The sequence below is a fragment of the Duganella sp. AC237 genome (assembly GCF_979254035.1).
Window position 1 is genome coordinate 914,462 of the sequence record NZ_CEEDEW010000003.1, and the last position, 225,581, is coordinate 1,140,042.

Sequence of the window (225,581 nt, forward strand, 5' to 3'; positions counted from 1 at the left end):
ACGCCATCGTCGCCCACTGCGGCACGCGCTACACCCGCTCGACCGTCACCGGCGAGGCCGACGGCGCCAGCGTGGTGCACGAGGGCCGCACCAGCGAGATGGCCTTCATCCAGCGCGGCGAGGCCGAGGTGGCAGAGCGCATCGAACGGCGCCTGGCGGTGCTGGCGCACTGGCCGGCCGAATGCGGCGAACCGTTCCAGCTGCAGAAGTACAACAGCACGCAGGAGTACCGGCCGCACTTCGACTGGCTCGACCCGGACAGCAGCGGCCACCAGAGCCACCTGCAGCGCGGCGGCCAGCGCCTGGCCACGTTCATCCTGTACCTGAGCGACGTCGAGCAGGGCGGCGGCACCGTCTTCCCCGGCATCGGCCTGGAGGTGTACCCGAAAAAGGGCAACGCGCTGTGGTTCCTCAACACCGACGCCAACCACCAGCCGGACCGGCAAACGCTGCACGGCGGCGCGCCGGTGGTCAGCGGCACCAAGATCATCGCCAACAAATGGTTGAGACAGGGACGCTACGGTTAGAATGTCGCAGACATCTTAACCAAGGAACTGTATGAGACTTGTGCGTTACGGCCGTCCCGGCAAAGAGAAACCAGGCCTGATCGATGACGAAGGCAAGCTGCGCGACCTGTCCGGCGTGATCGACGACATCGGCGCCGAGCAGCTGTCGCCCAAGGCGCTGCGCAAGCTGGAGAAAATCGCCCACGCCTCGCTGCCGCTGGTGCGCGGCAATCCGCGCTACGGCGTGCCGATCGCCCGCGTCGGCAAATTCATCGGCATCGGCCTCAATTATTCCGACCACGCGGCTGAAATCGGCATGCCGGCGCCCAAGGAGCCGGTGGTGTTCATGAAGGCCGTCACCTGCGTCAACGGCCCGGACGATCCGGTGATGCTGCCGCAAGGGTCGAAGAAGACCGACTGGGAAGTGGAGCTGGGCGTGGTGATCGGCACGCGCGCGCAATACGTCAGCGAAGCGGACGCGCTCAAGTACGTGGCCGGCTATTGCGTGGTCAACGACGTCTCGGAACGCGCCTTCCAGCTGGAGATGGGCACGCAGTGGGACAAGGGCAAGGGTTGCGACACCTTCGGTCCGATCGGCCCGTGGCTGGTGACGCAGGAGGATATCTACGATGTGCAGAAGCTCGATCTGTACCTGGATCTGAACGGCAAGCGCATGCAGACCGGCTGCACCGAAACGATGGTGTTCTCCGTGGCGCAGATCATCAGCTACCTGTCGAAGTTCATGACGCTGGAGCCGGGCGACGTGATCGCCACCGGCACGCCGCCGGGCGTCGGCCAGGCGCGCAAACCGCAGCGCTTCCTGAAGAAAGGCGACACCCTGCGCCTGGGCATCGCCGGCCTGGGCGAACAGCAGCAGGACGTCATCGCCTGGCAAGCGCGCTGAGCGTTTCAGCACGCCGGGGTCAAGTCTGACAATCGGACACGGATTGAACCGTCGCGGTGGCTTTACTGACGGGGTCGTGTCCGAATGTCAGACTTGACCCCGATTTTGCGCGGCGTTGCGTCACAACACACTGGCAAACGCCTGCGTGACTCCATCCCCAAGCCGCGTGGTTATCTCCGCCAGCTCCGCCTCGGTGCTGGTGAACGGCGGCGCCAGCAAGATATGGTCGCCCAGCCGGCCATCGATGGTGCCGCCCATCGGGTACACCATCAACCCCACCGCCATCGCCTGTTCCTTGATCGCCGCGTGCAGCTTGAGTTCCGGATCGAACGGCGCCTTGCTCTCGCGGTCCTTGACCAGCTCCATCCCGATAAACAGCCCGCGCCCGCGAATATCGCCCACATGCGGATGCTCGCCGAACGCTTCGCGCAGCATGCGGCGGAAGCAGGCGCCGCGCACCGTCACTTCGCCCAGCAGGTTGTCGCGCTGGATCACCTTCTGCACCGCCAGCGCGGCGGCGGCGGCGATCGGATGGCCCATGTAGGTGTGGCCGTGCTGGAAGGCCCCGCTGCCGTCGCGCAGGCGCTCGACGATGTGGTCGCGCGCCAGCACCGCGCCGATCGGCTGGTAGCCGGCGCCGAGGCCTTTGCCCAGCACCACCAGGTCGGGCAGGGCGCCCTCCTGCTCGAACGCATACAAGGTGCCGGTGCGGCCCATGCCGCACATGACTTCATCGGCGATCCACAGGATGCCGTACTGGTCGCACAGCTGGCGCACGCCGCGGAAGTAGCCCGGTGTCGGCGGCACGGCGCCGGAGGTGGCGCCGACCACCGTCTCGGCGCAGAAGGCGATCACGCGCGACGGTCCGGCGGCAAGGATGCGCGCTTCCAGCTCGCGCAGCAGGCCGTCAGTGTAGGCGTCGACGCTCTGGTCCTTGGCGCGGTGGCGGTATTCGTAGCAGGGCGACACGCGCGGCACGTTCATCAGCAGCGGCTCGAACGGACGGCGGCGCCACTCGTTCCCACCGATGGCCAGCGCGCCGAGGGTGTTGCCATGATAGCTCTGGCGGCGGGCGATGAAGACGCTGCGTTCGGTGTCGCCCGCCTCGACGAAGTACTGGCGCGCCAGCTTGAGCGCCGTCTCCATCGCCTCCGAGCCACCGGAGACGAGGTAGACGTGATTGAGGTCGCCGGGGGCGTCGCTGGCCAGGCGCGTGGCCAGTTCCTCTGCGGGCTCGCAGGTGAAGAACGCGGTGTGGGCATAGGCGTTGCGGTCAATCTGGTCGTGCATCGCGGCCAGCACGTCGGGGTGGCCGTGGCCCAGCGACGAGACGGCGGCGCCGCCGCTGGCATCGAGATAGCTGTTGCCTTGGCTGTCGCGCACCGTCAGCCCGGAGGCACTGACGGCCAGCGGCGGCGGGCGGCGCAGGTTGCGGTGGATGATGTGGCTCATGGCGTCCTTTCTGGCGTGGGGAAGAGTGTGACCGACAGCAGAAGATAGCGCCGATCGGCTTGTATTCCCTTGATAAATGCCGGAACATAAGTGAATTGTTTCCCAAAGCCACAAGGAAGAATGTTATGAACGATCGACTGGGACCGATTCCCTTCGCCCACATGAGCGCGAGCCAGCAGGTGGCGGCGCAGGCGGTCATCGACGGCCCGCGCGGCGCGTTGTACGGGCCGTTCGTGCCGCTGATCCGCAGCCCGGAGCTGATGGCGGCGGCGCAGCGCATGGGCGAGTACCTGCGCTACCGCAGCGCCATCGGCACGCGGCTGACGGAGCTGGCGATCCTGGTGACGGCGCGCCAATGGAGCCAGCAGGTGGAGTGGGCGATCCACGAGCCGATCGCGCGCGACCACGGCATCGCCGACGGCGTGATCGCGGCGATCGCGGCGCGCCGGCGACCCGAGGACATGGCGCCGGACGAAGCGCTGGTGCACGATTTCTGCGTGATGCTGCACCAGCGCCAACGGATCGACGACGACACCTACGCGGCGGCGCTGGCGCTGTTCGGCGAGCATGGCGTCGTCGATTTGATGGGGATCAACGGCTACTACACGTTTTTGGCGATGGTGATGAACGCGGCGCAGACGGAGGTGCCGGCATCGGCCGCCGTGCCGCTGCCGGAATAGCTTTATACTGATGCCTAACGTTCAAGGGGTTGGTCATGGCGGAAATCAATGTGAAGGAGGCGGTCAAAGCCGCCAAGGACGCGTTGCTTGAGTTATACGAGGATGATCCTCCGAAGGCAATGGCCTTGGAGGAGATCGAGAAGGTCCAGGACAACGGGCGTCAGCTGTGGGCGGTAACGCTGGGCTTTCTACGACACAATGGGGTAGTCATGCAGACCCAGAACACTATTGGCGCCATCTTTAATCCGGCGCCCAGCCAAATCGACCATCGCGTTTATAAAACGGTCTTTATCGATGCGGCTTCGGGCCAGTTTGTCAAAATGGATATTCGGCAGGTTTCGTAATGTCCAGCCTGGAGCAACAACTGCTCAAGTTGGTGAGCAAGCATAGCGCTCGTGGCATTCTTATCGATACCAATGTCTTGCTGTTATACCTATTCGGGAAGTTGTTGCCATCGGCGATAGGCCAAAAGCGCTTGTCCAAATATGGCATCGACGATGCGGATCTGGTATCCCAGTTTGTTGGCCGGTTTGGTCAAATTCTTACTACACAGCACGTGTTGACCGAGACTAGCAATTTGGCCAGACAGATTGTTGGCGGCGGCTTAAGGCACGAACTGTCGCTGCGGCTCTATCCATGGTTTTGCCTGGAAAGCCCCGGCTTGATCAAGTCATGCCATGTGGATGGCCCGGCGATCGATGCTAATCTGTTCGCGCGACTAGGATTAACCGATGCCGGTTTGACTTCCTTGGTGCAGACGAATACCTTGTTGTTGACGGACGATCTCGACCTATACATATCCGCAGTCTCAACTGGGGGCGACGCCATCAATTTTACGCACATGCGGGAGGCGGCAGGCACGGTGTAGCGCTAGAATGGCACTTCAAATCGTATAGTTCTGGAACGTAATGCCCTCATCTTTATCCGCCTATTTCTCACGCTTACAATCCACCTTGCCGCCCGACGGCCCCGGTTTCAGCGCCGTGGTAGTACGAGACGGCGAGGTCGTCTTTGAGCTGCATCATGGTTTGGCGTCGCTGGAGCTGGAGGTGCCGTTGTCGGCCCGGTCGGCGTACTACCTCGCGTCCGAGTCGAAACAGTTCATGGCTGCGGCTATTTTGGCGCAAGTGCGGGCGGGCGCGATCGGACTCGATGACGACGTCCGTCCCCATCTGCCGGAGCTGGCCGGCTTCGAACAGCCGTTCGCGTTGCGCGGCCTGCTCAACCACAGCAGCGGCATCCCCGACTATTTCCAGTTCCTGCAGTGCCAGCCCAACCGCCACGAGGACGACTACTTCTGCAACGCCGACATCCTGGCGCTGATCGCGCGCATGGATACGGTGGCTTTCCCCAGCGGCAGCGCACACCGCTACAGCAACAGCAATTACATCCTGCTGGCGGCGTTACTGGAGCGGCTGACGGGGCAAACGGCCGCGCGCCATGTGCGCGAGACGCTGCTGCTACCGCTGGGCATCACGCGCATGGGATTCGACGACGATCGCGGCGCCGTGCTGCCGCAGCGGGTGTCCAGCTACGAGATCGACGAGGCGCGCCCCGGCGGCTACCGTCAGCACCTGGGCAACGCCAACACGGTGGGCGATGGCGGCATGTACGCGAGCATTGGAGAACTGGTGTTGTGGGAGCGCGAATGGCACCGGCAGTGGGCGCAGCCGGACAGCCTGCTGCACGCGATGCTGCAACCGTCGCCGCTGGCCGATGGCACGGTGCCCGACTACCGCTTCGGCCTGGAGTGGACCCGGCGCTGCGGTCAGGACGTCATCTTCCACGGCGGCTCGCTATGGGGCTTTCATACGCTGCTGCTACGCCTGCCGCAGCAGCGCCTGTCGGTCATCCTGCTCTCCAACTCCGACCGCGTCGAGCCGGAGTGGGGGCAACTGGCCGACGCCTGTATCAGAGAATGCGCTTGAGCCAGGCGCTGATGTCGACGATTTCCTGCTGGCACAGCGAGTGCTGCATCGGGTATTCGTGCCATTCGACGTCGTAGCCGAGCTGCTTCAAGGCGTCGCGCGATTTCTCGGCCCGCGCCAGCGGCACCACCGGGTCCATGCGGCCGTGCGCCATGAAGATCGGCGTGGCCAGGCTTTCCTTGGTATGCTCGGCGCCGGCCTTGGCGGCGATCGGCAGGTAGCCCGACAGGCACATCATGCCCGCCAGCTTTTCCTTGTGGCGCAAGCCCGTTTGCAACGTCATCGCCGAGCCTTGCGAGAAGCCGGCCAGGATGATGCGCGAGGTGGGAATGCCGCGGGCGTTCTCGCGCGCGATCAGCGCTTCGACCTTCAGCTGCGAGGCGCGCAGGCCCGCCTCGTCCTCCTGCCGACCCAAGTCGCTGGCGACGATGTCGTACCACGAGCGCATGACGTAGCCGCCGTTGACGGTGACCGGCATCGTCTCCGCGTTGGGAAAGACGAAGCGGATCGACGGCAGGCCCCGCAGGTCGAGCTCCTGCGGCATCGGCGCGAAGTCGTTGGCGTCGGCGCCCAGGCCGTGCATCCAGATGATGGCGACGGTCGGATTGGCGCCGGTTTCTTTTTCGATCGTTTGCAGCAGCGTGCTCATGGGGCTCCTTGGGGATGCGGATGGTCGTTGGGCGAAATATAGCAGGCCGGCGGCGCCGGCGGCGCCCAGCCAGCGGCGGCGCGAGGCGCTTTTTGCCGCCACCGGATGTCGCCTAGGCGGCCGGCTGCGGGCGCAGCGCGGATTTCGGACGGAACGCCTTGCACACGGCCGGGTCGGTTTCCATGTAGGGACCGCCGATCAGGTCGATGCAGTAGGGCACGGCGGCGAAGATGCCGCCGGTAATGATGGCGCCGTCGGCGTCCTTCAGTCCGCCCAGGGTTTCGGCGATCGCCTTCGGCTGGCCCGGCAGGTTCATGATCAGGGCCGCGTGGTCCGGCGTCTCGCGGATCACCGCCGTCTGGCGCGACAGGATCGCGGTCGGCACGAAGTGCAGGCTGATCTGGCGCATTTGCTCGCCGAAGCCGGGCATTTCCTTGGTGCCGACGGCCAGCGTGGCCTCCGGGGTGACGTCGCGCCGCGCCGGGCCGGTGCCGCCGGTGGTCAGCACCAGGTGGCAGCGGTCGATGTCGACCAGGTCGGTCAGCGTCGCTTCGATCAGTGGCCGTTCGTCGGCGATCAGGCGCGTTTCAAGGCGATAGGGGGTGGTCAGCGTGCGCGCCAGCCAATCCTCCAGCGCTGGGATGCCCTGGTCCTGGTACACGCCGCCGCTGGCGCGGTCCGAGACCGACACCAGGCCGATGACCAGCAATTGTGCCGGATCGACAACGGGGACGCCTTCCATGGCTGTATTGCTCGTCATTCTTTACTCGTCATCTTGCTCGCTGTCGTCGGCGTCGTCGCCTTCGTCGGTGGCCGCCTGCTTCTTCTTGCCCTCGACCTGCTTGAGGATCTGGAAGATTTCGCGGTAAGCCTTCGGCGGCTTGTTCTCGGCCTGTTCCTTGCGCGCGTTGCGGATCAGCGTGCGCAGCTGCTGCACGTCCAGTTCCGGGTTCTCTTCGAGCAGCACGGTCAGCGCCTTGTCGTCGGCAAGCAACTTGTCGCGGCGGCGTTCCAGCGCGTGCATGGCGGCCGTCTCCGACTTGGAGGCGCCTTTCCAGCTGTCGATGGCTTTCTGGATCTCGGCCACTTCGGCCTCGTCGAGGGTGCGCATCTTCTTGCCGACGAACTGCATCTGGCGGCGGCGGCCCTCGTGGTTGGTGATTTGCTGGCACTCGAGGATGGCGTCGCGCACGTCCTCGGGCATCGGCACGCGCTTGACGCGGTCACGCGCCGCTTCGACCAGCGTTTCGCCCATTTTCTGCAGGGCGTCGGACTGGCGCTTCATCTCGGATTTGGAAGGGCGTTCGTATTCTTGCTCGAATTCGGTGGAGCTGAAGCCGACCGCGCCGCGATTTGGATTTACCATAATATCAACTTTCGGTGGGGCGTGTACCTGCCCCTGTAAACTGTAAACGACTGCTATGATAACTGTTTTAGTGGCCAACCGACGAAAACAGCCCATGAGCGACACCCATTTCACCCACACCCAGGACCAGTTAAGGCAGCTCGCGCGCGATGTGCTGGCGTTTGCCAAGGCGCAGGGCGGCACCGATTGCGCCGTCGAAATCAGCGAGGGCAGTGGTTTGTCGGTGTCCGTCCGCAAGAGCAAGATCGAGACGATCGAGCAAAACAAGGACAAGGGGATGGGCGTGACGGTGTTCATCGGCCAGCGGCGCGGCAACGCCAGCACCTCCGATTTTTCGCCGGCCGCGCTCAAGGCGACGGTGGAAGCGGCCTACAACATCGCCCGCTTCACCGCCGACGACGATTGCGCCGGCCTGGCCGACGAGGACATGCTGGAACTGTCGCCGCGCGACCTGAAGCTGTTTTATCCGTGGCACGTGAGCACCGAGGCGGCGGTGGCGCTGGCCCAGCGCGCCGAGGCGGCGGCGTTCGATGTCGATCCGCGCGTGACCAATTCCGAAGGCGCGAACGTGCACGTGCAACAGTCGCATTTCGTGTCGGCCAACTCGCGCGGCTTCATCGGCGGCTATCCGTTCTCGCGCCATACGCTGTCGGTGGCGCCGATCGCCGGCAAGGGTTCGAAGATGCAGCGCGACGACTGGTATTCGTCGGTGCGCGACGCCAACAAGATGTCGTCGCCGGAGGCCATCGGCCGCTACGCCGCCGAGCGCGCGCTGGCGCGCCTGAACGCGCGCACCATCGATACGCGCACCTGCCCGGTGCTGTTCGAGGCGCCGTTGGCCGCCGGCCTGCTGGGCGCCTTCGTGCAGGCGACGTCCGGCGGGGCGCTGTACCGCAAGTCGAGCTTTTTGATCGATTCGCTGGGCAAGCAGGTGCTGCCCAAGCATGTGCAGATCAACGAAGATCCGCACGTGATTGGCGGTGTCGGTTCGGCGCCGTTCGACGACGAGGGCGTGCGCACCGCCAAGCGCGAGGTGGTCAAGGATGGCGTGGTGCAGGGCTACTTCCTGTCGACGTACACGGGCCGCAAGCTGGGCATGAAGACGACCGGCAACGCCGGCGGTGCGCACAACCTGTCGCTGACGTCGACGTTGACGAAAAAGGGCGACGATTTCGTGGCGATGCTGAAGAAGATGGGCACCGGCCTGCTGGTGACCGAGTTGATGGGCCAGGGCACCAACTACGTGACCGGCGATTATTCGCGCGGGGCGTCGGGCTTCTGGGTCGAAAACGGCATCATCCAGTATCCGGTGGAGGAAATCACCATCGCCGGCAATATGAAAGACATGCTGGCGCAAATCGTTGCCGTCGGCACCGATACGCTGGTGCGCGGCAGCAGGGAGACCGGCTCGATCCTGATCGAGAACATGGTGGTGGCGGGCGGCTGACGCAAACCCAACCCGAGTGCCTTTGCCTATACGTATGCGACACCACTTAACGGTCGTACCCCTTGGGGTACGACCCTGTATGGACGTGCGGGTTTGCTAACAGATCACTGCTGCGCCAGCAACGACTGCAACACCGGCTGCAACACCGCGCGGCCCAGCTCGGCGCTGCGGGCGCCGTTCCAGCCCGTGTCCGGGTCCGGATCGTTGGCGTTGTCCTTGAACGGCATTTCCAGCGTCAGCGACAGGCAGCCGAACGCGTGGGTGATGTGCGGCGAGCCCATCGTCAACGTTTCCGGCGTGTACGGCGTTTCGCCGTAGCCATACTCGTCCTGGAAGTCCGGGCTGGCGATCAGGAAGTTGTCGATGAAATACTGTTGCGCCTCAGCCTGGTCCGCCGTGAACTCGGGCAACGATTCGCTGCCGGCCACAAACACATACGGCAAGCCTTCGTCGCCGTGGATGTCGAGGCACAGGTCGCAGCCGATCTCCAGCATCTTGTTCTTGACCAGGAACACTTCCGGGCTGCGCTCCATCGTCGGATTGAGCCATTCGCGGTTGAGGTTGGCGCCGGCCGCGTTGGTGCGCAGGTTGCCGCGCACCGAGCCGTCCGGATTCATGTTCGGCACCACGTAGAACACCGCTTCCTTCAGGCACTGGCGGCCGAACGGATTGGCCGGATCGAGCAGGGCGTCGACCATGCCTTCGACGAACCACTCGGCCATCGTCTCGCCCGGATGCTGGCGCGCGATGACCCACACCTTTTGCTCCGCTTCCGGATCGCCGATGACGAGCATGTTCAGGTCGCGCCCGTCGATGGTGCTGCCCAGGTCGACCTGCTTGACCAGCGGCGACAGTTGCGCATTGTCCAGCAGCGCCAGGTGGCGTTCCCACGAGTACGGCTCGAAATAGGCGTAGTAGACGCTGTCGTATTCCGGCGTGTGGTTGATCGTCATGACCTGGCCGTCATAGGTGGTCGGCACGCGGAACCAGCTGTCGCGGTCGTAGCTGGCGACGGCCTGGTAGTCCTTCCAGCCGTCCGGGTAGGCGGCCGAACCGGCGTTGAGGAAGCGCAGGTTCAACGGCGTCGCCCGGGCGCCCTGCACGCGGAAATAAAACCATTGCGTGATGTCGGCGTGGGAATCCTTGCGGATGTTCAGGTCGATGGCCGCCGGATCGTCGGCGCGCACGACTTCGATGGCGCCGGCGTCGAATTGCTGGCTGATTTTGATAGACATTGCGTAAGTCCTGGTGGATTCAGTGTAAAGAGTCGTTTTGCACTTTTGGCGCAGTGCCGACATCATACAGGCTCGCGGCGCGGCCGGGCGCCCGCCGATCGGCCGCTGGTCGGAGCGGCCCTGCGCCAGCGCAAGCCGGGGCCCGGCTGGTTTGCTAAGTTGAAGTGACTTCAACGCCGCCCAGGAGCCCGCCATGAACCCGCCGCTATTCCAGGCCGACGACTTCCGCTACTATTTTTTCGCGCGGGGCGACAAGCGCATGCACATCCACGTCTCGCACCCGGACGGCACGGCCAAGTTCTGGCTCGAGCCGGATGTCGCGCTGGCGTGGCACACCGGGCTGTCGAACCTGCAACTGCGCGACGCCGAACAATTCATCGCCGGCCATGTGGTGCAAATGCGCCAGATCTGGCGCACGTGGTTGCGTTAGGCCTGACGTTATTGCGTCAGGCCGCCAAACCGCTCGAAGAACGCCGGCTCGGCGGCGGGCGCGGCGTCATCCTCGCGCCGCAATACCGCTTCGACATGTTGCTCGGCATCCGCGTACACCGCCTGATAGATGCCTCGCGCCAGCTCGTAGGCCAGCGCGCCCGGCCACGGCGTCGGCAATAATTCCACCGGTAATTGCGGATCGTGCAGCTGCACGCGCCGGTATGCGTGGATCAGCAGGGTGCGGATCACAAAGGCTTGCTCCGGTGTCAGTTTTACCTCGCCGGCTTGCGCGCGCAGCGCGGCCAGCAGGGGCTCGAAGCGCTTTATGAATCCTTCGTAGCCCAGCGCCACATCGCTGACCTCCCAGCCGCTGGCGACCAGGTCGCTCAACGGCCGGCCGGCGACGTTCTCCATCGATTTGGCTTGCACCACGAACAATTTCCCGACCACGCCTAGCCGCTTGAGCAGCTCGTTCAGCGCGACGCCGTCGGCCGCCGGATGCCCCATGATGCCCGGCGCGATCACGCTATAGCCTTCCCACAGCAGCTCCTTGCGCACGGCGCTGCGCTCGGCCGCGTTGAGCGCGCCGTCGCCGTTCAGCACCAGGGTCCAGCTGCCGTCCCAATGCACGTTGAGCGGCGCATAGATGCGGCGGTAGGCGTGCACGAAGCGCGCCATCGCGTCGGGCGTGATCGCGTAGGAGCTGCGCCGGCCGTCGCGCTGGGCGCCGAGCCAGCCCTCCTGCGCCAGCCGGAACACGGAGGTGCGCAGCAGCCGGTCGTTGACGCCGAACGGCGCCAGCAGTTCGATCAGGCTGCCCAGCCATACCATGCCGCCGTGCGGGACGATGGCGTCGCCGAAGATGGTCACCACCAGCGACTTCGAGCGCGGCGGATCGCCGGCGAGGCAATCCGCTATCCATTCGGAATAATTCATAGGCAAACGTCGGTTCTGTACATGGAAACAATAGTTTACTTTGCCTCGACTGCGGCGCAGCATTTATTTGTCGCCCGCTTGTGGCTTCTTTCTCTTGAGATACTCTATTTTAATATGATTCAAAAAAGTCGTAGCAAAATCAGATTGTGTATCGTAATATGGCGTGACACGAGGAGACAGCTATGTACGCACAAATGGTGGAAACCGGCCTGAGCACCGTACGCACGGCCGACGACATGGCCGCCGACGAGCGCGCCTTCCAGGCCCGCATCGACGACGGCGTCAAGATCGAGGCCAAGGACTGGATGCCGGACGCCTACCGCAAAACGCTGATCCGCCAGATCTCGCAGCATGCGCATTCGGAGATCGTTGGCCAGCTGCCGGAGGGGAACTGGGTCACGCGCGCGCCGACCCTGAAGCGCAAGTCCATCCTGCTGGCCAAGATACAGGACGAGGCGGGCCACGGCCTGTATCTGTACAGCGCCGCGGAAACCTTGGGCGTGTCGCGTGACGAATTGCTGGCGGCCCTGCACAGCGGCAAAGCCAAATACTCCAGCATCTTCAACTACCCGACCTTGTCGTGGGCCGACATGGGCGCCATCGGCTGGCTGGTGGACGGCTCTGCCATCATCAACCAGATCCCGCTGTGCCGCTGCTCGTACGGGCCGTATGCGCGCGCCATGATCCGCGTCTGCAAGGAGGAGTCGTTCCACGCCCGCCAAGGCTACGACATCATGATGTCGCTGGCGCGCGGCACGCCGGAGCAAAAGGCGATGGCGCAGGATGCGCTCAATCGCTGGTGGTGGCCGTCGCTGATGATGTTCGGCCCTTCGGACGCCGAATCGGTCAACAGCGCGCAATCGGCGCAGTGGCGCATCAAGCTGTTCTCCAACGACGAACTGCGCCAGCGCATGGTCGACCAGACCGTCCCGCAGGCGGAGTTCCTCGGCCTGACGGTGCCCGACCCGGACCTGAAATTCAACGCGGAGACTGGGCACTACGAATTCGGCGCCATCGACTGGAGCGAATTCCACAACGTCTTGAAGGGCAACGGGCCATGCAACCGCGAACGCCTGCGCACCCGCGTGAAAGCCTGGGAAGACGGCGCATGGTTCCGCGAGGCGCTGGTCGTCCACGCCGACAAACAGGCAGCAAAAGCCGCCTGAGTGATTTTGTAGGGCGGATTAGCGAAGCGTAATCCGCCAAGCGCCGCCACTAGGATAAATAGGAGCAAAGCATGAGCAAAGAATGGCCCCTGTGGGAAGTATTCATCCGCAGCCAGCACGGTCTCGCGCACAAACACGTCGGCAGCCTGCACGCCCCGGACGCCGAAATGGCCGTCAACAACGCGCGCGATGTCTACACGCGCCGCAATGAAGGCGTCAGCATCTGGGTGGTGCGCGCCGCCGACATCGTCGCCAGCAGCCCAAGCGACAAGGGCGCGCTGTTCGAGCCGGCCAACAGCAAGGTCTATCGCCACCCGACCTTCTTCCCGATGCCGGCCGAAGTCAAGAACCTGTAAGCGGAGCGCATCGTGGATAACAAAGTCAATTACCTGCTGCGCCTGGGCGACAACGCGCTGATTCTGAGCCAGCAGCTGTCGCAGCTGTGCGGCAAAGGCCCGGCGCTGGAGGAGGACATGGCGCTGACCAACGTCGCGCTCGACCTGCTCGGCCAGACCCGCCTGTGGTACGAATACGCCGCCGAACTGGAAGGCGCCGGCCGCGATGAGGACAAGCTGGCCTATCACCGCGACGCCCACGACTTCAAGAACTGCCTGCTGCTGGAACAGCCGAACGGTAATTACGCCGACACCATGATGCGGCAGTTTTACTTCGACACCTGGCACTACTTCCTGATCGAAGGGCTGACGCGCAGCGCCGACCCGCGCATCGCCGCCATCGCCGAGAAGTCGCTCAAGGAGGTGACGTATCACCTGCGCCGCAGCGGCGACTTGATCGTGCGCCTGGGCGACAGCACCGAGCTGGCGCACGTGCGCACGCAGACCGCCGCCGACGAGTTGTGGATGTACAGCGGCGAAGTGTTCGCCTACGACGCCATCGACAACGCGATGGTGGACGAGGGCATCGCGCCGCCGGCCGACGAACTACGTGCGCAGTGGCTGGCCCACGTGGCCGAGATCTTCGCCGAGGCGACGCTGACCATGCCGCCGGCCGACGCCTGGATGCAAAAGGGCGGCAAGCAGGGGCGCCACTCCGAGCACCTGGGATACATACTGGCCGAGATGCAGTTCCTGCAACGCGCCTATCCCGGCGCCGAGTGGTAGGAGTAGCGAGATGACAGCCGCCGTTTTAGAAGCTCCCGCGTTGAGCGCAGCCCAGGTTTGGTCCTGGTTGGCCGAGGTGTCCGATCCTGAAATTCCGGTCATCTCGATCGTCGACCTGGGCATCGTGCGCGACGTGCGGTTCGATGATGGCGTCTGCACGGTCACCATCACGCCGACCTATTCCGGCTGTCCGGCGTTGCAGGTCATCGCCGACGCGATCACCGAGGCGCTGCACGGGCATGGCGTCGTGGATGTGCGGCTGCAAAACCAGCTGTCGCCCGCCTGGACCACCGATTGGATGAGCGAGGAGGGCAAGGCCAAGTTGTCGGGCTACGGCATCGCGCCGCCCGCCGAACAGGTGATCGACATCAGCGGCTTGGGAGGTGGCACGCGCGGCGGCGCGCTGGCGGCCATTTCGCGCCGCCCGCAACCGCGCGTCGCCATCGTCTGCCCCAATTGCGGCTCTTCCCACACCGGGATCACCAGCCAGTTCGGCTCCACGCCATGCAAGGCGCTGTACAAATGCCTGGACTGCCGCGAGCCTTTCGACTACTTCAAGTGCCACTAACGACCATGAGCAAATTCCATCCGTTGACCGTCTCGCAAGTGCGCAACGAAACGCGCGACACCATCGCCGTCACCTTTGCCGTGCCGCCCGAGCTGCGGGACAGCTTCCGCTTCCAGCAAGGGCAGCACCTGACCCTGCGCGCCATCATCGGAGACGAGGACGTGCGCCGCTCGTACTCGATTTGCTCGGCCGTCCACGAGGGCGCGCTGCGCGTGGCCATCAAACGCACGCAGGGCGGTCTGTTCTCCAGCTGGGCCAACGAGTCGATCAAACCCGGTTCGACGCTCGACGTCATGCCGCCGATGGGCCACTTCAACGTGCCGCTGGACGCCGCCAACCACAAGCACTACCTGGCCTTCGCCGCCGGCAGCGGCATTACGCCGATCCTGTCGATCATCAAGACCACGCTGGCGGTCGAACCGCACAGCCGCTTCACGCTCTTCTACGGCAACCGCGCCTCGTCGTCGGTGATCTTCAAGGACGAGCTGTCGGACCTCAAAGACACTTATATGGACCGCCTGAAGCTGGCCTACGTCATGAGCCGCGAGCAGCAGGACATCGAATTGTTCAACGGCCGCATCACCAAGGACAAATGCGCGCAGTTTTTGCGGCACTGGGTGCGTGTGGAAGACATCGACGTCGCCTTCATCTGCGGCCCGGAAGACATGATGCTGGGCGTGTCCGAAGCGCTCCAGGAAGCGGGCATGCCGAAGTCGGACATCAAGATCGAATTGTTCGCCGCCAGCATCCCCAAACACCAGCACAAGCCACGCGCGCTCGATCCGGCAGCGGCGCGCCACGAAACCGAAGTCACCGTCATCATGGACGGCAGCGCCAGCAGCTTCACCATGGACCAGGACAAGGAGTCGCTGCTCGACGCCGGCCTGCGCGCCGGCATCGACATGCGCTATTCCTGCAAGGGCGGCGTGTGCTCCACCTGCCGCTGCAAACTGCTCGAAGGTAAAGTCGACATGGACGTCAACTACGCGCTGGAGGACTACGAAATCGCGCGCGGCTATGTCCTCAGCTGCCAGAGCTTCCCCATCACCGACAAGGTCGTCATCGACTTCGACCAGGCCGAATAATACGGAGACGCCATGAACTACGAGAACATCCTATTTGAGATCAACGACGGCATCGCCCAGCTCACGCTGAACCGTCCCGATAAACTGAACAGCTTCACGCAGGCGATGCACGACGAGGTGCGCCACGCCGTCCACAAAGTCGGCACCGACAAGAGCGTGCGCGTGTTGATCCTCACCGGCGCCGGGCGCGGTTTCTGCGCCGGCCAGGACTTGTCCGACCGCGCGGTGGAGCCGGGCGCGCGCGCCGTCGATTTGGGCGACTCGGTCGAAAAGAACTACGCGCCGCTGGTGCTGGCGCTGCGCGGCTTGCCGATGCCCGTCATCTGCGCCGTCAACGGCGTGGCGGCCGGCGCTGGCGCCAACCTCGCGCTGGCGTGCGACATCGTCCTCGCCGCCAAGTCGGCATCGTTTGTCGAGGTGTTCTGCAAACTTGGCCTGATTCCCGACACCGGCGGCACCTACTTCTTGCCACGCCTGATCGGCAGCGCCCGCGCCATGGGCCTGACCATGCTGGGCGAAAAACTCAGCGCCGAAAAGGCCGAGGCCTGGGGCCTGATCTGGAAGGCGGTGCCGGACGAGGAACTGGCCGCCGAAACAATGGCCATGGCGCGCCACTTCGCCACCGCGCCGACCAAGGGCCTGGCCTTCACCAAGCAGGCGCTGTACGCCAGCCCGCACAACACCTTGCAGCAGCAGCTGGCGCTCGAATGCGGCATGATGAGCGAACTGGGTCGCACCGAGGACTACCGCGAGGGCGTCGCCGCCTTTATGGAAAAACGCGCACCGCAATTCCAGGGGAAATAAGCATGGCAGCTTTGAGCAAGGACCGTCTGGTCGCCGTCATCGGCAGCGGCGCGATGGGCGCCGGTATCGCGCAGGTGGCCGCCGTCGCCGGCTACACCGTCAAGTTGTACGATACCCGCCCCGAAGCGGTGGCCAAGGCCATTTCCGATATCGCGCTGGTGTTCAACAAGCTGGTGGCGAAGGAGCGCATGAGCGCAGTTGAAGCAGCGGCGGCCATCGCCCGTTTGCGGGCCGCCGTCACGCTTAACGACGTGGCCGGCGCGGGCCTGGTGGTGGAGGCCATCGTCGAGAACCTCGACGCCAAACGCGGCCTGTTCGCGGAGCTGGAAGCACTCGTCGCCGACGACTGCATCCTCGCCACCAACACGTCATCGATCTCGGTCACCGCCATTGCCGCCAAATTGCGCAAGCCGGAGCGCCTGGTCGGTATGCATTTCTTTAATCCGGTACCGTTGATGGCGCTGGTCGAAGTGATCAGCGGCCTGGCGACCGGCGCCGCTGTCGCGCAAACCGTGTGCGACACCGCCGCCGCGTGGGGCAAGAATCCGGTGCACGCCAAGTCGACGCCGGGCTTCATCGTCAACCGCGTCGCGCGGCCGTTTTATGCCGAGGGCTGGCGCCTGCTCAACGAGCAAGCCGCCGATGCCGCCACCATCGACGCCATCATGCGCGAAGCGGGCGGCTTTCGCATGGGGCCATTCGAATTGATGGACCTGATCGGACATGACGTCAACTTCTCGGTCACGCAATCGGTGTTCAGCGCCTACTTCAACGATCCGCGCTTTACGCCGTCGGTGCTGCAGCAGGAGATGGTCAACGCCGGATATCTGGGCCGTAAATCGGGGCGGGGGTTTTATCATTACGGCGATGGCGCCACTGGTTCGCCGCAACCGCAAACCGAGGCCGCGCAGCCGGTGCCGGAGTTCGTCAGCTACACCGTCGAGCAGGGTGCGAAGGCTGGCGCGCCGCGCGTCGCGGGCAGCGCGGCCGCCGATGCGCTGGCCGAACGCCTGCGCGCGGCCGGCATCACCGTCACCCATCGGCAGTCGCCGGAGGCACGCGGGCACGCCGCCGGTGCGGACGGCGCGCCTGCCTTTCACTGCAATGGCGCCGCCGTCTATCTGACCGACGGCCGCAGCGCCACCCAGCGGGCGCGCGACAACCAGCATCCGGACACGGTGCTGTTCGACCTGGCGCTGGATTACGCCACCGCCACCCGCATTGCCGTCACCTGCGCCGATCAATGCTCGCCGGCGGCGTATCAGTCGGTGGTGGGGCTGTTCCAGGCCGCCGGCTTTGCCGTCACCCGGCTGGACGACGTTCCCGGCATGGCCGTCATGCGCAGCGTCGCCATGCTCGCCAACGAGGCGGCCGACGCCGTCAACCAGGGCGTGTGCAGCGCCGAGGCGGCGGACATCGCCATGCAGAAGGGCGTCAACTATCCACGCGGACCGCTGGCGTGGGCGGACGCGATCGGCATCGGCCAGATCGTGACCGTGTTGAACAACCTGGCCGCCAGCTACGGGGAGGACCGCTATCGCGTCTCCCCGCTACTGCGCCGCAAGCACGCCGGCGGAGGCGCTTTTCATGCATAAGCCTGAGGCGCAGTCGTTGGCGGAGAAGGTCGCCGACGCCATGTTTTCGCGCGATCCCGCCTCGAAGGGCTTGGGGATGACGATCAACGCGGTCGGTCCTGGCCGCGCCAGCATGTCGATGACCATACGCCCCGATATGCTCAACGGCCACCAGAGCTGCCACGGCGGCTTTATCTTCACGCTGGCAGACAGCGCGTTCGCCTTCGCCTGCAACAGCTACAACCTGAACACCGTCGGCGCGGCCTGCACCATCGATTACCTCGCACCCGGCAGGCTGCACGACGTCCTCACCGCCGAAGCGGTGGAGCTGGCGCTGAGCGGCAAGAGCGGCGTCTACGACGTCAAGGTCACTAACCAGGAAGGCCGGACGATCGCGCTGTTCCGGGGTAAGTCGTTGCGCGTCGGCGGCGAAGTCATATAAATACGGAGGAGACACCGATGGTCCAACGCATCCCCGAGCCGTCCGATCTGGAACCGATCGAGCGCGCCAGCAAGGACGAGCTTCAGGCCTTGCAGCTGCAGCGCATGCAGTGGTCGCTGAAGCATGCCTACGACAACGTCCCGCACTACCGCGCTGCCTTCGACGCCGCCGGCGTGCATCCGGACGACCTGCGCACCTTGGCCGATATCGCCAGGTTCCCGTTCACCGGCAAGAAGGAGCTGCGCGAAAACTACCCGTTCGGCATGTTCGCCGTGCCGCAGGACCGGGTGGTGCGGGTGCATGCTTCCAGCGGCACCACCGGCAAGCCGACGGTGGTCGGCTACACCCAGAACGATATCGACACCTGGGCGAACGTGGTGGCGCGGTCGATCCGGGCGGCCGGGGGACGTCGCGGCGACATGGTACACATCTCGTACGGCTACGGCTTGTTCACCGGCGGTTTGGGCGCGCACTATGGCGCCGAGCGGCTTGGCTGCACGGTCATCCCCATGTCCGGCGGGCAGACCGAGAAGCAGGTGCAACTGATCCAGGACTTCAAACCGTCGATCATCATGGTCACGCCGTCGTACATGTTGAACATCATCGAGGAATACCAGCGCCAGGGCCTCGATCCGGCCGCCAGTTCGCTCAAGGTCGGCATCTTCGGCGCCGAGCCGTGGACGGACGCCATGCGCGCCGAGATCGAGCAGCGCGCCGGTATCGACGCGGTCGACATCTATGGCCTGTCCGAAGTCATGGGGCCTGGTGTCGCCAGCGAATGCATCGAAAGCAAAGATGGCCCGGTGATCTGGGAAGACCACTTCTATCCGGAGATCATCGATCCCGAAACGGGAGAGGTGCTGCCGGACGGCGAGGAGGGCGAGCTGGTATTTACTTCGCTGAGCAAGGAGGCGCTGCCGATCATCCGCTACCGCACGCGCGACCTTACGCGGCTGCTGCCGGCGACCTCGCGCTCGATGCGCCGCATCGGCAAGATCACGGGCCGCTCGGACGACATGCTGATCATCCGGGGCGTCAACGTCTTCCCGTCGCAGATCGAGGAACTGATACTCAAGATGCCGAAACTGGCGCCGCAATATCAGCTGATCGTTTCCCGCGACGGCCATCTGGACAAGCTCGATGTGCTGGCCGAACTGCGCGGCGAAGCGGGCGGCCTGCCGGACGGCGAAATCGAAGCGCTGGCCCGCGAGCTGGAACAGCGTATCAAAACCAACGTCGGCGTCACCACCAAGGTGCGGGTGATGGCTGCCAACGGCATCGAGCGCACGCTGACGGGCAAGGCGCGCCGCGTGGTCGACCAGCGGCCGCGCGACCGCGCCTGAGGAGCGGACATGGTCAAGGTTTACGAAATCAATGGCGTTACCCCGGTGGTCCACCCGACCGCCTACGTGCATCCGAGCGCGGTGCTGATCGGCGACGTCATCGTCGGGCCGCGCTGCTACGTCGGCCCGCTGGCGGCGCTGCGCGGCGACTTCGGACGGCTGATACTGGAGGAGGGGGCGAATCTGCAGGACACCTGCGTCATGCATGGCTTCCCCGGCGCCGACACCGTCGTCGAACAGGACGGCCATATCGGCCACGGCGCGGTGCTGCACGGCTGCCGCATCGGCCGCAACGCGTTGGTGGGCATGAACAGCGTGATCATGGATAACGCCGTCATTGGCGCCGACAGCATTGTCGCCGCCATGACCTTCGTCCGCGCCGGCATGGAGGTGCCTGCCCGCAGCCTGGTGGTCGGCACGCCGGCCAAGGTGGTGCGCGAACTGCGCGACGACGAAATTCAATGGAAGACCGCAGGCACCGGCCAATACCAGGAGCTGGCCGTGCGGTCCATGCACACCATGCGCGAGGTCGACGCGCTGACCGAAGTGGAAGCGGACCGCAGGCGCATCGAGTGGGAAAGCTCGCTGCCGCTGCACCTGCAGAAGAACGCCTCGGCGTAAATCACGGAGAATATACATGGCACGAATTTCAACTCCCGTATCAACCCTGCAAAGCTTGATCGGCGGCCGCTGGATCGGCCGCGAAGCCTCGACGCCGCTGCATAGCGCGTTGAACAACTCGCTGATCTATCACACCCACGCCGAGCGCATCGACTTCGACGAAGCCGTCACCTACGCCCGCAAGACCGGGGTGCCGGCGTTGATGAAGCTCGACTTCCAGCAGCGCGCCGCGCGCCTGAAGGCGCTGGCGCTGTACCTGGTCGGCCGCAAGGAGGAGTTGTACGCGATCTCGCACCTGACCGGCGCCACCCGCGCCGACAGCTGGGTGGACATCGAAGGCGGCACCGGCACTCTTTTCGCCTACGCCAGCATGGGCGGACGCGAACTGCCGTCGTCGAACGTGCTGCACGAAGGCCCGGCCATGGCGCTGGGTAAAAACGGCGGCTTCTCAGGCACCCACATCCTGGTGCCGCGCGGCGGCCTGGCGGTGCACATCAACGCCTTCAACTTCCCGATCTGGGGCCTGCTGGAGAAGTTCGCCCCCAGCTTCCTGGCGGCGATGCCGTGCATCGGCAAGCCGGCCACCGCCACCAGCTATTTGACGGAGGCGGTGGTGCGGATGATGCACGAATCCGGACTGCTGCCGGAAGGGGCGCTGCAGCTGGTCATCGGCAGCACCGGCGACCTGCTGGATCGCCTTGGAGGCGCCGACGTGGTCACCTTCACCGGTTCCGCCGACACCGCCGCGAAACTACGCGTCAACCGCAACCTGATCGCTCATTCCGTACCATTCACCGCCGAGGCGGATTCGCTCAACTGCGCCATCCTGGCGCCGGACGTGACGCCGGACGATCCCGAGTTCGACCTGTTCGTCAAGGAAGTGGCGCGCGAGATGACCGGCAAGGCGGGGCAGAAGTGCACCGCGATCCGCCGCATCATCGTCCCGGAGAACCTGGTCGACGCGGTCGGCACGCGGCTGCGCGAGCGCCTGGCCAAGGTCAGCGTCGGCGACCCGTCGGTCGAAGGTGTGCGCATGGGCGCCTTGGCATCCAGGGACCAGCAGCGCGACGTCGCCGAACGGCTGGCGATGCTCGCGCGCGGCAACGAGGTGCTGTTCGGTGAGGGCGATGGCTTCAAGCCGGTGGGCGACGGCGTCGCCGACGGCGCCTTCTTCGCACCGACGCTGCTATTGTGCCGCGACGGCATGGTCAACGACGCCGTGCACGATGTCGAAGCCTTCGGCCCGGTCAGCACCATCATCAGCTACAACGGCATCGACGAAGCGCTGGCGCTGGCCGCGCGCGGCAAGGGCAGCCTGGTATCGACCCTGGTGACGAAGGAGCCGGCCATCGCCGCCTACGCCGTGCCGGTGGCCGCCGCTTCGCACGGACGTGTGCTGATACTGGAACGTGAGGCATCGGTCGACTCCACCGGCCACGGCTCGCCGCTGCCGCAGCTCAAGCACGGCGGGCCGGGACGCGCCGGCGGCGGGGAAGAGCTGGGCGGCATCCGGGCGGTGCGCCACTTCCTGCAACGCGCGGCGGTTCAGGGCTCGCCGACGATGCTGGCGGCGGTGACCGGCGAGTACGTGCGCGGCGCCAGGGTGCAGGAGAGCGAAGTGCATCCGTTCCGCAGGCATTTCGAGGACCTCAAGATCGGCGACTCGCTGCTCACGCACCGCCGTACCGTTAGTGAGGCGGACATCGTCAACTTCGGCGGCGTCTCGGGCGACTATTTCTACATGCACTTCGACGACATCGCCGCCAAGGACACGCAGTTCGGCAAGCGCATCGCGCACGGCTACTTCGTGCTGTCGGCGGCGGCCGGCCTGTTCGTCTCGCCGGCGCCAGGGCCCGTGCTGGCAAACTATGGGCTGGACAACCTGCGCTTCATCACGCCGGTGGCCATCGGCGACACCATCCGGGCGCGCCTGACCTGCAAGCGCAAGGTCGACCGCAACCGCACCGACGACAAGGGCGTCGGCCAGGGCGTGGTCGCGTGGGATGTGCAGGTCACCAACCAGAACGACGAACTGGTGGCCAGTTACGACATCCTCACCCTGGTGATGAAGCGCGCTTGATAGGGGAGGGTGCTTTCCTTTTTGGTCGCCGCCGGTCACAATAGCGCTTTATTTTTAAGCAGGCGGCAGTCATGGCGAGCACCATCACCCAACACAAAATCGTTCTCAATCCGCTGGAAAACCCGCGCAGCTGGCTGACCATCGCGGTGGCGGTGGCATGTCTGTTTGTGGTGACGCAGCTGCCGCGCGGCTGGGATCTGGTCGGCGTGCTGCGGATCGTTTTGCTGGGCTTTGCCGGCTACATCGCATCGGCGGCGATCGAGCACTTGCCGGTACGCGGCATGGTGTCGGCCGAGGGCAGCACCGCCTTCCTGGGCCGGATCGCCCAATTCGGCTACATCCCGGCGGCGGAAACGGCGCAAGGCCGCACCTTCGTGCGCAAAAGCGCCTCGCCGCTGCGCGCCATGTTCGGCCCGATCATCGTCGGCCGGCCGGTAGGAAACGCGTTCCCCGTCACCGTCCCGCTGCGCTTCCACCGCGCCCTCAAACGCATCCAGGCCTAAAACTTCGGGGTCAAGTCTAACATTCGTACACGGACTGAAGCACTATGCTGCTCAGCTCGTGTACGAATGTTAGACTTGACCCCGTTTTTTTAGCTGAGAACGACCTTCCGGAAAACCTCGTATCCGACCAGCGCGAAAAAGATATACGCGCACCAGGGAATGACAAACGCCGGCACCGCCGCGATGTAAATCGCCTTGTCCAGGATCGTGTAGATCGAGGAAAAGGCGAAAGCCGCCGCCAGCACCCAGTTCTTCTGTTTCGTGAAAAGGCCGACACACGTGATCGAGGCGGCCAGGCTGAGTAGCGTCGCAGTCTGCATCGCCACTCTCAACGCGCCAGGCCGAAGGGATCGTCGATGCTGTGCGCCGGCTCGGTGAACCACTTCGGACCGTTTTCGGTCATGTAGAAATGGTCCTCGTGGCGCACGCCGAATTCGCCGGGGATGCAGATCATCGGCTCGTTCGAGAAGCACATGCCCACGTCCAGCGGCGTCTTGTTGCCGCCCACCAGATACGGCCACTCGTGGATATCCAGTCCAATACCGTGACCGGTGCGGTGCGGCAGGCCTGGCAGCTTGTAGCCGGGACCGAAACCGTCGGCCTCCAGCGAACGCCGCGCCGCCTGGTCCACCTCCTCGCACGGCACGCCCAGTTGCGCCGCGTTGAAGGCCGCCAGCTGCGCCGCCTTCTCGCTGTTCCATACCGAACGCTGACGCTCGCTGATCTCGCCGTACACATAGGTGCGGGTGATGTCGGAGATGTAGTTATGCAGTTTGCAGCCCGTATCGATCAACACCGTGTCGCCCGGCTTGAGCGTCTGCACGTAGCTCACGCCATGCGGATACGCGGTCGCCTCGCCGAACAGCACGATAACGAAATACGAACCCGACGCGCCGACCTTGCGGTGCGCGCGGTCGATGAACTGCTCCACTTCGACGGTGGTGATGCCCTCGCGCAGAATGCTGGCGGCGGCCACGTGCACCGCCATCGTCATGTCCTTGGCGCGCTGCATCAGGGCGATCTCGTTGGCCGATTTGCGGGTGCGGCAGTGCGCCGTCACGGTGCTGGCGTTTTCCAGCGCATAGCCGTCGGCCAGCGGACGGATGCCGTCGTAGATGAAGAAGGCGGCGCTTTCGCAAATGCCCACGCGCGGCGCGGCCGCACCGGCGGCGGGCGCGATGCCCATGCGCTTGAGCGTATCGACGAACAGCCGGTACGGGCTTTCATGTTCCTGCCAGCAGTTGACCGGGCCTTCGACCAGCATGAAGTCCTTCAGCGTGCTTTCCTCGAACGCCGGGGCGATGTACTCGACGGCGCCGCTGGCCGGGATGATCGCGCCGACCATACGTTCGCTGGCATGCCACTTGGTGCCGGTGAAGTAGGTCATGTTGGCGCCGGCGTTGACATAGATCGCGGCGATACCCTGCTGGCGCATGAAGGCCTGGGCGCGTTCGACGCGCTGCAGATGCTCCTCCTTGCCGATCGGGACCGCGCCCGCGGTCATATCGGATAACGTCGACAAAGCCTGCTCTATGGTCTTTCCGCCAATAGTCATTTTTTTAACATCCCTGTTTGAGTTTTCGAACGCGCGCGCAGCCGGTGCGCGACAGCCCCCGATGATAGCAGTTTTGCGCGCGGCGCTTGCCGTCCGGTCATCGTGCCGTCACACGCAAATGCTAGTGTGCCGGCTTCTCCGCACTCACTTTCAGGACAATAGCATGCAGCGCAATACATCCTTCTCCACCCGTCTCCTGCTGATTCCGACGGCCGTCGCAATCGTCGTCGCGGCCGTCGCCTGTGGCGGTGGCGACCAGCCCGTCGGCAGCAACGTGCCGCCGTTGCCGAGCGGCCGCTGGATCGCCGGCGATCTGCACACCCACACCACGCAGTCGGCCGACGCGGATGTCAGCCAGACGCTCGACAAGGTGCTGGGCAAGGCCTTCACCACGTTTGGCCTGGACTGGATGGCGGTGTCCAACCACTTGCGCGTATCGACGCGCGACGAGAAGGGTGCGACACTCGATACCTCGATCCCGATGTCGATCGGCGCGGAGCGCTACGAGATCCCGCGCGTGCAGGCCTTGCAGGCGGCCGGCACCTATGCCGACAAGCTGATTTTCAGCGGCTTCGAGTGGGATATGCCGACCCATGACCATATCGGCATCGGCCTGTTCCAGGGCACCGATAAGCTGACCACCAGCACCAAGGGCATGAAAGAATTCGAGTACCTGTTCACTACCCGCGATCCGGCCATGTTCGACGCCGCCGATGTCGCCGCGTGGAAGGCCAGGTACGGCGAAACCCGCTACAACAAGACCGCCGACGACGCGCTCAAGGCGATCAACTGGTTGAAGGACAACTACCCGGACACCAGCTACGCGGTCATCAACCACCCGTCGCGCAACAAGGGCAGCTACACGGTCGACGACTTCCGCCGCTTCAACGACATCGCGCCCAACATCATGTTCGCGATCGAAGGCATGGTCGGCAACCAGATGGAGCCGGATCGTGGCGGCTACACCGCCGCCTACACGCCTGAAAACGCGCCGCTGCGCGCCTATGGCGGCGTCGATTACGTCGTGGCCAAGGTCGGCGGCGTGTGGGACGCGCTGTTGGGCGAGGGACGCCGCGTCTGGAACCTGACCGATTCCGACACCCACTTCAAGATCGTCAACGGCAACAGCAGCGGCTACTTCCCCGGCGAGTACGCGAAGAACTATGTGTTCAACGCCGCCCAGGGCGCGCCGGCCATGAAGGACCTGCTGCAAGGTCTGCGCTCGGGCAAAATGTTCTCGGTCTACGGTGATCTGATCAACGCGCTGGACTTCAACCTGGCCAGCAAGGACGATCGCAAGGAGATGGGCGGAGAGATCAAGGTCGCCAGCGGCGAAAAGGTGGTTGTTACGATCCGCTTCAAGACCCCGGCGAAGAACAACTACGAGAAGCCGGTCGACAGCGGCACCGCCGCCAACGTCAAACCGGTGGTCGACCACGTCGACCTGATCGTCGGCGATGTCGGACCCAAAGCGGCGCAGGGCAGCGCGGCCTACAGCGTGGCCACCAACGCCAGCGCCAAGGTGGTCAAACGCTTCACCAGCGCCGACTGGAAGGTCGACGCCGATGGCTACTTCACCATCAGCTACGAGACCACCGCCACCAAGAACCAATACTACCGCCTGCGCGGCACCAATCTCGGCACCGATGTCGCCGGCCTGACCCAGGGTGGCGAGCCGTTGGCCGACCAGCGCACCGGCACCACCGACAACACCCAGCGTTTCAACGACATCAACGACCGTAACTACCGTAGCCTGTGGTTCTATTCGAACCCGGTGTTCGTCACGCTGCGCTAGTCCGGTTGGGTTCTATCTGGCGAGCAGGCTGACCTTGTCGACGACGAAGGAGGTCTTCAGCGATGCGCCCTCTCGCATCGCGAAGTGCAGCGTCACCTGCTTGCCCTTGAACTCACTGAGATCGAAGGTGCGGACCTTGTAGCCGTCGGCTGCATCGACGTTGGAGTACGTGGCCAGGGTGCGCAGCACCCGCCCCAGGTTGCCGCGCACCGTGACCACCAGCGTATCGTGCGCGGTGCCGCTGGTGTCGGCGCTGTCGACGTGCAGCGCGAAGCTCAGCTCCGCGCTGGTCGCTTGCGCCGGTATCGTCACCGCCTGGCTCAGTGTTTGGCTGGTGCGCCGCCCCTTGCCGCCCATCCAGGCGAAGCGGGTGCCTTCGTACGCGGTTTGACCGGACAGGCTGCCGATGGTGCTGGTGGTGCCGCGCCAGCCTGTGGTCCCGTCTTCGAAGCCGCCGTTGACCGCAAGCTCGGTGGCGTCCCCGCCGCCACCGCCGCCTTCCTCGTCGATATCGGCGCCGACGTTGATGGCCGCATAGGCGCGCTTGACGGCAATGGCCTCCCTGGAGTCGGCCCCGTACAGCTCCTGCGCGGACTCCAGCACCTTGTTGCGGGCGTCCGCATAGTTGGTCGACGACGTGAACTTGGTGGTCAGCGCCTTGAACCAGATGCGATAGGCCTTGTCGTTGCCGATGCCGCTCATCGCCGCCGGCTGCTTGACAAGGTATTTACTGTAATGGTCGTCGGCCGGATCGGCGTTCGATCCCTGCGACAGGAAGTAGAACATGCGGTTATTCGGTCCGCTCGAATAGTGGACGTCCAGGTTTTTGAGTGAGGTGCTCCACGCGTCCGGGCTGCTGCCGTCCTTGCTGGGCTTATACATGTAGCGCAGCGGCTCGCCGCTCTTGCTGATCTCCTTGCCTGTCACCCAGTCGTTGCCGGCCGCCGGCACCACGTTGCCGGTGCCGCCTGCGCGCGCGTAGGCTTCCACCATGTCGCCGCCGATGTCGGAATTCGATTCGTTCAAGCCGCCCGACTCGCCCGAGTAGATCAGGTCCGCCGTGGACGCGGTGACCCCGTGCGACATTTCGTGGCCGATCACGTCGATCGATCCCAGGTTGTTGAAGAACGAGCCATCGCCGATGTACATGCACTTGCAGCTGTCGTCGTAGAAGGCGTTGTCGTAGTTCTTGTCGACGTGGACGGCGATGTAGGTGGCCGTATTGTTACCGTCGAGGGACTGCCATCCGAGCACGTTCTTGTTGGTGTCGTAGGTGTTCATCAGACCCCACAACGCGTTGACGGCGGCGGTCTGGCCGTTGGCGTCGGTGGTGCTGCCGCCGTTGTATTGCTGGCCGTCGCCCCAGTTGTTGGTGCTGTTGGTGTAGATGCTGCCGGGGTTGGGATTGTTGGACGAGCTGTGATTGGCGTTGGTGATGGCCATGCCGCCGAATTTGCCGCCGGTGCCGCGCGTCGGGTCGAGCATCTGGAAGGCGCCGCCCGATTCCGTGGTACTGATCGGCACCACGCCGTTGTACTGGCTCTTGCCCTGGCCGGTGGCCGTTTGCAGCGCCTGCCATTGGGCGATGATCGCGCCGGTCCTGGCGTTGACCACGGTGTCGTAGTAGAACGGCTTGCCGTCCTGCGCCATGCGGGTCTGCACGTAGTAGGCCAGCTCGTGGCGCTCGACCACTTCCTGCACATCGAGCGCATTGAGCTCGGCCTCGGATTTGCTGGCCGCCGAGGCCACGCGCACCGTTTTCATGATCGGATAAAGCAGCAGTTCGGCGCCGGGCGTCCAGCGATGCACGCCGCGCGGCGAGACCGATTTGACGGCGACGTCGATGGCTTGTTCGGCCGTCAGCGCCGGTGTCATGTCCACCGGCGCGGCGGCCGCGCTGGGGGACAGGCCGGGACGGCGGTCCGACACCGAGGAGCTGACGATTTCGCCGGCGGTGTTGGTCACCACCACCGACTCGGAGCCGAACACCCGCAGTCCCTTGTAGGTGTGCTGCGCGCGCGTGATCTTCTGGCCGACGACGCCGGGATGGACCGCGCTGATGCGGAAGCTGTAGTCGCCGGCGATGCCGCGCGAGCGCTCGAGCGCCGTCAGTTTCGACACCAGGCCGGCGCCCTCCTGCGGCGACGGCGGCGCGACCGGCGCGGCCATCATGCGGACAGGCGCTTGCGCCAGCGCGGTGTTGGCCGCAGCCATGGCGGCCGTGGCGATGCATGCTGCGAAAACAGGCGTGTGCAGGTTCATAACGTCCTCCAATCCGTTCCGGCGGCCTCCGACCGGGGGCGCCGTGTCCGCCAAGGCGGATGAGCCACGCTAGATCGTGCGCCAGCGTGACGTCATGTCCTGGATCAAAACATTATGAATTATGCACTAATTTGGCAGATTTCCGCTCACTGCGCCAACTGTGCGCGCACCCGGGCGATGGCCTTGCGCACCTGGTTCGGCGCGGTGCCGCCGACGTGGTCGCGCGCGGCCACCGAGCCCTCGAGCGTCAGCACGGCGAACACGTCGTCCCCGATCAGGGCCGAGTAGGCGCGCAGCTGGTCGAGCGTCATTTCAGCCAGGTCGATTTTCAGATCGTCGCAGGCGCGCACCGCGTGCGCCACGGCTTCGTGGGCGTCGCGGAACGGCAGCCCTTTCTTGACCAGGTAGTCGGCCAGGTCGGTCGCGGTGGCGTAGCCTTGCAGCGCGGCGGCGCGCATCGCCTCCGGCTTGACGCTGATGCCGCCGGCCATGTCGGCAAAGATGCGCAAGGTGTCGACCACGGTGTCGACGGTGTCGAACAACGGTTCCTTGTCTTCCTGGTTGTCCTTGTTGTAGGCCAGCGGCTGGCCCTTCATCAGGGTCAGCAGGCCCATCAGGTGGCCGTAGACGCGACCCGTTTTACCGCGCGCCAGCTCCGGCACGTCCGGGTTTTTCTTTTGCGGCATGATCGACGAGCCGGTGCAGAAGCGGTCGGCGATGTCGATGAAGCCCACGCGTGGGCTCATCCAGATCACCAGCTCCTCGGACATGCGCGACACGTGCGTCATGATCAGCGCGGCGGCGGCGGTGAATTCGATGGCGAAGTCGCGGTCGGAGACGGCGTCGAGCGAGTTGTGGCAAACGTCGTCGAAGCCCAGCGTTTTGGCCACGCGTTCGCGGTCGATCGGGAAGGTGGTGCCGGCCAGCGCGGCCGCGCCCAGCGGCAGGCGGTTGACGCGCTTGCGGCAATCGAGCATGCGTTCGGCGTCGCGCCCGAACATCTCGACGTAGGCCAGCATGTGGTGGCCGAAGGTGATCGGCTGCGCCACCTGCATGTGGGTGAAGCCGGGCATGATGGTGTCGGCGTTCGTCTCGGCCAGGTCGGTCAGCGCGCCGCGCAGGGCGCCGAGCAGTTCGACCACGTCGTCGATGGCGGCGCGCACGTACAGGCGGATGTCGGTGGCCACCTGGTCGTTGCGCGAGCGGCCCGTGTGCAGGCGCTTGCCGGCGTCGCCAACCAGTTCGGTCAGGCGTTTTTCGATATTCAGGTGGACGTCTTCCAGGTCGAGCAGCCACTCGAACTGGCCGGCGTCGATCTCGGACGCGATTTGCGCCATGCCGCGCTCGATCTCGGCGCGGTCGGCGGCGCTGATGATGCCCTGCGCGGCCAGCATTTCGGCGTGCGCCAGCGAGCCCTGGATGTCGGCCTTGGCCAGGCGTTTGTCGAAGAAGACGGAGGCGGTGTAGCGTTTGACGAGGTCGGAAACAGGTTCGTTGAAGCGGGCCGACCAGGCTTCGCTCTTTTTGGACAGTTGTGCGGTCATAGTGGTGGGAATGGCTTTCGCGGTATTGGTGTCGATAGGCAGGACGGATTATAAACCGTCAACTGCTCAAAAATATGTCATTATTGCTATTTTAGCCACGTAAAACATGACGACAGCGCAGATCAGCACCGACCAGGGCCGGCTTGACGTGCCCCTGATTTACCAATTCCTCAGCGAGCAATCGACGTGGGCGGTCGGCATGCCGCGCGCGCTGCTGGAGCGGGCCATCGCCAATTCATTGTGCTTCGGGGTGTATCTGGACGGGCGCCAGATCGGCTTCGCGCGCGTGGTGACCGATTGCGCCACCTTCGCCAACCTGGTCGATGTGTTCGTGCTGCCGGCGCACCGGGGGCAGGGGCACAGCAAGCGGCTGATGGAGGCGATCGTCGCGCATCCGGACTTGCAGGGGTTGCGGCGCTTCACCTTGGCGACCGGCGACGCGCACGGGTTGTACGCGCAGTTCGGGTTTACGCCGCCGCTGCTCCCGGCGACGTTGATGGAGCGGTATTGTCCCGACGTTTACCGCAACTGACCTCGGGCTTTACTGCCAGTTCATCAGCACCGGCGGCACCAGCAGCGCCAGCGCCATCACCGCGTAGATCAGCTGCAACGGGATCATCCACTTGGCCCAGGTGATCCACGGCACCCGCGCCAGCGCCAGCACGCCCACCGTGATGCCCGACGTCGGGATCATCGGCGTGGTCAGCTCGCCGAACTGGAACGCCAGGATCGCGGTCTGGCGGGTCACGCCCACCAGGTCCGCCAGTGGCGCCATGATCGGCATCGTCAACGCCGCCTGGCCGGTGCCGGAGTGGATGAAGAAGTTGATCACCGTCTGGATGCCGAACATCTTCCACGCCGTGAAAATGGGACTGGACGATTGCACCAGCGGCGTCAGGCCGTGCAGCATGGTGTCGATGATTTGCGCGTCGCGCGCCAGGATCATCGTGCCGCGCGCCAGCGCGATCACCAGCGCCGTGCCGACCAGGTCGCGCGCGCCCTGGATGAAGCCGTCGACGATCTGCCCCGAGTCGAGCCGCCCCACCAGGCCGATGACCACGCCCATGGTCAGGAACAGCGCGGCGATTTCGTCGATGTACCAGCCGTAGTGCACCACGCCCACCACCATGATGGCCAGCGAGCCGGCGAAGATCCACAGCACGCGCTTGTGGCGCGCGGTCATGCCGTGCAGTTCGCCCAGTCCCTCGGGCTGCTCCTTGCGCTTTTCCAGGTCGAGCGCATAGGTCGGGCTCAGTTGCGGATTTTTTTTCACGCGCGCCGCGTACCACATCAGGAAGGCGGCCGTGATGGCGGTGGCGATGGTCCAGGCGATCAGCCGGTAGCCCCAGCCCGAGAACACCGGCACGCCGGCGATGCCCTGCGCGATGCCGACGTTGAACGGATTGAGGAAGGCGGCGCCGAAGCCCACCTGCGAACCGAGGAAGGGGATCGACACGCCGGTGATGGTGTCATAGCCCAGCGCCAGCGCCAGCGGCACGAAAATCAATATAAACGGTATGGCTTCCTCGTTCATGCCGAAGGTGGCGCCGCCGAGCGAGAACAAGGTGACGAACACCGGGATCAGCGCCTTCTGGATGAAGGCCGAGTCCTTGTGCGCGCGCGCCAGCGCCTTGATCATCGAGTCGACCGCCTCGGTCTTTTGCAGCACCGCGAAGGCGCCGCCGACGATCAGTACGAAGCCGATGATCTGCGCCGCCTCGACGAAGCCCTTGATCGGCGCCTTGAGCAGCGCCACCACGCCTTGCGGCGCGCTTGGCACATAGTGGAAGCTGTCCGGCACGATCAGCTGCTTGCCGTCGACCAGGTGGGTGTCGTATTTGCCGCCCGGGACCAGCCAGGTGGCGGTGGCGATCAGCGCCAGGATGATGAACAACAGGACGAAGGTGTGCGGCAGCTTGAATTTTTTGGTGGTCATGGGACGTCGTGGTCGTTGTTTTTATTGGCTCAGCAGATCGCCGGCGCGGTAGGCCCGGGCGCCCGCCACTTTGCCGACGTTCATCCCGCGCAGCACGTGGCGGTGGGCGCTGCGGGCGAAGAACACGCCGGCCACGCCGGCGCGCACCGTGGTCGTCTCGCCGCTGACCGGGTCGATCAAGTCGGCGATGGCGTCGCCAGGCGCGACGCGCTCGCCCAGCTCGCGGGTGTAGACCAGCACCCCGGCGTGCGGCGCGTACAGCGGCTCGACCCCTTCGAGCGGCGTGGCTTCGCACAGCGCGGCCGGCAGCGGCGCGGCGGCGATGGCGGCGGCGCCGGCGCCGCTGCCGTCGTTCAGCAGCACGCCGTTCAAGACCAGGAAGCGCAGCAGGGCGGCGGCGTCCTTTTCGGCCAGCTCGTAGCTGACCTCCATCTCGCCGCGCAGCTCCACGGTGGTCGACAGGCAGGCCGGCGGAATCGGATATTTACCCTCGAAGTGGCGCTCCAGGTCCCACCACAGGCGGCTGCAGGCCTCGTCGAACGGTTCGCCGCCGGCCTGGTAGGCCAGCAGCAGCGCGTGCGCGCCCATCAGCGCCGACAGCGGCGCGATGGCGCCGGCCAGCGGCGTGCCTGCGTAGATGTGCATCACCGCCTCGTTGTCGCAGTGCAGGTCGAGCACGATGTCGGCGTCGACCGCCATCGTCATCAGCGCTTTTTTCAGGGTGTCGGCGTCGGTCGACGGGCGCCAGTTGGCGATCGAGGCGCGCGCGTGTTCGCGGATCAGGCGCACGTTGGCGCCGGCGTCCTGGCCGAGCAGGCCGTCGAGCGATGTTTTCAGGTCCTCGAACACGTGCTTGTAGTTGCGGTTGAAATTGACGCCGGTGGTCAGGTCGAAGCGGCCGAAGGCGGCGCCGTGGATCGCCTGCGCCAGCCCGATCGGGTTGGCCGCCGGCACCAGGATGACTTCGCCGGCGATCTGGCCGGCCGCCTCCAGCGCGGCCAGGCGCTTGCGCAGGAACTGGGCCACCAGCATGCCCGGCACCTCGTCGGCGTGCAGCGAGGCCTGGATATAGACCTTTTTGCCGGCTCCCGGCGTGCCGAAGTGGAAGCTGGTCAGTTCGAAAGCGGTGCTGCTGTGGGGGCCGGAAAGGGGGTGTTTTTGTACATGCATGATGGGCTGGCAGGGAAGGTTGACGGTGCGGCGATGTGCTTAACGATGCTTAACGCGTGCTTTAGTGCTTGAGTATGTAGCACTATTTTCACAAAGTAAATCGTTCGGGCCGAATCGGGACGCGCTTTCTTGAGTTTTCCCCGCGAACTGCGTACAGTTAGTCGATTGGAATTATTTACATATGACATAACTACCAGAGAGAACTATGGCTGAATTGCACGGTATGCGAATTTCCACGATGGCGCGCTCGGTGCGCCGCGCGATCGGTCTGGGCGCGGTGATCGGCGTGCTCGGCCAACCGGGCCTGGCGCTGGCCCAGGACGCGTCGGCGCCCGCCCAGGACCCCGCCGCCGCCAAGCCGATGCCCCGGGTCGAGATCACCGGCTCGGCGATCAAGCGCATCGAGTCGGAGACGGCGTTGCCGGTGCAGGTCATCACCCGCGAGGAGATCGACAAGGTGGGCGTGACCACCGCCTCCGAAATCCTGGCCCGCCTGTCGGCCAACGTCGGCGGCCTCACCGACGGCGCCAGCATCAACGTCGGCGGCGACCAGCGCGGCTTCAACAGCGCCAACCTGCGCGGCATCGGCACCTCCTCGACCCTGGTGCTGCTCAATGGCCGCCGCATGGCGAACTTCGCCTCGCCCGGCGACGACACCGGCGTCGACCTCAATAACATTCCGGCCGCCGCCATCCAGCGCGTCGAAGTGCTGCTCGACGGCGCCTCGGCGCTGTACGGCACCGACGCCATCGGCGGCGTGATCAACTTCATCACCCGCAAGGACTACCAGGGCGTGGAGCTGAACGCCTATGGCCTCAAGACCGAGGAGGGCGGCGCCGGCAAGCGCAAGGCCAGCATCACGGCCGGTTTCGGCGACCTGTCCAGGGACGGCTTCAACGTCTTCGCCGTGGCCGACGTGCAGAAATCGAACGCCTTGAGCACCTCGCAGCGCGACTTCATCGGCGACCTGCGGGTGCCCGAGCGCCTGCCGCACCTGCTGTCGGGCTACACCTCGCCGGCCAATATCCGCCTCTCCAGCGCCCAGCGCGATGAACTGCAGGAGCAGAACTTCCGCATCAACGGCAAACCGATCACCAACCGCACCATCAATCCGTCGGTGCCGACGTGCGCGGCGCCGGCCAACCTGTATCTGCCGGCCGGCATCGGCGGCGTCGACGCCTGCACCTACGATTACATGCGCGACACCGAGTTGTTCCCCAAGTCGGACAAGAGCAACCTGCTCACGCGCGGCGTGTTGCAGCTTACGCCGAACAGCCAGTTGTACGCCGAGGTGGCGCTGAGCCGCTCGAAGACCTGGTACATCGGCTCGGGCGCGCGCGCCGACGACGCCGAAATCGACTACAAGAAGATCCCGGCGTTCGCCGGCTTCACGCTCTCGCCGGAGGAAGACGCCGATCCGGGCGCGCCGGTCACCGTCGGCCTGCGCATGCGCATGAACGAGGCCGGCCGGCGCGCCACCGAGTTGACCAGCGAAAGCCAGCGCTATGTGGTCGGCCTGACCGGCACCGCCGCCGGCTGGGACTATGACTTCGGCGTCAACCACAGCGTCAACAAGATCAAGGACCGCGACACCCACGGCTACCTGTTGAAGGACCAAATGCTGCAGGGGATCGCCGATGGCTTGATCAACCCGTTCGGGCCATCGAGCCAGGCCGGCGTCGACCTGCTCAACCGCATCCAGGTCGACGACGTGGCGCGGCGCGCGCGCGGCACCATGGATTCGGTCGACTTCAAGCTCTCGCACGCGATCGGCGCGCTGGCCGGCGGCGACGCCGCGCTGGCCGTCGGCGGCGAATACCGCCGCGAACGCACCAGTTACAACCCGTCGGACCTGCTGTTGAGCGACAACATCAACAACGATCCGGCGCCCGAGGAGGAGCGTGCCTACAGCAACAGCCGCAAGGTCAAGGCGGTCTACGGCGAGCTGCTGCTGCCGTTCACCAAGCAGTGGGAGGCGCAGCTGTCGGCGCGCTACGACCATTATCAGGTGGTCGGCGGCGCCGCCAGTCCGAAGGTGGGCGTGAGCTACACGCCGACCAAGACCATGCTGTTCCGCGCCTCGGCCGGCCGCGGCTTCCGCGCGCCGTCGATGACCGACCTGTATCGCGCCAACATCTACAGCGTCACCGCCACCTTGCCCGATCCCGTGGCCTGCGCCGTGGAAGACGCCACCTTGGCCGATTGCGCCGACAACTGGAGCACGCGCCGCTATTCGAACGCCAACCTCAAGCCCGAGCGCAGCCGCCAGTTCTCGACCGGCATGGTGATCCAGCCTTCCAAAAACGCGTCGATGACGATCGATTACTGGAACATCGAGCGCACCGACTTGATCAGCGAGATCGGCGACGACATCATCCTCGGCAACCTGGCCAAATACGGCAACCTGGTGCACCGCGACGAGGACGGCGCGATCGACTACATCGAGCTGCGCAAGGAAAACCGCGGCGCGCAAAAGGCCTCGGGCATCGATGTGATCCTCGACTACAACGGCGTGCGCACCTGGGCCGGCAATTTCGGCGGCCGCCTGTCGGGCACCTACGTGCTCACGTCGAAGATCCAGAACGACGTCGGCGACCCGTATGTGAGCAACCTGGGACGCTTCGTCACCGACGGCGTGGTGCAGCGCTGGCGCCATACCATCAACTTCGACTGGGACCGGGGCCCGTATTCGGCAACGCTGTCGAACACCTTCTCGAGCGGCTACCACGACCAGAACTCGGCCATCAACACCGACGACGGCACGGTGGTGGCGCCCAACCGCGTCAGCTCCTACTCGCTGTGGGACCTGTCGGGCGCCTGGCAGGTGAGCAAGGCGTTCAAGCTGCGCGCCGGGGTCCAGAACCTGTTCGACAAGGCGCCGCCGTTCTCCAACCAGGCGTACTTCTTCCTGTCCGGCTATGATCCGACCTACACGGATCCGCGCGGCCGGCGCTTCTTCGCCAGCGCCAGCTACGCCTTCAAATGAAAGCCCTCCACAATGTAATACATGCTTAAGTAATTGATTGGTATCATCTGTATTACCACGGCGCCGCGCGCAAGCCCCGGCGCCGGTTTCATCATTGGAAGGGCAACATGAAATTTACAGGTTCTACGTTCCAGCGCCTTTGCTTGCTTTGGCTGCTGGTGTTCGCCGGCGTCAGTGCGCATGCGGCCCAGGGAGCGGCCGCCACGTCGTCGGCCAAGGCGCAGTCGGGGACCAAGGCCAGCAAGCCGGCCAAGGCGGTGCCGCCGCCCAAGCCGGTGCTGGCGCCGCCGGCGGGCAACCTGGTGATCATCGGCGGCGGCCTGCGCGCCGACAACGCCGAAGTCTGGCAGCGCATCGTGCAGCTGGCCGGCGGCCGTGGCGCGCGTATCGGCGTATTCGGCTCGGCCTCGATCAATCCGGAAAAGTCGGCGCAAAACACGGTTAACAAACTCAATCAATATGGCGCCCAGGCGTTCTTCATCCCGCTCGGCGTGACCCTGCCCAACAGCGATTACCGCAAGGCCGCCGAGGATCCGGAGGTGGTGGCGCTGATCCACTCGGCCACCGGCATCTACTTCACCGGCGGCGACCAGGCCCGCATCACCAAGGCGCTGGTGCGCCCCGACGGCTCGCGCACGCTGGCGCTGGAGGCGGTATGGGACGTGTACCGCGACGGCGGCGTGGTGGCCGGTTCCAGCGCCGGCGCCGCGATCATGAGCACCACCATGTTCTACGACGCCAAGGCCACCCTGGACATGCTCAAACAGGGCGTCACCGACGGCAACGAGATCGCGCCAGGACTGGGTTTCATCGGCGACGACGTCTTCGTCGACCAGCATTTGCTGGTGCGCGGCCGCTTCGCCCGCATGATTCCGGTGATGTTGAAAAAAGGTTATCAGATCGGCCTGGGCATCGACGAGAACAGCGCGATGGTGGTCAACGCCCGCCGCGATGTGGAAATCATCGGCTACAGCGGCGCGCTGCTGCTCGATTTGTCGGCGGCGATCACCGACCGTGGCATCAAGGGTTTCAATATTAGCAATGCCACCATCAGTTATCTGGACAGGGGCGACAAATTCAACCTGGTCTCGCGCGAGTTCACGCCGTCGGCCGACAAGGCGGACAACAAGCTCGATCCGAACCAGCCCGACACGCGCGGCACCGTTTTCACCAACGACATCCTGGGCAACAACGCGGTGCTGGACCTGATGGTGAACCTGATCGACAACGCCCAGCAGGAGGCCATCGGCATCGCCTTCGGCAATCCGCGCGATTCGGCGCCGGACATCGGCTTTGAATTCCGCTTCAGTAAAACCATCAACAGCGTCGGCTACAGCTCGACCGAGGTGGAGGCGTATTCGGTGCTCAAGCTGAGGATGGACATCCGGCCGATCCAGCTCCAACAACCGCTTTACCGGTACCGGTAGCGGGCGAACCGGGAGTCGGCCGTCATGCGCACACCGGGCACCATGTTGAAGCACCTGATCGGGGCGATCCTGGTGCTGGCCATTCCGCTGGAGGGCGCGTTGGCGGCGCCGGCCGCTCCCAAAGGTTCGCTGGTGATCATCGGCGGCGGCCTGCGGGGCGACAACGCCGACGTCTGGCAACGCATCGTCGCGCTGGCCGGCGGGCCGGGCGCGCGCATCGCCGTGCTGCCGTCGGCGGCGGCCGATCCGCAGCGGACCGGCGACAGGATCGTCGAGCGACTCAATGGCTACGGCGCGGCCGCCTTCATGGTGCCGCTGGCGGTGCGCCTGGACGGCAGCGATTTCCGCCGGGTGGCCGAGGATGGCGAGTTGGCGGCGGCCGTGCGCGGCGCCGGCGGCGTGTTCTTCTCCGGCGGCGACCAGTCCCGCATCACGCAGGCGCTGGTGCGCGAGGACGGCAGCCGCAGCGCGGTGCTGGAGGCGGTGTGGGACGTCTACCGCGGCGGCGGCGTGGTGGCCGGCGACAGCGCCGGCGCCGCCATCATGAGCAGCACCATGTTTTACTCGCCGAATTCGGTGTTCGGCACCCTGCGCGGCGGCGTCAATGAAGGCCGCGAAATCGCGCCCGGTCTGGGCTTCATCGGCGACGACGTCTTCGTCGACCAGCACCTGCTGGTGCGCGGACGCTTCGCCCGCATGATCCCGGCGATGCTCAAAAAGGGCTACAAATTCGGGCTGGGCATCGACGAGAACACCGCCATGGTGGTCGACAGCCGCCGCAACGTGGAAATCGTCGGCCACAAGGGCGCGCTGCTGATCGACCTGTCGCGCGCCACCACCGACCCCGCCAACGCCGGCTTCAACGTCTCCAACGCGGTGATCAGCTATCTGGACCGGGGCGACCGCTACGACCTGGCTTCGCACGTGTTTACGCCGTCCGAGGCCAAGGCCGGCGGCCGGCTGCGGGCGGAACACGCGGTGCTGCACCAGCCGGTTTTCTCGCCCGATATCCTGGGCAGGAACGCGGTGGTGGACCTGATGGAGAGCCTGATCGTCAACCGCCGCGTCGAGGCGATCGGCATCGCCACTAGCGGTCCCCAGTCGCTGCTGCCGGAACTGGGCTTCCAGTTCACCTTCAGCAAAACGCGCGACAGCGTCGGCTATGCATCGACATCGGCGTCGGTGACGGCGGCGCCGGTGCAGAGCTACTCGATCCTCAACGTCCGGCTGGATATCCGCCCGCTCGACATCGGGCAGTCGCTGACGACGCAAAAAAACTAGGCTGGGAGGTGGGGTGCTAAAAAGCGGCTTTTACTAAATGCCGCTAACCTTTGCTAACCTCTACTAGCCCGTGCTATTCCTTACTAAAATTGCCGCGCGTGACGCTAAACCATACTAAATTTCGCTGCGCCACCGCGGCGACAACCTAAAATAACGGTCACGTTTTCAACCGCTTGCCAGGAATCCCATGAGTCTTTTCGTTCACTCCCGCCGCTTTGTCTCTGCGCTGCTATTGGCGCTGTCCGCTGGCGCCGTTCCCGCATTGGCCGCTGCGCCCGCGCCGGCCGGCCAGCCGGCCACCATCCGCCTCGACTACATCCATAGCGGCAACGCGCTCAACGAGCTGTATGCGATGGAACGTGTGGTGATCGAGCCGCTGCCGTGGCCCGGCGACATGCGCCGCACCATCGACGACACCAATCGCGGCAACAACCTGGTGGAGGTGGTCGACGCCGCCTCCGGCAAGCTGCTGTACTCGCGCGGCTTTTCAATTAGGTAACCTCCTCAGATCTTTATCGCGACAGGCATTCCAGCGATAACACCTCCCTCCCTCCCTCCCTCCCTCCCTCCCTCCCTCCCTCCCTCCCTCCCTCCCTCCCTCTCTAGCTGCGATCGATGAATCCGCATGTCGGTTGATCGGCTACTTAGTATTTGGCTCTCAAGTGATCCTTTACTGCTTCAATGCTTGAGCGACTGCATCTCAAATATCTAAAACCGCAAACATCCAGAATCACTTCGTAGACTCGGGTTTTTTCGCTAGTCAAAATATTATTAGACGGCCCATTTCCAAGAGATCCTATATTTTGCAGTGCGAGTGTCCCTTAAAAGAGACGCGGGCAACAAATTTTTTTAAATTTTTTCTTGACGCTGCAATATGAATGAGCTAGTGATCTTCCATTTTTATAGTTTGTTAAATATATAGTATTCCATTCAATGGTTTATGGAGTGCCTCATTTTCTATTCCATAGTCTCGAAGAACTGAGTCCCTCCCTTTTCGGAATTGTTACGGTTATCTTGACGCTTTCAATTTTGTCGCAGTGTTGATAAAGTGTCTGCAACCTAATCGAAATAGTAGAAAACGCCACTTATGGATGCGCCATTACGATATGAATTATTTTTTCCTAGCGTCGAAACTCTACGTACGGCGGGGAAGTCAATTTCACCCCGTTTTCCGATAATATTTAACTCACTTGGAGAGTTATGTGTGATTCCGTCAGAGTTCCTATCGCTTTGTGGCGGCTTCAAGAAAAATATATCCGACATCGCCGCTATCCGTCAGATAAGGATATTTACCTCGAAGACGAATCGAACATATGGCGAAAGCTTAGTGAATTTCCTCGAATGGTGTTCAGCAACTGGGCGTACATGGACAACGGTAAAATTTTCCGAAGATCTATTGCAGGGTTATAAAAATGACATGCTGTCGGGAGCTTGGTCGAAATACGGAGACGAACTAAGCCCGAGAACCATAAATCTGAGATTGAGTGTCGCCTGCGATTATCTTACTTGGTCCGCTCAAAAAGGTTACCGCGAGAATTTTCAAGTTGCCACATCAGTACAGGCGGTCGCAGCGCCGAGCGGCCAATCAACTCGAGGTCATAAGCCACTTATGTTGGAAAAACGCATTGGATCGGTTCGATTGGATCCAATGCATCTTAGGATTCCTACCGACGCAGAGGTAGAACGATGGTTGGGCTCTGTGAAGCTCCGGAGTGGACGCGTCAAAGGATTAATGTGTGAAACAATTTTGGGAACAGGTGTCAGACGCCAAGAAACGGTGTGTTGGAAGCCAGATACGCTTCCTTTTGATATCAATGAGTGGGAAGCCAAACATGAAACAGTTGTCGTTAGTATTAAATATGGGGCCAAAGGAAAAAAATATAGTGATTCAGCTGGCGACGAGGTTGGACCTGCTCGTAACGTCGATATTCCGTTAAGCCTCGCGAACAAGATTGACGAATATAGGACTTTTGTTCGCCCCAAGTTGATGGCCAAATACGTCAAAGACGGAATGAATTCAACAGATCGTAAATGGAGAAAGCAAGAGTGTTCGCGGCACTTATTTTTGTCTGAAGACAGCGGTGCTCCGATTTCCGCAACCAGCTTATATAAGGCGTGGACCAAATCCCTTTATCTGCCGTACCCTGGGTTTTCTCCACACTTGGGACGCCATTGGTGGGCTTGTAAAAAATTGTTATCAGAGTCTAGACTGATTCTAGCAATGGGCAACCGCCATTTTTCAGACGTCGGTGAAGGGGTAGTGGTTGCAACTGTTACAGATTTAATCCGAATCTATATCACGCCGCAGTTGGGCCATATTGACCAGAGAACATCCGAAACTTACATTGCTTGGGTACTGAAAGCGCTTAGATACGGGGACAGCGTCGAGGACTATGCGAAGTCGCTCGATGACTTTGATGTTCAATCTGAACTCGATCAATTCTGATTTATTATTGTTTGAATTTCTTTAGAAGCTAGAAAATGAAATCTAAATATTTTAAGCTGGTCGAACCTGAATCGCCTCAGGCAGCATTGGAGAGAAAATGGATTGTGTCGTCGTCTACACATCTTAACACCGTTGACTTTCGAGAATTCTCCAACGGATGTCCGGTGCCGCCTTACAACCAAAATTTGGCCGGCAAGTGGGTCCCGTTTTCCGGTAGACCGAAGCTTATCGAACAGCTCATGCCGTACATTAAGATTTATCTCCCTGATAAAGCATATGCGACCTTCAGCAGATGGCGCGCGGGTTTTCGCGGTATCTGGCGTTTTTTAGATAGCATAGATCCGAGTGGTGAGATTGATGAAGTATCTAAGTTGACGGAAGTTCACGGTGCGCTTCAGTACCGACAAAACATCTCTGGAGAGTATGTTGGCGTCTTCATGCTAGTGGTCAATCATGCGCGAAAAGATATGGGACTACCGCAACTCTATTGGCTTCGCACGTCTCGCCCAGTGAACCTTACTGATGTACCTGAACACCATCATATTGCTGCCGTGCACAGTTTATTGAAAACGCGAGTCAAGAAAGTGATAGCCGGATGGGCGAAAGCGGACGAACTGGCTGAAAAAGGAAACGTGATATTTGATCAATTAGATGGGCTGCCGAAAATGAAGGCATGGTCCGAATCAGATCACCATGCGACTTTCCGTTATTTACGAACCAGTCTCGCTATGGCTTGTCCTACTATCAATCGTATCAATGCTACATATGTGCGGTGTAAGTTTTTCAATCGCGGTGTCCGGATGTCGACGCGCGGGCTATATCCGTTGTTTGGAGACGTGCAAGCTTTCTTTTTATTATATCTGGGCAGGACAGGTTGGAATCCAGCAGTAACGTTGGCGATCGATGTAGACGATATTGATGAAACAATTATCCCTCATCCAAGTTCAGCAGAACACCATATCGTTTACAGCGTGAAAGCGCGCGCAGGTGGTGCCCAGCAGTTCGCTATTGGCCTAACCAAGTCCCAATTTTCAGCCGGAGGCTTGCTTAGAACACTCTACCAGCGAACGGAACCTCTTCGTGGTGAATTGCGCGCTCTGCTTGCCGTAGAAGTGGCTCGTCCTTGGACTAAGGAGGTGGAGCGCGAAATCTTAAAACTACGCAAAATTATTCGTTCACCTTGGCTATATGTTGTGTTTCCGAGTGGAGAAATTGGCGCACTTAATGAAGTTTCTTATCTGCGTGCTTATCCGGAATTTCCTGGAGATTCGCGTGCGCCGGTGCTCGAGAAAATTATCGACGAGATTAATAGAACCAGCAAAAGCTCGGTAAGGATTCCATATTTTACGCCCACTGATTTCCGCGATGGAATGATATCCTATGTTTATGAGTCAAGCGGCTATGACTGGCTCGTCACGAAACTTGCAGCAGGACATAGGAGCCCAGAGAGTTTAAAAGCATATTTTAGAAAACGTAGATGGAAGATGGACGGTGAAAAAAAGGTCAGCCGTTGGCAGGAATCGTTGTGGAGTGAAATTAGCAAGCGACGTGTTGTCGATCCCGCTGTTTTGTATGCGCTGGTACAACGTGGAGAAATCACGGATGAGCAAAGATTTCGTTGGATGGGTTTCAAAGATCGAACGAGCGTTGGAATGGGGTGCAAAAACTTCAAGAAGCCACCGAAGTACATTGATCCATCCCATGTCGACGGCCGTGGATGCCGGAGTCAACGTTGTACTCTTTGCGAGCATGGGATCGTGTTTGAAGACAGTCTTAATTTACTGGCGAGGCGAATGGCAGAGCTCCAGCACCTTAGAACTCTGTTGCCTCTAATTACTTGGCATCAGTCTACGTTTCCAGACGAGTTAGATGCTACTGGGAATACTCTTGATAGCAATTTTCCTCCAGAGGTTGTTGCTGCGCTGATAGCATCCTGGAGCACGAAGATTCTATCTGGGGAACACTTGCCCATCTATTTCGGAGGCGAATATGGCTCGTAATTCCTTTGCTGCGAAAGAGCTCGTCGACGATTTCCGTTTCTCGTTTTTGGCTACCATCGATGTCGCAAAAATTCAGACGCTGGATGAGCCAGCCCTCGTCGCTATTCAGCGACAACTAGGAATTGGCGATAGTCTCGGGACAGTAGAGTTTCCGGCCGGGTGGTTCCCTCCGGGGGTATGTAGAGCCGTTTTCCGGAGGCGGTTTAACTTCCGATCGAACCTTCGGCAGTACTCAAACGATGAGGCGAAACTTGACGCGGCTGTGCTTTTTCTTGTGCGATTTATGCTCATCGCGTTCCTCACGCCGATGAGTGATCGCCGAAAAGGAAGTTATTTCCTTAGTAGTTCCACGTGGGCTGACTCCGTTCAGTCGGTGCTCTCGATGTTAAAAATCGTGTTGTCCACATCCGTTCAATTGACCGGCAACATTTTCGACTGTTTGGATCCCGCAGGTATTGCTGAGATCCGAAGGACGCTCCGTTTCGCAAAAGAGGCTAATAGGATTGAAGTTTTGGTATCTCGCGGCTATCTTCAACAGAGACTACCTCGAAGCGTTTATGATGCGATTCCTCTGGGCACCGAAGGACCGCCACCGCCTCCATCCCCTAAAGGAAAGTTTGAGCCTTTTCCTGATGAATTCGTTGGCGAGATGGGATGGCGGTCACATTGGATTGTTGAACAGCTTGATCACGCGATTATAGATTGCTTGCAACAATGTATCGGTGTCCTTAAGAGTATCCCAGGCGTGGGTACACATGCTAAGCGTAAGCGTTCGGAAGCGATACAGGGTTTGCTCTCTGCATATGTCTGGAGAGATCGAAATGGCTCGATCATCAATGCGCTACCATTTGAAGTAAAAATTGCAGTGGGAAAAGCTATCCCAGATGATGAGAACTTTGCGTGGCCACCTCGGACTTGGAGCGAGCTAAAGTCTTTTGTTAGACTGTCGCAATCTGCCCATCTCATCATTTTTTTGATCAGTACAGGAGGTCGAATCAGTGAAGCGCTATCGCTTGACCCTTCTAGTGTTCGTACCGTGAAAGGAGTGCATTTGGTTGCAGGGAGAACGTATAAATTGGTTTTTGCCGATGCGGGTGGACGCAAGGAGTGGCCTATACCTGATATCGCGATGGAGGCACTTTGCAATCAGAAAGAGCTTGTTTCTCATATGCGCCTCGCGTCGCTTGATTTGGGTGAGAAAGATGTTGAGATCAGCGACACAGCTCTCTGGACTAGGATTGGCAAGGATGAGGATATTGACGCCGCGTATGGATACTTCATTTCCAGCGCCATCAAACTGTTGGGGCTCTCTGACATTCTTGGAGGCGGAACCCCACATGCTCATCGGTTCCGCAAGACGGTAGCCCGGCTGATTGCGCTTGCCATCGCCGGAGCGCCCAAGATTCTCATGGACCTGTTTGGCCATTCCACGATTGAGATGACGCTCCATTACATTTTGACGGACCCGCTTATACGAGCAGAGATGAGCCTTGTTCTTAAAGCACAAGTTGTCATGCTAGCTGAAGAGGCCATAGCCGACGTCGAGCTGGCAGGAGGTCCAGCAAGCGAAAAGGTAGTACGTGCCATTAGCGCTGCACGAAACGGGAATAGGTTTGGAGAATCGAATCTCAAGGACCTTGCAGAGGTTCTGACGCTGAGCGGCACGCATTGGCAAATCGTACGGCCAGGAGTGATATGCACTAAGTTGCCGCAGCAAGCAGGGGCCTGTAGCCGTGGACTTGGTGTGCCGGAGCACAGCAACTGCAAATCCTATTGCGATCATCGATTCGAGCATTCGTATCTGAGGGACGATGTTGATAGGACGCTAGCAGAGTGCATAAAAAACTTAGTGTGCGCCAAGTCTGACAAGGATGAAATTCAGTACGAAATGTGGGCCGGGCAGCTAATCGCGAACATTAATCGATTTTCAGATGTACGCGATCGTTGGATCAATCATCCAGTCGTGACAGAAGTGCTTTCGGCGGAGGGAGTCACCAGTGAGGCAGAGTAAGGACGCAGAAACACAGGGACCACTTCTACAAGTGGACATCCCGCCAGGATTGCGGGCCGATGGCGCAGCCAGAAGTCAGCGTGTCGTTGAAAGTATTAAAAAAGCCATGTCCGAGATCGAGCTGGAGATCGATACGAACGATGGAATTTATCCGCTCAACAAAGGCATTCTTAACACGTCCGAGCTGCTTCGGCGTGCCGGCCTCGGCGTTGCTGTTTTGGAGGGGTATGTACATAAGACCACGACCAAGGAGTTTGTAAAGACTTGGCTTACACAGGTCATGGCAAAGATGGAGATCGGCGCGAAGTCTGTGCGACGCAAGGTCACGGGTCGATTAGATGAGGCTAGGGCGAAGCATGACGCCGTGAGAAATGCGTACTATTTGGCGCAGGTTCGTTATGAAAAGACACTGTGCCTGTTAGCAGACCAAAAGCGCGAGAATGAAGATCTCAGAGCGCAGCTAAATCGTGCGTCTAATGGCAGTGTTCGATTCCTGCCCCGTGATCTAAACAGGATCACGATCAGTGACAGCGCAAGCGTAGTTTATTGGCTTGCGGAGCTAGATATCCATAGGGACGAACTTTTACACGCAGTGGACCATGTAGGAACGAACGCGGCGGCCGTCCGAGACTTTCTAAGTCGTCGGTGAATTGATGGGGCGATCAATCCTGGTGGCCCCTCTCCTGACTCGACACGATCTCTGCTCAGATCGTGCTTTCATCTCAGGCCAGGTTGCGTGGGAGGTTCTCGGCCACACCCTCGTTATTTCGCTAAAGGGTTCGAGGAAATGATTGTTTGCGATCACCGTTTCGTGGTCATTGCCGATGCAGATGAACACTTTTTGCCCAGTTGAATCAAGGCACGACCATACGGATGACACTTCGTTCAACACGTATAGCATACCTTCTTGATGCGGTGTTTGAACGAACAGTCTTGCGTTTATGGGATTCGTATCCTTGATAAATTCCATTACCGTAGCTAGATCGACGTCGACATATCGACTAATAAATTCATCTTTCGAAAACCGCTTCGGTAGCGTAACGTCCAGATGGAAGATGTGTGATTTCAACGATACTTCGAGCATGGTTTGCACCTTTCAATCGCCTCAAGTTTGTATTTCGAAATGACGAGGCCGTACCTTGCACGACCTTGATCTGCTTTTCGCTACTTGGTCGTAAACGACCATTCCTTGGTGAACGCCGCACCGTTATTGGTGCCGGTGAACTTCACGTTGTAGGTCGTGGTTGACTTGAATGCTGCCTTCGCCACCAGGAACGCTACGTTGCCGGTCAGGTAGTTGTTCGGGTCGTTCGCACGAGTCAACAGACGCGCATCCATCGGAGCGCTCTTGCCGGCTTCAGCGACTGTGAAGGTCGTTACAGCGATGGTGTTGCCGGTGACTACCGAAACGCTCACTGGGAACGACGTTTTAGTTGGGAAGTCGCTGTTGGCCGTCGACAGTTCGGGGAACGGGTTCGGTGCTTCGACATAGCTATGAAGCGCCACGCCAGTCTGGCCGTTCGACGGGTACACACCAATGTAGTCAGACGCAACGGACTGGTTGGTTTTCAGGCCAAGCTCCATGACAACGGTTTGGCTCTTGTCAGCACCAACAGCGACGCCAATTTCACGCACATTTTGCAACATCAGGCCAACGCGGTGATAGACGGTCTGCACTAGGGTGCCAAGCGCCACAGCGCCGCCCTGACCACCGCCGAAGGTTACTTCTTCGCCGGTGTACGAACCGTCATACGATGCGAACTTGGCGCGGTCAGCTTCCTGCACTCCAGTGAACTTGGCCAGAGCGCCATTTTCGATGTGCAGCATCGAGCGGCCAGTGGCCGGATCAAAGCTGTTTAGGTTGACGGTGCCGCCGTTGTTGATGTCGTTCACCAGCAGGTAACCCAGATGGTTGGCAGAGGCGGTGTCGAGCTTGGTGTTTTGCGCCAGCAGACCCAGGCCGACCTGAGCGCGGAAAGCGTTCAGCGCCGTCACGAACTTGAATTCCTCCGAGTTGGCAGCGTAGGTGAGTGTCGGGACGCTGGTTTGGGTATCGCTAGGGATCAGGGTCGGCGGCGCAGTGGGTCCCACCGGGTTGGTTGGGGTCGTTGGTGCACTCGCGGTGGAGCTGGCCGAACCGCCACCGCAGGCGCTCAAAATTGTCGCAAATGCTGCCGACACGAAAATAGATGAAGTTAATTTGTGCATTGGTTTTGTAGATCCGTTAAGTAAAACGAAGTACAGGCCGTCAATCAAATGCTGTGCGAGCCTGATTTACGATGGCTAGACGTACTTTCGGCGACAGCCTTTTGCTGAAGAAAAGTACCCAGACTAGTTGTGCTGCCCAAATAGAAAAAAATCCGGCAAACATGAGTGGAGCCAAGAATTTTTCCCCCAGATTAGACATAAACGAACGCAGGACGAAAAACGGGATCACTAGCAGGAAAGGAGCGATGAACCACGTGGTCATGAATGTTATCAATCCCCCAATCAGTGCAGTGACTGACATATCCCGGAATAGGCGGGGGAAGGATCAGGTATACGTTCGATCTTGCCCGTTGATTTTTTGATTGCACAGAGATGAAGGGACTGCTTGTACAATCGGCAGAAGGACAACTCGACCTCCTCATGTACTGAGTTCTCCACATTACTGACTATGTAATCCAAGACCCAGCAGTTATCGAAGCGTTCGTCGCCGACATCAAGAAAAGAAAATCTGCTACTGCCTTTCGTCCAGATTGCTGCGGGAAGCGGTCCCAACTTCCCTCGTACCGTAAAAGCTGAATGTCTCATAATTTCCAGGGGGCGGTTGTTTTAAAGGCAACAATGGGCGTGCTTTTTGCCCACGAGATTTACCTGAGTTTTGAAAACTCAAACAAGTATAGTTTCCAAAAGCAATTTTGTCACTCATAGTGCGGGTACTTATAGTGCGTGTACTTATAGTGCGGGCCATCATAGGACGTGGAAACATAGTGGTCAGTTTCATATGCTTTGGCGTCACCACCACTTGGGCCAAGCTATGAAATATGAGAAATTGCTAGACCTGTTCGGAGAACGAGTAATCGAGTTGAGGAAGGTCCTAGGCTGGTCTCAAGAAAAGTTAGCCCTTGAGAGCGGGCTAGCAAGGAGCTATGTCGGCGGCATAGAGCGCGGCGAGCGCAATGTCTCGCTTGTGAACATCTGCGTGATCGCCGACGCGCTGGGCGTCCATCCGAGTGAAATGCTGAAATTTGGGCCGAAACCGAAAGCAAAAAGAAAGCCTGCCACAGCCTCTGACACATGATTCACGCTTGGGTCGCGTGGTTGGTTGTGTGCCTGTCTTCATAGCTGACGAGCAGTACGCTTATGCGCTTAAACGTGCGATTGCGCCTGCTACGATATGCTTTTTCCTAGCGACGTCGGGATTCTTTGAGTACCTTCTTCATGATCAAATTTGGGCTCAGCATTCGGCGCGTATTGTGCGAACCATTCTTGACCACCTCGACTTGCGCATGCGGCCAGACGTGTCCTACGACTCCGGCTGAGATCCACAATGTTGGGTTGCTTCCAGACTGGTCGATTTAGCTGCATAGTTTGCATCGAAAGTTGATCACGTTAATACATGCACCTACTCATCAGAACGAGTAGGTAGAGCTTCAGATGGAGCTGTCAATTCGGCGCGCAATCGACGCTAAAGGAACGGTTCGAATGCTCTCACGACAGGGGCCAAGCGTGCGTGAGGGAATGGCCGGCGGGCATACTGAGAAGGCCAACCCTGTGATCAACCGAATACGTATCAATCGATGATTGGTGAATTCTTGGTTGCGAACTCTTGTGTGGCCCAAGCCAAGAAAACACGCACTCGTGGCGATAGTTGGCGATTTCGAGGATAGACCAGCGATACTGGCACGGAAGGCGGTGGGCGATGGTTTATTATCGTAACTAGAGCGCCGTTTCTCAAATCATTCTCCACGTGGAAGCGCGGCATCTGCGCTACGGAAGCGCCGCTGAACTTTGAGGGTGCACTATGACCGATTTTGCTTTGCCCACCATTCAGGATGCCCATCAACGTGCCACCGAGCAGGTCGAAGTTATTTCGCTGCCGTTGGCCGTTCAGGCGTGCTTAGCCCTGGCGCTACTATCGCCGGCGCAACCGTCCCCGGCTTTGCAACGTGCTTTCGCTCGGCGCAGTAAGCTCCTGCGTACACAATGAGCATTAGTGAATTTTTGCAGATGGGCAAGCTGCTATCCTAGACGCCGGCCGCGTTCGGCCAATACCGGACACCTAGACATTAGTCTAACAACTGGCCTTCCGCAGTGACAGGCCCTATCAACAATCCTCACCTGAAGAAAGATGCGGTATGCCTGTCATGCGATGTGACTTCCTGGTCGAGTCTGACCTTGTGATCGATAGCGCCGTCGAACAATATGCACCGGCTGCGGCTAACGAATACCAGTTCGTATATCGTAATGCTCCACCAGATACCAAAGGGAATCTCGCCCACCTTGCAGTGACGGTCATCGGCCCGACAAGTAGCTACGACGAAGCGCACGAAGAACTTCGTGCCCAACTTGCGCGGCAGTTGGATGTACTGGGCTTTGTAAGCCATGCACGCTTCAAGATCATCCGACCTTTGCGTAAGCTCGAATGGGAGCCTAACACAGCAACTCGTAGGTTTAGCGTGTTTGCACATGCAGACTCGCGCTATCCCGCACGAGCGCAGCTTTATCAGCAATTCATTGATGCCCCGACGGCTTTCATTGATGCGCCGAAATACGTCAGAAAAGCAGTACGAAATTTTCGTTATGGGCTGCTTGAAGAGATCCCGGAGGATCAGTTCATGCGGTTCTGGCTCGCTTTGGAGATATTAGCGGTCAATCAAACCGGTGACGTGGTGCGCCCCTCAATAAAATGCCGGCACTGCCAGAAGGATGCAATTTGCGCAGCCTGCGGAATGGCGCCGCCACTGGTGCGGTCATCAAAGGACCAAATCATTGCGCTGGCAAATCGAATCGTGGGTGCTAAGGCGAAGTCCGTGTACTCCAAGCTTTTTGATGTACGCAATGGGCTGGCCCACGGCCAAGACCCAGAAACGGTGCTCGCGAACTCGAAAGTCGAATGGGATAGATTGCTGTATGTTCTTGGCCGGCTCGTCCACGACGCAATTATGCTCGCCACATCAATAACGACGCTTCCATCACCAGTTCAAGCCTACGCAGGCAGCTTTGCGCGGAAAACAGTGATTGGCATTGGTCATGGAACTTTCGACTATACCAGTGGAGCCGAACACCCTTCCGAGAGTGAAATACCAAATCCCTCTGCAGAATTTGAATATTACAAAGACCCGCCGCCAAGCGTGCCGTAAAGAAATATGAAGCAGCAATATGATACGCAAGTTGTAAGGCGCATCGCGCTGTGTATTTGTACCAGCGTGAAAATCAGTGGATCTCCCACGTCGACAAGATGCTATCCTGATACTTCCTGCCAAGTACGGCCACAAGCAGTCGGATACCCTAAGGAAGCTAATGAGAATGGGAAAGTTGAACATATGAAAAAAAGCGAAAGCGAATCGGTGATCCGTCGGCTATGCCACTCTTGGGCGCAGGAGCATTATCCCAACGGCTTTCCAAATAATAATCCGAGTTTTATCGAATTTCATGCTTGGCTAAGCAATACCCATCCTCTGTATCTTACTTTTCGGACTGCAACCAATGTAAAAGACATAGTTGAGATGTGGTTCGATCAGGAATTCAAACAAACATGGCGTAACTAAAATGGACAAGGAAATGCCCTGCCCGAAATGTAGTGGCGATCCGTTGGGGACTGGTACTGTCAGTTGCATGCGCGACAAGGACTGGTGTACGGGAAACCGTTGCGGGGTTGAGGAGCTGGCTGCGACGTACACTTGCCTGAACCCTCGATGCCATTCGACAGGACAGACGCCTGAAGCAAAACGTTATTCGAGCGTCATAGCGACTAGCGGCCAGAAGCCGCCGTTCGAACTCGATAAAAAATTAAAATCAAACCATGTCCGACGACCAAAGGCAAATTTGCCAGCGATTTGGTGCCGAGTACGCACCGCCCGATATGAATGGGAGGGTGGGAATTGCGCTACAAACATTAGAAAATCTCCCCCTTCATGCTGTCCGAGTTCAGCCAGAGAATGGAGATTGTGGCTGGTACATTTACGGAGGAGAGGTTTCTGCGGACGTGAACTTTTATCAGCCGCTTTGCGTTGCCCACCTCCAAGACTACTGCGCTATGATTGTTCCTTATCTAGTCCTGCCTCCAGGATGGCGAGTCTTACTTGCGCCAGCGTATGAAGATGTTTGGTTCGATGACGAGTTATTGAAGAACCGGCCGACGGCGCGGCGGCCAAAAACAGACGGTTTAAGTAAAATATCGGAATGTTGCTCATAATAATGCCTCGAAAGTCTAATTGTTTCCAACAGGGTTTATATGAAAGAATTTATAAAGAAAAGATTTGATCTTTCGGAAGATGATTGGGATGGTGCTTGTGCGACATTTCTCGTTGGTACGGTAGTCATCGCTGGAGCAGTATTAACACAGGTCAATTCGTTCGAAAAAGGAAAAGCTCGATATTTTCAGATAGGATCAATGCTCTTATTATTTATCTTAATTTTTATCAACACGTTTTTTTTGGTAAAAAAACTAAGCGAAAAGGACGCGAAACCAAAGCTCATGAAATATCGCTCTGAAGTTGCGGCTGCTTTAACTCTATTTGGGTTGTCTTTCTTTCTATATAAATCAGGGCTCGACATAGATAGATCCAATATTAAAGTCAGAGTAAATTCAATTATGGAGATAAAATCTGAAATCGACAAGTCGAGTTTTTGCAAAAGTACTAAAAATTGTGAGGGGCTTAATTATTTAGTACAGAAGAGCTCGACTTCAATTATGAATGATAATCAAGACAAGATTTCTGCTAATATAGTTGATCTTAAAGGGCAGATTTACTTTTTATTTGCTGATCCAGTAGATAGTTTTGCTCGTGAAAAATATATTGGATTGGCAGATGAAGCTTTAATGGATGATGGACCGAAGGTCTTTTATTTTGGCGTATTATTTCAGGCGATGATCATAATTGGCGCCATAATTGCAATTCCCAGAAAAATTGCCTTGGCCTATATTGAAAAAGATAAATAATTTATTCTTTGGAATTATGCGTCTTTTTGATTCTGGAACAACCATCATTCCGTGTGATATGTAACGTTGCTAGTTATGCTCTCTGATGTTGGCTGGGTACGGCCAATGGCAGCCGTTAATCGCGAGCTTGATTCGCTTTTTTAGGCGGGTTAAGTAGGCCAAGTGAAATATATTATCTTCTGAATAGGGGCAGCGCACCATGAATCAAGACGACATTAATGAAATGGAATGGCGTAATCTAGGCAATTGGAGTTGGCGGGGACCGCTCGGCTTGTACTCGAGTAAACGCGACACTAGGCTAGATACGTCGTCTGCAATCGGCCAGAACCGGCCATTCAATGTGTTAAGCCCATCCATGAAATCTGACCTTGAGAATTTGCTTAGAGAGTCGAGAGCTTGGTTGGTCTCTCAGGAACCGCCGACTTCGCAAAGCCAAAAATGGTATGCGCTCCGCGTTTTCAAATCGTTTCTCGACAGAGTTGAATTGGAACCTATCGTGGCAGGAATTGTGCGCGCTGTTCACGCACTGCGCCACCACATTGTGGACCAGTTCGACTGGTCTACTGACTATTGCAAAGACATTTCAGAATTCTGTGACTGCGCAGACAGAATTCGCAGACAATACCAGACGGACCGATAGCGGCCAAGAGCGGACGTTCGCCGGTTGCTTGCGAATGTCTGCTATGGCCAAGACCGGTTTTCCAGGGAATCGTTTCACTACGGGCGTCTGTACCTTGATTATTGGTGATTAAGTCGGCCGGACATGTCTGCGCCATATTACTGCTGCTGAGTCGCCCTATGCTGAGGATCCATATAAACTAAGCTGCGACTCAGCCATCGGGGCGCAATTCTCAAGATGAGGGAAAATAATGAAAGACAAAGCGCAATCAGGCTATAAGCCCGTACAGGACGATGTGCTGAAGACTTTGGGCTTTGCGGTAATCGCAGGACAGAGTGTTGAGCGCCTGATGAGCACTTGCCTGACGTTCCCATTGCACGGCGAGACACGGCAGACTGTAGAGCAGGTCCAAGTCATGCTTGAGCGGCATTCGAAAGCCACTTTGGGGCAACTGCTCAATACGCTGCGAAAGCGGGTGGATCTGCATCCCACCTTTGACGAACAGCTGGATCGCTTCCTCCAACATCGCAATGTCATCGCGCATCGTTTACATGATGTGCCCGGCGGTTTAGACCTGCATTCTGATGAAGGACGGGGAAGGCTAAAGGATTTCCTGCTCCAGTACATGGAGGACGGTCACATCGTCAGCATGGTATTGCTGGGCCTGTTGCGTGAATGGGCGCGTCAAGAGGGCATTGAGCTTCCCAACGAACACCATCTAAGCCAGCGAATGCATGACCACCTTGACATCAATGTCGTGCCTAACATGGAGGTCTTGATTAGGTCTAAAGAACGTGGCGCGGAGCCAAATGTCGCAAATGCGAATTAAGTGTCGCACCTTTCCAGGTTCAACCACACACCGTCAGCAATCTGGCAGAAGAAAATTGTGTCAATGAAATACACTAAATATTTTTTGTTTAATGAGCTGTGTTTATGCGCAAGCTGATTCCGGTACCAGTCGTTGCCGCCGTCGCAGAGATACTTTCACAGCGCACCACGCACGCGTCACTGGACAATTTGTTCATGCATGCCGGTGCCCCAGGTGAACCCCCTGAAGGTAGCAAGTGGGTTAAGGCGCAGGAATGGCTACGTCGGGTCAACCGAGATGAAACGGTTCAGCCACTGAGTGTTTTAGGTCGATTAATAGAAACGTACATGGAAGAGGATCCACCTGAGCCCAGTCCGTTTGATGAAGGCCCGCCACGAACCGAAACGGATGACCAAGAAAAAATTCGAAAAGCGCTTGCTCGTTATGATCTTCAGTACGTCCGGGGAGGGTTGATTTCAGGGACGCTTGGCACGCCTTCGAAAGCACTAGAAGACTATATTCGCGACCGCGACCTGCCTGCAATGGATCATGAATTTAGCAGAGCGTTGGCCAATGTCGAGCATAGCCCAAGAGAGGCGGTTTCGGCCGCAAGCAATATTCTTGAGAGCGTTTGCAAGGTCTACATTGCAGAACGAGGTCTTGAGGCGCCGCCAAAACAAGACTTGAAGCCCGTTTGGTCAGTAGTTAGAAAAGACCTTGGATTCGATCCTAGTGTGGTTGAAGATAAGGATCTACAGGTAATTCTTACTGGGCTGTTCGCTATCGTTGAAGGAATCGGCGCGCTGAGAACGCATACCAGTTCTGCTCATGGTGCCGGTAAGAAACAATACAAACTTCAGCCTAGACATGCCCGTTTGGCAATTCACAGCGCTCATACAGCAGCCTTGTTCATTTTGGAGTCTTGGGAGAAGAAGGTTTCGTGACCTAGCTGGTGGGGGATGAAAACGGCCAAAAGCGGATCCACCGGTGGCGAAAATTGATGAAAGATGCGAAATATGGCGGCTGTAATATTGTTAGCTGAAGAAATTGCTGAGCGGCAGCTACTGGCGGCAATTCGACTTTGGCACGAAGGAGACTACGTTTCTGCGATTACTCTCGCTGGCGCAGCGGAGGAAATACTCGGAAAACGCCTGCGAAAAAAGGGAAAAGAGCCATCTTTCGATAACATAAAGAGTGCAATTATGGCGTTGTCGCAGACGCTTGTTGACGAAAATCAAAAAACCGAGAAAATAGTCGGTGATTTACTGAACCAGACCAAAAATGAACTGAAGCATTACTCTGGTGATGACCATTTAGAATTTGATTTGTTAGAAGACTCTATCGAACTACTCGAGCGTGCAATAACAAATTATCAGATGCTTACTGGAGTCATCCACAATGAGATGATTTCATTCTGGGCAGCTATCGATGGTACTGGTAAATTATGACTATATCCATCCAACGATTGGCTCGAGCTGCCATTTGGGACAATGCCAGTAAGCGGCCAAAAGCGGACCCAGCTTATTTCGATTTTATGGCATCTTCGGCCAAGAGCATTGATAGGAATGGACAATGAACGCGCACTGTCGAGATTTTATGCTGCGCCTTCGAGAAGCGCTAACTGCTTCCTGGGACAAACAAACCGCTTATCTTGAAATCGAAGAAATAGGAAACCCAGCACTTGGGCAGTGCTATCCAACGTCGAGGGTAGTGCAGCATTACTACCCCGAGACCGAAATTATCAAGGGACAGGTGTGGAGCGGTAAAACTCGCGAGGTACACTTTTGGAATGGGGCTCGCATCGGGGAGAAGTGGTATCACATTGACCTGACTTGGCAACAGTTTCCACCTGGTTTTGTTATTCAGGAATTCGCGGTCATCGAGCGTCAGGAGCTGAATGATAGCGAGAGAACGATAATACGCTGCGCGTTGTTGCTAAAACGGGTTGAGGATTACATAAATGCTCGCCCCGAGCGTTGATATTTAGACGCCCCACAACCGACCTTCATCCATCATTCTTGAACCCTTCTCCGAGTATGCCAACCCTCTATACGCTTATTCCCGATGCAGACGCAATTTTGGCACTTCAACCCGAAGAGTTGGCTGGACTCGGGTAAGCGTCCAGCCGTCCCATCTATGAATTCTTAATCGGCACCGCCAAACTATCGCCTCGATCAATACAGGAGGTGGAAGGTGTCAAACAAGGACCGGGAAAAAGTGTGGGAAGAACGTGTGGCGCAGTGGCGGGCCAGCGGACTATCGCAGCGCGCATACGCCATCGAGCAAGGCTTTCCGATCCGGCAGGTAGGCTATTGGGTACGGCGACTGACCAAGTCGCCGGCCGTGCCAGGCTTGTTACCGGTGCGGGTGGCGCCGGCGGCGCCGGCACCAGCGGCGATCAGCCTGCGCAACGAGCGTGGCTGGACCCTGAGCCTGCCGGGCGACGTCCCTGCCGGCTGGCTGGCCGAACTGATGCGCGCGCTGTGATGGAGCTGTTGGCCGATGCGATCTGGCTGGCGACGGCGGCGGTGGACATGCGCACCGGCATCGACGGCTTGTCGCTGCACGTGCAGCAGGCGCTGGGGCGCCCGCCGTGCGACGGCGCGGCCTACGTGTTCGCCAACCGCCGCCGCACGCGCCTCAAGCTGGTGTGCTGGGACGGCACCGGCGTGTGGATGTGCTTGCGCCGCCTGCATCACGGCCAGTTCGTCTGGCCGCAGGCGGACGATGCGTGCTGGCAGATGAGCGCGGAACAATGGCGCTGGCTGGTCGCCGGCGTGGACTGGCAGCGCCTGTCGGCACCGGCGCCAGCCCAGTGGCGCTTGTGACGACGTAAACTGTTTTGCTTGTAAACGTGGAAGGCACCCGGTAAACTGTCGCGCCATGGACCTGCTCAACGAACTCGCCCGCACCGACATCGACCCGGCCCTGCTGGCGCAGGTGCAGGCGCTGTTCGCACAGCAGCAGGCCAAGCTGGCCGAGAAAGATTTCAAGATCACGGCGCTGACCCACGAGCTGGCCTACTACCGCCGGATCCGCTTCGGCAAGGCCAGCGAGGCGCTCGTCGGCGAGCAACGCTTGCTGTTCGAGGAAACGGTCGACACCGACCTGGCCGCCATTGAGGAGGAGCTCGAAGGCCAAGCGCCGGCCAAGCGCCAACGCAAGCGCGCCGGCCGCCAGGCGCTGCCGCCTGAACTGCCGCGCATCGAGCACCGCCACGAGCCCGACTCGTGCCAGTGCGGCCAATGCGGCGCCGACCTGGTCAAGATCGGCGAGGACGTCAGCGAGCAACTGGACGTGGAGCCGGCGCGCTTCTTCGTGCATCGCCACATCCGTCCGCAGTACGCCTGCCGTCCGTGCGAGACGGTGACGGCCGCGCCGATCCCGCCGGCCGTCATCGATGGCGGCATGGCCGCCACCGGCCTGCTGGCGTGGGTCGCCGCCAGCAAGTACCTCGACCATCTGCCGCTGTACCGGATCGAGCAAATCGCCGCGCGCCAAGGCGTGCCGCTGGCGCGTTCGACCTTGGCCGAGTGGATCGGACACATCGGCGTGGCCTTGCAGCCGCTGGCCGACCGGCTCGCCGAACTGCTGCGGCAACACGACTGCCTGCACGCCGACGAAACCCCGGTGCGCCAACTCGATCCCGGCAGCGGCAAGACCCGCCACGCCTACCTGTGGGCCTACCGCTCCGGCGCGCATGACGACGGGCCGCCCATCGTCGTGTTCGACTACCAGACCAGCCGCGCCGGCACCCATGCGCGCGCCTTCCTGCATGGCTGGCGCGGCCATCTGATGGTGGACGATTACGTGGGCTACAAGGCCCTGTTCGTCGACGGCCCCACCGAACTGGCCTGCCTGGCCCATATCCGTCGTAAATTCTTCGACGTGCACGCCGCCAGCGGCAGCCCCGTCGCCGAGGAGGCGTTGCGCCGCATCGCGGCGCTATACGCGATCGAGCAGCAAGGCGCGGGGCTCGATCCGCCGCAACGCCGGGCGCTGCGCGAACGATTGGCCATGCCGGCGCTGGCCGAACTGCATGCCTGGTTGCTTGCCACCCAGCGCGCCGTCGCCGCCGGCAGCGGCACGGCCAAGGCCGTCGACCATGCGCTCAAGCGCTGGCCGGCGCTGGAGCGCTATGCCGGCTCGGGCACGCTGCCGATCGACAATAATCCGGTCGAAAACGCCATCCGTCCCATTGCCATCGGCAAAAAGAACTGGTTGTTCACCGGCTCGGAGCGGGCGGGCCATCGTGCCGCCGCCATCCAGAGCCTGTTCGCCACCGCCAAGCTCAACGGACTAGATCCGGCGCGCTGGCTGGCGACTGTTTTGGAACGTCTCCCGACGTGCCCCAACAGCCAGATCGACTCGCTGTTGCCATTTCCGGACTTTATCCAAACCTAAGCACGCTGCATAGGTGGGGCCGCTGGCCGCTTACGGAAAGTCCGCAGCAAAGATGCGAGCTACAGAAGTCGCGTAAGCCATCGACATCGACATCGTCAGCGATGGCGATGGCGAACAATATCGTCAGCTTGCCGCGCCCCGCGCGCTGAAGGCTCGGACAGCCGCTACACGGAACCTCGAACGCGTGGACATGCGCCCATAGGGCCGCGCAGCAACTGGCCCGCGACAAAAGGCAGCAGTAGCAGAAGTTAAAAAATGATGGAGCCTCGCTAGGCTCGGCCAGCTTGAGCTCCCTCGAAAAGTCATAGGCGTATATCAGGCTGTCATATGAGAGGCGCGTTGGAATCGGTTGAGTGGTTGGTGACCGCCACACGCTTCCTAATCCACTGGAAGAGCAAGTCGACGATGAGGACTGTGATCCACATTGACCAAAGGGTATGGGTGAGGAAGTGCGCGCCTCGGAGTTGCTGTATCCACCCGACGGCAAAACCGAACATCAGCAGCGCGCATGCAACGGCGGCCGCTTTGCGTGGTCGATCGGGAAGCCAGAACACCGCCAGTGCAGCGAGCCACAGAGCGCTGGATGCATGGCCGGCAGGCAGGCAATTACCAGCGGAAACTCCGCCAGGCACCAGTTCCAGAAGCCTGACGAAGGGAGCGTCGCCGCCATAGCGCTGCAAATCCCAAGGGCAGTGAGAGCTGCTAAATTGCTTCAGTGTGCTAATGACCAACGGCACGCTGATCGCCGACAACGCCAGCACGCGCATGCCAATGCGTGTACTGGCACGCCAAGCAACGAAAGGCCGAATCCGATCCCATGTCGCTACTGCGATCACACCGATGGCGGCGACGATCAATGTACCTTTGAGCAGAACGTGATTGAAGCGCTCTGCAAACCATGCGTGGCGCCAGGGGAAGGTTCCACTAGCCCGATCAAACATGGCATCAGCCAAGTTCAGATCGATGTTTGTGTAGTTGCCAATCCATAGGATTAACAGCGCCGACACCAAGAGTAGCTTCTGGACGGGCCGGATGGATTGGAAACGGTTAACGCTACTTAGGAACAGTGCAGGCATTGAACAAATCCAGTTCAGGTTTATAGACTTTGGTTTTGATGTTCATCATCCCGAGCACCGAATGGAAGACGTTGTCATGTGAGTATTTCTGACCTCGCCGGGATACCAGGCATTCTCGCTCGATGCCGAAGCGCTCGCTATAGCCGTCGTCAAACCAGAGCATCATCGGTACATGCCGCTGCTCCTCTGGCGACATGACGTAAGGTGCGCCGTGCAAGTACATATTTTTCTCCCCCAGCGACTCGCCGTGATCAGAGAAGTACAGCATGGCGGTGTCGACGTCATCTTCGGCGCCGGCTGTGCGTAGCAGATCAATGGTCTTGCTCAGGAAATAGTCGGTATATGCAATGGTGTTGTCATAGGCTGCGACGATGGATTCGCGCGAGCATTTTCCAACTTCATTGGTAGTGCATACCGGGCCAAATCGTTGGAACTCGGCTGGATACCGGTTTCTGTAGGCGGGGCCGTGACTGCCTTTCTGGTGGAGCACGATGACTATGTCTCGCTTGGCATTGCGGATAACCCCGGGCAGACCTTGCAGAAGCCGTTCGTCGAAGCATTCATCTGTATTGCAGAACGGTTCACCTGGTGTAGGACGAGATAGGTCCTCGTAAGAGATTCTGTCGCATACACCCTTGCAGCCGGAGTTATTGTTACGCCACAAGACATCAATGCCAGCGTAGCTGATGACATCCAGTAAGCCCTCCTGAGATCTAGCCTTTCCATCAGAATAATCCTCGCGGGTAAAGCCGGAGAAAACACATGGTAGTGAGACTGCAGTAGCCGTCCCACACGATTGGACCTGCGTGAAATTTATTAGCCCATCTTGTTTGGCTAATAATGGGTTCGTGTCGCGTTCGTAGCCGTTGAGCGAAAAGTTCATTGCGCGCGCTGTCTCCCCGACCACGATGACGGTAACAGTGCGGCGTTTTTGACCAGCCCACAATTTCCCTTTGGACGCATCGGTACCTAACGGCATCACGACCAGCGGCTTTTCGAACTTGCGTCGAACGAACGTCTTACTTGCATGGAGTACGTTGGTGGGCGTGAGCAGGAAGCGCATCTGTCGGTTCTCCCGCACGGCAGGCGCCAGTGTTTTGAAGAACGACATGAGCAAGACTGCAGCGAGGAACGTAGAAAGCAGCAAAAAGCCTGTATTGGTTAATACCGCGCGCGCCATCGACGGGTACTGAACTTTGATGCAATAGATCAGAACCGACGGGAAGACGCCGAGCAGGCCTATCGTCAGAAAAAGGTTCAAACTTAACAGGTCTGTGGCTTCACGTACATCGGTCTCGAATACGTTCTGAAGCATCGATGCGTCAATGGCGATGCCATACTGATCAATGAAGTAGCTCGCCGAGGCGGCCAGCATGAATAGCACGATCAATACCGGCTTGAGCACAAAACGAAAGCTGGCCATGCACAAGAATGCATTGAAAATGAATACGAGTGCAGCAAACGAACCAAGATATAGCGGAACGTGGGACAGTTGCGCACCACCGGTTGCGGCAATAAATAGCCTCCAAAAACTCTGGTTGTACAACAGCACCAACAACGTTGCGCTGGCCAGCGTCAGCTGCCACGGGCGCGTGCCGGGAAGTCGGAATTGCACGATAGCCGCTTGCGGAAAAAAATTCTGGATAGCGGGAATCATCGCATCGCCTCCCTAGCGCATATGAGCTGACGCAAGGTGTTGAGACGATGCCCTAAAGTGCAGCGATGTAGAGGCGTCCCAGATGAAGCACTGGTATGAATGTGAAACAGATGCATGGAATTCTCCGTTAAATTAAAGGAAGAATTCGGCGGGATACATTAACTACGCAAAGCTGCCTGAGCTGAATATAAACGTGTGATGATCGACGCCGAACTTAAGCGGCGCGAATCCATTTGGGACGCTCTGGGAGACTGAAATATGGACAGGAAGGAGCAAGTTCTGCGGCCTCTACATGCGAGAGAAGCGATTCATTGAATGATGGTGAACATTGCGCATCGCCTGTACCAAGCGATCCATGGTGGCTACAGGTAGCACAATCGGCGTGCTGTGCTGACTTCTTTGTGGACGATGATTTATCCGTAATTGACTTCGCATCGTCAGTCTTGTGTTCATGTTCATGATGGCCGAAATGGTTAGCGCCTACCCCCTGCTCATGCATGCAATAGGCGGTCACTGTCGCCCAGCTCAACTGGCCGGCGATCGCGATGATCAACATGACGACAAAGCGCTTGAACATATAAAAGTGCAAACCTATCCCTGGGCATGAGCGCCCGATTAGTTCGTGCTACCGCAATGGCGGGATGGACGAACCAGTGCACCGGGGCCTAGAGCCCTGGAGATGTTAATAGCGACTTGTGCGCGTATGCGCATCCCCATGCGCAGGCATTGAAGCCCACAGCCATAACGAGTGCGTGCTTAAATCAACTTGTGAGCGAAAATCGGCGGCGCACTCTCTTCTTGCCCACAAGGGCTTCGGCACGACTTCAATGAAGGCTAGAAAGACGGAATGCTGCCGGAATCAGGCGACGTTATGCCACTGTGGGCGCTCTGGAGGGGGGGCAAAGGAGGAGGATGGATGAACGACATTCTCCATTGGGGCAATGCTCGCCAATAAAGGATGAAAAACGCTTTCGGCGACACCGTCGTGTGAATGAACACCGTGGGCGCAGACCGAACAATGGGTATGAGCGGCAGTCTTTTTCGAGAGGTTTGGCTTATCTTGGGAAGCGTCTTCGTTACTGTCGGGCGCGGCTGCATGCTGATGGTGACCGAAGTGTTGAGGCCCCTGTCCTGCTTCGTGCAGACAATAGGCGGTGACCGCACTCCAGCTCAACTGAAGTGCGATCACTGTCATCAACAAGTAAAGAAATCTACGGGCCATTGGGCTAGTATAACATGGCAATTTCGGCGTAGTGAAAAAGTAAGCCAATATCTACAAGGCTCGCCGCGATGTTGCCAATGTTTATCTAATTGCAGTTTTCCTTCCGATATCATTCAAGATATCAAAGATAAGTCTACTTTCACGTATTGCTGGTCCTATCCTGATAAGCCAACAAGCGCAAGGCGTTGACTACCACAATGAGAGTGGAACCTTCATGAAATAGCACTGCTGTGCCGATGTTGAGCCCGAAGATCGTCGCGGGAATGAGAACTGCCACCACGCCCAGGCTGACCCACAAATTCTGTTTGATGATGCGGCTGGTTTGTCGTGATAGGCCCACGACAAATGGCAGCTGGCTCAGATCGTCCCCCATCAATGCTACATCGGCCGCTTCCAACGCGACATCAGAGCCGGCGGCGCCCATGGCGATGCCGACAGTCGAATTGGCCATGGCCGGTGCATCGTTGACCCCATCACCTACCATGGCAACCTTGCCGTGGTCTTTACGTAGTTGCTTGATGGCGTCGACCTTTTGCTCCGGCATCAGATCGCCTTTAGCCTCTGTCAGGCCAACTACTTTGGCAACGGCATCAGCAACTTTCTGGTTGTCTCCCGAGATCATAATCAATCGTTCAATTCCCAGTGAGCGCAGCCTAGTCATCACATTGGCCGCAACGTCCCGTGGCGTATCCATCACGCCGATCACACCCAGGTACCTATCGCCTTTCAGCACCACCATAGTGGTACGGCCTTCGATCATGAGTTGCGTATTTGCTTGCTCTTGCTCGACAGGTAGTTTTGCGCCATTAAACTCGGAGAAGAAGACAGGCTTGGCGATATAGACCGTTTCACCGTCTACCATGGCCTGAATACCGCGGCCCGTAATACTTTTGACGTCCTGGGCGGAGGGGAGCGATGCGTTTTTACCTAGGCGCTCCTGCGCTCCTTCCACCAGTGCCGACGCCAATGGGTGATCGCTATGCGATTCGACCGCCGACACCAATGCAAGCAGCTCCGATTCGGTGACGCCGGCCGCCGGTACGACATCGGTGAGCTTGGGCTTACCCTCGGTTAAAGTGCCGGTTTTATCAAATGCGATCGAGGTCAATGTGCCGAGATTTTCCAGAGGGCCGCCGCCTTTAACCAGCACACCGCTGCGTCCCGCGCGCGCCACGCCCGATAGTACGGCACTGGGAACGGAGATGGCCAGTGCGCACGGACTGGCGGCAACGAGCACAGCCATTGCACGATAGAAGCTTTCGCTGAAGGACTCGTCCACTACAACAAAGGCGAACATCAGCAATGCGACGATGCCCAGCACCGAAGGTACGAATATGCGTTCGAATTTATCAGTGAATTGCTGCGTCGGTGAGCGCTGGGCTTCAGCTTCTGCCACCATCTGTACTACGCGCGCCATGACAGATTGTTTTGCCAAGCGAGCGACCATCACCTCGATGGCCCCGGCACCGTTGATCGTGCCGGCAAATACGCGGTTGTTCGCGGCAACCTTGTCGAATGCGGCGATGGCCGCCGTCGCATCGTCAACGGGCTGTTTGTCGACGGGGACGCTTTCTCCTGTTACAGGCGCCTGATCTACGCTGGTCGTCCCTTGCGTCACGACGCCATCGGCCGGCATTCTTTCGTTCGGTTTCACCAAGACGACATCTCCGGCTCGGAGCGTCTCGACGCCTACCACCTCGGTACTGTCTCCCCGTTTGACTGTAGCGGTTTCCGGTGCCAGTTTAGCCAGCGCCTCGATTGCTCTGCGTGCGCGGCCCATCGCAAAATGTTCAAGCGCGTGGCCGAGGCTAAAGAGAAATAGCAGCAGCGCGCCTTCAGCCCATTCGCCAAGCGCTGCGGCGCCGGCAGCGGCAACAAGCATGAGTGTGTCAATTTCAAAGCGGCGCGCAAGGAGGTTTTGGATTGCCTCCTTGGTGGTGAAAAAGCCGCCAAAGAAATAGGCGCTTATATAGAGGCAAAGGGCCAGCCATCCTGGGCCGAACTGATTTTTTTCTGCCACCCAACCGGCCAAGAGGAGCGCGCCAGTCAATCCAACGAAAACAAGCTCTGCCTTCTCTCCTAGAAAGCCGTTGTGATTGTGTTCATTGCCCGCGCCATCGTTTTTATCATGGCTGTGATCATGCCCGTCCTTATCATCATGTTTCATGTGCAATCCTTCATCAATTCAAACTGGTGTGTTTACAGCACGACGGACGCGGCTGCGGCATTGCAATTCAAACCAGGATGAAGCGATCAGGACGTAGAGGGCACTCAGAGATATGAGATGTGTAGCTCACGGCTGCGGCAGGGGCAACGATTTCACCTGGGGTGAACCCCAATGCATCCGAGGGCTGACTAAATAGCGCAAAACCTGCGCCATGACAGGCGCCGCAGTCGGGGTGTGACTTGACAGACTTAGCATTGGATTGGCTCTTTTCAGCGCTATCCTGATGTTGGTGCGCGTGATGACCGAAATGCATTGCGGCGCTTCCCGACTCATGACGACAATAGTCCCCTGCAGCCGCCCAGGAGAACTGGAATGGCACAATAATTAACAGGAAAATCAACAGTATTCGTCGCATGGAGTAATAGTAGCATGATGCTAAATCGGAAGACTGTACGACAGTTCACATCCAACCCACTATGGCACTATGTGGCAAGATTGCCTTTAGGTACGTGCTTTACTAATTGCAAACCTTTAAGCAACGACAGTTGGAATAGCTAAAAATTTTCTGCACACAACAAATTAAAACGCACTCATCATGTTATAGTGCAGCCATGGCCCGTCGAACCCTCATCATGCTAATTGCCCTACTCGCGCTGCAGTTCAGCTGGAGCGTGGTGGCAGTCTATTGCACACATGAGACGGGCAGAGCAGCAAATCATTTCGGCCATCACCCTGACGCCAGCGCCGTGGATGATGTGGCTTCGGTGCTGAAAGAAAAGCCGTCGGACGCGAAGAAGTCGTCGGTCCATTCACATTGCTCTTCCTGCGCTCACGGCACTTTGTCGATCAGTAGCTTTGAAGATATATCGCATCCGCACTTCGCTGAAGCTGCTCCGGTTTCTACCGATATCGTCCTTTCCTCTTACTACATTGCTCCTCCTGAGCGCCCTCAATGGGTAGTCGCCGCTTAACTCCGGCGGTTAGTGTAGTTCTCTTTATAGTTATGTGATCTTTGCCTGAATTTAGGCAGATTGCTGCACGCCGTCGGATTTCTTCGTTTCTTAATTTCGGAGTTATTCATGCAATCCAGACATTTAGTCATGGGCGCGGCTGTACTATTTGCGCAGCTTATCCCATTTAGTGCCCAAGCAGTTGGGCAGCAATCCCCCGCGTATGTTGCCGGCGAGCGTATGCAAACAATTGATACGAGCAATGCACCATTAACGTTGGAACAAGCCATCTCCATGGCTCTGGCCACCAGCCCTGAACTGCGTTCGGCCGCCCAAAGTGTGGCGATCGCCGAAGGCGCGCGTGTACAGGCCGGCCTGTTTCCTAATCCGGAGATTTCCCTGCTGCGTGAAGGCATGTCCTCGACCAGCGGGCGTACCGATACCTATCAACTAAGCCAGGCCCTTGAACTGGGTGGAAAACGTGGCGCCCGCATCAAGCTGGCAGACCAGGATCGCATCCTCGCGCTTGGCGACGTCACTGTCGGCAAGGCCGATCTACGCGCCGATGTCATCGCTGCCTTCTTGGAAGCCATCACGGCGCAAGAGCACGTGACGCTGGCCAAAGAATCGCTGAGCCTCGCCGGCAAGGCTACAAGCGCCGCTAGCCGTCGTGTAGCAGCTGGCAAGATCTCTCCACTTGAGAAAACCCGTTCCAGCGTGGTCGAGGCGGGCGCGCGGCTGGAGCTGTCGCAAGCGCTGGCTGACGCGACGTTGGCCAAACGGCGCTTAGCCGCTTTGTGGGGGAGCACCGAGCCTGAGAAGCGGCCTTTACAGACCCCCGACATTGATTTGGCTGCGATTCCGCCTTTGGCGGAACTGCAGTCACGTCTGGACACGTCGCCACAGATGCAACGAGCGAAAATACAGATCGCACGCCAAGAATCACAGGTCAATCTCGCCAAAGCTGATCGCATTCCCGATCTGACCGTGACGCTCGGTCAGAAGAAGGACCGCATGACAAATGTCTCGCAGACGGTGGTTGGCCTGGCTATTCCCTTACCGCTGTTCAACCGCAACCAGGGCAATTTATTGTCTGCCCTACGCAGTGTAGACAAGGCCAGGACTGACGCTGAGGTCGAATACCTAAGGGCAAGCCAGGCGATCGCCGACGCCCATCAGCGTGCATCGGTCGCGCAAGAGCAGATCGATAGCATGCGAAAGGAAATTCTCCCTGCTGCGCAAAGCGCCTTCGATGCGGCGGTGACCGGCTTCGAGTTGGGCAAGTTCGGTTTTATTGATGTGCTCGATGCGCAGCGCACTCTGTTCCAGAGTCGCGCTCAGTATTTGAGCGCGCTATCGGCTCGCTATCGCTCTCTGGCCGATCTGCAGCGCTACACCGCTGTGGATGACAACGCAGGCTCCATCCCGACCTACAGGAATGCAAAATGAATTTTAATATCGACAAACAATCTATAAAGCCTGCGCTGGTCATCGTGCTGATCGGCATCGTCTTGGCCGCAATCATCATGTTCTGGAAAAAAGACGCAGGTAATGGCGCCGCTACCGAAGCGCCGCGCGCAGAAGAAGGCAAGGAAAGTAGTCACGCTGAGAAGGAAGGTGGTCACGCTGAGAAGGAAGGTGGTCACGCTGAGAAGGAAGGTGGCCACGCTGAAAAGGAAGGCGGTAAGGAAGGAGATCACGCTGACGAAGAAGGCGTTATCAAGCTCAACGTTCAGCAACTCCAGACCGCTGGCATTACTGTTGCGAAGGCCGCGCCGGCAACTATGGGCAATGTAATGCAGTTGCCAGGTGAAGTGCGCTTTAACGAAGACCTGACCGCGCACATCGTACCGCGCACACCAGGTGTAGCCGAGGCGGTATCAGCCGACCTTGGACAGTCCGTCAAAAAAGGGCAGGTGCTTGCTGTTATCTCCAGCCCTGCGCTGGCTGACCTGCGCAGTGCTTCGCTCGCGGCGCAAAAACGCCTTGGCCTGGCGCAACTGACTTATCAGCGGGAGAAGAAGCTGTGGGAAGACAAAATCTCGGCAGAGCAAGACTATTTGCAGGCGCAGACCGCATTGCGTGAGGCCGAGATCGAAGCGCAGAGTGCGAAATCAAAACTCTCCGCATTGGGTGCGGGTGAAGGTGATGGCACACTCAACCGCTATGTGCTGCGCGCGCCGTTCAACGGCGTGGTGGTGGAAAAGCATATTGCACAAGGTGAAGCTGTTAAGGAAGATGCCAATGTGTTTTTGCTGTCGGACCTGTCGAGCGTCTGGGTTGAAATTATTGTGACGCCAAAGGATCTTGAAACTGTGCGTGTTGGCGAAACTGTACGGATTACTACCGCAGCGAACGATACTAGCGCAACGGGCAAGGTCAGCTACGTGGGTAACCTACTCGGTGAGCAAACCCGTACTGCCAAGGCGCGGGTAGTCATCACCAATCCAAATCTGGCATGGCGCCCAGGTCTCTTCGTCAACGTAGCGGTGCTGCGTGGCGAGAAGAACGTGCCGGTCGCTGTCGCGGCTGATGCGGTGCAAACGGTCGAAGGAAAAACGGTGGTGTTCGTCAAGGTCGACAAGGGCTTCAAGATGCAGCCAGTGAAGACCGGCGACAACGACGGGAAGCTAGTTGAGATCGTTGGTGGTCTGTCCGCTGGTACTACGTATGCCGCATCGAGCAGCTATGTCTTGAAAGCCGAACAGGGCAAAGGCACTGCAGGCCATGACCACTGATCGGGGAACCAGACATGTTTGAACGTATCATACAATTTGCCATCGGCCAGAGATGGCTGATCATGCTGGCGGTGATCGCCATGGCCGCCATTGGTGTCTACAGTTATCAGAAGCTGCCAATCGACGCCGTGCCGGACATCACCAACGTCCAGGTACAAATTAATACCAGTGCCAGCGGCTATTCGCCGTTGGAGGTTGAACAGCGCGTAACCTTCCCAATTGAAACGGTGATGGCCGGCCTGCCGAATCTTGAGCAGACCCGGTCGTTGTCGCGCTATGGCCTGTCCCAGGTAACGGTGATCTTTAAGGATGGTACCGATATCTATTTCGCTCGGCAATTAGTGAACCAGCGTATACAAGAAGCAAGGGACAAGCTGCCTGCTGGGGTTGCTCCAATGATGGGCCCGATCTCGACCGGCTTGGGAGAAATCTATCTCTGGACCGTGGAAAGCGAGCCCAACGCAAAAAAAGCGGACGGCACCCCATACACGCCGACTGACCTGCGCGAGATCCAAGACTGGATCATTAAGCCACAGTTGCGTCAGGTCCCTGGCGTTACCGAGATCAACTCCATTGGCGGCTTTGCCAAGGAGTACCATATCACGCCTGATCCTGTGAAGCTGAGCTCTTATGGGCTGACGCTGAAAGACGTGGTTGCATCGATCGACCGTAACAATAATAACGTCGGCGCCGGCTACATTGAGCGCAAGGGGGAGCAGTTCCTGATCCGCGCGCCGGGCCAGGTTCGTACACTGGAAGACATACGCAACACTATCCTCAATAATGTGCAGGGTGTGCCGATTCGTATCCGCGACGTAGCGGAAGTGGCAATCGGACGAGAGCTGCGTACTGGCGCCGCAACGGAGAACGGCCGCGAGGTCGTGCTCGGCACGGTCTTCATGCTGATCGGTGAGAACAGCCGTGTGGTATCGCAGGCTGTCTCGAAGAAAATGGTAGAGGTCAACCGTACGTTGCCGACGGGCGTCAAGGCTATCCCGGTTTATGACCGTACCGTGTTGGTCGACAAAGCCATCAACACCGTCAAGAAAAATCTTCTTGAGGGTGCGATTCTGGTGATCATTATCCTTTTCCTCTTCCTTGGTAATATCCGCGCGGCACTCATCACCGCGATGGTCATCCCATTGGCGATGCTCTTTACCTTTACTGGTATGGTGCAGTACAAGGTCAGCGCCAACCTCATGAGTCTCGGTGCGTTGGACTTCGGCATCATCATTGACGGCGCCGTCGTGATCGTCGAAAACTGCGTTCGCCGCCTGGCACATGCTCAGGAACACCTGAAACGCCAGCTTACCTTGCGTGAGCGATTCGATGAAGTGTTTGCTGCGGCAAAAGAGGCACGCCGCCCACTGTTGTTTGGTCAGCTGATCATTATGGTCGTGTACCTGCCGATCTTCGCCCTGACGGGCGTAGAGGGCAAGATGTTCCACCCGATGGCTTTCGCTGTTGTCGCAGCGCTCTTGGGCGCAATGATACTGTCGATGACCTTCATCCCTGCTGCTGTTGCCCTGTTCATCGGCAAGCGCGTAGCGGAGAAAGAGAATCGTCTGATGGTGTGGGCAAAGAATGCCTACGAGCCGCTGTTGGAAAAAGTCATGCGCAGCGGTACTGCGGTGCTGACCGGTTCGGTGGTATTGATCGTATTGTGCGGTTTGCTGGCCACACGCATGGGCAGTGAGTTTATTCCAAACCTGAACGAAGGAGACATAGCCATACAGGCGTTGCGGATCCCTGGCACCAGCCTCACTCAGTCGCTGGAAATGCAGAAGAAGCTAGAAGCAGGATTGAAAGCGAAATTCCCTGAAATTGACCGTATATTTGCTCGTACCGGTACCGCGGAGATCGCTTCGGACCCAATGCCGCCGAACATTTCGGATGGCTACATCATGTTCAAGCCTGAATCAGAATGGCCAAAGCCGAAGAAGACTCGTGACGAGCTGGTCGCAGAAATCAAGGAAGAAGCAGAGAATTATGTAGGTAACGCCTACGAGTTTTCACAGCCAATTCAGTTGCGTTTCAATGAGCTGATTTCCGGTGTTCGTAGTGACGTTGCAGTAAAGGTTTACGGCGACGACATGGACGTGCTAGCGAAAACCGGTCAGGAAATTGCCGAGGTACTTCAGCGCGTGCCAGGTGCGACCGAGGTCAAGGTTGAGCAAACTGGCGGGCTCCCGATGCTCACAGTCAAGATCGATCGTGAAAAGACAGCGCGTTACGGTCTGAACATCGGCGACGTGCAGGAAGCGCTGGCCATTGCCACTGGTGGCCGCGAAGCCGGCATCATGTTTGAAGGCGATCGCCGGTTCGACATCCTGGTGCGTATGCCGGAAGTCATGCGTAGCGACTTGGACGCGCTACGTCGTCTGCCAATTTCATTGCCTGTGCCGGCAGGTGCGGCAACATCGTTCATTCCATTGGGCGAAGTGGCAATGCTGGAATTCGCGCCTGGTCCAAACCAGATTAGTCGCGAGAACGGCAAGCGGCGTATCGTCATCAGTGCCAACGTATCCGGCCGTGACATCGGTAGCTTTGTGCCCGAGGCCGAGCAGGCCATCGCCAAGAGCGTGAAGATCCCATCAGGCTACTGGACCACGTGGGGCGGTACTTTCGAACAGCTTCAGTCGGCAACCCAGCGCCTGCAAATCGTCGTGCCGCTGGCCTTGTTCCTCGTATTCACCCTGTTGTTCGTCATGTTTAATAACGTGAAAGATGGCTTGTTGGTGTTCACAGGCATTCCATTCGCGCTGACCGGCGGCATCATCGCCTTGTCGATGCGGGGCATCCCGATGTCGATCTCTGCGGCAGTGGGCTTCATCGCTTTGTCAGGTGTAGCCGTGCTGAACGGCTTGGTGATGATCTCCTACATCCGGTCCCTGCGCGAAGAGGGAATGGCTTTGGATAAGGCAGTCGTGATAGGCGCGCTGACTCGTCTGCGCCCGGTACTGATGACCGCCCTGGTCGCCTCCCTAGGCTTCGTACCAATGGCGCTTGCCACCGGTACCGGCGCCGAAGTACAGCGCCCGTTGGCGACAGTAGTTATCGGCGGCATCTTGTCGTCGACGGCATTGACCTTGCTGGTACTTCCTCTGCTATACCGCCTCATGCACCGAAACGACGAAGTGAAGGAGCCAGTCGCCGATGACGCACAGACCGTTCACTAACCCAAACTAATTCACGACTGAAAGCGGCCGGCAACTATCGGCCGGCTCTACCGGCTCGCTGTAATGCGAGCCGGCGGGGTTCCTCACGCCTAAAAAACGTGTCACCAAACGAGGATATTCATTATGACTTCTGATTCGGCGGTACACGATAAGCTTCAGCCTTACTTGGTATACGGCTCTATTGTGATGCTTCTGGTTCTAGCGGGCTTCATTTTCTGGCTTAACTACAGTTACAAGCGGCGGCTTAAGAAGAGCAGAAAGCCGCATCTGGACCTGGTCACCCCTTCGCCGAAGCCTCACGGCCACCGGCGCCACAAGAAACCTAGAAAGTAAAGGAGCGACAATGAGTTCCAGTCACGCGAACGACGGCACCGAAGGGAAAAACGAACGCCCCCTGTGGATTGCATTGATACTCACCACTACGTTCCTGATAGCCGAGGTCGTGGGAGGCGTAATGACAAATAGTCTTGCGCTAATATCCGACGCTGCCCATATGTTCACAGATTCCGCCGCACTGGCGGTGTCATTGGCGGCCATTCGCATCGGCAAACGCGCGGCGGATAATTTGCGTACCTTTGGCTATTACCGCTTTGAGATCCTGGCTGCGGCATTCAATGCAGTGCTGTTGTTCATGGTGGCGATGTACATCTTGTACGAAGCCTATCAGCGAATCAACAACCCGCCCGAAATTCAGACCAGTGCGATGTTAATTGTAGCAACATTGGGCCTGGCAATTAATCTTATCAGCATGCGTCTGCTGGCCAACGACAAGGACAAGAGCCTCAACGTCAAAGGTGCCTATTTGGAGGTGTGGAGCGACATGCTCGGGTCGGTCGGTGTCATCGCCGGCGCAATTATCATCCGGGTCACAGGCTGGCCATGGGTTGATTCAGCCATTGCGGTGCTGATCGGCCTGTGGGTATTGCCACGTACCTGGACTCTTCTCAAGGAAAGTATGAATATCCTCTTGGAAGGTGTACCGGACGGCTTAGACCTCATCAAGATAGCAGACACCTTGGGTAAAATCCATTGCGTGTCCAGCATCCATGAGCTTCACGTCTGGGCGATCACGAGTGGCAAAGCCAGTCTGACAGCGCACGTTGTGACGCAGTTAGAGACGGCTGGGCAACAGGTACTACTGAGCAAGATACGCGAGTCGATGGCGCAGCAGTTCAACATCCACCATATAACGATCCAGTTTGAGACGACACCGTGCGTTGATGGCGATCACAGCTTTGGTCCACAAGCTGCTCAACCTGGGAGCACGCAATGAGGCCCCAATCTGCATTGACGCCCAGCGGTGACGCCCTGCAGTCACAGATCCAGGAAACCCCTCAACGAGTTAGTCGTCCTGAAGCTAAGCACGCAGATCCTTTAGATCTTCTCGCTGAACTGGGCTGCACCGCACGGGCGGCGTTCGATGTCGTCCTTGATGCGCGGCCGTTGTCGTTTAGGGAGGCAGGATGACTTACCCATCAGAGAGCCCATCCGAACACGATGAAACAGACATGACGGAGATGCTCAATGAGTTGCGAATTTTGCTTCCTGGCGCGCAGCTGCTAAACGGTTTCCTCATAACGCTGCCATTTAATTCTGGGTTCCAGCAGATTGTTCAGGTGGAGAAATGGATTTTTATGGCCACGTTCGTTTGTTCGTTATCAAGCCTGATTTTGTTCACCACACCTGCAGTGCAGCACCGCGTTCTCAGGCCGCTTGATGACCGTGAAAAATTTAAGAATGGCGCGAGCAAGCAAATGCTTGTCGGCGCGGCATTCCTATCTCTGGCGTTGGTCCTTTGCGCGAACCTGGTGACTGCCGAAGTCGTCGGCCATCCACTTGGAGGTGTGGTAGCGGCGCTTGTCTCGTCGATGATTTTAGCGTTGTGGTGGGTTTCTCCATGGTGGAGACTACGGACGCGCAAGAAGGATGAGCGTTAGCAAGACATAACCCTATTGGTCTGTAGACGGACCAATGGTTTTCTATTTCCGGTCTTTATTTTTGCAGGAGAACGTTATGAATAGTTTGAAAGGTTCCGGCATTAATTCCGCTGCAAATGCAGCCGACGATGATTTTTGGGCGAAAGCGCTCAAAATTTCCGAGCAGCGACTCACCGTCCTGGCATCGAATATTGCGAATGCCGATACGCCCAACTATAAGGCGCGCGATATCGATTTCCGTACATCCCTACAACAGGCGCTCGCTACCAAAACAGGAACAGTGGCCAAATTGAAAGTTTCTGGGACGAGTAACAATGAGGCGCCCTTCATGGCAACGCTACTTTATCGGATACCCAGTCAAGGTGCGGTTGATGGCAATACTGTCGAGATGGATACCGAACGTTCTGCTTTTGCGAACCAAGCGATCAGATACGAATTCTTGGTGCAACAGGCACTCGACGAATACAAGGAAATCGGAACGCTATTCAAGTCCATGACGGGATAAGGTTTGCAGGAGAACTAGAATGTCTGCGCCTGCAAACAAGGTTGCGCCGACCAATGCCGGCAACACGCAGGGCGCGGTAGCAGAGCTCCTTAACAGCCGGGAAATGTAAAAGCGCACAATTTTTACTATTTCGATTTCTGACAAGCGCTATACATCTAGTTGCGCGTGAAAACGTGTAGAAAGCGGCCGTAGCGCGGCTGATTCGATCTGTTCCAATGCGCGATGGTACCGTTGCACTCCAATATCGTCACGGCATACGGCACAATGGGATTATGATTAATCTCTCGAAGAGCAGGCGCAGAAACCACCGTGAGTTTCGTGTCAACCCCGCAACCGGTGGCACGGATTGGTGCGATCTATGTCGCTTCAACGGGCTGTATCTTCGCTTTTTCGGTGGAACGATTTTGCGCATAAAGTTATTTTCGCGCGTGATTGACTCTCCAGTTGATATAGGGTGGCCAATGGCTCAGATTTGGCGACATGAGGAGAACAAATGAACAACCTGCACCTGCCGGATGCGGGCTGCAGCGGCGAGCCGCTACCGCCGAAGCGATGGCGGGCCCCATGCCAGCCTCGATCTACCGCATCGACAATTTAGGGAGAACGGTATGTTTAGTTTGAGAGTAATGCTAGCCACGGCTGCCTTGCATGGCCTCGCGGGTTGTGTGACCGACCCGACGTTGGGTGTGGTCGACTGGAAGCATGGAGCAAGACGGGGCAATGTAGTCAGTACCTATATGGCCGATTTCCAAATGACGCAGCTTCCGAAATGTTTGGCCGATTTGCCGCGTGATCAATATACGGCCAATCGGTATGTGAAAGTCCGGTACCGCAATGTTCGGCTAATACGCTCGGCGGTAGCGCCAGTTCCGCCAACTTTAGATATTAAGGACGGCGACGTCATTGAGCTATGGCCCGCCGACTGCGAGGCTGGGAGCATCGCCCGCATTACGCGTGTACTGAGTGTGCAGGGACAATGATATGCGCACGGACACGGCAAACCTCACCTATATGAGTTTTATGGAGAAAAATTCGCGATGATTGAACACATCAAGGCTAGCTTAGCTCAAGCACACTCAACGCTGGAAGTTTTTGCCGGTGATCCGCGTTCTTTGCAAGCTGTCGCCCAAGCCGCGCTCTTGCTCATCACGTCATTCGAAAATTCGGGGCGGGCATACTCTTGCGGCAACGGGGGCTCGATGTGTGACGCCATGCATTTTGCCGAAGAGTTCACCGGTAGATTCCGGCTCGACCGTCCAGGTATGGCAGCTGTTGCCATTAGCGACCCGAGCTATATGTCCTGCGTGGCCAACGATTATGGCTATGACCAGGTATTTTCGCGTTTTATTCAGGCACATGGCCGCCCTGGAGACGTGCTTCTAGCTATCAGCACTAGCGGTAGAAGTCCATCGATTGTCAATGCCGCTCGAGTTGCAAGCCAGCTTGGCATGCACGTGATCGGAATGACCGGCCAGCCAGGCTCCGAATTGGCGGCCTTATGCGAAGTATGCATTGAGGCTCCGGGAGGCCGCTTCGCCGACAGGGTTCAGGAGATGCACATCAAGATAATCCATATTCTGATCGAGCTCGTCGAACGGAAAATTTACCCGCAAAACTATATTTAGATTGTCGCGCAGACCTCATTGAATTGTTCAAGCCTGGCTGACCAGCATATTGAGATTGAACGTAAGCAAGGAGACACCATGAGCATGACCGTGAACGAAATCGAACGCGCCCTGCGCGAGCTGCGTCTGTCGGGCATCCGCGCCACCCTCGACACCCGCATCCTACAGGCGCAGGCGACACAGGGTAAGCGGCCAGCGGCCCCACCTATGCAGCGTGCTTAGGTTTGGATAAAGTCCGGAAATGGCAACAGCGAGTCGATCTGGCTGTTGGGGCACGTCGGGAGACGTTCCAAAACAGTCGCCAGCCAGCGCGCCGGATCTAGTCCGTTGAGCTTGGCGGTGGCGAACAGGCTCTGGATGGCGGCGGCACGATGGCCCGCCCGCTCCGAGCCGGTGAACAACCAGTTCTTTTTGCCGATGGCAATGGGACGGATGGCGTTTTCGACCGGATTATTGTCGATCGGCAGCGTGCCCGAGCCGGCATAGCGCTCCAGCGCCGGCCAGCGCTTGAGCGCATGGTCGACGGCCTTGGCCGTGCCGCTGCCGGCGGCGACGGCGCGCTGGGTGGCAAGCAACCAGGCATGCAGTTCGGCCAGCGCCGGCATGGCCAATCGTTCGCGCAGCGCCCGGCGTTGCGGCGGATCGAGCCCCGCGCCTTGCTGCTCGATCGCGTATAGCGCCGCGATGCGGCGCAACGCCTCCTCGGCGACGGGGCTGCCGCTGGCGGCGTGCACGTCGAAGAATTTACGACGGATATGGGCCAGGCAGGCCAGTTCGGTGGGGCCGTCGACGAACAGGGCCTTGTAGCCCACGTAATCGTCCACCATCAGATGGCCGCGCCAGCCATGCAGGAAGGCGCGCGCATGGGTGCCGGCGCGGCTGGTCTGGTAGTCGAACACGACGATGGGCGGCCCGTCGTCATGCGCGCCGGAGCGGTAGGCCCACAGGTAGGCGTGGCGGGTCTTGCCGCTGCCGGGATCGAGTTGGCGCACCGGGGTTTCGTCGGCGTGCAGGCAGTCGTGTTGCCGCAGCAGTTCGGCGAGCCGGTCGGCCAGCGGCTGCAAGGCCACGCCGATGTGTCCGATCCACTCGGCCAAGGTCGAACGCGCCAGCGGCACGCCTTGGCGCGCGGCGATTTGCTCGATCCGGTACAGCGGCAGATGGTCGAGGTACTTGCTGGCGGCGACCCACGCCAGCAGGCCGGTGGCGGCCATGCCGCCATCGATGACGGCCGGCGGGATCGGCGCGGCCGTCACCGTCTCGCACGGACGGCAGGCGTACTGCGGACGGATGTGGCGATGCACGAAGAAGCGCGCCGGCTCCACGTCCAGTTGCTCGCTGACGTCCTCGCCGATCTTGACCAGGTCGGCGCCGCATTGGCCGCACTGGCACGAGTCGGGCTCGTGGCGGTGCTCGATGCGCGGCAGTTCAGGCGGCAGCGCCTGGCGGCCGGCGCGCTTGCGTTGGCGCTTGGCCGGCGCTTGGCCTTCGAGCTCCTCCTCAATGGCGGCCAGGTCGGTGTCGACCGTTTCCTCGAACAGCAAGCGTTGCTCGCCGACGAGCGCCTCGCTGGCCTTGCCGAAGCGGATCCGGCGGTAGTAGGCCAGCTCGTGGGTCAGCGCCGTGATCTTGAAATCTTTCTCGGCCAGCTTGGCCTGCTGCTGTGCGAACAGCGCCTGCACCTGCGCCAGCAGGGCCGGGTCGATGTCGGTGCGGGCGAGTTCGTTGAGCAGGTCCATGGCGCGACAGTTTACCGGGTGCCTTCCACGTTTACAAGCAAAACAGTTTACGTCGTCACAAGCGCCACTGGGCTGGCGCCGGTGCCGACAGGCGCTGCCAGTCCACGCCGGCGACCAGCCAGCGCCATTGTTCCGCGCTCATCTGCCAGCACGCATCGTCCGCCTGCGGCCAGACGAACTGGCCGTGATGCAGGCGGCGCAAGCACATCCACACGCCGGTGCCGTCCCAGCACACCAGCTTGAGGCGCGTGCGGCGGCGGTTGGCGAACACGTAGGCCGCGCCGTCGCACGGCGGGCGCCCCAGCGCCTGCTGCACGTGCAGCGACAAGCCGTCGATGCCGGTGCGCATGTCCACCGCCGCCGTCGCCAGCCAGATCGCATCGGCCAACAGCTCCATCACAGCGCGCGCATCAGTTCGGCCAGCCAGCCGGCAGGGACGTCGCCCGGCAGGCTCAGGGTCCAGCCACGCTCGTTGCGCAGGCTGATCGCCGCTGGTGCCGGCGCCGCCGGCGCCACCCGCACCGGTAACAAGCCTGGCACGGCCGGCGACTTGGTCAGTCGCCGTACCCAATAGCCTACCTGCCGGATCGGAAAGCCTTGCTCGATGGCGTATGCGCGCTGCGATAGTCCGCTGGCCCGCCACTGCGCCACACGTTCTTCCCACACTTTTTCCCGGTCCTTGTTTGACACCTTCCACCTCCTGTATTGATCGAGGCGATAGTTTGGCGGTGCCGATTAAGAATTCATAGATGGGACGGCTGGACGCTTACTATCGGTCGCTGCCCACAACGAATATGTCAGACCGCACCGTCTGGGATGCCCAGGGTAACTTGATCGAGGATGGCGTCAACACCGCTGGGAAGCGGCGTGATCTCAAAGCGCTACTGTGCAGGTTGTAATTCCAAGGCAAGAAATCATCGACCCGGTTGACGGGATTAGCGGCGATATGCGTCAGTAGGTGACGCAAACAGGCTTCGGGGCCGACACCGCTCAGCTTGGCCGTGCCGATCAGCGAGTAAAGCGTGACGGCGCGCTCCCCGCTGCTGTCGGCGCCGGCGAAAAGGTAGTTGCGGCGGCCGATGGCGACACCGCGCGAGGCGCGTTCAGCAGCAGAGTTATCAATCTCGATGGAGTCGTTGTCGCAGTAGAAGCAGCGCTGGCCAGAGCTTGAGCGCGTACAGGGTCGCCGCCGCCGTATCGGACTTGCGCGACAACGTATTGAGCGGGTGGCGCGCAGCGTTCCAGGTCGTCGAGCACCGGCGCGATCGGGCTTGCCGAACTTGTATTCATTCGTCGGGTGGCTTGCCCCGGATCTCGGCCTCAATCGCGTAATGCTCGGCGATCCGGCGCAGCAACTCGGTGGTCGGCGGTGTCGCGCGCTGCGTGAACTTCGTCACTAGCTTATGCGCCAGCAGGCCGGGGCCGGCGATGCCGCGCTGGATCGGTCAGCTCCGCGTCGGCGCATGGACGATGGCGTCGCGGCAGGCACACGCGAGCGTGGGGCGCATATAGCGGATCACGCGGAAGGAGGCCGGTACCCACTCCAGTTGCTCGGCCACATTCTAGCCCAGCTGCCTCAGCCCGCCGCCACAGGCGAGGCAGGCATAGGCCGTCGGATGTAGGGCTTCTCGTCTCGTGGTAAATGATCGGGCAAAGGCCGGCGCACCGATTTCGTTCGTGGCGCCTGATCCGCCGCCGACATCTCGCGCGCCGCCTCGGCCTCCAGGCTTGCAAATCTTTCAGCTGGAGCTTCGGTTGCGCGATCTGATGCGAGCTTGTCGTGGGCTACCGTTTTGCTACGTGTAGTAGGTCCCTGTGGAGTTGCGCGCGGCCGTTAAGACAGCATCGTGATCGTCGAGAACATACATTGGCGCGATGGGTACCTCTCTGCCGTCAACCAAACCAGATATCCAGTCATCTTTAAAAATGAACCAGCTGCTAATCGCGAAAGCGTCATCCTCCGCCAACAGGTCCAAGATGTCTTTGATGATCGGTAACGGTCTCATTTTCGAATCAAATTCAAATCGAGGATACAGCGCTCCACGCGGGCTTGGGATGCTGAAGATTTTTCGCTCGTCTTCCCACTTGACCAAGAGTTCGCGCGCGTCAGGCTGATCGATACGCAGCATGAGCTCCTCTGCTGAAATCCACTCACACATGTCCATCATTTTCGTGATTGTTCTCGCTCGCCCTGCCCGATACTCATCGTCGATGCACATCATCCGGCTCCAAAATAAATTGACCGGCGTTGAAGGTGACTCAGAATGCACCTGGCGTCAACAAGATTTTGGTGCCATGGTTAGAGACATGTGCCATGTATAGAGACGATACGATACACGGAGCGTGCTCTCTCATCATCGTATGGAGAACGCAATGACATGCTCAATAGCATGTCCTAACGCTACCGTGTTTTGCGGGTCGGAAGCGGCATCTGTACCTGTTGCATGTAGCTTCCCATACAGGCTATAACTGCCTGTCGATCACAACACTCGTCAGCGAAAGTTTTGTGCACATCAAATGTGCCTGGTTAGAGGTACAATTTGGTTTCAAAAATCAAAAGGATTAACGCCATGACGAGTTCTTACGCCGCGCTGAAAGCCCAAATTGCAGAACTTGAAAAACAAGCTGCGCAGGCGCGTGAAAGAGAGATTTCGGCTGCGAAGAGCCAAGTTCGTGAGATCATGCAGACCTACGGCTTGACCATCGCTGATTTGGGTGGCGCGACTAAAGCACCTAAGGTACGTCAAACCGTTGCAGCCAAATACCGGGATGCCGCGACTGGCCAAGAGTGGACAGGGCGTGGTCGTGCTCCTAAATGGCTCGATGGGAAAAATAAAGACGATTATCTGATCAAGTAAATCGTTACCCTCACGTGTCGCATAACATTTCCGACCGGCGGCAATTGGGATGGAGTTGTGCCCTCGAATTCCGGGGACGTCACGACCTCGATGACAAAATCGAGCTAACCTGAGATGCGTTTCTTACGAATAGTGGATAGGCATTGAATGTGGGGCTCGCACACGCCACGCTTATGTCTTGCACGTGATGTTCTCAATGGCACCCATATTGCGCAAGGAGTACAACAAAGGAAGCCTTATGGACCGTCATCCGATTAGCGACATCACCACCGGTTTTCAGGCTTTAGCAGCTCTGGTTCCACTGTGTGCGATCCGTACGGAAGCAGACTATGAACAAGCCGGTACGGTCTTGAACCAGCTCCTGGATGCAGGTGCTGCCAACGAGGGTTCACCACTCGCCGATCTGGCAAACGCGTTGGGTGCCGTGATTGGTGACTACGACGATTCGCACAACACCGCTCAAGAAGTTTCGCCTGCGGCGACTTTGTGGTTTCTGATGCAGCAGCATCATCTCACCCAGTCTGACCTTCCAGAAATCGGCAGCCAAGGAGTGGTATCAGAGATTTTGCGCGGAAAACGTGAACTTAATGTTCGGCAAATTAAAGAACTGGCCGGACGCTTTCAGGTTCCTGCTGCTGTGTTTATCTAAACGCCAAGGAAAATACTGTATAAACGGTTTATAAGGAAAAATGGATATCTCAGAGGGCATCGCTATCGCAGCTGCAACCATTTCGACGGTAGCAACCTGGTCAGCCCATCGTGCTGCTATCAGTGCCGAGCGGTCCGCGCGAAGCGCCGAGCACGCCAATAAAATTGCTTTGCACAACGAAAGACTGAATATCTACAAGGGACTGCAAGAGTTTCACCTGATGCTTAGAACTCGCGGCATCCATTTGCCTGACGAGACGATCTGGCATTTCTTCGATCGCTCGAACCTTAGCGAATTCTATTTCAGTCCCGAAATAGCGGCCTCTCTTCTTGCGATCGCGAAGTGCGCGAACGACATGAAGGCCATGGGGGACTATGGCGAGAGCACCCCGCACGGCGAGGATAGCGCACAAGCGGCCCGCCGGAAGCGGAGAAACTTAGAGCTGACCTCGTCAGACAATGCGAGTGGGCGGACAGTACCCTGCGCAGTTTGTTGCGCCTGACGAACTAGTAAACAATGTTAGCGGGTTTGTAAAAGCGCGGAAATATGGGACTCGCGCGCGCTTTTCTACTTGGTACTGGGCGCGTGCGAGCTTGCCGCTAGTTTCAGAACGGCTCGCCGTCAATGTCGGACTGGGCTTTTGATTGGCGCCCATCCGGAACGCGGTTGTCCCGATGGTGAGCTTGGACCTGCGGCGCGTTGCCGCAGGAATTGCTCGCGCAGATCGTCGAGCAATTCGATGACCGCCACCGCCTGCTCGGCGCCGCAAGGTGGCGTCACGCTTGGTCCAATCGGTCGAAGTAGCGGAAAGTACGCCTTTCGACTTCGGTCAGCCGGAAACCATCGCTGCCGCGTTGGAAGGCGTCGACCGGCGCCGGTGCCTGGACGATGCCTGCCTTAAAGCAGGACGTGAAAATTTGCGGGTCCTTTGTAAAATGCTGTTTGTGCGATATCAACTCTTCTTCTGGACACGCTCCGCATTTAATTTACTCAAGAGGAGATCATTTTCTTGAACGGTGGTGATGAGCTTAGCAAGCTGATCTTTCGTTAGATCATTTGAATGCTTGGGTAGCGGGCGCTGAGTTGCTGATGCCTCTCGGCTTCGAAGTAGTGAGTGGATGGCTATCTTCTGTCCGCCCAAAGGGGCGCGGACAGGATCAATGTGCCAGTCGACGGCGGTGACTTCGGCACTGGTTACGCCGTGCGCCCAAAGCATTTCAGCTAATTCGATAGCATCAGCGTGTTCAAGGCGTTGGCCGTCCTCTAGTTCGGCAACCAGCAGCTCGCCCAGTAGGTGAATGTTAGCTTTCATGCGTTCCCTGATGGTTTGATATAGCCCTCGCTGTGAAAAATACTTTAGTATCTCAGCCTGGGTGATACTGATCTGACGAGCAATAAGTAAAGTATAGCGTGACGGCTGCTCGGCGTGATGGGAGTGGAGAAGGTAGAACAGCATCCCGTCTTCCCTTATACCCACGCCTGCGCGACGTGCGCACACACACTCGTCCTCGGCTCTCTGAATCGCCCCGGGTTTGAAGGGGGCTCCAACATTTGAGAAAATGGAGCGACCATGAAAAAATCAGTCCGATATTCCCCCGAAGTGATGGAGCGCGCCGTGCGCATGGTCCAAGAGGCCGGCAGCGAGTACGAGTCGCAGTGGGCCGCCATCACATCCATCGCAGCCAAGATAGGCTGTACCGCCGAGACTTTGCGTCGCTGGGTCCGCCAACGTGAGCGCGACACCGGCCAGCGTGAGGGTACCACCACCGCCGAAAGCGAGCGCCTCAAAGCGCTGGAGCGAGAAGTTAAAGAGCTGCGCAAGGCGAATGAAATCCTGCGCTTGGCCAGCGCGTTTTTCGCCCAGGCGGAGCTCGACCGCCGCTTCAAGTCGTGAGAACGTTCATTGACCAGCACCGCCAAGCGTACGGGGTCGAGTCGATTTGCAAAGTCTTGCAGGTCGCCCCGTCCGGCTACTGGCATTACGCCGCGCAGCGGCGCAATCCGGCTTTGCGCTGTGCCCGCGCAAAGAGTGATGAGGTGTTGGCCCCTCAAATTGAACGCATCTGGCAAGCCAACATGCAGGTCTACGGTGCCGAAAAAGTCTGGCGCCAGCTGCGTCGCGGAGGCATGGAGGCCGCCCGGTGCACTGTCGAACGCTTGATGCGCCGCGCCGGTCTGCGCGGTGTGATGCGGGGCAAGGTCGTCAAGACCACCGTCGGCAATGCGGCCGCACCTTGCCCGCTGGACCGGGTCAACCGTCAGTTCAAAGCACAGCGGCCCGATCAACTGTGGGTGTCCGATTTCACCTACGTCTCGACCTGGCAAGGCATTGTCTATGTGGCCTTTGTGATTGATGTCTTTGCCCGGCGTATCGTGGGCTGGCGCGTCAGCAGTTCGATGAGCACCGACTTCGTCTTGGATGCCTTGGAACAAGCGCTGTACGCCCGCCAAGCCGAGCGTGACGAAGCCTTGATTCATCATAGCGACAGGGCTCGCAATACGTTTCCATTCGGTACAGCGAGCGCCTGGCCGAAGCCGGGGTTGAGCCCTCTGTGGGGAGTAAGGGCGACAGCTACGACAACGCGTTGGCCGAGACCATAAACGGCCTGTACAAGGCAGAGCTGATACATCGCCGAGCTCCCTGGAAGACGCGCGAGGCCGTCGAATTGGCGACGCTGGAATGGGTGACCTGGTTCAATCATCATCGCTTACTCGAACCGCTTAGCGATATACCGCCGGCCGAAGCTGAGGCAAGCTACTACCGACAACTTTCCGGCCAGGCCATGTCGCCTGACTCACACCAAACGGCCTCCTAAATTTCCGGGGCGATTCACCTCCGTCTGGTGCCGATCTGATTGATTATATTGAGAAATTTCGAAAACTGTCAGAATGTATTGAGATGACGTTGGCAGTACGATTGGATGAGTTTTCGAGACTTTAGCACACCCTGAAAAACCTCCCCCGATCCTGGCATCACTACAGCAGGCCGACTCTCACTTGATTCCGTTATCAACGCAGTCTGTTTGCCAGCCGGGAACGCAAAGCGAAGCCCAACGAGCTTGGCGTTTCGTTGCGGGGGCCGGAAAAGCATGTCGACTTCGCGGGGCGAGCCGCATCAGTCGATCACGCCCAGCCCCCGGCGCCCCGAGGGTGGCGGCCGGCCGCCGTTCCCCACCGAATTGATGATACACGTCCTGCCGACGCGCAACTGTTCAACCCGAGCTATAAGTAGATGGGTTTGTACTGCTCCTTTGGAAATAAACTGTTCGTGTTATTTGACTTGCGGCCGCGCATAGGACCGATGTCGAAATAATAGTGCTTCTCCCTAATATTGACCGTGTTCGCGGAATGGGCCAGCACCGAGGAAGCCGGCAAGACCAATCGCGGCTTCCAGGAGTCGGTGCGCTTCCCGAAACCGGACAAGCCGGTGAAGGTGCGCATCCTCAAGCGCGACGAACGCGGCGCCTTCTCCGTGGTGTGGACGACCAGCGTCGATACCGACGCGATGGACGTGGTGCGCAAGCAGGCGCCCGCGCCGGCAAAGCCGATCGGCATCCGCGTCAACGGCCCGTCGAAGGACAAGGTCGACCTGCTGATTTTGGGCGACGGCTACACGGCCGGCGAGATGAAGAAGTTCGAGGCGACCGCGCGCCGCCTGGCCAACCATCTGTTTAATACCTCGCCGTTCAAGGAGCGCGCCAAGGACTTCAACGTCTGGGCGCTGGCCTTGCCGACGCAGGAATCGGGCGTGTCGCGGCCATCGACCGGCGTGCACCACGCCTCGCCGCTGGGCACGCGCTACGACATCTTCGGCAGCGAGCGTTATGTGCTGACCACCGACAACCGCGCGCTGCGCGAACTGGCGCAGAACGCGCCCTATGAATTCATCGAAATCCTCGTCAACAACGACACCTATGGCGGCGGCGGCATCTTCGGCCAGTTCAGCACAGCGGCGGCCAACAACGACTGGGCCAACTATCTGTTCGTGCACGAATTCGGCCACCACTTCGCCGGACTGGCGGACGAGTACTACACCTCGCCGGTGGCCTACGCCACCGGCGGCGCCACGCGCCCGGAGCCTTGGGAGCCGAATGCGACGGCGCTGCACGATCCGGCCAACGTAAAGTGGAAAAAGTTCGTCAAGGAGGGCACGCCGTTGCCGACGCCGTGGAAGAAGGACGACTACGAGGCGGCGTCCCGCGCGTACCAGAAGGAGCGCGTCGCGCTGCGCAAGGCAGACCGGCCGGAGTCGGAGATGAGCGCCTTGTTCCACAAGGACCTTCAGCACACCAACGAACTGTTCTCGCGCGATCCGAACCGGCACGTGGTGGGCGCCTTCGAGGGAGCCAACTACGAGGCCAAGGGATATTACCGTCCCGAGATGCAGTGCATTATGTTCGACCGCAGCGACAAATTCTGTTCCGTGTGCGCGGACGGGATCAGCACCATCATCGATCTCTACTCCCGGCCGAAAAGCGAATAATCGGTTTTAGTACGCTACCGTACAGAGCACATCGGCTTGGGTTGCTATTCTGGATACGTGATCTGGCGCTTCTAAACAAGAGCGCGACGCAGGCAAGGCCCGAGGCCCTGCCTTAATAAGATAAGAACGCATCCAAATTAAACTTGAGAGGAAATATCATGAGCAAAATCATCGCTACCCTGATCGCCGGCCTGTTCGCAACCGCAGCTTTCGCACAGACCCCTGCACAGACCAACGAAGTCGCCAAGGCGCAGCAAGAAGCCAACAAGGACGTCGCCAAGGCTGAACAGAAAGAGATGAAAGTTGATGCCAAAGCCGACAAGAAAGCCAACAAGGCCGTCGCTAAAGCCAACCAGACCCACGACGAAGCCCAGGCTAAAGTAAATGTGGAAGCCGCCAAAGCGAACGAAAAAATCGCCAAGGCAGATCCAGAAGACAAAGCCAAAGCCGCCGCCAAAGGCGAAAAGAACATCGCTAAAGCCGAAGAAAAGGCCAACAAAAAGGCCGTGAAAGCCGACGCCAAAGCGATCAAGGCAACCGTTGACGCCACCGAAGACAAAGCGCTGGCCGCCAACAAGACCGACGCAGTGAAAGCCAAATCGGCTGCCGAAGTCAAAGAAGCCGCAGCTAAGCATTAATTCTTAGCTAGGCAATAAAAAAGACGAGCAATGCTCGTCTTTTTTTTCGCCTTTTTATCGCATTCAAACCCGCACAGCAAAGCGGGGTCGGACCCTACGGGTCCGACCCCAAACCCGTAGTGCTAGATAATCGGCGTCAGCGATGTGGGTTTGATCTTCGTCGCCAGCGCTTTGCCTTTGCGTGCGCGCTTGCCGAAGTGGACCGCCAGGGCCGATGCCGACAGACGCTCTTCCTGCGCCTTGCCGCCACGTCCGATGCCGGAGACGATCACGCCTTTCTGGCTGATCGGCTTGGCCGCGATCAAGGTCTCCTTGTCGTCCAGCTCCATCAGGATGACGCCACGGCCGCCGTTGGTCAGCACCTTCATTTCGTCCATGCCGAACACCAGCACCCGCGCGTTGGCCGACAACACAGCGACAGCGCTGGCGCCGTCCGCCACCACCGCAGGCGGCAGCGGCACGTCGCCTTCGTCCAGGGTGACAAAGGCCTTGCCGCCCTTGATGCGGCTGACCATGTCGCCGGCCTTGGCGATGAAGCCGAAGCCCGCGCTGGTGGCCATCATCAGTTGCGTGGCGGCCGGTCCGGCGAAGTAATGCTGGATGCGCGCGCCGGAAGCCAGGTCGATCAGGGTGGTGATCGGCACGCCGTCGCCGCGTGCGTTGGGCAGCGCGGCCACGGGCACCGAGTACACCTTGCCGTTGCTGCCGAAGGCGAGCAGGTTGTCCACCGTGCGGCATTCGAATGCGCCATACAGCGTGTCGCCTGCCTTGAACGTGAATTGCGTGGCGTCGTGGCCGATGCCGGTGCGGGCGCGTATCCAGCCTTTTTCCGAAATGATGACGGTGACCGGTTCGTCCACCACCTTCTGTTCGACCACGGCTTTCTGCGCTTCTTCGATCAAGGTGCGCCGGGCGTCGCCATATTGCTTGGTGTCGGCTTCGATTTCCTTGATGATGGCGCGCTTCATCGACGCTGGATTGTCGAGCAGGTCCTGCAACAGCTGCTTCTCTTTGCGCAGTTCGGCCAGTTCCTGCTGAATCTTGATCGCTTCCAGACGTGCCAGTTGGCGCAGGCGGATTTCCAGGATGTCTTCGGCCTGGATGTCCGACAGGCGGAAGCGCTCCATCAGCGCCGCTTTCGGTTCGTCCGAATTGCGGATGATGTGGATCACTTCATCGATGTTCAGCAGGATGGTCTCGCGGCCTTCCAGGATATGGATGCGCGCGTCGACCTTGCCCAGCTTGAACTTGGTGCGGCGGGTGACGGTGATGAAGCGGAAGTCTATCCATTCCTGCAGAATCTCGCCCAGGCCCTTTTGGCGCGGACGGCCATCGCCGCCGATCATCACCAGGTTGATCGATGCCGACGATTCGAGCGACGTATGCGCCAGCAGCATCAGCATGAATTCCGTCTGATCCTGATTCTTCGACTTCGGTTCGAATACCAGGCGTACCGGCGCCGCGCGTCCCGATTCGTCGCGGATGGTGTCGAGCGAGTTGAGGATCAGCGACTTGAGCGCCATCTGTTCCGGCGACAGCGCCTTCTTGCCCATCTTGATCTTGGGATTGGTCAGCTCCTCGATCTCTTCGAGCACTTTCTGCGACGAGGTGCCCGGTGGCAGTTCGGTGACCACCGCCTGCCACTGGCCGCGCGCCAGCTCTTCGATTTTCCAGCGCGCGCGCACCTTCATGCTGCCACGCCCGTTGGCGTACATCTCGCTGATCTGCGCCGCCGGCGTGATGATCTGGCCACCGCCCGGGAAGTCCGGACCCGGCACCAGCGCCATCAACTCGCTGTGCGAGATCTTCGGATTGCGGATCATGGCGACGGCCGCCTGCGTGACCTCGCCCAGGTTGTGCGACGGGATTTCCGTCGCCAGACCGACCGCGATGCCGGAGGCGCCGTTCAGCAGCACCATCGGCAGACGCGCCGGCAGCAGGCAAGGCTCTTCGGTGGAGCCGTCGTAGTTGGCCTGGAATTCCACGGTGCCGAGATTGATCTCGTCGAGCAGCACCTTGGCGATTGGCGTCAGCCGCGCCTCGGTGTATCGCATCGCCGCCGCGCCGTCGCCGTCGCGCGAGCCGAAGTTACCCTGGCCGTCGACCAGCGGATAGCGCAGCGAGAAGTCCTGCGCCATGCGCACCATGGCGTCGTACACCGACTGGTCGCCGTGCGGGTGCAATTTACCCAGCACGTCGCCAACCACGGTGGCCGATTTGCGCGGCTTGGCGGTCGGGTTCAGGCCCATTTCGTTCATTGCGTACAGAATGCGGCGCTGTACCGGCTTCTGGCCGTCGCACACGTCCGGCAGCGCGCGGCCCTTGACCACCGAGATGGCGTAATCGAGGTAGGCGCGTTCGGCGAAGGTGGACAGGGTCAGCGTTTCGCCGCCGTCACCGCCATCGCCGCCATCGGGCGGGCCGTCGCCGTCGCCGCCTTGCGGCGGAACGGGAGGCACGGGGGGCTGCGGCGGCTGGCCGGCTTGGGCCGGCGCTGCCGCGGATTCGTCAAAGAGATTTGCTTGAGTCATAGTCGTTCAAAATTAAATATCGGCTTCGGCTTCGTTGCCATGTTCTTCGATCCACGCGCGGCGGGCGGCGGCTTCGCCTTTACCCATCAGCATATTGAAGCGCGCGGCCGATTCGCCGTGGGCGAAAGCGCCCAGCGACACCGGCAGCAGGCGGCGGGTGTCCGGATTCATCGTCGTTTCCCACAGCTGTTCGGCGTTCATCTCGCCCAGGCCTTTGAAGCGGGAGATCGACCAGGCGCCTTCTTTCAGGCCGTCCTTGCGCAGCTTGTCCTCGATGGCCACCAGTTCGCCCGGATCGAGCGCGTACAGCTTCTGGATCGGCTTCTTGCCGCGCGCCGGCGCGTCGACGCGGTACAGCGGCGGACGCGCGATGCAGATATTCCCGTTGGCGATCAGGCCGGGGAAGTGCTTGAAGAAGAGCGTCAGCAGCAGTACCTGGATGTGCGAGCCGTCGACGTCCGCATCGGAGAGGATGCAGATTTTGCCGTAGCGCAGACCGGAAAGATCCGGCGTGCTGTCGGCCGTGTGCGGGTCGACGCCGATCGCCACCGAGATGTCGTGAATCTCGTTGTTGGCGAACAGGCGGTCGCGGTCCGTCTCCCACGAGTTGAGCACCTTGCCGCGCAGCGGCAGGATGGCCTGGAACTCCTTGTCGCGGCCCATCTTGGCCGAACCGCCCGCCGAGTCACCCTCGACCAGGAACAATTCGGTGCGATGGACGTCGGTCGATTCGCAGTCGGTCAGCTTGCCCGGCAAAACGGCCACGCCCGACGATTTCTTCTTTTCGACTTTTTGCAGGGAGCGCAGGCGCGATTGCGCCTGTTTGATGACCAGCTCCGCCAGTTTTTTGCCGTAGTCGACATGGTGGTTCAGCCACAGTTCCAGCGCAGGCTTGGAGTAGGTCGACACAAGGCGCACGGCGTCGCGCGAATTGAGACGTTCCTTGATCTGGCCCTGGAACTGGGGGTCCAGCACCTTGGCCGACAACACGAACGAAACGCGCGCGAACACATCCTCCGGCAGCAGCTTGACGCCCTTCGGCAGCAGCGAGTGCATCTCGACGAAATTCTTAACCGCGCCATACAAGCCATCGCGCAGGCCCGATTCGTGGGTGCCGCCGTTCGGCGTTGGAATCAGGTTGACGTAGGATTCGCGCACCACGGCGCCTTGCTCGGTCCACGCCACCACCCATGCCGCGCCTTCGCCCTCGGCGAAGCCTTCGGCGTCCGGGCCGGCAAACTGCGCGCCCTCGAACAGCGGGATCAGGGTCTCGCCGTCGGTCGATTGCGCCAGCGCCTCGGTCAGATAGCCGCGCAAGCCGTCGTTGTACTGCCAGGTTTGCGATTCGCCGGTCTTGGCGTTGGCCAGGGTGACGGTCACGCCGGGCAGCAGCACCGCCTTGGAGCGCAGCAGGCGCTGAAGTTCGGTCTGCGAGATCGCGGGCGAGTCGAAGTATTTGGCGTCCGGCCAGGCGGTGACGCGGGTACCGGACTTTTTGCCGTCGCGCGGCGCGACCACGGAGGACAGCGGCTCGACCACGTCGCCGTGCTCGAAGGCCAGCTTGTGCAGGCCGGTGCCATCTGGTTCCTTGCGCCAGACGGTGATCTCCAGGCGCTTGGACAGCGCGTTGGTGACCGACACGCCGACGCCGTGCAGGCCGCCCGAGAAGGCGTAGGCGCCGCCCGAGCCCTTGTCGAACTTACCGCCGGCGTGCAGGCGGGTGAAGACGATTTCCACCGTCGGCACGCCTTCTTCAGGGTGCAGCCCGACCGGGATGCCGCGGCCGTCGTCTTCGACGGTGATGCTGCCATCGGCGTTTTGCGTGACGACGATGTTCTTGCAATGGCCGCCCAGCGCCTCGTCGGAGGCATTGTCGATCACTTCCTGGATGATGTGCAGCGGATTTTCGGTGCGGGTGTACATGCCCGGACGTTGCTTGACTGGTTCCAGGCCCTTGAGGACCCGGATGGATGATTCGCTGTAATCGGAAACTGGTTTTTTAGTGGCCATACGTTCAAGCTTGTGATTTTAATACTGGGTTTATGTACAGTTTTATACGTTCGTTTGCGTATTCTATCCTCAACCGGACGCGATCGAGGCCTAAAACGGGACAAAAAATAGCTGCGGGCCAATTTATACACGATGTTTACAACGGGGGCGTGACTTTTTAGACCGTTTTTACGGGCGCCTCGATAAGCTGATTCGTATCGCAACGATCAATCAGGAGTTCGATATGCACGCTTTTTCTCACACCCGCAGCGCCCAGCGCCGCTCGATCTGGTCCGCCGGCGCGCGCGGACGTCGCTTCGCGCCGGCCGCGGCGCGCACCTGCGTGATGCAGCTGACGGTCGACACCGAGGCGGTGACGGCGCTGCGCCAAATGGTCATGCGCCTGTGCGGCGACTCGCTGGAATTCATGCGCATCGAGGCCTGCGAGCATGGCGCGCGCATGAAAGTGTGGCTGTGCGTCGGCACGGCCATGGTGGCGCGGGTGATGGAGACGGTGATGCGGTCGCTGCCCGGCGCCGAATTCGGACGCTTTGTCGAACGGCCGGCGCTTTGATCGCGGCGAATACCATTCCAGGATGTTCCAACCACTGAAAGAAAGAACCGCATTATGAACAAATTACTACTCGCCGCCGTCGTCAGCGCCGCATTCGTTTGCTGCCAGTCCCGCGCCGAGGATGCCGCGCCGGCCGCCGTCGCCAAGGCCGATAACGAAACGAGCTTCAACGCCGCTGTCGTGTCGGACTACCGCTACCGGGGCATTTCGCAGACGCGCCTCAAGCCCGCGCTGCAGGGCGGCGCCGACTATGTGAACAATCCGACCGGTTTGTATGCCGGCGTCTGGATGTCGACCATCAAATGGACCAAGGATGCGGGTGGCGATGGGGATGTCGAAGTCGATATCTACGCGGGCAAGCGCGGTCAGGTCAGCGAGGCGGTATCGTACGACGTGGGCGTGCTCACCTACGTGTATCCGTCCAACGACCTGAAAAACGTGCGCGGCTTCGCCAACGCCGACACCACCGAGATCTACGGGCAGCTCGGGTTTGGCCCCGCCTATATTAAGTACTCGCACGCGGTGACCAATCTGTTCGGCTTCATCGACAGCAAAAACAGCGGCTATGTGGACGTCGGCGCCAATATCGACGCGGGTGACGGTTTCACCGTCAACCTGCACGCCGGACACCAGAAGGTGAAGCACAACGACGCCTCGAGCTACACCGACTGGAAGGTCGGCGCCACCAAGGACTTCGGCGTGGTCACCGGTGCGCTGGCGGTGATCGGCACGAATGCCGACAAGACGGCGTACGCCTCGCCAGCCAATGGCAAGTTCCTCGGCAAAACAGCGCTACAGCTAATGATCAGCAAGGTCTTTTGATCTTTTCTAGCACTCTCCCGTAAATCCGGGCAAGGGTCGTACCCCCACGGGGTACGACCCTGCGATGGTTTTGGGTCCAGCGGTGCCGGATTATGCGTGGAATACTTCCCGGTACAGGTGCCGCACTTCCGGCGCGCACAGCACGTTAGCAGCCTTGTACATCGCTGGTTCCAGCTCGCTATGGTGCGAGTGATACGCGCCTTGCTCGTCCAGAATCAGCATGTCCGCCAGCCGCGCGCCCCGCAACTGCGCCACAAACACCAGCACACACCCTGTCTGATGCGCCGACAACGGCACGCTGCCATGCGCCACCGTCACCAGCACGCGCGCACCTGGATTGGCCCGTTGCGCCTCGAGCAGACGCTCGAGCAAAGGCGCGTGGTTCGGGCGCTCCAGTTCCTCCCGCCGCAGCAGCGCCACGATCACGCCTGCACGCGCCAAGGCCGCATCGGCCTTGGCGCTACCCGACGTCGGCGACGCGCCTGAATCCACAAATTGCGACGCATCGACCACCAAATCATCGTATAGCTGCGGATCGTATGCGCCGGGATCGGGGCAGACCAGTAGCACGCGATTGCCGGCCGCCACCCGCAACAACGCCAGTTCCTCGGCCAGATCGGAGACGTCCCGATTGCCGTCCATGCCCGTTAGCGCGACGATCATGCCACCTCCGCCGCTGCAGTACAGGCACGCGTGGCTGCTTGTGCCGCCGCGTCCGAACGATAGACTGGAATGTCTTCCAGCTCCTCCAGCGCCGCAGCGATGCCAAGCTTGCATTCGGTGCTGGCGGGTGTCATCGGCAGGCGTAATTCGTCGCTCATCCGGCCCTGGATCGACAGCGCGGCCTTGAGCGGCGCCGGATTCGGCTCCGAAAACAGCAGCCGGATAATCGGTAGCAGATGGTCGAACAGATCGCGCGCCTCCGTCAGGCGTTGCGCGCGCACCAGATCGTATAGCCGCACATACAAATCGACGCGGATATGCGCGGCGGCCGAGATGGCGCCATGCCCGCCGCCGCACAAGGCTGCGAACAGCAGCGCATCGTCGCCGCACAGCATCGACAGCGGCGTGCGGCGCACCAGCTCCGTCATCTGCTGCAAGCTGCCGCCGGCTTCCTTGATGCCGATGAATTGCGGGTTGACCGCCAAACGGCGCGCTGTGGCCAGCTCCAGATTGACGCCGGTGCGCGCCGGCACGTTATACAGAACGATCGGCTGCGCCGTGGCGTCGGCGATCGTCTCGAAGTGGCGCACCAGACCATCCTGCGATGGCCGCACATAGGCCGGCGTGGAGACCAGATAGCCGGCCAGGCCGGAGTCGTCGAAGCGCAGCGCCTTGCCGGCGGCGGCGAAGGTGTCGCTGCCGCCGATGCCCATCAGAACCGGGCAGCGCTTGTGTGCCACCTCCAGCACCGCCGTGAGCGCGGCGTCCTGCTCGTCGATGTCCAACTGCGACGCTTCACCCGTGGTGCCGCACACCACCAGTCCATGGGCGCCGTCGGCGATCAGGCCGTCGGCCAGCGTTTGTAGGGCGGCGAGATCGATTTCGCCATGATGCAGCGGTGTGGCCAGCGGCACCCAGATGCCGCGAATGGAGGTAAGCATGATCTTTTCGGGTAGTGGTAACACTTCAAGCTTATGCCGAGGCTTGTAAAAATTCTCTAAAGAGTGTGGCCGGGGGCGTAAACAGCGTGTAAACAAGGCAAAAGCGCAAGGCAGAAGCGCAAGGCATAAGCGCGTACCGGAACACCAAATTTTTACGGTTTGTTTACACCGCCCCTCCAAGTCTTTACAAAATCTTTAGACCCTTCCCGCTAACCTTCCCAGTATCAAAACAAGACCTGTGAGGGTGTGATGGACATAGTATTTATCGGTGCGATGGTGATGTTCTTCGCCGTGACCGTGGCGTTTGCCGCCGGTTGCGACAAGCTGGGAGGCCAGCCATGAGCCTCTTCTACGTGATCGGCGCCGCCGCCGCCGGCGGCCTGCTGGTGTATTTGATCGTCGCGTTGCTGAAAGCGGAGGAACTGTGATGACCATGCAATCGATCGTTCTGCTGGTGGTGTTCCTGGCCGCCGTCATCGCATTGGCCTACCCGCTCGGCATCCTGCTGACGCGCGTCGGCAACGGCAATGCCATCCCCGGCATGGGCTGGATCGGCAAGATCGAGGCGCTGTTGTACCGCGCCGCGGGCATCGCTGGCCAGGATGGCAAGCCCGAAGGCCAGAACTGGAAAGCATACGCCATCGCGCTGCTGGCCTTCAACGGCATCGGCGCCTTAGCTGTCTACGCGCTTCAGCGGGTTCAGGCCTTCCTGCCGCTCAATCCCCAGGGCCTTGCCAACGTCAGCCCCGACTCGTCGTTCAACACCGCCGTCAGCTTTGTCGCCAACACCAACTGGCAGGGCTACAGCGGCGAACAGACTATGAGTTATCTAACCCAGATGCTGGCGCTGACCGGCCAGAATTTCTTCTCCGCCGCCACCGGCATGGCTGTCGCCTATGCGCTGATCCGGGGCTTTTCTTCACGTTCGGCCAAATCGATCGGTAACTTCTGGGTCGACGCCACCCGTTCGACGCTGTATGTGCTGCTGCCGCTGTCGCTGGTGTTCGCCGTATTCCTGATGGGGCAGGGCGTGATCCAGAACTTCTCCGCGTATAAAGAAGTAACCCTGCTCGATCCGGTCACCTACACGCAGCCCAAAGTCGGCGCTGATGGACAGCCGCTGAAGGACGCCAAGGGCGAGCCGGTCACCGAAACGCTGACCGCCAAAACGCAAACCATCGCCATGGGACCTGTCGCCTCGCAGGAGGCGATCAAGATGCTGGGTACGAACGGTGGCGGCTTCTTTAACGCCAATTCGGCACACCCGTATGAGAATCCGACGCCGCTGACGAACTTCATGCAGATGCTGGCCATCTTCCTGATCCCTGCCGGCTTGTGCTTCGCGTTCGGCCGCATGGTGGGCGATCCGCGCCAGGGCTGGGCGGTCCTGGCCGCGATGACATTGCTGTTCGTCGCCACCACGGTCGTGGTGCTGGGCGCCGAGCAGCAGGCGCATCCCGCGCTGCAGGCGCTCAACGTCGACCAGGCCATGAGCGCGCTGCAATCGGGCGGCAATATGGAAGGCAAGGAAACCCGCTTCGGCATCAGCGCCTCGGCCTTGTTCGCCGCCGTGACCACGGCCGCCTCCTGCGGCGCGGTCAACGCCATGCATGATTCGTTCATGCCGTTGGGCGGCATGATCCCGATGCTGTTGATCCAGTTCGGCGAAGTGATTTTCGGCGGCGTCGGCTCGGGGCTGTACGGCATGCTGATCTTCGCCATCATGGCCGTCTTCATCGCAGGCCTGATGATCGGCCGCACGCCGGAATACCTGGGCAAGAAGATCCAGGCATACGAGATGAAGATGACCTCCATCGCCATCCTGGTGACGCCGACCCTGGTGCTGGTCGGTACCGCCATCGCCGTCATGACGGACGCCGGCAAGGCCGGCATCGCCAATCCCGGCGCCCACGGCTTCTCCGAGATCCTGTACGCGTTCAGCTCCGCCGCCAACAACAACGGCAGCGCCTTTGCCGGCCTGTCCGCCAATACGCCGTTTTATAACAGCATGCTGGCGGTGGCGATGTGGTTCGGTCGCTTCGCGATGATCGTGCCTATCCTGGCCATCGCCGGTTCGCTGGCCGGTAAAAACCGCTTGCAGGCGAATGCCGGCACCATGCCGACCCACGGCCCGATGTTCATCGGCCTGCTGTGCGGCGTGGTGGCGCTGGTCGGCGTGCTCAATTATGTTCCGGCGCTCGCGCTCGGCCCAGTGGTCGACCACTTGCAGCTGTTTGCAAAATAAGGAATCACCATGTCGCAGACTATCCAAAAAGAGATGACCATCTTTACCAATCCACCGGTCAAAAAGCAGGGCATGTTCGATAGCGAGTTGCTGATGCCGGCCATCGCCGACTCGTTCCGCAAACTCAGCCCCGCCACGCAGGTGCGCAGCCCCGTGATGTTCGTGGTCTACGTCGGCAGCATCATCACCACCTTGCTGTATGTGCAGGCGCTGTTGGGCAAGGGCGAGACCAGCCCCGGTTTCATCCTCGCGATCACCGTCTGGCTGTGGTTCACGGTGCTGTTCGCGAACTTCGCCGAGGCCATGGCCGAAGGCCGCAGCAAGGCGCAGGCGGCGTCGCTGCGCAGCCTGAAGCAAACCGTGGTCGCCAAGAAGCTGGCCAGCCCAAAGTACGGCACCACCTGGCTGCCGCAGCCCGCGCTCGATCTGCGCAAGGGTAACTACATCCTGGTGGAGGCGGGCGACGTGATCCCGATCGACGGTGAAGTGATCGAAGGCGTGGCGTCGGTCGACGAAAGCGCCATCACCGGCGAATCGGCGCCGGTGATCCGCGAGTCCGGCGGTGATTTCTCGTCCGTCACCGGCGGCACGCGCGTGCTGTCGGACTGGCTGGTGGTCAAAGTCACCGCCAATCCGGGCGAGACCTTCCTCGACCGCATGATCTCGATGGTCGAAGGCGCCAAGCGCCAGAAAACGCCAAACGAGATCGCGCTGACGATCCTGCTGGTGGCCCTGACCATCGTGTTCCTGATCGTGACCGTGACCTTGCTGCCGTTTTCGCTGTTTTCCGTGGCCGCCAGCGGCAGCGGCGCGCCGGTCAACATCACGGTGCTGATCGCGCTGCTGGTGTGCCTGATCCCAACCACCATCGGCGGCCTGCTGTCGGCCATCGGCGTGGCCGGCATGAGCCGCATGATGCAGGCCAACGTGATCGCCACCTCCGGCCGCGCCGTGGAGGCGGCCGGCGACGTCGACGTGCTGCTGCTCGATAAAACCGGCACCATCACGCTCGGCAACCGCCAGGCATCATCGTTCGTGCCGGCGCCCGGCGTGACCGACCAGCAGTTGGCCGATATCGCGCAATTGGCCTCGCTGGCCGACGAAACGCCGGAAGGGCGCAGCATCGTGGTGCTGGCAAAGCAGAAGTTCAACCTGCGCGAGCGCGAGATGGCGTCGCTGAACGCGGTGTTTGTGCCGTTCACCGCGCAAACCCGCATGAGCGGCGTCGATATCGGCGACCGCGAAATCCGCAAGGGCGCGGCCGACACGGTGCGCAAGTACGTCGAGGTGCTCGGCTTGCCGTATCCGGCGGAAGTGACCCGCGCCGTCGACGACATCTCGCGTCGCGGCAGCACGCCGCTGGTGGTGGTCGACGGCGGCCGCGTGATGGGCGTCGTCGAGTTGAAGGACATCGTAAAGGGCGGCATCAAGGAGCGCTTCGCGGAGTTGCGCCGCATGGGCATCAAGACCGTCATGATCACCGGCGACAACAAGCTGACCGCCGCCGCCATCGCCGCCGAGGCAGGCGTGGACGATTTCCTGGCCGAGGCGACGCCGGAAGACAAGCTTAAACTGATACGCAGCTATCAGTCCGAGGGACGTCTGGTGGCGATGACCGGCGACGGCACCAACGACGCGCCGGCCCTGGCGCAGGCCGATGTCGCCGTGGCGATGAACTCGGGCACGCAGGCGGCCAAGGAGGCGGGCAACATGGTCGATCTGGATTCGAATCCAACCAAGCTGCTGGAGATCGTCGAAATCGGCAAGCAGATGTTGATGACGCGCGGCTCGCTGACGACGTTCTCCATCTCCAACGACATCGCCAAGTACTTCGCCATCATTCCGGCGGCCTTCGTCGGCACTTACCCGCAACTGAAGGCGCTCGACATCATGCACCTGGCCAGCCCGTCGTCGGCCATCATGTCGGCGGTGATCTTCAACGCGCTGATCATCGTCGCGCTGATTCCGCTGGCGCTCAAGGGCGTGCGTTACCGCGCCATCGGCGCCGTCGCGCTGTTGCGCCGCAACCTGCTGCTGTACGGCGTCGGCGGCATAATCCTGCCGTTCGTCGGCATCAAGGCCATCGACCTGCTGCTGTCGGCGCTCAACCTGGTTTAAGGAGTTCATCATGTCGTTTTCCGCAATTCGTCCCGCCGTCGTCGTCTTCAGTGCCTTGACCCTGATCTGCGGCGTGATTTATCCACTCGCCGTCACCGGCATCGGCGCCGCAGCATTTTCCGCCCAGGCGGCCGGCAGCCTGGTGGAAGCCGGCGGCAAGCAGGTCGGCTCGACGCTGATCGGCCAGTCGTTCTCGTCGCCGCAGTATTTTTGGGGCCGTCCGTCGGCCACCGGGCCGATGCCCAACAACGCCGCCGGCTCCAGCGGCTCCAATCAGGGACCGAACAATCCCGCGCTGCTGGATGCCGTCAAGGGCCGTATCGACGCGCTCAAGGCGGCAGATCCGTCCAACAGCGCTCCGATTCCGGTCGATCTGGTGACGGCGTCCGCCAGCGGCCTCGATCCCGAGATCAGCGTGGCCGCCGCGCGCTATCAGGCCGGCCGCATCGCCGCCGTCCGCAAGCTGCCTGCCAAGGAGGTGCTGGCGCTGATCGACCGCCACCGGATCGCCCAGGTGTTCGGCTTCTTCGGCGAGCCGAGGGTCAACGTGCTGGCGCTGAATCTGGCGTTGGACGGCGCGGCAAGCGCCGACAAGGGGTAAAATCAGCGCATGTCCATGTTCCCCAACGAGAGCCAACGACCCGACCCCGATGCGCTGCTGGCGCAGGTGCAGGCGCAGGAGCGCAAGGCGGCGCGCGGCAAGCTGCGCATCTACTTCGGCGCCTCCGCCGGCGTCGGCAAGACCTATGCGATGCTGGCCGCCGCCCGCAAGCTGCAGGCCGAAGGGCAGGAGGTGTTGGTCGGCGTTGTCGAAACCCACGGACGCGGCGAGACCGCCGCCATGCTGGAGGACCTGGACGTGCTGCCGCCCAAGCGCATCGACTATCGCGGCAAAACCCTGAGCGAATTCGATCTCGATGGCGCGCTGGCCCGGCGCCCGCCGCTGATCCTCATGGACGAACTGGCGCACTCCAACGCGCCCGGCTCGCGCCACCCCAAGCGCTGGCAGGACATCGAGGAACTGCTCGACGCCGGCATCGACGTGCTCACCACCGTCAATGTGCAGCACCTTGAAAGCCTCAACGACGTCGTCGGCGGCATCACCGGCATCCGCGTCGGCGAGACGGTGCCCGACACGGTGTTCGACCAGGCCGACGAGGTGGTGCTGGTCGATATCCCGGCCGACGAACTGTTGGCGCGCCTCAAAAGCGGCAAGGTCTATCAGGAGCAGCAGGCCGAGCGCGCGTCGAAAAACTTCTTCCGCAAAGGGAATCTGATCGCGTTGCGCGAGCTGGCGCTGCGCCGCACCGCCGACCGGGTCGAGGACGACGTGCGCGCCTACCGCGTCGAGCAATCGATTGCCGACATCTGGAAGACCGGCGCCGCGCTGCTGGCCTGCGTCGGCCCGCGTCCCGGCGGCGAGCATACGGTGCGCAGCACGGCGAGGCTGGCCGGCCAACTGGGCACCGGCTGGCACGCGATCTATGTCGAAACGCCGTCGCTGCACCGGCTGCCCGCCGCGCGGCGCGAGCAGATCCTCAAAACCCTGAAGCTGGCGGAGAGCCTGGGCGCGACCACGGCGGTCATTTCCGGGCGCGACATCGCCATGGCGGCGGTGGAATATGCGCGCAGCCGCAACCTGTCGAAGATCGTGGTCGGCCGCGCCCATCCGACGTGGCCTTGGCGCCCGCCGCACATCAAGCGCCTGGCGCTCTACGCGCCGGACCTCGACCTGATCGAAATCGGCCGCGCAAGCAAGGAGCCGGAGGCGGCATCGCCGCTTCCCATCGGCCGGGACGCCGACGACTTGCCCGCCGATGCCGATGACACCGGGGTAAAAGTGCCTTGGCTGCGCAGCCGGGCCGCCGGCTACCTGATTGCCGCCTTGGCCAGCGTGGCCACCGCGCTGGTGGCCACGCCGCTGGCGGTCTGGCTCGACCTGGCCAACATCGCCATGCTGTTTTTGCTGATGGTGGTGCTGGTGGCGGTGCGCTTCGGTCGCGGACCGTCGGTGCTGGGCACTTGCGTCAGCGTGGCCTGCTTCGACTTCTTTTTCGTTCCGCCGCGCTTCACCTTCGCCGTGACGGATTTCCAGTACGTGATTACCTTTGTCGTCATGCTCGCGGTGGGGCTGATCACCGGCCACCTGACCGCCGGCCTGCGTTTCGAGGCGCGCATCGCCTCACAGCGCGAGAAGCGCTCGCGCGCACTCTATGAGTTCGCGCGTGAACTGTCCGGCGCTTTGCAAACCGAGCAAATCTTCGGGACCACACAGGCGGCGATTCAGCGCGCCTTCCGCGCCCGCTCCACGCTGATGGTGCCGGACGACGAGGGCAGGCTGCGGATGCCGCCTCCCGGAAACGGTGGCGACGCTATCCAGGCCGTCGATGCCGCCTATATCGGGCACCGCTCCGCGCTCGACATCGGCATCGCCCAATGGTCGTTCGACCACGCCGAAAGCGCGGGCCTGGGCACCGGCACCCTGCCAGCCAGCCGGATCTTTTACCTGCCGCTCGAAGCGCCGATGCGCACGCGCGGCGTACTGGCAATCGAACCGGCAAACGCGCGCTGGATACTGATCCCCGAGCAGCGGCAGCAGCTCGACACCTTCGCCGCGCTGGCCGCCATCGCGCTGGAACGGGTGCACTACATCGAAGTGGCGCAGAACGCGCTGGTCAACATGGAATCCGAGCGGCTGCGCAATTCGCTGCTGGCGGCGTTGTCGCACGACCTGCGCACGCCGCTCACGTCCCTGGTCGGCCTGTCCGAATCGCTGGCCGGCTCAAAACCGGCGCTGGCGCCCTCGCAACTGGATATGGCGGCCGCGCTGCACGACGAGGCCCTGCGCATGAGCGCCCTGGTCTCGAATCTGCTCGACATGGCGCGCATCCAGAGCGGGGAAGTGAAATTCAACCTGCAATGGCAGCCGCTGGAGGAAGTGGTGGGCAGCGCGCTGCGCGCCAGCGCGTCGCTATTAAAAGGCCACGTGGTGCGCACCCGGCTGCCGTCCGACCTGCCGCTGCTGCGCTACGACGCGGTGCTGATCGAACGGGTGCTGTGCAACCTGGTGGAAAACGCCGGCAAATATACGCCGCCCGGCTCGCAAATCGTCATCGCCGCCGAGTTGCACGGCGCCTGGATTAATATCCTGGTCTATGATGACGGTCCGGGTTTGCCGCCCGGACGCGAGGAAGCCATCTTCGAGAAATTCACGCGCGGCGAACGGGAATCGGCCAAGCCTGGCGTGGGCCTGGGGCTGGCGATCTGCCGCGCCATCGTCGAGGCGCACGGCGGACGCATCGCGGCGGCGCAGTCGCCGTTGGGCGGCGCGGGCTTCGCGATCTCGCTGCCGCTTGGCACGCCGCCGGAAATGCCGGAGATGCACGAGCTGGAACAGGATAGCTGATATGAGTGACGTAAATGAATGACATAGCGACCGCCCCCATCGCCCTGCTGGTCGAGGACGAGCCGCAAATCCGCCGCTTCGTGCGCGCCGCGCTGGAGGAGGAGGGCTGGCAGGTGCACGAGGCGGCGACCCTGCAGCGTGGCCTGATCGACGCCGGCACCCGCAAACCGGATTTGATCGTGCTCGATCTGGGCCTGCCCGACGGCGACGGCATCGATTTCGTCGCCGATTTGCGCAAATGGTCGACGGTGCCGGTGATCGTGCTGTCGGCGCGGGTCAACGAGGCCGACAAGATCCGCGCGCTCGACGCCGGCGCCGACGATTACCTGACCAAGCCGTTCGGTGTCGGCGAGCTGCTGGCGCGGGTGCGCGCCACCTTGCGGCGCCAGCGCCAGCCCGCCGCGGATAATGATGGCCTGATCGTGTTCGGCGATGTCACGGTGGACCTGAAGAACCGCCGCGTCACGCGCGCCGGGGAGAATGTCCACCTGACGCCCACCGAGTATCGACTGCTCGCGGTTTTGGTGGGTAACGCCGGCCGCGTGATGACCAATCCGCAGTTGCTGCGCGCGGTCTGGGGGCCGTCGCAAGGGGAGAACGGCCACTACCTGCGCATCTACATGGGGCATCTGCGGCACAAGCTGGAGGCCGATCCCACTCAGCCGCGCCATCTGCTGACCGAAACCGCTGTCGGCTACCGCCTTCAATTGCAGTCATGATGTCGCAGCGCTTGATCCGCCAGACTTTGTCGACGGCGCATACATGGCGGGTACGGCGTTCCGCCTGATCGCGCTACGTCTCATTTGCTCAAGGTCCGCATGGCCCGTTCCAGCCCATCCATCGTCAGCGGGAACATCCGGTTGTTCATCAACTGGCGGATGATGCTGACCGATTGCCGGTACTGCCAAATCCCTTCCGGCTCGGGATTGAGCCAGACGAACTTCGGAAACGCGTTAGTGAAGCGCGCCAGCCACTCGCTGCCCGCTTCCGCATTGTTATATTCGACCGAGCCCCCCGGCTGCAGCACCTCGTAGGGGCTCATGGTCGCGTCGCCGACAAAAATCAGCTTGGTATCGGCCGGGTACTTGCGCAGGATGTCCCACGTCGGAAAACGCTCCGAATGCCGCCGCCGGTTGTTCTTCCACATATAGTCATAAACGCAGTTGTGGAAGTAGAAGAACTCCATGTTCTTGAATTCCGTCTTCGACGCCGAGAACAGCTCCTCGGTGCGCTCGATATGGTCGTCCATGGTCCCGCCCACGTCGAACAGCATCAGCACCTTGATATTGTTCTTGCGCTCGGGCTGCATCTTGATGTCCAGGTAGCCGGCATTGCTGGCCGTGGCGCGGATGGTGGCGTCGAGCGCCAACTCGTCCTCCGCTCCCTGGCGCGCGAACTTGCGCAGGCGCCGCAGCGCGACCTTGATGTTGCGCGTGCCGATTTCCTTGTCGCCGTCGTAGTCCTTGTAGGCGCGCGCCTCCCACACCTTGACCGCCGTGCGGTTGCCGCCCTTGCCGCCGATGCGCACCCCTTCCGGATTGGTGCCGCCGTTGCCGAAGGGCGAGGTGCCGCCCGTGCCTATCCATTTGCTGCCGCCCTCGTGGCGCTCCTTCTGCTCCTTGAGCAGCTCCTGCAGACGGTCCATCAGCTTGTCGTAGCCGAATTTTTCCAGCTCGGCCCTCTGCTCGGCGCTCAGCTCACGCTTCATGCGCTGCAGCAGCCAGTCCAGCGGAATCGCGCTGTTGGTCTCGAAGACGTCGTTGACGCCCTTGAAGTACATGCCGAAGGCGCGGTCGAACTTGTCGAAGTGCGCCTCGTCCTTCACCAGCGTGAGGCGCGACAGGTAATAGAAGTCGTCGAGCGAGGCGTCGATGACGTTCTTTTGCATCGCTTCGAGCAAGGTCAGGAACTCCTTGATCGTGACCGGGATTTTGGCGTCCTTGAGCGTGAAGAAGAAATCGATCAGCATCTCAGGCCTTCCCGTGCCGTTCCAGCCGGTAGCGCAGCTGCGCCTTGATCTCGGGCCATTCGCCGGCCGTGATGCTGTACATGACCGTGTCGCGCACGGTGCCGTCGCGCCGCACCGCGTGGTGGCGCAGCACGCCGTCCTTGCGCGCGCCCAGGCGCTCGATGGCCGCCTGCGAGGCGTGGTTGAAGTTATCGGTGCGCAGGCCGACCAGCGCCGCGCCCAGTTTTTCGAACGCGTGCGTCATCAGCAGCAGCTTGCAGGTGGAGTTGACGTGGCTGCGCTGGCGGCTCTTGGCGTACCAGGTGTAGCCGATCTCCATGCGGCCGATGCCCGGGACGATGTCGTGATAACTGGTCGAGCCGATGACGGCGCCGCTGACCGTGTCGATCACGGCGAAGGCCAGCCGGGTGGGGCGCATCTCCAGCGCCTTGTCGATGTAGGCGTCCACTTCGTTCGGGGCCGGCACGGAGGTGACGCGCAAGGTCCACAGCTCGCCGTCCTGCGCGGCGGCCAGCAGGCCCTCGGCGTGCTGCGGCCCGAGCGGCTCGAGGCGCACGCCGTTCAATTCCAGGATGATCGGGGAGGGGGCCTTCATCAGCGGTTGGTCCTCGACATGAACACCAGGCGCTCGAACAGGTGCACGTCCTGCTCGTTCTTGAGCAGCGCGCCGTGCAGCGGCGGCACGATGGCCTTGGCGTCCTGGCTGCGCAGCGCCTCGGCCGGGATGTCCTCGGCCATCAGCAGCTTGAGCCAGTCGAGGAACTCCGACGTCGACGGCTTTTTCTTCAGGCCCGGCACGTCGCGCACCTCGTAGAAGCTTTGCAGCGCCTGCGCCAGCAAATCCTTCTTCAAATTCGGGTAGTGCACGGCGACGATCTGCTCCATCGTGTCGCGGTCCGGGAATTTAATATAGTGGAAGAAGCAGCGGCGCAGGAAGGCGTCCGGCAGCTCCTTCTCGTTGTTGGAAGTGATGATCACCAGCGGCCGGTGCACCGCCCGCACCATTTCGCGCGTCTCGTAGACGTAGAACTCCATCCGGTCGAGCTCGCGCAGCAGGTCGTTCGGGAACTCGATGTCGGCCTTGTCGATTTCGTCGATCAGCAGCACCACCGGCTCGGGGGCCGTGAAAGCCTGCCACAGCACCCCCTTGACGATGTAGTTCTGGATGTCGCGCACACGCTCGTCGCCCAGCTGGGAGTCGCGCAAACGCGACACCGCGTCGTATTCATACAACCCTTGTTGCGCCTTGGTGGTGGACTTGATATGCCATTGCATCAGCGGCATGTTCAAGGCGGCGGCCACTTCCTCGGCCAGCATGGTCTTGCCGGTGCCCGGCTCGCCCTTGATCAGCAGCGGGCGTTGCAGCGTCAAGGCCGCATTCACGGCCAGTTTCAGGTCATTGGTCGCGACGTACTGGTCGGAACCCTCAAAGCGTTGGGTGGCTTGCATGCGTGATGTCTCGGTGAAAAAGGGATTTGTCGAGTATAGGGGAGATTGGCCGATGTTGTGGCCCGGTATCACCCCGACAGGCGGCCTCGGCACTGTGTTGTTCCGGCAATGATTCTGTGTAGCTTAGAAAAATTTCTTGAGTTAGAATCGCAGGCTAATAGTGCAAAAGTCAAGTTTTGCATCCGCGGTAGTATCCGATTACTTACCTTGCAAACACCATGAAAAAAATCACCGCACTTCTCGTGCTCGCAGGCCTCGCTCAGACCGTCCAGGTCGCCGCCGCGGCGGAAATCGTGGGCAACGCCCAGAACGCCAAGGCCAAGGTTGAAATGTGTATCGGTTGTCATGGAATTCCGGGTTACAAAGCCACCTTCCCGGAAGTGTTTCAGGTACCGATGATCGGCGGACAGTCGGCCAAGTATATTGAAAACGCGCTGCAGGCCTATAAGAAGGGCGATCGCAAGCATCCATCCATGAAGGGCATCGCCGCCAGCCTGTCGGACCAGGATATCGCCGATGTCGCCGCGTTCTACGCGCAGCAGACGCGCACCGCCGCGAAATGAGGACCGCCAATATGAAAAAACTGATCGCCGCAGTGTTCTGCTCCGCCCTGTCGTTCTCCGCCGTCGCTGGCGGCAATGTCGCCGCCGGCAAGGCCGTGGCCGACAAATACAGTTGCTTCACCTGCCATGGCAAGGATTACAACTCCCCGATCGACCCCAGCTATCCAAAGCTGGCCGGCCAGCACAAGGATTACATTCAGCATGCGCTGACGGCCTACAAGCGGGGCGACGGCGCCAATGGCCGCAACAACGCCATCATGACCGGACAGGTCAAGCCGCTGACGAATCAGGACATCAAGGACCTGGCGGCGTATTTCCACAGTCTGCCTGGCAGTCTGGCGGTGCACCGCTAGACCGTCTGGCCAAGGCGGCGACGCCTCCCTCCAGCCCCGAAAAGCCACGCATTGCGTGGCTTTTTTGTATCTTTTCGCCGGTTTTTTTGTGTCCGTCTACGTAGTTTCTTCCGCTTTCCTTAAGTGTTATCCCTCATCTGGCGCCAACTTTGCGCTGCTAAAATCCTCTTTCTTGATAATATCTATGGACACTCGTTCAATTCTATTGTCGGTTTTCGCCGCCAATCGGCATTGAACAAGCATCGGCAGCCGTCACCCTCTTCGTCCGCGCGCAGTCATCGCCAAGGACGACCAGCCACCTTCGAATGCCACTTCCCGGCGCCATCGGCGTGCGGGATGGCCGGCAACGCCAGTCCCGAATACAGTCGGTACCTATGAATGGAGTTACGTATGCGTAAGTCATTATTAATTTTGATGTCGTGCCTGATCCTGGCGGCATGTAGCAAATCGCCGGCGCCGTCGGACGACAAACCGGTCGACGTGCTGCTGGTCGGCGCCGGCACCATGAGCGCCACCCTGGGCGCCATGCTCAAGGAGATGGACCCGAGCCTGACCATGGCCATCTACGAGCGCGTGGATTCGGTCGCCGCCGAGAGCTCGGACGCGATGAACAATGCCGGCACCGGCCACTCGGCCTTCGCCGAACTGAATTACACGCCGGAAGCGGCCGACGGCCACATCGAAACCAAGAAAGCGGTCGAAATCAACGAGCAGTTCGAGATTTCCAAGCAATTCTGGGCCTACCAGGTCAAGAACAAGTACATCGGCGCGCCGCAAACCTTCATCAACAACGTGCCGCACATGGCCTTTGTCTGGGGCGACGACAACATCAACTTCCTGCGCAAGCGCTACGCCGCGCTGCAGAAGGAAAACCTGTTCAAGGGCATGCTGTACTCGGAAGATCCGGCCGTCATCCAGCAATGGGCGCCGCTGATCATGACCGGTCGCGACAAGGGCCAGAAAGTCGCCGCCACCCGCATGGAAATCGGCACCGACGTCAACTTCGGCAACCTCACGCGCGCGCTGGTAAAGCACCTGACCGACAGCCACGGCACCACCTTGAACCTGCGCCACCAGGTCGAAGACATCAAGCGCGGCACCGACGGCAACTGGAACGTCACCGTCAAGAACCTGGCCGACGACTCCGTCAAGACCGTGCGCGCCAAGTTCGTGTTCATCGGCGCCGGCGGCGGTTCGCTGCCGCTGCTGGAAAAATCGGGCATCCCGGAAGCCAAGGGCTACGGCGGCGTACCGGTCGGCGGCCAATGGCTGGTCACCACCAACCAGGCGCTGATCGACCAGCACGCCGCCAAGGTGTACGGCAAGGCGTCGGTCGGCTCGCCGCCGATGTCGGTGCCGCACCTGGATACCCGCATCATCGACGGCAAGAAAGCGCTGTTATTCGGCCCGTTCGCCACGTTCTCGACCAAGTTCCTGAAAAACGGTTCGTGGATCGACCTGCCGGCCTCGATCGACAGCGGCAACGTCCGCCCGATGCTGCAAGCCGGCTACGACAACATCCCGCTGACCAAGTACCTGGTCGGCCAAGTGATGAATTCGCCTGAAGACCGTCTGGCCGCGCTGAAAGAGTACCTGCCGACCGCCAAGCTGGAAGACTGGACGCTGCAAAACGCCGGCCAGCGCGTGCAGATCGTCAAGGACGACCCTGAAAAAGGCGGCCTGTTGCAGTTCGGTACGGAAGTGGTGGGTTCGGCCGACGGCAGCATCGTCGCGCTGCTGGGCGCCTCGCCGGGCGCCTCGACCGCGCCGCCGATCATGATCAAAGTGTTGCAGACCGCGTTCAAGGCCAAGCTGGCCACGCCCGAATGGGACGCGAAAATGAAGGCCATGGTGCCGTCCTACGGTCACAAGCTGAACGGCGATCCGGTACTGGCGAACAAGATCCGCCACTACAGCAGCGACATCCTGGGCCTGAAGGCGTTCACGCTGGATGAGCCGGCAGTCGCCGCCGCACCCGCAGAGGCCGCAGCCAAATAAAGCAAGCCACAAAAAAGAAGAAGCCACGCTGATGCGTGTCTTTTTTTCATCCGTTGCTTTATTTGATGCGGCGCTTGATGGCTTCGATGTAGGCGTCGCCGTCGGGAGGCGTGCCGGTGCGCTGGGCGTTCCAGATCATCTCGCCCAGGCATTCCATGATCTCGTGCTGCGCTTCGTGCGCGGAATCGAGCTTGAGGGTGAGGGCGGTGGCGGCGTCGCGGATGCCGCGCGGCTGGTCGATCGAGATCTGCTCGTCGATCGACAGGTGCATCGACAAATGCAGGAATGGATTGGCTTGCGCGCCTTCGACCGAGTAATCGCGCGCCAGCGCCGCGTCGACGTCGGCCAGCACATCATGGTATTCGGGATGGTGGCGCGCCCAGTCGGCCGCCATCGCTTCGAGCGGGGTGAGGATTTCGTTGGCCCGCTGCTTGCGGTAGGCCTCGCAGAAGAAGCGGCGGACGTCGTCGGATGTTGGATTGAACATGCCGCCATTGTACCTCCGGCGAAAAAAAAGCGGGACAGTGTGCCTGTCCCGCGTTTTTTGTTGCAGTCCTTGTTGCTGTTCTTGTTGACGCCTTGCTAACCGCTCAGCTGCCGCTTTTGACCGGCTCGGCCGGCCCCGCCGCGACGGTGGCCACGGTGGCAGTGGATGCCGCCTCGGTCGGCGCGCAGGCCGAGCCCGGTGGTTCCGGGTTCGGACGCGGCGCGTGCGCCTGGCGCAGGTAGCGCGAGCCGTGCTGGCGCCGGTCGTGGCCGTTGGCCGGCCACGTCAGGAAACGCGACAGCTCCTGCAGCGCGCGCTGGTAGACGTCGCGCTTGAACTCGATCACCACGTCGAGCGGCACCCAGTACTCGTGCCAGCGCCAGGCGTCGAATTCCGGATGGTCCGTCAGGCGCAGGTTGACGTCGTTGTCGCGCGCGCACATGCGCAGCAGGAACCAAATCTGCTTCTGGCCACGGTAATGGCCGCGGATTTCCCGCTTGATGAAATGATCCGGCACCTCATAGCGCAGCCAGTCGCGGGTGCGACCGACGATTTTTACGTGCTCGGCCCGCAGGCCGATCTCTTCCTCCAACTCCCGGTACATCGCCTGCTCAGGCGTTTCTCCATATTTGATGCCACCTTGCGGAAACTGCCACGAATGCTCGCGCACCCGTTTGCCCCACCACACCTCGTTCTGCGCGTTGAGCAGGATGATGCCGACGTTGGGCCGAAACCCCTCCCGATCGAGCATATTGCACCTCAAACTTTCTGCGACTGAGCTCCCTGCTTATATTTTTGCCCATAAAAAGACGCCTCGGCTGGGTTTTCGGGGTACGAAAACGGTCGAAGGGCCATCTATTGAACGCATTTGTATAAAGTATGGACGCATCAGCCAGCTAATCCTTTAAAATTAGGTTGATTATAACTCTCTCTTTTTAAAAAGAATTCACCGTATGCGCGCCTCACGATTTTTTATTTCCACGCTTAAAGAAGCGCCTTCCGACGCCGAGATCGTCAGTCACCAGTTAATGATGCGCGCCGGCATGATCAAGCGCCTGGGCTCGGGCATCTACACGTACATGCCGATGGGCCTGCGCGTCATCCGCAAAGTCGAAGCGATCGTACGCGAAGAGATGAACAAGTCCGCCGCCATTGAGCTGCTGATGCCGCTGATCCAGCCGGCCGAGCTGTGGCAGGAAACGGGCCGCTGGGACAAGATGGGCGCCGAGTTGCTGCGCATCAAGGATCGCCACGGCCGCGAATTCGCCTTCCAGCCAACCGCCGAGGAAGTCATCACCGACGTCGTCCGCTCGGAAATTAAATCGTACCGTCAACTTCCGTTGAATTTTTACCACATTCAGACCAAGTTCCGCGACGAACGCCGCCCGCGCTTCGGCCTGATGCGCGGCCGCGAATTCACCATGAAGGACGCGTACTCGTTCGACCGCGACCTGGCCGGCATGCAAGCGTCGTACCAGATCATGTATGACGCCTATGTGCGCATTTTCAACCGCTTCGGCCTGAAGTTCCGCGCCGTGGCGGCCGACAACGGCGCCATCGGCGGCACCGGTTCGCACGAATTCCACGTCATCGCCAGCACCGGCGAGGACGCGGTCGTCTACTGCCCGACCTCCGACTACGCGGCCAACATGGAAGCGGCCGAAGCGTTGCCGCTGAACGCCAGCCGTCCAGCCTCCGCCCAGGCGCTGACCAAGGTCGCCACGCCGGACGCCACCAAGTGCGAGCTGGTCGCCGAGCAGCTCAAGCTGCCGCTGGCGCAGACCGTCAAGACCTTGGCGCTCACCGTCGAGACCGAAAAAGACGGCAAAGTGGCTAAACAGTATTTCATGTTGCTGCTGCGCGGCGATCATGAACTGAACGAAGTGAAGATGGGCAAAGTGGCCGGCCTGGCCGAGCACCGCTTCTCGACCGAGGCGGAAATCCTGGAAGTGTACGGCTGCGTGCCCGGCTATTTGGGTCCGATCGGCACCAAGGCCCCGGTCACCGTGGTGGCCGACCGCACCGTCGCCAACATGGCCGATTTCGTCTGCGGCGCCAACGACGCCGGCTTCCACTACACCGGCGCCAACTGGGGCCGCGACGTCGCCGAACCTGCCATCGTCGCCGACCTGCGCAACGTCGTCGAAGGCGACGCCTCGCCGGACGGCAAGGGCGTGCTGGCGATCGAGCGCGGCATCGAAGTGGGCCACGTGTTCCAGCTCGGCACCGCGTATTCGGAAGCGATGAAGGCCACCTTCCTCGACGAGAACGGCAAGCCTGCGCCGCTGCAGATGGGTTGCTACGGTATCGGCATCACCCGTATCCTGGGCGCGGCCATCGAGCAGAACTTCGACGACAAGGGCATCATCTGGCCGACGTCGCTGGCGCCGTTCGAACTGGTGCTGTGCCCGATGGGCATGGACCGCAGCGAGGCGGTCAAGGAAGCGGCCGAGAAGCTGTACGCCGACGCGCAGGCGGCCGGCATCGACGTCATCCTCGACGACCGCGGCCTGCGTCCGGGCGGCATGTTCGCGGACTGGGAGCTGATCGGCGTGCCGCACCGCGTGGTGATCGGCGACCGTGGCCTGAAGGAAGGCAACCTGGAATACCAGGGCCGCCGCGACACCGAAGCGACCGCCGTGCCGGTGGCCGATGTGATCAGCTTCATCCAGGGCAAAATGTCGCAGTGAGCAAGCGCGTTGTAGCCGGCGCCTTGTTGGCGCTGGCGCTGTCGGTGACGATAGCGCCGGTGGCGCAAGCCGGCAATCAGAAGGAGGAGGCGCTGGCCGATGCGGTCCGCGTCGCCCTCGCCAACAGCATCAAGGATGCGACCCCGCCGCAGATCACCTTCCGCAACGACGCAGAACGGCTGCGTTATGAGGGCTGGCTGGCGCAGATGTCGGCCCGCCTCAAGCGCAAGCTGCCCGACGAGCAGACCCGCCATGAGTTTCTTGCCACCGTGTGGTACGAATCGCGTCGCGCCGGGCTGGAGCCGGGCATGGTGCTGGGGTTGATCCAGGTGGAGTCGGCGTATCGCAAGTACGCTGTTTCGCTGGTGGGCGCGCGCGGCTATATGCAGGTGATGCCGTTCTGGACCAACGTGATCGGCGACCGCGACCGCAGCGCGCTGTTCAATATGCAGACGAATCTGCGCTACGGCTGCGCGATTTTGCGCATGTACATCGACATGGAGGGCGGCAACCTCTACCTTGCGCTGGGCCGCTACAACGGCAGCCGGGGCCGGCCGCAATACCCGAACGCCGTGCTCGCGGCGTGGAACAACTGGAAATAAGCGTGGCCTGACGAACCACGGCCGCCGTGAGGAGAAATTGTGAAACTTGTCAGTAACGTAATAATTCTAGCGTTCGCTTTCGCGGTCGGCGAAAACACCCACGCGCAAGAGAGGACACTCTACGAACGACTCGGTGGCGGCGAAGCTCTCACCCGGGCGGCAAACGAAATAGTCGAGAACGTTTCACATGACCCCCTTACACGCCGTTCATTCGAAGGGGTGGCGTTGAAACCATTAAAGGCCAAGGTGGCCGAGCATCTGTGCGTCATTTCCAGCGGGCCCTGCACGTACAGCGGCGAGAACATGGCTGTTGCCCACACGGGGCTGGCGATCACGGCTGACGAGTTCCGGATCATGGGCGCCTACCTGCACACAGCGTTTTTACGTCAAGGGGCGGACCCCCAAGCCCTATCCGAGTTGGAAGCAATCCTCGAAAGCCTGCGTCCAGATATTCTGAATAAATAGGCGACCAGACCGTTGCGGCGCCATGGGCAAAACTCCGTGTCGCCGCAGTTGCGCCGCAATAGCGCCTGATCAGATGATGATATCGCTCTTGGGCGGCGCCGCTTTCGCTTCCAGTTCCGCCAGACGCGTCTCCAGCGTTTCCAGCTTCGCGCGGGTTTTCGCTAAAACTTGCGTTTGAACATCAAACTCCTCGCGCGTCACCAGGTCCAGTTTGGAGAATCCCTGCGTCATCATGGACTTGACGTTCTTCTCAATGTCCTTTGCTGGTGAGTTTTGGACGGCTTGGCTGATCTTGTTCTGCAAGTCGTTAAAAAAAGTGTTCATATCCATAATATTCCTTGATCTGTTGGGGTTCTGTAAGCACTATAAATGTGCATGCATGCGTCATTGTGGTGCAAAACCAAAGACTCTCGCGTTCGACGCTTTCAGATTATCACTTTCTTCGGAGTACGTCCGTTGTCGCGGATGCTACGGCAGCTATCCGGCGAGCAACATTAGCTGGCACGCATTCTGCTATAGAAGTCAATGAATGCCGCTCACTGCTTTGCCTCACAAGGATTTTACCCGTAACCGTATTCCCTATCTGTGACTAAGTTCGATAACTACAAGGACAAAATTATGAAAAGCACGAACCTGACCCTGATCGCAGCACTGACCTTCGCATTCGCCACCATGAGCGCTTCGGCGCAAGCCCAGGAAGCGCAACCCGCGCCTGCGGCCCCGGCCGCTGCCGAACCGGCACCGGACCACCAGATCAGCTACAACGTCGCTGTCGCCACCGACTACCGTTATCGCGGCATCTCGCAAACCCGTCTCAATCCAGCGCTGCAAGGCGGCGTGGATTACGTGAACAATCCGACCGGCCTGTATGTCGGCACCTGGGCCTCGACCATCAAGTGGGTCAAGGACGGTGGCGGCGACGCCGATATGGAAATCGATGTCTACGGCGGCAAGCGCGGCGAGTTCGCCCCGAATGTCACCTACGATGTCGGCGGCCTGTATTACTACTACCCGTCGAACAAGCTGGCCACCAGCGCCAACACCTTCGAGCTGTACGCCCAACTCGGCGTCGGTCCATTCTCCGTCAAGTATTCCCGCTCGACCACCAATCTGTTCGGCACCGCCGACAGCAAGGACAGCGGCTACGTCGACGCCCAGCTCAACACCGAGATCTATGACGGCTACATCCTGAACGTCCACCTGGGCCGCCAGACCGTCAAGAACAACTCCGCCTTCAGCTACAACGACTACAAACTCGGCTTCACCAAAGATTTCGGCGTCGTGACCGTGGCCGTGGCCGCGTTCTCCACCGATACCGACGCCTATGTCGGCCGCGGCAAGAACCTCGGCAAAACCGGCGCCGTGCTGACCATTTCCAAAACCTTCTAAGCGAGGCTTAGCATGAAAATGATTACCGCCATTATCAAGCCGTTCAAGCTCGACGAGGTCCGCGAGGCCTTGTCGGCGATCAACGTGCAAGGCATCACCGTGACCGAGGTGAAAGGCTTCGGCCGCCAGAAAGGCCACACCGAGCTGTATCGCGGTGCCGAGTACGTCGTGGACTTCCTGCCGAAGACCAAGATCGAGGCGGCGGTGGACGATGCCATCGTCGAACAGGCGATCGAAGCGATTGAAGGCGCTGCCCGCACCGGCAAAATCGGTGACGGCAAGATCTTTGTGTACAACCTGGAACAGGTGATCCGTATTCGTACCGGTGAAACCGGCCACGAAGCTCTTTAAGGGGAAGATTGATGAAGAAAACTATAACAACATTGCTCGCTGGGGTTTCCATCCTGTTCGCACTCGCCGCGCCGGTCCACGCGCAGGAGGCCAAACCGGCTGACTCGCCGGCCGCCGCCGCCACCGCGCCCGCCGCCGCCGCACCCGAAGCGCCGGCAGCGCCTGCCGCCGCGCCTGCCGCCGCCGCGCCTGCCGCCGCAGCAGCACCTGATGCACCCGCCGCACCGGCGCCAACGCCGCAGAAGGGCGACACCGCCTGGATGATGGTCGCGACCCTGCTGGTGATCCTGATGACGATTCCCGGCCTGGCGCTGTTCTACGGCGGCCTGGTCCGTTCCAAAAACATGCTGTCGATCCTGATGCAGGTGTTCATGGTCTTCGCCCTGATCGTGGTGCTGTGGTGCGTGTACGGCTATTCGCTGGCATTCACCGAAGGCAACGCCTTCTACGGCAAATTCGACCGTGCCTTCCTGAACGGCATCTGGGATCCGGCCAAGGGCGCGTTCTCGTACGCCGCCACCTTCAGCAAGGGCGTGGTCATTCCTGAATTTATCTACGTCGCCTTCCAGGCCACGTTTGCCGCCATCACCTGCGGCCTGATCGTCGGCGCCTTCGCCGAGCGCGCCAAGTTCACCGCCGTGCTCGCTTTTGTCGTGCTGTGGTTCACCTTCGCCTACCTGCCGATCGCCCACATGGTCTGGTTCTGGACCGGACCGGACGCGATCAAGGACGCGGCCACCGCCGCCACCGAAGGCGCCAAAGCGGGCTTCCTGTTCCAAAAAGGCGCGCTGGACTTCGCCGGCGGCACCGTGGTGCACATCAACGCCGCGGTTGCCGGCCTGGTCGGTGCCTACATGATCGGCAAACGCGTCGGCTACGGCCGCGAATCGATGGCCCCGCACTCGGTCACCATGACCATGATCGGCGCCTCGCTGCTGTGGGTCGGCTGGTTCGGTTTCAACGCCGGTTCGGCGCTGGAAGCCGCTGACATCGCCGCGCTGGCCTTCATCAACACCTTGCTGGCAACCGCCGCCGCCACCGTGGCCTGGGTGTTCGCCGAGTGGATCTTCAAAGGCAAGCCATCGATGCTCGGTGGCGCCTCGGGTGCGGTGGCCGGTCTGGTCGCCATCACCCCGGCCTGCGGTTTCGTCGGCCCTATGGGCGCGCTGGTCATCGGCCTGGCCGCCGGCGTCGTCTGCCTGTGGGGTGTGAACGGTCTGAAACGCCTGCTGGGCGCCGACGACTCCCTGGACGTGTTCGGCGTCCACGGCGTCGGCGGTATCCTCGGCGCGATCCTGACCGGCGTGTTTGCCGCGCCGTCGCTCGGCGGCCAGGGCATCTTCGACTACGTTGCCAACAAAGCATCGCCTGACTACTCGATCATGGGCCAGGTCACCACCCAGGCGACCGCCGTCGGCGTCACCATCCTGTGGTCGGCTGTCGTCTCGTTCATCGCCTACAAACTGGTCGACGTGGTCATCGGCCTGCGCGTTCCCGAAGAGGAAGAGCGCGAAGGCCTGGACATCACCACCCACGGCGAGTCCGCTTACCACGCTTAATCGTTGTTGTTGTAACAACCCGCTTCGGCGGGTGCCCACAAAAGCGCCTCGAATGAGGCGCTTTTTTCGTTTGCGGGCCATTTCCACCTTTAAAATAGGGTTTTCGCCCTGATTTGGGCTATCTGCAAGGTAATATTTGAGGTTCTGTTGCCTGGAGGGCCGTCCTCCCGCACATTTAAGGAAGTAATCATGGTTCCCCATCTCGTCACGGCTCTGACCGGTCCGCTGCTCGATCTCGAAGAAAAAATCCTGGCCGCCACGCCGGCCATTGAGCGCTGGTTCCGTCTGGAATGGCAGGAACACACGCCGCCGTTCTATTGCTCGGTCGATATGCGCAACGCCGGCTACAAGCTGGCCCCGGTCGATACCAACCTGTTCCCGGGCGGTTTCAACCACCTGGCCACGGAAATGCTGCCGCTGTCGGTGCAGGCCGCGATGGCCGCGATCGACAAATATTGTCCTGACGCGCGCAATCTGCTGCTGATCCCGGAAATCCACCAGCGCCACCCGACCTACTGGCAAAACGTCGCGCGGCTGATGCAGATCTTCCGCCAGACCGGCCTGCACGTGCGCCTCGGTTCGCTGTCGCCCGAGGTGACGCAGCCGACGCCGATCGCTCTGCCGGACGGCAATATGCTGGTGGTCGAGCCGCTGGTGCGCTCGGCCAACGGCCGCCGCGTCGGCCTGAAGGACTTCGATCCGTGCACGATTTTGCTCAACAACGACCTCTCGGCCGGCATTCCGGAGATTTTGCAGAACATCCATGAGCAGAGCCTGCTGCCGCCGCTGCACGCCGGCTGGGCCGTGCGCCGCAAGAGCAACCACCTGAACGCGTATGACGAGGTGGTCAAGAAGTTCGGCAAGCTGATCGGCGTCGATCCGTGGATGCTCAACCCGTTCCACGCCAAGTGCGACGCGGTCAACTTCCGCACCGGCGACGGCTACGATTGCCTGGCCGCCAATGTCGACGCGCTGCTGGCCAAGATCAAGAAGAAGTACAAGGAATACGGCATGAAGGAGCACAAGCCCTTCGTGATCGTCAAGCCGGACGCCGGGACCTACGGCACCAGCATCCTGACGATCAAGGATTCCAGTGAAATCAAGGACTTGAGCCAGGCCCAGCGCGACAAGATGATCGTCATCAAGGATGGCAAGGAAGTGACCGACTTCATCATCCAGGAGGGCGTGCCGACCTTCGAGAGCATCAAGGACGACGTCGCCGAGCCGGTGGTGTACATGATCGACCGCTACGTGGTGGGCGGCTTTTACCGCGTGCACGCGGAAAAGGGTGTCGACCAGAACCTCAACGCACCCGGTTCGCAGTACGTGCCGCTGGCGTTCGCGCAGCAGCACGCGGTGCCCGATTTGAAGGCGAAGCCGGGCACGGCGGCGCCGAACCGTTTCTACGTCTACGGCGTGGTGGCGCGGCTGGCGCTGCTGGCGGCGTCGCTGGAAATGGAACGCACCGATCCCAATCCGGAAGTGTATTAAGCCGACATTATCGGCTTGGCAAGGGCCACCGGGCTAGCGGCCTCGTCCGCTCCCCGGTGCGGGTGGCGAATCTCGGCTAAAATCAGGCATTACCCAGATTGGATGCGCCCATGAAAATAGCTTTCCTCGCCGATCCCTTGGCCAGTTTCAAGACCTACAAGGATTCGACCTACGCCATGATGGTGGAGGCCGCCAAGCGCGGCCATACCGTCTACGCCTTCGAGCAAAAAGACATGGCCGTCAACGGCGGCGTGGCCTATGCCAAAGTTGCCGAAATCACCATCCTGGACGACCTCAAGGACTGGTTCCGCGCCGCCCCGGCCGTGGAAACCAACCTCGGCGAGTTCGACGCGATCGTCCAGCGCAAGGACCCGCCGTTCGACATGGAGTACATCTACGGCACCTACATGCTGGAGCTGGCCGAGAAACAGGGCGCCAGCGTCTTCAACAAGCCGTCGACCATCCGCGACCACAACGAAAAGCTGGCCATCGCCCAGTTCAGCGAGTTCACCTCGCCGACCCTGGTGACGGCCGACGAGGCGCGCATCCGCGCCTTCCAGTCCGAGCATGGCGACGTCATCCTCAAGCCGCTCGACGGCATGGGCGGCACCGGCATCTTCCGCGTCAAGCCGGACGCGATGAACCTGGGCGCCATCATCGAAACGCTGACCGACAACGGCAAGCGCACCATCATGGCCCAGCGCTTCATTCCTGACATCGCCAAGGGCGACAAGCGCATCCTGGTCATCGGCGGCAAGCCGGTGCCGTTTTCGCTGGCGCGCATCCCGCAAAACGGCGAGGTGCGGGGCAACTTGGCGGCCGGCGGCCTTGGTGTGGCCCAACCTTTGACCGAACGCGACTTCGAAATCGCCAATACCCTGGGTCCGATACTGGCCGCGCGCGGCTTGTTGCTGGTAGGATTGGACGTGATCGGGGATTGCCTGACGGAAGTAAACGTTACCAGCCCGACCTGTTTCCAGGAAATCACCCAGCAGGCCGGTTTCCCGGTCGCGGCGATGTTCATGGACGCGGTGGAGGCGGCCGTGGAAGCGGCGACCCCGGCCCGATGATGGATATTCAAAATAATTTTGCCGGACGGCCTCAAAAACCTCCGCGCTCACTGGCGGTTTAAGAATATGGTTGGCATACTGCTTATGACGCACGCACCGCTGGGACAGGCTTTCATCGCCGCCTGCGCGCATGTGTTCCGTGGTCCGACCGAGCGGCTCGAGGCGATCGATGTGATCGCCGACCAGGACCTCGGCGAAGTGCAGTCCCTGGCGGCGGCGGCGATCAAGCGGCTCGACGACGGCGACGGCGTTTTGATCATGACCGATGTCAAGGGCGGTACCCCCGCCAATTGTTGCGACCGGTTGGCGGATGCGGGCCGGGTGGAGGTCATCGCCGGCATCAGTTTGCCGATGCTGCTGCGGGCCATCACCTACCGGCGCGACACGCTCGACGTGGTCGTCGAGATGGCCCTGGCCGGCGCGCAAAGCGGTGCGGTGCGCGTCGACAACCGGATTCGCGTCGTGTAGCGACGGCGCGGGAATTTTTTGTGCGGCTTATTTGCGCGGTTTGTTTTGCGCCGATTTCTCATTGAGACAAAAGAAAAATGATTCAACAAGAACTTGAGATTATCAACAAGCTTGGACTGCATGCCCGGGCTTCCGCCAAATTTACCCAACTGGCAGCAAAGTTTCAAAGCGACGTATGGCTGACCCGCAACGCGCGCCGCATCAACGCCAAGTCCATCATGGGCGTGATGATGCTGGCCGCCGGCAAGGGCGCCAAGGTCACGCTGGAGGCCGACGGCCCCGATGAAAGCGAATGTATCGCCGCCTTGTCCGCACTGGTCAACGACAAGTTCGGCGAAGGCGAGTAATGCCCTCGGATCGTAGCCGTTCCCGCATTTTCACTGGTCCACCCATGGCTTCCTTCACACTGCACGGCATTCCTGTCTCCCGCGGCATCGCCATCGGCCGCGCGCACAAGCTGGCGCCGGCGGCGCTCGACGTCAAGCATTACCTGGTGGCCGAGGAGCATCTGGAAGCGGAAGTGGTGCGGCTGCAGCAGGCGCTGGCCCAGGTGCACAAGGAACTGCAAACGCTGTGGAACGAGCTGCCCAAGGACGCGCCGACCGAGTTGGGCGCCTTCATCGACGTCCACGCGCTGATCCTGTCGGACCCGATGATCTCGGAGGCGCCGCTCGACATCATCCGCGCGCGCCACTACAACGCCGAATGGGCGCTGCTGACCCAGATCGACGAGCTGTCGGCGCAGTTCGACGAGATCGAAGACCCGTACCTGCGCGAGCGCAAGGCCGACATCCAGCAGGTGGCCGAGCGCGTGCTCAAGGTGTTGATGGGCACCGCGCAGATCCTGCCGCCGACCACCAGCAGCGGCGATGAATTCCAGGCGCAGATGATCATCGTCGCCCACGACATCTCGCCGGCCGACATGCTGCAGTTCCGCGACCGCTCCTTCATCGGCTTCGTCACCGACGTCGGCGGCCAGAACTCGCACACGGCGATCGTCGCGCGCAGCCTGGACATCCCGGCCGCCGTCGGCATGTCCGGCGCCTCCACCCTGATCGAGCAGGACGACTGGCTGATCATCGACGGCGACGCCGGCGTGGTCATCGCCAACCCCAGCGCCCTGGTGCTGGAGCAGTACCGCGAGCGCCAGGGCGCCGCGCTGCGCGCCCGCAAAAAGCTCAATAAGCTCAAGAAAACGCCGGCCATCACCAGGGACGGCACCGAGATCACGCTGCTGGCCAACATCGAGCTGCCCGACGACTGTCCGGCGGCGATGGAGGCGGGCGCCAACGGCGTGGGCCTGTTCCGCTCCGAGTTCCTGTTCATGGGCCGCAACAGCAAGATCCCGTCCGAGGACGAACAGTTCGAGCAGTACAAGCGCGCGGTGGTGGCGATGAAGGGGCGGCCGGTGACGATCCGCACGCTCGATATCGGTGCCGACAAGCCGCTCGACCAGACCGAGCACACGGCGCTCAATCCGGCGCTGGGCCTGCGGGCGATTCGCTATTGCCTCGCCGAGCCGCAGATTTTCCTCACGCAGCTGCGCGCCATCCTGCGCGCGTCGGCGTTCGGCAAGGTGAAGATTCTGATCCCGATGCTGGCGCACGCGTTCGAGATCGACCAGTCGCTGGCGATGATCGCCCAGGCCAAGGCCGAACTGCGCGAGGCGAAGATCAAATTCGACGACACCGTGCCGGTGGGCGCGATGATCGAAATCCCGGCGGCGGCGCTGTCGCTGCCGATGTTCGTCAAGCGCATGAACTTCCTGTCGATCGGCACCAACGACCTGATTCAGTACACCCTGGCGATCGACCGGGTTGATTATGAGGTCGCGCACCTTTACAATCCGCTGCATCCGGCTGTGCTGCAGTTGATCTCGATGACGATTGCGGCCGGGCATAAAGCCGGGATCGACGTCGCCGTGTGCGGCGAAATGGCGGGCGACGTCAAGCTGACACGCCTGCTGCTGGGCATGGGACTGCGCGAATTCTCGATGCACCCGGCGCAGCTGCTGTCGGTCAAGCAGGAAATCCTGAACAGCGACCTTGCGCGGATCGTTCCGCAAACCCGCAAGATCATGCGCTCGATGGAACCAGGTGCAATTGCAGACGCGGTCGAACAATTGCAACTGATGTAAGTCGGTGGGACCCATCCTCGCGGTCCCGCCCTGATACATGGCCCGTGGGGCCGCCCCAAAACTCCAATTAAAATATGTCATCCCTGGGATACGTCAAACCGCAAACCATGCATTTCGCAGAGCCGCTGCCGCTGCAAAGCGGCGCCGCGCTGCAAGACTACATGCTGATGTACGAAACCTACGGCACCCTCAACGCCGACAAATCGAACGCGGTGCTGGTGTGCCACGCGCTTAACGCCTCGCACCACGTCGCCGGCGAATACGAGGGCGTGCCGAAAAGCCTGGGCTGGTGGGACAACATGGTCGGTCCCGGCAAATCGCTCGACACCGACAAGTTCTTCGTCATCGGCATCAACAACCTCGGCTCGTGCTTCGGCTCGACGGGCCCGATGCACAACAATCCCGCCACCGGCAAGCCTTACGGCGCCGCCTTCCCGGTCGTCACGGTGGAGGACTGGGTGGCCGCGCAGGCGCGCCTGGCCGACGCGCTGGGCATCAGCCAGTTCGCCGCCGTCATGGGCGGCTCTCTGGGCGGCATGCAGGCGCTGGCCTGGTCCATCATGTACCCGGAGCGGCTGCGCCACTGCGTGGTGATCGCCTCGACGGCCAAGCTGTCGGCGCAGAACATCGCCTTCAACGACGTCGCCCGCCAGGCCATCCTGTCCGATCCGGATTACCATGGCGGCGACTTCTATGAGCACGGCGTGGTGCCGAAGAACGGCCTGCGCGTGGCGCGCATGGTCGGCCACATCACCTACCTGTCCGACGACGACATGGCCGAGAAATTCGGCCGCAGGCTGCGCGCGGCGGTCGACGACATCGCCGGCGTCCCGGGCGACAATCCGGCCAACTACAAATTCGGCTTCGGCGTCGACTTCGAGATCGAATCGTACCTGCGCTACCAGGGCGACAAATTCAGCGAATACTTCGACGCCAACACCTATCTGCTGATCACCAAGGCGCTCGACTACTTCGACCCGGCGCGCCACCACGGCGGCGATCTGGCCAAGACGCTGGCCGGCACCCGCGCCAAGTTTTTCGTGGCCTCGTTCACCACCGACTGGCGCTTCTCGCCCGAGCGCAGCCAGGAGATCGTGCAGGCACTGGTGAGCAACCGCCGCCGCGTGACCTACGCCGAAATCGACGCCCCTCACGGCCACGACGCCTTCCTGCTGGAGGACCCGCGCTACCTGAAACTGGTGCGCGCGTACTACGACCAGGTGTGGAACGATATCAAGGAGCCAGTATGAACTTCACCCAATTAAGTACGGCCCGTCCGGACTTGGCCTTCATCGCCCACTGGGTGCCGAACAACGCGCACGTGCTGGACGTCGGCTGCGGCGACGGCGTGATGATGGACTACCTGCAAAGCGACAAACAGTGCAGCGGCTACGGCATCGAGATCGCCGACGACAAGGTCCTCGACAGCACCAGGCGCGGCGTGCAGGTGATCCAGCAGGATATGGAGAACGGACTGTCGCTGTTCGGCGATAACACCTTCGACACGGTGCTGTGCCTGTCGTCGCTGCAGATGATGAAGCATGTCGAGGCGCTGCTGCGCGATATCGTCCGCGTCGGCAAGGAGGCGATCGTCTCGTTCCCCAACTTCGCCTACTGGCCGCACCGGGTGTCGCTGCTCAAGGGCCGCATGCCGGTGTCCGAGTCGCTGCCGTACGAGTGGTACGACACGCCCAACCTGCGCTGCGCGACCATCAACGACTTCCGCGACCTGGCCGTCGAATGTGGGCTGGAAGTGATCGAATACGTGGCACTGGCGGAGGGACAACGCGTGTCGTTCCTGCCCAACCTGCGCGGCGACCTGGCGGTGTTCCGCCTGCGTAAAAAAGTCACCTCGAAGGCGGCGCACTGATGGCCGCCCAGGAGCAGAAGCGGCACTGGCTGTCGTATCTGAACGGCCGCACGGTCTCCATCCTGTTCCTGGGTTTCAGCTCCGGGCTGCCGCTGTACACGCTGATCTACCTGATGCAGGCGTGGCTGGCCAAGGCAGGGCTGGACGTCAAGGCGCTGGGGCTGTTCGGCCTGGCGATGTTCCCCTACACCTTCAAGTTCCTATGGGCGCCGCTGATGGACCGCTACAGCATCGGCCCGCTAGGCCGGCGGCGCGGCTGGATGGCGCTCACGCAGCTGTTGCTGTTCCTGCTCATCGGCGGGCTCGGCATGCTCGATCCAAAGCTCGAGCTGTCGGTGATCGTGGTGGCGGTGTTCCTGATCGCATTCATGTCGGCCAGCCAGGACGTCGTGATCGACGCCTACCGGCGCGAGATCTTGGCCGAGGAGGAGCAGGGCCTGGGTGCGGCCATCATCGTGAACGCCTACAAGGCCGCCAGCCTGATCCCCAGCGCGCTGGGGCTGGTGATGGCCGACAGCCAGCCGTGGCAGATCGTGTTCTGGACCGTGGCCGCCTTCATGCTGCCGGGCTTCATCTGCACGCTGCTGGCACGCGAGCCGGTATTGTATGGCGAGCCACCGAAAAACCTGCAGGAAGCGGTGGTGCTGCCGTTCCGCGAGTTCGTGCTGCGCGACGGCTGGCGCCAAGCCTTGTTCGTCATCGCCTTTGTGCTGCTATATAAGATTGGCGACACGATGAGCACCGCGCTGTCGACCAAATTCTTCCTCGACCTCGGCTTCACCACCAAGCAGATCGGGCTGGCGGCCAACGCCACCGGCTGGTGGGCCAGCCTCGCCGGCGGCGCCGTCGGCGGCATCTGGATGATCAAACTGGGCATCAACCGCGCGCTGTGGGTGTTCGGCGTGCTGCAGGCGATCGCGATTCTGGGCTTCGCCTGGCTGGCCAACGTCGGGCCGGACCCGGTGCTATTGAGCGCCGTGTTCGGGTTCGAGGCCTTCGCCAGCCTGGGGCTGGGATCGGCGGCATTGGTGGCATTTATGTCAAGGGCCACCGATCCCCGCTATACTGCCACCCAGTACGCGTTGTTTTCCAGTCTGGCTGCGGTCCCGCGCACATTCATTAATTCCTCCGTGGGTTATATTGTTGCCGAAACGGGTTGGTTCTGGTTCTTTATCGTGTGCTTCATCCTCGCCTTCCCGGCGATGATGATGCTGCCGAAAATCGCTCCTTGGAATAGTGCAAATGAAAAAGCTTAAATTGAAGGGCGCCGCGCTGGCGCTGGTCTGCGTGATGGGCGCCTTGCCGGTTTACGCGCAAAACGACGGTATTCCGGTCGAGAAGCTGTCGCGCATGCGCGGCCTGGGCGGCGATTCCGCGCAGTTCGACCAACAGTCCAAGCTTCAGTACGATCAGATGTTGAAGCAGGCGCATGACAAAGATGCCGTCGCCAGCGATAACAATCCGCAGCTGATTCGTTTGCGCGCCATCGCCAAGCGCCTGATTCCCTTCACCACGCGCTGGAATCCCGACGCGGCGCAATGGAAGTGGGAAGTCAACCTGCTCAAGTCCGACACCGTCAACGCCTTCTGCATGCCGGGCGGACGCATCGCCTTTTACAACGGCATCCTCACCAAACTGAATCTGACGGACGACGAAGTGGCGGCCGTGATGGGCCACGAGATCGCCCACGCGCTGCGCGAACACGCGCGCGAGCAGGCCGGCAAGAACACCGTCACGCAGGTAGGCTCGCGCATTCTCGGCGCCCTTGGCTCGGCCTACTTCGGTGTCGATCCGCGTCTCGGCGACGCGGCGGCCGGCATGGTCTCGCAGGGCGCGGCGTTGAAGTTCTCGCGCGGCGATGAAAGCGAGGCCGATCTGGTCGGCATCGACCTGGCGGCGCGCGCCGGCTTCGACCCGCGCGCCGGCGTGGCGTTGTGGCAGAAGATGGGCGCGATCAACAAGAGCCAGCCGATCAGCTTCCTGTCGACCCACCCGACCGGCAAGGACCGCATCGCCAACATGAACAAGAACATGCCGCTGGTGCTGCCGGTGTACGCCCGCGCCAAAGGGCTGGACCCGAACAACCTGCCCAAGTACCACTCGCTGGCGCTGCCGAAGTCCTGATGTCGTCGACGCCGTTGCCGATGCGCGACGGGGTCGCGCCCAGCTATCTGTGGCTGCCGGAAGGGCAGTGGCCGGACCTGATCACCTTTCTGGCGGCGCGCTTTCCCGACGTCGAGGTATCGACCTGGTACGAACGGATGGCGCGCAATGAGGTCGTCGACGGCGACGGCAGGCCGCTGGCGCCGCACAGCGCCTTCAAGCGCGGCATGCGCATCTTTTACTACCGGGAGCTGGAGGCGGAGACGCCGATACCGTTCACCGAAGAGATCCTCTTCATGGACGAGCATCTGGTGGTGGTCGACAAGCCGCATTTCCTGCCGATGACGCCGGGCGGGCGCTTCCTGCACGAGACCTTGCTGGTGCGGTTGAAGAGAACGCTGGGCGAGCAGGCCCTGACGCCGATCCACCGGCTCGACCGCGAGACGGCCGGCGTGGTGATCTTCTCCCGCAAGCAGGACAGCCGTGGCGCATATCAATCGATGTTCCAGAAGCGGGTGATCGAGAAGGAATACGAGGCGCTGGCGCCAACGTTGCAGGGCGTGGAGTATCCTTTCACGTACCGCAGCCGGATGGTCGACGGCGATAAATTCTTCATCATGAAGGAGGAGGCGGGCGAGCCCAATTCCGAGACCATCATCGAGGTCATCGAGCACCGCGCCGATTGCACCTTGTACCGGCTGTTTCCGCACACGGGCCGCAAACACCAGTTGCGATTGCACCTGTCGTCGCTCGGCATCCCGATCATCAACGACGCGTTTTATCCGGTGGCGCTGCCGTGCAAGGCGGACGACGTGTCGCAGCCTTTGAAGCTGCTGGCGCGCCGCATCTCGTTCCTCGATCCGCTGACAAACGACTGGCGCGAGTTCAGCAGCCGCCGAAGTTTGTAGCGTTAGCAGCGACGATAGTATCCTTTTACATAGGTGCCGTTCTTGCGATAGTAGCCCTTTACATAGCATTGACCACTGGTTGGTGGCGGTGGGGCGACATAGGGTGATGCGATTTCGTTCGCAATATCGTTGGCTTCGCACGGGCGCCCGTCATGATCACGATCAAGATACGTGTGGCCTTGAGAGTAGAGCAGCAGCGCGGTTTGCTTTGATATGCTTGAGCATCGATAAATGCCGCTATCCGGGACAACAACCGCTGTTATCCCCATGGCGATGACGTTGATGGAGTCTGGGATCAGACTGCTCGCCTTACCATCATTGACCGATAGTTTGACTTCGTAAATGCCTGCAACGTCGGCGATAAACTGCGGCTTTACCTCGGTCGCTGAGTTGAGTTGGGCTCCACTCCCTGCAGGTTTTGCGCTGATCGACCAAGCATAGGTGAGACGGTCTCCGTTCAGGTCCGTGCTGAACGTTGCGTCAAGACTGACCGTCGATCCAGCTACGACGGTCTGGTCCGATCCCGCGTTCGCCGTGGGTGCGATATTTGCTGTTGAAGGGGCTGCGAGCGCGGTGATGAAGACGGTCGACGGCAAACTGTCCGCTTTTTTGTCATTGACGACCAGCGTGACGCCGTAAGTCCCTGCAATATCCAATGTCAGAAATGGCTTGGCCGTGTTCGACGACGAGACGACACTCACACTTCCAGCGGGCTTCGAAACCACCGTCCACAGGTAGCCTAGCGCGTCGCCATCTTGATCTGCGCTAGCGGTGCCGTTCAGCGTGACCGTGGCGCCCACCGATGCGGTTTGATTAGCCCCGGCATTCGCTACTGGTGCAATGTTCGCGCTCTGCTCAGGCGCCGATGCGGTGATGGTTACCGTTGCCGCCCTGCTATCGCTCTTGCCATCGTTTACGACGAGAGTGGCTAAGTAGGTTCCTGCAACATCTGCGATAAAAGTGGGGCGGACGCCAAGGACTGGCCCGAGCATGGCGTTACTTGCGGATGGACGGGTTGTTAATGCCCATTTATATGTGATGGGATCCGCGTTTGCATCGAAACTGGCGCCAGCATCGACGATCACGATCGCTCCCACGCGTACCGCTTGGTCAGCACCGGCATTTGTGCTCACGGTGATTGGCGCGAGCTTAGATGTAAAGCTTCAAAAACTGATGGCTTGGAACTTGGTGGCGGGGGAATGTTGCCACGGCACGCGGTATGCGCCACCGCTGACGAGCGATGAATAATTGACGACTTGCGGCCACCATCGGACCAGGCGCTCCGACTGCGTCCAGAAATTGTATTTAGACCATTGGGTGTCTAGAACGAATACGGTGTGACCCGCACGCCGGATCGCTTCGCGCTCGGCACCATGCTGTTTCTTAAACCGGTCGATGGAGACGATGTACCATGGGCCGTCGGTTGACAGTTCGCCTATCCATTCAATGTCAGGCGCGTTGCGCGCAAAGCGGTCTGCGAGGTGGATGACTGTTTCGACTCCAGGAGTAACTGTCGACAATTCCCTGATGCCGTGGGCAAGGTAAGGGGATAAATTATTGTCGAAGAAGAATTTCAAGCGGTAAGTCTCTCTTCAAACTCCACCGCATCGATCACCATCTTCGGTGTGATGTCGAAGACACGCGCCACCATTTGCTGATCTTTGCCCTCGGCGATATATGATGAGTAGATCGTGTCGGTCGGAATGCCGGCATGGGCGACGATTGGTGTCCCGAATTGCAATGCCGGGTCCAGTAAAACAGTTTTTCGCTTACCCAAAGGGAACCAGCGTACGGCTCCTTCGGCGCCGTATTCGATACCGGCATACAAGGAAGGCGTGATGATGTCTGAAAAAACAAACTGTTTTTGAAGAACATCTACCATACGCTCCTCTCCAGTTGCCGTTTCCACCGCCTGCAGAAAAATGCGCTTGCCATCAGTTCGGAACTGACGGTTCGTCAGTGGGTACCCCTGACCAAAAGACTCCGTGGCCGCTTCGATGGTGGCGCGGATCACTTTCAGATCGACGCCATGCCTGACAAACGCCGAGACCATGCGCAGTTCGAGCAAATCCCGAAAACCGATCACTTCGCCGGGAAGGCCTTCATCTTTGAGTTGCGTGGCCCAGAGCGGCTCGGAGCGTACGGACTCACCCCGATATTTTCGGGAGTACCCTTGCAGCCAGCGACGCAGCGCGCGCGGCTCCGCACCAACCAGCTTTGCTGCTTGATGTAAGGGGTAAATGCCGGTCCCGATAAGATCCATGTCTGGTTAAAAATAAGAGGGGGAACTCCTTCAAGTTAGCAGATTGAGCGACCTTGATCAATCATTAACGCAAAGGGGGCCTCCCACGCGGGCCTCAGTCGTGCGCGTACTCGATGATCAACGGCGCGTGGTCCGAGAACTTCTCTTCCTTGTAGACCGCCACCGTGGTGGCCTTGGCGGCGATGCCCGGGGTCGCCACATGGTAGTCGATGCGCCAGCCGACGTTCTTCGCGTACGCCTGCCCGCGGTTGCTCCACCACGTGTACTGCTCCTCGCGCGGGTCGAGGCCGCGGTGCACATCGACAAAGCCCACCTCGTCGAACACGCGCGTCATCCATTCGCGTTCCTCCGGCAGGAAGCCGGAATTTTTCTTGTTGCCCTTCCAATTCTTCAAATCAATCTCTTTGTGGGCGATGTTCCAGTCGCCGCAGATAACCACTTCGCGCCCTTCGGCGTGCAGTTGCTGCAGATGCGGCAGGAACAGCGCCATGAAGCGGAACTTGGCCTCCTGGCGCTCCGGGCCCGACGATCCCGACGGGCAATACACAGAAATCACGCTCAGATTGCCGAAATCGCAACGGACATAGCGGCCCTCGGCGTCGAATTCCGGCGCGCCGAAACCGATGACCACGCGATCCGGTTCGATCTTGCTGTAGACGCCGGTGCCGGAGTAGCCTTTTTTCTCGGCATAATGGAAATGGCCGTGGTAGCCGCCTGGATTCAGGAACTCGGGCGTCATGTCCGGCGCCTGCGCCTTAAGTTCTTGTACGCAGATGAAGTCGGCGTCCTGCGTGGCCATCCACTTGAAAAAGCCTTTGGAGGATGCCGAACGAATGCCGTTCAGGTTGGCGGAGATGATTTTTGGCATGGAGGGGTGCTTAAGAAAAAGTGCTTAAAAAAGAGTGCTTAAAAATGAGACGAAATTTCAGAATGCATTAGTGTAGCGGTAAAATACGGCCACTTTAAAGAAATGAGGCAGCATGAACAATTTACGTCAGCAATTTATCGAGTTTTCGGTCGACACCGGTGTGCTGCGCTTCGGCGAGTTCACCACCAAGGCCGGGCGCCAGTCGCCATACTTCTTCAATGCCGGCCTGTTCCACGACGGCGCGACCCTGGCCCAGCTGGCCCAGTTCTACGCCCAGACCCTGCTCGATTCGGGGGTCGAGTTCGACATGCTGTTCGGCCCGGCCTACAAGGGCATCACCCTGGCGTCGGCCACCGCCGTCGCACTGGCCGGCAAGGGCCGCAACACCTCGTTCGCCTTCAACCGCAAGGAAGCCAAGGCCCACGGCGAGGGCGGTTCGCTGGTCGGCGCCAAGCTGCAAGGCAAGGTCGTCATCATCGACGACGTGATCTCGGCCGGCACCTCGGTGCGCGAATCGGTGGACATGATACGCGCCGCCGGCGCCGAGCCATGCGCCGTGCTCATCGCGCTGGACCGGATGGAGCGCTCGGGCGGCCCGGACGGCGTGCTGTCGCCGAACTCGGCCGTGCAGGAAGTGGCCAACCTCTACAATATCCCGGTCATTTCGATCGGCAACCTGGACGATTTGTTCGCGTACCTGAACGGCAAGGGCGCCGATCCGCAGTTGCTTCAGCACAAAGACGCCGTGGCGGCGTATCGCGAACGCTACGGCATTGCCTGATCTATCGCCCAGTCTGGCGCGGATGCCTTGTCGAACCGGCCATCTTGCTAGACTTTGATATTTCTATGGTGTAACCTTTTGAGACGGCATCCAGACCGTGGACAAACAAGGCAGATCCATGAACATCGCAACAATGAAGGTGCACGGCGACGACGCCGGACTGGCGGACGTCCGCGACGGCTTGCCAACCGAACCGGATAGCGACTGGCAAAAGGGCGACGTCAAGCCCGACGGCCGGGTGCGCATCGATTCCGGCTTCTATGTCGGCATCGGCACGGACCAAAATCCGGACGAGCTGCTCAAGCAGATCCGCTCGTATCTTGCCGAATGCCAGGCGCGCGGCATTCACTTCGAACGCTCGGACGTGGCCGCCGAGCTGCGCATCTCCTTCACCACCGAGCGTGGCGCGGCGACGCCCAGCCTGGACTTCACCCTGGCCGATTTGACCTTGCTGGTCGAAATGGGCATCACGCTCAGCATCATCGCTTGATGCGCTTCGCCGAAACGCGGCTTGCCGGCTTGTGTTGCGGGCGGGCCGAGCGGCGCATTCATATCTGGGAGCCGGCGGCGCCGACGCCGCCGCGTGCCGTGCTGCTTGCCATCCACGGCGGCATGGCGCATGGCGGCGACTACGTCACCCCGGCGCTGTACTTCCGCCAACACGGCATCGCCACCGTCGCCTGCGACCTGTGCGGGCATCAGGATGCGCGCCGGGTCGACATCCCCGGCTTCGACGTGTTCCTCGACGACAGCGTGCTGTTCCTGCAATGGGTCAGGCGCGAATATCCCGGCGTGCCGGTGTTCGTGATGGGCCACTCGATGGGCGCGCTGATCGCCACCCACCTGGGGCTGGGCCGCTTCGCCGGCGAGGCCGGCATCGACGGGTTCATTTTATCGTCGCCGTACTATGTCAACGCGATCAAGGTGTCGCCGGTGCTGCTGGCGCTGGCCGGCGTGCTGGGCGCGCTGGCGCCGCGCATGAAGGTGCCGCTGGCGCCGTTGACCGATGTGCTCACGCACGACAACGCCATCACCGCGCGCCATCACGCCGACGAGCGCGACGGCGTGCGCGCCACCGAGATCACGGTCCGCTTCGGCAACGCGCTGACGGCCGCGCAGCGGGGACTGGCGGCGCGGCTGCCGTCGTGGCGGCACCGTCTGTTTGCCGTGGTGGCGGGGGACGACAAGCTGGCCGACGCCGACGCGTCCGAGGCCATGCTCAAATCGGTGCCGGCGTCGCTGCTGACGTATCAGCGCCATCCGCAAAACTATCACGAGAATTTCAACGAGCTCAATCGCGAGCAAATCTTCGCCGACATCCTCGATTGGATGCGGCTGCCGCTCGCCTAGGTTCCCGCCCCGTAACCAATCGTCACAGGGCGGGAGGCCTGCCTATTCCAGCGACCCGACGTATTGCACTTTCAAGGTCGAGTCGACCGGCTTGCCGCGCACCGCGTGCCATTACGCCGGCAGTCTGATCGTGAAACGCGCACCGCCCAGCGGCGAGTCATCGACCGCGATATCGCCGTGGTGCAGTCGCACCGCCTTGAGCGCGATCGACAGCCCGAGTCCATAGCCGCCGACGGCGTCGTCCTGCTCGCGCGCCAGCCGCACGAAGGGATCGAACACCTTGCCGCGCGCGTCCAGCGGAATCCCCGGACCATCGTCTTCGACCACGATGACGACGGGCCCCGCGCCATCGCGCTCGCGCGCGGCGCGCAGCGTGACGCGCGAGGCGGCGTACTTCACGGCGTTGCCCAGCAGGTTGTTGAGCGCGCGCGCCAGCAGCCGTTCGTCGCCATCGAGATCTCCCAGGTCGGGCGCAAGGCTGGCGTCATAGCGCAGCGCCGACGAGGGCGCGCAGCGGCGCAGCATCGGCGCCAGCGCGAAGCGTCGCGTCGACATGGCGCCGGCGTGATCGAGTTGGGTCAGATCGAGCAGTTCGTTGACCAGCGTTTTAAGCTCGTCGACATCGCTCTCCATCGCCAGCACGCGTTGCTCCAGCGCGGGATCGGCGGCGCCATGCCGATGGCGCAGCAGCTCGAGTGCGAATTCGAGCCGCGCGATCGGCGTGCGCAGTTCGTGCGATACCGAATGCAGCAAGTGCTTGCGCGTCTCGAGCAGCAGCGCGATGCGCCCGGCCATGTCGTTGATGCGGCCGGCCAGCGGGGCGACGCTCGAGGTGGCGCGTGGCGCGGCGCGCGCGCTCAGGTCGCCACGGCCGAAATCGTCGGCGACCCGCGACAGCGCCTGCAAATCGCGCCAGTGGCGCCGCGACCACCAGCCGATCGGCACCAGCAGGCACAGGGCGATCACGCCGAAGCGGATCACCTCCATCGCCAGCGCCTGGCCGATGTCGATGGGCAGGCGCTGCGCGTGGATCACGTCGTCCCCGCTGCCGATGTAGCGCGCGCCGGTCAGGTCGACGCGGCGGTAGAAGGATGCGGTGCCGGGGTCGATGACGATGGCGCCTTGATTGAGCCGCGCCTGTTTCGATGCCGGCAGCGCGGCCAGTGTGGCCGGCAGCGGCACCAGCTCGAAGGTGGCCTCCGACACCTCGCGCACCTTGTTGAGGCGCGCCAGCCATTGGTCGGCCGGAGCCTGGTCGATATATTGTTCGAGCAGGAAGATCTGGCCGGTGGCCTGGCGCCGTGCGATTTCGTCGACCGGATCGCCGAACAGGGCGCTGAAGGCGGCGTAGACGACCACGGTGCCCACGCTGATGGCCAGCAGCACCAGCGCCGCGAAGCGTGGGAAAATCCGGTTCATTCCCAGGCCGATGGGCTGAACAGATAGCCCTCGCCCCAGACGGTTTTGATGCGTTCGGCGGCGCCGTCGTCGAATTTGCGGCGCAGCCGCGAAATGCAATTGTCGATGCTGCGGTCAAGGCCGTCGAACTCGATGCCGCGCATTTTGATCAGGATGTCGTTGCGCGACAGGACCTTGCCTGCCGCCTCGGCCAGGATCAGGAACAGCTTGAACTCGGCGCCGTTCATCGCCACCTCGTCGTCGCGCCAGAACACCGCGCGGTTGGCGCGCGAGATGCGCAGCGCGCCGACCACGACGTCGCTGTCGACCGGCGCGCTGCCGCGCCGCTGCAGCGCGCGCAGCCGCGCCAGCAGCACGCGCGGCTGGATCGGCTTGTTGACGTAGTCGTCGGCGCCTTGTTCGAGTCCGGACACTTCGTCGAACATGTCCTCGCGCGCGGTCAGGATCAGTATCGGCACGGGGCTTAGCTGGCGCAGCTGGCGGCAGACGACCATGCCGTCGATGCCGGGCAGCGTCAGGTCCAGGATCACCAGGTCGGGCCGGGTGGCGCTGAAGCGATCGAGCGCGCGGTCGCCGCGGGTGACCACATCGACCTCGTAGTCGAACTCGCCGAGATATTCCTTGACCAGCGCTGCCAGGCGCGCATCGTCTTCCACCAGCATTACTCGCTGCATCGGGCCTCCCTTTTGGATCAGCATTGTAGCGGCACGCGGCGCCGGCGTGGCAAATCAGACAATCGCATACAGATTCGTACACTTTCTATACAAATGCGCCCTACAAATTGACGACAATTGGCAGACAGTCCGAGGGGGATTTCAGCGGCGGCCGGTTTTAACATTCGAGGCTCTTACCTCAACCCGGAAACCATCATGAAAAAAATCCTTGCCAGTGCCGCCGTCACCCTCGTCCTCGCCCCCGCCCTCGCGCTTTCCGCGCAGGCCGAGGACCTGTATTTGGGCGCCAACATCGGCTCGCGCATCGACGGCTACGTCAACGAGCGCAATGGGGGCGTGACGACCCGGCACGACGCCGCTACGCATCAGCGGCGCGTCGGCGTGTTCGCCGGCTACGTGTTGACGCCCGTTTGGGCGCTGGAGACCGGCTATCAGGGCTTCGGCGGCTCGACCGGTTACGAGCTGGCCGGCGGGCGGATGGAGGTCAGCACCCAAATGGCCTATCTGGCCTTGCGGAGCACCTGGCGGCTTGGCGACGACTGGTCGCTGTACGGCAAGTCCGGCGTGGCGCAGGGGCGGCTCAAGGTCGATCTGACCGGCGGCGGCACCAGCGAGGCCCGCACTGCGCACAAGAATGGGGCGTACCTGGGCGTCGGCGCCGCTTGGAGGGTGGCCGGCGACGTGTCGCTGCAACTGGAGTTCGAACACACGAGCAAGATCAAATACGAAGGGTTGACGGCGAAGATGAACAAGTTATCGCTCGGCGCGCGCTTCGGCTTTTAAGGAAAACATGAACCAGCTGTCCCCGATATTCGCGTTACTTTCCCTGGCCGCGCTGCCGGCGCTGGCCGACGATGGCGCCGTTGGCATGATGCCGGACGGGAGCACCGATATGTACGTGGGGCTGGCGATCGCCTCCCGCCTGTCGTCGGTCGACGACCACGAGCCGTCGACCGCGCTGCGGCCGCTGCTCCAGGTCCAGTGGAGCAACGGTATCTTCGTTTCCGCCAGCGGCGTGGTTGGCATGCATCTGTCGCACACGCCGGGGGTGGAGTACGGCCCGCTGCTATTGGATAGCAACGGCCGCGAACCGGGCGACAACCGCCGGCTGGCCAATACGCATTCCATCAAGGGTTCGTGGGACGCCGGCGGATTCTATAACTACTATCTGGGCTGGCGGGTGCGCCTGCTGACCAGCGCAGCCTACGATACCAGCGCCGGCGGTTTTGCTGGCAGCGTGGGGCTGCAAAAGACGCTGGCATCGGTGGCGCCGCACCACACCGTTACGTTGTCCGCCGGCGCCACGCTGGGCAGCGGGGCCGTCATGCGGGAGCGCTACGAGGTGTTCAGCGCCTACCGCCCGTCCGGCGGCGTGATGGCGGTGAACGCGGGCGCCAACTGGAACTGGGAGTTGAGCAGCCGTTGGTTGATCAACACCGCCGTGTCGGCCCAGCGTCTGGGCAATGAACCGGCCGCCAGTCCGATCGTCGGGCGACGCAATGTCGTGACGTGGTCCAGCGGGCTGGCATACCGGTTCTAGAACGTCATGGTCAAATTCTTCCTGCTCTGGCTTGTCGTCGCGCCCACGCTTTGTTGGGCGCAGCAGACGTCGGACTGGATCAGCTACCGGGACGTCTACCGGCAGATGATCTGGTTTGAAAAGTACGGCAAGCCGAAGCAGTTTTTGCAGAATCACTTTCGCCTTCGCCAGCGCGAGGCGGGCGCACAGGGGGAGGGACTGCGCCTGACGCTGGTCGGCAAGACGACGCGCGTCGATTTGCCGCTGGACGCATTGGGGCGGGCGGTTTTTCCGTTTTCCAAGGCAGCCTATGACGAGAACGCGGAGCTGGTATTGAACCGTCCGGCGCGGCAGTTTTTTTTCGGTCCTTGGGTGTCGCTGGTGACGCGCGCCGATGGCGTGTACGCGGTCGCCGACCTGGCGACCGCGTGCGAACAGATGGCGGCCTATTTGCGCTACGTCGGCGCGGCCGGCGGCAAGAACTGCGCCGGCGTGCAGTTCTCCTACGCGGCGGGCGAGGCGCCGCAACTGAGGGTGGTCAAAGGTGAGGGCACGGCCCCGGTGCTGTTGGCCGGTAGGGACGGTTCGGCTTTTGCCGGCGACGCGCTGGCCGGCTTCCGCAACTTCGTTTATCGTTTTACCGCCCATCCCGGCGGCGTCCAGGTGCTCACCAGCAGCACGCCGCTGGCGATCAGCGCCGTGCTGGAGTAGGGCGCCGCGCGGCCCGAACAAAAAGCCGCGCAGCGCGCGGCTTTGTCATTGTCAGCCCGCCACGAGCTTGCGGTTCGCCGCGCCCGGCAGCATGCGCAAGGTCTTGCCGACCGACGCGCTGTAGGTCTTCGACTGGATGGTGTCGACATAGCGGTACTCGGCGCGCGTTTCGGTCGGCGTCACCGTCAGCACCACGAAGCCGCGCAACGACGTTTCCGCATATTGCAGTGGTCCGATCAGCTGTTCCATGCCGCCCGCCACGGTGGCCGGCGCGGCGCCCGGGAAGTAGCTCTCGAAGCCGGGCGAGGTCACCGACGGCACGCCGAATTCGACGCCGACCGCCTGGCCGTTGACATCGGCCAGGTCGCTGGCCCAGGCGTTGTGGGTGTCGCCGGCCAGCACCACCAGGTTCTTGTTGAGCGTGCGCGACATGTTGAGCACCGTCTCGCGCGCGGCCGCATAGCCGTCCCAGGCGTCGAGGTTGTACGGCACCGTCGGCGCGGCCAGCTGCTGCTTTTCGGTCTCGGTCAGGGCCACGCCGGCGCGCACCTTGGCGGCGATGCCGAGGTAGGTCGGGTAGCCGACCGTGCCCAGCACCATCGGCGCCGGCAGCATCATGCGCGCCATCAGCACCTGCTGGCCGAGGATCTGCCAGGTGGCGGTCGACTTGCTCATCTGGCCTTGCAGCCAGGTGGTCTGCTCGGCGCCCATCAGTTGGCGCGCCGGGTTGGACACGTCGGCGGCGAAGGCGGCGCCGTTGAAGCTCTTGTCGGCGCCGACGTAGCTGGCGAACGCCAATTGCTTGTCGCGGCCGATCACGCGCGTGTCGAGCATGTGCAGCGACAGCAGGTTGCCGAAGTCGAAGGAGCGGTAGATGCGGTCCGGCCGCGCGGCGTCGGGCACGCGGATCGGCATCCATTCGTGGTACGCCTGGATCGCCATCTTGCGCCGCGCCGACCACAGGCCCTCGGTGAGCGGGTCGTGGTTTTCCGCGCCGTCGCGCCAGGTGTCGTTCGACAGCTCGTGGTCGTCCCAGACGGCGATGAACGGGATGCGCGCGTGTACCGCCTGCAGGTCCGGATCGGTGCGGTATTGCTGGTAGCGGCGACGGTAGTCCGTCAGGGTGATGATCTCGGTGGCCGGCTGCGATACCCGGTTCAGGGTGGCGGCGTTCTGCGAGGCGTAGCCGCCGGCCGCGTATTCGTAGATGTAGTCGCCCAGGTGCAGGCCGACGTCGATGTCGTCGAACTTGGCGGCGTCGCCGTAGACGTTGAAGTAGCCGGCCGGGTAGTTCGAGCAGCTGAAGACGGCGAAGCGGGCGCGCGACACGGAGCCGGTCGGCAAGGTCTTGGTGCGCCCGACCGGCGAGTCCACGCCCTGGCAGCGGAAGCGGTAGTAGTAGGCACGGTTGGCCGACAGGCCGGTGGCGTCGACCTTGACGGTGTAGTCGCCGGCGGCGCCGGCGCGGGCCGTGCCGGAGGCGACGGTTTTGGTGAAGGCGCTGTCCTCGGCCACCATCCAGCCGACGTCCATGTCGTCCGCGCCCGGCGTCGCGGTGACGCGGGTCCACAGGATCACGCGGTCGCTCAGCGGGTCGCCGCTGGCCACGCCGTGCGCAAAGCTGATCGGCTGGTAGTACGGGTCGCCGCCACCGCAGGCGCTGAGCGAAATGGCTGCGGTGCCGACCGAGAAGTTGCGGATGAACTTGCGACGCGAATTCGTTTGTGTCATGACTGGGCTATTGCCGAAAGTGAAAGAACGCGTAGCTTAGGCAGTCCGTGTTACGGGCTGATGACATGGGGGCATCGCGTCGCGGACGGTGCGCCCAGGGCGGGTCGCGCAGCCATTGCCGCGCGGCGAGAAACAGTGTCTTGCGCGGCGCGGCCATTCCGGTTGCGGCCGGCATTGCGCAAAATGCCGTCATCCCAACCCACCTGGAATGCAATGGATCGTCGACACTTTATCGCTACTGGCATCGCCGTGGCCTCCCCGGCGGCCGGCGCCGCGTCCCGCCCGCCGCCGCCGCCACCCACCATCACCAAGGCCGACGGCCTCAACCCGCCGGGCGTCAGGACAGCCGGTGTGCGCATGGTCCCCGTCATGGGCGGCAAGTACAAGGTCTGGACGAAAAAGATCGGTAGCGGTCCGGTCAAGGTGTTGCTGCTGCACGGCGGGCCCGGCTTTTCGCACGAGTACCTCGAGGCGATGGAGTCGTTCCTGCCGCAGGCGGGCATCGAGATGTATTATTACGATCAGCTCGGCTGCGGCAACTCGGACCGTCCCGACGACCCCGCGCTGTGGACCCTGCCGCGCTACCTGGACGAGGTGGAGGAAGTGCGCGCCGGCCTCGGCCTGGAATCGTTTGTGTTGTTCGGCCACTCGTGGGGCGGGCTGCTGGCGATCGACTACGCGCTGCGCCATCAAGCCCGTTTGCGCGGCCTTGTCATCTCGAACATGACGGCCGGGATGCAGGCGCTGAAGCGCCATCTCGCCGTGCTCAAACGGCAGCTGCCGCCGGCGGCGCTGGCGCGGCTTGAGGCGCTGGAGGCGGCCGAGGCCTACGACTCGCCCGACTACGAGCAAATCCTGATGGAGGAACTCTACCCCAAATTCATCTGCCGCCTGGCGCCGTGGCCGGACGCAGTCAACCGCACGTTCGCGCACGCCAACCTGAAGATCTATCACCAGATGCAGGGGCGCAGCGAATTCGTCATGACCGGAAACCTGAAGGACTGGGAGCGTTGGGATCGGCTCGGCGAGATCAAGGTCAAAGCGCTGGTCATCGGCGCCACCTACGACGAGATGGACCCGCGTGACATGCCGAATATGGCGTCGGCGATGGGCGACGCCAAGGCGGTCATCTGCGCCAACGGCAGCCATTTGTGCATGTGGGACGACCAGGCGTTCTATTTCGAGCGGCTGCTCGCGTTCCTCGGCGGGCTCTAGCCGGCGGGTTAGCGGCGATGCCGTGCGAGGAAGCGCCAGATGACGTCGTTGGCGTCGATGTCGCGGCTGGTTTTTCCGATCGGCAGGCCGACGTTGAACGGGTCGGCGCCGGGCCACGTGTGGCCGCCCTCGCGGATGGTCGCCAGCGCCACGCTTTGCCGGCCGTTGCCCTGTTCGACCCACGTGACGTCGGTGCCGTCGCCGGGATCGGCGTCGATGACTTGGCCGCTGGCGCTGCCGGCGCCGGCGCCGTTCCATTTCGCCCAATAGTTGAAGGACTCCTCGGCCGACAAATACCCGGTCGGCTTGCCGCCAAAGGCCACCACCTGGTCGGCGGTGCCGTGCAGCAGCAGCACGCCGACTTTGCCGGGCTTGGTGTCGTGCTTCAGCACCGGTTCGGGCATCGGCCCGCCGACCGAGGCGACGGCCGCGAACAGCTGCGGCAATTCGGCGGCGACGCGCAGCGCGAAGAAGCCGCCGCGCGACAGGCCGGTCGCGTAGACGCGTTCGCCGTCGACCCGATAGTCCTGTTTCAGCTTGTTGAGCAGCGCTTCGGTAAAGCCGATGTCGTCGGTGCCGTCGCGATAGGACATGCCGAAACCGACGTTCCAGTCCTGCTTGATCCCCGCCGGGTAGACGACGATGAACTGGTGGCGGTCGGCGGCGCGGTTCATTTGCGTGTACAGCATTTGTTCGGCCATGGTCATGCCGCCGCCGTGGGAGTTGAACACCACCGGAAAGGCCTTGCGCTGCGCGGTGTCATAGGATGGCGGCGTGTAGACCAGGTAGCGGCGCTTTTCCTCTTTGTAGGGAAGCGATTTCACTTGCGCGACAGCGGCCTGCGAAGCGCAGGCCAGGACCAGCAGACCGATAAGGATTTTCATGGTGCGTATCCGGAAGAAGTTGAGGAGTACGCAGCATAGAAAACCGGCGGTGAAATCCCGGTGAAATCCGGCCGGTTTCGGCGCAGATGCGGCGGCATGAGAGGCACGATGTCGACCCGATACGCCGCCGCTTCCGCGTGGAAGGCGATTTCCCAGTCCATGGCCTTGGCGATGCGCCGCAAAAGATGCTGGCCGTGCAGCAAGCCCTGCATCGTGCCGGCCTGGTCCGGATCAATCGTGTTTGCGAGGCTGAGGACGCCGTCGGCGAACGACAACCGCAGTCGCGAGCCGGCGCCGCCATGAAACAGCGCGTTGCCCAGGCAGTTGTTCAGCAGCAGCATGGACAGATGGCGGTTTCCCGTGACCTCCAGCCGGTCCGGGAATTGCAGCGCCAGGCGGTCGTCGTTCCAGTCGGCCGTCTCCATCTCCAGCAGGCGCAGCAGGCTGTCCTCGATACAGCCGCGCAGGCCGACCATCTCGTTCGGGATGTGTTCCGCGCGCGCTAGCGCGAACAGGACGTCGACGGTGTCTTTGAGCTCGCCGACGCCGGCCCGCAGCTGCGATAGCTCATGCGCCTGCAGCGGGCGTGACGCAGCCTGGCCAAGGACGTTTTTCATGACGGTCAGCGGGGTGCGTAACTCATGGCCGACGTCGCGCGTGAAGGCCTGCTCGCGGTGCAGCGCCGCGTGCAACGCTTCGATCATGGTGCCGAGCTTATCCGCCAGGTAGCCGATTTCATCGGGGCGTTGCCGGGCGCTGAAGTCGGTCGAGCCCTCCGGCGCCAGGCTTTTTACTTCGTCCGCCAATACCTGCAGCGGCAGCACCAGGCGCCGTGACAGCATGTAGGCGAGCAGCAGCGCCAAGGCGATCAGCCCCAGCGCGACCGCGACCAGCACGCCGCCGACATCCTGGAACAGTTTGGACACCACCAGCAGCGGGCCGGCGTCGGCCAGCAGATAGAGCCGCCGCCGGCCGTTCGCCGCGTGCAGGTCGAGCGTGCGCAGGTGATAGTGCTGGCCGGTGTCGGTAAATATCTCGCCGTGCTCGCGGCCGGCGGTCACCTGCGCGCGCACGACGGGCGGCAGCGCGCCTGCGTCCCGGTAGACGTGAATCAGGTCGTTGCCGGTCGATTGTATGTCGCCGCCCGAGCGGAATTGCGCGGTCACGGCGGTCGCTTCCCGCTCCAGCAGGCGGTCGACCAGCATGTCCTCGGTCACGTAAGAGATGATCAGCGCCAAGCCGGTATAGCCAACGCACAGCAGCACCGTGAAGCCGGCCAGCGCCGCGAACAGGCCGTGGCGGATCGACCCAAACATGGTCCGCCGCATCGACATTGAGCCGATAGCCGAGCTGCGGGATGGTGACGACCATGTCCGGCGCGCCGGCCAGTTCCAGCTGCTTGCGCAGTGCGTAGATGTGCGATTTGAGGGCGTTGCTGTCCGGTGGGTTCGCACCCCACAGCGCGTGCGTCAGCGCCGACCGGGACACCGCATGCGGGTGCGCGGCGCGCAGCGCCGATAGAATCTTGAAACCGGCGTGTGTCAGCGGAAGCTGGGCGTCGTTGTGGAGTGCGCGCTTTTCCCTGGGAAGCAGCGTCAGCGGGCCGACGCGCACTTCCTGGCCGACATGCAGTTGCGCGCGCCGCGCCAGCGCCTCGCAACGCAGGGCCAGTTCGCGCAGGTCGAACGGTTTGGTCAGGTAATCGTCGGCGCCGCCATTGAAGCCGCGCGCCTTGGCTTCGAACGCGTCGCGGGCGGTGAGCATCAGTACCGGGACGTTGCGCGGCGCGCGCGCCTTGATCGCGCGGCAGACGTCGAGGCCATCGATGTCCGGCAGGTTGAGGTCGAGCAGGACGACGTCGTACGTTTCGCGCGTCGCCAGTTCGATGGCGAGCGCGCCGGTGGCGGCATGGTCGGTTTGCCACTTGAGGCCGTCGAGGAAGTCCACGATCTGGCGCGCGATCGTCGGGTGGTCTTCCACCACCAGGATGGTCAGGGAGTTGTGGTTCATTGTCGTGTGTCGTTTTTCATTACTGCGAGAATACCGGAGGTCATCAGGCAGTAACTCTGACAATGGTGCATGGCGTGAGTGTGGATAGTTTGGACATGAGGTTCGCCATCAGTGGCAGGAGCGCCGTGAGCGCATTCGAGTGTGCGTCAAGGACGACGACGGCCAATGGCAGTTTTTTTAAGTTTTGTTGGTATGGAAGATTCTTATCGACTGTAATGAGCGCGTCGAATTCTGCGGCGGCATGAGATAGCAGCGCGCCGTTCTTCATTCCGACCCAGCCCTTTTCTTTGACGGTCTTGACTGAGTGGCCAGTCAAGTGATGTCGCAGAGCAGCGGGTACAGATTCGTCAAGTAGAAGTCGCATCCGTCAGCAAGCGATTCTTTGCCGCCTGAAGCACGGAGAGCGCAGCCTCGCGCGACACACTGGGGAAATCTGATAAGAAATCGTCCAGGGAGGCTTCGCCTTCCAGATAGTCGAAGAGATTCTTGACCAATACACGCGTCCCCTGGAAGCAGGGGGCGCCGCTCATAATTTCCGGATCAATTTGAATGTGGTGGATTTTCATGATCGCCTCCGTCTAGTAAAGCGTATCACATGCGGGTGGCACCGGCACTTCGACGGGGTCAAGTGCGGGATCGTCCGACCTAATCATTCGACGTTATCCGCCCCTCGACCCGCTTTCTTCCGGAACTGGGCCGCCTTGTAGCGGTTGCCGCACAGGGCCATGCTGCACCAGCGCCGCTTGTGCGCCTTGGTGCGGTCGTAAAACCACAGGATGCATTCGGGGTGCTCGCATTGCTTGACGAGGTGGAAATCGCCTTCGACCAGCAGTTGTGCCGCCGCCTCGGCCACCGCGCCTAGCATCGACGCGACCGGATCGGCGCGCGCCAGGCGGGTGAGGGTCAACCCGCCTTCGCTGTCGCGCGCCAAGTGGAGCGCGCTGATGTGGGCGTGCAAGTAGGCGTCCAGTTCGGCGATGTCGCCGAGCCTGTCGTCCTTGCGTTCGCCGATCAGCCGCCTCACCAACGCGCGCAGCGTTTTTCCTCGCGTCAGCAGCGCGGCCAAGTCCACCGGGCTTTCCGTGCCGCCCGCTGCGATGCCGTGACGCGCCAGCCACGTCAGAACGTCCTCGCCACTGTGCCAATAGTCGACCGTGACGCCGTCCACGCTGGCCTCTGTGTTCAGCAGATCCATCGCCAGATGGTCGCCCACCATCGGCGCTTCCGTTTGCCCGCTAGCGGGATGCTTTTCTACTTTCATGATTTGGTAACCGCTAAAATTTTATTTGACAGGTTACTTAAAATTCCTGATACTTCGTCTTAAGTAACCAACTTGAGTCAATTATAGCGGTTATTCAAGCCGCTCAACGTTTATTAGCCGAAGGAATCATCATGAACCTCAAACCATCGCTGTTTGCCGCAGCCAGCCTGGCCACCGCCCTTGTCGCCAACGCCGCCGACAATGCCACGCAGGTCCACTACCGTACAATGGAAGTCCAGGGCGTCAACGTCTTCTACCGCGAGGCCGGCCCGGCCAAGGCGCCCGTTGTGTTGCTGCTGCATGGCTTCGGCGCGTCTTCGTACATGTTCCGCGATCTGATTCCCCAACTGGCGACCAGGTACCACGTGATCGCGCCGGATCTGCCCGGCTTCGGCCAGACCAGCGTCATGCCCGGCAAGCAGTTCGCTTACACTTTCGACAACCTGGCCTCCGTGATCGACGCCTTCACCGTGGCCAAGGGGGCGGAGCGCTACGCGATGTATGTGTTCGACTATGGCGCGCCGGTCGGCTGGCGCCTGGCCGTGAAAAACCCGCAAAAGGTCACGGCGATCGTCAGCCAGAACGGCAATGCCTACGAAGAGGGCTTGAGCGCAGGCTGGGCCGACATGCGCAAGGCCTGGGCCGATCCGACCCCTGCCAACCGCGAGGCGCTGCGCCGCTTTAATACGCTGGATATGACCAAGTGGCAGTACACCGAGGGCGAGCGCGATGCGTCGCTGATCGCGCCCGAGACCTGGCAGTTGGCTCACGCAGCCATCGAGCGCGTCGGCGTCGAGGTGCAGATGGACCTGCTGCTCGACTATGGTCAGAACATCAAGCAGTACGGCCAGCTGCACGAATTTTTCCGCAGCCACCGCCCGCCGACGTTGGCGATCTGGGGCAAGAACGATCCGTTCTTCCTGCCGGCAGGCGCCGAAGCGTTCAAGCGCGACAATCCTAAAGCCGAAGTGCGCTTCCTGGACGCGGGCCACTTCGCCATCGAGACCCACGGCAACGAGATCGCCACGCAGATGCTGGAATTCTTGAACCGTAACGTCAAGCAGTGACGATCAAGAAAACGCCCCGCGAGCCTGATGGCTGGCGGGGCGTTTTTCTTTCAGCCGGGAGAAAGTACTTATTCGGCCAGCTTGGCCTTCAGCAGCTCGGTTAGCTGCGCCGGATTGGCCTTGCCGCGCGACGCTTTCATCGCCTGGCCGATCAGCGCATTGAGCGCCGCTTCCTTGCCTGCGCGGTACTGCTCGACCGATTTGGCGTTGGCGGCGATGACGTCGTTGACAATCGCTTCCAGCGCGCCGGTGTCCGAGATCTGCTTCAGACCCTTGGCTTCGATGATGGTGTCGACCAGGTTGTCATCGGCCGATTTGGCTTCCCACATGCCGGCGAAGACTTCCTTCGCCGCCTTGTTCGAGATCGTGCCGTCGGCGATGCGCTTCAACATCGCCGCCAGCTGCGCGGCCGATACCGGCGAGTCGTCCAGGTCCACGCCTTCGCGGTTCAGAGTCGACGAGACGTCGCCCATCAGCCAGTTGGCGGCGGCCTTGGCGTTTTCCTTGCCGGCTTTTTCCACCACGGCCACGAAGTAGGTCGCCATCGATTTGGATGCCGTCAGCACCAGCGAGTCGTATTCCGGCAGCGCGTATTCGCTGACGAAGCGCGCGCGCATGGCGGCTGGCAGTTCGGGCATGGAAGCTTTAACGCTCGAGATCCAGTCGTCCGAAATCACCAGCGGCGGCAGGTCCGGGTCCGGGAAGTAGCGGTAGTCCTGCGCGTCTTCCTTGCTGCGCATTTCACGCGTCTCTTTGCGGTCCGGATCGTACAGGCGGGTCGCCTGCACGACCTTGCCGCCGTCTTCGATCAATTCGATCTGGCGGCGCACTTCGACGTGCACGGCTTCCTCGATGAAACGGAACGAGTTCAGGTTCTTGATCTCGCAGCGCGTGCCGTATTCCTTCTGGCCTTTCGGGCGCACCGAGACGTTGACGTCGCAGCGGAACGAGCCTTCCTGCATGTTGCCGTCGCAGACGCCGAGCCACATCACCAGCGAGTGCAGTGCCTTGGCGTAGGCAACCGCTTCGGCGGCGCTGCGGATCTCCGGCTCGGAGACGATTTCAAGCAGCGGCGTGCCGGCGCGGTTCAAGTCGATGCCGCTCATGCCGGCGTAGTCTTCGTGCAGCGATTTGCCGGCGTCTTCTTCCAGGTGCGCGCGCGTCAGGTTGACGGTCTTGGTGACGAATTCGCCATCCTTCTCGAAGCCGAACGTCAGCGAGCCGCCGATGACCACCGGGTCTTCGAATTGGCTGATCTGGTAGCCCTTCGGCAGGTCCGGATAGAAGTAGTTTTTGCGGGCGAAGATCGACGCCGGCGCGATCTTTGCGCCGACGGCCAGGCCGAAGCGGATGGCGCGGTCGACCGCCTGCTTGTTCATCACCGGCAGCACGCCGGGCAGCGCCAGGTCCACCGGACTGGCTTGCGTGTTCGGCTCGGCGCCGAACTTGATCGGCGAGCCGCTGAAGATTTTTGATTCGGTCGTGAGCTGCACGTGGTTCTCAAGACCGATGACGACTTCCCATTCCATATGATTCTCGCTCTGTTCTATGTTAGATGCCGGCCGGAGCGCGGGTATGCCAGTCGGTCGCCAGCTGGTACTGGTGGGCGACGTTGAGCAGCTTCGCTTCGCCGAAATGCTTACCGATGATTTGCAGGCCCACCGGGCGGTTGGCGTTTTTCTCGCCCTGGCCGAAGCCGCACGGGATCGACATGCCGGGCAGGCCGGCCAGGCTGGTCGACAGCGTGAAGATGTCGGCCAGGTAGGCGGCGACCGGGTCGTCGGACTTGTCGCCCAGGTCCCAGGCGACGGTCGGCGCGACCGGTCCCATGATGACGTCGCAGACGGCGTTCGGGCCGTTGAGCACCGCTTCGAAGTCCTGCGCGATGAGGCGGCGGATCTTTTGCGCCTTCAGATAGTAGGCGTCGTAGTAACCGTGGCACAGCACATAGGTGCCGACCATGATGCGGCGTTTGACTTCGGCGCCGAAGCCTTCGGCGCGGGTCTTGCGGTACATGTCCGACAGGTCCTTGTACTCCGCGGCGCGGTGGCCGTAGCGCACACCGTCAAAGCGCGACAGGTTGGACGACGCCTCGGCCGGGGCGATCATGTAGTAGGCCGGGATCGACAGCGCGGTGTTCGGCAGCGAAATATCGACCAGGGTCGCGCCCAGCGCCACGTACTGCGCCAGCGCGGCGCGCACGGCGGCTTCGACGTCGGCCGCCAGGCCTTCGCCGAAGTATTCCTTCGGCACGCCGATGCGCAGGCCGGTCAGCGGCTGGCCCAGTTCACGGGTGAAGTCCTCGTCGATGCCGCCCAGTTCCGGCGTCAGCGAGGTCGAGTCGCGTTCGTCGAAGCCGGCCATGGCGTTGAGCAGCAGCGCGCAGTCCTCGGCCGTCTGCGCCATCGGGCCGCCCTGGTCGAGCGACGAGGCGAAGGCGATCATGCCGAAGCGCGATACGCGGCCATAGGTCGGCTTGATGCCGGTGATGCCGCAGAAGGCGGCCGGCTGGCGGATCGAGCCGCCGGTGTCGGTGCCGGTGACGGCCGGCGCCAGGCGCGCGGCGACGGCGGCGGCCGAGCCGCCCGACGAGCCGCCCGGCACGGCGTTCTTGTCCCACGGGTTCTTGACCGGGCCGAAGGCGGAGTTCTCGTTGGCCGAGCCCATGGCGAATTCGTCGCAGTTCAATTTGCCCAGGGTGACCATGCCGGCTTTGCGGAACTTCTCGACGACGGTGGCGTCGAACGGGCTGACGTAGTCGGCCAGCATTTTGGAGCCGGCGGTCGAGCGCCAGTCGCGCGTGACGAAGATGTCCTTGTGGGCGATCGGCACGCCGGTCAGCGGGGTGGCGGTGCCGGCGGCGATGCGGGCGTCGGCCTCGGCGGCCTGCGCCAGGGTCAAGGCGCGGTCCACGTGCAGGAAGGCGTTCAAATCGCTCTTCTCGATGCGGTCGAGGAAGTGCGTGGCCAGCTCGGTGGCGGTGACGGCTTTGCTTTGCAGGAGCGCGGACAGCTCTTTAAGGGTTTTGGTGTGCATGGCGTTTCAATTCAATTCGGGGATGATCGAGGCGAAGGTGTGGGCAAAAAACCCCGTGCGTGCTTGCGCGGATTGCTTATTCGATCACTTTCGGCACCAGGTACAGGCCATCCTGTGTCTTCGGCGCGACGGCCTGGTAGTCCTCGCGGCGATTGGCCTCGGTGGCCGCGTCCTCGCGCAGGCGCAGCGCGATGTTGTTCATGTGCGCCGCCAGCGGGTGGCTCAGCGGGGCGACGCCGTCGGTGTCGACCGCTTGCATCTGTTCGGCCAGCGCGAAAATGCCATTCAGCTGCTCGAGCGCGGTGGCGCTCTGCTGCTCGCTCATCTCAAGTTGGGCCAGTTTGGCAATGCGTGTTACGTCGGATAGGGTCAGGGACATAGCGAATGGCGCGGACGGGCCGCGCGGGGTTTAATTGTTACATTGATAAAAAACTTGAAGTTCTGGCTAATCGCTGGCAAAAGCGGACGATTGCCGCTTAACTTGCAAGCTGAGCCGATACACTTTTGGGTGGATTTTCGGCAAATCGCATTCAAATTATAAGGTAGAATGGCGGGTTGATGCGTTGCCGGGGCTGAATCATTGCCACCGCCGCTCACCACAGGACATCTTTCTACAGCTTACGCGCACGCAGCGGCGCCACAGGACACACATGTTTGGTTTTTTACGCAGGTATATTTCCACCGATCTGGCCATCGACTTGGGCACGGCCAACACCTTGATTTACGTCCGCGGCCAGGGCATCGTTCTGGATGAACCATCGGTCGTCGCGATCCGCCAGGAAGGCGGCCCCAACGGCAAGAAAACGATACAGGCAGTTGGTAAGGAAGCAAAGCAGATGCTGGGCAAAGTCCCCGGCAACATCGAGGCGATCCGCCCGATAAAAGACGGCGTGATCGCCGACTTCACCGTCACCGAGCAAATGCTCAAGCAGTTCATCCGCATGGTGCACGACTCCAAATTTTTCCGTCCTTCCCCGCGCATCATCATCTGCGTGCCGTGCGGCTCGACCCAGGTCGAGCGCCGCGCGATCCGCGAATCGGCGCTCGGCGCCGGCGCTTCGCAGGTGTACCTGATCGAGGAACCGATGGCCGCCGCGATCGGCGCCGGCCTGCCGGTGTCGGACGCCACCGGCTCGATGGTGGTCGACATCGGCGGCGGCACCACCGAGGTGGGCATCATCTCGCTGGGCGGCATGGTCTATAAAGGTTCGGTGCGCGTCGGCGGCGACAAGTTCGACGAGGCGATCGTCAACTACATCCGCCGCAACTACGGCATGCTGATCGGCGAGCAGACCGCCGAGGCGATCAAGAAGGCCATCGGTTCGGCCTTCCCGGGGTCGGAAGTCAAGGAGATGGAAGTCAAGGGCCGCAACCTGTCCGAGGGCATTCCGCGTTCGTTCACGATTTCGTCCAACGAGATTTTGGAAGCGCTGACCGATCCGCTCAATAACATCGTCTCGGCCGTGAAGAACGCGCTGGAACAGACGCCGCCCGAACTGGGCGCCGACATCGCCGAAAAAGGCATGATGCTGACCGGCGGCGGCGCGCTGCTGCGCGATCTGGATCGCCTGCTGATGGAGGAAACCGGCCTGCCGGTGCTGGTGGCCGAAGACCCGCTGACCTGCGTGGTCCGTGGCTCGGGCATGGCGCTGGAACGGATGGACCAACTGGGCTCGATCTTCTCCTACGAATAATCCAAGACGGGGCCGCGAAACAGCGGCCCCGGTGCTTTGGGTGAGTTGACAGTCTCGTGGGCGCGGGAGCGCCGGATTATTGGAAGTCATGGAATACAGTCCTCCGCCACTTTTCAAGCAAGGCGCTTCGGCCCGGGTCAAGATGACGGTGTTCGCGTGCATATCGATTGCACTGCTGTTGGTCGACGCGCGCATGCGCACCCTGTCGACCGTGCGCCAGGTCGCCGGTACCGTGCTGTATCCGCTGCAGATGGTCGCGCTGCTGCCGCGCGACGCCATTTACGGCGTCGGCGATTACTTCTCCACCTTGTCGTCGATGAAAAAGCAGGTCAATGAGCTCAAACGCCAGCAGATCGCCGACGCCCAGGCGCTGCAGCAGGCGCAGCTGCGCACCGTCGAGAACAACCAGCTGCGCAAGCTGATGGGCGCGCGCGAACAGTTGCCCGTCAAGTCGATGCTGGCCGAGGTGCTGTACGACGCGCGCGACGCCAACAGCCGCAAGATCATCCTCGACCGCGGCATCAAGAGCGATGTCATGCTCGGCATGCCGGTGATCGACAACCAGGGCGTGGTCGGGCAGGTGACGCGGGTGTTCCCGTTCACGTCCGAGGTCACGCTGCTGACCGACAAGGAGCAGGCCATCCCGGTGCAGCTGCTGCGCAACGGCTTGCGCAGCGTCGCGTATGGACGCGGCAAGGTCGGCGCGCTGGAGCTGCGCTTCACCGCCCCCAATGCCGATATCCAGGTGGGCGACATCGTCGTCACCTCGGGCCTGGACGGCATTTATCCGGCCGGCCTGGCCGTGGCCCGCGTGACGCAGGTGGAAAACAGCGCCGGCGGTTCCTTCGGCGGCGTGATCTGCCAGCCGCTGGCCGGCGTCGCCAACAATACCCAGTTGCTGATCCTGATGTCGACGCCGGAGCTGCCTCCGCGTCCGCCGGAGGAAGAGGCGCGCACGCCGAAGAAGGGCAACAACAAGATGGCGCCGATCAAGGACCCTGCGAAGGAGGGCGCCGACGGCCAAGCCGCGCCGGCCGCCGGCGGTGCGACTGGAACGGCGGCGCCGGCCGCCAACGCCGCGCCGGGACTGATGCCGGTGATGCCGCCGCCGCTCGCGCCGAAGGCCGCGCCGGCCGACGGCGCCGCGACGCCGACCGCCACCGGCGCGGCAACCAAACCGACGGCCGCCACGCCGGCGACGGCCGCGCCCACACCCGCACCTGCCGCGACCAGGCCCGCCGCACCGGCCGCACAGGGCCAGGCGCCGGCCGCCGCCACCACACCGAAGGAGCCGGCACGATGAATCGTCCACACTATATTCTGCTGCCGGTCAGCCCGCTGTTCATCGCCTTCAGCCTGTTCTGCGCCTTTTTACTGAACCTGCTGCCGTGGGGGCAGTTCGTCGGCGTGCCCGATTTCGTCGCGCTGGTGCTGGTGTTCTGGGGCGTGCACCAGCCGCGCAAGGTCGGCATCGGCACCGCCTTCTTCCTCGGCCTGCTGATGGATGTCCACGACTCGACCCTGCTGGGCGAGAACGCGCTGGCCTATACCTTGCTGTCGTACTTCGCCATCATGCTGCACCGGCGCGTGCTGTGGTTCCCGCTGCTGACGCAGGCGATGCACGTGTTCCCGCTGCTGCTTATGGCGCAGTCGATCCAGCTGGTGATCCGCTTCTTCGTCTCCGGTAAATTCCCGAGCTGGTACTACTTCGTCGAAAGCGTGATCGCCGTGGCCCTGTGGCCGATCGCCACCTGGCTGCTGCTGGCGCCACAGCGGCGCGCGGTCGACCGCGACCACACCCGCCCGATCTGATTCCAGCCCGCCATGACCGAGCTTAAGGACAACCAGCGCGAACTTCACAAGTTCCGTCTGCGCCTGACGGTACTGGGCGGGCTGGTGTTCATTTGTTTCGGGCTGCTGCTGGCGCGCTTCCTCTGGCTGCAGGTGGTCAAGCACGCCGACTACGCCGTCAAGGCGGAGGACAACCGCATCGCCATCGTGCCGATCGCGCCCAACCGCGGACTGATTTTGGACCGCAACGGCGTGGTCCTGGCGCGCAATTACTCGGCCTATACGCTCGAAGTCACGCCGTCCAAGCTGGCCATGACGCTCGACGAGACAATCGACGAATTGGCCAAGCTGGTGCTCATCGAGGTCAAGGACCGCAAGCGGTTTAAAAAGCTGCTGGAGGATTCCAAGCGCTTCGAGAGCGTGCCGCTGCGCACCCGCCTGACCGACGAGGAGGTGGCGCGTTTTTCCGCGCAGCGCTTCCGCTTTCCCGGCGTGGAGATCCAGGCGCGCCTGTTCCGCCAGTATCCGCTGGGCGAGGTGGCCTCGCACGTGATCGGCTACATCGGCCGCGTCAACCAGGCCGAGGCCCGCGCCATCGCCGACACCGACGACGCGGCCAACTACAACGGCACCAACCAGATCGGCAAGGAAGGGCTGGAGAAAAGCTACGAGAAGCATCTGCACGGCACTACCGGCTACGAGGAGGTGGAGGTGTCGGCAGGCGGGCGCGCGATCCGCACGCTGTCGCGCACCAACGCCACGCCCGGCGCCAACCTGATCCTGTCGATCGACATCGAGCTGCAAAAGGTGATCGAGGAGGCCTTCGGCGAGTGGCGCGGCGCGCTGGTGGCGATCGAGCCCGAGACCGGCGACATCCTGGCCTACGTCTCGCGTCCGGGCTACGATCCCAACCTGTTCGTCGACGGCATCGACGCGCAAAACTGGAACGAACTCAATACCTCGCTGGACCGGCCGATGGTCAACCGGCCGCTGTCGGGCACCTATCCGCCGGGATCGACCTTCAAGCCTTTCATGGCGCTGGCCGCGCTGGAGCTGGGCAAGCGCACGCCGCACCAGGCCATTTCCGACCCGGGCCACTTCACCCTGGGCGGCCACCGCTTCCGCGACGACAAGCCGGGCGGCCACGGCACCGTCGACATGTACAAGTCGATCGTCGACTCGTGCGACACTTACTACTACATGCTCGGCAACGACATGGGCATCGACGCTATCCACGATTTCATGAAGCCGTTCGGCTTCGGCCAGCTGACCGGCATCGATCTGGAGCACGAGAAGCAGGGCGTGCTGCCGTCGAAGGAATGGAAGCGCAGCCGCTTCAAGAAAAACGTCGCCGCGCAGAAGTGGGTCGGTGGCGACACCATCTCGATCAGCATCGGCAACGGCTACAACAACTACACGCCGCTGCAGATGGCGCACGCGACGGCCAACCTGGCCAACAACGGCGTGGTGATGAAGCCGCACCTGGTGAAGATCATCGAGGATCCGGCCACGCGCGCGCGCCGGCTCACGGTGCCCAAGGAAAGCTACCGCATCGCCCTCAAACAGGACAACATCGATTTCATCAAAAGCGCGATGGTGGGCGTGACCACCGGCGGCACGGCGGCGCGCGCCTTCGCCGGCGCCGGCTACACCTCCGGCGGCAAGACCGGCACCGCGCAGCTGTTCGCCATCAAGAAGAACGAGAAGTACAATGCGGCGCTGGTGTCCGAGCGCCTGCGCGACAACGCGCTTTATACCGCCTTTGCCCCGGCCGACAAGCCGCGCATCGCCATCGCCGTGGTGGTGGAAAACGGCGGCTTCGGCGCCGCCGTGGCCGCGCCCATCGTGCGCAAGGCGCTCGACTACTACATCCTTGGCAAGCGCTCCGGCGACAAGGACACGACGCCGGTGCCGAAGGAGGACGCGGTGCTGCGCTCCGTGACCGAACTCCAGGCCGAACAGGGCGTGGTCGATGAAAAAAAACCGGGTGCTGAAACCCCGGGCAACACCGAATAAAAGGATCTGCATGCGCATCAACGAAAGGCGTTCCCTGTGGCGCCGCCTTCGCCCGTACTTCACCGTTTTCGACGGGCCGCTGGTCTTCATCATCCTGATGCTGCTGACGGTCAGTTCCGTCACCTTGTACTCGGCCAGCATCGGCATTCCCGGCAAGATGGAAGACCACGTCCGCAACATCCTGTTGTCGTTCCTGGTGATGTGGATCGTGGCGAACATCTCGCCGCAGATGATGATGCGCATCGCCGTGCCGGCCTACACGGTCGGCATGATCCTGCTGGTGGCCGTGGCGCTGGTGGGCACCATCAAGCTGGGCGCGCGGCGCTGGCTGCACGTCGGGATCGACATCCAGCCGTCCGAGTTCATGAAGATCGTCACGCCGATGATGCTGGCGTGGTTCTTCCAGCATCGCGCCGGCCAGCTACGCTGGCAAAGCTACGCCATCGCCGCGCTGCTGCTGATGATGCCGGTGGCGCTGATCGTGCGCCAGCCCGACCTGGGCACCGCGCTGCTGGTGGTGGCCGCCGGTTTCGCCGTCATTTTCCTGGCCGGCCTGGCGTGGAAGGCGCTGGCCGGGCTGCTGCTGGCCTTCGCCGCCAGCCTGCCGGTGATCTGGTCGCTGCTGCACGACTACCAGCGCGAACGCGTGATGACGCTGATCGATCCGACCTCCGACCCGCTGGGCAAGGGCTTCCACATCATCCAGTCGACCATCGCGGTCGGCTCGGGCGGCATCACCGGCAAGGGCTGGACTCAGGGCACGCAGGCCCACCTGGAGTTCATCCCGGAGCGCACCACCGACTTTATCTTCGCCGTCTACTCGGAGGAATTCGGCCTGGTGGGCAACCTGGTGCTGATGCTGCTGTTCCTGCTGCTGATCGGCCGTGGCCTGATGATCGCCGGGAACGCGCCGAACTTCTTCAGCCGCCTGATGGCCGGCGCCATGACGATGATCTATTTTACCTACGCGTTCGTCAACATGGGCATGGTCAGCGGCATCCTGCCGGTGGTCGGCGTGCCGCTGCCATATATGAGCTACGGCGGCACCGCGCTGCTCACCTTGGGCATCGCGGGCGGCATCCTGATGAGCATCCAGCGCCACCGCAAACTGGTGCAGACGTGATGCGCGCGGAGATCGATGACGCGGATGCGCGCCGCTTCCGGCGCCGCCTCAAGGGACTGGCGCTGGTGGCGCTCATCGGCCTCGGGCTGCTGATGGCGCGCATCGTCTGGTTGCAGGTGGTGCGGCATGACGACTATGCCGTCATGGCCGAACGGAATCGCGCCGCGGCGCAGCCGTCCGGGCAGCCGCCCGCCGGCGCCAACTAAGGGCCGCCGCATGCATTTCAACGACGGGCGCTCGCTTTGGCAGCGCATCCGCCCCCATGTCATGGTGTTCGACATTCCGCTGGCGCTCATCATCCTCGCCTTGCTGTCGGTGGGGCTGGTGACGCTGTATTCGGCCGGCATCGCCATTCCGGGCAAGGTGTCCGACCAGCTGCGCAATATCGCCGCCGCCTTCTTCGTCATGTGGCTGGCCGCGAACATGCCGCCGCAAACGCTGATGCGCATCGCCGTGCCGGTATACGCGCTGGCGGTGGCGCTGCTGGTCGCCGTCGCGCTGGTGGGCACGATCAAGGGCGGTTCGCGGCGCTGGATCACTGTCGGCATCCAGCTGCAGCCCTCCGAATTCATGAAGATCGCCATGCCGCTGATGCTGGCGTGGTTCTTCCAGCGCCAGGCCGGCCAGTTGCGCTGGCAGGCGTATGCTGTCGCCGCGCTGCTGCTGGTGGTCCCCGTCCTTCTCATCGCGCGCCAGCCGGATCTCGGCACGGCCTTGCTGGTGGTGGCGGCCGGCGCCTGCGTGATCTTCCTTGCCGGCTTGTCCTGGAGGGCGCTGGCGGCGCTGGGTGCGGCCGCCTGCGTGGCCATGCCGTTGCTGTGGTCCGCGATGCACGACTACCAGCGCGAGCGCGTTCTAACCTTGATCGATCCTTATCATGACCCGCTCGGCAAGGGCTTTCACATCATCCAGTCGATGATCGCCATCGGCTCCGGCGGCGCGGCCGGCAAGGGCTGGACCCAGGGCACGCAGACGCACCTGGAGTTCATCCCCGAGCGCACCACCGATTTTATCTTCGCCGTCTTCTCCGAGGAATTCGGCCTCACCGGCAATCTGGTGCTGATGGTGCTGTACCTGCTGCTGATCTGGCGCGGACTCTCCATCGCCCTCAATGCATCCACCTTCTTTACGCGCCTGCTGGCGGGCGCCATTACGATGATTTATTTTACCTACGCTTTCGTCAACATGGGCATGGTCAGCGGCATCGTGCCGGTGGTCGGCGTGCCGCTGCCCTTCATGAGCTATGGCGGCACCGCGCTGCTCACACTGGGCCTGGGCGCCGGCATTTTAATGAGCATCCAGCGGCATAGCCGCCGTGTGCGCAGCGGTTCCGGCATCCCGGCTTGGGGTGCGCCGGCATGATGGAGATTAAAGACACCGAGCGCGAACTGAAAGAGTTCCGCACGCGGATCGCGGTGCTGGGCCTGGCGGTGTTCGTCTGCTTTGGATTGCTGCTGGCGCGCTTTATCTGGCTGCAGGTGATCAAGCATGACGACTTCGTGGTCAAGGCCGAGGAGAACCGCATCGCCATCGTTCCGATCACGCCGAATCGGGGGCTGATTTTGGACCGCAATGGCGTTATCCTGGCGCGCAACTACTCGGCCTACACCCTGGAGATCACGCCGTCCAAGCTGACGGCCACGCTCGACGAAACGATCGACGAGTTGTCCAAGCTGGTGAACGTCGAGGTCAAGGACCGCAAGCGCTTCAAGAAGCTGGTGGAGGAATCCAAGCGCTTCGAGAGCGTGCCGCTGCGCACCCGCTTGACCGACGAGGAAGTGGCGCGCTTTTCGGCGCAGCGCTTCCGCTTCCGCGGGGTCGAGGTGCAGGCGCGCCTGTTCCGCCAGTACCCGCTGGGCGAGACGGCGTCGCACGTGATCGGCTACATCGGCCGCATCAGCCGCGCCGAGGCCAACGCCATCGATGAAGGCGAGGACGCCACCAACTACAAGGGCACCGACCATATCGGCAAGGAGGGGCTGGAAAAAGCTACGAGGCGCAGCTGCACGGCCGCACCGGCTATGAAGAGGTGGAGGTGACGGCCGGCGGCCGCGCGGTGCGCACCTTGTCGCGCAAACCCGCGGTCCCGGGCAGCAATCTGATTCTGTCGATCGATATCGAATTGCAGAAGGTGGTGGAAGACGCCTTCGGCGACCGCCGTGGCGCGCTGGTGGCGATCGAGCCGTCCACCGGCGACATCCTGGCCTACGTGTCGCGGCCCGGTTACGATCCCAACCTGTTCGTCGACGGGATCGATTCGCAAAGCTGGAATGAGCTCAATACCTCGCTGGACCGGCCGATGGTGAACCGGCCGCTGTCGGGCACTTATGCGCCGGGTTCCACCTTTAAACCGTTCATGGCGCTGGCGGCGCTGGAGCTGGGCAAGCGCACCACCACCCAGGCCACCTACGACCCGGGCTACTACTACCTGGGCGGCCACAAGTTCAACGACGACTTGGTCGGCGGCCATGGCTCGGTGGCCATGCACAAGTCCATCGTGGTCTCCTGTAACACCTACTACTACGAGCTGGGTCACGACATGGGGATCGACATGATCCACGACTTCATGAAGCCCTTCGGTTTCGGCCAGAAGACCGGCATCGATCTTTTCAACGAGAAGATTGGCGTGCTGCCGTCGCAGGAATGGAAGCGCAAGCGCTTCAAGGGTGCGGCGGGGCGCTGGGTGGGTGGTGATACGATCTCGGTCAGCAACGGCTCCGGCTACAACGCCTATACGCCGCTGCAGATCGCGCACGCCGTGGCCAACCTGGCCAACGACGGCGTGGTGATGAAGCCGCACCTGGTGAAGATACTGGAGGATGGGGGCACGCGCGTGCGCACATTGACCGTGTCGAAGGAGAGCTACCGGATTCCACTCAAGCAGGAGAACATCGATTTCATCAAGAACGCGATGGTCGGTGTGACAACGGAGGCCGGCGGCACGGGTGTGCGGGCGTTTGCCGGCGCCCAGTACCGCGTCGGCGGCAAGACCGGCACCGCACAGGTGATCACGATTAAGAAGGGCGACAAGTACAATGCCGCCAAACTGGCGGAACGCCTGCGCGACAACGCGCTGTTCACCGCCTTCGCGCCGGCCGAGAAGCCGCGCATCGCCATAGCGCTGGTGGTGGAGAACGCCGGCAAGGGCGGCCTGGAAGCGGCGCCGATCGCGCGCAAGGCCCTCGACTATTACCTGCTGGGCAAACGCCCGGCCGGAAAGGATACAACCAAAGTGGAAAAAGAAGACGCGGAAGAAATCGTGCCGGTGGAAGGTCAGACCCTGGAAGAGCAGGCCGCGGCGGCTCGGCTTCAGAACGGCGGCGCTGCCGTCGACGCGAACGGCACGGCGCCGGCACAGCCGGCGGCGCCTGGCGCGCCGGCACCGGCTCCCGCGCCAGCTCCGGCCGCGCCGGCGCCCGTCACGCAACCGGCACCGGTGGTGCGGAAAAACCAATGAGGATGACGCCATGTGTATGAACCGACGCCAACTTCGGAACGCCTGCGCGGCACTGGCCCTGCTAGTGCTGGCCGGCTGCGGCACCGTGCCAACATCGGACGAGACGATCTCCAGGACGCCACGTGCGTCGGGACCTGTGATCAAGTCGCCGTCCACCACCAGGCCGGCCACCGGCCTGCCGACGCTGCCCCCGGCTAACTCGGGGCGCGGTGGTTACTATCAGGACGACGGCCCTGGCGATGCGCCGCCGGACAATCTGGCCGACGTGCCGGATGCCGATGTCCGCAACGATCCACTGCTGCCGCGCTCCAATCGTCCCTACGTCGTCTTCGGCAAGACCTACACGCCGATCACGGACAACGAGCCATTCACGCAGGTCGGAATGGGCACCTGGTACGGCAAGAAATTCCATGGACAGCGCACGTCGTCGGGCGAGCTTTACGACATGTACAAGATGACGGCGGCGCATCCCACGCTGCCGATTCCCTCGTATGCGCGGGTGTCGAATATGGTCAGCGGGGCGACGGTGATCGTGCGTATCAACGACCGGGGACCGTTCCATGCCAAGCGGGCCATCGACGTGTCGTACACGGCGGCGCTGAAATTGGGATTGCTGGGCAAGGGCAGTCATGAACTGAAGATCGAGCGCATTCTGCCAGAGGAGATCGACCGCATGCTGGCGACGAAGGAGGGCGTGTCGGTTACGAAGGCGCCGCGCTTGCAGGCGGCGTCGCAGTCCGGGGCGCGGTTGTCGTCGTATGCGGGGGAGGGCGGCAAGCAGCCGTCGATGGCGCCGCAGCCGTTGGTGTTGACGCCGAAGGCGGTATCGGGCGGAGGTGGGGCTGCGAATGCCGCGATCACGGCGCCGGTGGTTGCTTTGGCGGCCGCGCCGGCCGCGGCGTCCGGCGCGAAGCCGGAGATCGAGGCGCTGATGTTGGCCGATAGCGTGCCGGCGGCCACTAGCGGGTTCTATTTGCAGCTTGGCGCCTACACGCGGGCCGAAAACGCGGAAGCCGTGCGCGGCAAGCTGGCGGGCAGTGGTTTTTCGATGCTGGAAGTGGTGCAGAGCGGACCTGTGCACCGCTTGTTCGGCGGGCCGTTCGCCAGCCGCCAGGAGGCTTTGCAGGCGGCGCAGGGATTGCCGGCGTCGCTCAGTCTTAAGCCGATCGTGGTTCAGCGCTGAAGCTACACTTATTTGCAGCTGTGGGTTTGCGTGTTCGGGAAATCGGCGCGAATTTTTTCGAGATTGGCTTGCAGTTCGGCGTCGACGTCGCGGAACTGGAACGCCAGCAGTTTGCTCCCGCTCATGCGCGGAGTGACGCGCGCGGTGCGCACGCCTTGCTTGACCAGCGTCGCGAGCTGGTTCTGCGCCGCCGTTTCGCTCTTGAACACCCCCAGCGAGATCGCCCAGCGCATCGGTGAATTGTCGGGCATGACGAAGAAGTTGCTCACGCCCAGACCACGCAACTCCGCAGCTTTTTTGTCGGCGGCTTCCTTGCTGCCCATCGGCGGAATGTTCACGATATAACTCGATATCTCGGTGCCCGGCAGGTTGCGGCGCGACTGGCGGTCGCCCAGGTTCAATGGGGCCAGACGGGCTTCGAAGCGGCGCGCGTCGGCCAGGATGAAGCTGCCGATCTCCACGCACGCCAGCGGCTGCGGCGCGGCCTTGCCGCCGGCGGGCGCGCTGGCGTCATCGGCTGCCGAGGCGACCGCCGGCGCATGGCCGGCCCGCTCCGCCGAAATAATGGTCAACTCCTTGGCGTTGAGCTGATTCACAAGGCGCGCCGGTTCGCGCTCGTTGCCGCTGAAATGACCGAGATAGCCCTGTCCATACGCGAACAGTGCGGCGTTGACGGCTAACAGCGACCAGAATATAAACTTCAGCACGGGCTTCCTCGGTGGGCCAATTCGATTCAGTGGGCCCGCGCGGCAGCGGCAGCGGCACCGGCTGCTGCGGCGGCGTGCAGGCCTATCAACACGATATTCTCGACGATACGGTGCGGCACCTTGAGCATCGGCGCGACGTAGGGCGCCGCGCCGCCGGAGATGATGCATTCCGCCGCCTGGTGCCGCGCGAACGCGTGCTCGATGGCGCCGCTCTGCGCGGCCAGGCAGCCGCTCAAGATGGCGTCGTCGGTATTGTCGGCGAATCCGTCAGGCAGCTTACCGTCTTGCGCAATTTGCGGCAACTGCGCCGTGTTGCGCGCCAGCGAACTGGCCATCAGGCCCAGTCCGGGCAGGATCATCCCGCCCAGGAACACGCCGTCGGCGGTGATGGCGTCGATGGTGGTGGCGGTGCCGCAGTTGGCGACGATGATGGCATGTCCCGGCGCCAGGGTGTGGCCGGCGATGGCGGCGGCAAAACGGTCGCAGCCCAACTGCGCGGGATTGCGGTAGCCGTTGGTCAGCCCCGCCAGCGAGGGCCGCGATTCGAACCAGTCTATCAAGTTCCCCAACTGCATGGCGGGGAAGGTCCGCTGCAGCACGTACTCAAGGTGGACGCGCAGCGCGTTGCCGGCCACGTTGGCGATGAGGATACGCTCGACCGGTCGCTGGGCGACGGCTTCGCCCCAGATCAGTTCAAGCTGCGTCAGGTCGGCGTGGACCACGGCGCCATGCGCCAGCCACGCGCCGGGCGCGTCACCGATTTCGGCCAGCGCCCATTTGACGCGGGTGTTGCCGGCGTCGATCAGTAAAATCATGGTAATCCGATGGATGAGGGAATGGTGGACGACAGCCGGAGCGAGACATCGCCGGACAGCACCTCGACCCTGCCGTGCTCCGTGTCGAGCATCAGCCGGCCGATGGCGTCGACACCGGCCGCGCGGCCCTGCTGCAGCACCTGCCCGTGGTCGAGGATGACCACGTCCTGTCCCTGCCACGCGTGCAGCAGGTTCCAGCGCTCGGCGAAAGGGGCGAAGCCGGTGTCGTCGAATTCGGCCAGTACCGCGGCCAGGCGGCTCAGTAAAGCGGCCATCAATTCGCTGCGCTCCATTTTCGCCAGCCACGGCGCCGCGGCCACCGCGCGGCCGATCTGTTCTTCCAGTTCGTCGGGCATCAGCAGGTTGATGCCGACGCCGATGACGGCCCAGACGGCGCCGTCGCCGTCCCTGCGCGAAGTCTGCGTTTCGACCAGGATGCCGGCCAGTTTTTTACCGTCGCGCAGCAGGTCGTTCGGCCACTTGATCTGCACCGGCACGCCCAGCGAGGCGATGGTTTCGGCCAGCGCCACGCCGACCGCCATCGGCAGGCCGGTCATGCGGTGCAGCGGCCCCTTGAAGCGCCAGGCCAGCGAGAACATCAGCGCGGCGCCCGGCGTGGACAGCCAGCTGCGCCCGGCGCGGCCACGGCCGGCGGTCTGGTTTTCGGCGATGCGCAGCAGCGGGCCGTCCAAGGTGTCGAGGCGGGCCAGCAGATCGGCGTTGGTGGAGCCGGTTTCGGCGACGACTTCGATCGCCACATGGGTGGCGCTGGTGGCGCAGCGGGCTGCAATGGCGTCCGGCGTTAAGGTGGGAGAGATCATGGTGCGGCCTTGCGCGGTTTGTGCGGCGCCTTGGCGAAGGCGAAATCGTAGACGGCATTCGGCAGCAGGCGCAGCACCTTGGCGACCACGCCCATTTGCCACGGGATGACGGCATAGCTGGCGCCGGCGGCGATGGTGCGCGCGGCCTTGGCGGCGAATTTTTCGGGCGCCATCAGGAACGGCATCGGATACGGGTTCACCTTCGTCATCGGCGTATCGATGTAGCCGGGGCACAAGGTGACGACCTTGATGCCGTAGGGTTTCATCTCCAGCCGCAGCGATTCGCAATAGCTGATCACGGCCGCCTTGGAGGCGCTGTACGCCTCGGCGCCCGGCAGGCCGCGTATGCCGGCGACGCTGCCGATGCCGACCAGCCGCGCCGGCGTGCGCTGCGTCCGCATCGCCGCGATGAACGGCGCGAAGGTGGCGGCGGTGGCGACCACGTTGGTGGCGATGATGTTGTCGAACACCGCGATGTCCTCGGCGAACTCGGTCAAGGTGCCGGCCGAGATGCCGGCGTTGGCGATCACCACGTCGATGCCGCCTGCGTGGGCCAGGAAGTCGCGCGCGGCGGCCGCGATGGCGGCGTGGTCGCGCACATCGACGACGTAGGCGCGGTGTTTTTCGCCGTTGGGGAAGGAGGCGATCAGGCTGGCGAGGGCGTCGCCGCGCCGGCCCAGCAGCCCGAGGACCGCGCCTTGCGACGCGTATTGCGCCGCGAGCGCGGCGCCGATGCCGCTGGAGGCGCCGGTGATGAAGACGCGCTGACCGCTCATGCGCGGGCGCCAGGTGGCGCCGAAGCCGTTGTCAACGCGTCTTTGGAGGACATGCTTACTTCTTTTCCGCTTTCGCTTTCGCGACCAGGATATCCATCACCTGCAGGCCCTGGGTGTGCAGCTGCGCTTCGCTGGTGGCGCTCTTGGAGCCTTCATCGGACATCGATGGCGACGTCACGTACTTGCCGTCGATGGCGAACATCGGCCACGAGTCGACGCCGTAGGTGTCCATCATCGCGGTGGCCTTGCGGATGCGGCCCTGCACGCCGAAACCGCGATAGGTGTCGATGAACTTCTGGCGGTCGATGCCCTGCTTGACGATGAAGTCGAATACCAGCTCGTCGCGGTTCATGCGGTTGCGGTTGACGTGCATCTCGTTGAAGATCTTGGTGTTGATCGCTTCGTTCATCAGCCCCATGGCCTCCAGCGTGTAGAACATTTTTTGCTGCGGCAGCTCGGTGCCGGTGCGCGAAATGTGCGTGCGCTTGAAAACGATGTTATCGCCTTGCTTCCTGACCCAGGCGCTCAGCGACGGGTCCAGCGCGTGGCAGTGCGGGCAGGCGTAGTCGAAGAACTCGATCACTTCCACCTTCTTGCCGGTGTCGACGGGTTGCGGCGTCGGCAGGGTTTTGTATTCGACGCCGTTCTTCGGCTCGGCCGGGGATGCGGAGGCCGACATCGGTGACAAGGCAACGGCGCTCAGCATCAGCGTGCTCAAAACGTATTTCAGAATTCGCATCATTACTCCTGGCTGGGTTTCGTTATTTTTGATTGCGCACGACTGCGACGTCGACGCCGTTTTCAGACAACTTGCTGCGGACTTTGTTCATCGCCTCGACCTGGTTGAACGGGCCGATGCGAACCCGGTGCAGCACGCCGGTGTCGGTGGTGCGGTCCGACAGGTTGGCCTCGAAGCCGAGCAGTGCCAGCTTGGCGCGGGCGCTTTCGGCGTCGGCCACCTCGCGGAAGGCGCCGGCCTGCAGGTAATAGATGTACTTTTCGTCGCCGCCGGTGGCCGGCGTGGCGGTGGCGCCAGCCGCTGGCGCGGCCGTGTTGGCCGGTGTCTTGGCGACCGGCGTTGGCGTCACGTTCGACGCCGACGGCGTGGCTTTCGGCTTGTCGGCCGCCGCGCCCTGGATGCGGTCGACCACCGCCTGCAGCGGATCGGCCGCCGGCGCCTTCGGTGCCGGCGCCGGTGCCGGGGCGGCGGGTGCCGCCGGTGGCGTATCCCTGCCCAAGTCCTTGGCCGCCGCGCGCGCCGCCTCCTTGCTGCCGTACATAGGCTTGTTCGGATCGGCCGCCTGGCCCGCGGTCGTTTCCGTACTCTTGTTGCTGCGCCCCTTGTCGGTGAACGGGGAGGCCCCCTTGTTGATCACCAGCGCGACGACGACGGCCACGGTCAGGCCGATGACCAGGCCGATGACGATGCCGATGAAGGTGTTGCCCTGTTGGCGCGAACGCGGAGTGAGACGGGTACGGAAATTCATTGTGCGGGATATCCTTCGCAATTACATTTTGTTGGGAGCCGAGACGCCGATCAGCGCCAGGCCGTTTTGCAGCACCTGGCGGGTGGCGACCATCAGCGCGATGCGGGCCGCCTTGAGCGCCTCGTCGTCGACCAGCACGCGCTCGGCGAAATAGAAGCTGTGCAGGTTGGCGGCCAGGTCGCGCAGGTAGAACGCGATCTGGTGCGGGCCCAGTTCGGCCTGGGCGCGCGCCAGCGTCTCCGGGTAGGCGGCCAGCGTGGCCAGCAGGGTCGCCTCGGTCGGCGCGGTCAGCGGCGACAGGTCGACATCGGCCAGCGCGGCGACGTCGCCGGTGAACTGTTCGAGCATGCGGCAGATGCGCGCGTGCGCGTACTGCACGTAATACACCGGATTTTCATCCGAGGTTTTCAGCGCCACGTCGACGTCGAAGACGAATTCCGTGTCGGCCTTGCGCGAGATCAGGAAGAAGCGCACCGCATCGCGGCCCTTGGTGATGTCGCCGCCGCCGGACCATTCGATCAGGTCGCGCACGGTGACGTAGGAACCGGCGCGCTTGGAGATCTTGACCTCCTCGCCGCCCTTCATCACGGTGACCATCTTGTGCAGCACATAGTCCGGGAAGCCTTGCGGGATGCCGACGTTGACCGCCTGCAGGCCGGCGCGCACGCGGGCGATGGTGCCGTGGTGGTCGGAACCCTGGACGTTGATCGCCTGGCCGAAACCGCGCTGGAACTTGACGATGTGGTAGGCCACGTCCGGCACGAAGTAGGTGTAGGTGCCGTCCTTCTTGCGCATTACGCGGTTCTTGTCGTCGCCGTAGTCCTCGGTGCGCAGCCACAGCGCGCCTTCCTCTTCGTACGTCTTGCCGGATTTATTGAGCATGTCGACGGCCGCGTCGACCTTGCCGTCGGCGTACAGCGACGATTCGAGGTAGTAGTTATCGAACTTTACGCCAAAGGCCTGCAGGTCGATATCCTGCTCGTTGCGCAGGTAGGTCACTGCGAAGGCGCGGATCGAGTCGATGTCGTCGATGTCGCCGGAGGCGGTGGCCGGGGCGCCGTCGGAGGCCGACACGGTCTTTTTGGCCTTGAAGTCCTCGGCGATGTCGGCGATGTAGTCGCCGTTGTAGGCCGATTCGGGCCATTGGGCGTCGCCCGGCTTGAAGCCGCGCAGGCGCGCCTGGACCGAATTGGCCAGCGTCTGGATCTGCACGCCGGCGTCGTTGTAATAGAACTCGCGGGTGACCGCATAGCCCTGGGAGCCGAACAGCGACGACAGCGCGTCGCCCAGCGCGGCCTGGCGGCCGTGGCCCACGTGCAGGGGACCGGTCGGGTTGGCCGAGACGAATTCGATGATCACGCTCTTGCCGTCGCCGGCGGTGCTGCTGCCGTAGGCGGCGCCCTGCGCCAGCACGGCCTTGACCACGGCCTGCTTGGCGGCGGCGCTCACGCGCAGGTTGATGAAGCCCGGGCCGGCGATGTCGGCCGACTCCACCAGGCCCTTGCCGGCGGGGTTGGCCAGCAGCGCCTCGACCACCTTGGTGGCCAGTTCGCGCGGGTTCATTTTGAGCTGCTTGGCCAGTTGCATGGCGATGTTACAGGCCACGTCACCGTGCGACGGGTCGCGCGGGCGCTCCAGCACAACGTTGGCTGTGACGTCGGAACCGGCCAGGATCGGTGCGAGGGCGGCCTGGAACAGGGCGGTGATATCTTGTTTTTGTTGGGCGAGCATGAGCGAAATGGCGGCCGGGCCGCGCTAAAAAAATCATCTGAAAGCGAAAACGGCCGGCGCTCTGGCACCGGCCAAACAGTGCCCATTATACTGGTTTGCCGGGAGCGGGGGAGGGGAGCCGAGCGCCCCGCCGCAGTGCAGGCGACCTTCGGCTAACCGAGTTTTACATTCTTGTCAGCGACTTGTCATATGCGCTGCTGTGGCACTACTGTATACTGCGCGATCACGGCTGCCGGCCGCTCTCTGGAATTAGCATATGAACAAGCAGCGTCCGACGCTCTCACTGAAGTCACCCGCCAAGGCGGCAGCGCCCAAGCTGCGCGCCAGCCATGCGCGTGACCTGAAACCGGCGCTGCAAACCAGCTTCCAGACCGGATTGAAGCCTGATTCGCTCGCTTTCAGCCTGATCGGCGCCGCCCACGCGGTGGCACAGGTCCGCACCGGCACCAATCTGCCGCAGGCGCTGGCCCAGGTGTGGGCGAAAAACGATGCCACCCCGCAGGCGCGCGGCGCGATGCAGGACATCGCCTACCGCTGCATGCGCCAGCTGGGCCAGAGCGAGACCCTGGTCGCGCTGATGGCGCCCAAGGCGCCGGACCCGCTGGTCGGCGCGCTGCTGGCCTGCGCGCTGGCCCTGATGACGGCGCCGGACGCCGTCAAGCCGTACGAGGAATTCACGGTTGTCGACCAGACCGTGACGGCGGCCGACGCCCACCCGGACACCGCGCGCGCCAAAAACATGGTCAACGCCGTGCTGCGCCGCTTCCTGCGCGAGCGCAAGGCGCTGCTGGAGACGGCGCTGCTGCAGCCGCTGGCCAAGTGGAACTACCCGCAATGGTGGATCGACGCGGTGCGCGCGGCCTGGCCGCAGGACTGGCAGGCCGTGCTGGCGAGCGGCAACACCGCGCCGCCGCTGACGTTGCGCGTCAACGTCCGCAAAACCTCGGTGGAACAGTATCTGGCGGCCCTGGCGCAAGCCGGCATGGACGCCACGCAAATCGGCCCGTACGCCGTGCGCCTGGCCAAACCGGTCGGCGTGAGCCTGATTCCGGGCTTCGCCGACGGTTTGGTGTCGGTGCAGGACGCCGCCGCCCAGCTGGCCGCGCCGCTGCTGGACGTGCAAAACGGCATGCGCGTGCTCGACGCCTGCGCCGCCCCCGGCGGCAAGACCTGCCACATCCTGGAGCTGGCCGGCGCCGACGCGGATGTCCATGTGACGGCGCTCGACGCCGACCCCAAGCGCCTGGCGCGGGTCGAGGAAAATCTGCAGCGATTGCAGCTGGAAGCCGCATTGCAGGCCGCCGAGGCGCAAACGTCGACCTGGTGGAACGGCAAACCGTTCGACCGCATCCTGGCCGACGTGCCGTGCACCGCCTCCGGCATCGTGCGCCGCCACCCGGATATCCGCTGGCTGCGCCGCAAGGGCGACACGCTCCAACTTGCAACACTTTCGGCCAAAATCCTCGACAACCTTTGGCAGATGCTCGCCCCGGATGGTAAATTGCTGTTCGTAACGTGTTCCCTGTGGCCGCAGGAATCGGAAGCGCAGGCGGCCGCCTTCGCCGTGCGCAACAATGCGGTGCGGCTCGACGCGCCCGGTCAATTGCTGCCGGCCGGCGGCGACGGACAGGACCACGACGGTTTGTTCTACGCGCTTTTCCAGAAAAATGCGTAAGCGTTTTGCCTGTTTATTTAGAGCATTCCCTGTCGCACGCCCGCGTATTACGCACCTATTGAGCACCGGCCCACACGTGATACAACGATTTTTTCGCCTGCTGATCGGGCCCTTGCTGCTGATACTGGCCTGCGCGCTGCCGCAGGCGGCCAGCGCTGCCGACGGCGTCGAGATCAAGCGGGCGTATGTCGAGGCCACCGACGAGGGCTACCGCCTGTCGGCCAATTACGGTTTCGACCTCAGCCACGGGCTGGAAGACACCCTGCAATACGGCGTGGTGCTGTATTTCACCACCAGCATCGAATTCACCCGTCCGCGCTGGTACTGGTTCGACGAGAAGGCCATTGTTGCGCGCCAGACCATCAGCCTGTCGTACAACGTGCTCACGCGCCAGTACCACGTGGCCGTCATCGGCAGCGTGCGGCAAAGTTTCTCGTCGCTCGACGACGCGCTGTTCCTGATCCGCCGCCCCAACCGCTGGATCGTCGCGCCGCGCGGCGCGCTCAAGGTCGGCGAGACCTACAGCGTCAAGCTGAGCATGGGGCTGGACCCGAACTACCTGCCCAAGCCGATCCAGATCAACGCCCTCAATAATAATGAATGGCGCCTGGCGTCCGATAAGAAAACCTTCCTCTACAGGGCCGAGTAGGTGAGCACAGCGCTCCGGTACTTTGCCGTCATCGGCGGCGCCGTCGTCAGCATCCTGCTGTTCCTGCTCGCCTCGGCCTCCGACAATTCCGGCTTTTTCGACCGCTACTACGCCTGGCTGCTGGGCCTGAACGCGGCGGTGGCCGTGGCGTTGCTGCTGCTGGTGGCGGTGTCGCTGTTCCGCCTGTATGCGCGCTACAAGAGCGGCAAATTCGGCTCCAAGCTGATGACGCGGTTAGTCTTGCTGTTCGCCGCCGTCGGCGTGCTGCCGGGGCTGGTGATCTTCCTGGTGTCGGTGCAGTTCGTCTCCCATTCGATCGAATCGTGGTTCAACGTGCCGGTCGAGGAGGCGCTCGAATCGGGCATCAACCTGAGCCGCGAAGGCCTGGACCGCTCGCTCAACGAGCTGACCGCCACCGCCGCCCGCACCACGCAGCGCCTGGCCGGCGAGGGCGACGGCACCGAGCGCCTGATCCTGGCCCAGCTGGTCAAGGAGCAGCCCGGCATGCAGAACGCCATCATCGTCGACGCCGAGGGCGGGCTGGTGGTCAGCGCCCGCGCCAGCCGCAGCGGCAACCTGAGCGCCGACCTGCCGACCCGCGAAATGATGGCCAAGGCCAAGAGCGACGAATCGTACGGCGCGCCCGAGGGCGGCAACGAGCTGCGCAGCGACCTGGTCGACGCGCCCGTCAACGCCCAGGACAGCCTCAGCCAGCTGCGATTGCGGGTGGTGATGGCCATTCCCGACCGCGTGCGGCCCAACGGCACCCAGCTGGCCCCGCGCTACCTGCAGCTGATCCAGCTGGCGCCGGCGCAACTGGCGGCCGACGGCGAGACCATCCGCAGCGCCTATTCCAATTACAAGGAACGTTTCGTCGCCCGCGTCGGCCTGCGCAAAATGTACATCGTCACCTTGACGCTGACGTTGCTGCTGGCCGTGTTCGGCGCCATCGCCAGCGCCTTCCTGATCGCCAGCGACCTGGCGCAGCCGCTGCTGCTGCTGGCCGAGGGCACGCGCGCGGTGGCCGAGGGCGACCTGTCGCCGCGCCCGATCGTCGCCACCTCCGACGAGCTCGGCACGTTGACGCAGTCGTTCAACACGATGACGCGCCAGCTGTCGGATGCCCGCAGCGCCGTCGAGCGCAACCGCGCCGCCCTGCAAAACGCCAAGGCCCACCTGGAATCGGTGCTGGCCAATATGTCGGCCGGCGTGATGGTGCTGGACCACGAGTTCCATCTGATTAGCTTCAACGATTCGGTCGAGCGCATCCTGCAGCAGGCCGGCGTGACGATGATCGGGCGCAAGCTCAACGAGGTCGAGGGCATGCAGGAATTCGGCGCCGCCATCGTCGCCGCGTTCGCCGCGCAAAGCGCGCAGTCGGCCGCGGGCCGCAACCTGCAGCGCATGCACTGGCAGCGCCAGATCGAGGTGCCGCGCCGCTCCGCCAGCCTGGACGACAACGATTTGACCCTGCTGACGCGCGGCTCGCGCCTGCCGATCGAGGGCGGCAGCGGCTACCTCGTGGTGTTCGACGATATCTCCGACGTCATCTCGGCGCAGCGCTCGATCGCCTGGGGCGAAGTGGCGCGCCGCCTGGCCCACGAGATCAAGAATCCGCTGACGCCGATCCAGTTGTCAGCCGAACGCCTGCAAATGAAACTTGAGGGTAAGCTTGCGCCGGACGACGTGCTGCTGCTCAACAAGGGAACCGCGACCATCGTCAACCAGGTGGCGGCGATGAAGCGCATGGTCGACGATTTCCGCGACTACGCGCGCACGCCGCCGGCGGTGCTCGAACCGCTCGACCTGAACGCGTTGGTCGAGGAGATCCTGCACCTGTACGTCAGCGGCGAGGGCGACGACATCATCCATCCGCAGCTGGCCGCCGGCCTGCCGCTGGTGATGGGCGACGCCACGCAGCTGCGCCAGGTGATCCACAACCTGCTGCAAAACGCCCAGGATGCGATGGCCGAGCAGGCGGCCGGGCGGCCGGACGTGCAGCCGCGCATTGACGTCGTCAGCGAAGCCATCCATTATCAGGGTGCGGACGGCGGCACGCGCGTGGCGGTGCGATTGGCAATCGTCGACAACGGCCCCGGGTTCGCGCCCAAGATCCTGGCGCGGGCGTTCGAGCCGTACGTGACGTCGAAGGCGCGCGGCACCGGCTTGGGGTTGGCGATGGTAAAGAAAATTATCGATGAGCATGGGGGCAGGATTGATATCCAGAATCATGTCGATGGAAGTGGCGCGTCTATACTGATTTTGCTGTTAAAGTTAGCGCCGACGACGCACAATACTTAAAGTTAAGTTCAATACAAAATCATTTGCCGCATCGATGGCGAAAATGAGGAAGGCAAGGGAAGATGGCAAACATTCTGGTAGTGGACGATGAGATGGGTATCCGCGAGTTGCTCTCGGAAATCTTGAGCGACGAGGGACACGCAATACAGCTGGCCGAGAACGCCCAGCAGGCACGCGAAGCGCGCGCCGGCGGCGCGCCGGATCTGGTGCTGCTCGATATCTGGATGCCGGATACCGACGGCGTCACCTTGCTCAAGGAATGGCAGCGCGACGGCTTGCTGACCATGCCCGTGATCATGATGTCCGGCCATGCGACTATCGATACGGCAGTCGAGGCCACGCGCATCGGCGCGCTCAATTTCCTCGAGAAACCGATCGCGCTGCAAAAGCTGCTCAAGGCGGTTCAGCAGGGGCTGACGCGGGCGCAGGAAACGGTGCGCGCGCCGGTGGCCGCGCCACGTCCGGCGGCGGCGGTCCAGCAGGAAGAGGCGCCCAGCGCCGGCTTCAACCAGCCCAACCCCGCGGCCGCGATCGCGGTGCGGGGCGGCGCCACCATCGCCGGCGCCGACAACCACATGTTCAACCTGTCGTTCGACCTGCCGCTGCGCGAGGCGCGCGACGCCTTCGAGCGCATGTACTTCGAGCACCATCTGGGCCGCGAAGGCGGCAGCATGACGCGCGTGGCCGAGAAGACCGGCCTCGAGCGAACCCACCTGTATCGCAAGCTCAAGCAACTGGGCGTTGAGCCGGGCAAGCTGGCCAAAAAAAACCTCTGACGCCGTGAGCGGTGTCGAGGTAGCCGGCGGCGCAGCCAAGGCCGTCCGGGCGCCGGTGCCGACGTGGCTGGTGACCGGCGCCCGCGCCGGCGCGCGCGAGGCGGCCATCGCCGCGCGTGTTGGCCTGGACGATGGTCTCGGCGGCGGCATGGAATTGCCAACTGTTATCATTCTGGAAGGCTTGTCGGACGGCGGTTCGGCACTCGCCTTCAACCCCGCCGACGGTTCCGCCGGTGTTGCTCCTGTTCCAAAAGTGTTGCGAATTGCCCCGGGCTGTCTCCATTGCAGCGGGAATCTCGTTTTGCGGGTAACATTGAACCGTGTGCTGCGTCATCCACCGGCGCGGCTCTACATCAGTCTGGCCACTGCTGAACACCTCGAACTGCTGCGTGCATGGCTGTCCGAGCCTCCGTACGGCGACTTGCTAGACTTGCAATCCGACATCGCGGCCTAAGCCCTGCCTGCAGATCGGGTCCTGTTCTTTAGACTTGAATCGTCCACTTTAAGCCCCATGTGGGTAGTGAAGTGAAACCGAGCAGTGTTTCGCCCCTGGAGAAAGGAAGCAAAATGAACCTCATCTATAACAGCGAGCAGTACAGCGTTGTCGAATTCGGCGCCGATCGGAGTCTGGATGCATTGCGCTTTGGCGGCTATGAAATCGTCGACAAAGGCGGCAAGCGGGAGATTTTTATCAACGGCATCCTGGCGCAGAATTTCCGCCGCGACGTCAATGAACTGATCGCCGGCGAGCCGACCATGGCCGAAATTGATGAATTTTTGGGCAGTTATGACGAACTCATGAGTCATCCGGTGCTGCTGCACTGACGACCAGAGCCGTTTAACCGCTGGATTGAATCGACAGGGCGGATTACCTTAGGGTAATCCGCCCTGTCGACGTTTTGGGCTGTTATATTGTCCGTCGTGATGTCAGCCGCAAACTAATTGAAGAGAAAAGAAACAATGTGTCAGCTACTCGGCATGAATTGCAATGTCCCGACCGACATCGTGTTCAGTTTTACCGGCTTCGCCATGCGCGGCGGCCATACCGATACCCACCATGACGGCTGGGGCATCGCCTTCTTCGAAGGCGCCGGCGTGCGTCACTTCGTCGACCACCAGGCGGCCATCGCCTCGCCGATCGCCGAGCTGATCAAGCGTTATCCGATCAAATCCACCAACGTCATCGCGCATATCCGCAAGGCCACCCAGGGCCAGGTCGCGCTGGAGAACTGCCATCCGTTCGTGCGCGAGCTGTGGGGGCAATATTGGGTCTTTGCCCACAACGGCGACCTCAAGGAATTCCATCCGCTGCTGAACGGCGCCTTCCGCCCGGTCGGCAACACCGACAGCGAGCGCGCGTTTTGCTATATTTTGCAGCAGTTGCGCGCCCGATTCGGCGAACAGCGTCCGGCGCTGGCGGAATTGCGCGCGGCGTTGGGCGCGCTGGTCGACGAAATCGCCACCCACGGCACCTTCAACATGCTGCTCTCGTCCGGCGGCGAGCTGTTCGCCCACTGCTCGACCAACCTGTTTTATCTGGTGCGCAAGCATCCATTCGACACCGCCAAGCTGTCCGACGAGGATGTCAGCGTCGATTTCTCCCAGGTGACCACGCCCAACGACCGGGTGGCGATCATCGTTACCCAGCCGCTAACGACCAATGAACAATGGACAGCGTTCGCCAGCGGCGAACTGAAGCTCTTTATCGACGGCGTACCACAAGAGCTTGATTGAACATTGAAATGTCAACACAGTCGGGTTTATTGCTGTCAAAATCTTAGTACAGCGAAATATTCGCTCCCTGACAAGAATGGCAGAAGCAATGATCGATCTCTCCCAACACGACGCAGGCCCGCGCAATCTGCGCGTGCGCGAATTCTACCTGGGACGCCAGCCCATCCTCGACCGCAACCAGAACCTGTTCGGTTATGAATTGCTTTTCCGAAATGCCCCGGTTGGTCCGGCCCATATCACCACCGAGCTGTCGGCGACGGCGGCGGTGATCGCCCACGCCTCGCAGCTGGGCATGGAAAAGACCGTCGGCGACGCGCTCGGTTTCGTCAATGTCGACGCCGACGTCATCATGACCGACATTTTTTCCTTCTTGCCGCGTGAAAAAATGGTGCTGGAAGTGTGTGCCACCGAGCCGGTCACGGCGCCATTGCTGGCGCGCGTGGAAGAGCTGGCCCGCCAGGGCTTCCGCTTCGCGCTGGCCGATGTCAGCGGTGAGAACGAGACCGTCGGCGCGCTGCTGCCATGGATCGAGTACGTCAAAATGGACATGCGCAGCACGCCGTTGTCCAGCTTGATGAAACTGGCGCCGCGCTTCCGCCAGCAGAAAAAGAAACTGGTGGCCGAGAAGGTCGAAACCCGCGAAGAATTCAAGAACGCGCTGGACCTGGAGTTCGATTATTTCCAGGGCTATTACTTCTCGCGGCCGGTCATCATGAGCGGCAAGAAGCTGTCGCCGTCGCAGCTGGCGGTGATGGAGTTGATGACCCTGGTGACGTCGGACGCCGACAATATCGATATCGAGCGCGCGATCAAGCGCGATGTTTCGCTGGCGCTTAATCTGCTGCGGCTGGTGAACACGCCGGCGGTGGGCGCCCGCCAGCGCATCGATTCGCTCAGCCAGGCGGTGACCTTGCTGGGCCGGCGCCAGCTACAGCGCTGGCTGCAGATCATGCTGTATGCCGAACCGAGCAAGCGCGGCCACAGTATGACGCCGTTGCTGATGCTGGCGACCACGCGCGGCCGCCTGCTGGAACTGTTGGCCGGCAAGCTGCGGCCGAGCCAGCGGCATGTCGCCGACATCGCCTTCACGGTCGGCATTATGTCGTTGATGGATACCTTGTTCGGCATGCCGATGGAGGAGATCCTGGCGCAGATACCGGTCAACGACGACGTTTCGCAAGCGCTGCTGACGCGCGACGGTTTCTATGGCGACCTGCTCAAGCTGGCCGAATGCATCGAGCGCATCGAGGAGATGGACGAGCATATCGTGCCCGCGCTGCGCAATCTGGCGATGTCCACCGACGAGCTGGTGGAGCTGGAGCTGGCCGCGTTCGAGTGGAGCGATAACGTGGTGCGGTACGCGCTGTAAGAAGTGCGGCGGTCACGCTCGAAGGATACTCAATCACCTCGGAATCACAAGGGCGGATTGGCGCAGCCAGCAGGTTGAACGTGACGGCCCAGAAGTGCCGCTCAGCGTTTCAAGCCGTCGATGAAGCTGGACAGATCGCGGTTGAAGCGGTCCGTCTCCTCGATGAACGGCGCATGGCCTGAGGCGTCGTACAGCACGCTGCGGATGCGCGGATTCACCTCGGCGGCCCTGGCGATCGACGGCCTCGCCTTGACCAGCGCATCTTGCGCGCCGTAGATCAGCAGCACCGGCACCTTGGCCTTGCCCATGCCGCCGGCGAGGTCGACCTTCATCGACTGGACCGCGCGCTGCATGTCCCAGGACGCGACGGCGGCGTTGGCCAGCAGGCGCTCGAAGTCGGATGCGGCGGGCTGGGTATGGAAGCACAGGCGCAGGAACGCGCGCACCGCGTCCAGGTGCGTTTTCAAGTCCGGCGCGTTCAGGTCGCGGTAGACCTCGGGATGGGCGACGATTTGCTCCTGTTTCAGTTCGATTACGCCGTCGACGTAGACCGCGCCGGCGATCGCGCCATCCCCGTACGCCGCCAGATAATTCGTGATGACCGCGCCGCCCAGGGACCAGCCGACCAGCACCGGCCTGTCCGCCCGCGACGATGCGATGACGGCTCGCAGATCGTCGGCCCAGCGTCGCCCGTCGCTGTACGCTTCGGCTACGGCCGGCTTGCCGGACAGGCCGTGTCCGCGCATGTCGTAGCTGATCAGACGGTAGCGCTGGAGCCGTGGATCGGCGACTTGCGCTTCCCAGTTGAGAGTGCTGCCGAGCAGGCCGTGGATGAAGATGACCGGGGTGCCTTGCGGATCGCCCGATTCCCGCACCGCCAAGGTGACGCCGTCCGGGGCTGTGATGGTATAGCTTTTTGTTTCGGCCATGGCGGCCGAGGCGGCGGCCAGCGTGCAGGCGAGCAGCATGGCGCGCAGCAGTAACAGCATTGATGGGAAGAGGGTTGACGGTGACATGATGCGGCTCCAAAAGTTGATCGGGAGCGCGTAGTGTCAAGCCTCACACCGGTGTCAGGGTCAAGCGAAAAGTGCTATGCTTTTCGCATGACCAAAGCAAATCATTCCGAGCCGCTCAGCATCGGCAAACTGGCCAGCGCCACCGGCGCCAGCGTGCGCTCGATTCGCCACTACGACGAACACGGGTTATTGAAATCAATGCGGGCGAGTAACGGCTACCGGGTGTTTTCGCCGGCGGCCGTGACCCAGGTGAAACAGATCCAGCGCATGATCGCGAGCGGATTCAGCTTGGCGGAGATCCGTTCGTTTCCCGATTGTATGTTGATGATCGAGGGCGCGGCCGCGTGCAGCGAGACCACCGACGCGCAGCGCAAGCGGCTGGCGTCGATTGAGGAACAGATCGCGGAGCTGGAGAGGCGCCGGGCGCGCTTGCTTAAAACCTTATCCGAGGGCACCATACCGCCGCTCGATTAGGGCGCGGCGCGAGGTCAATGTCCAGCCCGTGTAGAAATGGTGGACCTGACCCCGGAGTTGCTTTTAAGACAGGTTGGGGGCGAGCCAGCGTTCCAGTTCGGCCTTGTCGACCTTGCGGCGCGCGGCCATGTCGGCCAGCTGGTCTTCGCCGATTTTGCCGACCACGAAGTACTTCGATTCCGGATGCGCGAAGTAGAAGCCGGAGACGGCCGCGCCAGGATACATGGCGAACGATTCGGTCAGCTCCATGCCGATTTCTGCGGCCTGCATCGTCTTGAACATGTCGCGCTTGACGGTGTGCTCCGGACAGGCCGGGTAGCCCGGCGCGGGACGGATGCCGGCGTACTTCTCGGCGATCATGTCGTCGTTGGTCAGCGACTCGGCGGCGGCGTAGCCCCACAGGTCTTTGCGTACACGCTCGTGCAGGTATTCGGCGAAGGCTTCGGCCAGGCGGTCGGCCAGCGATTTGAGCATGATCGACGAGTAGTCGTCGTGCGCGTCCTCGAAGCGCTTTTCGTACTTCTCGATTCCCAGGCCGGCGGTGACGGCGAACATGCCGATGTAATCCTTCACGCCCGACTCTTTGGGCGCGATGAAGTCGGACAGGCATTGGTTCGGCCGCTGCACGCCGTCGACCACCGGCTTGACGCCTTGCTGGCGCAGGCCGTAGTACGTGAAGTCGACGGTGCCGCGTGTGTCGTCGGTGTAGATTTCGATGTCGTCGTCGTTGACCGTGTTCGCCGGCAGCAGCGAGATGACGCCGTTGGCGGTCAGCCAGCGGCCGTCGATGACTTTCTTGAGCAGCGCCTGGCCTTCCTCGAACACCTTGGTGGCCGCTTCGCCCACCACTTCATCGGTCAGGATGGCCGGGTACGGGCCGGCCAGGTCCCAGGTCTGGAAGAATGGGCCCCAGTCGATGTAGCGCGCGATGGTGGCCAGATCGACGTTCTTGAATTCGCGGCGGCCGATGAACTTCGGTTTGGCCGGCGCGGCGGCGCCGTCGAAGGACAGCTTCATCTTGTTGGCGCGCGCGTCCTTCAGCGACAGCATCGGCAGCGCCTTTTTGTTGGCGTGCTGCTCGCGGATGCGCACGTAGTCCGACGCGATGTCGTCGATGTACTGCTGGCGGCTCTCCGGCGTCAGCAGCGATTGCGCCACCGACACCGACCGCGAGGCGTCCGGCACGTACACCACCGGGCCTTCGTAGTTGTGGGCGATCTTGACGGCGGTGTGGGCGCGGCTGGTGGTCGCGCCGCCGATCAGCAGCGGGATTTTGAGCATGCGGAAATGCTCGTCGCGCTGCATCTCTTTCGCCACGTAGGCCATCTCCTCGAGCGACGGCGTGATCAGGCCGGACAGGCCGATGATGTCGGCGTTTTCCAGCTTGGCGCGCGCCAGGATCTCGGAGCAGGGCACCATCACGCCCATGTTCACCACTTCGAAGTTATTGCATTGCAGGACCACCGAGACGATGTTCTTGCCGATGTCGTGGACGTCGCCCTTGACGGTGGCGATGACGATCTTGCCCTTCGGTTTGGCGACGATGCCGGTGCGCTTTTCCTCGGCCAGCTTTTCCTCTTCGATGTACGGAATCAGGTGGGCCACGGCCTGCTTCATCACGCGCGCCGATTTGACCACCTGCGGCAGGAACATCTTGCCTTGTCCGAACAGGTCGCCGACGATGTTCATGCCGTCCATCAGCGGGCCTTCGATCACGTGGATCGGACGGCCGTTGGCGGCCAAGACCTGCTGGCGCATTTCCTCGGTGTCGTCGGTGATGAATTGGGTGATGCCGTGCACGAGCGCGTGCGCCAGGCGCTTTTCGACCGGGGCGTTGCGCCATTCCAGATTCTGCGCGTCCTGCTTGCCGGCGCCGGCCTTCAAGGTGCCGGCGATGTCGATCATGCGCTCGGTGGCGTCGTCGCGGCGGTTCAGCACCACATCCTCTACGCGTTCGCGCAGTTCGGCCGGCAGGTCGTCGTAGACGCCGACCATGCCGGCGTTGACGATACCCATCGTCATGCCAGCCTTGATGGCGTGGTACAGGAACACGGTGTGGATCGCCTCGCGCGCCGGGTCGTTGCCGCGGAAGGAGAACGAGACGTTGGAGACGCCGCCTGAGATCTTCGCGTGCGGCAGGTTGTCCTTGATCCAGCGCGTGGCGTTGATGAAGTCCACCGCGTAGTTGTTGTGCTCTTCGATGCCGGTGGCGATGGCGAAAATGTTCGGGTCGAAGATGATGTCTTCCGGCGGGAAGCCGACGGTGTTGACCAGCAGCTTGTAGGCGCGCTCGCAGATTTCGGTCTTGCGCTCGAAGGTGTCGGCCTGGCCTTTTTCGTCGAAGGCCATGACGATGACGGCGGCGCCGTAGCTCAGGCACAGGCGCGCCTGGCGGATGAATTCCTCCTCGCCTTCCTTCATCGAGATCGAATTGACGATCGATTTGCCCTGCACGCATTTGAGGCCCGCTTCGATCACCGACCATTTCGACGAGTCGATCATGATCGGCACGCGCGAGATGTCGGGTTCCGACGCGATCAGGTTCAGGAAGCGCGTCATCGCCGCTTGCGAATCGAGCATCGCCTCGTCCATGTTGATGTCGATGACCTGGGCGCCGTTTTCCACCTGCTGGCGCGCCACCGACAGCGCCTCGTCGTACTGCTCGTTCAGGATCATGCGCGCGAACGCCTTCGAGCCGGTGACGTTGGTGCGCTCGCCAACGTTGACGAACAGCGAGCTCTCGTCGATGGTGAACGGTTCGAGGCCCGACAGTCGCTGCGCCACCGGCACATCCGGCACCGCGCGCGGCGTGGTGGTGGCGAGCATCTCGCCGATGGCCTTGATGTGGTCCGGCGTGGTGCCGCAGCAGCCGCCGGCGATGTTGACGAAGCCGGCGTCGGCGAACTCGCGCAGGAGCGCCGAGGTGTCGGCCGGCAGTTCGTCGAAGCCGGTGTCGCTCATCGGGTTGGGCAGGCCGGCGTTCGGGTAGATGCAGACGAAGGTGTCGGCGATTTGCGAGAGCTCCTGCGCGTAGGGGCGCATCAGCGCCGCGCCCAGCGCGCAATTGAGGCCGATCGTCAGCGGCTTGGCGTGGCGCACCGAGTTCCAGAAGGCCGGCACGGTCTGGCCGGACAGGATGCGGCCCGACGCGTCGGTGACGGTGCCGGAGATCATCAGCGGCAGGCGCGGCACACCAGGATTCTCGGCATAGAATTTGTCGATCGCGAACAGCGCGGCCTTGCAGTTCAGGGTATCGAAGATGGTTTCGACCAGCAGCACATCGACGCCGCCTTCGATCAGCGCGGTGGTTTGCTGGTGGTAGGCGTCGACCAGCTGGTCGAAGGTGATGTTGCGTGCGGCCGGGTCGTTGACGTCCGGCGAGATCGACGCGGTTTTCGGCGTCGGTCCGAGCGCGCCGGCGACAAAGCGCGGCTTGTCGGCGCTGCTGTACTTGTCGCACGCGGCGCGCGCCAGTTTCGCGGCCTGCAGGTTCATCTCGTAGGCCAGATGGGCCATGTGATAGTCGTCCTGCGCGATCGTGGTGGCGCCGAAGGTGTTGGTTTCGATCAGGTCCGCGCCGGCGGCCAGATAGCGCTCGTGGATCTCCTGGATCACGTGCGGCTGCGTCAAGGTCAGCAGCTCGTTGTTACCCTTGACGAACAGCTCGCGCGCGCCGCTGTCGGCGGGCGCGGCGAAGTCGATGAAGCGTCCGGCAGGGCCGCCACGGTAGGCCGTTTCGTCCAGTTTGTACTGTTGGATGATCGTGCCCATCGCGCCATCGAGGATCATGATGCGGCGCGCCAGGATTTCGCGCAGCTGGGCATCGGTCTTGGACATGACGGTATGGGACACAGTGTTATTCATTTAGTACTTTCTTTGAGCGGAGGGCGCGGCGGACGAGAGCGGTCGCCGGTCTAAAATTATACGGCATCCCAGAATAAGCTTCAGGCTACCGCTGCATCTCAGCAACAGAAATTCGGTTGACAAGGGTTATTGATCCTTAAATACTGTACACGTCGGTTTTCTTTTGAACGTGCCGCTGAACTTTTGTGTCTGCGGGCACAAGGAAGCATTTATACTTCCCGTTCGCAAAATAAAGGAATTCCTGATGTCCATCTCCGTCGCATTTCGTTGCATCGCCGCTGCTGGCGCGTTGAGCCTGGCGCTGGGCGCCAACGCCGAAAGTTTCGCGTCCTCGGCCTCTAGCGCCGGTTCCGCATCGAGCGGCAGCGTTTCCGATTCCCTCTCCGGTTCGAGCGACAGCTCCAAGAGCGACCGCAAGGTGGCCGATGGCGACTACCGCATCATCCAGATCGCGCAAACCCCGGACCGCGCGGACCGCACCCGCCTGACCCTGCAGGCCGACAATCCGGACGATCGCATCGTGCTGGACATGCCGCAGACGACCTTCGAGCAGCAGCAACTCGCCGCCGGCGACAAGATGTATGCGCAGAACCGCGTCTACGGCATCGAGTTCGGTCGCGGCGACACGCGCCAGCCGTTCTATCTTGTTCTGGCCGACGAGTGGTATAGCGAACTGGCTTCGCGTCCGGTCACGCTTTAAATCGTTGTGAAGATCGTGCGCGCGCTGGCGCCGCTGCTGCTGGCGTGCTGCGTGTTGGGCGCATCGGGCATGGCGCATGCCGGCGCTTCCAATTCATCACGCTTCTGCGACCGCGCGCAGCCGCTGACGGCGGCCGAGCAGGATCGCCTGCTGCGCTTTGCCGGCGTGCTGCGCGAGGAACTGGCTGGCGGTGGCGACAGCGTGGCATTGGTCAGCCGCTCGGGCCTGGACCTGTCGCGCTTCGGCATCCGTTATTCGCACGCCGCGCTGGCGTGGCGCTCGGAGGAGGGCGTGTGGTCGGCGCGCCAGTTGTATTACGCCTGCGACGAAAGCCGTCCGCGTATTTTCGATCAGGGCCTGGCCGGTTTCGCCATGGGTACCGACGATCCCAAAGTGGGCTACCTGAGCATCGTGCGGCTGCCGCCGGAATCGGTGCTGGCCTTGCGTCCGGCCCTGCTGGACCGCCCGCGCGTGCAAAGCATGCTGGCCGCGCAATACAGCGCCAATGCTTACGCATACAGCACGCGCTATCAGAACTGTAATCAGTGGGTGATGGAGATGCTGGCCGCAGGTTGGGGCGATTTGCCCGACGGCGGCGATTTGCGCGAGAGGGCGCAGGATTGGCTGCGCGGGCAGGGATATGCGCCGCAGCCGGTCGATGTCGATTCACGGTTGCTGATGCTGGCGTCGTACTTCGTGCCGATGGTGCATTTAAGCGATCATCCGCAGCAGGATGTGGCGGAGATGAAGCTGCGGGTCAGTCTTCCGTCGACGATCGAGACTTTTGTGCGGGCGCGCTTTCCGGCCAGCGAGCGCGTGGAGCTTTGCCATGATGACCGGCAGATCGTCGTCCGGCGCGGCTGGACGCCGATTGCCGATGGCTGCAAGCCGGAAGAGGGCGATCGCGTGGTGCGGCTGGATTGAACATCGTCTACATCACGTAGGGCGGATTAGCGAAGCGTAATCCGCCATTGCATGCGCCTCGTTGACGCACGCAATGGCGGATTACGGCGTTCCGCCTAATCCGCCCTACGTGTCGCCGAGATTTTTCGAATTCCGTGGGGTACGGGGATTTTCAAGGTGTCCCGGCGTTACAGGACCGTTACCAGCTTCTCGCGCGGGCGGCGGACCTTTTTCAGGCCTTCCAGCCAGTCGCCTTCCGGCTCGCGGTGGCCGAGCGGCAGGATCACGACGCTGCGCAGGTTGCGCTCCTTGAGCGACAAGATATTGTCGACGGCGGCCGGATCGAAGCCTTCCATCGGCGTGCTGTCGACGCCCTCAATCGCGGCCGCGACCAGCGCCACGCCCAGCGCAATGTAGGCCTGGCGGGCGGCGGATTCGTAATTGCCCTGCTGGCCGCGCGCGGCGACGATGCCTTTCAACTTGGCGCGGTAGGCTTCCCAGCCTTCGTTGACGGTGCCGCGCTGCTCGTTGGTCAGGTCGAACATTATGTCGATGCGCGCTTCGGTGATGTCGTCCCAGGCCGCGAACACCAGCAGGTGCGACGCTTGGGTCACCTGCGGCTGGCCCCACGAGACTTCGCGGATCTTTGCGCGCAGTTCAGGGTTTTCAACGACGAACACTTCAAACGGCTGCAGGCCGCTGGAGGTCGGGGCCAGGCGCACCGCTTCGAGGATGCGGTCGAGCTTCTCGGCATCCACTTTTTTGGCGGGATTGTAGTTTTTGGTGGCGTAGCGCCAGTGCAGCTTGTCGATCAGATCGGTCATGTAAGGCTCCTGTCAAAAGTGCTTCCAGGCGAGGCTGGAAGCGGGGAACCATGATAACGTGCAATCCGGGAGCTTGCTTGAAACCGCCCGGAACCTACTCGAAAGTAAGGTTCTCCAGCGGGAAACCTTTGATGAACTCGGCGGCCGGCAGGCGCTTGCCGCCCGGTTTTTGCAGCTCCGTCAGGCGCAGCGCGCCGGTGCCGCAGGCGACCACGATGCCGTGCTGCGCGTCGGCCGCCAGCACCTGTCCGGCCGGGTTTTTGCTGTCGGCTTCGACCACTTCGGCGCCCCACAGCTTGACGTTGACGCCGTTGACCGTGGCGTGCGCGCCGGGGAAGGGATTGAAGGCGCGGATCTTGCGGCCGATCTCGACGGCGGACATGTTGAAGTCCAGCGCCGCCTCTTCCTTGCTGATCTTGGCGGCGTAGGTGACGCCTTCCTCGGGCTGTGTAACCGCTTCGAGCTGGTTGTGCTCCATCTTGCGCAGCGCGTCGACGATCATCTTGCCGCCGAGCGCGGCCAGCTTGTCGTGCACCATGCCGGTGGTGTCGCGCTCGCCGATGGCGACGCGCTCGATCAGCAGCATCGGGCCCGTGTCCAGGCCTTCCTCCATCTCCATGATGGTGATGCCGGTTTCGTCGTCGCCGGCCTCGATGGCGCGGTGGATCGGCGCCGCGCCGCGCCAGCGCGGCAGCAGCGAACCGTGGATGTTGAGGCAGGGCTTGATGTCGAGCGTGCTGCGCGGCAGGATCAGGCCGTAAGCGGCCACCACCATGACGTCGTACGGCGTCGACAGCAGGCGCGCATGGGCGGCCAGCGCCTCTTCGGCGCGCTGCGGGTCCTTGCTGTCGGTGCGCAGCGACAGCGGCTGCAGCACCTCGATGCCGTGCGCCACCGCGTATTGCTTGACGGCCGACGGTTGCAGATGCATGCCGCGACCGGCGGGGCGGTCGGGCTGGGTCAGCACCAGCGGGATTTCGAAGCCGGCCTCGTGCAGGGCTTGCAGTGCCACGGCGGCGAACTCCGGCGTGCCGGCGAAGATTACCTTCATGATTAGTACCGGCGGCCCTGCGCGCGCAGTTGCGCTTCGCGCTCGAGGCCGCGTTCTTCCTTGATCATCTTGGTCTTGATGCGGTTGCGCTTGAGCGGCGACAGGTACTCGACGAAGACTTTGCCCAGCAGGTGGTCCATCTCGTGCTGGATGCAGACGGCCAGCAGGCCGTCGGCTTCCACTTCGAACGGCTGGCCCTTGACGTCGAGCGCGCGCACCTTGACCTTCGCGTGGCGTTCGACGCCGTCGTAGACGCCGGGGACCGACAGGCAGCCTTCGTCGTAGACCAGCTTCTCGTCGCTGGCCCAGATGATTTCCGGGTTGATGTAGGCGACCAATGCGTCCTTGGTCTCGGTGATGTCGATGACCAGCAGTTGCTCGTGCACGTCGACTTGCGAGGCGGCCAGGCCGATGCCGGGCGCGTCGTACATGGTCTCGGCCATGTCGGCGACCAGTTGTTCCAGGCGCTCGTCGAAGACGGTGACTGGCTTGGCGACCTTGTGCAGGCGCGGATCGGGGTAACGCAGAATATTTAAAATGGCCATGTCTGTACTGTGTTGATAACTATGTGATTGCCTTGATAACGCGCGGTCCTGGAAGGCGGTTGCCGCGGCGATTTTTCCACCAAAAATGCAACAGCCGCGCTGCTTGCCGTAGCGCGGTTTCGCTTGCTAGTTCAGGGTTTTATGGGCAGAATTTGATTCAAATTAGCAACCTTATCCTTTGATAAGGACACTGCTGGCTGTTGTGTGCCGGCGCTGGTTTCTGGCGCATCTACCGGACCTCCTAATGAAAAATTTTAGCACAGTCGGCACCCGCTTAGTATGGACGGCGCTATTTTGCGCCGTGGCGGCGGCGCCGGCGGCCGCGCTCACATGCGAGTTCCGGGCCGACGCGCTCGACCAGCACACGGTGGTCCGGGGCGATACCTTGTGGGATATCTCGGGGAAATTTCTGCAACAGCCGTGGTGCTGGCCCACCGTCTGGGGCATGAACCGGGACGAAATCGCCAATCCGCATTGGATCTATCCGGGACAGATCATCTGGTTCGACCGCGCTGCCGGCCGCTTGCGCCTTGGCAACAGGATCGACGCCAACGGCGGCAACAATCCGGCCACCGAGCGCCGCTCGCCCGGTGTGCGCGTGGAGGGGCTGGGCAAGGACGCGGTGCCGTCGATACCGGCCGGCGTCATCGAGCCGTTCCTGAGCCAGCCGCTGATCATCGAAAACGACGAACTCAAAGGCGCGCCGCGTATCGTCGCCACGCAGGACGACCATGTGTTCATCGGCAAGGACGACAAGGCCTACGTCCGTGGCGAGCTCAACGGCAATACCTCGTTCCAGGTGTTCCGGCCGGGCAATCCGCTGCGGGACCCGGTCACCCAAGAGGTGATCGGCCACGAAGCCTTCTATCTGGGCACGCTCAAATTGCAGGCGGCGGCGCAGTCCGGCAGCGATGTGCACACCTTCGTCGTCGCCAGCGCCAAGGAGGAAATGGGCAAGGGCGACCAGTTGCGCGCCATTCCGCCGATGCCGATGCAGAACTACGTGCCGCATCCGCCCGAGCAACGGGTGGCGTCGCGCGTGATGGCCATCTACGGCGGCGTCACGCACGCCGGCCAGAACCAGGTGGTCAGTATTAATCGCGGAAAGCTTGACGGACTCGATGTCGGCGCCGTGCTGCAGCTGTACCATGCGGGAAGAACTGTGAGCGATTCCACCGCGCCGAAAAGCTGGCTGGGGATGCGCGAACAGCAGGTCAGGCTGCCGGACGAGCGAGTGGGCAGCCTGTTTATCTTCCGCGTGTTCAAGCATATTTCGTACGGCTTGATCATGCAGGTGACGGCGCCGGTGGAAGTGGGCGACGTCGCCAAGTCGCCGGAGTAACCCCCGCCGTGCAAGCCACGGAAACCCCCACCCATCCCACGGCGCCCGCGCTGATCGCCTGGCTGCGCCTGGAGCGCACCGAAGGCGTCGGCCTGCTGAGCGCGCACCGGCTGCTCGACAAGCTGGGCTCGCCGCAAGCCATCTTCGACGCCAGCCGCCAGCAACTGCTGGCGCTGGTCAAACCCAACCAGGCCGACGCTCTGCTGCGGCCGCCATCGCCGGCCGACGCCGATGCCCTGATCGCCCAGGCCGACGCGGTGCTGGCCTGGCGCGAGCAGCCGGGCAACCTGTTCCTGACGTTCGACCATCCCGATTATCCCGTTCGGCTGCGCGAGATCGCCGCCGCCCCGCTGATGCTGTACGTAAAAGGCCGCGCCGAGCTGCTGGCGCGCCGGTCGCTGGCGGTGGTCGGCTCGCGCAACGCCAGCGTCCAGGGCATGCTCAATGCCGAGCGCATGGCGCACGCGCTGTCGGACGCGGGATTGACCATCGTCTCCGGGCTGGCGCTGGGCATCGACGCGGCCGCGCACGCGGGCGGCCTGTGCGGCGCTGGCGGCACCCTGGCGGTGATCGGCACCGGCGCCGACCGCATCTATCCCGCCAGCAACGGCCACCTCGCGCGCCGCATCGCCCACGAGGGGTGTATCGTCAGCGAGTACCCGCTGGGCACACCGCCGCTGCGCGACAACTTTCCGCGCCGTAATCGCGTGATTAGCGGGCTGGTGTGCGGGGTGCTGGTGGTGGAGGCGGCCGCCAAGTCGGGCTCGCTGATCACGGCGCGGCTGGCGATTTCCCAAGGGCGCGATGTGTATGCCATGCCGGGTTCGGTCCACGCGGCGCTGGCCAAAGGTTGCCACCGCTTGATACGCGAGGGCGCCAAGCTGGTCGAGACCGCCGCCGACGTGCTGGAGGATATGCAAATGGCGACCGACGGCATGGCCGGCGCCCGGCCGGCGATCGACGACAGCTTTGTCGACCGCGTGCTCGAGGCGATCGGCGAGCACCCGGCCCGCGCGGACGCCCTGGCGGTGATGCTGGGCCAGTCCGCCGCCGAACTGCAGGGGCAGTTGCTGGCGCTGGAGTTGGCCGGTTTGCTGGAGCGCTTGCCGGGGGGAATGTTTCAACGGTTGCGCTCGTAAGCGGCTGACGGATGGCAAACCGATAGGCAAGCTGTGCGGTACTTGTGTCCGATCTGTTTTAACTGATAGAGTAGAGCCATGTTCGACATCCTTGTTTATCTCTACGAGACTTATTACCGTCCCGATGCTTGCCCAGAACCGGCTGCGTTGGCCAAGAAGCTGTCGGCTGTTGGTTTTGACGATGTCGAGATTTCCGAGGCATTGGTCTGGCTCAACGACCTGACCGCCATGGCCGGCGTCGAGCAGTCGTTGACGGCCGCCTCGACCGGTACCCGCTTCTACGTCGAGGAAGAGCAGGACGTGCTCGGCACCGCCGCGATCGGCTTCATCCAGTTCCTCGAATCGGCCAAGGTCTTGTCTCCGCTGCAACGTGAAATCGTTGTCGAGCGGGCGCTGGCGCTCGAAGAGGCGCCGGTCACCTTGGGCAAACTCAAGGTCATCGTGCTGATGTTGCTCTGGAGCCAAGGCAAAGAGCCGGACGCGCTGATGTTCGACGACCTGTTCGGCTCGGACGAAGACCAGGCGCCGCGCCTGCTGCACTAATAAGAACAGCCGGCGCGCCGCCGGTGACCGTTCCCAGTTCCAAAAAGCAACACATTAGCCATGTCTTCGTGCTACGTTGGCGATAGTCGACGTTGCGCCATTTCGCGGTTTGCTTGCAGTCCTGCCGACAACCCGCTTATCATTTGCGCTTTGACAAGACTGTCACACACCGGCCTTGCCATCGGCGGCGCAAAAGTGCAGACTGCGGCGCGATCCATGTATGATGCGCATGCTGACCCCACCCCAAGTGTTAAAAAACGAGATACGAAATATGACGAAAACCCTCATCATCGCCGAGAAGCCTTCTGTCGCGAACGACATCGCGAAGACGCTTGGCGGCTTCACCAAGCACGATGAGTACTTTGAATCCGACGAGTACGTGCTGTCCTCCGCCGTCGGCCACCTGCTGGAAATCGCCGTGCCCGAAGAGCACGACGTCAAACGCGGCAAATGGAGCTTCGCCCACCTGCCGATGATCCCGCCGTACTTCGCGCTCAATCCGATCGCCAAGACCGAGGCGCGCCTCAAGGTACTGAACAAGCTGATCAAGCGTAAAGACGTCACCACCCTCATCAACGCATGTGACGCGGGCCGCGAAGGGGAGCTGATCTTCCGTCTGATCGCCCAGAACGCCAAGGCCAAGCAGCCTGTCAAGCGCCTGTGGCTGCAATCGATGACGCCCGGCGCGATCCGCGAAGGCTTCACCCATTTGCGCACCGACGAGGAAATGCTGCCGCTGGCCGACGCCGCGCGCTGCCGCTCGGAAGCGGACTGGCTGATCGGCATCAACGGCACCCGCGCGATGACCGCGTTCAACTCGAAAGAGGGCGGCTTCTACCTGACCACCGTGGGCCGCGTGCAGACGCCGACCCTGTCGATCGTGGTCGAGCGCGAAGAAAAGATCAAGAAATTCGTCGCCCGCGACTTCTGGGAAGTGCGCGCCGAGTTCGTGTGCGCCGCCGGCGTGTACGAAGGCCGCTGGCTCGACACTAAGTTCAAAAAAGACGAGACCGATCCGGAAAAGCGCGCCGAGCGCCTGTGGAGCAAGGCCGCCGCCGACTCGATCGCCATGGCGTGCCGCGGCAAGCAGGGCATCGTCACCGAGGAAGCCAAGCCGACCACGTCGATGGCTCCGGCGCTGTTCGACCTGACCAGCCTGCAGCGCGAGGCCAACTCTCGCTTCGGTTTCTCGGCGAAGAACACCTTGGGCCTGGCGCAGGCGCTGTACGAAAAGCACAAAGTGCTGACCTACCCGCGTACCGATTCGCGCCACCTGCCGGAAGACTACATGCCGACCGTGCTGCAGGCGCTGGAGACGGTCAAGGAAAACCCGAACTACCACCAGTTCGCCAAGCAGATCATCGACAAGAAGTGGGTCAAGCCGAACAAGCGCATCTTCGACAACACCAAGATCTCGGATCACTTCGCGATCATTCCGACCACGATCGCGCCGAAGAACCTGTCCGAGCCGGAACAGAAGCTGTACGACCTGGTCACGCGCCGCTTCATGGCCGTGTTCTTCCCGCCTGCCGAGTTCCAGGTCACCACCCGCTATACGGAAGTGTCCGGCCATCAGTTCAAAACTGAAGGCAAGGTCATGACCAATCCGGGCTGGCTGGCGATCTACGGCAAGGAAGCGTCGACCGACGACGACAAGGAAGGCAACGCCAACGGTAATCTGGTGCCGGTCGCCAAAGGCGAGAAAGTGCTGACCGACAAGGTCAACGCCAACGGCCTGGTCACCAAGCCGCCCGCGCGCTACACCGAGGCGACGTTGCTGTCGGCCATGGAAGGCGCCGGCAAGCTGGTCGAGGACGACGAGCTGCGCGACGCCATGGCCGGCAAGGGCCTGGGCACGCCAGCGACGCGCGCCGCCACCATCGAAGGCTTGCTGACCGAGCGCTATCTGCTGCGCGAAGGCCGCGAACTGATGCCGACCGCCAAAGCGTCGCAGCTGATGACGCTGCTGCGCGGCCTGGGCGTCAACGAACTGACCGCGCCGGAACTGACCGGCGAGTGGGAATACAAGTTGTCGCAGATGGAAAAGGGCAAGATCTCGCGCGAGGAATTCATGCGCGAAATCGCCCAGATGACGCAAATCATCGTCAAGCGCGCCAAGGAATACAACAACGACACGATTCCGGGCGATTACGCGACGTTGACGACGCCGTGCCCGAACTGCGCCAGCGTCGTCAAAGAGAACTATCGCCGTTTCGCTTGCACCAAGTGCGATTTCTCGATGAGCAAAACGCCGGGCAGCCGCCAGTTCGAGATCGAGGAAGTGGAACAGTTGCTCAAGGAACGCACCATCGGTCCACTGCAAGGTTTCCGCTCGAAGATGGGACGTCCGTTCGCGGCCATCCTGCGCATCGTGCGCGACGAGGAGATCAAAAACTTCAAGCTGGAGTTCGACTTCGGCCAGAACGACGATTCGGAAGACGCGGAAGCGGTCGACTTCACCGGCCAGACCCCGCTGGGGCCTTGTCCGAAGTGCGCCGGCGGCGTGTACGAAATGGGCCTGGCGTATGTTTGCGAAAACAGCGTCGCCAAGCCGAAGACGTGCGACTTCCGCAGCGGCCGCATCATCTTGCAGCAGGAGATTTTGCCTGAGCAGATGGCCAAGCTGATCAACGAAGGCAAGACCGATCTGCTGCCGGGCTTTGTTTCCCAGCGCACGCGTCGTCCGTTCAAGGCCTTCCTGGTCAAGGGCAAGGACAACAAGATCAGCTTCGAGTTCGAAGAGCGCAAGGCCAAGGCGCCCGCCAAGGGCAAGGGTGCGGCTGACAAAGCGGCAGCCGTAGCGGACGAGGGCCTCGACGGCGCGGCAGCCGAGGCCGCACCGGCCAAGAAAGCGCCGGCCAAGAAGGCGGCTGCCGCCAAGGCTGCGCCAGCCAAGAAAGCAGCTGCCAAGAAAGCGCCGGCTAAAAAGGCCGCGCCGAAGAAGGCCGCCGCGACTGCCGAGTAAGTTTCGGCTGGCAGGCGTAAAAAGGACCGTCGAAGGCAACTTCGCGGTCCTTTTTTATCGATGCAGTTGCATCGTTTATTTTGACTTGGGTTTAATCGCTATACATAATCGATGTAACTGCATCGATTGGAGGGCATATGCTCATCAATATTAAATCACCCGCCGAACTTGGATTGTTGATGCGGGCGACGCGCAAGCATCAAAAGGTAAGGATCGACGACGTCGCCGGTAGCGCTCGGGTGGGCCCGGTGTTTGTTCGCGAGGTCGAGCGCGGCAAGGAAACTGTGCAATTGGGTCGTGTGTTGCAGGTATTGGATGAGTTGGGAATCGACCTCAAGGTAGACGTTTCCGACGACGTCGTGCAATTCTGGAAAAGCTCAAAGCGACCGGCGTCAAGCCTCTTATCCCGCGCAAGTTTTCGATGACGAGGAAGGGCACGGAGTGACCATCACGCGCGCTTAAGTAATGCTGGGCTTGTGTAGCAATGGTGGACCCTGATGCCGCTAATGCCGCTAACTTAAGCGCTCATCTATCACGTAGGGCGGATTAGCGTAGCGTAATCCGCCAAGCTCCGTCGGCGGCTCATGGCGGATTACGGCGTTCCGCCTAATCCGCCCTACGAAAATCTCTAGGATATGCCCCTGGATTTGGAGAACGGCTCAATCCACGATAAACAGCTTGGCGCCGGATTGGGTCGATGAGCGATGCGGTTCGGCGTTGTCGGCAACTTGATAGCTCATGCCGGCGGTGAGCTTAAAGGTCCGGCCGTCTTCCAGTTCGGTGTGCAGCTCGCCTTCGAGGCACAGCAGGATGTGGCCTTTGACGCACCAGTGGTCCGCCAGATAGCCGGGGCTGTATTCCACCATGCGGACGCGGATCGCGCCGAACTGTTGCGTGCGCCAATGAGCGGTGCCCGTTTCGCCGGGATGCGGCGTCGCTTCGATCCGCTGCCAGTCGGTGGTGCCGAAGCTGATGTCCGAGATGTGCATATGTCTCCGTGATGTGGTCATCCACCGATCATAGCAGTTCGCCGCCCCGTAGTGCGTCAAGCCCGGAGGCAACGGCATTGCCTATCGAAATTAATTTTTTGACATATTTAGCGACCTGTTATCACATTTCTTTATTACAGCACTAAATTAGTTGCCGTGCTAAACTATTGATTCTTTGGGGCAATTCACTCCTTCTGCCCGATTTGCGGTTCTCAAACTTCGCACCGCTCTAACTTCCAGATATTTGCCCTGACCGGGATTTTGACCATGAAAAATTTGAAAATCGGCACGCGTCTTGCCGCAGGCTTCGGCTTGGTTCTCGCCATGATGACTTTGATGACAGTGATCGGCATCACGCATATGCAAGACGTGGCCGAGGCCACCCGTGACATGATGCAGCAGCCTCTGGCCAAGGAACGCATGATCAGCGACTGGTACCGGCTGATCCACACCAGCGTGCGGCGGACGTCGGCAATTTCGAAGAGCTCCGATCCGTCGCTCGGCCCGTTCTTTGCCGAAGAAACGGTCGCCTCCACCGCCGAAGTCAACGGCTTGCAGAAGAAGGTCGAGCCGCTGCTGGAAACCGAACAGGAAAAAGCCCTGTTCGAGCAGATGATGGCCAACCGCAAGCGCTACCTGGCGTCGCGCGACACGATCGTCAAGCTGAAAAAGGAAGGGCAGATTGAGCAGGCCGCCGAGGTGCTCGACCAGCGTTTCACGCCGGACGGCAAGGCCTACCTGGCCTCGCTGAGCGGCCTGCTGGACATGCAGCGCAAAAGCATCGACGCCAACGCCGCCGCGATCGAGACGATTTATCAGAACAGCCGCCGTTTCATGATCATGTTCGGTCTGGTGGTGCTGGCGCTGGGCGTCGTCTGCGCCTGGCGTTTGACGCGCGGCATCACCGTGCCCTTGAACCAGGCGGTCGATATCGCCGTGGCCGTGGCCAACAAGGATTTGACGTCGACCATCGTAGTCGGCACCACCGATGAGACCGGACGCCTGCTGCAAGCGCTGCGTTCGATGAACGACGGCTTGATCGGCATCGTCAACGACGTACGCCATGGCACGGAGAGCATTTCGACGGCGTCGAGCGAGATCGCCGCCGGCAATATGGACTTGTCGGCCCGCACCGAGGAACAGGCCTCCAGCCTGGAAGAGACGGCCGCCTCGATGGAAGAGTTGACCTCGACCGTCAAGCAGAACTCGGACAACGCCCGCCAAGCCAACCAGCTGGCGGTCAAGGCGTCGGAAGTGGCGCGGCGCGGCGGCACCGAGGTGGCCGACGTGGTCGACACGATGGAAGCGATCAGCGGCTCGGCGCGCAAGATCGTCGACATCATCAGCGTCATCGACGGCATCGCCTTCCAGACCAACATCCTGGCCTTGAACGCTGCGGTGGAAGCGGCGCGCGCCGGCGAGCAGGGCCGTGGCTTCGCGGTGGTCGCCAGCGAGGTGCGCAGCCTGGCGCAGCGCAGCGCCACGGCCGCCAAGGAAATCAAAACCTTGATCGACGACTCGCTGCAGAAGGTCGACGCCGGCAGCACGCTGGTCACGCAAGCGGGCATGACGATGAGCGACGTGGTCGACAGCATCCAGCGCGTCACCGACATCATGGGCGAGATCAGCTCGGCCAGCCACGAGCAGAGCGCCGGCATTGAGCAGGTCAACCAGGCGGTGATCCAGATGGATCAGGTCACGCAACAGAACGCCGCACTGGTGGAGGAAGCGGCGGCGGCGGCCGCCTCACTGAACGACCAGGCCGACGACCTGCGCGCCATCGTCAGCATCTTCAAAGTTGCCGCATAACTCCAGGGTCAGGTCCTAATGCCGCTAAGTTAAGCTCTTAGCGGCATTTTTCTTGTAAACGACGGCCGAAAGTGTTAACTTGCCGGCACCATGCTATCAGATGCCATTTCCCTCGCTATAGACCTTCCAAGCCCGCCCGACTGGAGACGGCTAGGCGCTCATTTACCTTACGAATGGATTGAAGGGGCGCTGGCCGCCACTGACAAGGCCAGCATCCGGTCACGGCGTCTGCCAGCGCAGCAGGTCGTTTGGCTCGTCATTTTGTTGGCTTTGTACCGGCATTTATCGGTCAAGGACATCGTCGACAGCCTCGACTTGGCGCTGCCGGAACTGGCTGATCGCTGCATCACCTCCAGCGCCACGACGCAGGCGCGCCAGCGCGTTGGGGCCGAGCCACTCAAATGGCTATTCGAGAAATCGGCCCAGCAGTGGATAGGCCACGACCAAGCGCATTATTTATTCAAGGGATTGCATCTGCTGGCCATGGATGGCACGACGCTGCGCCTGGCCGACAGCGCGGCCAACCGTGAGCATTTTGGCGCGCAGAATTATCCCAACGACAAGGTGGCCAGCTATCCGCAAACGCGGGCCGTCACCTTGATGATGGCCGATACCCAGCTCATCCGAGATGCCCGCTTTGGCCGCTACAGCGTCAGCTAGATGACGCACGCCCATGACCTGCTCGCCAGCGTGCCCGACGACTCGCTCACGGTGTTCGATCGTGGCTTCTTCTCGGCGCAGTTGTTGTCCAATTTAACCACGGACGGCAACAACCGCCACTTCCTTATTCCAGCGAAAACCAATACCAAATGGACCATCGTGGAAGGCACCGACGAAGACGCATTGGTGGAAATGGCGATCTCGGCGCAGGCCAGAAAGGCCGACCCCACGTTGCCCAAAACATGGCGCGCACGAGCGGTGAAGGTGGACGACGGCGAGGGCGGCAAACCGCGCCACCTGCTCACTTCACTGACAGATCGCAAAATGATCAAACGTGCTGACTTGGCTGCCTGTTATCAGCGTCGCTGGCGCATCGAGACCAGCTACAGGGAATTGAAACAGTCCATGCTGGGATCGGCGCTGACCTTACGCAGCATGAGCGTCGAAGGCACCGAGCAAGAGATCTGGGGTGCGATGATTGCCTACAACTTGATTCGCATTGAAATGGCCAAGGCGGCATTGGAGGCCAAATGCGCGCCCACCTCGATCAGTTTCCTCCTCGCCCTGACCACCATTCAGAACGAACTGATGACGATCGGGCGAGCAACCTCGCCGGGAACCATTCCGGCCAGACTCAAACGCCTGCGCGATAGGCTGGTACTCGACCTGAAGGCACAACGACCCGGCCGGAAATTCGACCGGGTCGTTAAAGCGGTGGCGCAGCGATATCCAGAGAAACGACTAACTAAGAAAACTTAACTTAGCGGCATTAGGGTCAGGTCCACCAATGCTACACGTGCTCGACCGTATGGGGCGTCAACGGCACAACTCGTGTAGAAATGGTGGACCTGACCCCGGAGCTTATTGCGCTTGCAGTTCGACGTTGACCATGTTGTCGTCGGGCTTGCGGTCGATGAGCTTGTTGTCGGGGTCGATGCCGGCCCTGGCCGGGCGGCCGCTGACGATGACCGTGTAGCTGTTGTCCTTGCGGTCGATGAGCTTGCGCTCGCGCAGCAGGCTGTTGCCGTCCTTGTCGTCGATGCCGATGTCGATGTAGTCCTTTAACGCGACGTCGCGCTCTTCGCCCTGGTCGTTGGCGCGCACCTTGGCCGCGCTGACGACGAAGCTGACCTCGTATTTGCCGTCGTTGAGCTTGCGCGCCGTCGCCGATACCCCATGGTTTTCGTACAGGACGATGTGGTTGAACAGGTCGTCGATCAGGTACGCTTGCTCCGGCGGCGTGATGCCGCGCAACGCCTGCACCAGCACCGAGACGCTAGGATACGGCCCGCCACTGCGCCCGTGTTTCGCCAGCAGCTCCTTGAGCGCGCCGTTGATCTTTTCTTCGCCCAGGATGTCCTGCAACTGGTACATCGCCAGGCTGCCCTTGCGGTACTGGATGTAGTTCTGGTTTTCATTGTCGGCCAGCGGCAGTTCCTTCTTGCGCTCCAGCGCGCGTCCCAGCAGGTATTGGTGCAGGTCGTAGCTCAGGAAACGGCGCATCTTGCTGGCGCCGACATTTTTTTCATTACCATCAACGCAGAATATTCGGCCAGCGTTTCGCTCAGCACGCTGCCACCGCGCGTGTTGCCGGCGACCAGTTGGTGGCCCCACCACTGGTGCGCCATTTCGTGCGCGGTGACGTAGAACGGGTAGTCGATGTCCTTCGGATTGCCGTCGTCGACCTTGGCGATGAAGCCCAGCGATTCGGCGTACGGAATGGTGTTCGGGAACGATTGCGCGAACGTGGCATAGCGCGGGAATTCGACGATGCGCACCAGCTTGTGCTGGTAGGGGCCGAAGTTGCGCGTGTAGTAATCGAGCGATTCCTTGATGCCCTTGTTCATCCGCTCGAGGTTGTACTCGTGGCCCGGATGGTAGTAGATCTCGATGCCGACGTCCTGCCACCAGTCGCGCTTGACCAGGTAGCGCGCCGACTGGAAGGCGTAGAAGTTCAGGATCGGCTGGTCCATCTTGTAGTGATAGTAATGCCGTCCCTTTCTGCTCCAGTCCTTGACCAGCGTGCCGGGCGCGATGGCGATCTGGTCGGCGCTGGTGCTGACGATGGCGTCGAAGTTGATCCAGTCGGCGTCGTTGCCGCTGAAATTGTTGGCGAGGCCGCGTGCATCGTCGCGCGGCAACATGCGTTCGCGCACGGCCAGATTGTGCTTCTTGCGGTCGCGCGCGTCGCTCAACTCGTTCTCTTGCTGGTAGCCGATGTGCGGCAGCACGCTGTTGTTGAAGAAAGTGCCGTTGTGGACGACCGGCGTGTCCTGGCCCATGCCGAAGATGCCTTTCGGTACGTAGTCGACCTCGAACTCGAACGCCATCCGCGCGCCCGGCGCCAGCGGCTTGACCAGCTTGTAGGTGTAGAAACCGAGGTCGGTGTCGCGCAGGCCCGCGCGCACTTCCTGACTGAAGCGCACCTTGTAGCCGGTGGCGTCGGCATCCTGCTGGATGATGATGTCGCTGACCGGTTGCGTGGTCTTGTTTTGCAGCACGTAGCGGCCCTTGACCGAGAGGCTGCGCTGCGCCGGCGTGATGGCGACGTCGAGCTTGACGTCGGTGATGCGCGGCTGCGGCAGCGCGGCGTATTGCTTGTACTTGCGTTCGTAGCCGGCGCGCGCGGCGTCTTTTTCGTAGGTCGACTTGTAGTCGTTGACGATGTGCGTGTTGTAGAACAGCACCGCGCCGGCGCCGGCGAAGATCAGCGCGCCGGCCGCCATCGTGGCGAGCACAGGCCTGGTCAGTGCGTGGCGGGCGAGTTGCATGCGCTGGCGCCAGCCATCGTTGGTGCCGCGCGCCCAGAACAGTAGCGAGCCGACCACCATGAGCAGCGCGGCGCCGCCCCAGTACGCCTCGAACCAGCGCTCGCGCGGCAGGTAGTGGCCGTAGCCGTTCATCGCGGAGTAGATGAAGTGCGGCATGTTGCCGTAGGCTAGCAGCGGTTCGTCCACGCCCATCGAGGACATGGTCAGGTTGGCGACGTAGTACATGATCATCGCGAAGTAGGCCAGGTAGCGCTGGTTGATCAGCACCTGCAGCGCGAGCGCCAGCACCGCCGCCAGCGCGTAGTCGGGCAACTGGATCAGGAACAACTGGTGCAGGTACAGCCCCGGTTCCAGCACAAAATAACCTTTGAAGATCTGGATGGTCATCCCGCACAGCATGACGACACCCATCAGCAGTGCCTGCAGGCCGATCAGCGCGAACAACTTGGCCAGCAGCGGCAGCCAGCTTGGAATCGGCAGGGCGTCGAGCATCTGCGCCATGCGCGCCTCGCGCTCGCGCCATATCAGCTCGCCCGCGTAGAAGGTGGTGATCACCAGCATGAACAGCTCGAACGTTTCGGTCACCGAGTCGAGGATCAGGTAGGTGGCCGGATAGGTATTGGTGCCGAACATCGAGCCCATGTCCAGCGCGCCGGCGAACATCATCAGCACACCGGCCAGCACGATGACGACGAAGTAAATGTTCTTGGTCGTTTCGCGCAGGTTCAGCCAGCTCATCTTGATGAGCAGTCCGGCCAGGCTGCGCGATTTGAAGTCCGGCGTTTCCTGCGTGTTGGTCGAGACGGCCGACAGTTGCGGCGGCGGTTCGCCCTCGCCGCGGCTGGCGCTGCCGCTGGCGCCGTTGTCGACGGTGGCGATGAAGTGGAAGCGCCAGTAACCCAGCAGCAGGCCGGCCAGCGCGAACGACGACCACAGCACGCGGTTGAGCAGGTACACGCCCTCCGGCCAGACCATGCGCGTGTTGCGCTCGATGATGGGCCAGTATTCGGTCAGGCGCAGCACGGCCGTGGTGCCGAAGGGGTCGATCAGCGCCGCCAGGGTTTTATAGTCGAGGTCGCGCGCCAGGCCGGGGGCGACGATGTAGCCGATGAGCATGACCACACTGCTGATGTAGACCGGCAGCATGCGCCGCGTCAGCGCGGCGAGGATGAAGAACACGGCGCCGAAGATGAAGATGTTGGGCAGGATGACGATGAAGTAGGGGATCAGGTAGCCCAGCGGACCCGGCAAGCCCAGCCGCTCGGGGTCGATGCCCGGCAACATGCTGCCCAGCCAGGCGCCGAGGATGATGCTGGTGAAGATCACCGCCAGGGTGAAATAGGCGCCGAGGAAGCGGCCGAACATGTACTGGTGCTTCCTGATCGGCGCGCTGAAGAAGAAGTGCTGCATGTCGTACTCGAAATCCTGCTGCACCGAGCGGCCCATCATGGCCGCGATCACCACCACGCCCAAGGAGCCGAGCGCGCTGACGGTGAACATCAGCGAGCGCGGCGAATTGATCGCCAGGCTGCCGAAGGTGACCTGGGCTTCCTTGAAAAAGCCGCCGGCGGCGGCCATCCACAGCAGCGACAGCGCCAGGAAGCCGACGAAGTAGACCCAGGTCGATAGCAGCTTGAGGCGCTGGCGCGCTTCAAAAAAGGCGATGGCGAACATGCGGCCGCCTTAGTCGCAGGTGGCGGCGGCCTGGTGGCGGCCGGCGATGGTGGCGAAGTAGACATCCTCGAGGTCGCCGATGGCTTCCTCGAAACCGTCGCCGGGGTCGTTTTCGCTGTAGACGTGGATCAGGGTGCGGCCCGACAGCAGGCGCGACGAGATGACCGGGTGGCGCAGCTGGAACGATTGCAGGTCGCGCTTGTCGATGAAGCGGGCCCAGATCTTGTCGCTGACCTCGTGGATCAGCTCCTGGGTCGGGCCGCACAGCAGCAGGTGGCCCTTGTTGATGATCGCCATGTTGGCGCACAGGTCGGCGACGTCGCTGACGATGTGGGTCGAAAGGATGACGGTCTTGTCCTCGCCGATGTCCGAGAGCAGGTTGTGGAAGCGCACCCGCTCTTGCGGGTCGAGGCCGGCGGTCGGCTCGTCGACGATGATCAATTTCGGGTCGCCCAGCAGCGCCTGGGCGATGCCGAAGCGCTGGCGCATGCCGCCGGAAAAGCCCCCCAGGCGCTGGTGGCGCACGTCGAACAGATTGGTTTGCTGCAGCAGGCCGTCGACCACCTCGCGCCGGCGGTTGCGGTTGGACAAGCCTTTGAGCTCGGCGAAATGGTCGAGCAGTTCGTAGGCCGTCACTTTCGGGTAGACGCCGAAATCCTGCGGCAGGTAGCCGAGCAGGCGGCGCACTTCGTCTTTTTCGTCGAGCACGTCGATGTCGTCGAGGAACACCGAACCGGAATCGCATTCCTGCAACGTCGCCAAGGTCCGCATCAGGGTCGATTTGCCGGCGCCGTTGGGGCCGAGCAAGCCGAACATCCCGGTGGGGATGGTGAGCGAAATATTGTCCAACGCCACGACGCCATTGCCGTAGGTTTTAGACAAGTTGCTGATGCGTAATTCCATGCTGACTCCCGAATGATTCTGCCGCTGCACAACCAGCATTTCTGCACGGCCATACACTTTTCACATGATGGCATTGTATTGAATTTGTTCTATAGATGGGGCCCCATTGCGATGGGCGGCGGAAACTGCGCGCCAGACTGCGCAAACGGCCTACCAGAACGCCGTCCGTCACCACTTGCTTGAATAGACAACTTGCCCGATTCAATACCATTCTCGGCATCAATTTCTGAACAGCACCGCCTCGCGGTTGAACCACCAGCGGCACAGCATGAGCAGGGCGCCGGCCGTGACCGTTGTCGACAGCATGATCACCGACAGCATGCTGTAGTCCATGGTGCCTTTGACCAGCTCCTTCATTGCTAGCGAGACATTGGTCAGCGGCACCATAGCCCACTTCCAGTTCATTTCCACACCCGGCAGCAGCGCCGCCAACGTCGGCAGGATGGTGACGATCATCAGCGGCGAGATCAGGCCGGAAGCCTCCTTGTAGCTTTTCGCGTACACCGAGATCGACAGCAGGATGGCGGCGAACATGGCCGCCGTCGGCACCAGCATCAGTGCCACCATGGCCAGGTCGAACAGGCCGATCGAGCGCGCCATCTGCGCCACATCGCCGCTCATCAGCGACTCGCCGAAGATCAGCAGCCCGCCCAGGCTGGCGATCATCAGCAGCGCCGAGGTCAGGCCGACGGTGAACAGCATCAGGAACTTCGCCAGCACGATGCTGGTGCGCGAGACCGGCGCCAGCAGCAGGGTTTCCATGGTGCCGCGTTCCTTCTCGCCGGCGCCGGTGTCGATGGCCGGATACATCGCCGACACCAGGCACACCATCAACAGGATGTAGGGCACCAGGCCGCCGATCATGGCGCCGGTCTGCTCGCGCTTGTCGGCGGTCGAGTGGTCCTCGAGCTTGATCGGATCGAGCGCGAAGCGCAGTTGGTCCTTGTTGAGGTTGAGGGCCGGCAGCGCCAGCTCGCGCACTACGTTGTTGTGGTTGCCCAGCACGGCGGTCACGCGCTTGCGCGTCATGTCGACCGCCGAGGCGCTGTTGTAGTGCAGCTCAATCACCCCTTGCTGGTGCTTTGCCAAGGTGCTTTCCAGATCGGCCGGAATCACCAACGCGAACTTGATGCGGTCGTCGCCGATGGCGCGCCTGATCTCGTCGGGGCCCGACAGCACGACCTCGCGCAGCCCTTTCTCTTCGGCGAAGCGGGCGGCCAGCTGCGGCGCGTGGTCCTTGCCGAAGATGGCGTAGGTCATTTGCGCCTGGCTGGCCTGCTTGAACATCGTGCTCGACAGCATGCCGAAGCCGATGAAAATCAGCGGCATCGCGATGACCGGCACGAAGATGGTGAAGAAGAACGTCTTGCGGTCGCGTATCAGTTCCAGCAATTCCTTCAGATAGATGGTCCACATGGCTCAGTCCCCCCGGTTGATGACGCCGACGAACGCGTCGTACAGATCGGCGCTGCCGCCGAGGTGGCGCAAGGCGTCGACGGTGCCGTGGAAAGCGGTCCTGCCGTGGTTGATGATGCAGACCCGGTCGCACAGCTTTTCCACCTCGTGCAAATGGTGGGTGGAAAAGATCAGCGGCACCCGCAGCGCCTTGTAGCTGGCGATAAAGTCGAGCAGCACCTTGGCGGCCATCACGTCGAGGCCGGTGGTCGGCTCGTCGAGGATGACGATCTTCGGCTCGTGCACGACGGTGCGGGCGATTGAGCATTTCTGCTTCATGCCGGTGGAGAGCTGGTCGGCGCGCTTGTTGCCGTACTCGTGCATTTGCAGCAGGTCGAACAGCTCGTCGCAGCGGCGCTTCAGGTGCTCGGAGCGCAAGCCGTGCAGGCGGCCGAAGTATTCGACGTTTTGGCGCGCGGTCAGACGGCCGTACAGGCCGGTGCTGCCGGACAGGAAACCGATGTGCTGGCGCGCCACAAGCGGGTTGTGCAGCAGGTCGACGCCGTTGGCATGGATGCTGCCGGCGTCGGGCTTGAGCGCGGTGGACAGCAGGCGCAAAGTGGTGGTCTTGCCGGCGCCGTTGGGACCGAGCAGTCCCAGCACCTCGCCGGGCGCGCAGCTGAAGCTGACATCGCGCACGGCGTGGAACCAGCCGTCGTGATCGCGCGGATCGAGCGCCGCTGCGGCCTTGCCGGCGCGCGAAGGCAAGCGGAAGCGTTTGGCCAGCCCTTTTACCTCGATCATTTCGCTGTCCCTGGCTGTTATTTTTTAAAGATTTCAAGAATAGCATGCAAAAATTCTGGCTTGCAAGCAAGTGTGGCGACAAATGTCTTGTTATAGTGATGACATGGAGACGCATATGAATGCTCAACTGCAGGAAAAAATACTGGCGGTGACGCAATGCGGCGTCGACCGCACGGAATGTACGGGCTTCTTCCGCGTTGCACTGGGACTGTATTACCTGGCCGGTTTGATGACCAAGGAAACGCTCGATTTCAAAGTGCTGGACCGCGAGTTCAACCGCTTCATCTACCACACGATCGGCAAGGGCCACAGCATCACCAGCATCCTGCAATACATGAGCGGAGAGAAAGTGGTGCGGGTGGTCGAGTCCAAGCGCTTCCTCAAGGCCTTCGTCGAGCATTGCAACGACGTGCCGGTCGAGAATATTCCCTTCCTGCTGGGGCTGAATCTTGGCGTGGCGAAGGACATTTCGAAGATCGACGTGCGCGGCCCCGTGGCCGACTACATCGAGCGCCAGCGGCAGCTGCGCGAAGAGACGGACGCGAATTAAATCGCGCCCCTATAATGGTGGTTTTGACGAACCAAGAACCGCCATGGCCGCCTTCCACCACACCCCTCTGGACCGTTTTATCGCCGACGCCGACAAGGCGCTGCGCGTGATCGCCGGCGTCGCCTCGGCGTCGCGGCCGAATCCCGGCCTGCGCTCCGACGACGGCCAGCTGAGCGAGGCGGAACAGCGCCACAGCGCCGGCCTGATGCGGGTCAACCACGTGGGCGAGGTCTGCGCGCAGGCGCTGTACAACTCGCAGGGCCGCTTCGCCAAGACGGCCGAGATGCGCGCCCAGTTCGAGCAGGCGGGCAGGGAAGAGGAAGACCATCTGGCGTGGACCGCGCAGCGCTTGAACGAGCTGGGCTCGCACACCAGCGTGTTGAATCCGCTGTTCTACGCCGGCGCGTACGCGCTCGGCACGGTGGCTGCGGTGCTGGGCGACGCCCGCAGCCTGGGTTTCGTGGTCGAGACCGAGCGCCAGGTGGAAGCGCACCTGGCCAGCCATCTGGACAAGTTGCCGCCGCAGGACGCCAAGTCGCGCGCGATCGTCGAGCAGATGCGCATCGACGAGATCGAACACGGCGCCGCCGCGCAGGCGCTGGGCGCCGCACAAACGCCGGCGCCGGTGCAGGCCGTCATGTCGGTGATGGGCAAGATCATGACCAGCACCGCGTATTACATCTAAAGGTTTATTCGACTTCGACGATCTCGAACGAGTGCGTGATCTCGGCCATCTTGCCCAGCATAATCGACGCCGAGCAATACTTGTCATGTGACAGCGAAATCGCGCGTTCCACCGCCTCCGGCTTCAAGCCCTTGCCGGTGACGACAAAGTGGAAATTAATCTTGGTGAACACCTTCGGATCGACGTCGGCGCGATCCGCCTTCAGGGTGCATTCGCAGCCGCGGATATCCGCGCGGCCCCTCTTCAAAATCAGCACCACGTCATACGCCGTGCAGCCGCCGGTGCCGAGCAGCACCATTTCCATCGGACGCGGCGCCAGGTTGTGACCGCCACCTTCAGGCGCGCCATCCATGTTGACCAGATGACCGGAGCCGGTCTGGGCCAAAAAACTCATGCCCGACGGGCCGTTCCAGCTGACTTTGCATTCCATCGTGTTCTCCGTTAAAAGTGGTTGTCCATATTGTAAAGGAGGCGGCGCGGCAACGTCGGGAGTCGACAAGGTCGATGGCGGCTTGACTCGGCAAAGCATTCCCGCTTATACTTGTCGGCTTTCCGTTCGCTCAGGAAAGTAAATAAGAAGGCCGAGTCCGCTGAAGCAATGGCGGAACCACCATTTGAGCGTGTTTTACTATTTAGGAAGTCAACATGAAAACTTTTTCCGCTAAGGGCCATGAAGTCCAGCGCGATTGGTTCGTGATTGACGCGACGGACAAAGTCCTCGGACGTGTTGCCAGCGAAGTGGCACTCCGACTGCGCGGCAAACACAAGCCAGAATTTACTCCTCACGTCGATACCGGCGATTTCATCGTCATCATCAACGCAGGCAAACTGCGCGTGACCGGCACCAAAGCCACCGAGAAGACCTACTACCGTCACTCGGGCTACCCAGGCGGCATCTACGAGACCAACTTCCTGAAAATGCAACAGCGTTTCCCAGGCCGTGCTCTGGAAAAAGCAGTCAAGGGTATGTTGCCGAAGGGCCCACTGGGCTACGCAATGATCAAGAAGCTGAAAGTGTACGCTGAAGGTTCGCACCCGCACGCTGCCCAGCAACCTAAAGCACTCGAAATCTAAGGAACTGACATGATCGGTAACTACAATTACGGCACCGGCCGTCGCAAGAGTGCAGTAGCTCGTGTGTTTATCAAAGTTGGCACTGGCCAAATCATCGTTAACGGCAAGCCAGCGGCTGAGTACTTCTCCCGCGAAACCGGCCTGATGGTTATTCGTCAACCACTGGAACTGACCGGCAACGTCGAGCGTTTTGACATCAAAGTCAACGTGCACGGCGGCGGCGAGTCCGGCCAGGCAGGTGCTGTGCGTCACGGCATCACCCGCGCCCTGATCGACTACGATGCAGCGCTGAAGGGCGATCTGGCACGCGCCGGCTTCGTGACCCGCGATGCACGTGAAGTTGAACGTAAAAAAGTTGGTCTGCGCAAAGCACGTCGCGCAAAGCAATTCTCGAAGCGTTAATTTACGCTATGGCGCGCCGCTTGCGGCGTGCTGTCGAAAAAGCCGCCGGCCTTGTGTCGGGCGGCTTTTTTGCTTTTTTGCCATTCGGTACTGTCATGCGCCTGTCGCGCATGGCTGATAAAATGGACTCCATTTCTCCACGCACTTATACATCGAAGGAACGAACATGATCAAAGTTGGCATCGTCGGCGGCACCGGTTACACCGGAGTGGAATTGCTGCGACTGTTGGCCGTCCACCCTGATGTGCAGCTGACGGCCATCACGTCGCGCAAGGAAGATGGCTTGCCGGTTGCCGATATGTTCCCTTCGCTGCGCGGGCGCGTGGACATCGCTTTCTCTTCGCCGGACAAGGCCGACCTCAAGCAGTGCGACGTGGTGTTCTTCGCCACCCCGCACGGCGTCGCCATGGCGCAAGCGCCGGAGTTGCTGGCGGCCGGCGTCAAGGTCATCGACCTGGCGGCCGATTTCCGCATCAAGGACAAGGCCGTCTTTGAAAAATGGTACAAGATCGAGCACACCTGCCCGGATCTGCTGGAAGAAGCCGCCTACGGCCTGGCCGAACTGAACCGGGACGCCATCAAGGGCGCGCGCCTGGTCGCCAATCCGGGTTGCTACCCGACCACGATGCAGCTGGGCTACTATCCGCTGCTCAAGGCCGGCGTGATCGACGCCGGCTCGCTGATCGCCGACTGCAAGTCCGGCGTCTCCGGCGCCGGCCGCAAGGCCGAGATCGGCACCCTGTTCTCCGAATCGAGCGACAACTTCAAGGCCTATGGCGTGTCGGGTCACCGTCACACCCCGGAAACCGTGGCGCAACTGCAAAAGTTCGCCGGCGACAAGGTCGGCTTGGTGTTCACGCCGCATCTGGTGCCAATGATCCGCGGCATGCACTCGACCCTGTACGGTCGTTTGACCAGGGAAGTGAGCAACGAAGCGCTGCAAGCTTTGTTCGAAGAGCAATACAAGGATGCGCCGTTCGTCGACGTCATGCCGTTCGGTTCGCATCCAGAGACCCGTTCGACGCGCGGCGCCAACGTGCTGCGCCTGGCGCTGCATCGTCCGGACAACGGCAACACCGTCATCGTGCTGGTGGTGCAGGACAACCTGGTCAAGGGCGCATCCGGCCAGGCCGTGCAGTGTATGAACCTGATGTTCGGCCTGGAAGAATCGACCGGCCTGACGCAGATCGCGTTGCTGCCGTAACACCAGCCTCAATCAGGCGTTGATATTTGCCACAAGACTCCCCATTTTCGAGGGGTCCGGAGCATAAACAACGCCAACGGTCTATAATGACCTAAATGTTTTCATGTAGGAGTCTGAAATGAATGCTGTCGCCGAATCACTAGTAGATGTAATCCCGTCGCCGATCATCTTCACCGATAGCGCGGCTGAAAAGGTTGCCCAACTGATCGAGGAAGAGGGTAATCCCGACCTGAAACTGCGTGTGTTCGTTCAGGGTGGCGGCTGTTCCGGCTTCCAGTACGGCTTCACGTTCGACGAAATCGTCAACGAAGACGACACCACGATGGTCAAGAACGGCGTCCAGCTGTTGATCGACTCGATGAGCTATCAGTACCTGGTGGGCGCCGAGATCGACTACAAGGACGACCTGGAAGGCGCGCAATTCGTCATCAAGAACCCGACCGCGACGTCGACCTGCGGCTGCGGCTCCTCGTTCTCGGTATAACCCGGTTCTGGCTGTACAACGCGGCGGACAACTTCGGTTGTCCGCCGTTGTCGTTTACATCAGTCAATCGAGTCAATCGGGGTCAAGTCTGTCATTCGGACACAGGCTCAGGCGTATTCTCGTCTTTACGCCTGGGTTCGTGTCCGAATGACAGACTTGACCCCGGAGGGGTTAGCGGGGGTAGAGCGCTCCCAGCACCCGCTCACCTTTCGCTCCGGTCACCGTCGGTAAATTCCCTGCCAGGCGCTCGCTGAAGCGGTAACCCAGCCAAGCGAACGCCAGGGCCTCCACCCGGTTCGGCGCCACGCCCAGGGCTTGCGTCGACGCCACCAGTACATTGTTGCCCAGCGCGGCGCCCAGTTCGCTCATCAGCACGCCGTTGTAGGCGCCGCCACCACAGACATACACCGCATCCGCGCCGCCGCCGTAGGCCTGTATGGCCCGCGCCAGCGAGACCGCCGTCAGCTTGGTCAGCGTGAATTGCACATCTTCCGGCGCGGCGTCGCCGTAGACGGCCAGCCGGGTGTCGAGCCATTCCAGGTGGAACAGGTCGCGGCCGGTGCTTTTCGGCGCCGGCAGCGCGAAATAGGGTTCGTGCAGCAACTCCTGCAGCAACTCGGGGATTTCCCTGCCGCTGGCGGCCCAGGCGCCGTCGGCGTCGTATTCCTTGGCCAAGTGGCGGCCGATCCAGGCATCCATCAAAACATTGCCGGGGCCGGTGTCAAAGCCGATCACGCCGCCTTCGCCGTCCAGCACGCTGATATTGGAAATGCCGCCGATGTTGGCCACCACGCGGGCCTGGCCGGGCTTGCCGAACAGCGCCTGGTGGAAGGCCGGCACCAGCGGCGCGCCCTGGCCGCCGGCGGCGATGTCGCGGCTGCGGAAGTCGGCGATGACGTCGATGCCGCACAGCTCGGCCAGCAGGGCGGGGTTGTTGGTCTGGCGTGTGAAGCCCAATTCGGGGCGGTGGCGGATGGTTTGGCCGTGGACGGCGACGGCGCGCACCGTGTCGGCCGCGCGGCCGGCTTCGTCCAGCAGCTGCGTGACGCACTGGGCGTAGAACTGCGCCAGCTGGTTGGCGGCCAGCGCCTCGCGCTCGATCTCGTTGTCGCCGGACGATTGCAGCGCCATCAGCTCGGCGCGCAGCGCCGGAGGAAAGGCGATGTAGGCCGCCGCCAGCGTGTCGATGGCGTCGCCGGAGAAATCGGCCAGCGCGCCGTCCACGCCGTCCAGGCTGGTGCCGGACATCAAACCGATATAGTGGGTCATTGTTGTTTCCTCAAGCTGAAAAAGCTATTTTGCCTGAGCTTGCGTGTGGTGTCGCACGGAACAAGCGTGCTGGGCGGAGCATTATGTGTCTAGGGCAAAAGAAACAGACGAAAAAAACAGGCCGGTGCGGCGGCCTGTTTCGGATGGAACGGTAGAGCGCGAAGGCTTATTTCGCTGCCACGCGGGTGCCGGTCGAGCCACCTGGTTGCAGCAGCGCGAAGCGGTGCGACATGTCCGCCGCGTACAACTTGAAGCGCGACAGTTCGGCGGCCGTCAACGGCGCCTGCGCGGTCACGTTGAGCTTGCTCGGGTCTTTGGCTTCGCCACCGACGCGGAACTCGTAGTGCAAGTGGGCGCCGGTCGACCAGCCGGTGCTGCCGACATAACCGATCACGTCGCCCTGGCTGACCTTGGTGCCTTTTTTGACGCCAGGCGCAAAGCGGCTCATGTGGGCGTAAGCGGTCGAATAATTGTTCCAGTGCTTGATGGTGACGAAATTGCCGTAGCCGTTTTGCGTGCCGGCGAAATCGACGACGCCATCGCCAGAGGCGCGAATCGGCGTACCGGTCGGCGCAGGGAAGTCGATGCCCTTGTGGGCTTTCCACTCGCCCGAGACCGGATGCACGCGCATCGAGAAGCCCGACGAAATCCGCGAGAATTCCACCGGCGACTTCAGGAAGGCCTTTTTCAGCGCCTTGCCGTCGAAGCTGTAATAACCGCCGCCTTGCTTGGTCTGCGGATCTTCAAACCATACCGACTGATACGTCGTGCCGCGGTTGGTGAATTCGCCCGCCAGGATGCGGCCCGCGCGAACAAATTCCCCATCCTGCCAGAACGTCTCATACACCACGTTGAAATGGTCGCCGCGCTTCAGGTCGCCCCGGAAGTCGATGCTGGTCGAGAACATCTCAACGATTTGCTTGACGATCGTGTCCGGCAGCTTGGTGCCGTCTTCGTTCGAATCGGTGGCTGCGAACAGGGTCGAGTTGATGGTGCGGGCATGCATCTCGACGCGGCGTTCCAGCTTGGCCGGCTCTTCTTCCGCGACAAAGCGGTCGTTCTTGCGGGAAATCTTGATGTTCTTGACAGGGATATCCTTGCCATCGACCACGACCGCGCGCAGCCATTGCAGATTGCCTTCATCGTCGGTCTGCGCCTGGACGCGTTTGCCCGTCTTCAGCTGCATGACGCCTTTGGCGACCTTGTCTTTTTTGATGAAGTTTTCGGCGGCGTCGTCTTCCACACCCAGGCGGGTGAGCAAGGTGGCCAGGGTGTCGCCAGCGCGGATGCGTTCTTCGTGGACGAAGTGTTCGCTGGACGATTGTTCCTCAAGTGCGTTGATCTGCGGCGTAAGATCCGGCATCGTGACGGCTTCCTGCACGGATTTCACCGGCAGATCGGCAGGATCCGGGGCCAGCGGCGCGACGCCGGCGGCACCGAACGCACACACTGTGAGGAACAGTGCCGAAGCGCTGACAATGCGCGCTTTGCGCGTTGAAGCTATCAGACTGTACAAGCGTGAGCTCGTGAATTTATGTATTTGGTTCATGCAATCAGTTAAAATTTGCCGCTTGAACTATTCAGGAACCTTTTATTTCTTCTAATTATTGTCGGGTTTCGTTTTCGTACGGCAAGATTGATGGATCGAGGATTATAACAAACTCCTGGCGCTGACTACCTTTTTTTGAAAAAAAACGCACAAAATATATGACTATCCCTTCTTCCACACCGCCGGCCTCCTCTAAAGCGCTGCCCCTGACCGACCGTGTACAAGAGGCGCTCGCCATCACCAAACGGGGTGTCGACGAGTTGCTGATCGAAAGCGAGTTCGCGCAAAAGCTGGCGCGCTCCGAGCAAAGCGGCGTGCCGCTGCGCATCAAGCTGGGCCTGGACCCGACCGCACCGGATTTGCACTTGGGACACACTGTCGTGCTGAACAAGATGCGTCAGTTGCAAGATCTGGGCCACCAAGTCATTTTCCTCATCGGCGACTTCACGTCGATGATCGGCGACCCGTCGGGCCGCAATATGACGCGCCCGCCGCTGACCAAGGAGCAGGTCGAACAAAACGCCATGACCTATTTCAAGCAGGCTTCGCTGGTGCTCGATCCGGCCAAGACTGAAATCCGCTACAACTCCGAGTGGTGCGATCCGCTCGGCGCGCGTGGCCTGATCAAGCTGGCCTCGCATTACACCGTGGCGCGCATGATGGAACGGGATGATTTTAGCAAGCGTTTCAAGGGTGGGACACCGATTGCGGTCCATGAGTTCCTCTATCCTTTGATGCAGGGCTATGATTCGGTCGCCTTGAAGTCCGATCTGGAGCTGGGCGGCACCGACCAGAAGTTCAATTTGCTGGTTGGCCGCGAACTGCAGAAGGACTACGACCAGGAACCGCAGTGCATTTTGACCATGCCGCTGCTGGAAGGTTTGGACGGCGTCGATAAAATGTCCAAGTCCAAGAACAACTATATTGGCATCACCGAGCCGGGCAATACCATGTTCGCCAAGATCATGAGCATTTCCGACGTGATGATGTGGAAATACTATGAGTTGCTGTCGTTCCGCTCGATCGCCGACGTCGCCGCGCTCAAGGCCGCGATCGACGGCGGCGCCAACCCGCGCGACGCCAAAGTGGCGCTGGCGCAGGAAATCGTCGCCCGTTTCCACTCGCAGGCGGCGGCCGACGAGGCGCTCAACGACTTCGTCAACCGCTCCAAGGGCGGCATTCCGGACGATGTGCCGGAAGTGTCGCTGAGCGGCGCGCCGGTCGGCATCCCGCAATTGCTGAAGATGGCAGGCCTGTGCCCCTCCACCTCGGAAGCGATGCGCATGATCGACCAGGGCGGCGTGCGCCTGGATAGCGTTGTTATCAGCGATAAAACGGTCAAGATCGAGGCCGGTACCTTCGTGCTGCAAGTTGGCCGACGCAAGTTCGCTCGCGTGACCCTGTCCGCATGATCGCGCTGCTGCAACGGGTCAGCGAGGCCAAGGTGGTGGTCGAAGGCGCCACCATCGGCGCCATCGGTGCCGGCTTGATGGTGCTGGTGTGTGCGGAACGCAACGACACCGAGAAGGACGCCGATACCTTGCTGGCCAAAATGCTGGGCTACCGCGTGTTTTCGGACGACGCCGGCAAGATGAACCGCAGCGTGACGGACGTGGCCGGCGGCTTGCTGCTGGTGCCGCAGTTCACCCTGGCGGCCGACACCAAGTCCGGCACCCGTCCGTCGTTCACGCCGGCGGCCGCGCCGGCCGAGGGCCTACGGCTGTTCAATTATTTTGTCGAGCAAGCGCGTTTGCGGCACACTGTGGTGCAAACGGGCCAGTTTGGTGCGGACATGAAAGTCACGCTGACCAACGACGGACCTGTAACGTTTTGGCTGCAAACCAGCTCTAAATAAAAACAGCCCGGGAGACGAGAGATGAAACTGTCGAGTGAGAGCTTTCGCGACGGCACCGCGATGCCAGCCGCCTGCGCCTTTGCCACCCTGGGCGCCGATGGCCAGTTGGCGTTGTCGGGCAACCGCAATCCCCAGCTGACTTGGACCGACGTGCCGGCCGGCACCGAATCGCTGGTGTTGCTGTGCATCGACGGCGACGTGCCGACCGACGCCACCGGCATCAACCGCACCGGCGTCACCTTGCCGGCGAGCATGCCGCGCGACGATTTTTTCCACTGGAGCCTGATCGATATCCCGGTCGGCCTGCACCAGATCGCCGAGGGCGCGGTGTCGGACGGCGTCGTGGCGCGCGGCAAGCCCGGTCCGGATGTGGGCCTGGATGGCGCCGCCCTGCGGCAGGGCGTCAACGATTACACCAACTGGTTTTCGGCCGACCCGGCGATGGCCGGCGACTATTACGGGTATGATGGCCCCTGTCCGCCGTGGAACGATGAGCGCGTCCACCATTATATTTTTCGCATGTATGCGCTCGATGTGCCGCGTCTGGCATTGGATGGGCGCTTCACTTGTATCGACGTGCTCAACGCCATCCACGGCCATATCGTCGATGAGGCGCAACTGATCGGCACGTACACCTTGAATCCGGCCCTGGCCGCCGAACCGGCCCGCAAGCCCAGAAAAAAGACCGCATGAACAACACGAATATTTTGCTGATCCGCCACGGCGAGACGGCCTGGAACGCCGTGCGCCGCCTGCAGGGCCATATCGACATCCCGCTCAACGCCGAAGGCGAACGTCAGGCCGGCGCGCTGGCGCAGGCGTTGGCCGCCGAGTCGGTCGACGTGATCGTCTCGAGCGACCTGCAGCGCGCCCGCCAGACGGCCCAGGCTGTTGCCGACCAGTACCACGGCGCCCAGGTGCACACCGACGCCAAGCTGCGCGAGCGCTGCTATGGCGTTTTCGAGGGCATGTTGTACACCGAAGTCGCGCAGCAATACCCGGCCGACTTCGCGCTGTGGCAGGCGCGCGATATCGACGCTGTGATGCCGCCGGGAGAGCGCGTGGCGGAGAGTTTCCGCCAGTTTTACGCGCGTGCCATCTCTGCCATTCGGGAATGGGCCGAGCGTCATCCGGGCAAAACCGTCGCTATCGTCGCCCACGGCGGCGTGCTCGAATGCGCCTACCGCGAGGCGGTCGGCATGCAGCTCGACAGCCCGCGCGATTTCCAGGTCAAGAACGCCAGCATCAACCGCTTCAGCTTCGCCGACGGGAAGTTAGCGCTAACTAGCTGGGGCGAAGTAGAGCACCTGAGCTTGGCCGCGATGGACGATGTGATCTGACCGCTCATAACGTTCAGGCTGCACATTTGCAGTTTTCATAAAAAATAGTGCTTATTATTTGAGCAGCCCTTCGGTTAAAATAGAAGGTTCCTTCTTCCCCATCAGGTATCGCCAGTGCAAATCGGCCCTCATTTACTGCGCAACAACGTTTTCGTCGCTCCCATGGCGGGAGTGACGGATCGGCCTTTCCGCCAGCTGTGCAAGCAGTTGGGGGCGGGGTATGCGGTGTCCGAAATGGCGGCCTCCAATCCGCGCCTGTGGGCGACGGAAAAGAGTTCGCGCCGCACCGACCATACCGGCGAAATGGAGCCGAAGGCGGTGCAGATCGCCGGCGCCGATCCCAAGGACCTGGCCGACTGCGCCCGCTTCAACGTCGAACGCGGCGCCCAGATCATCGATATCAATATGGGCTGCCCGGTCAAGAAGGTGTGCAACAGCTGGTGCGGCTCGGCCCTGTTGCAGAACGAGGCGCTGGTCAGGGAGATCGTCGAGGCGGTGGTCGGCGCGGTCGACGTGCCGGTCACCTTGAAATTCCGCACCGGCTGGAACCGCGAAAACAAGAACGCCTTGAGGATCGCGCGCATTGCCGAGGACGCGGGCATCGCCATGCTGACTTTGCATGGCCGCACGCGCGCCGACGGCTACACCGGCGACGCCGAGTACGACATGATCGCGGCGGTCAAGCAGTCCGTGGCCATTCCCGTGGTGGCCAACGGCGACATCACGACCCCGGAAAAAGCCAAATTCGTGCTCGATTACACCGGCGCCGACGCCGTCATGATCGGCCGCGCGGCGCAGGGCCGGCCGTGGATCTTCCGCGAGATCGAGCATTTCCTGCGCACCGGCACCCATCTGCCGTCGCCGTACGTCGACGAGGTGCGGGCGCTGATGGACGAACACCTGCGCGCCCACTACGCGTTTTACGGCGACTACCTGGGCGTGCGCACCGCGCGCAAACACATCGGCTGGTATGTGCGCGACCTCGAGGGCGGCGAGGCATTCCGCCAGAAGATGAATCTGCTGGAGTCCACCGACGAGCAACTGATCGCCGTCGACCAGTTCTTCGAATCCCAGTGGACTTACGGCGAGCGGTTACAATACCGCCTCCCTGAAGTTTTGCAAGCCGCATAAGAACAGCTAGCCAGTACTAAAAAAGTTATATCAGAAGGGTAAGCGCCTGGATCATGAGTCCCGGAGTGATTTACCAGCGTCAACAGATTATTGAGCGAACGACATCAAAATGAGCAAAGAAAGTATCCAGGAAGTAGTCCAGAAGAGCCTTGAAGATTACTTCAACGACCTGGGCGAGCAGCAGGCATCGAATATCTACGATATGGTCGTGCTGACCGTGGAAAAGCCGATACTGGAAGTGGTCATGACGCGCGCCGACGGCAACCAGTCGCACGCGGCGCAGATGCTGGGCATCAACCGCAACACCCTGCGCAAGAAACTGCAAGAACACGGCCTGCTGTAAACAGCGGCGATTTTTCCGGCATGGGCGGCTGGGAACGGCCGTTGGGCCGGTCCGCAATCCGATATCAACCCACCTAGCCTTTCATAGCCATGATTAAACAAGCTCTCATCTCCGTCTCCGACAAAACCGGTGTGCTGGACTTCGCCCGCGCGCTGTCCACCATGGGCGTCAAGATCCTGTCGACCGGCGGCACCGCCAAACTGCTGGCCGACAACGGCGTGGCCGTGACCGAGGTCGCCGACTACACCGGCTTCCCGGAGATGCTCGATGGCCGCGTCAAAACCCTGCATCCGAAGGTGCACGGCGGCATCCTGGCGCGCCGCGATTTCCCGGAGCACGTGGCCAAGCTGGAAGAACACGCCATTCCGACCATCGACATGGTGGTGGTCAACCTGTATCCGTTCCAGGCCACCGTCGCCAAGCAGGATTGTTCGCTGGACGACGCCATCGAGAACATCGACATCGGCGGCCCGGCCATGCTGCGCTCGGCGGCCAAGAACCACAAGGACGTGATCGTCATCTGCGATCCGTCGGACTACGGCGTGGTGCTGGCGGAAATGCAGACCACCGACAACGCGCCGGGCGTTGTCGGCTACGACACCCGTTTCAAGCTGGCCACCAAGGTCTACGCGCACACCGCGCAGTACGACGGCGCCATCGCCAACTACCTGACCAGCCTGGGCGCCGACCGCCAGCACGCCAGCCGCAACGCCTATCCGACCACCTTGAACGTGGCGTTTGAAAAAGTGCAGGACATGCGCTACGGCGAGAATCCGCACCAGTCGGCCGCGTTCTACCGCGACGTCGCCGCCACCGACGGCGCGCTGGCCAACTACCGCCAGCTGCAGGGCAAGGAACTGTCGTTCAACAACATCGCCGACGCCGATGCGGCGTGGGAATGCGTCAAGAGCATGGGCAGCTTCCAGCAAAGCGCCGCCTGCGTCATCGTCAAGCACGCCAATCCGTGCGGCGTGGCGCTCGGCTTCGACGCCGCCGACGCCTACAAGCGCGCGCTGCAGACCGATCCGACGTCGGCCTTCGGCGGCATCATCGCCTTCAACGTCGAGATCGACGCGGCCGCCGCCACCGAGCTGGCCAAGCTGTTCGTCGAGGTGCTGATCGCGCCGTCGTATTCGGCCGAGGCCAAGCAGATCCTGTCGGCCAAGCAGAATGTGCGTCTGCTGGAAATCCCGCTGGGCAACGGCGTCAACGCGATGGACTTCAAGCGTGTCGGCGGCGGGCTGCTGGTGCAGTCGGCCGATGCGAAAAATGTGCTGCTGACGGACCTGAAAGTGGTCAGCAAGCTGCAGCCGACGCCGCAGCAGTTGCAGGACATGATGTTCGCCTGGCGCGTGGCCAAGTACGTGAAGTCGAACGCGATCGTCTTCTGCGGCAATAACATGACCCTGGGTGTGGGCGCCGGACAGATGAGCCGTATCGATTCGGCCCGCATCGCTTCGATCAAGGCGCAGAACGCCGGCCTGTCGTTGACCGGTTCGGTGGTGGCGTCGGATGCGTTCTTCCCGTTCCGTGACGGCCTGGACGTGGTGGTCGACGCCGGCGCGACCTGCGTGATTCATCCGGGCGGCTCGATGCGCGACCAGGAAGTGATCGACGCGGCCAACGAGCGCGGCGTGGTGATGGTCTACACCGGTATCCGCCACTTCCGTCACTAAGCCGCCGCTCCCCGTAGGGCGGATGGGGTCGTGTCCGAATGACAGACTTGACCCCGCCGGAACATAAAAGCGCCCGCTAGCTTGCGGGCGCTTTCTTTACTGCATACAATCCATTAATGATAATTCTCGGCATCGACCCCGGCTTGCGCACGACCGGCTTTGGCGTTATTCGCAAGCAGGGCGCGAAGCTGTATTACGTCGCGTCGGGCACCATCAAAAGCGGCGAGGGCGGCTTGCCGGCGCGCTTGAAGGTGATCCTCGATGGCGTGGCCGAGGTCGCCCGCATCTATCAGCCCGAGTGCGCGGCCATCGAGCAGGTGTTTGTCAACGTTAATCCGCAATCGACCCTGCTGCTGGGCCAGGCGCGCGGCGCGGCCATTTGCGCGCTGGTGTCGGCCGAGCTCAGCGTGGCGGAATATTCGCCGACGCAGGTGAAGCAGGCCGTCGTCGGCACCGGCCGCGCGGTCAAGGCGCAGGTGCAGGACATGGTGGCGCGGCTGTTGTCCTTGCCCGGCCTGCCCGGCACCGACGCCGCCGACGCGCTCGGCATCGCCATTTGCCACGCCCACAGCCGCGAGACCTTGACCCTGATCGCCGGCGCCGGCAAGGGCACCAGCACCGCCAAGAGCGGTCCGCTGGCCGGCCTGCGCATGAAAAACGGCCGCCTGGTCGGCTAACTCCCCCTCATTTAAGAAGGCTACAACACGATGATCGGTCGTCTCTCCGGTATTTTGCTTGAAAAAAATCCGCCGCAACTGCTGGTCGAGTGCGCCGGTGTCGGCTACGAGGTCGATGTGCCGATGAGCACCTTCTACAACCTGCCGCACGTCGGCGAAAAGGTGGTGCTGTTTACGCACCAGGCGATCCGCGAGGACGCGCATTTGCTGTTCGGCTTTGGCAACGCCGAGGAGCGCGCCGTGTTCCGCCAGCTGATCAAGATCACCGGCGTCGGGGCGCGCACGGCGTTGTCGATCCTGTCGGGCATGTCGATTTCCGACCTGGCGCAGGCGGTGACGCTGCAGGAGTCGGGGCGCCTGATCAAGGTGCCCGGCATCGGCAAGAAGACCGCCGAGCGCCTGCTGCTGGAGTTGAAGGGCAAGCTGGGCGCGGACATCGGCGCCGGCGGCGGCCACGCGGTGCCCGATTCGCAGTCGGACATCCTCAACGCGCTGCTGGCGCTGGGCTACTCGGACAAGGAAGCGCTGCTCGCGCTCAAGACCGTGCCGGCCGGCAGCGGCGTCTCGGACGGCATCAAGCAAGCTTTAAAGGCGCTGTCCAAAGGCTGATTCGCTGGGATGAAGGCAGGGTAGAATCGCAGGTGGTGACAATAGATCGCCCCCCGCAACCGGCGGATGTTCCGTATAGCAAATCCAGACTTAACCAGGCAACCAGCACTCAATGAGCATCCAGACCGACAGCTTCACCGAACAGCGCATCATCGACGCGGCGCCGTCGTCGCCCAATGAAGAGGCGATCGAGCGCGCGCTGCGCCCCAAGCATCTCGATGAATATGTCGGGCAGGCCAAGATCCGCGACCAGCTGGAGATCTTCATCGCCGCCGCGCGCAACCGCAAGGAGGCGCTCGACCACACCTTGCTGTTCGGGCCGCCGGGCCTCGGCAAGACCACCCTGGCCAACATCATCGCGCGCGAGATGGGGGTCAACCTGCGCCAGACCTCCGGCCCGGTGCTCGAGCGCCCCGGCGACCTGGCCGCCATCCTGACCAACCTGGAAGCGAACGACGTGCTGTTCATCGACGAGATCCACCGCCTGTCGCCGGTGGTCGAGGAGATCCTGTACCCGGCGCTGGAGGACTACCAGATCGACATCATGATCGGCGAGGGCCCGGCCGCGCGCTCGGTCAAGCTCGACCTGCAGCCGTTCACGCTGGTCGGCGCCACCACCCGCGCCGGCATGCTGACCAACCCGCTGCGCGACCGCTTCGGCATCGTCGCCCGCCTGGAGTTCTACAACACCGAGGAGTTGACCAAGATCGTCACGCGCAGCGCCGCGCTGCTCAAGGCCAACATCGCGCCGGACGGCGCCGTCGAGATCGCCCGCCGCGCGCGCGGCACGCCGCGCATCGCCAACCGCCTGCTGCGCCGCGTGCGCGATTACGCCGAGGTCAAGGCCAACGGCGACATCACCAAGACCGTGGCCGACGCCGCGCTCGTCATGCTCGACGTCGACACCGTCGGCTTCGACGTCATGGACCGCAAGCTGCTCGAGGCGGTGCTGTACAAATTCGGCGGCGGCCCGGTCGGCATCGGCAACCTGGCGGCGGCCATCGGCGAGGCGGCCGACACCATCGAGGACGTGCTCGAGCCGTACCTGATCCAGCAGGGCTTCCTGCAGCGCACGCCGCGCGGGCGGGTGGCCACGCCGGCCGCGTACAAGCATTTCGGCGTGACGCCGCCGCGCACCAATCCCAACGGCGAACTGTGGGACCTGTGATGCAGATCTGGGTCGACGCCGACGCCTGTCCCGCCGTCATCAAGGACATCCTTTACCGCGTGGCCGAGCGCATGCAGATGCAGGTCACCCTGGTGGCCAACCAGCTGCTGCGCGTGCCGCCGTCGCGCTTTGTGCGGTCGGTGCAGGTGCCGTCCGGCGCCGACGTGGCCGACCAGGAAATCGTGCGGCTGCTGGCGCCGGGCGACCTGGTCGTCACCGGCGACATCCCGCTGGCGTCGGACGTGTTGAACAAGGGCGGGTACGCGCTCAATCCGCGCGGCGAGTTCTACACCAACGACAACATCGCGCAAATGCTCAGCATGCGCGCCTTCATGGACGAATTGCGCGGCAGCGGCGTCGATACCGGCGGCCCGGCCGCCTTCAGCCAGGGCGACCGCCAGAGCTTCGCCAACAGCCTGGACCGGCACCTGCGCAAATACGCCACCCCGCCGGGGGCCGCCCAAGGTCAGCAATAGTCCACCGCAGGGGGGCACGGGCTAGTCGGCGCGCTCGCCCGATCCCGGCACGGGCATGGTGGGGACGAAGCGGGTCAGGTAGATCGTCACGCAGCAGCCAACGAGGATGATCAGCACGCGCACGTACGGCACGTCCGTGCGCCAGACCGAGTAGCTCATCGAGCCCCACATGAAGAGCAGTATCCAGAGCTTGCCGCGCAGCGGAATGCCCCGGCCGTTCTCGTAGTCGCGCAGGTATTTGCCGAATACGCGGTTGGTTTGCAGCCAGTTGTGCAGGCGCGACGAGCCGCGCGCGAAGCAGGCCGAGGCCAGCAGCAGGAATGGCGTGGTCGGCAGCAGCGGCAAAAAAATGCCCAGCACGCCTAGCGCCACCGCCACGCAGCCGATCAGATTCAGTACTATTTTCATCAGGGTTCCGTTGCTTGCCGGGGTGCAAGCCAGACGAGAATCGTATCACCACTGGCGGGAAAAAGTGTATATTGGACCGGTCCGGATGATAGCGCTAACTTTGTGGAGACATGGAATGAGAAAAATCATATTGGCCTTCATGGCCTTGGCTGGCTTGTTGTTGTTCACCGCCGGCGCGCGCGCCGACGAGCAGTACAAAATCCTGGTGCTGGCCATGCCCGGCAAATACCACTACGAGTACATCCCGATCGCCCGCGAAAGCCTGGAGAAGCAGGCCAGGCTGCACGCGTTCGAGATGGTGTACACGCATCGGCCGGAGGTGTTCGACGGCGACCTGAGCCAATATGCGATGGTGATGTTCCTCAACACGCCGGGCGAGGAGCTCAGCGAGCCGCGCCGCAGGAAGTTCGAGCAGTACATGCGCAACGGCGGCAACGCCATGCTGGTGCACCGCGCGCTGATCATTCCGCCCGATACGTGGCCGTGGTTCGAGAAGCTGATCGGCCGGCGGGTCGGCAACCATCCGATGCTGCAGACCGGCGTGGCCGAAGTCGTCGACAAGACGTTCCCTGCGACGTTCGGCCTGCCTGCGCGCTGGATCTGGAGCGACGAGTGGTATGTGTTCGACAATCCGCACAACATCAAGATCAACCCGGTGCTCAACGTCGACGAGAGCACCTACGACCCGACCAAGATCTGGCCGGGGCAGGTGTCAAAAGGGATGGGCAAGGAGCACCCGGTGGCGTGGTACCACCAGGTGGAGAAGGGCCGCGTGTTCGTCACGGCGCTGGGGCACAGCGGCGACATGTACAGGGACCCGCAATACCTGTCGCACCTGATGGGCGGCATCTACTGGACCGCCACCGGCAGAGGCATCGCGCGCTAGCGCGCGCGGCGCCACGCCAGTAGCGCCAATCCCGACAGCAGCATCGCATAGGTCGCCGGTTCGGGTACCGGCGCCGTCACCAGGGTCAGCGACGTCAGTTTTGCATCGAGCGAGACCATGCGCGGCGGCTGAGTTGCATCGAAAATATCGCTGTAGCTGAAGAAAAAACGATTGGGAAGCCCGTAAGGGTCGAGCATCGAGACGAACGAGGCGGCAATGCCGGTGTTCGCCCCCGGGTCGATGCCGGCAAAGCCGAATCCGAAGCCCTGGTTGATTGTGCCATCGGTTCGCTGGGACAGGATCAACAGGTAGGCATCGTTGTAGTTTTCGCTCAGGGCATGGTGCATGACGATGTTGTCGAACGAGTTGGCATCGCTCGACACGGTCTGTCCGTCCGTGCCGATGTGGGCGACGATGGCGTTGACCCCGCTGTCGCCCTCTTCATAGTAATGTTCGGCCAACCCGCTGCCATCGTTGTATTCCCAGCCCTTGTGGGTGTTGGTGTCGAAGCGGAAGTGGCCGGTGACGGTGTCGCCGATGTTGATGGTGTGGCCGGTGACGTGCGAGCTGTCGACCGCCCCCCATTCGGACGCCAGATAATCGATTTGGGCGCTGAAGGTGTAGGTCAGCACCGCCGACTGTGCCGCGCCGGCCAACAGTAGTCCGGCGAGCAAGGTTGTGATTCTTTTCATCATTTATTCCCCTGTGAATTGAATGTCAATTCAACCATGGAATTGCACATTAAGCAAGGGATGGGCAGTGGGCGGTCGCCAGCGTGGCATCATCTATTCCTGGCGCACCCACACCTGCGAACGGCCCAGCATTGGCATGCCGATGTAGCCGCGCACGTTGAGCTTTTTGCCGGCGTCGGTCATGTGCATCTTGGCCTTGTAGACCTTGCCGTTTTTCGGGTCGACGATTTCGCCGCCGTTGAATTCTTCGCCATCCTTCTTCAGGCCCGACAGGATCACCATGCCGACGATGGGCTGGTCCTTGCGGGCGCCTTCGCATTTGTCGCATTTCGGGTTCTGGTCTTCGTTCGGTTCGCGGTACAGCTTTTCGATCTGGCCCTGGAACGCGCCTTCGTTCTCGGTGATGCGGATCAGCGCCTTCGGCTTGCCGGTCTCGTCGTCGATGTTCTTCCACAGGCCGACCGGGGTGTCGGCGGCGAAGGAGAAGGTGGGGGCGATCGAGAGCAGCGCGGCGGTGGCGAATGCGGCAAATTTCATGGTGGTCTCCAAGGGGTTTTTTTGTCTGACGAGTGTAGCAAATAAATGACCGGTCGTACTATTTTCTATCGAATTACACAAATTATCCAAAACAAGATAATATGTATAGATGAAAAAAACACCCGAACAGCAAAACCTGCTGGCGCAAATGCAGCAGGTCGCCGACGGCCTGGGCCAGACCCTGGCGCCGTTTTGCGAGGTCGTGCTGCACGATTTGCTCGACCCGGAGCACGCCATCCTCGCCATCCACAACAACCTGTCGGGCCGCAGCGTCGGCGCGCCGGCCACCGAGCTGGGACTGGCGCGCGCCGCCGATCCGGATTTCGCGCAGGTGATCGCCAACTACCCGAACACCTTCGCCGACGGCCGGCTGGCCAAGAGCACCTCGATCGGCATCAAGGACAGCGAGGGGCGCTACATCGCGGCGCTGTGCATGAATGTAGACCTGACCGTGTTCCGCAGCCTGAACAGCTTGCTGACGCAGTTCGGCAGCGTCAACACCGCCGCCGGCGTCAGCGAGACGCTGGAGCCGGCCGGCGCCGACGCCATCCGCGCACGGATCGACCAGTTCGCGGCGCGGTTGGCGACCACGCCGCGCGCGCTCAAGGCCGACGAGCGCAAGGCGCTGATGCGCGAGTTGAAGGAGTCGGGATTAAGCGATGTGCGGCGCGCGATGGAAATCGTCGCCGCTTATTTGAACGTTTCACGCGCCACGGTGTACAACGATGCCAGATAACGCAAGCCTGCTCTTACTGGACCGCGACCAGGCAGGCGCGTTGCTGCTGCCGGACGACGTGCTGGCGGCCGTGCGCGAGGCCTTCCTGCTGCACGCCAGCGGCGCCGGCAAGATCTTCCCGCTGGTGCGCGAGGCGCTGCCGGCCGGCGTATTCGGCATCAAGTCCGGCGGCGTGGCGGAGCGGGAGTTGCTCGGCATGAAGGCGGCCGGTTTCTGGCCCGGCAACCGCGCGCACGGCGCCGACGGCCATCAGGCGACGATCATGCTGTTCGATCCCGCGACGGGGCGGCCGCAATGCGTGATCGACGGCAACGCCGTCACCACCACGCGCACGGCGGCGGCGGGCGCCGTGGGCTTGCTGGCGCTGGCGCGGCCCGACAGCGAGAGCCTGTGCGTGTTCGGCGCCGGCGTGCAGGGCGTGGCGCATACCGACTACGCGCTGCGCGTCCTGCCCGGCATACGGCGCGTGCGCTACCTGACATCGGACGGCCGCCGGGATCCGCGATTCGAGGCGCTGTTCGCCGCGCGCTGCGACGTTGCCGCCGGCGCCACTCCGGATGCCGCCGTCGCCGAAAGCGACATCGTCATCACCGCAACGCGTGGCGCTGGTCCGTTGTTTTCCACGCAAGCGGTTAAACCGGGCACGCACCTGAACTGCGTCGGCAGCGACACGCGCGGCAAGCGCGAACTGCCGGAAGGGTTGCTGGCGCTGGCCGGCGTTTGGGCCGACGACTTGATCCAGGCGCGCGCCATCGGCGAGCTGCAATGGGCGCCTGACACGCAGGCCGGGGAACTGGGGGCGCTGCTGGCCGCCGGAACGTCGGCGCGCGAAGGTATCGCCGCCGACGCCATCACCATTTTCGACATGACGGGCATCGCCCTGCAGGATCTCACAGTCGCGCGCATGCTGTACCAGCGCGCTTTGGCAAACGGCACCGGGACCAGTATCGCCTGGCCCTGGTAATCACAAAGGAACAAGATGAGCGAACAAAAGATGAACCAACTTTTGCCAACCTATGCCGACGTCGTCGCCGCGTCCGAGCGCATCGCCGGCCACGCCCATCGCACGCCGGTGCTGACCTCGCGCACGGCCGACGCCGAACTGGGCGCCCGGGTGTTTTTCAAGGCGGAGAACTTGCAGCGCATGGGCGCGTTCAAATTCCGCGGCAGCTACAACGCGCTGGCGAAGTTCGATGCGCAGCAGCGCCGCGCCGGCGTGGTGGCTTTCTCGTCGGGCAACCACGCGCAGGGCATCGCGCTGTCGGCGCAGTTGATGGGCATACCCGCGACCATCGTCATGCCGCACGACGCGCCGCCGTCGAAGATCGCCGCCACGCGCGGCTACGGCGCGCAAGTGGTGCTGTACGATCGTTACACCGAGGACCGCGAGCAGATCGGCCGCGACCTGGCGGCCAGGCATGGACTGACGTTGATTCCGCCGTACGACCACGCCGACGTGATCGCGGGGCAGGGCACGGCGGCCAAGGAATTGTTCGAGGATGTGGGTGAGCTGGATTACCTGTTTGTCTGCCTTGGCGGTGGCGGTTTGCTCAGTGGCTCGGCGCTGGCGACGCGGGCCTTGTCGCCGAAGACGACGCTGTACGGCGTCGAGCCGGAGGCCGGCAACGACGGGCAGCAATCGTTCCGCAGCGGCGCCATCGTGCACATCGACACGCCAAAGACGATCGCCGATGGCGCGCAGACGCAGCATCTGGGCCACCTGACGTTCCCGATCATCCAGCGCGATGTGGACGATATCTTGACGGTCAGCGACGAGCAACTGCGCGCCGAGATGCGTTTTTTTGCGGCGCGCATGAAGATCGTGGTGGAGCCGACCGGCTGCCTGGGCTTGGCGGCAGCGCGGGCGATGAAGGATCGGCTACAAGGCAAGCGGGTGGGCGTGATCATCAGCGGCGGTAACGTCGATATCGAACGCTACGCCGCGTTGCTGGCGCAAGCATAACTGCGATAATCGCGCGAACCGCGACCTCGAATTGCGTCAATTTGCGGGGTCGTTTTTCTTGGCGCGGCGTTTACGGCGGCGTGCGCGTTTTCCAGCGGCGTGCCCGTGCCGGGCACGATCGCCTTGGTCGCCCGCCAGCAAGCGCGTGATGGACGCCTTCCGCGCGGCGCGGTACACATCGGCGAGCAGCCACGCATCGCTGCCCGGCAAGCGCAGCCAGATTGCTTTCCACGCGTTGCGGTTGCCGCTGCCGTGAAGATTTGCAAAGCAGGACGGCGACACAGCTTGCTCTTCATACGTAATTTCCGCGCCCTGCACGCTGGCGAAATAGGGTAGTTTGCCGAAGTTCGCACGCAGTTTGGTCCCCTCGGGCAAAAAAACCTCTTTCCATTGATAGCCCGGCTCGGATTGTGGATTGGATGGTGCCGTCTGCTGCGGCTGCGGCTGCGTTGTCGACTGGGCCGGCTGGGCGGCGATGTAGCTCCGAATCGCTTTGCAAATGTGCGGTTCCAGCGCTAGAGAGTCCGACCAGAAAAGGCCGGTGAATGCGCCTAGTTCTTCGAGCAATTCGCTCGGCACGCGAATGGGGAAGTGGAGAGACATGATGGTGGGGCTCCCGAAAAGTCGGCTTTTACTAGACACTACTAATCGCAGCTCATTTGTTCTAAAGCGCGCTAATACTTACTAAAAATTCCGTAGTGAACGCTAATCCACACTATTTTTGTAGCGTTTATGTCCTTTAGAGGCAGTTAGTAGTATTTAGTTCAGAATTAGTACGCACCCGCGCGAAATAGCGCCTTCTATCGTGACTTAGTAAGGGTTAGTACGTTTTAGTAAAACGCGAAAAAATGGGAGGGCATCCCTCTCCTGCTCATCGTGCCGGGGGAGATCTCGCGCGTCGCCGTGCACTCGCCATCGGCGGCTGCCGGCGTGAAAAAAGCCGCGCGGTTTTCACCTGGCGGCTTTCTTGATTTGCTGCGGAGGGGCTACTTCATCAGGCCGCCGGCAGCTTGGCGAACTGCTCGCGCATCTTGTCCAGCGTGGCCGAGAAGTTGGCCACGCGTTCCTTCTCCTGCGCCACCACCTCGGCCGGCGCGCGGGCGACGAAACTTTCGTTCGACAGCTTGCCATTGGCCTTGTTGATCTCGCCCTCGACGCGCGCGATCTCCTTCGACAGCCGCTCACGCTCGGCCTTGACGTCGATCTCCACCTTCAGCATCAGCTTGGTTGTGCCGACGATGGACACGGCCGCCGGCGATTCCGGCAGCGCGTCGACGATCTGCACTTCCGACAGCTTGCCGAGCGACTGGATGTACGGCGCAAAGCCTTCCATTGCCGCCTTGTCGGCCGCATTACCCGCCTCCGCCTCGACGATCAGCGGCACGCGCAGCGACGGCGCCAGCTGCATTTCGCCGCGCAGGTTGCGGGTGGCGTCGGTCAGCGTCTTGAGTTGCTGCATCCAGGCCTCGGCCGCCTCGTCGATGTTGGCGGGGTTGGCGATCGGGTACGGCTGCGTCATGATCGACTGGCCGCTGTCCGCCGCCGCTTTGCCGGCCAACGGCGCGACCGCCTGCCACAGCGCCTCGGTGACGAACGGGATCACCGGATGGGCCAGGCGCAGCACCACTTCCAGCACGCGCAGCAGGGTGTGGCGGGTGGCGCGCTGCTGGCCTTCGGTGCCGCTTTGCACCTGCACCTTGGCCACTTCCAGGTACCAGTCGCAGTACTCGTCCCAGACGAATTTGTAGATCGTCGAGGCGATATTGTCGAAGCGGTAGTCGGCAAAGCCCTTGGCCACGTCCAGCTCGGCCTTTTGCAGCAGCGAGATGATCCACTTGTCGGCGTTCGACAGATCGGTTGGGCTTGCCGAGCAATCCTTCTCCTCCGTGTTCATCAGCACGAAGCGGGTGGCGTTCCACAGCTTGTTGCAGAAGTTGCGGTAGCCTTCGGCGCGGCCGAGGTCGAAGTTGATGTTGCGGCCCAGCGAGGCGTACGAGGCCATCGTGAAGCGCACCGCGTCGGTGCCGTAGGCGGCGATGCCCTCCGGGAATTCCTTGCGCGTGGCCTTGGCGATCTTCTCGGCCGCCTTCGGGTTCATCAGCCCGGTGGTGCGTTTTTCCACCAGCGCGTCGATGCCGATGCCGTCGATCAGGTCGATCGGGTCGAGCGTGTTGCCCTTGGACTTGGACATCTTCTGGCCCTGCGAGTCGCGCACCAGGCCGTGCACGTACACCGTTTCAAACGGCACTTTTCCCGTGAAGTGCAGGGTGAACATCACCATGCGCGCGACCCAGAAGAAGATGATGTCGAAGCCGGTCACCAGCACCGACGACGGCAGGAAGGCCTTGATGTCGGGCGTTTCTTCGGGCCAGCCGAGGGTCGAGAACGGCACCAGCGCCGACGAGAACCACGTGTCGAGCACGTCGTTGTCGCGGCGCAGCGGACCGGTGCTGCCGGCCGCCTGCTGCTTGGCCTGCGCCTCGGCCTCGGTCTTGGCGACGAAGATGTTGCCGGCCTCGTCGTACCAGGCCGGGATCTGGTGGCCCCACCACAGCTGGCGCGAGATGCACCAGTCCTGGATGTTGTTGAGCCACTGGTTGTAGGTGGTGCTCCAGTTTTCCGGCACGAACTTGATGTCGCCGCTGGCGACCTTCTCCAGCGCGACCTCGGCGATCGATTTGCCCGGGAAGAAGGTGCCTTCCGGCGCCGGCTGGCTCATGGCGACGAACCACTGGTCGGTCAGCATCGGTTCGATGATGACGCCGGTGCGGTCGCCGCGCGGCACCATCAGCTTGTGCGGCTTGACCTGTTCGAGCAAGCCCTGCGCGTCGAGGTCGGCGACGATCTGCTTGCGGGCGACAAAGCGGTCCATGCCGCGGTACGCTTCCGGCGCCTCGTCGTTGATCTTCGCTTCCAGGGTCATGATCGACAGCATCGGCAGCTTGTGGCGCTGGCCGACCGCGTAGTCGTTCAGATCGTGCGCCGGCGTGATCTTGACGCAGCCGGTGCCGAAGGCCTTGTCGACGTACTCGTCGGCGATGATGGGGATTTCGCGGCCGACCAGCGGCAGCACCAGCATCTTGCCCACCAGCGCCTGGTAGCGCTCGTCGGTCGGATCGACCGCCACGGCGACGTCGCCGAGCATCGTTTCGGGGCGGGTGGTGGCCACCGTCAGCGAACCGCTGCCGTCGGCCAGCGGGTACTTGATGTACCACATCGAGCCGTCTTCCTCTTCGGAGACCACTTCGAGGTCGGAGACGGCCGTGCCCAGCACCGGGTCCCAGTTGACCAGGCGCTTGCCGCGGTAGATCAGGCCCTGCTCGTGCAGGCGCACGAAGACGTCGGTGACGACCTGCGAGCGCGTCTCGTCCATCGTGAAGTATTCGCGCTGCCAGTCGGGCGAGGCGCCCAGGCGGCGCATCTGGCCGGTGATGGTCGAGCCCGATTTCTCCTTCCATTCCCAGACCTTCTTGACGAAGGCTTCGCGGCCGAGGTCGTGGCGCGAGATCTTTTGCGCGTCGAGCTGGCGCTCGACGACGATTTGCGTGGCGATGCCGGCGTGGTCGGTGCCGGGGATCCAGGCGGTGTTGTGGCCCAGCATGCGGTGGTAGCGGGTCAGGCCGTCCATGATGGTCTGGTTGAAGGCATGGCCCATGTGCAGGGTGCCGGTCACGTTCGGCGGCGGCAGCTGGATGCTGAACGACGGTTTGCCGGCGTCGAGGGTGGCGGCGTAGTATCCGCGCGCTTCCCACTCGGTGCGCCAGAATTGTTCAATGTCGGCAGGCTCGAAAGACTTGGCTAATTCCATGATTTGGCTGATGTATGTAGTGTATCTGGTGAACGCGCGGCCGCGAAAAAGCGTAGGCGAAAACGCCCATTATAAAGGACGCGGCGGCGGACGCGGACGCCGCCGCCGCCGGCATGTCAAAAAATCAATCGTCGCCGGCCAGGCGCCAGGTGTCGCGCCCGGCCGCCTTGGCCCGGTACAGCGCCACGTCGGCGCGCTTGTAGAGCTCTTCGTGGGTGCCGCCCTGGCCCCCGCCGCCACCGCCGTCACCGCCGCCACCGCCGCCCTCGTGCACGGCGGCGCCGACGCTGGCGCTCACGCGCATCGTGGCCGCGCCGTGCGCCAGCGGCTGCGCCAGGTTCTCGAGGATGCGCAGGCACACCGGCGCGATGGTGGCGCGGTCGGTGGTCTGGCCCAGCAGCACGGCGAACTCGTCGCCGCCCAGGCGGAACGGCCGGTCGGCCTCGCGCACGGCCGCCCGCAGCCGCGCCGCGGCGGCCACCAGCAGGGCGTCGCCGGCGTCGTGCCCCAGGGTGTCGTTGACCTGCTTGAAGTGGTCGAGGTCGATCAGCAGCAAGGTGAAACCGGGGCCGCCGCGCGCCGCGCGCGCCACCAGGTGGCGCAGCTCGTCGGTGAACAGGCGGCGGTTGGCCAGGCCGGTGAGCGGATCGCCGTAGGCCAGCTGCTCGAGCTGCGACTGGGTCGCGCGCAGCTCGGCCGTGCGGGTGTCGACCATCGCCACCAGCTCGCGCTGGCGGCGCCGCAGCAGGGCGGTGCGCGCCTGCACCAGCGCGGCCAGCAGCGCCGCCGCCAGCACGGCGGCGGCCCCGCGCGCGAGCGGGCGCTGGTGCCACGCCGGCAGCACCCGCACCGGCACCTCGAGCGGCGCCGACCAGTCGCCGTTGCGGTTCGAGCCGCGCAGTTGCAGCACGTAGTCGCCCGGCGGCAGGTTGGTGTAGGCGGCCCGGCGCGCCGTGGCGTCGGCCTTGATCCAGTCCGGGTCGAAGCCGGCCAGGCGGTAGGCGTAGCGGTTGCGCTCGGGCGCCGAGTAGTCCAGCGCGGCGAACTCGAGCGAGAAGCCGCGCCCGCGCGCCTCCGGCGGGACGGCGATCGGCGCCGGCCTGGCGCCGGGGTTGCCCGGGTAGCCCGGATTGCCGGGGTTGTAGCGCCCGGCCGGCACCTCGCGGTCGTTGACCAGGATGCGGGTGGCCACCACCGGCGCCCGGTAGTCCCACCGGCCCAGGCGCCCGGGCCGCAGCACCGTCACGCCCGACAGCCCGCCGAAGACGAGCTCGTCTTCGGCCGTGCGCGCGCCCGAGGCGGTCCAGTAGGTGGGGATGTGGACGCCGTCGGCCGGCCCGAAGGTGCGGATCGCGAAGGTGCGCGCATCGATGCGCGCCAGGTTGGCGTCGGTGCTGGCCCAGATGGCGCCGGCGGCGTCCTCGAGCAGCATGTTGGCGCCGCTGTCTTCGAGCCCGTTGGCCGTGCCCAGCCGCCGGAAGCGGCGCCGGCCGTCGGCGTCGGTGCGCTCGAGGATGGCGACGCCGGTGCCGAACTGCGACAGCCACAGGCGCCCGCGGCGGTCGATCAGCATCGACGACACATAGCCGGGCGCCATGCGGTCGGCCTCGGCCAGCGCCGTCGGCACCCGCTCGACGGCGCCGTCGCCGGCCACCCGTGCCAAGCCGCCCCGGGTGCCGACCCAGACGCCGCCGTCGGCCGGCAGCAGGGCCGTCACGCGCGGGTCGCCCAGGCTGTGCTGCTCATGGCGCCGCACCGCCAGCTGCCCGCCGGGGGCCACCGACAGCGCCCACAGGCCGTCCAGGCCGCCCAGCCACAGCACGTCGCCCACCGGCGCCAGGCTCCACACCGACGCCTCGGGCCGGCGCCCCGGCAGCGCCAGGCGGCGCACGTGGGCGCCGTCGGCGTCGGCGCGGTACAGGCCCTG

General features: G+C 62.0%; 213 protein-coding genes, 7 pseudogenes and 1 other annotated feature (2 of these 221 running past the window's edge). Of the genes and pseudogenes, 141 read left to right on the forward strand and 79 right to left on the reverse strand.

Going from position 1 to position 225,581, the window contains the following annotated elements; all coding sequences use genetic code 11:
- Both AC0IYS_RS04385 and AC0IYS_RS04390 read left to right on the forward strand, forming a co-directional pair.
- Positions 1–527: the 3' portion of a 2OG-Fe(II) oxygenase gene (locus tag AC0IYS_RS04385; protein WP_471704026.1), read on the forward strand. It extends 394 nt beyond the left edge of the window; the window shows 527 of its 921 coding nt (coding positions 395–921); the start codon falls outside the window, past its left edge; it ends in the stop codon at positions 525–527.
- A 31-nt stretch (positions 528–558) separates the two neighbouring features.
- The gene (locus tag AC0IYS_RS04390; protein ID WP_471704027.1) at positions 559–1,410 is read left to right on the forward strand and encodes a fumarylacetoacetate hydrolase family protein; all 852 of its coding nucleotides are present in this window, start codon (positions 559–561) and stop codon (positions 1,408–1,410) included.
- A gap of 120 nt (positions 1,411–1,530) precedes the next feature.
- Here AC0IYS_RS04390 and AC0IYS_RS04395 read toward each other — a convergent pair whose 3' ends face one another.
- Positions 1,531–2,862, reverse strand: coding sequence for an aspartate aminotransferase family protein (locus tag AC0IYS_RS04395; RefSeq protein WP_471704028.1), 1,332 nt, complete (start codon positions 2,860–2,862; stop codon positions 1,531–1,533).
- A 125-nt stretch (positions 2,863–2,987) separates the two neighbouring features.
- On the opposite strand from AC0IYS_RS04395, the gene AC0IYS_RS04400 reads away from it, so the two are divergent.
- From AC0IYS_RS04400 to AC0IYS_RS04415, 4 genes are read left to right on the forward strand one after another with little or no spacing between them, the layout of a single operon-like run.
- Complete coding sequence (locus AC0IYS_RS04400; protein ID WP_471704029.1) at positions 2,988–3,542, forward strand: carboxymuconolactone decarboxylase family protein; 555 nt, start codon at positions 2,988–2,990, stop codon at positions 3,540–3,542.
- A 35-nt stretch (positions 3,543–3,577) separates the two neighbouring features.
- Positions 3,578–3,886, forward strand: a complete 309-nt coding sequence (locus tag AC0IYS_RS04405; RefSeq protein WP_471704030.1) for a hypothetical protein — start codon at positions 3,578–3,580, stop codon at positions 3,884–3,886.
- The gene (locus AC0IYS_RS04410) at positions 3,886–4,410 is read left to right on the forward strand and encodes a PIN domain-containing protein (protein WP_471704031.1); all 525 of its coding nucleotides are present in this window, start codon (positions 3,886–3,888) and stop codon (positions 4,408–4,410) included. Before AC0IYS_RS04405 ends, AC0IYS_RS04410 begins: the two co-directional genes overlap by 1 nt.
- Positions 4,411–4,450: 40 nt before the next feature.
- Positions 4,451–5,470, forward strand: coding sequence for a serine hydrolase domain-containing protein (locus AC0IYS_RS04415; RefSeq protein ID WP_471704032.1), 1,020 nt, complete (start codon positions 4,451–4,453; stop codon positions 5,468–5,470).
- On the opposite strand, the gene AC0IYS_RS04420 is transcribed toward AC0IYS_RS04415, so the two are convergent.
- From AC0IYS_RS04420 to yjgA, 3 genes are all read right to left on the reverse strand, one after another.
- Positions 5,454–6,119: an alpha/beta hydrolase gene (locus AC0IYS_RS04420; protein WP_471708793.1), complete on the reverse strand. Its 666-nt coding sequence runs from the start codon at positions 6,117–6,119 to the stop codon at positions 5,454–5,456. The genes AC0IYS_RS04415 and AC0IYS_RS04420 overlap by 17 nt on opposite strands.
- Positions 6,120–6,231: 112 nt before the next feature.
- The gene (gene mog / locus AC0IYS_RS04425; protein WP_471704033.1) at positions 6,232–6,879 is read right to left on the reverse strand and encodes a molybdopterin adenylyltransferase; all 648 of its coding nucleotides are present in this window, start codon (positions 6,877–6,879) and stop codon (positions 6,232–6,234) included.
- 3 nt (positions 6,880–6,882) lie between these two features.
- The gene (gene yjgA, locus AC0IYS_RS04430) at positions 6,883–7,485 is read right to left on the reverse strand and encodes a ribosome biogenesis factor YjgA (RefSeq protein ID WP_471704034.1); all 603 of its coding nucleotides are present in this window, start codon (positions 7,483–7,485) and stop codon (positions 6,883–6,885) included.
- Between the two features lie 94 nt (positions 7,486–7,579).
- Between yjgA and pmbA the strand changes: the two genes are divergently transcribed.
- On the forward strand, positions 7,580–8,932 hold the full coding sequence (pmbA, locus tag AC0IYS_RS04435) for a metalloprotease PmbA (RefSeq protein WP_471704035.1): 1,353 nt from the start codon (positions 7,580–7,582) through the stop codon (positions 8,930–8,932).
- Between the two features lie 104 nt (positions 8,933–9,036).
- Here the strand turns inward: pmbA and AC0IYS_RS04440 are convergent, their stop codons facing one another.
- Positions 9,037–10,167 (reverse strand): M14 family metallopeptidase, encoded by a 1,131-nt coding sequence (locus AC0IYS_RS04440; protein ID WP_471704036.1) that lies wholly within the window; start codon positions 10,165–10,167, stop codon positions 9,037–9,039.
- Between the two features lie 193 nt (positions 10,168–10,360).
- On the opposite strand from AC0IYS_RS04440, the gene AC0IYS_RS04445 reads away from it, so the two are divergent.
- Positions 10,361–10,597 (forward strand): DUF4160 domain-containing protein, encoded by a 237-nt coding sequence (locus AC0IYS_RS04445; protein WP_471704037.1) that lies wholly within the window; start codon positions 10,361–10,363, stop codon positions 10,595–10,597.
- Between the two features lie 8 nt (positions 10,598–10,605).
- Here AC0IYS_RS04445 and paaX read toward each other — a convergent pair whose 3' ends face one another.
- A complete protein-coding gene (paaX, locus tag AC0IYS_RS04450) occupies positions 10,606–11,535 on the reverse strand; it encodes a phenylacetic acid degradation operon negative regulatory protein PaaX (protein WP_471704038.1) in 930 nt (309 codons plus the stop codon).
- A gap of 182 nt (positions 11,536–11,717) precedes the next feature.
- Between paaX and paaA the strand changes: the two genes are divergently transcribed.
- The 12 genes from paaA to AC0IYS_RS04510 all read left to right on the forward strand — a co-directional run bounded on the left by paaA (position 11,718) and on the right by AC0IYS_RS04510 (position 22,842).
- A complete protein-coding gene (gene paaA, locus AC0IYS_RS04455; RefSeq protein ID WP_471704039.1) occupies positions 11,718–12,701 on the forward strand; it encodes a 1,2-phenylacetyl-CoA epoxidase subunit PaaA in 984 nt (327 codons plus the stop codon).
- A 71-nt stretch (positions 12,702–12,772) separates the two neighbouring features.
- On the forward strand, positions 12,773–13,057 hold the full coding sequence (gene paaB, locus AC0IYS_RS04460; RefSeq protein ID WP_471704040.1) for a 1,2-phenylacetyl-CoA epoxidase subunit PaaB: 285 nt from the start codon (positions 12,773–12,775) through the stop codon (positions 13,055–13,057).
- Positions 13,058–13,069: 12 nt separating this feature from the next.
- Entirely contained in the window at positions 13,070–13,822 is a 753-nt protein-coding gene (gene paaC, locus AC0IYS_RS04465) for a 1,2-phenylacetyl-CoA epoxidase subunit PaaC (RefSeq protein WP_471704041.1), read from the forward strand.
- Positions 13,823–13,832: 10 nt separating this feature from the next.
- Positions 13,833–14,390, forward strand: coding sequence for a 1,2-phenylacetyl-CoA epoxidase subunit PaaD (paaD, locus tag AC0IYS_RS04470; RefSeq protein WP_471704042.1), 558 nt, complete (start codon positions 13,833–13,835; stop codon positions 14,388–14,390).
- 5 nt (positions 14,391–14,395) lie between these two features.
- Entirely contained in the window at positions 14,396–15,475 is a 1,080-nt protein-coding gene (paaE, locus tag AC0IYS_RS04475; RefSeq protein ID WP_471704043.1) for a 1,2-phenylacetyl-CoA epoxidase subunit PaaE, read from the forward strand.
- A gap of 12 nt (positions 15,476–15,487) precedes the next feature.
- Entirely contained in the window at positions 15,488–16,279 is a 792-nt protein-coding gene (paaG, locus tag AC0IYS_RS04480; protein ID WP_471704044.1) for a 2-(1,2-epoxy-1,2-dihydrophenyl)acetyl-CoA isomerase PaaG, read from the forward strand.
- Positions 16,280–16,281: 2 nt separating this feature from the next.
- A complete protein-coding gene (gene paaH, locus AC0IYS_RS04485) occupies positions 16,282–17,874 on the forward strand; it encodes a 3-hydroxyacyl-CoA dehydrogenase PaaH (RefSeq protein WP_471704045.1) in 1,593 nt (530 codons plus the stop codon).
- Positions 17,867–18,295: a hydroxyphenylacetyl-CoA thioesterase PaaI gene (paaI, locus tag AC0IYS_RS04490; protein WP_471704046.1), complete on the forward strand. Its 429-nt coding sequence runs from the start codon at positions 17,867–17,869 to the stop codon at positions 18,293–18,295. The genes paaH and paaI overlap by 8 nt, the downstream gene beginning before the upstream one ends.
- Positions 18,296–18,312: 17 nt before the next feature.
- Positions 18,313–19,638, forward strand: coding sequence for a phenylacetate--CoA ligase PaaK (gene paaK / locus AC0IYS_RS04495; protein ID WP_471704047.1), 1,326 nt, complete (start codon positions 18,313–18,315; stop codon positions 19,636–19,638).
- A 9-nt stretch (positions 19,639–19,647) separates the two neighbouring features.
- Positions 19,648–20,259 (forward strand): phenylacetic acid degradation protein PaaY, encoded by a 612-nt coding sequence (paaY, locus tag AC0IYS_RS04500; protein WP_471704048.1) that lies wholly within the window; start codon positions 19,648–19,650, stop codon positions 20,257–20,259.
- Between the two features lie 16 nt (positions 20,260–20,275).
- A complete protein-coding gene (gene paaZ / locus AC0IYS_RS04505) occupies positions 20,276–22,339 on the forward strand; it encodes a phenylacetic acid degradation bifunctional protein PaaZ (protein WP_471704049.1) in 2,064 nt (687 codons plus the stop codon).
- Positions 22,340–22,410: 71 nt separating this feature from the next.
- The gene (locus AC0IYS_RS04510; protein ID WP_471704050.1) at positions 22,411–22,842 is read left to right on the forward strand and encodes a hypothetical protein; all 432 of its coding nucleotides are present in this window, start codon (positions 22,411–22,413) and stop codon (positions 22,840–22,842) included.
- 89 nt (positions 22,843–22,931) lie between these two features.
- On the opposite strand, the gene AC0IYS_RS04515 is transcribed toward AC0IYS_RS04510, so the two are convergent.
- Both AC0IYS_RS04515 and AC0IYS_RS04520 read right to left on the reverse strand, forming a co-directional pair.
- Positions 22,932–23,162, reverse strand: a complete 231-nt coding sequence (locus AC0IYS_RS04515; RefSeq protein ID WP_471704051.1) for a hypothetical protein — start codon at positions 23,160–23,162, stop codon at positions 22,932–22,934.
- 8 nt (positions 23,163–23,170) lie between these two features.
- Complete coding sequence (locus AC0IYS_RS04520; RefSeq protein ID WP_471704052.1) at positions 23,171–24,397, reverse strand: M24 family metallopeptidase; 1,227 nt, start codon at positions 24,395–24,397, stop codon at positions 23,171–23,173.
- A gap of 163 nt (positions 24,398–24,560) precedes the next feature.
- Here AC0IYS_RS04520 and AC0IYS_RS04525 point away from each other — a divergent pair, with 163 nt between their 5' ends.
- Positions 24,561–26,192, forward strand: a complete 1,632-nt coding sequence (locus AC0IYS_RS04525; protein WP_471704053.1) for a CehA/McbA family metallohydrolase domain-containing protein — start codon at positions 24,561–24,563, stop codon at positions 26,190–26,192.
- A 12-nt stretch (positions 26,193–26,204) separates the two neighbouring features.
- Here the strand turns inward: AC0IYS_RS04525 and AC0IYS_RS04530 are convergent, their stop codons facing one another.
- Positions 26,205–28,454, reverse strand: a complete 2,250-nt coding sequence (locus AC0IYS_RS04530) for a M4 family metallopeptidase (protein WP_471704054.1) — start codon at positions 28,452–28,454, stop codon at positions 26,205–26,207.
- Positions 28,455–28,600: 146 nt separating this feature from the next.
- Positions 28,601–29,998, reverse strand: a complete 1,398-nt coding sequence (gene argH, locus AC0IYS_RS04535; protein WP_471704055.1) for an argininosuccinate lyase — start codon at positions 29,996–29,998, stop codon at positions 28,601–28,603.
- A gap of 106 nt (positions 29,999–30,104) precedes the next feature.
- On the opposite strand from argH, the gene AC0IYS_RS04540 reads away from it, so the two are divergent.
- Positions 30,105–30,530 carry a GNAT family N-acetyltransferase gene (locus AC0IYS_RS04540; RefSeq protein ID WP_471704056.1) on the forward strand — a complete coding sequence of 142 codons (426 nt, stop codon included), beginning with the start codon at positions 30,105–30,107 and terminating at the stop codon, positions 30,528–30,530.
- A gap of 9 nt (positions 30,531–30,539) precedes the next feature.
- Here the strand turns inward: AC0IYS_RS04540 and AC0IYS_RS04545 are convergent, their stop codons facing one another.
- Both AC0IYS_RS04545 and AC0IYS_RS04550 read right to left on the reverse strand, forming a co-directional pair.
- On the reverse strand, positions 30,540–31,934 hold the full coding sequence (locus AC0IYS_RS04545) for a YfcC family protein (protein WP_471704057.1): 1,395 nt from the start codon (positions 31,932–31,934) through the stop codon (positions 30,540–30,542).
- A 21-nt stretch (positions 31,935–31,955) separates the two neighbouring features.
- Positions 31,956–33,104, reverse strand: coding sequence for a succinylglutamate desuccinylase/aspartoacylase family protein (locus AC0IYS_RS04550; protein WP_471704058.1), 1,149 nt, complete (start codon positions 33,102–33,104; stop codon positions 31,956–31,958).
- A 205-nt stretch (positions 33,105–33,309) separates the two neighbouring features.
- Here AC0IYS_RS04550 and AC0IYS_RS04555 point away from each other — a divergent pair, with 205 nt between their 5' ends.
- The 8 genes from AC0IYS_RS04555 (at position 33,310) to AC0IYS_RS04590 (ending at position 45,904) form a co-directional block, all read left to right on the forward strand.
- Positions 33,310–36,090 carry a TonB-dependent receptor gene (locus tag AC0IYS_RS04555; RefSeq protein WP_471704059.1) on the forward strand — a complete coding sequence of 927 codons (2,781 nt, stop codon included), beginning with the start codon at positions 33,310–33,312 and terminating at the stop codon, positions 36,088–36,090.
- A 107-nt stretch (positions 36,091–36,197) separates the two neighbouring features.
- Positions 36,198–37,517, forward strand: a complete 1,320-nt coding sequence (locus AC0IYS_RS04560; RefSeq protein ID WP_471704060.1) for a cyanophycinase — start codon at positions 36,198–36,200, stop codon at positions 37,515–37,517.
- A gap of 24 nt (positions 37,518–37,541) precedes the next feature.
- Positions 37,542–38,798 (forward strand): cyanophycinase, encoded by a 1,257-nt coding sequence (locus AC0IYS_RS04565; RefSeq protein WP_471704061.1) that lies wholly within the window; start codon positions 37,542–37,544, stop codon positions 38,796–38,798.
- Between the two features lie 187 nt (positions 38,799–38,985).
- Positions 38,986–39,297 (forward strand): peptidase M64 N-terminal domain-containing protein, encoded by a 312-nt coding sequence (locus AC0IYS_RS04570; RefSeq protein WP_471704062.1) that lies wholly within the window; start codon positions 38,986–38,988, stop codon positions 39,295–39,297.
- Between the two features lie 705 nt (positions 39,298–40,002).
- Positions 40,003–41,244 (forward strand): hypothetical protein, encoded by a 1,242-nt coding sequence (locus tag AC0IYS_RS04575; protein WP_471704063.1) that lies wholly within the window; start codon positions 40,003–40,005, stop codon positions 41,242–41,244.
- 35 nt (positions 41,245–41,279) lie between these two features.
- Positions 41,280–43,244, forward strand: a complete 1,965-nt coding sequence (locus AC0IYS_RS04580; protein WP_471704064.1) for a hypothetical protein — start codon at positions 41,280–41,282, stop codon at positions 43,242–43,244.
- Complete coding sequence (locus AC0IYS_RS04585) at positions 43,234–45,255, forward strand: site-specific integrase (protein WP_471704065.1); 2,022 nt, start codon at positions 43,234–43,236, stop codon at positions 45,253–45,255. The genes AC0IYS_RS04580 and AC0IYS_RS04585 overlap by 11 nt, the downstream gene beginning before the upstream one ends.
- Positions 45,256–45,286: 31 nt before the next feature.
- Positions 45,287–45,904, forward strand: coding sequence for a DUF3606 domain-containing protein (locus AC0IYS_RS04590; RefSeq protein WP_471704067.1), 618 nt, complete (start codon positions 45,287–45,289; stop codon positions 45,902–45,904).
- Between the two features lie 515 nt (positions 45,905–46,419).
- Here AC0IYS_RS04590 and AC0IYS_RS04595 read toward each other — a convergent pair.
- On the reverse strand, positions 46,420–47,511 hold the full coding sequence (locus tag AC0IYS_RS04595) for a CAP domain-containing protein (protein WP_471704068.1): 1,092 nt from the start codon (positions 47,509–47,511) through the stop codon (positions 46,420–46,422).
- A 763-nt stretch (positions 47,512–48,274) separates the two neighbouring features.
- Between AC0IYS_RS04595 and AC0IYS_RS04600 the strand changes: the two genes are divergently transcribed.
- Positions 48,275–48,538, forward strand: coding sequence for a helix-turn-helix domain-containing protein (locus tag AC0IYS_RS04600; protein ID WP_471704069.1), 264 nt, complete (start codon positions 48,275–48,277; stop codon positions 48,536–48,538).
- A gap of 492 nt (positions 48,539–49,030) precedes the next feature.
- Here the strand turns inward: AC0IYS_RS04600 and AC0IYS_RS04605 are convergent, their stop codons facing one another.
- Positions 49,031–49,300 carry a LysR substrate-binding domain-containing protein gene (locus AC0IYS_RS04605; RefSeq protein ID WP_471704070.1) on the reverse strand — a complete coding sequence of 90 codons (270 nt, stop codon included), beginning with the start codon at positions 49,298–49,300 and terminating at the stop codon, positions 49,031–49,033.
- Between AC0IYS_RS04605 and AC0IYS_RS04610 the strand changes: the two genes are divergently transcribed.
- The 12 genes from AC0IYS_RS04610 to tnpC (AC0IYS_RS04665) all read left to right on the forward strand — a co-directional run bounded on the left by AC0IYS_RS04610 (position 49,262) and on the right by tnpC (AC0IYS_RS04665) (position 58,233).
- On the forward strand, positions 49,262–49,447 hold the full coding sequence (locus tag AC0IYS_RS04610) for a type II toxin -antitoxin system TacA 1-like antitoxin (RefSeq protein WP_471704071.1): 186 nt from the start codon (positions 49,262–49,264) through the stop codon (positions 49,445–49,447). The genes AC0IYS_RS04605 and AC0IYS_RS04610 overlap by 39 nt on opposite strands.
- Positions 49,448–49,637: 190 nt before the next feature.
- The gene (locus AC0IYS_RS04615; protein ID WP_471704072.1) at positions 49,638–50,600 is read left to right on the forward strand and encodes a hypothetical protein; all 963 of its coding nucleotides are present in this window, start codon (positions 49,638–49,640) and stop codon (positions 50,598–50,600) included.
- 6 nt (positions 50,601–50,606) lie between these two features.
- Complete coding sequence (locus AC0IYS_RS04620; protein WP_471704073.1) at positions 50,607–51,008, forward strand: hypothetical protein; 402 nt, start codon at positions 50,607–50,609, stop codon at positions 51,006–51,008.
- 254 nt (positions 51,009–51,262) lie between these two features.
- Positions 51,263–51,655 (forward strand): immunity protein Imm33 domain-containing protein, encoded by a 393-nt coding sequence (locus AC0IYS_RS04625; protein ID WP_471704074.1) that lies wholly within the window; start codon positions 51,263–51,265, stop codon positions 51,653–51,655.
- A 39-nt stretch (positions 51,656–51,694) separates the two neighbouring features.
- Positions 51,695–52,402 (forward strand): hypothetical protein, encoded by a 708-nt coding sequence (locus AC0IYS_RS04630; protein WP_471704075.1) that lies wholly within the window; start codon positions 51,695–51,697, stop codon positions 52,400–52,402.
- Between the two features lie 869 nt (positions 52,403–53,271).
- Positions 53,272–53,850: a hypothetical protein gene (locus AC0IYS_RS04635; protein ID WP_471704076.1), complete on the forward strand. Its 579-nt coding sequence runs from the start codon at positions 53,272–53,274 to the stop codon at positions 53,848–53,850.
- A 104-nt stretch (positions 53,851–53,954) separates the two neighbouring features.
- A complete protein-coding gene (locus AC0IYS_RS04640; protein WP_471704077.1) occupies positions 53,955–54,773 on the forward strand; it encodes an abortive infection family protein in 819 nt (272 codons plus the stop codon).
- Between the two features lie 72 nt (positions 54,774–54,845).
- Complete coding sequence (locus tag AC0IYS_RS04645) at positions 54,846–55,277, forward strand: hypothetical protein (RefSeq protein WP_471704078.1); 432 nt, start codon at positions 54,846–54,848, stop codon at positions 55,275–55,277.
- Between the two features lie 124 nt (positions 55,278–55,401).
- Positions 55,402–55,809 carry a YunG family protein gene (locus AC0IYS_RS04650; protein ID WP_471704079.1) on the forward strand — a complete coding sequence of 136 codons (408 nt, stop codon included), beginning with the start codon at positions 55,402–55,404 and terminating at the stop codon, positions 55,807–55,809.
- A 213-nt stretch (positions 55,810–56,022) separates the two neighbouring features.
- Positions 56,023–56,316, forward strand: coding sequence for an IS66 family insertion sequence element accessory protein TnpA (gene tnpA, locus AC0IYS_RS04655; RefSeq protein ID WP_471704080.1), 294 nt, complete (start codon positions 56,023–56,025; stop codon positions 56,314–56,316).
- Entirely contained in the window at positions 56,316–56,657 is a 342-nt protein-coding gene (gene tnpB, locus AC0IYS_RS04660) for an IS66 family insertion sequence element accessory protein TnpB (RefSeq protein ID WP_471708794.1), read from the forward strand. Before tnpA (AC0IYS_RS04655) ends, tnpB (AC0IYS_RS04660) begins: the two co-directional genes overlap by 1 nt.
- A gap of 55 nt (positions 56,658–56,712) precedes the next feature.
- Positions 56,713–58,233 (forward strand): IS66 family transposase, encoded by a 1,521-nt coding sequence (tnpC, locus tag AC0IYS_RS04665; RefSeq protein WP_471704081.1) that lies wholly within the window; start codon positions 56,713–56,715, stop codon positions 58,231–58,233.
- A 323-nt stretch (positions 58,234–58,556) separates the two neighbouring features.
- Here the strand turns inward: tnpC (AC0IYS_RS04665) and AC0IYS_RS04670 are convergent, their stop codons facing one another.
- The 5 genes from AC0IYS_RS04670 to czcI all read right to left on the reverse strand — a co-directional run bounded on the left by AC0IYS_RS04670 (position 58,557) and on the right by czcI (position 64,770).
- Positions 58,557–59,309 (reverse strand): phosphatase PAP2 family protein, encoded by a 753-nt coding sequence (locus AC0IYS_RS04670; protein WP_471704082.1) that lies wholly within the window; start codon positions 59,307–59,309, stop codon positions 58,557–58,559.
- Positions 59,287–60,966, reverse strand: coding sequence for a phosphoethanolamine transferase (locus tag AC0IYS_RS04675; RefSeq protein ID WP_471704083.1), 1,680 nt, complete (start codon positions 60,964–60,966; stop codon positions 59,287–59,289). Before AC0IYS_RS04675 ends, AC0IYS_RS04670 begins: the two co-directional genes overlap by 23 nt.
- Before the next feature lie 214 nt (positions 60,967–61,180).
- Positions 61,181–61,543 carry a hypothetical protein gene (locus AC0IYS_RS04680; RefSeq protein WP_471704084.1) on the reverse strand — a complete coding sequence of 121 codons (363 nt, stop codon included), beginning with the start codon at positions 61,541–61,543 and terminating at the stop codon, positions 61,181–61,183.
- A 784-nt stretch (positions 61,544–62,327) separates the two neighbouring features.
- Positions 62,328–64,355: a heavy metal translocating P-type ATPase gene (locus AC0IYS_RS04685; RefSeq protein WP_471704085.1), complete on the reverse strand. Its 2,028-nt coding sequence runs from the start codon at positions 64,353–64,355 to the stop codon at positions 62,328–62,330.
- A gap of 67 nt (positions 64,356–64,422) precedes the next feature.
- A complete protein-coding gene (czcI, locus tag AC0IYS_RS04690) occupies positions 64,423–64,770 on the reverse strand; it encodes a cation efflux protein, CzcI family (protein WP_471704086.1) in 348 nt (115 codons plus the stop codon).
- A gap of 217 nt (positions 64,771–64,987) precedes the next feature.
- Here czcI and AC0IYS_RS04695 point away from each other — a divergent pair, with 217 nt between their 5' ends.
- The 9 genes and pseudogenes from AC0IYS_RS04695 to AC0IYS_RS04735 all read left to right on the forward strand — a co-directional run.
- Complete coding sequence (locus tag AC0IYS_RS04695; RefSeq protein WP_471704087.1) at positions 64,988–65,326, forward strand: hypothetical protein; 339 nt, start codon at positions 64,988–64,990, stop codon at positions 65,324–65,326.
- Positions 65,327–65,434: 108 nt separating this feature from the next.
- Complete coding sequence (locus AC0IYS_RS04700; protein ID WP_471704088.1) at positions 65,435–66,754, forward strand: TolC family protein; 1,320 nt, start codon at positions 65,435–65,437, stop codon at positions 66,752–66,754.
- Positions 66,751–68,043, forward strand: a complete 1,293-nt coding sequence (locus tag AC0IYS_RS04705; protein ID WP_471704089.1) for an efflux RND transporter periplasmic adaptor subunit — start codon at positions 66,751–66,753, stop codon at positions 68,041–68,043. Before AC0IYS_RS04700 ends, AC0IYS_RS04705 begins: the two co-directional genes overlap by 4 nt.
- A gap of 14 nt (positions 68,044–68,057) precedes the next feature.
- On the forward strand, positions 68,058–71,222 hold the full coding sequence (locus AC0IYS_RS04710; RefSeq protein WP_471704090.1) for a CusA/CzcA family heavy metal efflux RND transporter: 3,165 nt from the start codon (positions 68,058–68,060) through the stop codon (positions 71,220–71,222).
- Positions 71,223–71,565: 343 nt separating this feature from the next.
- Complete coding sequence (locus tag AC0IYS_RS04715; protein ID WP_471704091.1) at positions 71,566–72,495, forward strand: cation diffusion facilitator family transporter; 930 nt, start codon at positions 71,566–71,568, stop codon at positions 72,493–72,495.
- A 190-nt stretch (positions 72,496–72,685) separates the two neighbouring features.
- Positions 72,686–73,159 (forward strand): DUF6328 family protein, encoded by a 474-nt coding sequence (locus AC0IYS_RS04720; RefSeq protein ID WP_471704093.1) that lies wholly within the window; start codon positions 72,686–72,688, stop codon positions 73,157–73,159.
- Between the two features lie 76 nt (positions 73,160–73,235).
- Positions 73,236–73,664 (forward strand): flagellar basal body rod protein FlgB, encoded by a 429-nt coding sequence (gene flgB / locus AC0IYS_RS04725; protein WP_471704094.1) that lies wholly within the window; start codon positions 73,236–73,238, stop codon positions 73,662–73,664.
- Between the two features lie 1,037 nt (positions 73,665–74,701).
- Positions 74,702–75,289: an SIS domain-containing protein gene (locus tag AC0IYS_RS04730; protein ID WP_471704095.1), complete on the forward strand. Its 588-nt coding sequence runs from the start codon at positions 74,702–74,704 to the stop codon at positions 75,287–75,289.
- 78 nt (positions 75,290–75,367) lie between these two features.
- A pseudogene (locus tag AC0IYS_RS04735) lies at positions 75,368–75,472 on the forward strand (ATP-binding protein); the annotation flags it as partial.
- A gap of 35 nt (positions 75,473–75,507) precedes the next feature.
- On the opposite strand, the gene tnpC (AC0IYS_RS04740) reads toward AC0IYS_RS04735, so the two are convergent.
- The 6 genes and pseudogenes from tnpC (AC0IYS_RS04740) to AC0IYS_RS04765 form a co-directional block, all read right to left on the reverse strand.
- Positions 75,508–77,028 (reverse strand): IS66 family transposase, encoded by a 1,521-nt coding sequence (gene tnpC, locus AC0IYS_RS04740; RefSeq protein WP_471704081.1) that lies wholly within the window; start codon positions 77,026–77,028, stop codon positions 75,508–75,510.
- A gap of 55 nt (positions 77,029–77,083) precedes the next feature.
- Positions 77,084–77,425, reverse strand: coding sequence for an IS66 family insertion sequence element accessory protein TnpB (tnpB, locus tag AC0IYS_RS04745; RefSeq protein WP_471708794.1), 342 nt, complete (start codon positions 77,423–77,425; stop codon positions 77,084–77,086).
- Positions 77,425–77,718: an IS66 family insertion sequence element accessory protein TnpA gene (gene tnpA / locus AC0IYS_RS04750; RefSeq protein WP_471704080.1), complete on the reverse strand. Its 294-nt coding sequence runs from the start codon at positions 77,716–77,718 to the stop codon at positions 77,425–77,427. Before tnpA (AC0IYS_RS04750) ends, tnpB (AC0IYS_RS04745) begins: the two co-directional genes overlap by 1 nt.
- Before the next feature lie 208 nt (positions 77,719–77,926).
- Positions 77,927–78,392: pseudogene (locus AC0IYS_RS04755) on the reverse strand (IS66 family transposase); the annotation flags it as partial.
- A gap of 81 nt (positions 78,393–78,473) precedes the next feature.
- The gene (locus tag AC0IYS_RS04760; protein ID WP_471704097.1) at positions 78,474–78,587 is read right to left on the reverse strand and encodes an IS66 family transposase zinc-finger binding domain-containing protein; all 114 of its coding nucleotides are present in this window, start codon (positions 78,585–78,587) and stop codon (positions 78,474–78,476) included.
- A 237-nt stretch (positions 78,588–78,824) separates the two neighbouring features.
- Positions 78,825–79,247 (reverse strand): hypothetical protein, encoded by a 423-nt coding sequence (locus tag AC0IYS_RS04765; protein WP_471704098.1) that lies wholly within the window; start codon positions 79,245–79,247, stop codon positions 78,825–78,827.
- 351 nt (positions 79,248–79,598) lie between these two features.
- Here AC0IYS_RS04765 and AC0IYS_RS04770 point away from each other — a divergent pair, with 351 nt between their 5' ends.
- From AC0IYS_RS04770 to AC0IYS_RS04780, 3 genes are all read left to right on the forward strand, one after another.
- Positions 79,599–79,886, forward strand: coding sequence for an H-NS histone family protein (locus AC0IYS_RS04770; protein ID WP_471704099.1), 288 nt, complete (start codon positions 79,599–79,601; stop codon positions 79,884–79,886).
- 238 nt (positions 79,887–80,124) lie between these two features.
- Positions 80,125–80,535: a helix-turn-helix domain-containing protein gene (locus tag AC0IYS_RS04775; RefSeq protein WP_471704100.1), complete on the forward strand. Its 411-nt coding sequence runs from the start codon at positions 80,125–80,127 to the stop codon at positions 80,533–80,535.
- Positions 80,536–80,575: 40 nt separating this feature from the next.
- The gene (locus AC0IYS_RS04780) at positions 80,576–81,037 is read left to right on the forward strand and encodes a hypothetical protein (protein WP_471704101.1); all 462 of its coding nucleotides are present in this window, start codon (positions 80,576–80,578) and stop codon (positions 81,035–81,037) included.
- 450 nt (positions 81,038–81,487) lie between these two features.
- Here the strand turns inward: AC0IYS_RS04780 and AC0IYS_RS04785 are convergent, their stop codons facing one another.
- Positions 81,488–81,991, reverse strand: coding sequence for a hypothetical protein (locus tag AC0IYS_RS04785; RefSeq protein WP_471704102.1), 504 nt, complete (start codon positions 81,989–81,991; stop codon positions 81,488–81,490).
- A 114-nt stretch (positions 81,992–82,105) separates the two neighbouring features.
- Here AC0IYS_RS04785 and AC0IYS_RS04790 point away from each other — a divergent pair.
- The 3 genes and pseudogenes from AC0IYS_RS04790 (at position 82,106) to AC0IYS_RS04800 (ending at position 85,656) form a co-directional block, all read left to right on the forward strand.
- Positions 82,106–83,351, forward strand: a pseudogene (locus AC0IYS_RS04790) (IS3 family transposase).
- Positions 82,384–82,500, forward strand: a sequence feature (AL1L pseudoknot). It overlaps the preceding pseudogene by 117 nt.
- A 518-nt stretch (positions 83,352–83,869) precedes the next feature.
- Positions 83,870–85,018 (forward strand): annotated as a pseudogene (locus AC0IYS_RS04795) (IgA Peptidase M64); the annotation flags it as partial.
- A 158-nt stretch (positions 85,019–85,176) separates the two neighbouring features.
- Complete coding sequence (locus AC0IYS_RS04800; RefSeq protein WP_471704103.1) at positions 85,177–85,656, forward strand: hypothetical protein; 480 nt, start codon at positions 85,177–85,179, stop codon at positions 85,654–85,656.
- 122 nt (positions 85,657–85,778) lie between these two features.
- Here the strand turns inward: AC0IYS_RS04800 and parC are convergent, their stop codons facing one another.
- A complete protein-coding gene (gene parC / locus AC0IYS_RS04805; protein ID WP_471704104.1) occupies positions 85,779–88,187 on the reverse strand; it encodes a DNA topoisomerase IV subunit A in 2,409 nt (802 codons plus the stop codon).
- A gap of 12 nt (positions 88,188–88,199) precedes the next feature.
- Positions 88,200–90,197, reverse strand: a complete 1,998-nt coding sequence (locus tag AC0IYS_RS04810) for a DNA topoisomerase IV subunit B (protein WP_471704105.1) — start codon at positions 90,195–90,197, stop codon at positions 88,200–88,202.
- 223 nt (positions 90,198–90,420) lie between these two features.
- On the opposite strand from AC0IYS_RS04810, the gene AC0IYS_RS04815 reads away from it, so the two are divergent.
- Positions 90,421–90,750, forward strand: a complete 330-nt coding sequence (locus tag AC0IYS_RS04815) for a hypothetical protein (RefSeq protein ID WP_471704106.1) — start codon at positions 90,421–90,423, stop codon at positions 90,748–90,750.
- A 54-nt stretch (positions 90,751–90,804) separates the two neighbouring features.
- A complete protein-coding gene (locus tag AC0IYS_RS04820) occupies positions 90,805–91,572 on the forward strand; it encodes a TorF family putative porin (protein ID WP_471704107.1) in 768 nt (255 codons plus the stop codon).
- A gap of 90 nt (positions 91,573–91,662) precedes the next feature.
- Here AC0IYS_RS04820 and AC0IYS_RS04825 read toward each other — a convergent pair whose 3' ends face one another.
- Together AC0IYS_RS04825 and dapA are read right to left on the reverse strand one after the other, a co-directional pair.
- Positions 91,663–92,235, reverse strand: a complete 573-nt coding sequence (locus tag AC0IYS_RS04825; RefSeq protein ID WP_471704108.1) for a hypothetical protein — start codon at positions 92,233–92,235, stop codon at positions 91,663–91,665.
- Positions 92,232–93,176: a 4-hydroxy-tetrahydrodipicolinate synthase gene (dapA, locus tag AC0IYS_RS04830; RefSeq protein WP_471704109.1), complete on the reverse strand. Its 945-nt coding sequence runs from the start codon at positions 93,174–93,176 to the stop codon at positions 92,232–92,234. The genes AC0IYS_RS04825 and dapA overlap by 4 nt, the downstream gene beginning before the upstream one ends.
- A gap of 338 nt (positions 93,177–93,514) precedes the next feature.
- Between dapA and AC0IYS_RS04835 the strand changes: the two genes are divergently transcribed.
- The 6 genes from AC0IYS_RS04835 to kdpE are packed head-to-tail and all read left to right on the forward strand — an operon-like array spanning position 93,515 to position 101,664.
- Entirely contained in the window at positions 93,515–93,604 is a 90-nt protein-coding gene (locus tag AC0IYS_RS04835; protein ID WP_471704110.1) for a potassium-transporting ATPase subunit F, read from the forward strand.
- Positions 93,604–95,421 carry a potassium-transporting ATPase subunit KdpA gene (gene kdpA / locus AC0IYS_RS04840; protein WP_471704112.1) on the forward strand — a complete coding sequence of 606 codons (1,818 nt, stop codon included), beginning with the start codon at positions 93,604–93,606 and terminating at the stop codon, positions 95,419–95,421. The genes AC0IYS_RS04835 and kdpA overlap by 1 nt, the downstream gene beginning before the upstream one ends.
- Before the next feature lie 33 nt (positions 95,422–95,454).
- Positions 95,455–97,539, forward strand: coding sequence for a potassium-transporting ATPase subunit KdpB (gene kdpB, locus AC0IYS_RS04845; RefSeq protein ID WP_471708796.1), 2,085 nt, complete (start codon positions 95,455–95,457; stop codon positions 97,537–97,539).
- A gap of 10 nt (positions 97,540–97,549) precedes the next feature.
- A complete protein-coding gene (gene kdpC / locus AC0IYS_RS04850) occupies positions 97,550–98,140 on the forward strand; it encodes a potassium-transporting ATPase subunit KdpC (RefSeq protein ID WP_471704113.1) in 591 nt (196 codons plus the stop codon).
- A gap of 15 nt (positions 98,141–98,155) precedes the next feature.
- Positions 98,156–100,945, forward strand: coding sequence for a two-component system sensor histidine kinase KdpD (gene kdpD / locus AC0IYS_RS04855; RefSeq protein ID WP_471708797.1), 2,790 nt, complete (start codon positions 98,156–98,158; stop codon positions 100,943–100,945).
- A 14-nt stretch (positions 100,946–100,959) separates the two neighbouring features.
- A complete protein-coding gene (kdpE, locus tag AC0IYS_RS04860) occupies positions 100,960–101,664 on the forward strand; it encodes a two-component system response regulator KdpE (RefSeq protein WP_471704114.1) in 705 nt (234 codons plus the stop codon).
- Between the two features lie 80 nt (positions 101,665–101,744).
- Here kdpE and AC0IYS_RS04865 read toward each other — a convergent pair whose 3' ends face one another.
- The 3 genes from AC0IYS_RS04865 to AC0IYS_RS04875 are packed head-to-tail and all read right to left on the reverse strand — an operon-like array spanning position 101,745 to position 104,363.
- Positions 101,745–102,914 (reverse strand): vWA domain-containing protein, encoded by a 1,170-nt coding sequence (locus AC0IYS_RS04865; protein ID WP_471704115.1) that lies wholly within the window; start codon positions 102,912–102,914, stop codon positions 101,745–101,747.
- 1 nt (position 102,915) lies between these two features.
- Positions 102,916–103,509, reverse strand: a complete 594-nt coding sequence (locus AC0IYS_RS04870; RefSeq protein WP_471704116.1) for a GNAT family N-acetyltransferase — start codon at positions 103,507–103,509, stop codon at positions 102,916–102,918.
- Positions 103,509–104,363 (reverse strand): AAA family ATPase, encoded by an 855-nt coding sequence (locus AC0IYS_RS04875; protein WP_090317177.1) that lies wholly within the window; start codon positions 104,361–104,363, stop codon positions 103,509–103,511. The genes AC0IYS_RS04870 and AC0IYS_RS04875 overlap by 1 nt, the downstream gene beginning before the upstream one ends.
- A gap of 218 nt (positions 104,364–104,581) precedes the next feature.
- Between AC0IYS_RS04875 and AC0IYS_RS04880 the strand changes: the two genes are divergently transcribed.
- From AC0IYS_RS04880 to mqo, 3 genes are all read left to right on the forward strand, one after another.
- Positions 104,582–104,926 (forward strand): c-type cytochrome, encoded by a 345-nt coding sequence (locus AC0IYS_RS04880; protein WP_471704117.1) that lies wholly within the window; start codon positions 104,582–104,584, stop codon positions 104,924–104,926.
- An 11-nt stretch (positions 104,927–104,937) separates the two neighbouring features.
- The gene (locus tag AC0IYS_RS04885) at positions 104,938–105,279 is read left to right on the forward strand and encodes a c-type cytochrome (RefSeq protein WP_471704118.1); all 342 of its coding nucleotides are present in this window, start codon (positions 104,938–104,940) and stop codon (positions 105,277–105,279) included.
- 390 nt (positions 105,280–105,669) lie between these two features.
- A complete protein-coding gene (gene mqo / locus AC0IYS_RS04890) occupies positions 105,670–107,277 on the forward strand; it encodes a malate dehydrogenase (quinone) (RefSeq protein ID WP_471704119.1) in 1,608 nt (535 codons plus the stop codon).
- A gap of 58 nt (positions 107,278–107,335) precedes the next feature.
- On the opposite strand, the gene AC0IYS_RS04895 is transcribed toward mqo, so the two are convergent.
- Both AC0IYS_RS04895 and AC0IYS_RS04900 read right to left on the reverse strand, forming a co-directional pair.
- Positions 107,336–107,764, reverse strand: a complete 429-nt coding sequence (locus tag AC0IYS_RS04895; protein ID WP_471704120.1) for a DUF1841 family protein — start codon at positions 107,762–107,764, stop codon at positions 107,336–107,338.
- A 103-nt stretch (positions 107,765–107,867) separates the two neighbouring features.
- The gene (locus AC0IYS_RS04900) at positions 107,868–108,515 is read right to left on the reverse strand and encodes an RNA pyrophosphohydrolase (protein ID WP_471704121.1); all 648 of its coding nucleotides are present in this window, start codon (positions 108,513–108,515) and stop codon (positions 107,868–107,870) included.
- A 202-nt stretch (positions 108,516–108,717) separates the two neighbouring features.
- Here AC0IYS_RS04900 and AC0IYS_RS04905 point away from each other — a divergent pair, with 202 nt between their 5' ends.
- From AC0IYS_RS04905 to AC0IYS_RS04915, 3 genes are read left to right on the forward strand one after another with little or no spacing between them, the layout of a single operon-like run.
- Positions 108,718–110,454 (forward strand): proline--tRNA ligase, encoded by a 1,737-nt coding sequence (locus AC0IYS_RS04905; protein ID WP_471704122.1) that lies wholly within the window; start codon positions 108,718–108,720, stop codon positions 110,452–110,454.
- A 23-nt stretch (positions 110,455–110,477) separates the two neighbouring features.
- Positions 110,478–111,056, forward strand: coding sequence for a lytic transglycosylase domain-containing protein (locus AC0IYS_RS04910; protein ID WP_471708798.1), 579 nt, complete (start codon positions 110,478–110,480; stop codon positions 111,054–111,056).
- 39 nt (positions 111,057–111,095) lie between these two features.
- On the forward strand, positions 111,096–111,521 hold the full coding sequence (locus AC0IYS_RS04915; protein ID WP_471704123.1) for a group I truncated hemoglobin: 426 nt from the start codon (positions 111,096–111,098) through the stop codon (positions 111,519–111,521).
- 69 nt (positions 111,522–111,590) lie between these two features.
- On the opposite strand, the gene AC0IYS_RS04920 is transcribed toward AC0IYS_RS04915, so the two are convergent.
- Positions 111,591–111,851 carry an accessory factor UbiK family protein gene (locus AC0IYS_RS04920; RefSeq protein WP_471704124.1) on the reverse strand — a complete coding sequence of 87 codons (261 nt, stop codon included), beginning with the start codon at positions 111,849–111,851 and terminating at the stop codon, positions 111,591–111,593.
- A gap of 288 nt (positions 111,852–112,139) precedes the next feature.
- On the opposite strand from AC0IYS_RS04920, the gene AC0IYS_RS04925 reads away from it, so the two are divergent.
- From AC0IYS_RS04925 to AC0IYS_RS04985, 13 genes are all read left to right on the forward strand, one after another.
- Entirely contained in the window at positions 112,140–112,910 is a 771-nt protein-coding gene (locus AC0IYS_RS04925) for a TorF family putative porin (protein ID WP_471704126.1), read from the forward strand.
- A 12-nt stretch (positions 112,911–112,922) separates the two neighbouring features.
- Positions 112,923–113,261: a P-II family nitrogen regulator gene (locus tag AC0IYS_RS04930; protein WP_090317127.1), complete on the forward strand. Its 339-nt coding sequence runs from the start codon at positions 112,923–112,925 to the stop codon at positions 113,259–113,261.
- Positions 113,262–113,272: 11 nt separating this feature from the next.
- Positions 113,273–114,820: an ammonium transporter gene (locus AC0IYS_RS04935; RefSeq protein WP_471704127.1), complete on the forward strand. Its 1,548-nt coding sequence runs from the start codon at positions 113,273–113,275 to the stop codon at positions 114,818–114,820.
- A 189-nt stretch (positions 114,821–115,009) separates the two neighbouring features.
- On the forward strand, positions 115,010–116,311 hold the full coding sequence (gshA, locus tag AC0IYS_RS04940) for a glutamate--cysteine ligase (RefSeq protein ID WP_090317122.1): 1,302 nt from the start codon (positions 115,010–115,012) through the stop codon (positions 116,309–116,311).
- A gap of 110 nt (positions 116,312–116,421) precedes the next feature.
- Positions 116,422–117,381: a glutathione synthase gene (gene gshB, locus AC0IYS_RS04945; protein WP_471704129.1), complete on the forward strand. Its 960-nt coding sequence runs from the start codon at positions 116,422–116,424 to the stop codon at positions 117,379–117,381.
- A gap of 66 nt (positions 117,382–117,447) precedes the next feature.
- Positions 117,448–117,849, forward strand: a complete 402-nt coding sequence (locus tag AC0IYS_RS04950; RefSeq protein WP_315222646.1) for a PTS sugar transporter subunit IIA — start codon at positions 117,448–117,450, stop codon at positions 117,847–117,849.
- Positions 117,850–117,926: 77 nt separating this feature from the next.
- Positions 117,927–118,196 carry an HPr family phosphocarrier protein gene (locus tag AC0IYS_RS04955; RefSeq protein ID WP_090317115.1) on the forward strand — a complete coding sequence of 90 codons (270 nt, stop codon included), beginning with the start codon at positions 117,927–117,929 and terminating at the stop codon, positions 118,194–118,196.
- 44 nt (positions 118,197–118,240) lie between these two features.
- Positions 118,241–119,986, forward strand: a complete 1,746-nt coding sequence (gene ptsP, locus AC0IYS_RS04960; RefSeq protein WP_471704130.1) for a phosphoenolpyruvate--protein phosphotransferase — start codon at positions 118,241–118,243, stop codon at positions 119,984–119,986.
- A gap of 74 nt (positions 119,987–120,060) precedes the next feature.
- A complete protein-coding gene (gene metX / locus AC0IYS_RS04965) occupies positions 120,061–121,236 on the forward strand; it encodes a homoserine O-succinyltransferase MetX (protein ID WP_471704131.1) in 1,176 nt (391 codons plus the stop codon).
- Positions 121,233–121,856 (forward strand): methionine biosynthesis protein MetW, encoded by a 624-nt coding sequence (gene metW / locus AC0IYS_RS04970; RefSeq protein WP_471704132.1) that lies wholly within the window; start codon positions 121,233–121,235, stop codon positions 121,854–121,856. Before metX ends, metW begins: the two co-directional genes overlap by 4 nt.
- Positions 121,856–123,112, forward strand: coding sequence for an AmpG family muropeptide MFS transporter (locus AC0IYS_RS04975; RefSeq protein WP_471704133.1), 1,257 nt, complete (start codon positions 121,856–121,858; stop codon positions 123,110–123,112). Before metW ends, AC0IYS_RS04975 begins: the two co-directional genes overlap by 1 nt.
- Positions 123,099–123,980, forward strand: a complete 882-nt coding sequence (locus AC0IYS_RS04980) for a M48 family metallopeptidase (RefSeq protein ID WP_471704134.1) — start codon at positions 123,099–123,101, stop codon at positions 123,978–123,980. The genes AC0IYS_RS04975 and AC0IYS_RS04980 overlap by 14 nt, the downstream gene beginning before the upstream one ends.
- Positions 123,980–124,867: a pseudouridine synthase gene (locus AC0IYS_RS04985; RefSeq protein WP_471704135.1), complete on the forward strand. Its 888-nt coding sequence runs from the start codon at positions 123,980–123,982 to the stop codon at positions 124,865–124,867. Before AC0IYS_RS04980 ends, AC0IYS_RS04985 begins: the two co-directional genes overlap by 1 nt.
- A 2-nt stretch (positions 124,868–124,869) precedes the next feature.
- On the opposite strand, the gene AC0IYS_RS04990 is transcribed toward AC0IYS_RS04985, so the two are convergent.
- The 4 genes from AC0IYS_RS04990 to AC0IYS_RS05005 form a co-directional block, all read right to left on the reverse strand.
- Entirely contained in the window at positions 124,870–125,952 is a 1,083-nt protein-coding gene (locus AC0IYS_RS04990; protein ID WP_471704136.1) for a PKD domain-containing protein, read from the reverse strand.
- Positions 125,953–126,030: 78 nt separating this feature from the next.
- Positions 126,031–126,444 carry a PIN-like domain-containing protein gene (locus AC0IYS_RS04995; RefSeq protein WP_471704137.1) on the reverse strand — a complete coding sequence of 138 codons (414 nt, stop codon included), beginning with the start codon at positions 126,442–126,444 and terminating at the stop codon, positions 126,031–126,033.
- The gene (locus AC0IYS_RS05000; RefSeq protein ID WP_471704138.1) at positions 126,441–127,130 is read right to left on the reverse strand and encodes a DUF433 domain-containing protein; all 690 of its coding nucleotides are present in this window, start codon (positions 127,128–127,130) and stop codon (positions 126,441–126,443) included. The genes AC0IYS_RS04995 and AC0IYS_RS05000 overlap by 4 nt, the downstream gene beginning before the upstream one ends.
- Before the next feature lie 94 nt (positions 127,131–127,224).
- Complete coding sequence (locus tag AC0IYS_RS05005) at positions 127,225–127,998, reverse strand: exodeoxyribonuclease III (RefSeq protein ID WP_471704139.1); 774 nt, start codon at positions 127,996–127,998, stop codon at positions 127,225–127,227.
- 112 nt (positions 127,999–128,110) lie between these two features.
- Here AC0IYS_RS05005 and pyrE point away from each other — a divergent pair, with 112 nt between their 5' ends.
- The 3 genes from pyrE to AC0IYS_RS05020 all read left to right on the forward strand — a co-directional run bounded on the left by pyrE (position 128,111) and on the right by AC0IYS_RS05020 (position 130,129).
- Complete coding sequence (gene pyrE / locus AC0IYS_RS05010) at positions 128,111–128,779, forward strand: orotate phosphoribosyltransferase (RefSeq protein WP_471704140.1); 669 nt, start codon at positions 128,111–128,113, stop codon at positions 128,777–128,779.
- A gap of 118 nt (positions 128,780–128,897) precedes the next feature.
- Positions 128,898–129,269 carry a hypothetical protein gene (locus AC0IYS_RS05015; RefSeq protein WP_471704141.1) on the forward strand — a complete coding sequence of 124 codons (372 nt, stop codon included), beginning with the start codon at positions 128,898–128,900 and terminating at the stop codon, positions 129,267–129,269.
- Positions 129,269–130,129, forward strand: a complete 861-nt coding sequence (locus AC0IYS_RS05020; RefSeq protein WP_471704142.1) for an alpha/beta fold hydrolase — start codon at positions 129,269–129,271, stop codon at positions 130,127–130,129. The genes AC0IYS_RS05015 and AC0IYS_RS05020 overlap by 1 nt, the downstream gene beginning before the upstream one ends.
- A gap of 111 nt (positions 130,130–130,240) precedes the next feature.
- On the opposite strand, the gene AC0IYS_RS05025 is transcribed toward AC0IYS_RS05020, so the two are convergent.
- Complete coding sequence (locus AC0IYS_RS05025; protein WP_471704143.1) at positions 130,241–131,548, reverse strand: ATP-binding protein; 1,308 nt, start codon at positions 131,546–131,548, stop codon at positions 130,241–130,243.
- Positions 131,545–132,222, reverse strand: coding sequence for a response regulator (locus AC0IYS_RS05030; protein WP_471704144.1), 678 nt, complete (start codon positions 132,220–132,222; stop codon positions 131,545–131,547). Before AC0IYS_RS05030 ends, AC0IYS_RS05025 begins: the two co-directional genes overlap by 4 nt.
- 195 nt (positions 132,223–132,417) lie before the next feature.
- Between AC0IYS_RS05030 and AC0IYS_RS05035 the strand changes: the two genes are divergently transcribed.
- Genes AC0IYS_RS05035 through AC0IYS_RS05045 form a run of 3 tightly spaced genes read left to right on the forward strand, consistent with a single transcriptional unit; the run spans position 132,418 to position 134,452 of the window.
- On the forward strand, positions 132,418–133,005 hold the full coding sequence (locus AC0IYS_RS05035; RefSeq protein ID WP_471704145.1) for a porin family protein: 588 nt from the start codon (positions 132,418–132,420) through the stop codon (positions 133,003–133,005).
- A 7-nt stretch (positions 133,006–133,012) separates the two neighbouring features.
- Entirely contained in the window at positions 133,013–133,762 is a 750-nt protein-coding gene (locus AC0IYS_RS05040) for a MipA/OmpV family protein (protein ID WP_471704146.1), read from the forward strand.
- A gap of 6 nt (positions 133,763–133,768) precedes the next feature.
- Positions 133,769–134,452 carry a hypothetical protein gene (locus tag AC0IYS_RS05045; RefSeq protein WP_471704147.1) on the forward strand — a complete coding sequence of 228 codons (684 nt, stop codon included), beginning with the start codon at positions 133,769–133,771 and terminating at the stop codon, positions 134,450–134,452.
- Positions 134,453–134,503: 51 nt separating this feature from the next.
- Here the strand turns inward: AC0IYS_RS05045 and AC0IYS_RS05050 are convergent, their stop codons facing one another.
- Complete coding sequence (locus AC0IYS_RS05050; RefSeq protein ID WP_471704148.1) at positions 134,504–136,183, reverse strand: alkaline phosphatase D family protein; 1,680 nt, start codon at positions 136,181–136,183, stop codon at positions 134,504–134,506.
- 213 nt (positions 136,184–136,396) lie between these two features.
- On the opposite strand from AC0IYS_RS05050, the gene AC0IYS_RS05055 reads away from it, so the two are divergent.
- Positions 136,397–137,398, forward strand: a complete 1,002-nt coding sequence (locus AC0IYS_RS05055; protein ID WP_471704149.1) for a proline iminopeptidase-family hydrolase — start codon at positions 136,397–136,399, stop codon at positions 137,396–137,398.
- A gap of 8 nt (positions 137,399–137,406) precedes the next feature.
- On the opposite strand, the gene AC0IYS_RS05060 is transcribed toward AC0IYS_RS05055, so the two are convergent.
- The 6 genes and pseudogenes from AC0IYS_RS05060 to AC0IYS_RS05085 form a co-directional block, all read right to left on the reverse strand.
- Positions 137,407–138,282: an extracellular catalytic domain type 1 short-chain-length polyhydroxyalkanoate depolymerase gene (locus AC0IYS_RS05060; RefSeq protein WP_471704150.1), complete on the reverse strand. Its 876-nt coding sequence runs from the start codon at positions 138,280–138,282 to the stop codon at positions 137,407–137,409.
- Positions 138,279–139,598 carry a HAMP domain-containing protein gene (locus tag AC0IYS_RS05065; protein WP_471708799.1) on the reverse strand — a complete coding sequence of 440 codons (1,320 nt, stop codon included), beginning with the start codon at positions 139,596–139,598 and terminating at the stop codon, positions 138,279–138,281. The genes AC0IYS_RS05060 and AC0IYS_RS05065 overlap by 4 nt, the downstream gene beginning before the upstream one ends.
- Before the next feature lie 79 nt (positions 139,599–139,677).
- Positions 139,678–140,292, reverse strand: a pseudogene (locus AC0IYS_RS05070) (response regulator transcription factor); the annotation flags it as partial.
- 43 nt (positions 140,293–140,335) lie between these two features.
- Complete coding sequence (locus tag AC0IYS_RS05075) at positions 140,336–140,656, reverse strand: DUF5615 family PIN-like protein (RefSeq protein WP_471704151.1); 321 nt, start codon at positions 140,654–140,656, stop codon at positions 140,336–140,338.
- Positions 140,640–140,858, reverse strand: coding sequence for a DUF433 domain-containing protein (locus AC0IYS_RS05080; RefSeq protein ID WP_471704152.1), 219 nt, complete (start codon positions 140,856–140,858; stop codon positions 140,640–140,642). Before AC0IYS_RS05080 ends, AC0IYS_RS05075 begins: the two co-directional genes overlap by 17 nt.
- 83 nt (positions 140,859–140,941) lie before the next feature.
- Positions 140,942–141,553: a CGNR zinc finger domain-containing protein gene (locus tag AC0IYS_RS05085; protein WP_471704153.1), complete on the reverse strand. Its 612-nt coding sequence runs from the start codon at positions 141,551–141,553 to the stop codon at positions 140,942–140,944.
- Positions 141,554–141,684: 131 nt separating this feature from the next.
- Here AC0IYS_RS05085 and AC0IYS_RS05090 point away from each other — a divergent pair, with 131 nt between their 5' ends.
- Entirely contained in the window at positions 141,685–142,620 is a 936-nt protein-coding gene (locus AC0IYS_RS05090; RefSeq protein WP_471704154.1) for an alpha/beta fold hydrolase, read from the forward strand.
- 68 nt (positions 142,621–142,688) lie between these two features.
- On the opposite strand, the gene gatB is transcribed toward AC0IYS_RS05090, so the two are convergent.
- From gatB to gatC, 3 genes are all read right to left on the reverse strand, one after another.
- A complete protein-coding gene (gene gatB / locus AC0IYS_RS05095; RefSeq protein ID WP_471704155.1) occupies positions 142,689–144,149 on the reverse strand; it encodes an Asp-tRNA(Asn)/Glu-tRNA(Gln) amidotransferase subunit GatB in 1,461 nt (486 codons plus the stop codon).
- Between the two features lie 22 nt (positions 144,150–144,171).
- Positions 144,172–145,656 (reverse strand): Asp-tRNA(Asn)/Glu-tRNA(Gln) amidotransferase subunit GatA, encoded by a 1,485-nt coding sequence (gene gatA, locus AC0IYS_RS05100; RefSeq protein ID WP_471704156.1) that lies wholly within the window; start codon positions 145,654–145,656, stop codon positions 144,172–144,174.
- A gap of 76 nt (positions 145,657–145,732) precedes the next feature.
- Positions 145,733–146,035: an Asp-tRNA(Asn)/Glu-tRNA(Gln) amidotransferase subunit GatC gene (gene gatC / locus AC0IYS_RS05105; protein WP_209725246.1), complete on the reverse strand. Its 303-nt coding sequence runs from the start codon at positions 146,033–146,035 to the stop codon at positions 145,733–145,735.
- 271 nt (positions 146,036–146,306) lie between these two features.
- Here gatC and AC0IYS_RS05110 point away from each other — a divergent pair, with 271 nt between their 5' ends.
- The 9 genes and pseudogenes from AC0IYS_RS05110 (at position 146,307) to AC0IYS_RS05150 (ending at position 156,920) form a co-directional block, all read left to right on the forward strand.
- Entirely contained in the window at positions 146,307–147,350 is a 1,044-nt protein-coding gene (locus AC0IYS_RS05110) for a rod shape-determining protein (protein ID WP_471704157.1), read from the forward strand.
- 88 nt (positions 147,351–147,438) lie between these two features.
- A complete protein-coding gene (gene mreC / locus AC0IYS_RS05115; protein WP_471704158.1) occupies positions 147,439–148,653 on the forward strand; it encodes a rod shape-determining protein MreC in 1,215 nt (404 codons plus the stop codon).
- Positions 148,650–149,162 carry a rod shape-determining protein MreD gene (mreD, locus tag AC0IYS_RS05120; protein ID WP_090317031.1) on the forward strand — a complete coding sequence of 171 codons (513 nt, stop codon included), beginning with the start codon at positions 148,650–148,652 and terminating at the stop codon, positions 149,160–149,162. The genes mreC and mreD overlap by 4 nt, the downstream gene beginning before the upstream one ends.
- Before the next feature lie 12 nt (positions 149,163–149,174).
- Positions 149,175–151,157, forward strand: coding sequence for a penicillin-binding protein 2 (gene mrdA, locus AC0IYS_RS05125; RefSeq protein ID WP_471704159.1), 1,983 nt, complete (start codon positions 149,175–149,177; stop codon positions 151,155–151,157).
- Between the two features lie 10 nt (positions 151,158–151,167).
- Entirely contained in the window at positions 151,168–152,280 is a 1,113-nt protein-coding gene (gene rodA / locus AC0IYS_RS05130) for a rod shape-determining protein RodA (RefSeq protein WP_471704160.1), read from the forward strand.
- Positions 152,280–152,486 carry a hypothetical protein gene (locus tag AC0IYS_RS05135; RefSeq protein ID WP_471704161.1) on the forward strand — a complete coding sequence of 69 codons (207 nt, stop codon included), beginning with the start codon at positions 152,280–152,282 and terminating at the stop codon, positions 152,484–152,486. Before rodA (AC0IYS_RS05130) ends, AC0IYS_RS05135 begins: the two co-directional genes overlap by 1 nt.
- Positions 152,487–152,496: 10 nt before the next feature.
- A complete protein-coding gene (gene rodA, locus AC0IYS_RS05140; RefSeq protein ID WP_471704162.1) occupies positions 152,497–153,642 on the forward strand; it encodes a rod shape-determining protein RodA in 1,146 nt (381 codons plus the stop codon).
- A pseudogene (gene mrdA / locus AC0IYS_RS05145) lies at positions 153,639–155,737 on the forward strand (penicillin-binding protein 2). Before rodA (AC0IYS_RS05140) ends, mrdA (AC0IYS_RS05145) begins: the two are co-directional and overlap by 4 nt.
- Before the next feature lie 16 nt (positions 155,738–155,753).
- The gene (locus AC0IYS_RS05150) at positions 155,754–156,920 is read left to right on the forward strand and encodes a septal ring lytic transglycosylase RlpA family protein (RefSeq protein WP_471704163.1); all 1,167 of its coding nucleotides are present in this window, start codon (positions 155,754–155,756) and stop codon (positions 156,918–156,920) included.
- A gap of 8 nt (positions 156,921–156,928) precedes the next feature.
- Here the strand turns inward: AC0IYS_RS05150 and AC0IYS_RS05155 are convergent, their stop codons facing one another.
- Genes AC0IYS_RS05155 through argS form a run of 7 tightly spaced genes read right to left on the reverse strand, consistent with a single transcriptional unit; the run spans position 156,929 to position 163,257 of the window.
- Complete coding sequence (locus tag AC0IYS_RS05155; protein ID WP_471704164.1) at positions 156,929–157,627, reverse strand: SPOR domain-containing protein; 699 nt, start codon at positions 157,625–157,627, stop codon at positions 156,929–156,931.
- A 26-nt stretch (positions 157,628–157,653) separates the two neighbouring features.
- Positions 157,654–158,442: a type III pantothenate kinase gene (locus tag AC0IYS_RS05160; RefSeq protein ID WP_471704165.1), complete on the reverse strand. Its 789-nt coding sequence runs from the start codon at positions 158,440–158,442 to the stop codon at positions 157,654–157,656.
- Entirely contained in the window at positions 158,439–159,263 is an 825-nt protein-coding gene (locus AC0IYS_RS05165; RefSeq protein WP_471704166.1) for a biotin--[acetyl-CoA-carboxylase] ligase, read from the reverse strand. Before AC0IYS_RS05165 ends, AC0IYS_RS05160 begins: the two co-directional genes overlap by 4 nt.
- A complete protein-coding gene (locus AC0IYS_RS05170) occupies positions 159,260–160,039 on the reverse strand; it encodes an SDR family oxidoreductase (protein WP_471704167.1) in 780 nt (259 codons plus the stop codon). Before AC0IYS_RS05170 ends, AC0IYS_RS05165 begins: the two co-directional genes overlap by 4 nt.
- A gap of 55 nt (positions 160,040–160,094) precedes the next feature.
- Positions 160,095–160,778 carry a thiol:disulfide interchange protein DsbA/DsbL gene (locus tag AC0IYS_RS05175; protein WP_471704168.1) on the reverse strand — a complete coding sequence of 228 codons (684 nt, stop codon included), beginning with the start codon at positions 160,776–160,778 and terminating at the stop codon, positions 160,095–160,097.
- A 22-nt stretch (positions 160,779–160,800) separates the two neighbouring features.
- Complete coding sequence (locus AC0IYS_RS05180; RefSeq protein WP_471704169.1) at positions 160,801–161,526, reverse strand: SPOR domain-containing protein; 726 nt, start codon at positions 161,524–161,526, stop codon at positions 160,801–160,803.
- A 21-nt stretch (positions 161,527–161,547) separates the two neighbouring features.
- Positions 161,548–163,257: an arginine--tRNA ligase gene (argS, locus tag AC0IYS_RS05185; protein ID WP_471704170.1), complete on the reverse strand. Its 1,710-nt coding sequence runs from the start codon at positions 163,255–163,257 to the stop codon at positions 161,548–161,550.
- Between the two features lie 256 nt (positions 163,258–163,513).
- On the opposite strand from argS, the gene rsmB reads away from it, so the two are divergent.
- From rsmB to AC0IYS_RS05225, 8 genes are all read left to right on the forward strand, one after another.
- Positions 163,514–164,932, forward strand: a complete 1,419-nt coding sequence (gene rsmB, locus AC0IYS_RS05190; protein WP_471704171.1) for a 16S rRNA (cytosine(967)-C(5))-methyltransferase RsmB — start codon at positions 163,514–163,516, stop codon at positions 164,930–164,932.
- Positions 164,925–165,581: a DUF4390 domain-containing protein gene (locus AC0IYS_RS05195; protein WP_471704172.1), complete on the forward strand. Its 657-nt coding sequence runs from the start codon at positions 164,925–164,927 to the stop codon at positions 165,579–165,581. Before rsmB ends, AC0IYS_RS05195 begins: the two co-directional genes overlap by 8 nt.
- Positions 165,582–167,882: a sensor histidine kinase gene (locus tag AC0IYS_RS05200; protein ID WP_471704173.1), complete on the forward strand. Its 2,301-nt coding sequence runs from the start codon at positions 165,582–165,584 to the stop codon at positions 167,880–167,882. It abuts the gene before it with no gap.
- 62 nt (positions 167,883–167,944) lie between these two features.
- The gene (locus AC0IYS_RS05205; protein WP_471704174.1) at positions 167,945–168,658 is read left to right on the forward strand and encodes a response regulator; all 714 of its coding nucleotides are present in this window, start codon (positions 167,945–167,947) and stop codon (positions 168,656–168,658) included.
- Positions 168,659–168,662: 4 nt separating this feature from the next.
- Complete coding sequence (locus AC0IYS_RS05210; protein ID WP_471704175.1) at positions 168,663–169,112, forward strand: GTPase; 450 nt, start codon at positions 168,663–168,665, stop codon at positions 169,110–169,112.
- 113 nt (positions 169,113–169,225) lie between these two features.
- Entirely contained in the window at positions 169,226–169,483 is a 258-nt protein-coding gene (locus AC0IYS_RS05215; RefSeq protein WP_090316980.1) for a BTH_I0359 family protein, read from the forward strand.
- 135 nt (positions 169,484–169,618) lie between these two features.
- Positions 169,619–170,392 carry a class II glutamine amidotransferase gene (locus tag AC0IYS_RS05220; RefSeq protein ID WP_471704176.1) on the forward strand — a complete coding sequence of 258 codons (774 nt, stop codon included), beginning with the start codon at positions 169,619–169,621 and terminating at the stop codon, positions 170,390–170,392.
- Positions 170,393–170,480: 88 nt separating this feature from the next.
- Positions 170,481–171,761, forward strand: a complete 1,281-nt coding sequence (locus AC0IYS_RS05225; protein WP_471704177.1) for an EAL and HDOD domain-containing protein — start codon at positions 170,481–170,483, stop codon at positions 171,759–171,761.
- Between the two features lie 101 nt (positions 171,762–171,862).
- Here the strand turns inward: AC0IYS_RS05225 and AC0IYS_RS05230 are convergent, their stop codons facing one another.
- Positions 171,863–172,777, reverse strand: a complete 915-nt coding sequence (locus tag AC0IYS_RS05230; RefSeq protein WP_471704178.1) for an alpha/beta fold hydrolase — start codon at positions 172,775–172,777, stop codon at positions 171,863–171,865.
- Between the two features lie 87 nt (positions 172,778–172,864).
- Here AC0IYS_RS05230 and AC0IYS_RS05235 point away from each other — a divergent pair, with 87 nt between their 5' ends.
- Positions 172,865–173,251 carry a MerR family transcriptional regulator gene (locus tag AC0IYS_RS05235; protein ID WP_471704179.1) on the forward strand — a complete coding sequence of 129 codons (387 nt, stop codon included), beginning with the start codon at positions 172,865–172,867 and terminating at the stop codon, positions 173,249–173,251.
- A 63-nt stretch (positions 173,252–173,314) separates the two neighbouring features.
- On the opposite strand, the gene metH is transcribed toward AC0IYS_RS05235, so the two are convergent.
- A complete protein-coding gene (gene metH, locus AC0IYS_RS05240; protein WP_471708800.1) occupies positions 173,315–177,088 on the reverse strand; it encodes a methionine synthase in 3,774 nt (1,257 codons plus the stop codon).
- Between the two features lie 271 nt (positions 177,089–177,359).
- Here metH and AC0IYS_RS05245 point away from each other — a divergent pair, with 271 nt between their 5' ends.
- Together AC0IYS_RS05245 and AC0IYS_RS05250 are read left to right on the forward strand one after the other, a co-directional pair.
- Positions 177,360–177,815 (forward strand): hypothetical protein, encoded by a 456-nt coding sequence (locus AC0IYS_RS05245; RefSeq protein ID WP_471704180.1) that lies wholly within the window; start codon positions 177,360–177,362, stop codon positions 177,813–177,815.
- Positions 177,816–177,821: 6 nt separating this feature from the next.
- Positions 177,822–178,739, forward strand: coding sequence for a DUF2145 domain-containing protein (locus AC0IYS_RS05250; protein ID WP_471704181.1), 918 nt, complete (start codon positions 177,822–177,824; stop codon positions 178,737–178,739).
- Between the two features lie 167 nt (positions 178,740–178,906).
- Here AC0IYS_RS05250 and AC0IYS_RS05255 read toward each other — a convergent pair whose 3' ends face one another.
- The 3 genes from AC0IYS_RS05255 to def form a co-directional block, all read right to left on the reverse strand.
- Positions 178,907–179,542, reverse strand: coding sequence for an NAD(P)H-dependent oxidoreductase (locus AC0IYS_RS05255; RefSeq protein WP_471704182.1), 636 nt, complete (start codon positions 179,540–179,542; stop codon positions 178,907–178,909).
- A 94-nt stretch (positions 179,543–179,636) separates the two neighbouring features.
- A complete protein-coding gene (fmt, locus tag AC0IYS_RS05260) occupies positions 179,637–180,593 on the reverse strand; it encodes a methionyl-tRNA formyltransferase (RefSeq protein ID WP_471704183.1) in 957 nt (318 codons plus the stop codon).
- Positions 180,594–180,595: 2 nt separating this feature from the next.
- Positions 180,596–181,138 carry a peptide deformylase gene (gene def / locus AC0IYS_RS05265; RefSeq protein WP_471704184.1) on the reverse strand — a complete coding sequence of 181 codons (543 nt, stop codon included), beginning with the start codon at positions 181,136–181,138 and terminating at the stop codon, positions 180,596–180,598.
- Between the two features lie 244 nt (positions 181,139–181,382).
- Here def and AC0IYS_RS05270 point away from each other — a divergent pair, with 244 nt between their 5' ends.
- The 5 genes from AC0IYS_RS05270 (at position 181,383) to AC0IYS_RS05290 (ending at position 187,552) form a co-directional block, all read left to right on the forward strand.
- Complete coding sequence (locus AC0IYS_RS05270; RefSeq protein ID WP_471704185.1) at positions 181,383–182,480, forward strand: LysM peptidoglycan-binding domain-containing protein; 1,098 nt, start codon at positions 181,383–181,385, stop codon at positions 182,478–182,480.
- 8 nt (positions 182,481–182,488) lie between these two features.
- Positions 182,489–183,619: a DNA-processing protein DprA gene (dprA, locus tag AC0IYS_RS05275; protein ID WP_471704186.1), complete on the forward strand. Its 1,131-nt coding sequence runs from the start codon at positions 182,489–182,491 to the stop codon at positions 183,617–183,619.
- Positions 183,620–183,697: 78 nt separating this feature from the next.
- Entirely contained in the window at positions 183,698–184,162 is a 465-nt protein-coding gene (locus AC0IYS_RS05280) for a Smg family protein (RefSeq protein ID WP_363503369.1), read from the forward strand.
- A 271-nt stretch (positions 184,163–184,433) separates the two neighbouring features.
- Complete coding sequence (locus tag AC0IYS_RS05285; protein WP_471704187.1) at positions 184,434–187,127, forward strand: DNA topoisomerase III; 2,694 nt, start codon at positions 184,434–184,436, stop codon at positions 187,125–187,127.
- A gap of 137 nt (positions 187,128–187,264) precedes the next feature.
- Positions 187,265–187,552: a helix-turn-helix domain-containing protein gene (locus AC0IYS_RS05290; RefSeq protein WP_471704188.1), complete on the forward strand. Its 288-nt coding sequence runs from the start codon at positions 187,265–187,267 to the stop codon at positions 187,550–187,552.
- Positions 187,553–187,786: 234 nt separating this feature from the next.
- Here AC0IYS_RS05290 and AC0IYS_RS05295 read toward each other — a convergent pair whose 3' ends face one another.
- Complete coding sequence (locus AC0IYS_RS05295; RefSeq protein ID WP_471704189.1) at positions 187,787–188,116, reverse strand: DHCW motif cupin fold protein; 330 nt, start codon at positions 188,114–188,116, stop codon at positions 187,787–187,789.
- Positions 188,117–188,383: 267 nt separating this feature from the next.
- Here AC0IYS_RS05295 and AC0IYS_RS05300 point away from each other — a divergent pair, with 267 nt between their 5' ends.
- Together AC0IYS_RS05300 and AC0IYS_RS05305 are read left to right on the forward strand one after the other, a co-directional pair.
- Positions 188,384–189,925 (forward strand): methyl-accepting chemotaxis protein, encoded by a 1,542-nt coding sequence (locus AC0IYS_RS05300; RefSeq protein ID WP_471704190.1) that lies wholly within the window; start codon positions 188,384–188,386, stop codon positions 189,923–189,925.
- Positions 189,926–190,015: 90 nt separating this feature from the next.
- A pseudogene (locus AC0IYS_RS05305) lies at positions 190,016–191,344 on the forward strand (IS4 family transposase).
- Between the two features lie 102 nt (positions 191,345–191,446).
- Here AC0IYS_RS05305 and AC0IYS_RS05310 read toward each other — a convergent pair.
- The 5 genes from AC0IYS_RS05310 to AC0IYS_RS05330 all read right to left on the reverse strand — a co-directional run bounded on the left by AC0IYS_RS05310 (position 191,447) and on the right by AC0IYS_RS05330 (position 198,132).
- Complete coding sequence (locus AC0IYS_RS05310) at positions 191,447–192,088, reverse strand: hypothetical protein (protein ID WP_471704191.1); 642 nt, start codon at positions 192,086–192,088, stop codon at positions 191,447–191,449.
- Entirely contained in the window at positions 192,073–195,030 is a 2,958-nt protein-coding gene (locus AC0IYS_RS05315) for an ABC transporter permease (protein WP_471704192.1), read from the reverse strand. The genes AC0IYS_RS05310 and AC0IYS_RS05315 overlap by 16 nt, the downstream gene beginning before the upstream one ends.
- Positions 195,031–195,039: 9 nt before the next feature.
- Positions 195,040–195,933: an ABC transporter ATP-binding protein gene (locus AC0IYS_RS05320; RefSeq protein WP_471704193.1), complete on the reverse strand. Its 894-nt coding sequence runs from the start codon at positions 195,931–195,933 to the stop codon at positions 195,040–195,042.
- Between the two features lie 219 nt (positions 195,934–196,152).
- Positions 196,153–197,349 carry an ABC transporter permease gene (locus AC0IYS_RS05325; RefSeq protein ID WP_471704194.1) on the reverse strand — a complete coding sequence of 399 codons (1,197 nt, stop codon included), beginning with the start codon at positions 197,347–197,349 and terminating at the stop codon, positions 196,153–196,155.
- Between the two features lie 3 nt (positions 197,350–197,352).
- Positions 197,353–198,132 carry an ABC transporter ATP-binding protein gene (locus AC0IYS_RS05330; protein ID WP_471704195.1) on the reverse strand — a complete coding sequence of 260 codons (780 nt, stop codon included), beginning with the start codon at positions 198,130–198,132 and terminating at the stop codon, positions 197,353–197,355.
- 115 nt (positions 198,133–198,247) lie between these two features.
- On the opposite strand from AC0IYS_RS05330, the gene AC0IYS_RS05335 reads away from it, so the two are divergent.
- The gene (locus tag AC0IYS_RS05335; RefSeq protein ID WP_471704196.1) at positions 198,248–198,682 is read left to right on the forward strand and encodes a hypothetical protein; all 435 of its coding nucleotides are present in this window, start codon (positions 198,248–198,250) and stop codon (positions 198,680–198,682) included.
- Between the two features lie 43 nt (positions 198,683–198,725).
- Positions 198,726–199,367: a 2-polyprenyl-3-methyl-6-methoxy-1,4-benzoquinone monooxygenase gene (gene coq7, locus AC0IYS_RS05340; RefSeq protein WP_471704197.1), complete on the forward strand. Its 642-nt coding sequence runs from the start codon at positions 198,726–198,728 to the stop codon at positions 199,365–199,367.
- A gap of 4 nt (positions 199,368–199,371) precedes the next feature.
- On the opposite strand, the gene AC0IYS_RS05345 is transcribed toward coq7, so the two are convergent.
- Positions 199,372–199,797: an OsmC family protein gene (locus tag AC0IYS_RS05345; protein ID WP_471704198.1), complete on the reverse strand. Its 426-nt coding sequence runs from the start codon at positions 199,795–199,797 to the stop codon at positions 199,372–199,374.
- Between the two features lie 215 nt (positions 199,798–200,012).
- Between AC0IYS_RS05345 and rplM the strand changes: the two genes are divergently transcribed.
- From rplM to erpA, 4 genes are all read left to right on the forward strand, one after another.
- Complete coding sequence (gene rplM / locus AC0IYS_RS05350; protein WP_056157909.1) at positions 200,013–200,441, forward strand: 50S ribosomal protein L13; 429 nt, start codon at positions 200,013–200,015, stop codon at positions 200,439–200,441.
- 9 nt (positions 200,442–200,450) lie between these two features.
- On the forward strand, positions 200,451–200,843 hold the full coding sequence (rpsI, locus tag AC0IYS_RS05355) for a 30S ribosomal protein S9 (protein ID WP_008445137.1): 393 nt from the start codon (positions 200,451–200,453) through the stop codon (positions 200,841–200,843).
- A gap of 166 nt (positions 200,844–201,009) precedes the next feature.
- Positions 201,010–202,047, forward strand: coding sequence for an N-acetyl-gamma-glutamyl-phosphate reductase (gene argC / locus AC0IYS_RS05360; protein ID WP_471704199.1), 1,038 nt, complete (start codon positions 201,010–201,012; stop codon positions 202,045–202,047).
- 118 nt (positions 202,048–202,165) lie between these two features.
- Positions 202,166–202,531 (forward strand): iron-sulfur cluster insertion protein ErpA, encoded by a 366-nt coding sequence (erpA, locus tag AC0IYS_RS05365; RefSeq protein WP_090316908.1) that lies wholly within the window; start codon positions 202,166–202,168, stop codon positions 202,529–202,531.
- Positions 202,532–202,702: 171 nt separating this feature from the next.
- On the opposite strand, the gene AC0IYS_RS05370 is transcribed toward erpA, so the two are convergent.
- Positions 202,703–203,800 (reverse strand): anhydro-N-acetylmuramic acid kinase, encoded by a 1,098-nt coding sequence (locus tag AC0IYS_RS05370; protein ID WP_471704200.1) that lies wholly within the window; start codon positions 203,798–203,800, stop codon positions 202,703–202,705.
- 166 nt (positions 203,801–203,966) lie between these two features.
- A complete protein-coding gene (locus AC0IYS_RS05375) occupies positions 203,967–205,349 on the reverse strand; it encodes a peptidoglycan DD-metalloendopeptidase family protein (protein WP_471704201.1) in 1,383 nt (460 codons plus the stop codon).
- Positions 205,350–205,507: 158 nt separating this feature from the next.
- Between AC0IYS_RS05375 and tyrS the strand changes: the two genes are divergently transcribed.
- The 11 genes from tyrS (at position 205,508) to AC0IYS_RS05430 (ending at position 214,624) form a co-directional block, all read left to right on the forward strand.
- Positions 205,508–206,761, forward strand: a complete 1,254-nt coding sequence (gene tyrS / locus AC0IYS_RS05380) for a tyrosine--tRNA ligase (RefSeq protein ID WP_471704202.1) — start codon at positions 205,508–205,510, stop codon at positions 206,759–206,761.
- A complete protein-coding gene (dtd, locus tag AC0IYS_RS05385; protein ID WP_471704203.1) occupies positions 206,758–207,204 on the forward strand; it encodes a D-aminoacyl-tRNA deacylase in 447 nt (148 codons plus the stop codon). The genes tyrS and dtd overlap by 4 nt, the downstream gene beginning before the upstream one ends.
- 21 nt (positions 207,205–207,225) lie before the next feature.
- Complete coding sequence (locus tag AC0IYS_RS05390; protein WP_471704204.1) at positions 207,226–207,897, forward strand: YbhB/YbcL family Raf kinase inhibitor-like protein; 672 nt, start codon at positions 207,226–207,228, stop codon at positions 207,895–207,897.
- Positions 207,894–208,544 (forward strand): histidine phosphatase family protein, encoded by a 651-nt coding sequence (locus AC0IYS_RS05395; RefSeq protein WP_471704205.1) that lies wholly within the window; start codon positions 207,894–207,896, stop codon positions 208,542–208,544. The genes AC0IYS_RS05390 and AC0IYS_RS05395 overlap by 4 nt, the downstream gene beginning before the upstream one ends.
- 114 nt (positions 208,545–208,658) lie before the next feature.
- Entirely contained in the window at positions 208,659–209,675 is a 1,017-nt protein-coding gene (gene dusB, locus AC0IYS_RS05400; RefSeq protein WP_471704206.1) for a tRNA dihydrouridine synthase DusB, read from the forward strand.
- A 109-nt stretch (positions 209,676–209,784) separates the two neighbouring features.
- Entirely contained in the window at positions 209,785–210,018 is a 234-nt protein-coding gene (locus tag AC0IYS_RS05405) for a helix-turn-helix domain-containing protein (RefSeq protein ID WP_008445162.1), read from the forward strand.
- Between the two features lie 89 nt (positions 210,019–210,107).
- Entirely contained in the window at positions 210,108–211,694 is a 1,587-nt protein-coding gene (gene purH / locus AC0IYS_RS05410; protein ID WP_471704207.1) for a bifunctional phosphoribosylaminoimidazolecarboxamide formyltransferase/IMP cyclohydrolase, read from the forward strand.
- A 116-nt stretch (positions 211,695–211,810) separates the two neighbouring features.
- The gene (ruvC, locus tag AC0IYS_RS05415; RefSeq protein WP_315212374.1) at positions 211,811–212,371 is read left to right on the forward strand and encodes a crossover junction endodeoxyribonuclease RuvC; all 561 of its coding nucleotides are present in this window, start codon (positions 211,811–211,813) and stop codon (positions 212,369–212,371) included.
- Positions 212,372–212,401: 30 nt separating this feature from the next.
- Positions 212,402–212,980, forward strand: coding sequence for a Holliday junction branch migration protein RuvA (ruvA, locus tag AC0IYS_RS05420; protein WP_471704208.1), 579 nt, complete (start codon positions 212,402–212,404; stop codon positions 212,978–212,980).
- Between the two features lie 112 nt (positions 212,981–213,092).
- Positions 213,093–214,148 carry a Holliday junction branch migration DNA helicase RuvB gene (gene ruvB, locus AC0IYS_RS05425; protein WP_209725130.1) on the forward strand — a complete coding sequence of 352 codons (1,056 nt, stop codon included), beginning with the start codon at positions 213,093–213,095 and terminating at the stop codon, positions 214,146–214,148.
- Complete coding sequence (locus tag AC0IYS_RS05430; protein WP_471704209.1) at positions 214,148–214,624, forward strand: YaiI/YqxD family protein; 477 nt, start codon at positions 214,148–214,150, stop codon at positions 214,622–214,624. Before ruvB ends, AC0IYS_RS05430 begins: the two co-directional genes overlap by 1 nt.
- A gap of 21 nt (positions 214,625–214,645) precedes the next feature.
- On the opposite strand, the gene AC0IYS_RS05435 is transcribed toward AC0IYS_RS05430, so the two are convergent.
- Complete coding sequence (locus tag AC0IYS_RS05435; protein WP_471704210.1) at positions 214,646–215,032, reverse strand: YbaN family protein; 387 nt, start codon at positions 215,030–215,032, stop codon at positions 214,646–214,648.
- A gap of 115 nt (positions 215,033–215,147) precedes the next feature.
- Between AC0IYS_RS05435 and AC0IYS_RS05440 the strand changes: the two genes are divergently transcribed.
- Positions 215,148–215,918, forward strand: a complete 771-nt coding sequence (locus AC0IYS_RS05440; protein WP_471704211.1) for a ThuA domain-containing protein — start codon at positions 215,148–215,150, stop codon at positions 215,916–215,918.
- Here the strand turns inward: AC0IYS_RS05440 and AC0IYS_RS05445 are convergent.
- Together AC0IYS_RS05445 and AC0IYS_RS05450 are read right to left on the reverse strand one after the other, a co-directional pair.
- A complete protein-coding gene (locus tag AC0IYS_RS05445; RefSeq protein WP_471704212.1) occupies positions 215,915–216,610 on the reverse strand; it encodes a PEP-CTERM sorting domain-containing protein in 696 nt (231 codons plus the stop codon). The two genes, AC0IYS_RS05440 and AC0IYS_RS05445, sit on opposite strands and share 4 nt — an antisense overlap.
- A 93-nt stretch (positions 216,611–216,703) precedes the next feature.
- Positions 216,704–217,147 (reverse strand): DUF2147 domain-containing protein, encoded by a 444-nt coding sequence (locus AC0IYS_RS05450; RefSeq protein WP_471704213.1) that lies wholly within the window; start codon positions 217,145–217,147, stop codon positions 216,704–216,706.
- Positions 217,148–217,256: 109 nt separating this feature from the next.
- On the opposite strand from AC0IYS_RS05450, the gene AC0IYS_RS05455 reads away from it, so the two are divergent.
- The 3 genes from AC0IYS_RS05455 to AC0IYS_RS05465 are packed head-to-tail and all read left to right on the forward strand — an operon-like array spanning position 217,257 to position 219,846.
- Positions 217,257–217,883, forward strand: a complete 627-nt coding sequence (locus AC0IYS_RS05455) for a helix-turn-helix transcriptional regulator (RefSeq protein ID WP_471704214.1) — start codon at positions 217,257–217,259, stop codon at positions 217,881–217,883.
- Positions 217,873–218,847, forward strand: coding sequence for an ornithine cyclodeaminase family protein (locus tag AC0IYS_RS05460; protein ID WP_471704215.1), 975 nt, complete (start codon positions 217,873–217,875; stop codon positions 218,845–218,847). Before AC0IYS_RS05455 ends, AC0IYS_RS05460 begins: the two co-directional genes overlap by 11 nt.
- 30 nt (positions 218,848–218,877) lie before the next feature.
- Complete coding sequence (locus tag AC0IYS_RS05465; RefSeq protein ID WP_471704216.1) at positions 218,878–219,846, forward strand: threo-3-hydroxy-L-aspartate ammonia-lyase; 969 nt, start codon at positions 218,878–218,880, stop codon at positions 219,844–219,846.
- A 36-nt stretch (positions 219,847–219,882) separates the two neighbouring features.
- Here the strand turns inward: AC0IYS_RS05465 and AC0IYS_RS05470 are convergent, their stop codons facing one another.
- From AC0IYS_RS05470 to AC0IYS_RS05480, 3 genes are all read right to left on the reverse strand, one after another.
- On the reverse strand, positions 219,883–220,449 hold the full coding sequence (locus AC0IYS_RS05470) for a hypothetical protein (RefSeq protein ID WP_471704217.1): 567 nt from the start codon (positions 220,447–220,449) through the stop codon (positions 219,883–219,885).
- A gap of 391 nt (positions 220,450–220,840) precedes the next feature.
- On the reverse strand, positions 220,841–223,654 hold the full coding sequence (locus tag AC0IYS_RS05475) for a valine--tRNA ligase (RefSeq protein WP_471704218.1): 2,814 nt from the start codon (positions 223,652–223,654) through the stop codon (positions 220,841–220,843).
- Between the two features lie 124 nt (positions 223,655–223,778).
- Positions 223,779–225,581, reverse strand: the 3' portion of a protein-coding gene (locus AC0IYS_RS05480; protein WP_471704219.1) for a diguanylate cyclase domain-containing protein. 1,284 nt of this gene lie beyond the right edge of the window; only the last 1,803 of its 3,087 coding nucleotides appear in the window; its start codon lies beyond the right edge, outside the window — the gene reads right to left on this strand; it ends in the stop codon at positions 223,779–223,781.

Bases quoted from the DNA above. Each gene is read 5' to 3' on its own strand.
- AC0IYS_RS05025 (WP_471704143.1), bottom strand. From the start codon at position 131,548: ATGAACCGGATTTTCCCACGCTTCGCGGCGCTGGTGCTGCTGGCCATC.
- AC0IYS_RS05045 (WP_471704147.1), top strand. From the start codon at position 133,769: ATGGTCAAATTCTTCCTGCTCTGGCTTGTCGTCGCGCCCACGCTTTGT.
- fmt (WP_471704183.1), bottom strand. From the start codon at position 180,593: ATGAAGGTAATCTTCGCCGGCACGCCGGAGTTCGCCGCCGTGGCACTG.
- AC0IYS_RS05175 (WP_471704168.1), bottom strand. From the start codon at position 160,778: ATGCGAATTCTGAAATACGTTTTGAGCACGCTGATGCTGAGCGCCGTT.
- AC0IYS_RS04560 (WP_471704060.1), top strand. From the start codon at position 36,198: ATGAAATTTACAGGTTCTACGTTCCAGCGCCTTTGCTTGCTTTGGCTG.
- mqo (WP_471704119.1), top strand. From the start codon at position 105,670: ATGCGTAAGTCATTATTAATTTTGATGTCGTGCCTGATCCTGGCGGCA.
- kdpC (WP_471704113.1), top strand. From the start codon at position 97,550: ATGTCGTTTTCCGCAATTCGTCCCGCCGTCGTCGTCTTCAGTGCCTTG.
- AC0IYS_RS04625 (WP_471704074.1), top strand. From the start codon at position 51,263: ATGTCCGACGACCAAAGGCAAATTTGCCAGCGATTTGGTGCCGAGTAC.
- AC0IYS_RS04895 (WP_471704120.1), bottom strand. From the start codon at position 107,764: ATGTTCAATCCAACATCCGACGACGTCCGCCGCTTCTTCTGCGAGGCC.
- AC0IYS_RS04515 (WP_471704051.1), bottom strand. From the start codon at position 23,162: ATGCAGACTGCGACGCTACTCAGCCTGGCCGCCTCGATCACGTGTGTC.
- AC0IYS_RS05405 (WP_008445162.1), top strand. From the start codon at position 209,785: ATGAGCAAAGAAAGTATCCAGGAAGTAGTCCAGAAGAGCCTTGAAGAT.
- paaE (WP_471704043.1), top strand. From the start codon at position 14,396: ATGAGCAAATTCCATCCGTTGACCGTCTCGCAAGTGCGCAACGAAACG.
- AC0IYS_RS05450 (WP_471704213.1), bottom strand. From the start codon at position 217,147: ATGAAATTTGCCGCATTCGCCACCGCCGCGCTGCTCTCGATCGCCCCC.
- AC0IYS_RS05325 (WP_471704194.1), bottom strand. From the start codon at position 197,349: ATGTGGACCATCTATCTGAAGGAATTGCTGGAACTGATACGCGACCGC.
- AC0IYS_RS05335 (WP_471704196.1), top strand. From the start codon at position 198,248: ATGAATGCTCAACTGCAGGAAAAAATACTGGCGGTGACGCAATGCGGC.
- tnpC (WP_471704081.1), top strand. From the start codon at position 56,713: ATGGACCTGCTCAACGAACTCGCCCGCACCGACATCGACCCGGCCCTG.
- paaG (WP_471704044.1), top strand. From the start codon at position 15,488: ATGAACTACGAGAACATCCTATTTGAGATCAACGACGGCATCGCCCAG.
- AC0IYS_RS04905 (WP_471704122.1), top strand. From the start codon at position 108,718: ATGCGCGCCTCACGATTTTTTATTTCCACGCTTAAAGAAGCGCCTTCC.
- AC0IYS_RS04800 (WP_471704103.1), top strand. From the start codon at position 85,177: ATGAGCAAAATCATCGCTACCCTGATCGCCGGCCTGTTCGCAACCGCA.
- AC0IYS_RS05280 (WP_363503369.1), top strand. From the start codon at position 183,698: ATGTTCGACATCCTTGTTTATCTCTACGAGACTTATTACCGTCCCGAT.
- AC0IYS_RS04820 (WP_471704107.1), top strand. From the start codon at position 90,805: ATGAACAAATTACTACTCGCCGCCGTCGTCAGCGCCGCATTCGTTTGC.
- AC0IYS_RS04875 (WP_090317177.1), bottom strand. From the start codon at position 104,363: ATGCAAGCCACCCAACGCTTTGAGGGTTCCGACCAGTACGTCGCGACC.
- AC0IYS_RS04710 (WP_471704090.1), top strand. From the start codon at position 68,058: ATGTTTGAACGTATCATACAATTTGCCATCGGCCAGAGATGGCTGATC.
- AC0IYS_RS04670 (WP_471704082.1), bottom strand. From the start codon at position 59,309: ATGCCTGCACTGTTCCTAAGTAGCGTTAACCGTTTCCAATCCATCCGG.
- purH (WP_471704207.1), top strand. From the start codon at position 210,108: ATGATTAAACAAGCTCTCATCTCCGTCTCCGACAAAACCGGTGTGCTG.
- gatA (WP_471704156.1), bottom strand. From the start codon at position 145,656: ATGCACACCAAAACCCTTAAAGAGCTGTCCGCGCTCCTGCAAAGCAAA.
- AC0IYS_RS05075 (WP_471704151.1), bottom strand. From the start codon at position 140,656: ATGCGACTTCTACTTGACGAATCTGTACCCGCTGCTCTGCGACATCAC.
- AC0IYS_RS04775 (WP_471704100.1), top strand. From the start codon at position 80,125: ATGGACCGTCATCCGATTAGCGACATCACCACCGGTTTTCAGGCTTTA.
- AC0IYS_RS05030 (WP_471704144.1), bottom strand. From the start codon at position 132,222: ATGCAGCGAGTAATGCTGGTGGAAGACGATGCGCGCCTGGCAGCGCTG.
- paaY (WP_471704048.1), top strand. From the start codon at position 19,648: ATGGTCAAGGTTTACGAAATCAATGGCGTTACCCCGGTGGTCCACCCG.
- AC0IYS_RS05180 (WP_471704169.1), bottom strand. From the start codon at position 161,526: ATGAATTTCCGTACCCGTCTCACTCCGCGTTCGCGCCAACAGGGCAAC.
- AC0IYS_RS04405 (WP_471704030.1), top strand. From the start codon at position 3,578: ATGGCGGAAATCAATGTGAAGGAGGCGGTCAAAGCCGCCAAGGACGCG.
- AC0IYS_RS04765 (WP_471704098.1), bottom strand. From the start codon at position 79,247: ATGTGCATCGACGATGAGTATCGGGCAGGGCGAGCGAGAACAATCACG.
- argC (WP_471704199.1), top strand. From the start codon at position 201,010: ATGATCAAAGTTGGCATCGTCGGCGGCACCGGTTACACCGGAGTGGAA.
- AC0IYS_RS04555 (WP_471704059.1), top strand. From the start codon at position 33,310: ATGGCTGAATTGCACGGTATGCGAATTTCCACGATGGCGCGCTCGGTG.
- AC0IYS_RS04415 (WP_471704032.1), top strand. From the start codon at position 4,451: ATGCCCTCATCTTTATCCGCCTATTTCTCACGCTTACAATCCACCTTG.
- AC0IYS_RS04640 (WP_471704077.1), top strand. From the start codon at position 53,955: ATGCGCAAGCTGATTCCGGTACCAGTCGTTGCCGCCGTCGCAGAGATA.
- paaH (WP_471704045.1), top strand. From the start codon at position 16,282: ATGGCAGCTTTGAGCAAGGACCGTCTGGTCGCCGTCATCGGCAGCGGC.
- gatB (WP_471704155.1), bottom strand. From the start codon at position 144,149: ATGGAATGGGAAGTCGTCATCGGTCTTGAGAACCACGTGCAGCTCACG.
- AC0IYS_RS04705 (WP_471704089.1), top strand. From the start codon at position 66,751: ATGAATTTTAATATCGACAAACAATCTATAAAGCCTGCGCTGGTCATC.
- argS (WP_471704170.1), bottom strand. From the start codon at position 163,257: ATGCTCGCCCAACAAAAACAAGATATCACCGCCCTGTTCCAGGCCGCC.
- AC0IYS_RS05005 (WP_471704139.1), bottom strand. From the start codon at position 127,998: ATGCCAAAAATCATCTCCGCCAACCTGAACGGCATTCGTTCGGCATCC.
- AC0IYS_RS05050 (WP_471704148.1), bottom strand. From the start codon at position 136,183: ATGACACAAACGAATTCGCGTCGCAAGTTCATCCGCAACTTCTCGGTC.
- AC0IYS_RS04825 (WP_471704108.1), bottom strand. From the start codon at position 92,235: ATGATCGTCGCGCTAACGGGCATGGACGGCAATCGGGACGTCTCCGAT.
- paaI (WP_471704046.1), top strand. From the start codon at position 17,867: ATGCATAAGCCTGAGGCGCAGTCGTTGGCGGAGAAGGTCGCCGACGCC.
- AC0IYS_RS04635 (WP_471704076.1), top strand. From the start codon at position 53,272: ATGAAAGACAAAGCGCAATCAGGCTATAAGCCCGTACAGGACGATGTG.
- AC0IYS_RS05170 (WP_471704167.1), bottom strand. From the start codon at position 160,039: ATGAGCGGTCAGCGCGTCTTCATCACCGGCGCCTCCAGCGGCATCGGC.
- AC0IYS_RS04630 (WP_471704075.1), top strand. From the start codon at position 51,695: ATGAAAGAATTTATAAAGAAAAGATTTGATCTTTCGGAAGATGATTGG.
- AC0IYS_RS05470 (WP_471704217.1), bottom strand. From the start codon at position 220,449: ATGTCTCTCCACTTCCCCATTCGCGTGCCGAGCGAATTGCTCGAAGAA.
- yjgA (WP_471704034.1), bottom strand. From the start codon at position 7,485: ATGGTAAATCCAAATCGCGGCGCGGTCGGCTTCAGCTCCACCGAATTC.
- AC0IYS_RS05000 (WP_471704138.1), bottom strand. From the start codon at position 127,130: ATGGATCTTATCGGGACCGGCATTTACCCCTTACATCAAGCAGCAAAG.
- AC0IYS_RS05330 (WP_471704195.1), bottom strand. From the start codon at position 198,132: ATGATCGAGGTAAAAGGGCTGGCCAAACGCTTCCGCTTGCCTTCGCGC.
- czcI (WP_471704086.1), bottom strand. From the start codon at position 64,770: ATGCGACGAATACTGTTGATTTTCCTGTTAATTATTGTGCCATTCCAG.
- dapA (WP_471704109.1), bottom strand. From the start codon at position 93,176: ATGCTTACCTCCATTCGCGGCATCTGGGTGCCGCTGGCCACACCGCTG.
- pyrE (WP_471704140.1), top strand. From the start codon at position 128,111: ATGAACAATTTACGTCAGCAATTTATCGAGTTTTCGGTCGACACCGGT.
- AC0IYS_RS05065 (WP_471708799.1), bottom strand. From the start codon at position 139,598: ATGTTTGGGTCGATCCGCCACGGCCTGTTCGCGGCGCTGGCCGGCTTC.
- AC0IYS_RS04975 (WP_471704133.1), top strand. From the start codon at position 121,856: ATGGCCGCCCAGGAGCAGAAGCGGCACTGGCTGTCGTATCTGAACGGC.
- AC0IYS_RS05035 (WP_471704145.1), top strand. From the start codon at position 132,418: ATGAAAAAAATCCTTGCCAGTGCCGCCGTCACCCTCGTCCTCGCCCCC.
- ruvC (WP_315212374.1), top strand. From the start codon at position 211,811: ATGATAATTCTCGGCATCGACCCCGGCTTGCGCACGACCGGCTTTGGC.
- AC0IYS_RS05055 (WP_471704149.1), top strand. From the start codon at position 136,397: ATGGATCGTCGACACTTTATCGCTACTGGCATCGCCGTGGCCTCCCCG.
- AC0IYS_RS05395 (WP_471704205.1), top strand. From the start codon at position 207,894: ATGAACAACACGAATATTTTGCTGATCCGCCACGGCGAGACGGCCTGG.
- AC0IYS_RS04395 (WP_471704028.1), bottom strand. From the start codon at position 2,862: ATGAGCCACATCATCCACCGCAACCTGCGCCGCCCGCCGCCGCTGGCC.
- AC0IYS_RS05235 (WP_471704179.1), top strand. From the start codon at position 172,865: ATGACCAAAGCAAATCATTCCGAGCCGCTCAGCATCGGCAAACTGGCC.
- metH (WP_471708800.1), bottom strand. From the start codon at position 177,088: ATGTCCAAGACCGATGCCCAGCTGCGCGAAATCCTGGCGCGCCGCATC.
- AC0IYS_RS04610 (WP_471704071.1), top strand. From the start codon at position 49,262: ATGACCGATTTTGCTTTGCCCACCATTCAGGATGCCCATCAACGTGCC.
- AC0IYS_RS05315 (WP_471704192.1), bottom strand. From the start codon at position 195,030: ATGTTCGCCATCGCCTTTTTTGAAGCGCGCCAGCGCCTCAAGCTGCTA.
- AC0IYS_RS04955 (WP_090317115.1), top strand. From the start codon at position 117,927: ATGATTCAACAAGAACTTGAGATTATCAACAAGCTTGGACTGCATGCC.
- AC0IYS_RS05040 (WP_471704146.1), top strand. From the start codon at position 133,013: ATGAACCAGCTGTCCCCGATATTCGCGTTACTTTCCCTGGCCGCGCTG.
- AC0IYS_RS04935 (WP_471704127.1), top strand. From the start codon at position 113,273: ATGAAGAAAACTATAACAACATTGCTCGCTGGGGTTTCCATCCTGTTC.
- AC0IYS_RS04700 (WP_471704088.1), top strand. From the start codon at position 65,435: ATGCAATCCAGACATTTAGTCATGGGCGCGGCTGTACTATTTGCGCAG.
- AC0IYS_RS05060 (WP_471704150.1), bottom strand. From the start codon at position 138,282: ATGAAAATCCTTATCGGTCTGCTGGTCCTGGCCTGCGCTTCGCAGGCC.
- AC0IYS_RS05135 (WP_471704161.1), top strand. From the start codon at position 152,280: ATGCGCGCGGAGATCGATGACGCGGATGCGCGCCGCTTCCGGCGCCGC.
- AC0IYS_RS04520 (WP_471704052.1), bottom strand. From the start codon at position 24,397: ATGACTATTGGCGGAAAGACCATAGAGCAGGCTTTGTCGACGTTATCC.
- AC0IYS_RS05455 (WP_471704214.1), top strand. From the start codon at position 217,257: ATGAAAAAAACACCCGAACAGCAAAACCTGCTGGCGCAAATGCAGCAG.
- AC0IYS_RS05370 (WP_471704200.1), bottom strand. From the start codon at position 203,800: ATGACCCACTATATCGGTTTGATGTCCGGCACCAGCCTGGACGGCGTG.
- metX (WP_471704131.1), top strand. From the start codon at position 120,061: ATGTCATCCCTGGGATACGTCAAACCGCAAACCATGCATTTCGCAGAG.
- tnpB (WP_471708794.1), top strand. From the start codon at position 56,316: ATGGAGCTGTTGGCCGATGCGATCTGGCTGGCGACGGCGGCGGTGGAC.
- AC0IYS_RS05090 (WP_471704154.1), top strand. From the start codon at position 141,685: ATGAACCTCAAACCATCGCTGTTTGCCGCAGCCAGCCTGGCCACCGCC.
- def (WP_471704184.1), bottom strand. From the start codon at position 181,138: ATGGCCATTTTAAATATTCTGCGTTACCCCGATCCGCGCCTGCACAAG.
- rpsI (WP_008445137.1), top strand. From the start codon at position 200,451: ATGATCGGTAACTACAATTACGGCACCGGCCGTCGCAAGAGTGCAGTA.
- AC0IYS_RS05310 (WP_471704191.1), bottom strand. From the start codon at position 192,088: ATGCGCCGTTTCCTGAGCTACGACCTGCACCAATACCTGCTGGGACGC.
- kdpE (WP_471704114.1), top strand. From the start codon at position 100,960: ATGAATGACATAGCGACCGCCCCCATCGCCCTGCTGGTCGAGGACGAG.
- AC0IYS_RS04930 (WP_090317127.1), top strand. From the start codon at position 112,923: ATGAAAATGATTACCGCCATTATCAAGCCGTTCAAGCTCGACGAGGTC.
- AC0IYS_RS05255 (WP_471704182.1), bottom strand. From the start codon at position 179,542: ATGACCGATCTGATCGACAAGCTGCACTGGCGCTACGCCACCAAAAAC.
- AC0IYS_RS04390 (WP_471704027.1), top strand. From the start codon at position 559: ATGAGACTTGTGCGTTACGGCCGTCCCGGCAAAGAGAAACCAGGCCTG.
- AC0IYS_RS04950 (WP_315222646.1), top strand. From the start codon at position 117,448: ATGGTTGGCATACTGCTTATGACGCACGCACCGCTGGGACAGGCTTTC.
- AC0IYS_RS05460 (WP_471704215.1), top strand. From the start codon at position 217,873: ATGCCAGATAACGCAAGCCTGCTCTTACTGGACCGCGACCAGGCAGGC.
- kdpD (WP_471708797.1), top strand. From the start codon at position 98,156: ATGTTCCCCAACGAGAGCCAACGACCCGACCCCGATGCGCTGCTGGCG.
- AC0IYS_RS05085 (WP_471704153.1), bottom strand. From the start codon at position 141,553: ATGAAAGTAGAAAAGCATCCCGCTAGCGGGCAAACGGAAGCGCCGATG.
- AC0IYS_RS04685 (WP_471704085.1), bottom strand. From the start codon at position 64,355: ATGAAACATGATGATAAGGACGGGCATGATCACAGCCATGATAAAAAC.
- AC0IYS_RS04445 (WP_471704037.1), top strand. From the start codon at position 10,361: ATGAACCCGCCGCTATTCCAGGCCGACGACTTCCGCTACTATTTTTTC.
- AC0IYS_RS05160 (WP_471704165.1), bottom strand. From the start codon at position 158,442: ATGATTTTACTGATCGACGCCGGCAACACCCGCGTCAAATGGGCGCTG.
- AC0IYS_RS04865 (WP_471704115.1), bottom strand. From the start codon at position 102,914: ATGCTGATCGATTTCTTCTTCACGCTCAAGGACGCCAAAATCCCGGTC.
- paaA (WP_471704039.1), top strand. From the start codon at position 11,718: ATGTACGCACAAATGGTGGAAACCGGCCTGAGCACCGTACGCACGGCC.
- AC0IYS_RS04400 (WP_471704029.1), top strand. From the start codon at position 2,988: ATGAACGATCGACTGGGACCGATTCCCTTCGCCCACATGAGCGCGAGC.
- gatC (WP_209725246.1), bottom strand. From the start codon at position 146,035: ATGTCCCTGACCCTATCCGACGTAACACGCATTGCCAAACTGGCCCAA.
- AC0IYS_RS04885 (WP_471704118.1), top strand. From the start codon at position 104,938: ATGAAAAAACTGATCGCCGCAGTGTTCTGCTCCGCCCTGTCGTTCTCC.
- AC0IYS_RS05220 (WP_471704176.1), top strand. From the start codon at position 169,619: ATGTGTCAGCTACTCGGCATGAATTGCAATGTCCCGACCGACATCGTG.
- AC0IYS_RS04810 (WP_471704105.1), bottom strand. From the start codon at position 90,197: ATGGCCACTAAAAAACCAGTTTCCGATTACAGCGAATCATCCATCCGG.
- AC0IYS_RS05440 (WP_471704211.1), top strand. From the start codon at position 215,148: ATGAGAAAAATCATATTGGCCTTCATGGCCTTGGCTGGCTTGTTGTTG.
- AC0IYS_RS05165 (WP_471704166.1), bottom strand. From the start codon at position 159,263: ATGATCTCTCCCACCTTAACGCCGGACGCCATTGCAGCCCGCTGCGCC.
- gshA (WP_090317122.1), top strand. From the start codon at position 115,010: ATGGTTCCCCATCTCGTCACGGCTCTGACCGGTCCGCTGCTCGATCTC.
- ruvB (WP_209725130.1), top strand. From the start codon at position 213,093: ATGAGCATCCAGACCGACAGCTTCACCGAACAGCGCATCATCGACGCG.
- AC0IYS_RS05015 (WP_471704141.1), top strand. From the start codon at position 128,898: ATGAACATCGCAACAATGAAGGTGCACGGCGACGACGCCGGACTGGCG.
- AC0IYS_RS04785 (WP_471704102.1), bottom strand. From the start codon at position 81,991: ATGCTGTTCTACCTTCTCCACTCCCATCACGCCGAGCAGCCGTCACGC.
- AC0IYS_RS04715 (WP_471704091.1), top strand. From the start codon at position 71,566: ATGAGTTCCAGTCACGCGAACGACGGCACCGAAGGGAAAAACGAACGC.
- AC0IYS_RS04525 (WP_471704053.1), top strand. From the start codon at position 24,561: ATGCAGCGCAATACATCCTTCTCCACCCGTCTCCTGCTGATTCCGACG.
- AC0IYS_RS05230 (WP_471704178.1), bottom strand. From the start codon at position 172,777: ATGTCACCGTCAACCCTCTTCCCATCAATGCTGTTACTGCTGCGCGCC.
- AC0IYS_RS04880 (WP_471704117.1), top strand. From the start codon at position 104,582: ATGAAAAAAATCACCGCACTTCTCGTGCTCGCAGGCCTCGCTCAGACC.
- AC0IYS_RS04920 (WP_471704124.1), bottom strand. From the start codon at position 111,851: ATGGATATGAACACTTTTTTTAACGACTTGCAGAACAAGATCAGCCAA.
- AC0IYS_RS04815 (WP_471704106.1), top strand. From the start codon at position 90,421: ATGCACGCTTTTTCTCACACCCGCAGCGCCCAGCGCCGCTCGATCTGG.
- AC0IYS_RS05375 (WP_471704201.1), bottom strand. From the start codon at position 205,349: ATGAACCAAATACATAAATTCACGAGCTCACGCTTGTACAGTCTGATA.
- AC0IYS_RS04620 (WP_471704073.1), top strand. From the start codon at position 50,607: ATGAAGCAGCAATATGATACGCAAGTTGTAAGGCGCATCGCGCTGTGT.
- AC0IYS_RS05290 (WP_471704188.1), top strand. From the start codon at position 187,265: ATGCTCATCAATATTAAATCACCCGCCGAACTTGGATTGTTGATGCGG.
- kdpB (WP_471708796.1), top strand. From the start codon at position 95,455: ATGACCATCTTTACCAATCCACCGGTCAAAAAGCAGGGCATGTTCGAT.
- AC0IYS_RS04420 (WP_471708793.1), bottom strand. From the start codon at position 6,119: ATGAGCACGCTGCTGCAAACGATCGAAAAAGAAACCGGCGCCAATCCG.
- AC0IYS_RS05320 (WP_471704193.1), bottom strand. From the start codon at position 195,933: ATGGAATTACGCATCAGCAACTTGTCTAAAACCTACGGCAATGGCGTC.
- rsmB (WP_471704171.1), top strand. From the start codon at position 163,514: ATGAACAAGCAGCGTCCGACGCTCTCACTGAAGTCACCCGCCAAGGCG.
- AC0IYS_RS04835 (WP_471704110.1), top strand. From the start codon at position 93,515: ATGAGCCTCTTCTACGTGATCGGCGCCGCCGCCGCCGGCGGCCTGCTG.
- AC0IYS_RS04440 (WP_471704036.1), bottom strand. From the start codon at position 10,167: ATGTCTATCAAAATCAGCCAGCAATTCGACGCCGGCGCCATCGAAGTC.
- AC0IYS_RS04870 (WP_471704116.1), bottom strand. From the start codon at position 103,509: ATGAAGGCCCCCTCCCCGATCATCCTGGAATTGAACGGCGTGCGCCTC.
- AC0IYS_RS05295 (WP_471704189.1), bottom strand. From the start codon at position 188,116: ATGCACATCTCGGACATCAGCTTCGGCACCACCGACTGGCAGCGGATC.
- rplM (WP_056157909.1), top strand. From the start codon at position 200,013: ATGAAAACTTTTTCCGCTAAGGGCCATGAAGTCCAGCGCGATTGGTTC.
- AC0IYS_RS04540 (WP_471704056.1), top strand. From the start codon at position 30,105: ATGACGACAGCGCAGATCAGCACCGACCAGGGCCGGCTTGACGTGCCC.
- AC0IYS_RS04585 (WP_471704065.1), top strand. From the start codon at position 43,234: ATGGCTCGTAATTCCTTTGCTGCGAAAGAGCTCGTCGACGATTTCCGT.
- AC0IYS_RS04980 (WP_471704134.1), top strand. From the start codon at position 123,099: ATGAAAAAGCTTAAATTGAAGGGCGCCGCGCTGGCGCTGGTCTGCGTG.
- AC0IYS_RS04565 (WP_471704061.1), top strand. From the start codon at position 37,542: ATGCGCACACCGGGCACCATGTTGAAGCACCTGATCGGGGCGATCCTG.
- flgB (WP_471704094.1), top strand. From the start codon at position 73,236: ATGAATAGTTTGAAAGGTTCCGGCATTAATTCCGCTGCAAATGCAGCC.
- argH (WP_471704055.1), bottom strand. From the start codon at position 29,998: ATGACCGCACAACTGTCCAAAAAGAGCGAAGCCTGGTCGGCCCGCTTC.
- AC0IYS_RS04985 (WP_471704135.1), top strand. From the start codon at position 123,980: ATGTCGTCGACGCCGTTGCCGATGCGCGACGGGGTCGCGCCCAGCTAT.
- AC0IYS_RS04600 (WP_471704069.1), top strand. From the start codon at position 48,275: ATGAAATATGAGAAATTGCTAGACCTGTTCGGAGAACGAGTAATCGAG.
- coq7 (WP_471704197.1), top strand. From the start codon at position 198,726: ATGGCCGCCTTCCACCACACCCCTCTGGACCGTTTTATCGCCGACGCC.
- AC0IYS_RS04720 (WP_471704093.1), top strand. From the start codon at position 72,686: ATGACTTACCCATCAGAGAGCCCATCCGAACACGATGAAACAGACATG.
- AC0IYS_RS05300 (WP_471704190.1), top strand. From the start codon at position 188,384: ATGAAAAATTTGAAAATCGGCACGCGTCTTGCCGCAGGCTTCGGCTTG.
- paaD (WP_471704042.1), top strand. From the start codon at position 13,833: ATGACAGCCGCCGTTTTAGAAGCTCCCGCGTTGAGCGCAGCCCAGGTT.
- AC0IYS_RS05205 (WP_471704174.1), top strand. From the start codon at position 167,945: ATGGCAAACATTCTGGTAGTGGACGATGAGATGGGTATCCGCGAGTTG.
- AC0IYS_RS04780 (WP_471704101.1), top strand. From the start codon at position 80,576: ATGGATATCTCAGAGGGCATCGCTATCGCAGCTGCAACCATTTCGACG.
- metW (WP_471704132.1), top strand. From the start codon at position 121,233: ATGAACTTCACCCAATTAAGTACGGCCCGTCCGGACTTGGCCTTCATC.
- rodA (WP_471704160.1), top strand. From the start codon at position 151,168: ATGCGCATCAACGAAAGGCGTTCCCTGTGGCGCCGCCTTCGCCCGTAC.
- kdpA (WP_471704112.1), top strand. From the start codon at position 93,604: ATGACCATGCAATCGATCGTTCTGCTGGTGGTGTTCCTGGCCGCCGTC.
- AC0IYS_RS04730 (WP_471704095.1), top strand. From the start codon at position 74,702: ATGATTGAACACATCAAGGCTAGCTTAGCTCAAGCACACTCAACGCTG.
- paaZ (WP_471704049.1), top strand. From the start codon at position 20,276: ATGGCACGAATTTCAACTCCCGTATCAACCCTGCAAAGCTTGATCGGC.
- mreC (WP_471704158.1), top strand. From the start codon at position 147,439: ATGGAATACAGTCCTCCGCCACTTTTCAAGCAAGGCGCTTCGGCCCGG.
- AC0IYS_RS04770 (WP_471704099.1), top strand. From the start codon at position 79,599: ATGACGAGTTCTTACGCCGCGCTGAAAGCCCAAATTGCAGAACTTGAA.
- AC0IYS_RS05245 (WP_471704180.1), top strand. From the start codon at position 177,360: ATGTCCATCTCCGTCGCATTTCGTTGCATCGCCGCTGCTGGCGCGTTG.
- AC0IYS_RS04695 (WP_471704087.1), top strand. From the start codon at position 64,988: ATGCTAATTGCCCTACTCGCGCTGCAGTTCAGCTGGAGCGTGGTGGCA.
- AC0IYS_RS05390 (WP_471704204.1), top strand. From the start codon at position 207,226: ATGAAACTGTCGAGTGAGAGCTTTCGCGACGGCACCGCGATGCCAGCC.
- parC (WP_471704104.1), bottom strand. From the start codon at position 88,187: ATGACTCAAGCAAATCTCTTTGACGAATCCGCGGCAGCGCCGGCCCAA.
- AC0IYS_RS05020 (WP_471704142.1), top strand. From the start codon at position 129,269: ATGCGCTTCGCCGAAACGCGGCTTGCCGGCTTGTGTTGCGGGCGGGCC.
- mog (WP_471704033.1), bottom strand. From the start codon at position 6,879: ATGACGAGCAATACAGCCATGGAAGGCGTCCCCGTTGTCGATCCGGCA.
- AC0IYS_RS04675 (WP_471704083.1), bottom strand. From the start codon at position 60,966: ATGATTCCCGCTATCCAGAATTTTTTTCCGCAAGCGGCTATCGTGCAA.
- AC0IYS_RS05345 (WP_471704198.1), bottom strand. From the start codon at position 199,797: ATGGAATGCAAAGTCAGCTGGAACGGCCCGTCGGGCATGAGTTTTTTG.
- AC0IYS_RS04410 (WP_471704031.1), top strand. From the start codon at position 3,886: ATGTCCAGCCTGGAGCAACAACTGCTCAAGTTGGTGAGCAAGCATAGC.
- AC0IYS_RS05435 (WP_471704210.1), bottom strand. From the start codon at position 215,032: ATGAAAATAGTACTGAATCTGATCGGCTGCGTGGCGGTGGCGCTAGGC.
- AC0IYS_RS04605 (WP_471704070.1), bottom strand. From the start codon at position 49,300: ATGGGCATCCTGAATGGTGGGCAAAGCAAAATCGGTCATAGTGCACCC.
- tnpC (WP_471704081.1), bottom strand. From the start codon at position 77,028: ATGGACCTGCTCAACGAACTCGCCCGCACCGACATCGACCCGGCCCTG.
- rodA (WP_471704162.1), top strand. From the start codon at position 152,497: ATGCATTTCAACGACGGGCGCTCGCTTTGGCAGCGCATCCGCCCCCAT.
- paaB (WP_471704040.1), top strand. From the start codon at position 12,773: ATGAGCAAAGAATGGCCCCTGTGGGAAGTATTCATCCGCAGCCAGCAC.
- AC0IYS_RS04925 (WP_471704126.1), top strand. From the start codon at position 112,140: ATGAAAAGCACGAACCTGACCCTGATCGCAGCACTGACCTTCGCATTC.
- AC0IYS_RS05465 (WP_471704216.1), top strand. From the start codon at position 218,878: ATGAACCAACTTTTGCCAACCTATGCCGACGTCGTCGCCGCGTCCGAG.
- paaK (WP_471704047.1), top strand. From the start codon at position 18,313: ATGGTCCAACGCATCCCCGAGCCGTCCGATCTGGAACCGATCGAGCGC.
- gshB (WP_471704129.1), top strand. From the start codon at position 116,422: ATGAAAATAGCTTTCCTCGCCGATCCCTTGGCCAGTTTCAAGACCTAC.
- AC0IYS_RS05150 (WP_471704163.1), top strand. From the start codon at position 155,754: ATGAACCGACGCCAACTTCGGAACGCCTGCGCGGCACTGGCCCTGCTA.
- tyrS (WP_471704202.1), top strand. From the start codon at position 205,508: ATGACTATCCCTTCTTCCACACCGCCGGCCTCCTCTAAAGCGCTGCCC.
- mrdA (WP_471704159.1), top strand. From the start codon at position 149,175: ATGACCGAGCTTAAGGACAACCAGCGCGAACTTCACAAGTTCCGTCTG.
- AC0IYS_RS05475 (WP_471704218.1), bottom strand. From the start codon at position 223,654: ATGGAATTAGCCAAGTCTTTCGAGCCTGCCGACATTGAACAATTCTGG.
- AC0IYS_RS04645 (WP_471704078.1), top strand. From the start codon at position 54,846: ATGGCGGCTGTAATATTGTTAGCTGAAGAAATTGCTGAGCGGCAGCTA.
- ruvA (WP_471704208.1), top strand. From the start codon at position 212,402: ATGATCGGTCGTCTCTCCGGTATTTTGCTTGAAAAAAATCCGCCGCAA.
- AC0IYS_RS05195 (WP_471704172.1), top strand. From the start codon at position 164,925: ATGCGTAAGCGTTTTGCCTGTTTATTTAGAGCATTCCCTGTCGCACGC.
- erpA (WP_090316908.1), top strand. From the start codon at position 202,166: ATGAATGCTGTCGCCGAATCACTAGTAGATGTAATCCCGTCGCCGATC.
- AC0IYS_RS05215 (WP_090316980.1), top strand. From the start codon at position 169,226: ATGAACCTCATCTATAACAGCGAGCAGTACAGCGTTGTCGAATTCGGC.
- AC0IYS_RS04680 (WP_471704084.1), bottom strand. From the start codon at position 61,543: ATGTTCAAGCGCTTTGTCGTCATGTTGATCATCGCGATCGCCGGCCAG.
- ptsP (WP_471704130.1), top strand. From the start codon at position 118,241: ATGGCTTCCTTCACACTGCACGGCATTCCTGTCTCCCGCGGCATCGCC.
- mreD (WP_090317031.1), top strand. From the start codon at position 148,650: ATGAATCGTCCACACTATATTCTGCTGCCGGTCAGCCCGCTGTTCATC.
- AC0IYS_RS04650 (WP_471704079.1), top strand. From the start codon at position 55,402: ATGAACGCGCACTGTCGAGATTTTATGCTGCGCCTTCGAGAAGCGCTA.
- AC0IYS_RS05110 (WP_471704157.1), top strand. From the start codon at position 146,307: ATGTTTGGTTTTTTACGCAGGTATATTTCCACCGATCTGGCCATCGAC.
- paaX (WP_471704038.1), bottom strand. From the start codon at position 11,535: ATGAATTATTCCGAATGGATAGCGGATTGCCTCGCCGGCGATCCGCCG.
- AC0IYS_RS04545 (WP_471704057.1), bottom strand. From the start codon at position 31,934: ATGACCACCAAAAAATTCAAGCTGCCGCACACCTTCGTCCTGTTGTTC.
- AC0IYS_RS04510 (WP_471704050.1), top strand. From the start codon at position 22,411: ATGGCGAGCACCATCACCCAACACAAAATCGTTCTCAATCCGCTGGAA.
- AC0IYS_RS04550 (WP_471704058.1), bottom strand. From the start codon at position 33,104: ATGCATGTACAAAAACACCCCCTTTCCGGCCCCCACAGCAGCACCGCT.
- pmbA (WP_471704035.1), top strand. From the start codon at position 7,580: ATGAGCGACACCCATTTCACCCACACCCAGGACCAGTTAAGGCAGCTC.
- AC0IYS_RS04580 (WP_471704064.1), top strand. From the start codon at position 41,280: ATGAAATCTAAATATTTTAAGCTGGTCGAACCTGAATCGCCTCAGGCA.
- AC0IYS_RS05270 (WP_471704185.1), top strand. From the start codon at position 181,383: ATGAAAAATTTTAGCACAGTCGGCACCCGCTTAGTATGGACGGCGCTA.
- AC0IYS_RS05430 (WP_471704209.1), top strand. From the start codon at position 214,148: ATGCAGATCTGGGTCGACGCCGACGCCTGTCCCGCCGTCATCAAGGAC.
- dtd (WP_471704203.1), top strand. From the start codon at position 206,758: ATGATCGCGCTGCTGCAACGGGTCAGCGAGGCCAAGGTGGTGGTCGAA.
- AC0IYS_RS05080 (WP_471704152.1), bottom strand. From the start codon at position 140,858: ATGAAAATCCACCACATTCAAATTGATCCGGAAATTATGAGCGGCGCC.
- AC0IYS_RS05225 (WP_471704177.1), top strand. From the start codon at position 170,481: ATGATCGATCTCTCCCAACACGACGCAGGCCCGCGCAATCTGCGCGTG.
- AC0IYS_RS05445 (WP_471704212.1), bottom strand. From the start codon at position 216,610: ATGAAAAGAATCACAACCTTGCTCGCCGGACTACTGTTGGCCGGCGCG.
- AC0IYS_RS04570 (WP_471704062.1), top strand. From the start codon at position 38,986: ATGAGTCTTTTCGTTCACTCCCGCCGCTTTGTCTCTGCGCTGCTATTG.
- AC0IYS_RS04900 (WP_471704121.1), bottom strand. From the start codon at position 108,515: ATGCTCGATCGGGAGGGGTTTCGGCCCAACGTCGGCATCATCCTGCTC.
- tnpB (WP_471708794.1), bottom strand. From the start codon at position 77,425: ATGGAGCTGTTGGCCGATGCGATCTGGCTGGCGACGGCGGCGGTGGAC.
- AC0IYS_RS05285 (WP_471704187.1), top strand. From the start codon at position 184,434: ATGACGAAAACCCTCATCATCGCCGAGAAGCCTTCTGTCGCGAACGAC.
- AC0IYS_RS04530 (WP_471704054.1), bottom strand. From the start codon at position 28,454: ATGAACCTGCACACGCCTGTTTTCGCAGCATGCATCGCCACGGCCGCC.